The following is a 226763-nucleotide window of genomic DNA, read 5'->3' on the forward strand; positions in this document are numbered from 1 at the left end:
ATTCCGCCAGAAAGGATACCCGTAATCATGACGATGATCTGCAAAGAGCAACCACTCGTCACCCTTATCAATATCTTTACGGTCGCGCCCGAGCAGCAGAAAGCACTATTGGACAACCTGATCAAGGTCACGCAGGAGATTATGTATAAGCAACCCGGTTTCATTTCAGCGAACCTGCATAAGAGTCTGGATGGAACAAAAGTCACGAACTACGCGCAATGGCGCAGTCGAGCCGACTTCGAGGCCATGCTGCAAAACCCCGAGGTTCGCCAGCACATACGGCAGGCCTCACAAATCGCTATCAGTGCCGAACCAACACTCTATGAAGTCTCTTTCATTGCTCAGAGTGACTAGTAGATAGCTATTACCGGCGTGTTGATGGTCTGGGCACGGGATGGACCGAAAAATCGCTCGGCTCTACGCCCTGACCGGCAAGCGCCATTTCGATGAGATGACGATGCGAGCGCAGCAGTCCAGCCGGAAGGTCATCCGGTGCATAGAACCGCGCTTCAATAATCTCACGTGGGTCCAGGCGCATTTCTCCGCCCTCCAATCGCCCCACAAAACTGACTTCCAGGCGCAGTTTATAGCCACTCACAATGCGCAATACGCGCTCAATGGTTACTTCCAGACCCGTTTCCTCCTTGAGTTCGCGGCAGAGTGTGGCCTCCAACGCCTCTCTCTGCTCCGCGTAGCCTCCTGGAAGCCCCCAGGTTCCTTCGCGCCAGAAGCGATGACGCAGCAGTAAGACTTGCCCTTGCTCATTCCAAATCACGCCTGAGACGCCAACGATGAACTTATGATGCATGATCCAGAGCAGGTACCATTGCATGGTTCCAATTCTGAACATATTCCAGAGACGAGCTAGCAACACATTCATACAAAATCCCTTCGATATCTAAGGCTTCCTGCTCAGAGAGGCGTGTTTGCGACAATTTTGCAACATTTCTGTGACACTTCTAACATGCCTTCTGCAGAACCAATCGTTATACTAGTAAAGTAACAGCATAAGCGAGGGTATTTCATATCATAAGCGTTTCAGACGTTTATACTGAAAGATACTATTTCACCCTATGGCCCTGTGACATTTGATATGACCTTAAAAGCTCTCTTCATAAATAACGAAAAGAGGATGCGACATGGATGTAACGACGTTTTTTTCGCTCCAAACCCTCGAAGGCTTGATCAATACCTTTGGCTATCCCGCTATCATTCTCTTCATTATGATTGAAAGCGCTGGCATCCCTCTGCCAGGCGAAACAATGCTGCTCGCCGCTTCTTTCTACGCAGCAACCAGCCATCATCTACAATTGCCCATCGTCTTACTTTGCGCGGCATCGGGCGCAATTATCGGCGACAATATCGGCTTCTATATTGGACGTACCGGCGGAAGACGTTTCGTTGAACGCTTTGGCAAGTACTTCTTTGTGAAGATGAGCCATTTAGAATACGCAGAGCGCTTCTTTGTTAGGCATGGAGCCAAGACAGTCTTCTTTGGCCGCTTTATCACCCTGCTAAGGATCTGGGCCGCCTTCCTGGCCGGTGTAAACCAGATGCCCTGGCGCACATTTATGCTCTATAACGCGCTGGGTGGTATCACCTGGACAGTGCTAATCGGAGGTCTTGGTTATCTGGCAGGCACCTTCTTTAAGGATCACTTTGACCAGGTAGAGCACTTGGTCAAGTTTGTAGGTTGGGGAGGATTAGCGCTTGTAGCAGTCATTGTCCTGGTCGCCTTTATCGTCGTGCGTCGCCGCCGCGCCCGTCAGATTGAGGAGCAGATATCAAAGAATGATGACCCATCTGATAGAGCCGCCTAAAATCCTGAAAAGGCGAGGAGCACGCGACCATGCGTTGCTCCTCGCCAAATGAGGGGGACTCGATGGGAATAAGAGATGCTCATGCTCATCAGTTTTAAATGAGCCTACAGTGGCAAGTGGCAAACAGAAGACTTGAAACCTGCTTATGTCACCACGCTACTAATCAGTACCCCGCTCTAATGTACCCCTCATCCCTGCTGTCGCCAGGCGGCCTCAATGCATTGCTTCAGTAACAAGACATTGGTTAATGGTCCTACGCCACCCGGCGTGGGCGTCACTGCTCCCGCGACCTCGCTCACCGAAGCAAAATCCACGTCACCCACAATTCCGCCCTCTGGTAGCGCGTTAATGCCCACATCAATTACGGTCGCGCCTGGACGCACCATTTCTGCCTTTACCATAGTAGGACGTCCCACTGCCGCAATCAGGATATCAGCTTCACGAGCAATTTTCGCTAAATTCTGAGTACGTGAATGGCAGACGGTAACCGTGGCATTGCGCTGCAAAAGCATAAAAGCCAGAGGTTTGCCAACGACATTGCTGCGCCCAAGGATCACGACATTCTTGCCATCCAGAGGCGTCTTTGTGCGCTCAAGCACCTCCACTACAGCGGCGGCGGTGGAAGGCACAAAGCTGGGGAAGCCAAGCGCCAAATTACCTGCGCTCAAGGGACTGATCCCATCAATATCCTTTTCGGCTGCTAGCGTCTCAGCAACTACCTGTTGCGAGAGATGCGCGGGTAGGGGCATCTGTACAATGACACCATGCGTCGCGCGATCCGTGTTTAAATGCAAGAGCACATCACGCAATTCCTCGTTGGTAGTCTCGACAGGTAATAGCTCCAGGCGTGCCTCCACGCCTAGTTCTTTCGCGATGCGCAGAATGGCTTTACTATAGACACCGGACGCGGCATCACCTTCTACACGAACAATGGCAAGGCCAGGAACCTGACCATGCGCTTGATGAAAGCGCTGGACCTCTTCTTTGAGCTCACCCTTGATCTCAGCGCTCAACTTGCGTCCATCAATCGTCGTTGCCGTCATCGCTCTAGCCCCTCTCCTCAATCGCGCGGATGACCTGAATGGCCTCCGAAGTGATCTGCTCCAGAGCGCTATCCAGGCGATTGCGAAGTTCCTGAGCCTTATCGGCATCCTTGAGTGAATTTAGATTGACATTCACCATCCAGGCGGCTCCATTCCCTGCGGCGGAAGCCATTGAGGTCGCGGTCGCGATATCACTGAGCACATTCTTGTTGCCGATCTGGGCGACGCGCTTACAGCACTGAACCAATGCCAGGGCGCGCTCAACCATGTCCAATGGCACCAGCGCCGCCTCAACAAGTGCCCCCTGGACGGCCTGGGTTCGCGCGGTCTTCTCCTCAGCCGTGCTCCGTGGCATTTTGAAGCAGGCGGAAAGCTTGCCATAGGCTTCGATGTCCAGACGCATCAACTCCTGAAAGCGCGAGCGTAGCGCTTCGCCTTGCTCAATCAGCTCTCCAATCTCCTGCTGAACAGCGGCATAATCGGCTTTCCCCACAGTCAAGCGAGCAACCATGCAAGCCAGGCTCGCGCCCATGGCTCCACTTAATGCTGCTGCTGAGCCACCACCAGGGGTCGGCTGTGATGAGGCCAGATCATCTAGATATTGTTGCAAAGTCTTATCTAAATACATATGTCATCCTTCAAAGGTGATTTTATTGGCATGTCCTCTTGGCGAAAATCGCTTCGCGAACGCGAGGGGCTCTCCCATTACTCATTCTAGCATTGCGCTCAACAACGCGTCGAGGCTGCATGACCACCAGGGTCCTCTCCCAAAGCCTGAAGGCAGAGGAAAAATGGTACATTGGGAAGCCATTCTCTACCAGCATAGACCAAGAGAGCCTTCTCGCTCGTCATAGAAAAGAGAAGATAGACCAAGAGAGAAGGATAAGCTTGTATGACCATAACACCTGGCCCGCGCGAACATCTGGAACGGATTTATGATAGTCTGATTGCCTACTATGGCGAGCCCAAATGGGAGCCGGACCATGATCCCCTGGGTGGACTAATAGGGACCATCCTTTCCCAACATACCTCCGATATCAACTCAGGGCGAGCCTATCAGCGACTCATAGAAACCTTTCCCGCATGGGAGGAAGTTAGAGATGCGCAGACGAACAAGGTCGCGGAGGCGATCAAGAGTGGCGGACTAGCAAACATCAAAGCGCCACGTATACAGAATGTGCTCCATACACTCACTGAATGGCAACAGGAGCAAGGAGGAAAGGATTCGCTAGCTAATTTTCTCAATGCGGAGCTGAAAGAGCGGCCTTTAGAGGAGGCATGGCACTATCTCCAGCAGATGCCGGGCGTAGGGCCAAAAACGGCGGCCTGTGTGCTCTTGTTTAACCTGGGACGCCCATTAATGCCGATTGATACCCATCTACATCGTCTCACGCATCGACTAGGATTGATTGGGCCAAAGGTCAGCGCCAATCAGGCACACACGATCTTTCTCAAGGCGCTGCCTCCCGAGTGGGCCTATACTCTGCATGTCAACCTGATCCAGCATGGACGCACCATCTGTCACGCGCAACGCCCCAAGTGCGGCCACTGCCCCCTGTACGCTGAATGCGCCTATGTGGGCAGCATCGATCCGCAAGAAACGATGCTGCCCACAAAATGAACATGAGAGGGGAAGGTCCCCTCTCTCCTAAAAGCACCTTATGCTGTCATGGCCTGCCAGACCTGTTCGACGAGTAGGCGTATAGCGCGCGCAACCTCAGTCAGTTTGACCTCGGTTTGCCCGATACTGAGAAAGCTTCGATCGAGTGGAAGCTGTTGTAGGCCTCCAAAAGACTGTGTCCGCCAGTCTTCCACCGGACGCATCAGGATAGGAACGACATTGACACACGGCGGATCATAGCGTCGCATCGCGATCTGCACCAATTCATCAATGATATCCGAGGCAAAAAAGTCTGGGCTGAGCAGGAGAAGAATGATGTCAGCTTCCTCAACCTGCTTGCGCAGCTCAACATTGGTCTTCCGCCCGAGCGCGATATCTCGCTCATACCAGAGGACCATCTCACGCTTTCGCCGCAGTATCGACAGGTGGGTAAGCAAATCCTGGCGCAGGCGAAGATCCTTCTTGTTGTCAGAACACAGATCCACAATGCGCACAGGGCGCTGACCCGTAAAGGCTCCAGTAGCGCGCACAAGCTCATGGCGCTGGCGGGGGTCCAGGCAATTGAGCCAGCGGGAATCCTCCTGATGGGCGAGTTGCTGCAAGGCAACCAGTTCGGGCAGAGCCTCAAGGACGGCCCGAGTAGGAATGGCACGTCCTCCAACGTCGCTTTGAGAGCCACGCGTCTGCTGCATCACACCACAGACAGTCCCATTACGTGTGTGCAGCAAGGGCGCGCCACTAAGTCCATGCTGTGCCTGCCCTTCGCGAAGCTTCAGGAGATAGCGACGCTCATCCAGCCAACTTTTCCCCTCAGCGACAAAGGCAACCTCATCACCACCAGCGAAGCGTTTCTCGTTAAATCCACAGCTCGAAAGTTCATCTTTCTCCATAATGGCTCGCGTATCCAGGTAGACACAGGGATGAGTCGTCAAGGCAATACGCAACAATGCCAGGTCGGGATAGATTTCGCTAGCCTGGGGATCATGAGGGAGCAATTGGTTATGGACGACGCTATACTCATAACGTTCGATTCGCGCTTCTCCAAGGCTTGTGCCCATGGAGGAATATGCCAGAAGTGTTCGCCCACTCTCATACGCTTGACGTACTACGTGCGCGCAGGTCAGAATATACCCCGGAGCAACAAAGAAGCCAGTTCCCAGACTTGTTTCGCCCATAAACAGAGATACCACACACTGTCGCAAAAATGCCCTCAAGGTCTGCTGGTCTGTCATAAGACAACCCCTACTTCGCTATCTCATCTTGAGCAGACTCACGTCGCTCCCATTCAAGAGTGATTTTGAGATTCGCTTTCCCTGAGCCTTTTACCAGCAGAGCCGAGAGGTTGCCAGATTCATAGCCAACCTCCAGGCCGAACTCGGCGCAAGCTTTGCTAGGCTGCACCTCACGCCACACCTTCACCAGGGTTTGTGACAGACTTTTGACAGTGTTGGTCACACGCTCAAATGAGAGACATTCATTTTGACCAATATAGCGGTCGTCCAGTATGCCATCAGTGAGAGGAGTTGCCTCGATATAGATGATCGTTTCATCATCCAGGCGAACCGGTACGAGGTGACGTCCGCTATTAAACTCTTGTGGAGAAGAATAAGGGTCGTTCATAGTATGCACTCCTTGCGCTACAGACTGCTAAATGAAGAGAGGCGCTTTTAAATCCAGGTTCAATTATAGCAGTTTTCACCTGTTATAGCACTCTCTCTCATCTAGCTCGCGTCATATCCGTTAGTCGAAGGATGAAGGGAGTAACATACTTGCCTTTATGTGCGTCTGCCGCAAGGAGTGTGTGATATGGCGCATGGTACTAGTGGAGACGAGCAACCAGAGGGCTGTAAGCAGCAGCAAAAGCAGGAAGCCACAGATCATAAAGAGGCGCGTCGGGACATGCTCATGCAGGGCATAGGTACCAGTTGTCATCACCCCAACTGGGTAGATGAAGGACCACCAACTTAGGTTAAACGGCAGATGAACACGCGCAGCACGCACGGTCATCATGATAGCCAGGGCTAGCCAGTAGAGACCAAAGCCCCAGGTCATCAACCCATAGGCCATGCCCGCCCCCTGCAAAATGTCTGATAGTGAGGGCAGATGATTCTCTGCCTGCTTTCCTAGCGCCATGACAGCGGTTGTGGATTGTCCGAGCGGACCAATAACAATCCATAGGGTCGGCACAAGCGCGCCTTTCGGCACCTTATGATAGGCCAGGCGTGAATAAAAGAGCACAATTGTAATCGCGGCCAGGATGATCCCTGTTCCCCACAGCGCGTAACTGAGCAACAAAACTTCCAGGTGCAGAGAGGCAGGCCAGTAAGGCGCAAGCAAGGCACCAGGCACCGCCGCTCCGATCAGCGGTACCACCGGCAGCAACCAACTTCCATAGGTATGCTCGGCCTGTAGGTTGTGGCAGGTAAACATATAGTAGGGAACAACAATCGCAGAGAAGAAGCTCCCCAACACCCCACAGAGCCAGAGGATCTGCGCGCACAGCACGCAGAAGGAGGCATCAAACACCAGAGGTCCAATCAGCATAAAACCGCTCGCGACGGTAAAGCAAGCCATAGGGGGTGCGCCTAGATTCTGAGCCTGTGTCAACGTCTGTAGGCTCATACGAAAGCGCGCGGGATAGCGAAGATGGTGAATGCACCACAGCAAGAGCAGAGATGCTAGAAGCACAAGATCTATCAGCCAGAAACCTACAGCAATATGTTCAATAAGGGGAATCTTGATAGGTGACAGAATCAGGCAGATTGCCAGAATACCAGTTCCCATCACACAAGAGAACCAGCCCGGCGTAATGGAATGAATAGCAAGAGAGAACCAACGGGAGATGTGAGAAGTAATATTTTGACGACGTGTATTACAAGGCTGATTGCGTTGAACGCCCATCAGTCTGGTTGCCTCCTTCTTCAAAGACGAAAAAAACGGCAGGCACCTGCTCCACCTATCCCCAGTATACCAATATCCCAAAATCGAAGTTTACCAACACAATCTATGGGTTTTCACGAAAACATTGTATGTATTGAGAGTCCAAAAGTGGTGCTTGAGCTTGAGGGGGCAAAGGAACAGAAGCGAGACCGCTCTAAATGGAGTGCATCGCTTCTGCTGATGCAAAAGCGATGCACTCCATCAGAAGAGAGAGTCTATCAGGCTACAGTAATATCTCGCAGAGCTTGGCGAATACCATGAAGGGTTGCAGAGATATGATCGTCCTCAATGCCATAATGCGTGACGGCACGTACACGACCTGACCCGAGCTGTCCCATCAAAATGCCTTGCTCGCGAGCCGCCAGGAGAAAGCGCTCAGTCTCCTCCGAATTCAAAGGTTGTTGATTGGTATCTAGTACACGGAAAATCACCATATTGGTCATCACAGTATCCAGGTTCACCTCAATCTGAGGCATATCCATCAAACCCTGAGCCAGACGCTTACAACGTGCGTGATCTTCGGCAAGGCGCGCCACCATATTTTCCAGCGCCACAATGCCTGCCGCCGCTATAAATCCAGCCTGGCGCATCCCACCACCCAGCATCTTGCGAGTCCGCATCGCGCGCCCGATGAATTCCTTGCTCCCGACGAGCATCGATCCCACAGGTGCACTCAAGCCCTTCGAGAGACAGAACATTAATGAGTCAACGGGTCGCACCAGTTCACTTACAGGAATCCTCAGGGCTACCGCTGCATTAAAGATACGCGCCCCATCCATATGCAGGGGAATCGAATGTTCATGCGTGATGCTGGCGATAGACTCTAATTGTTCGACTGTGAGCACAGTGCCCCCACAGCGGTTATGCGTATTTTCAACGCAGATCAGACCAGTTGGAGCTACATGCACATCCTCCTGACCCGCGATCCCATCGCGCAGACGCTCCAGGTCAAGCATACCGGAAGAGAGCGTTGGCACCACGTACATCGGCGCTCCACCCAATGACGACGCCCCACCAGCCTCGTAGTGGTAAATATGCGACTCACTGCCTACGATAACTGACTGCCCACGCCCAGCGTGCGTCAAAATGGCGATGGCATTCCCCATGGTGCCTGTGGGCACAAAGAGGGCTGCCTCCTTCCCCGTTATCTCCGCCGCCATCTCTTGCAAACGGTTTATCGTAGGGTCTTCGCCATAGACGTCGTCACCCACCTCCGCGCGATACATTGCCTCGCGCATCTCGGGTGTTGGCAGTGTTACTGTGTCGCTACGCAAATCCACAAACATGCTTCGTTACTCCTTTGCAAATATAGACAGTTCCCAGACCAGGGTTATCATCTCTTCTAGAAATCACTGATAGTATATGCCCTTTTACTAGCCTATGCGCAAGGAACGCTCTTTGAAAAGATATACAAAAATAGCCTCCTATATTAGCGTACCCCCCTCTCATGCCAGAAAGTGTCAAAATAAGATTTGTTCTACACGCTTGACCTGGCGTTTGACAAGCAAGAGAGTGAGGAGATAAGATCAAATGCAGTAGCTCATTTGTTAGCTGTCTTTCAGTCTTCAACCAGAGAGGAGCGGAACAATGTCCCTCAAAGAGTTCTCAGGAGCGGTCGCAGTCGTCACTGGCGGCGCGAGCGGCATTGGCAAAGCAACGGCGCGCGCCCTCTATGCACGAGGAGCACATGTCGTCATCGCTGATTTGAATGAACAAGCTCTGGCACCGGTCGCTCAGGAAATCCGTGAGTCATTCCCTAATGCCCAGGGGCAGGTGGTCACCTTCACCCTTGACGTCACCAACGAGACCCAGGTTCGGGCATTGATGCAACAGGCAGCGACAATCAACGGACGAGTCGGTATAGTGGTTACATGCGCGGGTCTGGGAAAAGGAGGGCCCATCGATCTATTTACTGGTGAGGAGATGCAACGCTTGATGGATGTCAACTTTATGGGGACCTATCATAGCGTTCGAGCTGCGCTCCCGTATATGCGTCAACAGGGCAGCGGTCATTTTGTGCTTATCAGTTCCGTGGCAGGCAAGCTCCCCCACCCATATTAACAGGCTATGTCGCAAGCAAGTGGGCAGTACGAGGCTTCGGTGCAGCCTTACGCGCGGAACTTTATGGTAGTGGCATTGGCGTCAGTACTGTCTATCCAGCCTGGGTCGATACTCCCATGATTCATCAGGAGGAAGGCTTTAATTTACAAATCGAGGCCCTTCTCACCCCTGAAATGGTCGCGGACGCCATCATCCAGGGCATAGAAGCGGAGCAAGCGGATATAACACTCGCGCCGAATAAGGATATCGCGTATGCACTGCAGATCATGCAGAAAGATGAACAGAAAGCCGTGGAGATGATGGGCGTGTCATTCTCCAAACAGCGCTCACAACAAAAGGCATAATATAAGCACTGAAAGGCATCGTTGATGATGTCTTTCTCTGTCTGCGGTCATCCGGGTGGTCTCACTTCTGATAGAGGACGAAAGGTGCCACACCTCTCTCCCCTGGTCTGCTTATAACAGCGGATCAGTGGGAGACAGCAGAGGCACCAAAGAAGATCATAACAAGGACCCAACTGAGCACTAGTGCGATGAAGACACGTAGCGCCAAACCAGACACCTGAAAATGTCTCCGTCGCGAGGGTCTCATGGTCGCAGCCGTCTCGCGCGACGACTCAGTCTCCATTCTCATGACTGTAGTCTCCTTAGTAGATGCAAATAGAGCCTGCGTTCCCGCTCTAATACATCTCGTGAGTTGCCCTTGGAGACATGGTAGAGCTTTGACACACATCACTACTACATGAAACGGTGCCAAAGCGAAAGTTTAACGTAACTATTACCTTCTGGTATGTCTTTCCACCTGAGGAGCATTTCGCTTGCATTCATCACATTCACACATAGCCCGTAGCTTCTCAAAGGTATAAATACCCGTCTTATGCCCATCTTCCCAGATTGGGGTCAGGCCATAGCGACCAACGGGCTGTAAATTCACCAGCGTCGTCTCCTCGGTAGTCAGGTTCTCACGGCTCTGAAGCATGCCAGGTTGTCCACCTTCGCCCGCACACCAGGCACAGGGACATGCCCAACGCAATGTTTCCCAGTTATGCAAGCTCTCATGCTCATCGCTCCACGTTAAGATCAATTGTCGTTTCTCCTCTTCAAGCAAAAAGGAGACTGGGACAAGGTAATTGCTCATAATCGCGCTCCCAAGATAGGCCGTTTGTCTAAGCCAATAGTACCCAAAGAGGGACACAGTATTCCCTCTTCACATCAGCCTTATTATAATGTTTTTCAGCTTCTCTAGTCTATCTGACAAGTAGTACTCTTTGTAGTCTAGAAACAGCCAGGGTGAGAGTTATATTATACTGAAGAAACAGGTGTCAAAAACAGTTATCAAAAACAGCTATCAATATAGAAGCGCCTGATCGCATCCGTGGAAGGGTATTTAAAAGGTGTGTCCCCCGGTCAGCCAGTGCTGACACAGAGATATACAGATTACAGCAATAGCGCGACTGATGTAGAGAAGGTCCTCAGTAGTTTACTTGTGGAGCAAGACGTATTATGGAAATAGTATTAGTTGTCGTGAGCGTCATTATTTTGATTGCAGCACTGGTTCTAACATATAGAACGCAGAAAAAGCTGCAACAGGCCTCCGAACAAACACAGGCCCAACAAGAAGTGTGGGAGAAGGCGCAGGATACTCGTCAACAGCAGTGGCGCACGGAGCAGGAAAAGCATCTCACCGAAATCGAGCAGCACATCCAGGCTCAGATTCATCACCTGCAAACATCCTGGAAATCCCTTGAGGAGTTTGAGCGCCAACAACGTGAAGATTTGAGGCAAGCCTTCGAAAACTCAACCAGGCAAGCACACGCCGAGTTCGAACTGGCGCGCATTCCACGTGTTGAAGATGTGCCTCTCCCTGTGAAACAAGATCAATCCGGCAAATCAACCCCTCGCGGGCAGCGGGTCAATCTTAGTGGCACCGATCTCTCACAGCGTGACCTCTCCTCGCGCTATCTGGGACATGCCAATCTGAGTGAGACCATATTGCACGACGCCAAATGCTTTATGGCAGACTTCTCCTGGGCCAATCTCAGAGATGCCGATCTTGCCAATGCCGACCTTTCAGGCACGAACCTGACTCATACCGACTTACGCGGCGCGAACCTGAACGGCGTCAACTTCCTCGCCGCCGACCTGTACAAAACCAATCTTATCGGCGCGAATCTGCTCAATGCCCGCAATCTGACTGCGGAACAGCTTCGTACCACTGTTTACGACGACAGCACTCTGCTAGACATTGAGCCTAAAAAGGTTCAAACGAATCAGGATGGTGGTGCCACCCTTACCAATATGCGCGCTATCCGCACCACCAAACAGCAGCCAGCAGCACCACCTACATCCCAGGTGACGCCAGCCGTTGAGCCACCCGTCACTCCCATGCCTTCAACGAACAATATTCCCGATCTCGCCATTGAGCAGCCCCCTACAAGTGGCACAGAAAGCAAGGTGGATGACGAGAACGCGATGCAGTGGCTCTCCTATCTCAATACGACTCCTTCTAAACAACTAGAGCCGTTACCAGAGGTATCCCTGGCGGAATTTGATCCGTTAAGCCTTGCTCTGCTTACACCCATACCTCAAGAAGAGATGGAAGTAGAGAAAAACGAGTCTATCCCCCAGGGAGAAGCATTTGAGCCAGCAACTTATGAAGAAGAAGAACAAACGAAAGAAGAGCAACCTGAACCAGTGGAAACATTGGTCAGTGAAGCAGCACCTTATACCTCACCTGCGCGTGGGATCCTTTCAAATACACTTCTTCCCTACTCACTTCCCGAAACTGAAGGCAGTGGTTCCTATGTGCTAGAAGGGGAACCTTCCGCTCTCTCCCCACATCTCTCTGGAAGTAGTTTGCTCGATTTGGAAGACGCGGCACTTCCCGAAATCGAGCCGGAGCAGAAAGAGGTTGTAGCCTCAGCCTCAAAACTCAGCGGGCAACCAACCACTGAGCATAACCAGTCTTCTGAATCAGAAAACAAATAACCTCATAGGCAAGAAGCGGCATATGTCCGCCTCTTGCCTTCTCTTGTGCTTTTCTGTTATCCTCTTAGCGAATTCATTGTTGTGCTCCACGGGCGCATGTATAGACGCAATGTGGTACACTTCATAACGTTATGCTTGCATCTATGCAATTATAGCGGGCCAAACTGACCACAACACTTTTTGAAGAGGAATATAGCAGCATGGCAAACGAACAAACCCTCCCCTCGCCGGGAAAATCGCCCTCGTTACAGGTAGCGGACAAGGCATTGGGCGCGCTACCGCGCTACGACTGGCACGAGCCGGAGCAGATGTCATCGTTAATTATCGCAGCAACGCCGATGCCGCAGCCGATACCAAAAGCAGCATCGAGGAGTTAGGACGTCGCTGCGTCGCCATCAAGGCCGACGTCAGCCAGGAAGAAGATGTGACTCGTCTCTTTACCGAGGCAGCACAGGCCCTGGGCCCTGTGACAATCCTCGTCAACAATGCCGGTACCACCCGCGATAAACTTATTTTGCAGATGTCACTAGCCGACTTCCAGCATATCATTGATAGCAACCTACGCTCAACCTTCCTTTGCACCAAGGCCGCGCTCCGAGGGATGATGAAGGCGCGCTGGGGCCGCATCGTCAATGTCGCCTCAATTTCAGGACTTCTCGGGAACGCGGGACAGGCCAATTACAGTTCCTCCAAAGCCGCCATTATCGCGCTCACCCTCAGTACAGCACGCGAAATGGCTAGCCGCAATATCACAGCCAACGCGGTCGCACCTGGCTTTGTGCCAACCGAACTCACTTCAACGCTTACTGAGGCCCAGCGGAAATTCATGATCGATTCGACTCCGCTCGGACGCTTTGGCACTCCAGACGAGATCGCTGCTGCCATCTCATTCCTGTGCCAGCCCGAGGCAAGCTTCATTACCGGGCAGATCCTCAACGTTGATGGCGGTATGGCAATGCATATTTAACTCTTTCTCAGCAAAGCCTCTTCTCAGTACAAGGCTTTAACCCTCCCATACAATGGTGAAGCACCGGAGGCCACTGAAGATCAAAATAAGTTTGCAAGCGACCCTCGATGCTTTGCCAGCCACATTTTGATTAACCGCTCTTTCCTTATTTGACCCAGGATATATATCTACTGAAACTTTTTTGTTTCGGGTTGTATCTAATCTTCTTAACAAGTAGGAAATCCTACACTAGGTGTTAAGGAGGCTATATACATGGGCTTAATTGAGACTGACGAGACAAATAAATTTACCTTTGAACCTTTCGCGGCTCACCCCTTTTATACAGAGGTCAACCGCGCGCTTGTACGCCAGGCGCTAGGACACCTGTCACAGAAGAAGGACAACCAGACGATCACCGTGGTTGACATGGCCTGTGGCACTGGCGCTATCTCGCGCCTGGTCATCGAAGAGATGGAACGCCAGGGAATGCTCGCACAGCTTCGCCTCATTGGTGTCGATCCTTCAGCTGAAGCGTTGCGCAGAGCAAGGAAGGGCGTCGACGAAATGGGCTTATCCGTCCAGGTTGAGTTCATTCAGGGTGAATCAGAGGATCTGCCCAAACTGGTTCAGAATGTAGATCTCGCATTCTTCTGCAACGCCATCCATCTACTCACAGATAAGCAGACCGCCTTTCAGATGGTAGCATCCATTCTGGCGCCTGAAGGTATTTTCGCCTGCAATAGTGCCTTTTATAATGGCACCTATGCCACTGGAACGGATCGCTTTTATCGCCTCTGGACCCGGCGTGCTGTCGCCTGGCTCCGCAAAGAGCATCCCGAGGCTCGCCTCTCGCGTGAGGCAAAGGCAGCCGCCATGCAATGGGTTGATAGTGACGACTATGTTCGACTTTACCAGGAAAGTGGTTTCGAGCATGTCGACATCGTGCAGGAAACCGCGAATATTTCGCTCGATGCATGGCGCGATCTGGGACAATACTGGCTCTTTATCGAGGGTGCGTTGCCAGGAGTCCCACTTGCTCAGGGAGCACAGGCTCTTGAGGTCGCAGTTTATCAGGCGGGCGAAGAACTGGGGCTGCAAGAGGTGCCACGCAACTGGCTCCAAATGGTGGGCATCAAAAAGTAATTGGCGTGACTCCTTAGCGCGTAAGCACTAAGGAGTCTTTTTTTATCTCAAACGCTTTTATCTTTTCCAACGCCACCATCACTATTGACTTTTGTCTATCAAGCCACTACTATATATGCGATAATGCTCGACACATCCATATTTGCAGGAGGAGTCTGATGCAAGAAGAATTCGCAAGCCCGCTAGAAGATACTACTCCTTCAAACATTCCATCGGACTTTTATATTGAGCTGTTCGAGACACGCTCGACCGTTGCCGAGAATCTTTATTACTGGACACTCTGTAACCAGATTCTGCGCAATGCGCTGGCGCAACTCGATCCACAGCACAAGGGCATGAGCCTATGGATTGCGCGTTGTATGCCACCAACAAACCCTACTGGCAAGGTACGCAGCCTGTACGAGAGTGAGGGAATGGGCACTGCTCCCTGGAAGGAAAACCTGGAGCATGATGGCATGTTCCTCGGTGCTGAATCGCTAGCCGGGCACGTGGTGACAATTTTTCACTACAAGGTAGTCAATAACCTGGAAGAAGAGGTGACACTGGTACCCGTCGCTCCATCTCCACATGAAAAAAGCTGCGCAATTTTTCCAATCCTCTACTCAGGACGTATCGCTGGAGTTCTCTCGGCAGCTAGCACACAACTCAATTATTTCAGCGCGCCAAATCGTTTAGCTCTCCTGCAAAAGTATGCTGATTTGATAGCTTTAATCTTCTCGCCTGCAGAATTTTATGCACCTGAACAGATCGCGCTACATGTCATGCCCATTCAGGAGCAACAAAAACCGTTTTTTACGCGCTTTAACGACCTCACCCGCAAGAGTATTATGACAGCGGCGGAACACAATCAGCACACCAATAATGCCGAGGCGGAGAACCAGGTACGCGCTCAGCTTGAAGAGGATCTCTTGCAATATGCCATCCAGAATGCACTCAATGGAGATACCTCTCATCATAAATCAGCCTAGTATCCCTCTTCCGCAAGCCTGAGTAGAATACAGTCCATTACCTGACACTGCCTGATGGTGTCAGTGATCATGGCAATGATACATGTGAGCCTTGACGCAATTTGTATCAGAGACTACACTACCCAGAGAATGTAGTTTCGCAAGCAGAGAAGGAGCGTCAGATAGTGCTGGATGACTTTACACAGGAACTCCATCCACGCTGGTCACAGACTTGTCTGGGGCCTGGCACAATAGCGCTTCACGAGTCTATTCTACGCATGGCTCTTCCCGAGGTCCAACAAGGCACATACGCCGATGCCCAGATTGATGATTACGGCAAACTCGCCCGCAAGGACTTTCCCTGGCAGCCTCCTTTACGGATGGAGGTACGCGCCCGAACCTCACATCCTTCCGCGACGCCTGCCTCCACCGCTCATGATTCGCGGATGCTGCGCGGCACGGCGGGATTTGGCTTCTGGAACTATCCCTTCTCTGTCCGTGGTGATATTCTTATGCTGCCAGAGGCTATCTGGTTCTTCTATGCCTCACCGCCCTCAAATATGGCACTGGTGCCTGGTCTACCTGGCTGGGGCTGGAAAGCGCAAGTCGTGCATAGTATGCGCCCCGGCGCGCTCCTGGCAACTATTCCAACGGCGCTGGCGACCGGCCTGGCACTCACAACAGGCCGTACCCGCCCGGCTAGCCGCTGGCTCCAACGCCTGAGTGGCACCCAGGAAGCACTCTTAAACACGAATCTGTTGGAATGGCATACCTATGTCCTGGAATGGCATGCCAATGCCGTCCTCTTCTGGGTGGACGATGAACCTATTCTGCGTGCCCCCAATCCTCCTACACGTCCCCTGGGCTTTGTAGCCTGGCTCGATAATCAGTATGCTATCGCTACCCCTCGTGGTGTTCTGCGCTTCGGCACTGTCTCTAGCGGCCCTCAGTGGCTAGAGCTAGACTCCGTGCGTATCGATCCTCTTTAAATATAGGTATCACGCATAGGTCAATACAACAGGAAGAGGGGGTGAGCAAGCCTTTTCACAACACTTGCTCACCCCTATACAGCGACATTCAGAAGATTTGACTCCTCGCCTATGCCTCTTCAGAAGATTCCTCTTTTGGGAGGTCCTTCTTGGCGAAGGGCAGAATCTCATCAATGATGCCATACTTCTGCGCCTCAAGCGCGCTCATATAGAAATCGCGGTTCGTGTCCTGCTGAATACGATCCAGCGTCTGACCCGTATGTGCATGAATGATATCATTCACTTCGCTCCGCAGATGAATGATCTCGCGAGCATGAATATCAATGTCCGACGCCTGCCCGCTCAAGCCGCCCATCAAGGGCTGGTGCAGATGGATACGGGCATGTGGCATCGAGTAGCGCCGCCCCTTCTCACCAGCAAGGAGCAGGATTGTACCAAAACTGGCCGCATAGCCGACACAAGTGGTAGAGATGGGACAGGGCAGGACCCGCATCGTATCATAAATCCCCAGCCCGGCATTCACTGAACCACCAGGACAGTTAATGTACATATTGATTTCGCGTTTACTATCTTCAGCGGCGAGATAGAGCAATTGAGCTACCACCAGACCCGCCAGATTATCTTCAATTGGTCCATTCACGAGCACAATTCGGTCACGCAACAAGCGTGAGAAAAGGTCATAGGCTCGCTCACCACGACCAGTATTCTCAAGTACGGTTGGCACTAATAAGCTTGACATCGCTATTGCTCCTTTTTATGGCATAATCTTTCGTTGGTCAACGCCACACTCTCATGAATAAGGCCTATCATGACCAGAGGTAACACTTTCAACTCTTTCGCGCCTATTGACTCTGCCGCATCAAGTAATAATGGATCTTGCCACCTTTACTTGTTGACCGCTCATCAAGAATGGTGGTTAATACCCAACCTTCTTTTCCCAGCTCGCTCAAGTATTGCGCATCTGGGAGCGCCTCTTCGCGCGGATCAATGGTCAGTACTTTATATTCCCATTGCGCCGCCTGCGCCGCTTCATAGACCATCGGAATAAAGGCCGAACCATGTGTATCTTGCTTTTCCATCGTAAAGCCCCTGATGGGTCGTTGCATGAACATGCTGTTCTCCTTTCATGCACCTCTCTATGCGTAGCCTTTCCATAGAGAGAATGCCGCTTCTACGTGTATTCGCTGTGTATACTACAAAGTTTTTCATTTCGTTGACTTGAATATAGCACGCCAGTAGCGTATACTCATAGGGAAAAGCTATGCTGTTAGCATATCCACCACCAGAGCAATGCTGTTAGCATAGGAAGGGAGAAAGCAATGGGTGATTTACAGGAAATCCTGGGCCGTGTCGTCAGGCGCGAGCGCCAGGAACAGAACCTTACAATTAAAGAACTAGGCGAAAAAGCCGGCCTTTCAGAGATCTATGTGGGGGAGATTGAACGCGGACAAAAGTATCCCTCCGCAAAGGTATTGGAGAGCCTCGCGGAAGCCCTGGAACTCGATATCGCCGAACTACTAGAGTTTGTCGCGGAGGAGATTCGGAGTGAACGTGAGCCGCAGGTCACCAGCGTCATTGGCTTTCTACCTGGAGCACCTGGACAACACCGGCGCACGGTTGTAAAACGCATGGTCAACCTGCTTGATGAGGGGTCTATTGAAAGCGTCGCCAACTTCAGCGCATTCCTGCTCTCGAAGCATACCAACCTGAACTAGGCTCAATGGCATACACCAAAGGGGATTCTCCGAACAGTTTCGCGAAACTGTTCGGATGAGCCGCTACACAAAACACATATCGAAGATACTGAGCAAGACGTACAACTATGTGCTAACTGAGCGGAAAAGTCAGACAAGGAAGGTATAGCCCAGGGCCTCCAGGACCGCTCTTGCTCGCTCAAGATGAGCCTCCTTGAGCAGCAGGTAGTCGGTATCATATGTTGAAATAGCAAAGATGGGAATGCCCGCTCCGGAGAGAGGGGTTGCCAGCCCTGCCAGGATACCTGTCAACGAGAAATCCAGTGGACCCGCGACCTGAAGCGCACGCCAGCCATGCTCGACACGCACGCCATCTGGTATGGACTCTGTCGCACACACTATAGAGAGTTCATCAACTGTATAGGTAATAGAGATGAACTCACGTCGCTTCCATGCCCAGGCTGGAACCTCTTGCCGCGCCTCCAGACGGCATACACTTAAGGGTAAATCTAGAATTGTTAATTGCATTTTCCAATATCTCTCAGAGCGTATCAAAGCGAATGACAACTTTCAGCGCTTGCCCCGGATGTGCGACGAGATCGAACGCACGCGACACCTCTTCCAGGGGCAGCACATGAGTAATCATGGCCTCCGCGTTTATTGCGCCCATCCGTAGCAGATCTAACGCCTGGCGTGTCTCATAGGGACCCGCCGAATAGCTGGTCCTCAAGGTAATTTCCTGGAAGAAAAGCGTATGGGGAGTCACAGAGACGCGCGCCTCTGGTGGAGGTGGCGCGAAGAATAAGACAGTTCCTCCTCGCTCAACCAGTTCCAGGCCTTGCTGCATGACCGCGGGGCTGGAAGGGGTAACAATGACGACATCTGCTTTCCGGCCTTCATTCGCAGCCTTCACATACTCTTGTAACGCCCCTGCTTGTGGATCAAAGGCAGCATCGACACCTAACGTCAGCGCCAATTGACGCCGCATAGGAAGCGGGTCTGAGATAAATACACGCAAAGCACCGTGGCGGCGCGCCAGTTGCGCCAGCATCACCCCATTACTACCCGCGCCAAGCACAAGTACGCTATCTCCCTGGCGAATATTTGCCCGGTTGATACCACGAATGCAGCAGGCCAATGGCTCAATTAAAGCCGCGATCTCGAACGACAGCCCCTCTGGAAGAGCTAGCACATCACGCTCGACATTGGGTGCGGGTACCCGTACATACTCGGCCAGACCTCCAGGATAGAGCCTGGTCGCTCGGAAGGTCGCACATTGCGAGAATGCTCCATGCTGACAGTAGTGGCAGAGCATACAGGGGACATGATGGTGCAAGAAGACAGCCTGTCCAGGCTGAAATGTCGTGACCCCGGCGCCGACCGCCACCACAACACCCACCGGTTCATGCCCAGGATAGAGAGGAGCGCGAGGACGCATATACCATTCCATAACATCGCTGGCGCAGATACCACAGGCATTGACCTGCACAAGCAATTCCCCCGGCCCAATCTCTGGCACAGGCATCTCTACAATGCGTACGTCATCATTCGCGTGATACTCAACGACACGCATACAGGTATCCTCTCCTATCGCCAATTCTTTTAGCGCTTTGCTGGCACAACGCATAAGAATCCAAAGGTATCCTCGCCTGACGCGACAAACTGGTGAACTTCATTTCCAGAGATATAAATGACATCACCCGCAGACACCTCATGCTCCTCTTCGCCCAGGCGCAGGCGTGCCTGTCCATGCAACACATAGACACCATGATCGTGCGCGTGTTGATCAAGTGAGGTATACCCTCCTGGCTGGACCGCGAAGTAGCGCATATGGAAATGCGAGGAATCCTCATCATTCCCTATCAAAATCTGGCGGGTCGCGTTCAGAGCAGTGCTGTTCTCAGGGCCATACGCACGCACCATAACGTTCTCCCAACGCATCTCACCGCTGGCAATGGATGTGAATCGCTGAATCACGCTCATTCTTCACCTCATCATAGCCACATCAAGCCGCCAGCTAGGCAGCTTGATTCTTCTTTTCTTCGTAACACGAAATTAATCCCACCTACGCTCCAAACCTTTCCAAAACGCGACTCCCTCCGCACCAAGAATTGACGCGTATTGATCTACAACTTATGCTTCAGCCAATTCAAAGACGCGCTGGAAGAGGTGCGCGATATCCTCAGTTGCGATATCCATACTTGCCTCGCCGATGGTTAACTCAAACTTGGAATAGCCTGGCAGCAATGTTGGCACCAGCCCTCGGAAAAGCATCGTCCGTGTCTCTTCAGCGATCTGCCAGGAGGCATCGATCAATCGCTCACGCTCACCATGCAAGAAGACATGCATCATATTGGTCTGTGGTATCCGAGGCAAGACTTCAACCTGTGGCAAGACCGAAAGAGCCTCGGCAATCTCTTTAGCCTTAGCACAATACTCGGCGATCCTGCCCAGGTGCTTCTCTACCCCCTTTTGTGCTGAAAGCACATACGGATAGAGGCTGAAGAGATTCCCTCCCTGTCGCCTTTGCCAGATACGCGCCTCAGCGATGATATCAGCGGAGCCAGCTAGGATTGATCCAGAAATCCCACCGAGGATTTTGTAAAAAGACACATAGACTGTATCGAAAAGGGCGGCTATCTCGCGATACTCACGCTGGTAAAATGGCTTGCATTCCCAGAGGCGCGCGCCATCCATGTGCGTAGCAATATTGTGCTCCCGCGCCCAATCAGTTATCGCGGTCAATTCTTCCCAGGCAGGCAATTGTCCACCGATCTCACGCTGCGGCAACTCTATAAGGAGCGCACCCAGCGACTCGGGGATCTGACGCAGATCATCCAGCGTAAATAAACGATGCTCTGAGCCTAACAATACGCGCTCCAGCCCATGCAGGCGCTGATAACTATCAAATTCATGAAGTTCTAAATGGCAGGTGGGATGATACGCGATGCGTTTGCGCCCTCGGCGCTCACACGCGATACGCAAGACAATTGGCTGGCACATGGTACCGCTGGGCATGAAAACCGCCGCCTCTTTCCCCAGCAAATGCGCGATCTCAGCTTCAAAAGACTCGATCAGTTCACCTGTACCGTAACGGTCCGCCTGTGCCTCTTCATCCACATACTCGACCAGCCCACTCAACACCTGGCGCGGCGATTGAGGATAGTGCTGATGTATAAAGCGCTCACAGTGCTGAAAAATGCGTGCCTGCTCCTGTTGTGTGATTGTCATATCCCTGATTATTCTCCTTTCCGAGAGACAAAGAACCCTCGCTAGTATAACATGACTTATGGAGAGCTATCACACAAAAAAAACCTGGATACCTTGTAGCTTATGTATCCAGGGCTTAGAGAAAATACGCAAGATGCACTAACGGCAAATCTTATCTTCAACCGGATTTATTCATCTTCATCGAAGTTACGCGCAGCCAGAGCTGAGAGCGCCTCCACTGCCTCATTGGCATCAACGCCTTCAGCACGTACCCGAAGCTCAGAACCTTGTGGAACCCCAAGCTTTAACACAGCCAGAATACTTTTCGCGTTCGCGACTTTCCCACCAGCTAGAAGATGAATCTCGGCATCAAAACAGGCAGCCGTCTGCACTAGTAAACGCGCAGGGCGCGCATGCAACCCAACCTTGTTCCTGATATTGAGAATAGCTTCTACAGCCGCCATAGGTATTCTGCCTTCCATGTGGAATACTATAACATCACAAACCAAAGGAGCTGCGGCTATCAATTAGTTTTGGGTAAAGTGTGCGCTTCCGCTGCCGCTGCCGCAACCTCATCCAGGTCATGCCCAATTGAAGCTTCAACTGCGGCTATGACGGCTCCCTCAACCAGCGCTGCAGAACTCACCACAACGCGACGCGAATTCTTTTCTGCCTGATATGCCTCAACAGCCATTTCGACCGACATCGCGGCGCTCCCCAAATCTAATAGCACAAGTACACCATCGTGTCCTTCTACCCTATGGAGTGCGTCAAGAATCCGCTCAACAGATGTGCCAAGTGAGCCATCAAGAGCGCCGCCTGCCGCCACCATGGAGACCTTCCCTTGAGCCATCTGGTCCGCCAACTCCACAACCCCCTCCGCCAGGCGCGCGCTATGTGACACAATGACTAATCCAACACTCATCATCGAAACCTCGGCTAAAGCCTCTCTGCGAACCTGAGCACGCAAACGCTGCTCGTATAATCGTGGTACCTTTATCCATATGCCTCTGCCAGCGCGGCTAAAATATAACTCGCGGAAATTGCTCCAGGGTCAAGGTGCCCCACACTCCGCTCACCAAGATAGCTGGCTCGCCCCTTTGTCGCGAGGAGCGACAATGTCCGTTGTGCCCCTTCTTCCGCCGCCTGACAACAGACATTGAGCAATTGCGCCATCTCAACCTCATCGAGATCGGCCTGGCGCGCGACATCTAACGCTGGCAGAAACGCATCAAGCATGGTCTTCTCACCCGCCTGGGCCTTTCCACGGACCTGGATCCCCTCAACCATCGCAGCCAACATCTCTACAACATCATTTTCTCTCAACTCGCTTTTTCCGGTGGTGACAATCCCCGCACGCAAAAAAGCGGTTCCATAGAGCGGTCCACTAGCTCCCCCGACAGTAGACACTAGAGTCGTGCCCACCATCTTCAGGATAGCGCCAATATCAGCGTTTGCCAGCGAAGGAAGCTTCTCGATCACAGCTTTAAAGCCACGGTCCATATTGATACCATGATCAGCATCGCCTATCGCGGCATCCAGTTGTGTCAAATACTCACGCTTTTCGTGTAAGATTTGCGCTACCCTTTGCAGCCAACGGATGATAGCTTCGCTTGTAATCGACATACATTCCGCTCCCCAAAGTTGCATCGCCACGATGCAGTCAACAGCATTCACCAACGCTATATGCGCGTTTCTCCTAGATCCCCCAACGGAGTGCAGGAGTGTGTACAGGCGCGTCCCAATAGCGCACCATCTCATCATCTACACGTAACAACGTGATAGAACAGCCAGCCATATCAAGTGAGGTAATGTAGTTCCCCGCCAGGGAACGCGCAATAGTAATGTTCTTTCCACGTAAGATTTTTGCCAGCTCATGCGCGACAACATACAACTCTATCAGGGGCGTCCCTCCCATACCATTGACAAACGCAAGCACCTGCTCGCCCGCTTTCAATTGGAGGTCCTCAACGATAGGCTTCACTAGCATCTCGGTGATCTCGGCGGCTGAGGCAAGTTTGACACGACGGCGGCCCGGCTCGCCATGAATCCCGATGCCAATCTCCATTTCGTCTTCGCCCAATTCAAAGGTGGCTTTCCCTAGCGCCGGAACGGTACTGGAAGTGAGCGCCATCCCCATGCTTCGGCCTTCACCATTGACACGTTGCGCCATCTCAGTAACGATCCCCAATGGAGCTCCAGCCTCCGCCAGTCCACCTACAATCTTCTCTAATAAGACGGTTACGCCAATTCCACGTCTCCCAGCCGTATAGAGGCTATCCTGGACCGCAACATCGTCATTGGTAATGATAGACGCGACCTCAATTCCCTCTGCCGCTGCCAGTTCCGCAGCCATTTCGAAGTTGAGCACGTCTCCTGTATAGTTCTTGATAATATAGAGGACACCTGCCCCCCCATCAATAGCCCGAGTGGCGGCTTGCATTTGATTGGGAACTGGCGACGTAAAGATCTCACCCAGACAGGCCGCATCAAGCATTCCACGCCCTACAAAGCCTCCATGTAGTGGCTCATGGCCGCTTCCGCCACCCGAAATAATACCAACCTTGCCCCGAATTGGCGCATCCGCGCGAACAACCGTTTGCGTTTCCAGGTCAACGCGAATCAAGTTGCTATGTAAGGCTTGCATACCTGATAATGACTCTTTGACGACACTTTCAGGGCTATTGATAAGCTTTTTCACGCCATCCCCCCTCAGGGCGAGCTCGATAGGGCTCCCGACCACTTTTCAGCATTGTGCTCTTCTTGAGAGTATCAGCCAGAGACAGTAAGAGATTGTAGTGAGTTTGCGAAAATTTCTCTCGATCCGTCTGAGGATACTGCAATAAGTATAGCACAGGAATTGCACGAGATGTTACCCAAAAAGCTCTAGTATAAAATATCTCGTTTCGGCCATCTACCCATAAGGATTTCACTCTCAACTCATCCGCGCTACAGACGACACCTACCAGGCAAGAGAGATTAACTGAGTGCCAGGAAGTACACCTCAAGAGCCTACAATTCGCCTGTGGTCTATACAAGCGCGGACGACTGTAGTATATTCTATCCATATCCATCAATGTACAATCGATGAGACATAAAAGGATTGCCGAATGGTCTATGACGGAAACATACCTCAACAAACTGCCGGAAGGACGCTTGGGCGCTATCAGATTGTAAGGCGCATCGGTAGAGGAGGAATGGCAGATGTCTGGCTCTGCACAGACCCACGCTTGAATCGTCAGGTTGCCATTAAAACGCTTCCAGCCCATGACCCACAAGATACCGAATTTACCCGCAAATTCAAAATAGAGGCTCAGGCAGCAGCAGCACTGACTCACCCACATATCGTTTCCGTGCACGACTATGGCGAACATCGCCTTCCTGATGGGCAGGTTATCACCTTTATTGTTATGCCCTACATCTCAGGCGGTTCATTAGCCGATCGTATTGAGACGCTTCTTAATACTGGAACAGGTATGTCTGTTGAGGAGGCCGTTACCTATCTCTCACAAGCAGCAAGCGCGATTGACTACGCTCACCAGCAAGGACTGATCCATCGCGATATCAAGCCCGGCAATATGCTCTTGCGCGACACTAGCTGGCTACTGCTCTCTGACTTCGGTATCGCGCGCCTGCTGTCCAACAGCACTGAGGAAATGCAAACGGGAACGGGCTTCGGCACACCTGAATATATGGCACCCGAACAGGCGCGAGGTCGGGGCGTGGGCGCCAGCGACATTTATAGCCTGGCTGTCATCGCCTTCCAACTTTTCACTGGTCGCCTTCCCTTTGTCGCCGAAACCACATACACGCTTACGATGCAGCACATACTCGCGCCCCCCCCTCCCCGCGCTCGTTTAATCCACAGTTACCCATCCTCCTGGAACGGGCTATTCTGCATGGTCTGGAAAAAGAGCCAGTGAAACGCCCAAACTCGGCCCAGGCATTCTTCGCTGAGATCATGCAAGCATACCCTCATCTGGCTCCGCGTTTTGCGCACCAGACCTCCGCCCCTCTGCCTGCGCCAGGACCTAACCAGCACTCACAACCGTTAGGTGGATCAGACCAACACTCACAGCCATTGGCCCGGAACGAGGCTGCAACGCAATCACAACCATTTATCCCGCGCCATCGTACACTTATCTCGCGACGTATGGCTCTAGCAGGCGGAGGGATCGCGGCACTGCTCCTGGCTGGTGGAAGCGCGGGGGCATGGTATCTCACGCGCCCCAACACTCCACCAGCGCAAAAGACCACCCCCACCGCGACGCCCACCCCCACCGCGACACCTAATCCAAACGCGCCGGATCTGGTCATCCGAGATCAGCATATTAATGCTGTTTCCGCGCTGGCATGGTCGCCACAGGGCAATAAGCTGGTCAGTGTGGCCGATAATGATTTCGCATACATCTGGGATGTTGACCAGATGCGCGCCAATACCGATCCTCAGCCACTCGCGAAACAACAATTCAATACCGGGCATAACCTCTTCCCGGCCTGGTCTCCCGATGGTAAGATCCTGGCTATGGCAAATACAGGCGAACAGCCTCTTCTTGATCTTACAAAGGTGACATTGGCTCTATATACCAGTGATTTCACTTCTCGCGCGCCCGGCTTCACAAAACCTGTCACCGCCGATGGCCTTTTCGTCATGAAAGGCCTGGCCTGGACACAACAGAAATATCTTTGCACCGTCTCGACAATTGCGAATGGCAACTTATTTGATCATTTTTACCTCTGGGGATTCGATACTAGCAAAGCAACAACAACTGTCAAAGCTCTCACCATGAACCACTCACTCGGCGGCAATACCAGCACCGACAGTCCATTGCTTCAAGCGGCCCCCGATGGACAAAAAATGGCTATCGCGGCCTATGGTGGCATCCTTGTCGGAATCGTAGGTGTGAGCAACGGCACACCCACATGGAAAGATGCGCCTGGTTTTCTGTCACTTCCTAAAGGGCAAACAAGTGAAGAGATCATTGCTATCGCCTGGTCTCCTGACAGTAGCATGGTTGTGGGGTATTATAATAGCAGTCCTATTACCATAGGCATCTGGACTATTGCCAAAGGGGCGCAGCAATATCCTCTGACTACGACGACGCAGGCACAAATCACGACCATTGCCTGGGGAAACAATGGACCCAATTCCCTGATATCCACTGGGACCTCTGATGGAAAAATTCAACTCTGGGACCCCCAGCATTTTGATAAACCTGTCGCCACACTGAGCAGCGATGTAAAGCAATCTGTGCTGGCTCTAGAATGGTCTCCTGACCATAAATGGTTAGCAGCAAGCTACAAAGATAATTTCTCAACTATTCACATCTGGAAAATGCAGGGGAGATCATTCCCAACAACATAACTATCCATTGGCGGGACTAGCCGCCGTGTGCTTGTACAAGTGCACCAGGATACTCAACTTATAAGGATTTAACACATGGGATACGATGGAAATAACGTACATGCAGCGGGGGTCACCCAACCGCAAACTATTGGACGTTATCACATCCTACAACCACTTGGTGGCGGGAGCATGGCGCGAGTCTGGCTCTGCAAAGACCCACTACTACGTCGCCAAATTGTCATCAAAACGATTCAAGTATCCGCACGCAATGATCGCCTTCTCCTGGAGCGCTTCATGGTAGAAGCGCAGGCTTCGGCTGCACTGAACCATCCCCATATTGTCCCTATACACGATTACGGGCAGATTCCGCTCAACGCGCAGACAACCCTGCTCTTTCTTGTTATGCCCTATCTCACAGGCGGCTCCCTCGCAGATCATATCGATGAACACCAACGCAAAAATATGCTGATGCCACAGCCACAAGTGCTTCACTATCTTAAGCAGGCAGCACAGGCCATCGACTTCGCGCATAGCCAGAATATCCTCCATCGCGACGTTAAGCCTGGAAATCTACTCTTACGCTCAGATGACTGGCTTATGCTCTCTGACTTCGGCCTGGCACGCATTCTCTCTTCTCCCAAACAGCTCACGCGCGTCGGCACAAGCATGGGAACGCCAGACTATATCGCACCCGAGCAAGTACAAGGTCGCCCTATCGCCTCCAGCGATAATTACAGCCTGGGTGTCATTGCCTACCAACTTCTGACGGGGCGACTCCCTTTCAAAGGGGAAACACCTGCTATTACGACCATGCAACACCTTACCGATCCTGTACCAGAGCCACGTCGTTTCAATCCCTCACTCACCCATCAGGTTGAAGACGTGTTGCTTCGCGCATTATCCAAGCAACCAGAAGAACGCTTCGCCAGCGCTGAAGCATTTATCGCGAGCCTTGAAGAGGCGACGCGCCAAAGGGACCAGCCCCGCCTGGTCGCCAGGACATTACCAATTCCGCCGGAACCACCGCGGACCCCAATCCCGCCGCTGCCCGCACCTGCCGAACCAAATAAGGTACGGACTGAAATAGTACCACCACAGCCAGCACGTCCCTCTCGCCGTAAGTTCCTTATAGGAGGTGGCGTGGGCGCCGCCGTGCTCGCCGCCAGTGCGGGTGGCTGGTGGGCACTTACACATGCTTCAGCCCCCACCCATCTTCCCATCAAAAATCCTCCCACAGCGGTCCCAACGCCAGACGGACTGGGGCTCACCTTGAGCAAACAACATAATAGTCCCATTACCTCATTACGCTGGTCACCAGTGCGGAATACCTTTGTCACCGTAGGGAAAGATCAACAACTCTTGCTCTGGAATAACGCCTCGCTGGCGCAAACGCGCGCCCCTCAGCAACGCGTACAGTTACCTCTCAAAGATCCAGGCGCGGCACCACTCCTTGCCTGGTCACCCAATGGACAACTACTTGCCGTCAGCATACCTGACAAGCAAAGCAGTCAGTCTGCCCAGATCATATTCTATACTCAGGACTTACAACCACTTGCAGGGACCACAAATGCTGTTACGCTCAATACAGGTATGATCGATGGCTTGACCTGGTTGCAAAATAACCTGCTCCTGGTTGTAGCCAATGCCGCCGATCCTCAAAAGCAGCAATTTACCGCCTGGCTGGTTGATACCAATCAGCTCAGCGCGCCTCCCGCGATCTTTACCATTGATGCGCGCCTCGCGCTCCCGGCGGATTCCAGCACCCGACCAACCATTGTGGCCGCGACAACCCATAGCCAGCGCGTCCCTCAAGGCGCATCGCTTCTCACGGCTGCCGTTACCGGTGGGGTGCTTGTGACTTGCATTCAATACCAGAATGGCATACCTCAATGGCTGGGCAAACCAACCAGCACAGAGGATACAACTACATGGGCTCCTGGCATACAGATCTTCCCCCTTATAGGGACGAACAATAATCAGTCAACCAGTATCTTTATTTCGTATAATGGGAAGATCGCTGGATGCTACACAACCACCAACACCTCGACATTGGAGTTGTGTAGCTGGACAGAGCAGGACTCACAGAACCAGGATATTGCAACTAAATTCTTACTCACCGATCTAGCCTACAAGAACCAGCCTTCCAGTAGTGTGCTGGCAGCAGGCACCAAAGATGGGCAAATCCTCATCTGGGATTTCACCCAGAGCACCATTCCAATCGACAATTTCGCAAACACGACGCTTAAAAACGAAGTCATTGCACTTGATTGGTCCGCCGATGGACATTGGTTAGCAGCAAGCTATAACGACCCCAACAATAGTATTCTTCTCTGGAAGACACAAGGACGAGGTTATTGACGACATGGTTATGAATCAAGCTATCGACTGGCAGGGGAAAATGCTTGGTCGCTACCGCATGATAAAACGCCTTGGACGCGGGGGCATGGGACAGATCTGGCAAGCTGAAGATAGCGATCTGCGCCGCCTGGTAGCAATCAAAGTGCTCCCTTCCACCCTGACAAGCGACGCCAATTTCCTGAAGGCCTTCGCCTACGAGGCGCGCACCGCCGCTGCCCTGGATCACCCCCATATTCTCGCGATTCATGCCTATGGCGAACAACGTATAGCAGATGATGAGGTTGTGACCTACCTGGTCATGCCTCATCTCGAAGGCGGCACTCTACGCGATCTGATGAAGAGAGAGCACTATCTCACTCGCGATATGGCAATGAATTATCTACGGCAAGCAGCCGAGGCTATCGATTATGCCCATAGTCATCAGGTTCTTCATCGCGACATCAAGCCCGCTAATATGCTTGTTCAAGGCGACTGGCTCTATCTGTCGGACTTCGGTATCGCCAAACTTCTGACTAGTGCCACATATCGTAGTAAGACCTATGCAGGCAGTGGCACCCCCGAATATATGGCCCCGAACAAATTCAGGGACAGGCCGTCGCGGCAAGTGATCGCTATAGCCTGGCTGTCACAGCCTATCAGATTTTTACGGGCACAGTTCCCTTCAGAGGTGATTCACCCTACGATATTATGATTCAGCACCTCATGGAAGAGCCACTGCCACCACGCGAGATCAATCCCGCCCTTCCACCAGCGGTCGAGTCTATTATTCTACGTGGGATGTCAAAACAGGCAGAGGAGCGCGCTCCAAGCTGTATGGCGTTCATAGATGCTCTCGACACAGCCTGGAAAAACTCACGCGTCACACTTACCAACGCCCACGACCCCGAATCGACACAGGTTGCCCCTTGGAGCAATGCGCAGGCAGACTATCTGCCTACGCAACTTACATCACGCCCCACGCCTACCAACGGTAGTGGGCAAACTCAAGGGCAGACACCGGCAACCCCTCCTTCAGCCCCACTCAACACCCAGGTCCCCCACCGCAATCTACGCCCATGTCCTCAGGGGTTAATCACGCGGAGCAGCCTCGACCCATGTCCGCCTACGCGCCAACACCCCTTCCCCATCAGGAACGACGTTCGGGATTGAGTCGGCGCAACATCCTTATAGGCGGAGGTGCTGCCATATTTCTGGTAGCAGCAGGCAGCGCCACATGGGCCGCGTGGGATCTTTGGTCGCATTCAGCCACGCCCAACTCAGAACCCAATATCCAGCCCGGCCCCAAAGCCTTTATCTCTGGCGTTCCCACCCTGCGCCTCTCGGGACACAAGGACATTGTCAGGTATACACGCTGGTCGCCCGATGGCAAACAATTAGCCACTGCTGGCGACGATCATGCCCTGATGGCATGGGATATAGCGGCTTCTCTAAAAAACAGCTCGAAATCGCTCATTACCATCAAGCAATCGCAGCAGCGCTGGCGGCTCAACGATGCCATCAACTATTACCAGATAAGCTGGACCTCAAACGGGAAGAAGCTCATGGCCCTCACCAAAAGCGCTGAAACACGCAATGTTATCTACCAATTTGATCTTGCGTCCAAATCGCCCGATCCCACAATCTATCACAACAGCAGCATCCTGGATAGCGATTTTAGCGCGCCTATCTATTGGAAAATCTCTTGCGCACCCAAAGGCAATCGCTTTGTCACATCGGTACTCAGTAGCGAAAGCATGGTTCTGTGGGATTTAAGTGACACCCAGCGGCCTATCAAGACATTTAATACATCTGGACAATCCGCGAGCCTCACCGCAACCATCCTGGCAATGGACTGGACACCCGATGGGAAGCGCCTCGCGGCACTCAATAGCCATCAGCAGGTTCTCATTTTTGATGACACGGGTAAGCTTATTCAGACCCTTGATCTTAGTGATCGCCTGGGCCAGATTAAACCCGGAGCCCAGGACCTTTTACAAGAGCGTTTCGCGCTAGAGTGGTGTCCCAATAATTCAAATCTACTCGCAGTCTCTAACGTTGATGTTATTGATATCTGGGACATTCAACAAAAGCGGCAACTGCGCCGTCTGGAAACAGATGACCCTAGCGCCCATCAGAGCAACGAGACAGACAAGACATCCCCTTTCCCCTGGTATCCCCAGGTTTGTGGCCTTACCTGGTCACCCAACGGACGCTTTATCGCGGCTAGCTTTAGTCGTAGTACCTTAATTCACGTCTGGGATCTGCAAAACCCATCTCCAGCCAAATCAAAATATGGAAACGAACTACAGACAACGTTGTTCGGCAATCCTGGTCACGCAAATACCATTCTCGATATCGCCTGGCAGCCAGGAGAGGGGCGGTATATTGCGACAGCCTCTATGGACAACAGCGTTATCATTTGGCGAGTAGAGGCTTAAGAGCAACAGACATTGCAGACAAGCAATAAAATGAGAGATATCGGAGATAGCACCGAAATACTATGATTATACGGCCTCTTCTGGAAGCCGAGATTAACGATAAAGGAGACTCTACTATGCGGGTTGTCTCTCTTTTGGCTAGTGCCACCGAGATAATCGCTGAATTAGATTGCCTGGATCAACTTGTAGGACGCTCTCATGAGTGCGATTACCCAACCCAGGTTCGGCAGTTGCCCCTGGTTAGCCATGCCGTCATTGATACCCAAACGAGTAGCGAACAGATTGACGCTCAGGTAAAGCAGCATGCGCAGGCACGCAATAATAATGCACTGAACGCGCTCAGCATTTACACTATCGATACCTATCAACTCCAACTGCTCCAACCTGATATCATATTTACACAGACCCAATGTGAAGTCTGTGCCGTCAGCGAGCAAGATGTTGCCATTGCGCTTGAACAAACCATTGGGCTCTCCCCGCGTATCGTCTCTCTGGCTCCCTACCGATTGCAAGATGTCTGGGAAGACGTCTTCAGGGTAGGGCGGGCTCTTGAGAAGCTTCCTCAGGCCCAGGAGCTTGTACAACGCTACCAGCAACGCTTACAACAACTGCAAGAGCAAACCACAGTCCTTGCAATACAGCAGAACAAGCCCCGCGTACTTATTCTAGAATGGCTTGATCCGCTCATGGGTGCTGGGAACTGGACACCTGAACTCATCACCTACGCGGGTGGAGAAAATATCTATGGCGAGAATGGGGAACGCTCTCCCTGGCTCACCTGGGAGCAGTTAGCAGAGCTTAATCCTGATTTTCTGCTCCTCGCGCCCTGTGGCTTCTCACTTGAGCGAACTCTTCAGGATATTCCCATCTTAACGAAACATCCACACTGGTCTGCGTTGAAAGCAGTACGCAATGGGCACGTCTATGCTATTGATGGCAATTATTATCTCAATCGCTCAGGCCCCCGGCTGGTTGAATCCGCCGAGATCATAGCCCATATTCTCTGGGGTGAGCGCCTCTCCATTACCACTACGGGCTGGCAACCCATCGTCACTTCCTAAAGCTAGCCACAGGCGCATATCTCAAAATCAAATTAACTCTTGTGCCCCAAACTGGAAGCACCTGCGTTATTGCAAACAAAAAAGAGAAAGGCCATCGCCCATGCAGACGAGACATTTCTCTTTTTTGTATCGGTGTACTTCGCTTTACGCGCGGGTAGAAGTCGGGCGCGCAGCCCAGAACATTAAACCCACGAAAACGAAGAAGAGAACGATGAATAATGACATGATCGAGTTCACAATCGTGTCGATTGAGAACTGGAAAATCACCGCGAAGGTGAGAAAAACGATCATGAGCAGGCCCAAAATAGGGAGGAAGTACAGCCAGTTCAAGCGCTTACCAGCATCAGGAAGCGCCTTTTTACCACTATATTCCAGGTCTGTATCGAGTTGCTCCATGCACAACCTTCCTTTGGTTAGGATAGCTCGCCTCGTGACATACCATAGCTACCTACAATATGCCTCGCGATGATAGACACTCATCAGGCCAGGGAGGCGTGCCTGGCTTATCAAGCCATCCTACCTGATCACTTCTGGCAAGACAGCCTGGCGTTTTCGATCCTATTATAGTCCTAACCAATCACACGTGCAACTGCTCTTCCCTCCACCCGGCAGATACCTCAAACATTTCAAGAAGTATCCTACCCAAAAAATTTACGTCCTCCATAACTCAGCCTATCCATGCGCATATGTGCATGGCATAAGCCATCCTTGCCGCCCATATGGGCGTCACGACATGGTTATTGATTGCTATAAGCACAACAAAAAACGGCCCTATTGGCCGATTGTGCATATAGTTGGGGAAACGTAATTATTGGGATCGGGAATCGAGGCAAGCAGGCGGGCAAAAGAAGGTGGCAATTCACGTTTCGCGAGGTAGCGACGCAGTTCAAGCGCGTTAATCTGATACTCCGCACCTTCAATACAGGCAGCAGTTATACCGCCATCAGAAATCGCAACACAGACATCAGCGATAGTCGGGATCTGGTCAGACACGAGACACCTCCCTACAGTAACTTGAATGCTTGACCCTTTGGATAGTCATGCAATCGTCTCGCTTAGAATACGGATCAGACGACAGCGGAGTTTCAACTCCTCCTAATAATATCATACCACAACGATTACCCATATGCCCAGCCATAACCACGTCACCATAAAATAGCAGCATGGCTCACCCACCTTACTGGGAAGAGTGGCGGGACCACCTTTGCGGGGCCATTGTGGACGGGACAGCCAACAACCCCGCTTCATAGGCCCCTTTAGAAGATCGAATTATTACGCATCGTCACCTTCGTCGGATTTGTTTGGATCGTCTATCACCGCCTCATCATCAAGGAGTCCGGGCATGGGGTCAATATACATGACCTTGCGCACCAAATCGATCTGTTTGATAATCTCTTTGATTGCTGGTATCATCACCTGCGTACGCTCAGGTGTCCGCAAGATATACACATCATTCCCGCCAGTGGGCATGATATCGATAATCTCTCCAACTTCACGATTGCCCAGGGTAAATACCTGGAGGCCCAGAATATCATGCTGATAATATAAATCTGGCGGCAATTGCGCTAACTGGCTTTCAGAGATACACAGATCCTGATGGCGTAAGGCCTCAGCATCGTTCGCGCTATTGATCCCCTTGAATTTCAGGATGAACATGTCCCCCTTATAGGGTCGCACACTCTCAATGACATAGCATTCGTAGTGCTGATCAGCACTACCGATGTATATCGAATCCAGAGAGGCGAAACGGTCGGGGATATCTGTCAGCGACAGCACTTTGACTTCGCCACGTATACCAAAAAGGGCCACTATTTTGCCGATAGTAGCCCATTCAGTCTTATTTTGCCTTGGCATGAGCATTGCTCTCTGCGGACTGACTCTCAGTCACACCTCTATCCAACTGTCACAGTATCTTAAAATGACGATCGATATGCCTATCAGTCATCCGTTCAGACGGCCAGCTATCCAGGGAAACTGCCGCTCCCACATACCTCGCTCCGTATGCAAAGGGTTGGAACCACTTGAAGGGCAAGTCTCAGCCTCGCCGCAAAGCATCGCCATTCCGGAGATGCTCACGAACGGCATGAGCGATTGTGCTCTATGGAAACCTGAGCGCCGCTAGTAGCGCTACTGTGCTTCGTATACAAGCCGTATGGGCAACGGGCGGCGCCCCTCGCTCGCATTTGATCTTAGAGGATCTCTAGCGAGGTATGCCGTCCCTCACGCGTGCCACCGGCACGCAACAGCGTGCGCATAGCTTTTGCGACACGGCCCTGGCGTCCAATCACCTTACCAAAGTCGTCTTGCGCGACATGCAGTTCCAGAACCAGCGCATTACGGTCATTGCGCACTTCATTTACTTCCACTGCGGAAGGATCATCGACCAGCGACTGAGCAATGTACTCAATCAGTTTTTGCATACACTCACCTCTGCTCACCCGCTAGGCGGTATCGCAAGGAATACCGTACCCGAACTGATTACTCAGAATAACGTATCGTCTAGGCGTTTGAGGAGCCCTTGGCGGCAGCCTTCTCAGCCTCGAAGCGACCCAGAATACCGGCGCGCTTCAGGAGAGACTCAACAGACTCGGTAGGCTGAGCACCATTCTTCAACCAGCTCAGCGCCTTCTCTTCATTAATATTGATTGCGGACGGCTCAACGCGGGGGTTGTACCAGCCGATGTTCTCAATGATACGACCATCGCGGGGTGAGCGCGCGTCGGCAACAACAACACGATAGCTTGGGGCCTTCTTCATGCCCGTTCGTTTGAGACGGATTTTCACACTCATGCTTTTAAAACTCTTACCTCTCCCCCACTAAAGGGGCTGTATTTTCTACCAACCTGCGCCGCGTTCTCCAGTCGGCGCGTAACAACACGACAACATTAGCACCCTGTAGTGCCCCCTGAACTTCGGCCCAACTAGGATAGCATGCGACACTTGAATTGTCAACGCTCCTACACTCTATCCTCACCTACTGAATGCAGCTTCACAAAGTTAGTCCTTGCGCGGCTTGCGACGGGCAAACCTCCCATAAAGACAACATGCTCGCCACACGCGATCAGGCTCTCCTCTTGCAGGTGCGCATCCACATCAGCGATAACCTTCTCCGTTGTCCCTTCCATCGGGATATGATACGGCCAGATGCCCCACCATAGAGCCAGACGGCGATAGACCTGCTCCGAAGGGGTATAGGCTAGAATCGGTGTGCGGGGACGATCTTTCGAGATCAGATGCGCCGAGCTCCCGGTACGCGTGAAAACAACTATCGCTTTTACGCTTGCTTGCTCACTAAGCGCTCGCGCGGCATGGCTCACCGCACGCTCCTGGGTGAGCGCGTGTCGCGACGACTGCTGACCATTCACACGATAGCCTGCTTCGGTCTCAAGTGCGATCCTGACCATCATCTCGACCGCATCAATGGGATAATTGCCGGATGCCGTCTCAGCGCTCAACATAATAGCATCCGTTCCATCCAGGATAGCGTTAGCAACGTCGCTGGCCTCCGCACGTGTCGGACGCGGATTGTTGACCATAGATTCTAGCATCTGGGTTGCTGTAATGACTGGGAGGCAGAGTTCATTACATTTGGCGATAATGCGCTTCTGAATCAACGGCACTTTCTCAGGAGCCATCTCAACCCCTAGATCGCCGCGCGCGACCATGACTCCATCGGTCTCATTCAATATTTCATCAAGGCGCTCAATCGCCTCTGGCTTCTCTAGCTTCGCAATGATGGGAATGGGTTTGCAGTCCTTGTTGGCTCCCTGACACTCCTGCAACTGGCGAATATAAGCCTTGGCTTCGGTAATGTCTTCTGGCTTACGCACAAAGCTGAGCGCGACATAGTCCACCCCCTGCTCAATTCCGAAACGCAGATCTTCACGATCTTTCTCGGAGAGTGAGGGAACGCTCACCTCAACCTCGGGCAGGTTGATCCCCTTGTGCTCTTTCAACAGACCACCATGCACAATCAGGCATTCGACATCGGTCTCATTCTTGTCGAGTACCCGCAGTTCAAGCAAGCCATCATCAAGCAAAATACGATCACCCACCTTGACATCGCTGGGCAACTGCTTATACGTTGTTGATACACGTTCAACAGTTCCTTCAATTGGACGTGTCGTCAACGTAATGGTGGAACCATTAACGAGCATGACGGGGCGATGCTCATGGAGTCTGCCTGTGCGGATCTTGGGGCCTTGCAAATCCTGGAGTATCGCAATTGGGTAACGCAAACGCTTGGAAATAGCGCGAATGCTCTCTATAACCTGCGCATGCTCCTCATGCGTTCCATGCGAGAAGTTCAAGCGTGCCACATTCATTCCAGCACGCATCAAGCGCTCTAGCTGCTCTTCACTACGCGTCGCAGGTCCAATAGTACACACGATTTTTGTCCGTCTCATACTATCCTCTTACTCCTTATTCGAAAACCTAAGCGCGACAGCGCTAGCCGCGACAGCGGCGCCGTGCCCTCGTATGAGGGTTGGTTTTCGCATAAGATCTTACTCCTTATTCGAAAACCTGAGCGCTTCAGCGTTCGCCATGGCTCACATAGGGTCACGATAGTGACAGTGGTTTTCGTTTAAGACCTTCGCTCACTGGTTTTCTAACACGACTTTTCTGCGCGCACTCCACTCGCAGATACGCTCTTAACACACACATTGTGCGTCGTCGCACATAACCTTCATCGCTGAACGGACCAATCTCTATTCTGAAGCAATCAGGCGCTTTTCTCTCGTAACTGCCTCTCAGAAAACCTGAACTTGCTAGCGGCTCAGATTTTTCGCATAAGATCTTCTCCTTATTCGAAAATCTGGGCACATCAATGCTAGCTGCGGTAGCGACGTTGGGCTTCACATAAGAACCTTATTAATACAAAGAAACCCTGACCCGGCCTCCTCGCGATGGTTACGGATCAGGTTCAGATTGAGATATCGCTTATGCCTATCATTCGCCACGTCAGGCATCGCATACATTGTACTGCGCTCATCATAGGGCTACCTTTTGTTTTGTGCCACTCTCTACCATACCCATTCCCCTCCAGGGAGGCATATTTGCCCTCGCACTAGCAGAAGGCAACAATCACATTTGAATAAATCAAGAAAATATAAGACCACTGAGCCCTGATACTGATTGCTCAAGACGGCTATAGTGTAACACAACTCTGTAAACTAGCAAACAAACAAGCCTCATACCGGCAAGAAACTACTACTGTTATCAGCCCGATAATTTCGCGCATCATTGCAATAAAGGATAACAAAAACTGGTTCTCCTTCCCTTATCAGGCAAGAGAGAACCAGTTTTGTATGGATACAATCGTCAGGTTATTTGATCTTCTGGGCCGGATTGAGCTCCCATTTCTCGAAGAGTTTGTCGTAGGTACCGTCCTTCTTTACCTCATCGTACGCTGCCTTGAGCGCGGTATACATCTCTGTATCATCCTTGCGCACAGCAATACCTTCGGGGGCCTGGTCGGTAATCACACCGCCAACTTCGAACTGCCCGGGATTCAATTTGAGATAATAATCCGTCACTGGCGAGTCCTGATATGTCGCATCGACGCGCTTGTCTGCCAGAAGCTGAATGACGTCGGTCTGCTGATCGAGAACCGTCAATTGAATGGCTTGCTTGCCGCCAGAGGTGCAAGTCTTGGTGGCTGTGTTCAAGCTATCAAGCTCGACAGTTCCCGTCTGTACACCAACCTTTTTGCCACACAGATCTGTGACGCTTTTGATACCCAGAGGATTACCCTTTTGCACCAGCAGCGATTGACCAGCGTTAAAATACGGAATGAATTTGGCTTTCTGCTCACGCGTGTCATTGATGGTGAGGGCGGAAATAACAACATCGTACCGTTTCGCGGACAGATCGTCAATGATCGTATCAAAGCCAGCCTTTTGGACCTGAACCTTCAGCCCCATGCGCTTCGCCATCTCGGTAATCAGTTCAATATCAAAACCTGTGGGCTGTCCAGTGGTCGTATCCACATATTCCTGTGGAGGATATGTGGTATCGCTTCCAACGGTCAAAGTTCCAGACGTAATCAAGTTTGCCGGCGGTGTTACAGATACTTTCACATTGGAATCGGTAGGTGTATCACCACTGCCACCACAGGCAGCGAGAATCATGGTCATTCCAAGCACCACGGCTACGCCGAGTACTCGCCACGAAAGATGTTTCCCCCGTTTGGAGAAGGAAAAAAGCATGCACGGACCTCCTCAGAGATACTAAAGATGGACTAGAGCGTACAGCGAAGGGATTCCCCTACACATATTTATACATACGCTCGCTTACTCTCTTTTATCTCATAGGATGGGCCACAACGCAAGCCTTTTATAGACCAATCTTTATCTTGTCCCTCTATCCCTCCTACAACCATCCATTCGAGACAGCACTCAATCGGCATAAGTATAAAACTACTTAAGAGGAGGTAGCAGGAAAGAGGCAAGGTAATAGAGACCTTTTCCCGCGAAAGGATGCGAGTTTGACATCATAATCTTGATGCTATATTCTGAAGGTAGAGGTAAAAAACGCAACGGACAAGAGCGCGTGTTCCGTCGCGTAAACGTTGATCGCACAGGTGTAGGGGTTGGGCCATCGCACCAATACAAACGATCCCTCTGCGGTGCGCTGGCTATAGCTACCAGAAAGGAGCAGCGGCGGTGCGTCCTTCCCCGCATGGGGTTGGTCCTCACCACGCCACAGTTTTATGACACAGGTACACGAACCAATCGGCAAGGCGGCTCAAGAGCCCCAGACCGTTCGTATATTGATTACCGACAAGATCGCGCGTGAAGGGGTTGAGCTTCTTCAAACACAGATGCCAGATGCTCAGATCGATGAGCGGCGCGGTCTCACTCCAGAGCAGCTTCAAGAGGTTATTGGCGAATATCATGCCTTGATTGTGCGCAGCGAGACGCAGGTCACCGCCGAGGTACTCAACGCAGGCCAGAACCTGAAAATTGTTGGGCGCGCGGGTGTCGGTGTTGATAATATTGATACGGAGACCGCGACTCGTCAGGGTATTATTGTCGTGAATTCGCCAACGGGCAATATTATCGCCGCGGCTGAGCATACTATTGCTATGCTGATGTCCCTGGCACGCCATGTTCCTGCCGCTAACGCCAGCACAAAAGCCGGAAAGTGGGAGCGGAGCCGCTTCCTCGGGATTGAGGTTCGCAACAAAACGCTTGGCGTTGTAGGCCTGGGCAAGGTTGGCATGGCGGTTGCGCGCCGAGCACAAGGTCTAGAGATGCAGATTCTCGCATACGATCCTTTTGTATCGCCAGAGCAGGCCCGCAAAAACGGTGTGGAAATGGGGAGCCTGGAGGATGTCTTGCGTCGCTCAGATTTTGTAACGCTGCATACCTCCTTGACCAGCGGGCCTCAGGGCACACGCGGGCTGATAGGCGAGCACGAGTTGCGCATGATGAAACCAGGCGCTCGCCTGATTAACTGCGCGCGTGGTGGGCTCATCGAGGAAGAGGCACTCTTGAGCGCCTTAAATGATGGACATCTAGCAGGTGCCGCCCTCGATGTCTTCAGTCAGGAACCCATTCGCGATAATCCCACGCTTATTCAACTCCTGGCACATGAGCGCCTGATCGCCACACCACACCTGGGAGCCTCAACAGAGGAAGCACAGGTGAGCGTTGCGACTGACGTCGCTGAACAAATCGTCTCGGTCCTCAATGGAGGCTTTCCCAGAGCAGCGGTCAACGCGCCCCTCATCCTGCCCGAAACACTCAAGGTCCTTCAGCCATATATGACACTGCTGGAGAAAATGGGACGCCTTTATACCCAGCTGCAGCCGGGACCGCTGAGCAAAATCGAGGTCACCTACAACGGTGATATCGCTAGCTATGATCTGCGCCCACTTCAGGCCGCGCTGGTCAAGGGATTGCTCGAATCAGTCTCCGAGGTACATGTCAATATGATCAACGCCCAGGTGCTCGCGAAGCAGTGGGGACTGGAGATCGTTGAGCAGAAGTCTACAACACCAGCCGAGTTTGCAAATCAGGTGACACTACGTGTCCTAACACCTAACGGGACAACCTCCTCCTTTGTTGGCAAGCCTGGCATTGAAGACGAGCGCTTCGATGTCATTAGCGGCTCCGTTATTTACGATGATCCGCGCATTGTACGTGTAGGTCGCTACTGGAGCGAATTCAATCCCGAAGGCTATATCCTCTTCTGTCGTAACCTGGATCAACCGGGCATGATCGGGCGAGCTGGTACCATTCTGGGGAAAGCAGGCATCAATATCCGCCACATGGATGTCGGTCCTAGCGTGCGCAGACAGAGCGGACAGGTTACGCCTCACAAGGCCGATACAGCTCTGATGGTCATCTCTGTCGATGATACCATTCCTGATTGGGCTATCCGCGAGTTAAGCGAGACAGGTGATATCTTCGGCGTCACTGTCGTCAATCTCTAGACACAAACGCCGTATGCGAGGGAGAGAGGTGCTTCCACCTCCTCCCTTTTCTCGCGAAAAGTACTAGATTCTCAAGCGTCTCAACGGGCTCAAAGGGCATGTATGGTATACTCCATTTAAGGTCATCAATATACATATAACCCTATTGCAAGGAGCATGATTTCAGCGGTGAGAAAGCTCTGGTACATCATTTTATTCTGCCTGGTATGCTTGCTTGCTGCCTGTTCGCAGCAAACAGGGGAGATGGGCCTCTCACAACAAGCAAGCTTGCCAACCGTAGGCAAGTATACGCAAAGCGATGCCAATAGCGAACAGGTCACACACAGGATAGCCACACCCACCACAATCCCAGCCCATACCAGCACGCCTACAAATAACGAACCAACCGCACAACCAACGCAACCTCCACAAGTGACACCCACGTCAGCTGACAATAGCCAATCAGGGAGCACCAACTATGGCTATGGAACGCCACCCTCTCCGACCGGCCTAGAACAGCAACTTGAGCAGCGGGTTCTGACACTGCTCAATCGGCAACGCGTGCGCTATGGTCTGGCCCCACTCGTGCTCAATGCAGGCCTTTCACAGGTCGCGCGTATGCATACCTGGGCCATGACTGCATGTGGAGAATCTCATACCTGCCAGGGCGAACCCTCGCCTTGCGAACGTATCTTTAGTGTAAACCATCAGTGGAATACCTGCGGAGAGAGCCTGGGACAGAACGCTCTGGACCGCAATCAGCCCTGGCAATCGACGCAGTCACTCTTGCAAAGCAGGCTTGATGAATTGACACCTGCACATGCCCATGAAAGCGACTACCTCAATCCCCACTTACATTCAATCGGCATAAGTATTATTATCTCCCGAAATCATTCTCTATGGCTTACAGAAGACTTCGCAGGCTGAAGCTATATCCTGGCGCATCATGGTTCAAGCCAGTAACTCGAAGTCCTTGCTTCAATCCGAGAGCCCAGAAGAAATTTGGTGCCAAACTTCTTCTGGGCTCTTTCTCACTTCATAGGGGTCTTGCAGCTTAATTTCATCACTAAAAAAAACAACTCTGCGCGATTTGATATGCTCTTCCATTGCGCGTCTATGGGAATGAAGGGTGGATTCTCGGTTTTTCCACAACTTGATTCGCTCCTATGACGTATGTCTATGGACGGAGGCTTCGAGCAATGCTACGATTCCCTTAATGGCTACGATAAAGATGCCGACGTATATTGTGAAAGGTTCTTATTGACTATATGACAACTACCAAGGCTCCAACCCAGGCGTTTAAGGGTGTCAAGCCCATTACACGCAAACAGGCACGTTTTGCCTTCATTGTGCTCCTGGTTATCAATATCCTCAACTACGCGGACCGTTCAATTCTTGGTGCCGTGCAGACCAAAATACAGCCTGAATTTGGCCTCACCGATACCGAACTGGGCTTTATCATATCTTCCTTTCTGCTTATCTATGGTCTGGCAACCTTCCCGCTAGGAATCTGGGCCGATAGAGGTATACGCAAGAACATCGTCGCAGCCTGCGTTGGTATCTGGAGTATCGCGACGGCTCTGGCAGGCTTTACGCATAATTTCATTCAACTTCTCCTGACACGCTCAGCCCTCGGCATTGGCGAGGCGGGTTACGCCCCAGCGTCGCTCTCAATGATTGGCGACTACTTTCCCAAATCGGTTCGTGGGCGTATGCTCTCGCTCTGGTCTATCGGAAACGTTGTGGGAACAGCTATCGGTCAGATAACCGGTGGCATCATCGCGGTTACCTTGGGTTGGCGCTGGGCCTTCTTCTTCGTTGGAATTCCCGGTCTGATAATGGCCTTTCTGATCTGGCGCGCTGTGGAGCCGACACGTGGAGCCTTCGATCAAAGCGATACGGAAGAGGGAGCGGAAGAAGTAGCTGAGAGCGCGATGGCAGGACACGGAAGTTTGGGAACTGACATATGGCAGAAGTTTAAGGTAATCGGACGTATCCCAACCTTCTGGATTTTGCTTGGCTCCTTTATCGCAAGCTTCTTTATTGTAGGAGCAGCGACCGGCTGGATTACGACCTATATCATACGTGACTTCCATCTGACAGAAGGGCAGGCAGGTACCGTCTCTGGGCTTACGCTGGCAATAGGAAGCATTATTGGCACCATCCTGGGTGGCTGGCTGGGCGATGCCCTCCAGAAGCGTATGCCACAAGGACGTCTGCTCATTTCCACAATCGCTTTTCTGGCAGGCGCGCCACTCACCTTACTAGCGCTGAGCTTCCATGATCTCTATCCCTTTATCGGGGTCTTCATACTCGCCATCGTTGCCCTGAGCCTATGCCTGGGACCCATTAACGCGGTGATACAAGACATCATCGAACCTGATATGCGCGCTACGGCTACAGGCCTACTCCTGCTTATCGCACACCTGCTAGGAGACGCCGCCTCACCAATTATCATCGGCATCATTGCTGACCATACATCTCTAGGCACAGCCCTAATTACTACCGCGCCAACTTGTCTGTTTATCGCAGGCCTAATCTGTCTCATAGGGCTCAAGACGGTTGCCCGCGACATGCAAGCCATGCAGGAGCGCATGCGCCGGGCACAGTCCGCGCAATAAGCGTTCAGCATAATTGCTTCCCAACAAAATCACTATGAATAGCCTTGTTGGAAAGCAATTATGCATTTCTCAGAACTCCCTATCACCTTACGAAGAAACGGAGGCCGCCTGAAAGAGGGTCACAGGTGGATCGCCATTGATCCACCTGCTCTCTCAGGCGGCCTCCGCTATTTGGGCATAAAAAAGAGCGAGAGACGGGATTCGAACCCGCGACCATCACTTTGGGAAAGTGACACTCTACCACTGAGTTACTCTCGCTTGCTTATCGCTTACCTTGCGTAGTATACCCCAACATCAGGAAATTGTCAATCATTTTTGCCGCCAAGTCAGCACCTTCCCCAAATCTTCACAAAGAACGGGAAACCGATGCAGCGATCCCTCACACTTCTTCCTCAGGATGGGTATGAAAGGGCCACACACATGTTTTCAGCATGACCAGTCGAGATTGGAAAATGGCCTCACATTCGCGTATGATATGGTAGTGAGAGCATTCAAGGCACAACAGAAGACCTGGAGCATACGTACATGAAGTGACAGGTAATAAGTTTATGCCAATGAGATGGGCTCGCTTCAGGCCTATGTGTATCGTCTTAAGGAGAGGTTTATGGGCTTTTTCTCGCGTCTACTCAACTTCCTCCGCATCCGTTCCAACGCCGCGCTGTACAAGGCTGAGGAGCCTGGAGAAGTTATGGACTATTCATATACCAAACAACGCGAACAGGTACAGCAAATACGTCGAGCGGTCGCCGATATCGCGACCAGCGAGAAGCAGCTTGAGCTTCAGCAGACAGAGCTACTCAACAAGGTAGAGAAAATCACGGGGCAGGCCCGACAGGCCCTTGCAGCGGGACGTGAAGACCTGGCACGCATGGCTCTACAACGCAAAGAGGCACTAGTCACTCAGCTTAACGCCTCAGAGCAGCAAATTGCCCAGGTACGCGCGCAAAAGGAGCGCCTGATTCAGATGGAGAGGGACGTGGCAGCACGCGTAGAGACCTTTCATACCCAGAAAGAGATTGTCAAGGCACGCTATAACGCATCTCAGGCCCAGGTCAAACTTCATGAAACTTTAAGCGGGCTCTCAGGGGAGATGGAAGAGGTCAATCAGGCTATGCAACGCGCGCAAGAGAAGATCCTGTTGACGCAGGCTCGAGCTAATGCTCTGGATAATCTGCTGGAGCAAGGAGTAATTGGGGAACAAACCTACTTAGGTGGAGATACGCTTGACCGAGAGTTGCAGAAGATCGCTTCACAACAAAACGTTGAGCTTCAACTTGAGGCGATGAAAGAACAACTGCAACTCGGAGGGCCAAACACACAGCCAAAACAAATTGAAGGGCCAACCTCGTCTATCGAGTAGAGCGAGAGGTTAGCCCTTCTTCTTGGCTTTCTCTTTCTGCGCTTTGTAGAACGACTTTGGTCTCGGGTGACGTGTAGTGTCAACATAGGCCGCAGGAGCCGAGTCTTCGCGAGCTGCGATTTCAGTTTCATCACGCTCACTGACCAATTCCTGTAAATCATTGTAGATATTATAGTTGTCAATCACTTCTGGCATCCGTAACATGTGACGCAACACCTGTACTTGTGCTACAGAGGTTTTATCACCTTTAGCGGGCTCAGCTCGCTTTAACAACTTCTCCACCAGGTCCATGCTGTCGTCGTGCGCCCCAATTCCCTCTAGCCGCTCGCGAACAACGTGTAATTGCTCGTATAAGTTCATCTGAAAAATCCTCCCGCAAACACTAGAGTCAGCTAGAAGTATGGTAGCATAGACCTCAGGCCACGTCAAATACTGCTATCATGCGTACCAGTGCTCTGTCATTCTCTCAGATTTCTATTGCGGAGAGCCAACTCGATTGAGCTGTAAGTTCCGTACAGCCTAAAACTTGCGCCTACCTACAGAGGATGAAAGCCCCCCGAGCGCCGCTGTGATCTCTTATTCCTACACCCACCCGTTACTCGGAACACGCCTCTCTCTATAGTACATCTTCTATTTAAAACGGCTCACTTTGACAAGGATGACGTTATTGTCCTACAATTTGACTTGATAGTCATAGAATGACATAAAAATCCCAGACGAATAACATGCTGCTGATAGTGCTGAGAAAGGTTTGTATATGCAACAACCACAAACTCATCGTGGAGCACGCGGCTTCTCCCCTTTTCGTATACACACACTCACAGAGATTCTTCAGAGTTACGATTGGTTTAAACAGATGCGAGACTCCAGCCCTGTTTACCAAGACGAGCAGACACATCTTTGGCAGGTCTTCCGCTATGAGGACGTACAAAAGGTAATTACTGACTATCAGCGCTTCTCTTCAGAAGCGGTGCCGGGATTTTCCGAGGACTCTTTCTTGCGTGATACGGTAGTGGCGAAAGATCCGCCTGACCACCGCAAACTACGTAATCTGGTCAATGTGGCCTTTACGCCAAAATCAGTCGCGCGCTTAGATGGTCTGGTAACACAGATTACGCAAGAATTATTAGACGAAGTTTTGCCTCTCGGCAAAATGAATGTGGTTTCTGATATAGCCTTTCCGCTTCCAGCAAAAATCATTGCGGAGATGCTAGGTGTGCCACGAGAAGACTGGGATATCTTTCGCCGCTGGGCCATCTCTGAGCCAACCGAGCAAGCCACATCGCGCGAAGAGACGATGCGTGCGCGCCAGAGAGTGGGGCAGCAAATGTATGATTACTTCTCTGGGCTACTAGCCGAGCGCAGACGCAACCCGCGTGAGGACCTTATCACCTCCTTAAGTAAAGCCGAAATTGATGGCGAGCACTTGAGTGAAGACGAGCTGGTAAACTTCTGTATCCTCCTATTGGCAGCAGGTCAGGAGACAACCAAGAATCTAATTGCCAATGCGGTCCTCTGTTTCACTGAGCATCCCGAGAGTATGCAGCGCTTAATCGCCAATACCGCCTTGATGCCTGCGGCAATCGAAGAGGTTCTCCGTTATCTGGCCCCTGTCTGGTTTCTTTTCCGTCGTACAACAACCGAGGTAGAACTTGGCGGACAGCGCATTCCGGCCAATTCGATTGTCCTGCCCTGGCTGGCTTCGGCAAACCGTGATCCAGAACAATTCCCTGAGCCAGATCGCTTTGATATTCAACGCGAGCCTAATCGGCATCTTGGTTTTGGACATGGCATTCACTTCTGCATTGGCGCTCCCCTGGCTCGCCTGGAAGCCAGGATCGCTCTCCCAATGATGTTAGCCCAATTGAAGAACCTTCAGCGTGTTCCAGATTTCCCCATTACGGTGCGAGCAGGTGTTGTCTTTGTGATCCAATCGTTACCAGTTACCTTCCAGGCTCGTGCTTGAGTAGGAGAAAGCAGAGGGTGGCATATTTCTCTTGAAAGCTACGCCACCTTCCCGACACGCGCTATCCCATAGTTTGAACGTGCACACCAACCCGAAGCCTCCTCTAAGGAGGATGCATAAACAAATTTTATGCTAGAGAATGGAGAGCATTCATGGTAAAAGCAACCTGGAATGGTATTACATTGGCAGAAAGTGATAAATGTGTCGTGGTGGAGGGAAATCAATATTTCCCCCCGGAATCGGTCAGGCGCGAATACCTGAAGGAAAGTAGCACGCATACAACCTGCCCCTGGAAGGGCGAGGCTAGCTACTATTCGGTTGAGGTAAATGGCGAGACGAATAACGATGCCGCCTGGTATTATCCCGCACCGAAGGAGGCCGCCAATCAGATAAAGGATCACATCGCCTTCTGGCGTGGCGTCAACGTGGAAGTAGAGTAAAATAGGGTCATTTAGGGATGTTGCGAACAAGATAGATGTATGTTATAAACACCTTATTCCCAGGCTCATGTATCTATCCTTTAACATCCTATGGAGCGCGTGAACTATGCGGATTCTTGTCCTGACCCAGGTGGTAGTATACCCTGCTGATGCTGGCCCCAAGGTAAAGACCTTACAAGTTCTTCGTCACCTGGCGAAGCACCATGACGTGACCTACTGCACTTTTATACGCAGTGAACGGGAAGCACAGGAGGCGAGCGTGCTCCGCACCTTCTGCAAGCGCGTAGAAATGCTTCCCATCAAGCGCTCAAAGCTAAGTGACGCACGCTTCCTGATGGAGAGCCTGCTTGTGAACGATTCGTTTATCTTGCGCCGCGACGAGCGTTCGGATATGAAGGCCCTAGTTCGACGCCTGCTAAGCGAAGAGCAGATCGATGTATTGCACGTTGACCAGCTCAACATGATGCGCTTTGTGCCTGATGATTGGCAAGGAACGGTGGTACTCGATGAGCATAACGCTGTCTGGCAGGTCGTAGAACGCTTGCGCCGAGGGGCGAGGAATCCGCTAGCAAGACTCTTACTCAAGCGCGAGGTACGCCTGATGCGGCGCCTGGAAGGAGAGGAATGTCGGCGCGCCGATGTTGTGCTCGCCGTGAGCGAAGAGGACAAGATGGCACTACGCGAGGTTGGCGGAGAGACCTTGCCAGTAGAGGTAGTCCCTATTACGGTCGATGCTCAGCACTTCGCCTCGCTCTATGCCACTCGCGCGCCCCTGCCAATGCATATTCTGACCATTGGCACTCTCTTCTGGCCGCCAAATAGCGAAGGTATTCTCTGGTGGCTACGTGATGGCTTTCCTCGCCTGCGCACGCTCTGCCCCGAAGCGGCCTACGATATTGTAGGTGCGCGCCCGCCACGGGCATTACAAGCATTAGCGGAGCAGCTTGATGGAGTCCAAATGCATGGCTATGTCGCTGACGCGGAGCCTTTTTGGAGAGAAGCAAGCGTCTTAATGGTACCGCTCCTCTCAGGAGGGGGCGTGCGAGTAAAAATTCTAGAGGCTATGGCAATGGGAGTGCCCGTCGTTTCAACCACAGTAGGTTGCGAAGGGCTAGCAATACGCGATGGAGAACATCTACTCATAGCCGATACACCTCAAGATTTAGCCCAGGCCTGTGCCAGAGTACTACAGGATAGAGAACTGGAACGCACCCTGGCACATAATGCTCGCGAGCTTATCCTTGAACGGTACGATGTCACCTCTGCTCTACGCGTTCTTGACGACATCTATGGACGCATAGGCAAGCAGGAGCAAGAGGAGCAAACGCAAGGCATCTCCCATTGACGCTGGTCAATGATGATCGCGAAGAAGCATCGCGCAAGCGAAATTCCTCTTGAATGCCACTGTAATTATCTGTTTGCCGCCTGCTATGACAGCATGTAGACGCAAATCGCCTGCCAGTTTCGATTAACTGGCAGGCGATTTGCGTTCGACCTCCGGGAGGGCGATCAAGAAATTGCAGCCTTCGCCAACCAGGCCAGAGCTTTCAAGCCAGATAGAGCCATTCATGGCTTCAACCAGTTTGCGACTGAGATAGAGGCCCCAACCAGAACCACGCTGAGACTGAGTTGCCTTGCCAGCCAGGCGTGAGAACTTGGTAAAGAGCTTGGATTGCTCTCTCTTGCTAATACCTGCCCCCCAGTCACGCACCCAGATAAGGACATAACGCCCATCCGGCAAATCCACTTGAGCGCCAGATTGCGCGCTCGCTACGCGTTTGACGATCTCCTCGCGGGAGATATGAGCCATCCCAATAGCGACACGAGTCGCGGGAGGGGTATACTTCAAGGCGTTGCTAACAAGATTCATGAGCACCTGCCGCAAACGCAGGTCATCTGCCCAAACAGTGAGGTCATCCTCTAGCGCAAGGGTAATTTCGCGCCGTTCACGCGAAATAATTGGATCGAGGATTTCTAATATCTGGCGCACGGCACTGGTAATGGAGACAGCATCCCGCTTGAGCGATACCCACTCCTGATCGATGCGGCTGGTATCCATAACGTTGCCTAGCAGCAAGATCAACTCATCACAGGCCCGGCGCGCGTTCGCGATAAAGCGCTGCTTACGGCTCTCATCGAGGGTGGCACTATGTGTGCTCAGCAATTCCAGATACCCCTGGATGGCGGTAAGGGGAGTGCGCAACTCATGCGAGGCAGTCATTAAGAATTGATTCTTGAGGTTCTCAGAATCCTGAGCCTGGCGCATAGCGTCATTCAACTCACTATATCTGCGAGCATTCATAATGGCGATACCAGACTGCAAGGCAATCTCTTTGACCATTTCCAGGTGGCGCGACGTGTAGGAATGACGCTGATAAGACTGCACTGAAAGCATCCCAATGACACGCGTACCATAATATATGGGAGCGAAGAGCAACGATTCGCTTAGACGTTTACCTCCTATGAGTAAGACCTCACGCCTGGGTGTATGTTCGCGCACAAATTCTCCATACTCTTCAGAGGTAGAGAAGCTATGTGTAAGATGATTATTCAGCATCTCGCGTATCCAGGGCATAATAGAAGAAAATACTCTTCCAGTGGGGGGATAGAGCACGCCTTCATCTATAAAGAAATCCATTGTAAACTCATCCCGGAGAAGATCCATGCGCTGGACATAGAAAGCGTCGACAGGCATGACAAGGCAGAGTTGCTCATAAAGTACCTGATAGACTGTGCTCAGGTCACGTAACGCTTCAGGAGAGGAGAGCGCGCGCCCAATCTTGATCAAGGCTGCGCGTTCCTGGCTACTTTGGCGAGCCTCCTCATATAACTGAGCCCATTCAATAACGCTTGTTGCCTGATTAGCAAAAACCTCTAAAACCTCCATTGTTTCTGTCGTGGGACGCAGTTCATTCAGTGGAGCATCAGGTGTCAGGAAGCCGATAATTGTACCGTCGGCTTTGCGTAGCGGAACCAGTAATAGATCATCGCTATACCAGCGCCCCTCCTCACGTGGCTCCTCAAGCTGTTCCGTGGTATGCGAGATAGTACGGACAGGTTCTCCCTCCTGAACAACGACAAAGTGCGCCGCAACACCAACATCTCGCCAGACCTCAGAACGACCAGGAATCAAATATGAATTACAATGCTGAAAGCCAGGCTGCATGAGCAGATCCGCCACAGTGGCAGGCATGGGATGTTGGCGAAGATAGGTATCATATTCGGGAGGCAAACTTGAAGAGGTCGCGCGAACATAAAAGCTATTATGAAGCGCATCTAACAGGTAGAGAGCATTATAACGATAACCGAGAGCCTCGCAGGTTGCGTCAGCAATTTGTGCGAGCAAGACGTCTACATCTATATGTTGATGCAAAGATGTCCAAATCTCAGAAAGAGAACGCAGAACATCGCGATAGACGTGCGTAAGATCTCCTTGTACATGCATCTGCATGACGGCCGTACTACCTTTCAAAACGCGTAAACACGTATTGATTCCCGTAAATTGTTTCTTGATGAGCCTTAACGGCATCTATTTGAGAAACGCTCTACGACACATCGCACCGATGGCTCAGTGTATGGCCTTGGCTAGGCAAGAGACCTTTCAACAGTACCTCATGCGCACCATAATACTCTCTTTATGAGAAACAGTTCAAAGGTCTAAGCTTGCCAGTTATCCTATAAACGTGTAAATCCTAATCTCACTGTAAAAGATTATAGCATACAGAGACCATGTTATACCTCTTTTGCTGGTTCAACCAGGACCATGTTGGTATAGAATGTGCTTCCACCATTGAAATCAGCGAGACGATCCGATGTTGTCCAATTGATATTGCGCTGATCAGGGCTAAATTTAGGCCACCAGACGGTAGGAGTTGAGAGCACACCCTCGCGAACCCCCTCGGACACCTCGGCAACCAACTGACACCATCCACGCTCGTTGCCAACACGGACGAGTTGACCGCTCCGAATGCCGCGCTTCTCCGCATCGCGTGGATGGATAGTGAGACGCGGCACGCGCTCCTTCGCCTTGAGCGTCTCCACATTGGCGAAGGAGGAACTAATAAAATGGTGCGCGGCGGCACTCACCAATGGTAACCGCTCATCTACGACCTCAATAGCATCCTCACGGATATGTGATTCCTGCTCTGGAACCCAACCAGGCACAGGATCATAACCATTCGCGGCAGCCTGCTCCGAGTAGAACTCGACCTTGCCAGAAGGAGTGCTAAACTTATGTCGCGCGAACGGGATGCGCTCCTCTTCGGGAATCGCCAGAGGAATTGCCCCTTCGGTCTGCAAACGCTCCAGCGTAATACCTTCAAGGTAAGGATTCGTACGTGCGGTCGCTTCCAGCACTTCCTCGATGATCTCATCGATCTCGGACTGAAGCCAGGGCTCCTCATAGCCCATACCCCGTGCGAGAGCCCGCATCACATCCCAGTTACTTCGAGCCTCGCCCAACGGCTCAATGGCAGGCATATTATAGTGCAGATTCAGGTGACCATAAGGCTTATGTAGATCACGCTGCTCTAACTGGCTTGTTGCTGGAAGCAGGATATCGGCGTAGCGCGCGGTATCGGTCTCAAAAAGGTCGTGAACTACAGTAAAGAGATCTTCGCGCATCAGGCCTTCGGCGATCTTGCCCGCATTCGGCGATGATGCAGCGGGATTGGCATTGTAGACATAGAGCGAGTAAACAGGGGGATTGGCCTCACCAGTGAGGATCGCGCCCAGGCGGTTCATATTGAGCATACGTGGCACTGTCGGGCAGGTTGCCTCATGCCCACGCCCAAGGGTGAGCTTATCCCATCGCACCCAATCGCTGGTGCTATACATCAAACCACCACCGCGCGTACCGTAATGCCCGGCAACAGCGGGAAGGCAGAGAAGGGTACGCACCGTCTGTCCACCATTGGTGTGCCGATTGATCCCATCCGTCAAACGAAGCATCGCGGGTGTGCTCGTAGCATAGCGGCGAGCAAGATCAACGATAGTCTCCACAGCCAGACCAGTAACGCGGGCTGCGCGCTCCGGTGGATACGCCTCAATACGTTGCAGCAGGTGTTCCCATCCCAGGGTATGCTCATCAATCCACTGCTGATTATGCAGGTTCTCATGGACCATGACATGCATCATCGCCAGGGCTAGCGCGGCGTCGGTTCCAGGATAAGGCTGGATATGCTGATTGGCAGAGCGTGCCGTCAGAGTGCGTACGGGATCAATCACAACAATGTGCGCACCATTCTTCTGGGCCTGGCGCAGGAAGGGCATAAGATGGGGTGCGGTGCTGGCGGGATTACTCCCCATATAAGAATCAGCTTGCTTTCAACCAGCGTCTCAGGCGAGGGAGCGAGCCGACCGCCAACGATGAGTTGTACTGCCTCTTCGGCGGCATGCCCGCAGATGGCACGCTCAAGGCCCGAGACACCCATACGATTCCAGAGGCGAGTATCGGCTACGGCTCCCTGGACCATACCCAACGTTCCGGCATAACTATAGGGCAGGATACATTGCGCCCCATGCTCATCAATGATCCTCTGCCATTGGTGCGTAATCTCGGCAATGGCCTCATCCCAGGTGATACGCTCAAATTGCCCACTTCCTTTAGGTCCAACACGCCGCATGGGATAAAGCAGGCGTTCAGGATGGTAGACACGCTCCAGGTAACGGTTCACTTTGGCGCAGAGCCAGCCCTGGGTAATCGGATGGTCGGCTCGACCGCGCACACTAACAGCGCGCCCCTGCTCATCGACACGCGTCTCCAGGGCGCAACAGTCGGGACAATCGTGAGGGCAAGAACCATACACGACACGTAAGTTACGTGGCGAGGTAACAGTGGTATCCAGGGCCATGAGAGATCCTTTCGGAATAGGGTAAGCAGCAAAATAGGTCAAACACAATGTACTTTATGCTACAGTTTAATCCCATGCTCCCGTCACAGTCAACCAGTCAAGCACGGTCTCAGATACCCGTGAAGCACCTCCACGCCGCTGCGAACAACGAGGAAGACTATGGAGCACCATCTCACCATACTCTTTGGAAATGACGCGCTTATCAAAGAGGATGACAGCGTTACGCTTGCCATCGTGCCAGGCGATCTTGTTAAGCGCGCGGCGTACACGCAGGGCTGCCAAAGGCACAGTCAGATTATGCAACTGATCCGAGATTAGCTCGGCACGGGCCGCGATAGGCGGGTCACTCAGGACAGGCATAGGCAAGCGCGAGACAATCAGGCAGACAGGCGTCCTGGTTACGTCATCAAGGCCATCCCAGAATGAGCCCGTTCCCAGCAGCACAACACGTTCCTGGTCGCGGTAGATCTGCCACAGGTGGCGCGGAGAGCCATCAATGCCCTGCCCCAAAACCAGGATACCACGCGACTCTAGCAAAGGCTTAATGGTAGCATAGGTACTTCGTAATGCGGCATGCGAAGTAAAGAGCGCGACGGTTTGCCCCTCCAAAGCACCCGCAACCTGCACAATGGTCTCATCGAGATGGCGCTGATATTGCGGAACATTGGGTTCGGGCACATCATCCATGAGATAGAGGAGCGTCTGGTCCTGACGCGCGGCTTCGAGCGAGTACGTGGCACACAGCTCACTATCGAGCCCCAGACGCCCCTGTGCAAAGGCAAAGGAGTGATCGACGGAAAGCGCAGTCCCCGCGAAGACTGTTCCTCCTGTCTCCTTTTGCAAGAGGCGGCGCAACAGAGCGGAGGTCTGTATCAGTTGCGTATGGAGAACGGGTGCGGCATGCTCAACCGAAGCATTACTCTGGCTTTGCTGACGCTGGTTACTGGAAGCAGGCATAGGAGGTACACGCAGCCAGTACACATACTCACTCTCACCAGGAGCAAGCGCTTGCTCGCCCAGGCGCTTCAGCGCCCTAAGTTCAGAGGCGACAGCGGTAAGTTCTGATGCCAACGCGCTCTCTTCGCCGCTTCCCTTCTCAACACGCCCTCCTTTACGAGGTGCAAGCATGAGCTTCTCCGCCTGGCACGCGAGATCGATCACCACTTGCAGGCGATTGGCTGTCTGCTTCCAGGCACGCTCAACGTCACCCCACGCGGCAACCTGTCGTGTGTGCATACTCAGGCGCAAGGGCTGATCTCCACGGTCAGGGGTGCGCGCGCCCGTCCGACCAGCACTCTCGCCTTTGCCCTTTCCATTCCCTTGCTGCTTCGCCTCCTCAATTAAGGTATAAAAAGAGTTGAAGAGCTGTTCTACCGCAATCTGTGCCTGCTTCAGGGCCTGATACCAGCCAAGCATGCGCTGATCTAGCTCATTTTTAGCAATGGTTGACGTTGAGGAGAGGCCTCCTGGTCCATTTTCGCGCAGGGAGGGGGCAGCCAGAGCAAGCAATCCTTGATAGCGACCATTGGGAAGTTCAGCGCCAAGCGTGTTAAGTAGATTAAACAGGTGAGCCTGCTGCAACTCAGAGCCGCTCCAACGCGCGCATTCCTCATCAAGCAAGTCGGCATCAAGGATCAAGCGCTGCTTAATATCTGTAAGGAGAGATTGTGAGGAAGAGAGGTCATCAAAGAGGGCGGAGTGCGTTGTCACAACGATGCGAGCCTTCTTTACACGCTCCTCAGCCAGATTCACGAAACAGAGACCTTTGCGTCGATAGGTACAGCGTTGATAGATAGAGCCAGCACGTGGGTCTACCGCTGGAAGGCGCTCAACGCCAGAAGAAATGCGCTCCCAGGCCGCTGACTCCTGGGGGAGCAGTGTCAGCTCACGTCGCTCACCAGTCAGGGTCTGCTGTGCCCAGAGGCCAAGCTTCGCCAGACCGCGTGCCTGTTCGGCTGTTAACTCGCCACTAGTACGGCGTAGAGCCGCACCAAACCAACGATGCAAGCAGAGATAGCCACCACGTTCGGCAAGGTAGGCCACCGGTAGAGACTCGCCCTGGCGCTCTTGCAGGCGTGGCAAAATAGACTCCATCAGGCGGCGTGCACTCTGTTGATTGGAGCAGGAAATTACCAGGCGACGTGGCGATTTCTCATCCTCAGATGTGGCTTGAAGCCATTGTAGAGCAGGCCACAGGGCAGGTGTATACTCTTTATCCCCTGTGGTAACCTCTACCAGCAACGGCTTCTGTTGCGCAAAAGCATCATGGATAGCCTCCTGCATAGGAGAAGCTTCGGCTAATATGGGTTCATGTGTCTGCTCCGTACCCTCACTAGTTGACGATTTGAGAGTATGAATGTCTACAGGGAGAGTCTCAACCTGAGACGTCCCCTGCTGCTTCTGGCGAGAGATAGAGAAAGAGAGCACACGTGGGTCCATTTCCAATTGTGCCGCAAGCCGGTCGCCAAGAATTCCGCGTCTAAGATTATGCTCACCATCTTGTTCCTGGCGCACACGTAATTCATGACGGAAGAAATGAAGGAGCGGCCAGGAGCGAGGCGCATCCAGGTGCGCAAGGTCTTGTAGGAGGGTCAGGTCTACTTCCTGCAAGCGCTCGTAAAGAGCCAGGAAAACCTTCATCGCTAGTACAGTATCCACCATCGCGCGGTGTCGATCTTCAGGCACCAGAATGCCAAGGGAGTGTGCGACCTGTCCCAGGTTATAGCTAGCGAGTGATGGAAGCATCACGGTGGCTAGCTCAAACGTGTCGATCATCGGGTTAGCACGCGCCAATCCCCAGCGCCTCAAGAAGCTCACATCAAAGGGGATGCTATGGCCGACAATGGGGTAATCACCGAGGAAATGGTGAAGCTGGCGCGAGATGCGGTCAAAGGGAGGAGCACCAACGAGCAGATCAGGCTTGATACCGGTCAGGCGCTGCACACGATAGGGAATGGAGCGCCCTGGCGAGATAAACGTTTCAAACGTATCTAAGACTTCAGTGCCTTGAAACTTGATAGCGGCAACTTCTAGGATCGCATCCTGTTCAACATGAAGACCTGTTGTTTCCAGGTCGAGAGCGACACGAATGGCCGACTTTTTCGCCATAAATACAAATTCCTTATGATCTGCTGGTAAGAGGACCAGGCAGACACCGCCCGGCTCCGATATGATATGGTATTGCTAGACCTAACCATGACATAGGGAATCACATGTCATAAATAGACCAGCCAGGACTCGCGAGTCCAAGAACTCTTCCGCGCTGACCTCAGTGAGCCATGGCTATGCGAGGGTCAAGCCTGGGGCCAATGCGCGAGAAGTAGACGAGCCTGCTGTGCAGCGTGAGCGCGATGACTAATCTGATTCTTCTGTTCAGGCGCTAATTCAGCATTCGTTTTTCCCAGTTCAGGAACCAGGAAGATAGGGTCATAACCAAAACCATGCACACCACGCGGTGCCTCAGTAATCAAGCCCTCTATCGTGCCAGAGGCAATACGCAGTAGTCCATCTGGCTCAGCCAGAGCAATAACGCACTGGAAACGCGCCGAGCGCTGTTCAAGCGCGAGACCTTGCATGCGGGCAAAAATAAGGCGAAAGCGTTCGGGATAAGGAGTATCCACGCCCGCGAAGCGTGCTGAATAGACGCCAGGCTCTCCACCCAATGCATCGATTTCCAGGCCCGAATCATCGGCAAGCGTGAGCAAGCCAGACGCGCTGGCATAAGCCAGAGCTTTGAGTCTGGCATTCTCCTCAAAGGTAGTTCCAGTCTCTTCTACATCAAGATCTAGTTGGATATCATTGAGTGACAAAAGTTGGAAAGGCAGGTCAGCGAAGATCGCACGATACTCATCGAGTTTATGAAGGTTAGTTGTAGCGACCAGTAAGGTACGCATATGAAGCTCCCAACTAGCTGAAAAATTGAATATCGCCACTTATCTTATCATACCTGCCTATGCTTGTCGAGCGCAAACGAAAGCCTCCGTGGGTATCACATTCTCCCCTCGTCGCTCCCTTGACTCACCACAAACCAATAGACGAGTCCTCACTCCATGGCATCACAGAAGCAAAAATATGCTCGAAAGGATGACCTTAACGAAGCACGAAAGTGGGCAAGAAAATACTTGACAGGTGACAGGGGAGGCGCTATAATCGTAACCGTCAGCGAGATGGGGAATGCTTGTTAAGCCTCATCCAGACAGGCCGATGTAGCTCAGTTGGTAGAGCACTCGTTTCGTAAATGAGCGGTCACGAGTTCGAGTCTCGTCATCGGCTTTCTCCAGGGGTGGGAACATGATATATGTTCCCACCCCTTTTTGTCAGGCTCATATGATGCATTTAGAGGTCAAAGGGAGAACAGGCTTCACGGAACTGTTGGAGCCGCTTCTCAACCTGAATCAATGGCTGATGCATAGCGGGAGGGGTATTGACATTGAGCGTTAAAATACGCTTGTTTACAGCCCGCAGCGCCTCCTCGTACTCAGCAGTCACTTTCTCCAAATCCGTGTTAAAGATCTGTTTCTCACGCCGCAAAGGCGGGAAGTTGCGAGCACGCAAGGTTTGATAGCGGCGCTTTATCGGCTCAAGTTTCTCCTCAAGCTTCGCGGTAGCCTTCTCAATTTCGCGCACCAGGGCTACTTCGGCAGGGACCTCATTATTGTTTTTAAGCAGGCGATAGGCTAACCCTTTATCGCCTGCATAAGCGTCGTCATCCAGATTCAGGGCTTACCAACCCCAGCCAAATTGTCAAATTCACCCCGATTCTGGGCTTCGGCGATGATTTCCTCAATATAATCACGGTACAGGCGACCACCCAGGCGACCCGAATTGCCCCTTAACTGTTCAGCCTGTTTCTTGGCTCGATCCGGCACTTTGCGCCAATCAACAAAATCCATACAGTTGTTCCAATCTGTGTAGCACTATGCGAAACTCTTCGCGGCGTTATTATTCTTTGTTATATCCTATTATAAGCGTCCGCACTGCATGTTGTGCAACGTCATAGACCTGTGCCAGAGGAACCCCCTGTTCTCTAGCCAGACGCGCGCACTCCTCATATTCAGGGGCGGCACTCAGGATCTGATCACCCAGGAGTTTGACTTTAACAAGGAGAGGACCCAGAGGAGTTTGCAGACTACGTTGCTCACGCCGGGCCTTAAGGCGCTGCATACGCTGCATACGCACACCAAGAGTAGTGGTTTCGTGCAATAAAGCCATAGAGAGACGTTCGCCATCCTCAGGTTTCCCGATGACACGAACAAGGGTAGCGGGCCGATTCTTCTTCATCTGCATTGGCGTATAGCTGACATCAAGCGCACCCAGCGTCAACAAATGATCCATGAGTGCACCCAACAGTTCACCACTCATGTTATCAATATTAGTCTCAATCACGGTCACCTCGTCGGTATCGGCAAGCCCTTCTCGATTCTCAGTAGAGATCTTCTGTGCCTCCTGAAGATATCCAAGGCACAGACGCAGGCTGCCCGAATGTTGAGGGGTAAGACCATAGCCAGCCCCTGTAATCACAAAGCTGGGCACATGCTCAAAGGTTGCCAATTCCGCCAGGAGTGCGGCACCTTCCAAGGAGATAAGTTCAACAGCCCCCTCAGCCATACGCCAGGGCGCTTGAACAGAAGCCAGGAGTGCCACGGTCTCAGGGCTGACAAGTGGCACACGCTCACCATCCTCGCTAACATAGGAACCAGTCAGCATGGGAAGAGGCGTAGCGTAGACACGTTCAAGCTTGAGCATATCGACGCCGAGCGTCACCGCAATGAGGATGACTAGCCATTCATATCGAGGTAGCGTGACATCTTCGGGAAGGATGCCTCGCGTTCTCCCTACGATCTGAGCCATACGCTCCACTATCGCGAGAACCCGTCGCCGTACGCACTCAGGGAGCGCGCTCCGCTCAAGTAATGCCTCAGTTGTAGCGAGCCGCCAACTAGCCAATCCCGCTTGCTCTCCTACATCAATACGAACAAGGGTGCCGCTCACAGTTTTATACTCTTTGTGAGCAGTAATGGTAAAAGAGGCCAGGGGCGATGGTAAGGCAGAGAGGGCTTTATTGAGGTGCGCCACATCTAGACCAGCATCTACAAGCGCCCCTAAAAAGAGTGGTCCGCTTATACCAAGCGAGCAATCAAGAAGAGCCATGTTAGATGTCATAAACTATCTCACCTGAGTCTCAAAAATGGAACTTTTTATCTCGCTCTTCATTCGCCTGAGCGCAGCCGCCTGAGATGCTTAGACGTCGCACCACACAAGCTCAGCTTGAAGTGGAACTATATGGCGGCTAGCTTCGCCGCCTGAACGGCGGCGTTGGCAAATGCTTTTTATAGCACGATCATAGCACATATGCTAAGAGATTGTGCGCTTCTCTTGTGCCAGGATAGCAAGCCACTTCTCTCGATGCGCGGGTAAAAGATCAGAGCTAGCCAGTAGGATCTCGGAGAAGATTTGGCGAGAGACTGTGTCCTGAGAGCTTGATTCTTTGTGGCTATAAGAATTTCGGGATTCGGCAACTTTACGGCTCGTGGAGCGTGAGTCATCGAAGAATGACTCCATCTGCGCGACCGAATAGCCAAGAATGTCTGAGAGGCGCTCAGGGAGCGCGCGAGGCAGGCTGGCAGGGAGAAGAGCGCGCTTCTCAAGCAGCAGAACAATATCAGGGCTTAGTTCAAGAGCATCCGCAAGATCGCGCACAGACAATTCTTCTCGCTGGCGGCTAAGAAGCAAAGTATGTGGAGTATCATCCAATGCCCTATATTCAATCTGGGCGTAGGCACGCTCCAGAGACGTACGAGATAGATCAGAGAGCGGGAGCGCGGCGGAAGAAGGCGTTAGCGTCGACTCAAACGCATGATAATAGGTCACAAAATCGAGAAGCTCTCCCTGATATTGTGGATAACGTCTGAGATAATCCGTCAGGGATGGAGCCTTGCCCGCCTGCACTTCTTCGACATAGCGCGCAGTGATGCGCATCAATTCCGCTTTCCGCTCCGTCATAGAGAGCCTCCGCTTTCTGCTTGTAGGATACAGCGTAATTGTTCCAGGGCCTGGCGCTTACGCGTGCGCACAGTTCGGTCACTCACATTCAGCGTACGAGCCACTTCCATCTCAGTCTGGTCCTGCCAAAAGAGCAGAAGCAAAACGCTCCGCAAGGATATAGGGAGTCTGAGCACCAGATTAAGCAGGGCACTGGTCTCGACGGAGCGCAGCATACGTTCGGCCTGAGCATCTTCAATTTCGAGGCGCGCTTCATCGCCATTATCCAGGTCAAGAGCCCGTTCCAGGCTTTGTTGAAGCGCACGGGGGATACGAACACCCTGAGCGACATCGCGATCACGCCAGCGTCCCTCGCGCATCATAAAGCTACGATAGACATGCTGACGTTCATAGCGCAAGCAGTGATGAAAATGCTCCTCCCAAAAATGGCGCTTAGCGTCAAGCAGAGCGCGTACAAGACTCTCATAGAGGTCCGCACACAGGTCGCCGATAAGCATACATCGCTCATCACTATGTAATGGGAGGCGTGCCAGAAGCGATGTAGCCCAGCACTCGTTCTCCCGCTGCGTACGCCGAATGATGATCTCGATCAGACGCCGTTGCTGAGGAAGGGACGCAGGGAGATGGCAGGCACGGACACAGCGAACCAGAACTTCCAGAGGCACGCTCACAGTCTCGGCACGCTGCCAAAACGTGCTTGTAAGCACAATATCGTCACTGAAAGATAATGCCTCATAGGCGCTCTGAAGGCTTATACGTCGGCTCAGCAATCGTTGCTCTTGCCCCTCATCCACGAAGGCATCATCCATCAATTCCATACAGCAAATCCACCCAGGGACCGCATAGCGCGGCATACATCCCCGATCCATTTCCGCACATTAAAACTCTTCTAGTTAGGCATAGTATCATTTCATCGAATTTATGTCAATAAATGCAGACATTTTGACAGAACTGTTCCATTCATATCGATCTCTCAAACAAGCTCTAAAGAACGAAAGACCGGGCCTAAGCCCGATCTTATTGATTGCACCGCATCCCATAAACTCAGCAGGAAAGTGGATTACTCACCATTGCGATGATAGGCCAGCGCATTGCGATAAATGTCAACATAGCGGCGCGCGGAGGCTCCCCAGGAGTGATCGGCAGCCATCCCTCGCTGTTGCAAGGTTCGCCAGACATCTTTGAAGCGATAGACGGTTAGAGCACGCACGATAGCAGCGAAGAACTGCCAGGGGTCATAATCGTTGAAGAGGAAGCCATTTCCCACATTAGTGCTAAGATCATAGTTCTGAACCGTATCAGCCAGACCACCCACATTGCGCACAATCGGCACACAGCCATAGCGCATCGCGACCATCTGATTGAGGCCACAGGGTTCAAAGCGCGAAGGCATCAGAAATATATCGCTTCCCGCATAGATCCGTTGCGCCAGCTCGGTATTAAAAGTAAAGAAGACCGCGAACTGCTCTGGATAGCGAGCAGCGAAGCTTTGAAAGAGCTCATGGTATGACTGATCGCCAATACCCATCACCACCATCTGCACCCCTTGCACCAGTAACGGTTGAATAATCTGCTCCAACAGATCCAACCCCTTCTGATCAGCAAGGCGTGAAATCATCGCCAGAATAGGAATATCGGGATCGACAGGCAGGTGCGCCTGCTCTTGTAAAGCCCGCTTGTTCTCTATGCGCTTATCAAGTTCAGCCGCATCGAAGGGGGCACGGATATACTCATCATGAGCGGGATCATTTTCCTGATAGTCAATTCCATTGAGGATACCAAAGACACGCTCTTTACGAGAGCGAAGAAGGTGGTCCAAGCGTTCACCGAAGGTCGGCGTAAGAATTTCCTGTGCATAGCGCTCACTCACCGTCGTTATGGCATCAGCGAACAAAATACCTCGACCCATAATATCAACAACATTTGCGAGTTCAGTGATCTGGGGATAGAGGAAACCCTTCGAGGCCACGCCAGCGACCTCAAGCAAGCGATATCCAAATATACCTTGATAGGCTAGATTATGAATCGTATACACCGTCGCGGTCTCCGCAAAGAAGGGATCACCATAGTAGACGGTATGCATCCAGTTAGGAACGATGCCAGTATGCCAATCGTTGCAATGCACAATATCGGGAGACCAGTTCAAGACGCGCGCCGCTTCAAGGGCCGCACGACAGAAGAGAATAAAACGCTCTCCATCATCGGTATAGCCATACAGGTTATCGCGCTCGAAATAGCGTGGAGCATCGATCATGTATACAGGTATATCTTGACCGATAGTCCCGCGCAGCACATTCACCTCCACCTGATACGGTCCCATACTCACAGGCAGAGCAGTAATAATCGTTTCCAGATGGAAACGTTGGGGATCAACCTGCCGATAGCGTGGCATCACCAGGCGCACATCATGTCCTAACTCCTGGAGGGCCTTTGGCAGCGCGCCAACCACATCTGCGAGGCCACCAACTTTGACAAAAGGTACAATCTCTGCCGCAAGAATCAAAACCTTGAGGGGTGAATCGTTCTGCATCAGTTTTATTGGCGGGGAAATCCTTGTCACTGCAAGTCAGGAGGAAATGCCGCCTCTCCTTTCACTAACGGGTTTTGCTTTTCCCATATAGCCCACACAGTGCGCTGCCCGCTTCTCACGCAGAGGAGTATCTCTCATCTTCTCCTCATGCATCCCGGAGACCCTGGGGAAGGTAATATCTATAGCACTGTAAGCTTGCTCTCAAGAAATCTAGTCGTACGTTATTGTATCACAGGGATAGGGACCAGAAAACATAGGCAGAGAGGGCAGAACTAAAGCTCCGCCCTCTCTGCCTATGTTTTTTATCACATCCTATGAGAAAACCCGAGCGCGATAGTGCTTACCGCGACAACGGCGTTGATCTTCGCATAAGACTGGAAGGAATAAGTCCTGACGCGAGATCACACTTTATAGCGATTACGCGCGAGGAAGTAAAACTGGATTGCCGCCAGAATACCCATGACAATGAGCATCGTCAGGGCATCGGTCTGTGTGACAACCGTCTCCGCTCCACTCGCAGGCGCGCTAATGAGTGTCCCAGGCGTAAAGGGAATATTTGGCGCAGTCTCAGGTTCCCAGCTTCCGGGAGCCATTGAGAAGAAGGCAAATGATCCCAGGTATACGAAGAGACAGGTGCCCAGGATCAACCACTGACCAAGGCAGCCTAGATTATTCTCCCCTACCACAGCGAACTCGCGGCGGCCAACCGACGTCAAGATCACAGCGAGGATGAGCATGCCAGCGCAGAAGATCAGGCTCACAAGAAGTTGATCAGGCGCGGTATGGATGAGCAACGTCATCGCAGCAATAGTCGCAATGGTTACTGCGCTTCCTACCACAACCAGGTTACGATTGGTTTTCCAGGCGATGACCGCTCCCATCACAATGACAAAAGAGGTCGAGGTCACGATGGTATCAATCAGATAACCAGCCTGCTGCGTAAATGTGCAGCTACCAGGGATATCTGTCTTGCGCGCGCAAAGCGTGAAGTAGTCGCCCAGAATCGGCACCGTGTGAAGCCAACCAATGAGTGGATAGAGCGCAATCGCCAGCACCAGACAGATCGCGCCGATCTGAGCCAGACCAATGGTACCAACCGCATAAAGCGAGGGCATTGTACGCTGGCGCGAAGGGCGCATCAGATAATGCAGGCGCAGAGCCAGAGCGGCGGTCGTCAGATAGATGGCGGCCCCCAGGAAGATGCCGACACCAAGGTTCACCCAGCGCAAGCCAGCATCCAGATTCTTCGTGTTTCCGCCCACAAGTTTGAGAGCCAACCCATGATCATTCACCATGGAATAGGCGACCAGGAAGAGCACCACCATCAACGAGGCGGCGATGATCATTCCGCGAATAAGAGGCGTTGTTCCCAGATCGCGGCGATCCGCATTATTTCGCTCGCGGAAAGCCAGCACGCTATAGAAAAGCATCGCCAGGCCAACGGTAAGAATCGCCAGTCCAAGCATCAGCAGGTCAATAGCCTGCGGACGGAACCAGAGGAACTTACCACCGAGCAAAGGCCAGAGCGAAGTATCAGCGGTTGGAAAGTACTGCCCGTTGAAATACGACCAGCCAGTCAAGCCAAGACCGACAATACTTAGCACCACACCAAAGAACGAGAATATCGCAGGGGGTACTATCGGCTTCGGATCAAAAAGCGACACGATAGTTAATACAATAAAGAAGCCCGCCAAGCAGGTTACAGCCAGACCAAACAGCCCTTGCTGCAACCCCTCAATCGAGGCAGCGGTCATCTTCAAGTAGACATAACCCGGAAGCTGCCCGATAAGGATAGCCGAGATCAGGAAGAAGGCCGCGGCAAAAATCACCGACCGAGCCCATGAGATCCTCTCAGGCAACTCCTTTTTTTGCACTTGTTGCATGGATCGCAATCCCTTTCAACATATCCGTACACATCCGTCACAGCGAGGCGTCCAGGCAAGCTAGCAGAGGATCTGTTAGCTCACCGGAAACCGCTGGTGACCCGACGTGCCAGATGAGAAGAGAGGACTATGCCTGTTGCGCAGGCACGATCTCTAACTCAGCTTGCATCGTCGGATGCACGGAGCAATAGTAAATCACCCGGTGACTGTCTTTGTCGAGATTATAGGCAGCGTCAGTTACCGTCCACTCGAAGGATTTACCTGTTTCGAGGGACTTCGAATCGAAGACATCGGGCAGCGCCTTAGGGCTGGACAGATTGCTACTGTCGATAGCCGTCACCGTGTGGGCGAGCTTATCTTCATTGATCCAGGTAATTTTGGTGCCAACTTTCACCTTCAGGTGGGCATACTCGAAGCAGCCATCACTGCTGGTGCAGACTTTCACCTGACCGGCAGGAAGGATATGAATGGTTATAGCCGACTCAGCCGTCTTATCGATAGCTTCACCGAACTGACCATTCTTGCCCCGCGTCACTGCCTGATCATAGAGGTTCTTGTTGTTCGCTTGCAGGTACTCAATCAGACCATGAAAACCATTCATGGCCGCGTCACCCGTATAGCCTTGTTTTTTAGCATACGTGGGTTCAGCCGAGCGGAAGAGCGCGAACAGATAATCGATGTCGATAGCCTTCAGCTGACCGCCAAACGTATCCCGGCGTGGAATAGTATTCACATTGCCAGGCTGAGGTGCATTAGGATTATAGCTACCTGCGGTGATAAGTGCTTTGAGCTGGTTGTCGGTCATCTTATTTAAATCGGCCAGATCATACCCCAGGTATTTCACGTAGAGCAACTGATCTTTATTACCAATCGCATAGCAATCGTCTGTGCAGTTCGTAACGAAGACCTTGACGCCCTGCTCAATAGCGTAGGCTTGCAACTTCTGTGTCGAGCTCGCCTGATTCTGGTTCTCAATAATCCAGAACACCGGAATCATCATCGCGACAAGCGAAAGCATCGCGAGCGACCCGTAGCCAGTCTTTTGGACGGCATTTGTTCTAGAAAGAAGGATCACCAGCAAGCCAATCACGACAACCAGAAGGATGATGATGCCTACGACAATTTGACCTATGTTCATAACATTATCCTTGTGATTGACGCACCCACGCTTCCTTATGAATAAGGAAACGTAGAAGCGAGGTCAGTCCAACATGCAGATAGGCGGCAAGACGATGCTGCCCCCGCGAGCGACATCGTTCTCAACAAGAGAAAGTGCCCGGAGACAGCACATTTGCCACATCTCTGTTTCGCGATCCTCTTCATCTGAAGAGTCCGCAGAAGCAGAGATTAGCTCGCGCTACATTCCTTTGTTGGCTTGGCAAGCAACTGTGTTGTCGTATCGGGATGCTGCACATTAGCATTAAGAACGCCCGTGTTTACAACCACTTCGCCATCTTTGAAGCTCATATCAAAGCGGTCGAGACTACGAGGAGCGGGACCGTCCAGGAACTCGCCATTGACATTGTAGTGCGACCCGTGGCAGGGGCACTTGAAGCTGACGCAGTCGTCACGGAAAGGCACAGTACAACCCAGGTGTACACAGCGCTGATAGAGCGCGACCCAGGTCGAGCCATCACTATCGCGCACCACGTTTTCAAGGGCGAACTGATCCGCCAGGTTCTGACCCGACAGAAGATAACTCGCATCACTGGCGAGATGAATAACATATGCGCGGGCCGCTGGAACGTAGAATACACCTTTCTCGTTCAGGGCCACTTCCTCCGGCTTAGCCGCGGGGAAGTCAGTCTTCTTACCCACTGTCTGAGCGGAACCGAAGTCACCACCAGACGTTGGATACATATAATACAATGCTCCGGCTACGGCCGCAGTGGCGGACAGTCCCCATACCGCCAGCATAGATCTGCGCAGGAAGCGTCGACGTGAGAGACGCTGACGAGCGATCTCCGACGCCTCAGCTCCACCGCCATGCAGAATTTCATATTGTTGCGGCGTAATCGGCGACATATCGTCATGACTACCGTTACTACTCATTGATAACCCTCTTGGAATACTCTTTTACTTTTCCTGCATCCTTAACACGCATAATTGCATGGTGCGCATCAATGTGCTATAGCACTGTTTTTTGCTTACCTTCATACGAAAACCTAAGCGCGAGAGCGGCCTGAAGTTTTGTATGTAATATTACAGGTCAAAGTAAATGCCCTCGGTCGGCCAGGTCCAGATCCAACCTGGTCCACGGAAGAAGCTACCGGCTAATGTAATGACCGCCCAGAACATCAGGAACATCGTAAAGGTCACAATAGCAACCTTGCGGTCAGCATAAGCACGGCTAGGATTGCGATCAACATATGGTAAGACAGCCAGAGCTGTCAGTGTCAGGCCAGGGACGAGCACACCAGCCGTAGAAGGCGGGAAGTAGTGCAGTAGTTCCTGAAGGCCCAAGAAATACCAGGGGGCCTTAGCCGGGTTCGGCGTAGTATTGGGATCGGCAGGCTCCTGCAAGGGAGCGTCGATGACCAGAGACAACAACGTAATCATGACCGTAAGCATGGTAGCGGCGAAGAACTCGCGAACCAGGAGGTGAGGCCACACGAAGACAGAGTCTTCAAGTGGCTTCTCCACACGGGTAATGGCTTCTTGCTTCACCACAGCCAGGGTGCGGTACCGCCGTTGCGTCGCCGATGCTTGTGTCTGTACCTTATCTTTTGGTTCAATTGCCATCTAGGTATCCTCTTCAAAGCACCGTAACAGTCCGAAACGGACACGGGTGAGTTCTTATGCGAAACCCCCAAGCGCGCTCGGGTTCTCGGATAAGGGGAACTAGCGGGTGGCGCTCAGCGCTTCACGCTCCGCAGCCTGGGCCTCAACCTCGCGACGGGAGGGAGGTGGGGGGCCAGCAGCACCGCCATCCTTACGGATGCGCCAGAAGTGAACGGCCATCAGCAGAGCACCTGCCAGCGGTAACAGAATAACGTGACCAACATAGAAACGAATCAACGTGGACTGAGCTACAGCACCACCACCAACAAGCACCTTATAGACAGCATCGCCCAGCAAGGGGGTGTAAGGAGCCAGGTTGGTGCCTACTGTGATAGCCCAGATCGCGATCTGGTCCCAAGGCAGCAGGTAACCAGTGAAACTCAAAAACAGAGTAACAAAGAAGAGTAGTACGCCAACAACCCAGTTAAACTCTCTGGGTGGCTTGTACGCGCCATGATAGAAGACGCGAATCATATGCAGTGTCACCGAGACAACCATTAGGTGTGCGGACCAGCGATGCATGTTACGCACAAGATGGCCAAATGTCACAGCGCTACTGAGCTGATTAATATTCTGATAAGCTTGCGTGGTGTCTGGCACGTAGTAGAACATCAGAAAGACACCAGTAATCGTTAGCAGCAGGAAGAGGAAGAAAGAAATGCCACCCATGCACCAGGTGTATGTGATCTTCATCGCCTGACGGCTAATCTTTACAGGATGGAGATGCAGAAATACATTGCCCATCATGACCAGAGACTGGTTCAGTGGAGTGTCAGGGTAACCGTGGCGGAAAATTGAACGCCACACCTGACTCTGGACGATTGTCTGCGTCGCCATGTCAAGCAAGCTTTTCTTATTTGAAGTAGAGCTCACTATGCCTCCTCAAAGGATCAAGACTTTCCAATAAAGGTATGTTTGCAAATAATTCTGAACGACCGTGAGGCTGATTATATCACAACCTATCACAGAGGAGTACCCTTGACTCATCGCGCCTACCATCAAGTCCCACTCACCCTGGTCAAGTGTTATTTATCCTCATTCAACATCTGCGAATCAGATTATAATAAAAATTTCAGCCAAAAGTGGAGGGGTATACGAGTGGGAGTCTTAACAAAGCTGCTTATTTCACCATGAACATCAGGATCAACGAATCTTACATGAACTCCTTCCGAGATTAGCTTACCGCCACCTATCCAGTGAGGCATCAGGTATCTACCTGATTTTTATCAGGAATCTACCTGATTTGGTCACATGTGCTATGGCATTCAGGGTGCACCGATGCGTTTGACAGCATATAGAAAGACCCGATACAATTACCTATGAACACGATAAAGAATCTATCTCCCGGGGATCGTCCCCTTGAAAGTGGCCCACCATGTCCGACAGCCAAAGTCATTCAAGTTACGCACATGCGTTGGAGAGAAATACGCTGCTAAGGCAGCTTTTACGCATCCCTGCTCTTTATAAGGTTCTCGTCTCGAATAGCTTTATCATTTTTGTAGGTGCAACAGTTGGAACCTGGCTCGCAACTCATATTAATACCTATGGCCCAACCGGGCTAGTTATTTTTATCATTGCCGGGTGGTCAACGAGTGTTGTGCTGAACTTTGCCCTCCTCCAGATCGCTTTCCGCCCACTGACCGAACTTGGAAAAGTTATGGGAAGAGTACAGGAGGGTGATCGCACGCAACGAGCCTCGATCACAGGCTTTGATCCGCAAACAGACCAGCTCGCCGAGACGTTCAATATTATGTTGGAAACTATTGATGAGGCCAACCGGCAGCGAGCCTCCCAGATCACAAACGCGATGGAGGAGGAGCGCAAGCGCATCGCGCGTGAACTACACGATGAGACATCGCAAGTGCTTACCTCATTGCTCATCAGTCTGGCAGTACTGGAAGAATCGGTAAAGACGCAAGAGGCACGTGACCGCATCGCGGATACGCGTGTGCTGGCCCACCAGACCCTACGTGCAATCCGTAACCTGAGCATCGATCTGCGCCCAAGTGCTCTGGATGACCTGGGACTCATACCAGCCTTGCGCTGGTATGTCAAGGAATATCAACAAAAGTTCCCCATCTCGGTCAGCTTCCAGGCTGTAGGTTTCAAAGAACGTTTTAACAATGATATGGAGACTGTTCTCTATCGCATTGTACAAGAGGCGCTCACCAATATCGCCAAACATGCTCATGCCCAGAACGCAACTGTCATGCTTAAAGAAGATCAAGACGCGATCTACGCCACCATTACCGATGATGGGCGCGGATTTGATACAGACCTGCTCAAAGGAAGTCCAGGGCCGGGTCAGGAGCGTGGCTGGGGGCTAGTAGGGATGCGCGAACGAGCCGATCTCTTTGATGGAACACTTTCAATTGACTCGCAACCAGATAAAGGGACGACCGTTCAAGTATATATCCCTCTCTCTCCAAAGAGATCAGCCATGAAGACCAAGACCCATTGAAGAGTCTAGAGCCTCAGTCATCGTGCTTATCCCAGGGCTTTATCATCGCGATGGCTATAGCTATCAGAAAGGAGAGGCGGTACGTTCCTCTGGGGCACATTCGAGGCTTCATACCGCCTGCTTGATGAAGATACGTATCTTACTGGCAGACGACCACACAATTCTCCGTGCGGGCTTGAAAATGATGCTCAACGCGCAACCAGATATGGAGGTTGTGGGAGAGGCACAGGATGGACGGCAAGCCATTCAGGAAGCGCAGCGCTTACAGCCGGATATTATTTTAATGGATATCACAATGCCCGATATGAACGGCATTGAGGCCACGAAGCAGATCAAGAAGGTCTTGCCGGACGTCAAGGTGCTGGTGCTCACAATGCATGAACACGATGAGTACATCTTTCAAGCGTTGCGCGCCGGCGCCTCTGGCTATATGCTCAAAGAGGCCGCTGATACCGAACTCATCTCAGCGCTCCACGTCATTCTCAGTGGACAGTTTTACCTGTCGCCAGCCGCGCAATCGGTCATGGTGGGCGACTACTTACAACGATCTCGCACAGGAGATGAGAAGGATAGCTACAGCAGTTTAACAGAACGAGAACGGGAGATTTTAAAACTGGTCGCGGAGGGATTTACCAATAATCAGATCGCGGAACGCCTGATCATCAGCCCAAAGACGGTGGATACTCACCGAACGCATATTATGGACAAATTAAATCTGCATAGTCGAGCCGAGCTGGTCAAGTACGCGATGCGTAGGGGGCTGTTAGAGGATTAGTCACCACATTGGCAAACGACAACGCGCCACAAGGGCTCTGGCGATGAAGGCGTGAATACAAACCAGAACAAGAGAGCGTGACTCCTCTTCTCGATGAGTCACGCTCCACCATGTATGCCTATGTAGATCAACCCAGGTCATTGTCTTCAAATTCCGCTGAGTCGCTATTCTCTTCAGCAAAATACTCATCGCTATAGAAGCCAACATCGCGTCCAACATAGACGCTTACCAGAAAGTCATCGCGTGGCATATCAGCGGAAAGCACGAGATCTTCGTCAATTTGCTCTATAAGTTTGGTAAGCTCAGACTCCTCCAAATCTCTTTCAAGGATGAGAGTGCCATGGACGGCTGTCGTTGTAAAATGGATATCGACAGTGCCCAGGCGATTATTATTTTGCAGATTGCTTCCCTGCATAATGTAATAGCCCTCAGAATAGGGCGTACGAAAATGTCTCTCAAAATGAATGTCTTCTAACATTCCTCTCGTGCAGCCAGTTGCCTCGCTGCTCTCCTTTCGTCGTGCTTTCGGAGCTACGTTCCCACTTTGTGGCATGGGTGGTTTGATGGGCAAGAGGGAGAGGGAAGGAGGGACAGGAAAGCCCCTGTAACTCCACCATACTGGTATTCGCTTGCAATTATACCATCAAATTTAAGAGAATGTGATGGGCGACTCAATCATGCTTATGGTGTCGCCCTCAATTGCCCATCTTGTTTAATGATTATATGCTGATGCACATCATCTTTGATGCAGAGCTGATGTACCAATACAGTTGCCCTCTACAAAGCAAGAGGAGTAGTTAAGATTGTTAATCTCAACCACTCCTCTCAAACAGTCGCAATAGAGCTCTACAGAAACTTAAAGGTTGTGCGTACGTGGGAAAACGTCGCTTTATCAAAATTAGTGTATGAATTCTGGGGCGCTTTGAAGCTTATCATATAGAGATGCCCGTTATGATTGGTAGCCAGCAAAACAGCGGTATAACTCGCGCTTTGCACGTCTATCGAACCATGCAGTTGCGTCCACTGAGCGCCTCCAAATGCCACTGAGCCACTGGGTGTAATATTATCCATACTCAACTTTGTCGCCTGCTGGGTCAGGTACTTGGTCAAATCTGATGGGGCATCATTGGAGATAGCGATATCGATAAGTCCGGTTTTAGTACTATCACCCAGGGCAATGCTCTGGCTGGATGAGCCAGCTAGGGTTGTCCAGTCGGGGGGGAGCTCCATTGAGATTTTCGCGGTCCCATTACTATAGGTCTGCCAGGCCGGTTCCCCCTGATTGAAAGGGTGACCAACAATAAGCCAGAAACCCAGGCCGCCCAACACAAGAATAGTTACCAGCACACCAGCAATCAGCTTGCCGCGACCTGCCGAAGACTTCTGATCTGCGCTTTTGGGTGGAGTAGGCTGAACGGGAGAAGGAGTCGCGGGTGCAACCTCATTCGAGGCGAACGCGTTATAACCTTGCCACTCTGCAGCAGGTTGGGGCGTCTCTGGAGCATTTTCCGTTGGGAAGCCATGCTGATCGAGCCCCAGAAACGGCGTCGCTGTTGGATCAAGTTGAGTGGGACGATCCTGATTCTGGAATGGGTGTGGCGTTTCCAGTACCGTCTTGTCATCGAAGCCCGGCAAGGAAGGGCTCTCTGGGTGCTGGCGGGGGCTGTTGCCTCGCTCGACAACAGGAAAGGCATCCTCCCCATTCCATGTTGGCTTTGCAAAATCATCAGCGAGTGGTAGAGGAGTCTTCGGGCCTTTATTCTGAGGAGCGGGCTGGGCAACGAGTGGGGTCGTCTCCTGCATCTCGAAACCTTCGCGACGCTGACGCTCCTGATCCTCATGCAGCTGACTCTCCTTGCGGATATCCTCAACTTGAAGTGACTGCGTGGGCAGGTGCTCAATATCTTCGGCGTCGTGGGTGTTTTTTTGCTTCTGCTCTTTCTCAGGCTCGGTCATTTGCAGGGGTCGGGTAGGCTGAAGTTCAACCTCATCATCAGCTAAGGGGTGCTGATCGTGAACATTCTCATCCTGATCCCAGACCTTGACTCGAAACTCACCAACCTTGGCAGGAATAGGCACAGCAGCAAAATCATCGAAGGAAATTTGAGTGGAAGCGGCCTGCTCTCCGTCTAGCGAGGGGGAAGCTTCCTTTGTCACCATGTGCGTGACGGGTTCCGGCCAGGAGATATCACCGCTCTGGCGGGTACGCGCATTGGAGACCTCGCCCTGCCGCGATTTGCTCTCTCCTGATGACGCCAGGCTCACGGAAGAAGCCTCTACACGTGGTGATTTCGCGCCGCTACCACCCTGGTCAAGCTTCCAATCGTCCTTACGCGCCGCTGAGGATGGCCTGGAACTTTTGGGATGGCTATCAATGGAGTGTTTCTTCTCATCCTCCGAGGTAGGAGACGACTTTTCCTCGTGAGAGGCAGCTTGCGCCTTGGCCCTGGCGTGAGGACTAAAGGGGTGTGATGGAGTGAGCGTACCACAATTATTACAGTATTTGGCATCCTCACTTGATAATGGGTGTCCGCAATTAGCACATTTCAATTCCACAGAAATGTCTCCTACATCTAGCTTAGGGTGACACGTTTGCTGCTGTTTACGATAGCGTATTATTTCTTACACAGTCAAGCATTTAGGCATAAATTAGGACATAAGATATACATTTAGTAATTTATAATTATTTTCCCAAACAAGCACCTGCTAGACTCTTCAAAAGGGACTTGGTGGGTCGTGACTCTCCGACCCACCGGACAAGGCACTCTATTTCAATGTCAGGACAGCTTCGCGCTCCTCTGGCGTTGCAAGTACCTGCTGATTCTTGACAAGTTCTACGAGTTTTTTACGCCCCTTGGGACTACCAATCATCAGCACGCCAACCAGGCGATTATCGCGCAGGAAGAGTTTGCGATAGTTATCATTCCCCTTTTCACCGGGTTCGCGACGTGCCACCGCTTCCAGCTCAGGATTGTTGGATTCGGCGGTACCAACGACGGCGATATTCACATCGAAGAGAGGGCTGGTATAGGTTGGAACATCGAGATAGGCCTGATGCCCACCCACCATGTTCGTGCCCACGATACGACCATGAGCCATAGCGTTATCCCAGGTTCCCATCGTATGATGATAACCAATGGTAGGATCATAGAACTCGGCCACATCACCCGCCGCATAGACGCCGTCAATATTTGTTTCAAGAAACTCGTTGACAACGATACCACCACGAATCTCAATAGGCGTATTCGCAAGGAACTGGGTATTCAATGTGATACCCAGGCCAACCCCAATCATATCAGCCGGGATTTCACGACCCCTCTTGGTCTTCGCGTACGCAGGAACACCATTCTTAGAAATGATGCTCTCGATTTCGTCACCATGAATGACCTCGACACCAAACTTGCGCGCGATATTATCTACCACCTCGCCACCCTCGGGATCGAGCGCGCTACGCAACCAGTATGGACCACGCATCAGCCAGGTTGTGTCTAGCTTGCGTATCGCGAACCCATCACACAGCTCATAGGAAATAAAGCTACCGCCATATGCGAGGGCCGTCTTCGATTCCTGCATTCGCTCAATGATCGTCTTGGTATCATCAAGCGTCACGAAATTATAGATATGCTTTGTGCCAGCAGCACCGTCAACATTTAGCGTGTTGGCCCAGCCGCCAGTAGCAATCAACAAAGCATCATAAGGATAAATCTGACCGGTGTTGGTCACCACAACACGCTCTTCGGTGTTGACACTAATAGCCAGCGTTTCCGTAACCAGATTGATATTGCGTTGCTCATGCCAGGCAAAATCGCGGATCATGACCTTCTGTTCGACAATAACACCCTGCAGAAAGCGCGGAAGCGAGACGCGATTGTAGAGGGGGTAAGGCTCATTGGTCAGCAAATGAATACTTCCATTGGGATCATTCTTGCGTATGGTTTCAGCTGCCGTGGTACCTGCAACCCCATTTCCAATGATGACATATCGTTTATCGTGCGTTGCCAAATCAGTGTCTCTCCTTTTTGCGTTTTTGTCGTTCCTGAAGCATGGAGCTTCCCTTTGGAGTGCATCTTAACATAGTTTCTAAGTGGTTGGTAGTAGCAGAGTTCTGCGACAAAATACCTTCCCCAAAGAGCCTAGCACCTGGTAGGAACGGCAGTGTTCGTGGTTGAGCGACAATGACTCGCACAATGCACGCCTCTCCTGTCCTTCATTGATAGTATCGAGTAAGGATTGAGAAACGCAACAATTCACGTCAAAATCTATGACATTCTACCTACGAGGGGGTAATATCTTGTGGGAAGGGGGCAACAATAATATGCTCAGCCAGTTCGAGGCTCAGCATATGCTCAACCTGGGAATCAGGAGCGCCAACCAGAACACGGAGAGGGCCACCAAAAGGCGTACGCTCAATGACCTCTATCCGGGCCTCCGGGTAGAGTCCCAACTTACCGAGGTAACAGAGTTTCTCGGAATCCTGGTCGCTGACGCGCACAATAGAAGCCGAGACACCATCGGGAAACTGTGACAACGGTACGCCCTGGCGTAGAGCAATAACACCATCTTTACTGGGAATAGGATCACCATGGGGATCGACGGTGGGATAGCCCAACAATTCATCGAGCTTCGCCTCAAACTCCTCGGAAATGACATGTTCCAGACGATCCGCCTCCTCATGGACCTTATCCCAGGTATAACCAAGCTGGCGCTCAAGGTAGAGTTCGAGTAGACGATGATGGCGAATCACCTCAATCGCTTTACGCTCACCTAGCTCGGTCAGGCGTACACCGTGATAGGGAACATGCTCAACCCAACCAGCTGTAGCGAAATCTTTGAACATCATTGTGACCGTAGCATCACTGACACCCAGGCGCTCGCTGATAGCTGAGGTGGAAACCTTCTGCCCTCGCTCTTGCAGGGTGTAGATCAACTTTAGGCAATCACTGATACGCGGTGCAAGTTCCTGGATAGGTTTGGACACCATATTCCTCCGCTTTGTTGAACATATTCATCGCTTCCGCCGTTTCATCATATCAAAAAGAGGGAATGAATGCAAGGACAGAATAAGGTCTTTTTATCTCAAAAGCTGCACTTTTCCCTTTACACGCAAAGCTGGTATATGATACGCTTGAGCACATGGACAATGAAACTTTCTATGCCACGCTGCCACGCAAACGCATGGGAGCATCAGCCCTCTTCTTCAACGAAGCCGGGAATATATTGATTGTCAAACCGAGCTACCGGCCAGACTGGCTCTTTCCTGGCGGCGTAGTGGACGCCGACGAGTCACCATTGATGGCATGCAGACGCGAGATATTGGAAGAATTAGGGCTACAAATCCCCATAGACCGCTTACTCTATGTAGATTACAAAGGGCGAGATGGATATAAGACGGAGAGCTTACAGTTCATTTTCTACGGTGGAGTACTGAGCGAACGCGAGATCGCGGCTATACGCTTGCAAGAGGCTGAATTGCTGGCATACCGCTTCGTCAACTATGAGGAGGCGCGACAATTACTCAGCACACGGCTGGGAGCCGCCCTACCAATGGCGTTAGATGCCATTCAACAGCATGGCGCGACCTACTTTGAATACGATACCGAGATATAGCATCGTACTATTTGGCAAAGAGAAGCACTGCCCGCTTGTAGATGACTAACAAGCGGGCAGTGCTTCTCTCCGTTGGCGGAAGCCCCTATCGGTGCGCAGGACGCAGAGCCGCGACCACCATCGCGACAACGCTAATGAGACAGGAGACAAGGAAGGCCGTGTGTAGACCGCTCATCAAGGCATCCTGGGCAGAGGTGAAGTTTCCCATGCCTTTCCCGTAGATGAAGATCTGCATCACTGCCTCCTGCGGCACATTGCTTAGCGCTAGCGGGAAGACAATCACGATACTGAGCATCTGACCCACATTATTAAGCATGTTGAGAATGCCAGCGGCAGCACCGCGCATCTGAGGCGTAACCGCGCTCATAATCGCGTTGGTATTAGGCGACGAGAAGAAGCCAGAACCACCACCCATCAGGGCCATAAAGACAGAGAGCAGCCAGTATGGCGTATACGGCTCAATAAAGACCAGCCCCAGCAGGCCGAGAGCCGAAACGAAGAGCCCAATGGGAGCCAGTATCTTCGAACCAACCCGGTCAGAAAGACGACCACTCAAGGGGCCAATGATTAAGAAGAGCAGGCCAAAGGGAGTAAGCATCAGGCCCGCAATCAGGGGGTCCTGAGCATACGGCCCTTGCAGATAGAAGATCAGCAAGAAGAGCACAGCACCACGCGCGATACCATTGAGCAGGCCACTCAGGCTCGCCAGCGCGAAGAGGCGATCCTTGAAGAGGCGCAACTGAATCACAGGCTCTTTCACACGCGGCTCTACAATTCCAAAGATAATCAGGCTAATCACGCCTATCACAAACAGAGCAATGGTGACAGACTGGGGCAGCATTGGGAAAGCGATCATGGATAGTGAAAGCAGGACGCCAATGAAGCCAACCGTTAGGGTAATAACACCAACCCAGTCAATATGCTGGCGAACGGTATTCTTGAGCGGCTCACGCAGACGCCAGATACCCCAAATCAGGCCAAAGATGCCCAGTGGCACATTGAAGAGGAAGACCCAACGCCAGGAAATCTCGGTGAGCAGGCCGCCCACAATGGGACCAAGCAAGAAGCCCGCCGCGCCCGCAATCTGATTAATGCCCAGACCCAGGCCAACCTGACCTTTCTTAAAGGCGTCCGTCACAATAGCGGTTGAATTGGTGACCATCAATGCGCCACCAATACCCTGAATGACGCGTCCCACGATGAGATCAGCCCCCCTGAACTGGGGCTGAGCCAGGCCCGCGACGAGTGAACCAAGCGTGAACATTAAGAAGCCACTATTATAAAGAAGCTTACGTCCAAAGATATCCGCTAGGCGACCCACAATCGGTGTAAGCACCGTCATAATAAGCAGGTAACCCATAAGAATCCACATGATTACAAAGAAAGAAGCATGCAACTCTCCCATGATATTTGGAAGAGCAATCAGGAGAGCAGAACCCTGGATAGACGCGAGAAGAGCACCAACAGTCGTCACAGAGAGGGCGGTCCACTGATAGCCATGCGGCTGTTCAGGTTCGTTACCAGATGAAACAGCCATTTGAGGTAACGCTTCCGCCATGGCACCAGAGGATTCTGAAGACAGATGAGAAGATTGCATTTTGTTCCTTCCATAAATTATAGATAGTGCACCAGAAGAATATCTATCCCCCCTACCAACCAGGAGATGTAAAACCTTTAACACCTCTTACTGTCCAAAACAGGTACCGAACGCAGCCCAACACATACTCACATAGCAAACGAACACAATGACATAACCCTCTCTACATGAGGGACTAGCTGATCCAATAGATTCTGAGTTTGACACCGATATGCTACGAAATAGCGCTACATTTCCACTTCGGTCAAATGCTGGAGGGCGGGGAGAGCTGCCACAATGCGCTCACGCTCATCATCACTGAGTTGTTGCAGACGACGTTGTAAGGTTGCCAATCGCACATGGTCAAACATGGCTATCACCTGTTCGCCACGCGCAGTAGGTTGGACCCAGACGGTACGCCAGTCTTCCACGCCGCGAGAGCGCTCTACATAGCCCTGCGCGAGAAGGCGCTTGACCATCGCGGTCGCAGTCGAGGGAGCAACTACCGCATATTCAGCGAGTTCCTGCATACTGCAACGCTTGCACTTCACAAGGATGCGTAGGAGTGATAACTGGCCCGGCGTGGCCTGGATTTCGGAGAAATCTTGCCAGATTTCATCCTGTTGATTTTCATGCGTAGCCAGGACATCAGCGTGCACCCGTCGCTGCAAGCGCGGGATAAAATCAAGAAGTCCTAGCGCAAGCGCCGCAAGGTCCTGCATTGAATCGTTTGCCATAAACCATACCTGTCATTTCGACAATCTAAATATACTACATACAAAGTAATGGCTGCAAGCCACCCTCGCCACTACAGGTAGCGAGGGAACTCAGAGATGGTTGCACGGGCGCATTACATGACCATTCCTGAGCGAACACAAAGAAAGAGCACGCACCAAACCTCTAATCCGGCCCAACATCAGGGCAGAATAACACCTGCCTAAAATGGTTGGTAGATCACATAGCCCGCGAAATGATAAATGGTGAACTGTCTACTTGAATAACGCAACTGCAAGCGAAAGGTTTCCGCCAGAGATGACCCCTCCTCAAAGACATACGCCGCGTGCGGATCAGAGGTTACGATGGTAGCATAGAGAGGATAGCGATTTTGTCCAGGCATGAGCCGCTCACGCAAGGCGCTACAAATGATACGCTCCTGACTACGGAAAGTGAGTCGGTCGCAAGTCCAGTAATCGGAGTAGATATGGAGCGTATGGATTTTCTCCAGATTCTCAATCAGGCTGCTTTCCTGACGATTAAAGGCCTGGGTCTGCGGAAGCCCCTCATAGCGATACACCCCAATAATCGCGAACTTATCATAACGCGACTCAACAGAAGGGGCAGGCGGATAACCCTGCACGATACTCCTGGTGCCAAAACTAAGAATTGTCGGAACGAGAAGCAAGAGGCTAAGGCGCGCCAGAGCGCCTGTACTCATCAGAAGCTTTAAAGGAGAGGCAAGAGACTGGATAGCCTTGCCCGAAAAGCCGAGCACGTTACGAATACGTGAGCCGAACGCGAACCAGCCCACAGCGTTGAGTCCACACCCAAGAGGCCAGAGGAGAGCGGGAGTCGTCATCAAGAGTGCCGAAAGATACCGGATATCAGCAACCGGATAGAGAGCAGCACTGGGACTCATCAGAAACAACAAGAGCGTGATAGCGGCATTAAGCAGAAGCGTCAAGCGTCCAAGATGACAAATGAGCAGATCACGCCGCCAGATACCAGTAGCCCTTCGGGTACGCACAATACTCCATAGCGACCAGGCTACCATCCCCAGGGCAAACAGCCATAGGCAGAATAGCGCTGTCGTCCAGCCAGTATGCATCAACGTACAACGCAGGGCAGAGACATTCTGGATACGGAAGAGGTGAATATCGTTCAATGAACAGAGAGGGGACGAACCAGTCGCGCCGGGAAGCGCTATTAGTAACGCCCCCTTGATTTGCAACGGGAAGAGCACCTCTTTGGGAGGGAGATCAATCCCATTGGCATTCTGTACATAGAAGAGATAGGAGAGCGTATCCTGACCTGGCTCAGCGTGATAGTTGTAGAGGATATAGGGAATAAGACCACAGCCAAAACCAATCAACAACGCGACCGCTCCCCCCAGAGCAGTTCACGAAGGCAAAAGAGCAGAAGCAGAAGGCCAGCAATACCAACCAGAGGCAAGATCAGCATATGGCTCCAGATTCCCAGGCCCGCCAGAAGCCCCCACAGCGCATAGGCAAGCAAACGCCAACCACGCAGAAGACGCTCACGACTGTAGGTGCGCGTCAGCCAAAGCGTCAGCACCAGAAGACCAGTCGCAAACATCAGCATCTCAGGGATACCCCCCACTGCTACAAGCTGACGCGTCAGCACAGGAGCCGAGCCCAGGCTGAGTAAAAAGAGGGTGAAGAGGGCCCAATTACGTGTATAGAGCATGCTCACCAACAAATACATGCCAAGCAGAAAGAGCGCGAAAAGGAGAATTAAGCCCAGGCGCAGAGCGAAGAGCGTAGGACCAAAGAACGAGAAGAGGGCCGCGCCAAGATAGGCTTCCAGTGCTCCCATGTATCCCTGACCATAGAAAAAGACAGGGAAATCCTGTTTGTGCCAGATATGCAGGGCCATTAGGCCCATCGTCGCTTCATCGCTATCCATCTGAGGCCAGCCCATTTGCACCAACCATATCCGCAGGATAACTGCCCAGGCAATAAGGAGGCCAGCCATCAAGGCATGAGTGTTAGATTGAACTATCTTCAGGGTCACAGTAAATATATGTTTACGCAAGCGCTTCATGCTTGTATAACCTTATGTATCGCAGTATTCAAGGGTACTCCCATGGCTCTTAATAGAGGCAATCAGCAAGCTTGAGCCCTGAATATGTATGCACAGAGCTTGAGCCTGCGCAGGGAAACCGGCTCAATTGATAATATCCTCCGCTCTCAGGCGAATGGGAGGCATGCAGGCAGAACGAGGATTCAAGCCCTTGCCAACCCTATTGTATACAAGCGAATAGTCATGAGGTATAGCCACATTGTGACCAGATGGATAGGGGAAAAGACATAGGTAGCCCTGTAGGGAACGCTACAAGACTACCTGCTTTGAGAGAAGTGCGTTATCAGGCAACTGGAATGCGCTCGATATGTCCCTCAGTCACCTCTCCATGTGCATTAATACGGAAGACGCGCGCATAAGGAGGTTCGGGACGATATTGAAGGGAGAAGATCACATAGAGGTAGCCACTACGCTGCGCCCACTCACGATCCCGTACTGAAGGATACGCCTCACTTATTGGATGCGAGTGATAGTAGATCATCTCGCCATCGTAGGCATCAATATCGTTAAAGATATGTACGATATCACTCTCGCTGATGATAGAGAAATCATCAGGATGCTCAGCGGCATTGCGCGTTGGGTAGTGCTTGACAACGGTACCATTCAAAGCGCCAAGCGCGCCGCAGGCTTCGTTGGGATAGCCATCAATGACGTGCGCCAGCATCTCTTGATAATGATCTTCTGGGATACGCACGACAAAGCTCTGATTTGAGGGGTTTGTTTCTGCTACCATAATACTTTTGACTCGAACTCCTCCTCGATAGAATCCAGGTTGCGCGTCCACAGATCCTCACTCAGATACTTCCAACCACCATCAGCCAGGAGGGTAACCACATTCCCTTTCTCCAGGCGCTCGGCAACACGAATGGCAGCATGAAGTGAAGCCCCACACGAAGGGCCGGCAAAAATTCCCTCCTGATCCTTAAGCTGACGTGTACGCCGAATGGAATCGGCGCTGGAGACCAGGATTTTCCCATCGAGTACACTCTGATCAAGCACAGGAGGAACAAAGCCATCAGCCAGGCTACGCAACCCCTGCACGCCATCACCCTGCATTGGCTCAGCAGCCATAACTTTGATGGCAGGATTATACTCTTTCAAGCGACGCGCGGTACCAGTGAGCGTGCCTCCTGTACCGAGACCGGCCACAAAGGCCGTAATATCGGGAAGATCTTGAATGATCTCTACAGCGGTACCGTGATAGTGAGCGCGCGGATTTGCCCCGTTGCCATATTGGTAGAGCATAACATAACGCTCATCCTGAGCAACTATCTCCTGCGCGCGCTTCACCGCGCCATTACTACCCAAACGCCCCTCGGAGAAGATAATCTCCGCGCCATAGAGTTTGAGCAATTGCGCTCGCTCGCGAGTCACATTATCGGGCATGACAGCGACAAACTGATACCCTTTCAAGCGAGCGATCATCGCCAGGGCGATACCAGTATTGCCGCTGGTAGGCTCTAGCAGAACGGCACCGGGGACTAGGCGACCATCAGCCTCCGCCTCTTCAATCATGCGCAAGGCGACGCGATCTTTGACACTACCCGTCGGATTGCTCCCTTCAAGCTTAGCATAAATCGCGACGCCCGGATGGGGGCAAAAACTCTTCAGTTCGACCAGAGGCGTATTGCCAATCGTCTCAAGGATATTCCCATAGCGCATGGTACTCACCTGTGTTCCTTACAAATTAGCGGCCACCAGCCATCGCAGGTAAGAGGATAACAGTATCATTCTGGCCGACAGCAGTCTCCAGACCCTGAAGATAGCGAACATCCTGGTCATTAACATAGACATTAATGAAGCGGCTCAACTCCTGCTCTGGTTGAATCTGCTCTTTCAGCGCGGGGAACTGCTCATAGAGGTCGCTGAGGATCTCAGCAAGGTTATCGCCTTGAGCGCTTACTTGCTTTGCCCCGCCAGCGCTCGCACGCAGTACAGGTGCCAATCGAACGGTTGCCATAGGTTCTTCTCCTTAATGCATACCCTATGCGTTCAGTCACGCATAAGAATGTTTGAAATAGCGGAGAGCACCGCTCGCCATATATTTCTTGATCGTGTGATGCTCTCCAGACGCGCTTCAGAGCTTATAGAGCGCAGACATCAGCGTATGTTGGTAAATCTTCGGGATGACCATCCTCGCCACAAGCTGGGCACTTGGGGTCACGGAAGAGCTTCAACTCGTTAAATTCTCCCGCAAGGGCATCATAGGTCTGCAAGCGACCAATCAGAGGATCGCCAATACCTAACAGCAGCTTAATCGTCTCGGTGGCTTGCAAAAGGCCGATGATACCGGGGAGAACGCCAAGTACGCCAGCCTCAGCACAGCTGGGGGCCAGAGCTGGGGGCGGTGGCTCTGGATAGAGGCAGCGATAGCATGGACCATCATATGGCTTGAAGACGGTTAGCTGACCCTCAAAGCGGAAAACACTTCCGTGTACCACAGGCTTATTCGCCAGCAGTGCGGCATCATTGAGCAGATAACGAGTGGGGAAGTTATCGGTACCATCAACGATGACATCATAGTCGGCGATAATATTGTGAACATTGCTCTCGTCCAGGCGCTCAAGATAGGTTACTACCTTCACATCAGGATTGAGCTTTTGCAGCGTCTCTTTGGCGGACTCGGCTTTATACTGCCCAACACGATCTGTATTGTGAAGAATCTGACGCTGAAGGTTACTTTCGTCAACGACATCGGCATCAATAATACCTAGGGTGCCAACGCCAGCGGCGGCAAGATAATATGCCGAGGGAGATCCTAAGCCACCCGCGCCAATGAGCAACACCCTGGAATCAAGGAGTTTGAACTGGCCCTCTTCGCCAACTTCGGGAACGAGCAAGTGACGGCTATAGCGGCGAGATTGCGCGTCGCTCATCAGCCGGGGCATCTCAAACTCGTAACCGCTACCTTTCCACTTTCCAAAGCCGCCAGCCATGGAGATCACATTTCTATAGCCCATCTGCTGAAGGGTATTACCCGCCATCAGGGAGCGCACACCACCAGCGCAATAGAGCACTACAGTCTGATCTTTATCGGGGACAGCTTCTTCAATCTGAAGCTCCAGGAAGCCACGGGGCACGTGGATCGCCCCTGGGATGTGCCCTTCATTCCATTCATTCTTCTCGCGCACATCAACCAGGGTCACGTCCTGGGCTTGCGCTCCTTCCTCACGCTGCTGAGCAAGAGTTTCACGCACCTGAGTGGCGGACCATTCAGGCACTTGCTGCCTTGCCTTGCGCATGATTTCACGGGATGCCTCGCCCATGTTCACACTCCTTATACTTGAGAAAGTTAATCAATTTAGTTCCGAAATTGCTAACCACAGCTTACAATCGTGTGCAGGACTTGTCAAGGAATTTAGAAAGCCTGTTTCGCCTCCTACAGTGGCAGGGGAAAGGATGGCGTGGATTCCCCACGCCCAGGCAAAAGAGAGGTGCTTACCTCTTACCTCTCCTGCTTTTTTTGTTACGAAATAGCTCTCAATGCGTTGAAAACAAAGCATTGAGAGCCTTATAGGCTACAATGGCGACATTCTTGAGGTACAATAACGTCACTATTCATAACAGAGGCGGAACAATGGTTTATTCCCCAATATATGGAGCAGCATGAGAGTCAAACCGGAAGCAAATGATCCGCATAAAGTTGATTGAGAGCTTTCCCAGCGAGAGGAGGAAGCGCGATATCAAAAGCTACACCGTTCACAGCCTCAACGACCGGCTTGAGAGAGGGCATTAATCTGGAGTCGCGCAAGTATAGTTGGTGCAGGACATAACAGGAGGTCTCCGCCAGAGACAGAGTAGGGATCACGCCTTGTAACTGGCGCAATACCGGTTCCAGGCTAGCTTTGCCATACTTCACCAACCCCTTCGCCGCCATCCATGCCACCCCATAATCTTTATCACGTAGACCCTCAACCAGGTAAGGCAGCCCACGATAATCTTGCATCTCACCAAGGGCACGCATACAATGCCATCGTATCCAGGGAGAAGCACTATGCAATTCCTTAGCCACAACAGGAATCGTTGTGGGGCCAATCTGAACCAGAGCCGCGAACACTTGGTTGACCATCTGCTCATCGCCGCTCTTCAGCATCTCAAGCAGATCAGGCACAACGGATGGATCATGCATCTTACCTAGCGCTTTCACGGCCTGCAAGCGAACAGGGTGTGAAGGATCGTGGAGCGCAGCTTCGATGAGTGGCTCACCTGCGCGATCGCCAATCTCGCCCAGAATCGTGATGGCAGCGCTACGTATCTCATGGCGGCGATCACCTATGCCTGCAAAGAGAACACGCTCGATGCGTTGGCGTGGCATAACTATATCGGGCATAAAGAGCGTTCCCAGGCGTATGCGCGCATAAGGCGAGCGCAACTTCGCTGGTACGACGAATGGCTTGCCTGCCCATGTTCCCATAGCAATGAATTCGAGCAGGTGTTGCGCAAGGCGATCATCATTGAGGGAAGCAACCGCTTCCTCGGCCCGTTTGTCATTGCTAATAATCCAGAGCATTAAACGCCAGGCGGCTCCTCGTCGTCCTTCAGCGGCATCTCGTGCTAACTGAGCTGGCGAAACATCTCCGATAGGAGGAGTCTCATCTGTTGTGGTGGATTGAGCTATGTGCGTCTTCTTCATCGAAGGGTCATCAAATAGAGACATGATTGTGATTACTCCTTGCTATCTGCTCTACAAGCACCCATCAGCTTCCATTCATACACGTTTATCTGAACAGTGTTCGTATATTGAACAGTATTCGGGTAAACTACCAGGGGTGACTAGAGTTGGATGTGCCATCTCTGAACCCTCCTCTGGGACCTCTCTTTCAGCTTACTCTCTATCGAAAAACCTGAGTGCATTCGAGATGTGACAAAAACCAACGTCACGACCGCGATGAACACTCACATGCCCATGTTTTCGTACAGGGCTCGCCACAAAAAACAGACCCCTTCGATGGAAGGGGTCTGTTAGACAGGTTTAGAGAACTAATTGTGTCCCAATTATGCCTCATTCAAAGCAGTGAAGAGGCGCTCGGGAGTGACCGGAATGGTGAGCACATTTACACCAACAGCATCGGCAATAGCGTTAACGACCGCGCCCGCTACGGGAACCACTGGGGGCTCGCCAATACCCTTAGCGCCATAGGGGCCAAGGGGCGCGGGAATCTCAACCATAATAGTTGAGATGTGCGGCACATCAAAGCTATGTGGCAGTGCATAGTCCATCAACGTAGGCGTGAGGAGTTGACCGTTCTCATCGTACTCATACCCTTCGAACAAGGCCCAGCCTAGTCCCTGAGTGATGCCGCCATGCATCTGACCCTCGATCTCAGCCGGATTTAGAGCGCGACCCACATCCTGGACCGCGACATAATCCAGCACTTTGACCTCGCCAGTATCGGGATCAACGGCCAGCTTGACCAGATGCGCGGAGTACATAGGCGACGTCGAGGTGTTGCCCGCGCGACCACGGCCATAAACCGGCTCATAACGGCGCGTAGACATCTTCGCGACCTCCTTGAGGCTGACATTTTTGTTGGGCACACCACGCACGACAACTTTGCCATCCTCAATCTCAAGGTCGCCCTCAGCGGCTTCGAGCATGTTACTGGCAATGCTTAAGATTTGCTGGCGTGCGTCGCGCACAGCGGCAAGCACCGCCGGACCCATCGAATAAACGGTCTTACTTCCACCAGTACCCCCACTATAGGGCATAGTATCGGTACTATCATGCACCACATTGACATTGTCAACCGAGAGGCCCAGACCTTCAGCGGCAATCATTGCCATTGTCGTATCGGAACCTGTGAGATCGACAGTACCCAGAACAACTGAGAGGGTACCGTCGGATTCCAGGCGGCAGGCCGCAGCGGCGGGCTCTGTGCCACCGGGCCAGCCGCCAATGGCAACGCCGATGCCACCCTTCCAGCCCTCCAATTCGGCGGGAAGGTTTTGCTTTTCCTCGGCTCGATTGACCCAGAGAGGATGCTTCTGCAACTCCTCAATGCACTCGACGAGGCCGAGGCGCGGCCAATTGCGATGGTCAATCATGAGGTCGCCTTCGCGCAGAGCGTTTAGCTTACGGAACTCCAGCAAGTCCATCCCCAACTCAGCACACAGTTTATCGACCGCCGTCTCCATCGCATAAGCAGCCTGGGGTGCACCCGGCGCGCGATAGGCACCCACGCTCACCTTATTGGTCAATACCTCGTAGCAGCGCAGATCGTAATTGGGACAACGATAGGTGGTTGTCAGCAGATAACCCAGCAAACCCGCGCCAGCACCCGCATAGGCACCAGAATCGAGAATAGCTTTTCCCTGAAAGGCAACCAGCGTGCCATCACGCTTCGCGCCTAGCTTCAGCGAAATCACGGCCTGAGGCGCGGGGTTACCGGCCATCAGATCCTCCTGGCGCGTGAAGACCAGGCGCACAGGTTTACGCGTTCGATAGGCCAGCGCTGCCCCCAATGGCTCAATCAGACCAAATTTGCCACCAAAGGCTCCCCCAATGGGAACTGACTCAACACGTACCTGGCGCTCAGGCACATCCAGGGCCTTCGAAATATCCGAGCGCACACCGAGCATGCCCTGAGAGCTAGGCCAAACAACCATCTGATGGCCTGAAACACTGGGAGCAACAAGTATCGATTGGGGTTCCATATACGATTGGTGAACCGGGCGCGTGCGCACTGTATGCTCGATAACCACCTCGGCCTCTCGCCAGCCCGCCTCAATATCGCCCAGCTTCATATGGACTTTATTACAGACGTTCTCGGAAAGCGCTTCCTCTTCTTCCTCCTCGACCGAACCTGTATCAACAGCCGCGTGCGCATCGCCGCCAGCTATCTCACCTGCTTGATTGGAATTCTGAGTGCGCGCGAGGGGTGAGCTAGGTTTGATTGCTTCCTCAGGATCAATAGCCACGGGCAGAGGTTCGTAATCCACATCTACCAGCGCGACACCATCCTCGGCTGCGGCTTCTGTCTCAGCAACAACTGCCGCGACAGGATGTCCACTCCAGCAAACCTCGCCAATAGCCAGGGGTGACTGCGTACGTGAGGAGGACGTCGGATTCGTCAGTTCAAGCGTCTCACCCGTATAGACCGCGACCACGCCAGGAACCTCCAGCGCGGCACTGATATCAATAGAATTGATCTTGGCATGCGCGTAAGGGCTAAGTGCCAAGCGAGCATGAAGTAAATTCGAGTGCGATATATCGCCAGTGAAGCGGGTACGCCCGGTCAGTTTATCCGGGGCATCTTGCCTACGTGTCCGCTTTCCAACATGAAGATTTTGTGTTGAAGTCTGCTCTACAGCTTGTGTCATGCGGCACGAACTCCCTTTAATTGGATAAGGCTACTTTGCAATTGCTTGAGCACACTCAGCCTGAGGGCGAGCATCTAACGCACCAAACGATCAGCTTGCGAAGGCTCAAGCATGAAGACATTAGTAAATGTGTTTGACAATAGAACAGGAACTGAATAATGCGACCACTTACGCTCACTCATACACATCCCCAATACGCCAAGCGTTATTAGTGGGAAGAGAGAGGTCGCGCGAAGCACGACAAGGTTGAGGAATAAGTCGGTTGCTTTTCTCAGTGTATCACAATTCTTCGCCATCTGTAAGCGCACAAGTCTGATATTCCAGTTCAGGCATTTCTATGAGTGGTGAGAGTAAACGCCTCAAAACGTTCAAAAAATTGTGGTGCGCACCACAATTTTTTGAACGTTTTGACAAACATCCCATCGAAACAGGCGAGCACAACGGTAAGCACTCCTCAATTGGCGGCACGCAAGGCCTGATCCAGATCCCAAAGAATATCTTCAATATCCTCAATACCGATAGAAAGTCGAATCAGGTCAGGCGTGACGCCTCCTGCAAGCTGATTCTCCTCCGACAACTGCTGGTGTGTGGTGCTCGCAGGATGAATGATTAGGCTACGCGCGTCACCGACATTTGCTAGATGCGAAAAGAGCTTTACGCCATCAATGAGCTTCTTCCCCGCCTCATAGCCGCCTTTGACCCCAAAGGTAAAGATAGCGCCCGCGCCACGCGATAAATATTTTCGCGCCAGTTCGTAGGAGGGATCATCCTTCAAACCCGGATACCGTACCCAGCTTACAGTTGGATGCTCGCTCAGAAATTCAGCAGCGCGCTGGGCATTAGCGCAATGGCGCTGCATACGCAATGAGAGCGTCTCAAGCCCCTGCAAGATCTGGAATGAATTAAAGGGGCTGATGCAAGCTCCCGTATCACGAACTGTTTCGCAGCGCAGCTTCATCACAAAGGCAAAATCGCCGAAGGTTTCGTAGAAGCGCACGCCATGATAACCGGGCGAAGGATCAACAATATGTGCAAAGTTGCCGTTATCCCAGGGAAACTTACCAGACTCAACGACGACACCCGCGATAGAGGTGCCATGACCGCCAATGAACTTGGTTGCCGAATGCACCACAATATCCGCGCCATGCTCAAAGGGGCGACAGAGGTAAGGGGTCGCGAATGTGCTATCAACGACCAGCGGAACACCCGCTTCGTGAGCGATATCAGCGACAGCCTGAATATCCAGCACATCACCACGCGGATTACCAATAGTCTCACCATAGAAGGCCCGTGTGCGCGGTGTGATCGCACGGCGGAAGTTCTCTGGATCACTGCTATCCACAAAGATTGTCTTGACACCCCAGGTACGCAACGTAATATCAAATTGCGTATGCGTCCCACCATAGAGGGAACTAGAAGCAACCAGTTCATCGCCCGGACGAAGGAGAGTCATCATCGTCGCCATCTGTGCCGCCATGCCGGAAGCGGTCGCAACCGCGCCAGTTCCACCTTCCAGAGCGGCCAGACGCTCCTCAAAGACGGCGGTAGTTGGGTTCATAATGCGTGTATAGATGTTGCCGAAGCGTTGCAGGGCAAAGAGATGTGCCGCATGTTCGGTATCGTCAAAGACATAGGATGTCGTCTGATAGATTGGTACAGCACGCGCACCGGTAGCCGGATCGGGACGCTGGCCCGCGTGAACCGAGAGGGTATCAAATCCAAAAATATGCTCGCCATCAATCTCAGGCATTAAGGAACCTCCATGGTGAGAACAAAACCAATAAGCACCTACCCGCTAAGTATAAGACGCGAGGATCGGTTGCGTCCAGAGAAAGAGAGAACTTCAAAGCCATCGATTCAGCCTGAGCAAATACCGATATTCCGCAAAAGCAAGTTATGCAGAGCATGTTCCAACGCCGCCACATGGTTCCACTTCAGGCTGCATTTGTGTAGTGCGACGTCTGAGCATCTCAGTTGGCTGCGCTCAGGCAAATGTATGGCTTGCTGTTAAGCGCGACTGAGGCTACAATGAGGAGGAAGCGAGCAAGAGTCAAGTATCATTCAAACGAGGAGCGGTGCCATATGAACGAAGCGAAAACGGAAAAAGCGGCGGCAACGATGCCAGACATGTATGGGCGGCTACGTATTCTACAACAATATAAGCACATCGCAATTGTAGGCGTATCAGCAGATCCTTATCGACCGAGCCATTTCGTCGCCATCTATTTGCAGGCGGAGGGATACAACATTATCCCTATAAACCCACGCTACGCGGGACAAACGCTGCTGGGCAGGCCAGTATACGCCTCGCTCAAGGAAGCTAAAGACGCTGGTGAGACCATAGAGATCGTGGATGTCTTTCGCAAGGCAACGGATACGCCACCTATCGCGCGCGAGGCGGTTGAGATAGGCGCGAAGGTGCTATGGCTGCAACTGGGCGTGCGCAATGAAGAGGCAGGGCAGATAGCACAGAGCGGAGGGCTGACGTTCGTGCAGGACCGATGCGTCAAGATCGAGCATGCGCGCTTCTTTGGCGGACTGCACATGGTCGGCTTGAATACGGGTGTTATCCTCTCACGCAAACTGGAAGAGCCACAGAAGCCCCAGTAATACAGCAGATATATCGCTAAGATCGGAGAGCGAACATGAACGCTGAACGGTTCTCTACGGAAGAACTGGGCAGGGAGCAGCTTGCGCGCCAGGACTCATTTGAGATCATGCTACGCCGTCAGGGATGGCACCTTGTTCGCCATAAACCTGTTTATACCGATCCACGCGTCATCCGCCTGTATCAGAACCAGGAGATGACGCTGAGCGAGCGAGAGCGACACTTCTATGAGGCATTTGGAGATAATACCTTTCGCAAGCTCCTACGTCACATTTTCTTTCACAAAAGTAGCTCATATGCAGACCTCAATCGTATCTGTGTGGGCGAGCAGAAGCTTGAGCGCAACCTGGAACAAATGGAGCGTTTTTACCTGATTACCAGTGAGGACAAAACCTATCACAAGAGTTCTGCCTACAAACACATCGACAACCTTGGGCCTACATTGGAGTGGTACGTAGCAGCCTGGTTTCGAGAATGGCTACAGGTTCCGGCAAGACATGGAGTCGCAATCAAAGGCGTTGCAGATGGGGGCGATCTGGACGTAGTAGCATTTGTAGACGGCATACGCGTCATGGTCGAGTGCAAATCGGGTAGCCCAAACCAGATTACCGAGAACGAGCTACGGCTCTTCCTGCGGCGCGCGGCGGATTTCAATCCAGAGATCGCGGTGCTCTTGATTGATACCGAGAGCTATATTGAGCGCCAGGGGGAACGCCTTAGCGAGTTGCGTACAGGGGGAGATCCTATACGCTCACAGGATGACCATCATGGTCTCTTTTGGGGAGCAAGGCATATCTACGTCGTTAACGCCCGGCCGAGCATTGGCGACGCGCTCTCCGCCGTTCTACGCCTCTACTATTCGCGCATCAGACATATGTCATTTTTCCGCTAAGGAGTCGTATTAATACAACTCCTTAGCGGAACGCTGGGGCATACTGTCAGGAGGTCTCATCAGTGTCAGAATCTGATAAAGAGGATTGCTGATTCTGTAAACTCTGAAACGTCTGACGATACGCATTCAATACGTCCATCAAGCCAACAGTCTCATCTACATTCAAATCAAAAGCAATACCAGATACATGTCGAAGATTAATACCGCTCTCCAACACCTGCACACGATACCGTCCGATAATCGCTTCCATCAAAACCTCCCAAGAGCCCGGTCCTGGCGGGCAACCAACCCGCAAAAGGGCGCTTCTTATCATACAGCTAAACAGGAGCCAGTGAAGCTCTTCACTCTATAAGACGTTTGAAGACACGGAATTTATCGATACGCTTCAAGACATCTCAACGATCTTTGAACAACATATGAGTGCTGAATAGCTTCTGATCCAAGAGGTAGTGGTAGCTAGAGAATGGGCCAGTCATGACCAGCGGCCTCATAGATGGCCTCGATAGTCGCCATATTTTCCAGAGTTTCGCTCAGACCACGCAGGGGCTCGCGACCTGTACGGATGCAGTCGGCGAAGTGCTCAACCTCAAGCTGATACTGGTCAACAATAGCAAATTTGCGTTCGCTCATCTTCCCATTCTTCATGGCGAAGACAATACCTTCCATATTGCGCGGAGTAAAGGGAACGGGAATCGTAATTGAGCCAGCATCCCCGATGACCTCGGCAGACTGCCGCATAGGTTGTTCAAAGCTGGAATCGATCAGTCCGTAGCGCCCCTCGCCAAAATCGAGAATCGCATTCATTGTCATATCGACACCACCAACCTTCTCAACGTGCACGCGAGCCGCAACCGAAACAGGCGATTGTCCGTAGACGGCCCGGCAGAAGTTCACGGCATAGCAGCCCACATCCATCAGAGAGCCACCCGCAAGCTCAGGCTTGATACGAATATTTTCATCGCGGCCTCGGATATCGAAGGCAAAGGAGGCACGCACCTGTCTTACCTGACCAATCTCTCCCGTGTGAATGCGCTCCAAGGCCCACTCAATCTGTGGATGAAAGCGATACATAAAGGCTTCCATCAGGAGGCGATTGCTAGCATTCGCCGCGTCAACCATCTCGCGGGCCTCCTCAACGGTAACAGCCAATGGTTTCTCGCAGAGCACATGCTTTCCCGCTTCGAGTGCGTTAATGGCCCATTCCACATGCAGGCTATTAGGTAGAGGAATATAGACAGCCTCGATCTCAGGATCGTCAAGCACCTCCTGATAACTTCCATAAATACGTGTCTGGGGAGTGAAGGAGTAGACATCTCTGGCGTGAAGCAAGTCGCGACTGCCAACAGCGGTTAGCACACCATTGGATGAGGCTAAGATAGCCGGAGAAACGGCTTTGGCGCCGATATTAGAGGTGCTAAGGACGCCCCAGCGCACAGGACGCTGCTCAACAGACGAGGAAGTTGACTGCATAAAATCGCTCTAAATCCTTTCCACTTGCACAAAATAATGAGTCACATGTTTACACTTCAGCGCCAACAACAAAAATACGGTCCAGAGCATGGACGACTTCGACAGGGGAATTGTAGAGGCGGCTCAGATTTGCACTGGTAATGACTTCATCTGGCGTACCAATCAGGCTTTGCCCATTAGCGATGTAGATAATCCGATCCAATACAGGTAGCAAGGGATTGATATCGTGAGCCACCAGCAAGACAGTCACGCCGCGCGCGCGACATACATTACCGACGAGGGTCACAATGTCCTGCTGGCGAGCAATATCCAGGCTTGCCAGGGGCTCATCCAGCAAGAGAATGTGTGGATGAGTTAAGAGTGCCTGAGCGATCAGAAGGCGCTGTTGCTCACCTCCTGAGAGTTGCCCCACGGGTGCATCCGCATAATGTAAGGCATTCACCTCTTCCAGAGCCTGATAAATGATGGTATCCCGCTTACGGCTGGGCAGGCTAAAGCCCCAGCGATTCCCATCGAGACCAAATCCCACCAGATCGCGCGCGCGCAGCATCAAATCACCGCCAAGAGTACGATGCTGGGGAGCGTACCCGATATCTTTATTGCCACTACGCGGGGAACGCCCAAGGACGCTGATCCGACCGGAGGTGGCATTGATGAGCCCTAGCAGCATTTTCAATAATGTACTTTTACCCGCTCCATTTGGCCCCAATACAACGATAAACTCCCCCTGTTGGATCGTCATATGAGCATCTTGCAAGATGGTTCGCTTCCCAAATGAAAGGGAAACATGCTGCAAAGTGATGGCTGGCTCCTGTATCGTCACGTATCTATTCTCCCACACCTATCTATCGTTTAATTGAGACGTTGTATCCGTAACCATAGTAACACACCGCCTATGGAAGGTCAACAAACGACAGAGCTCATTTATTCTCAAAAAACTAGCTTCGTGTAGGAAACATCCTCATACCTGGTGCTCACTGGCACAGAGACGCGAAAGGCGAGAGAAGCCTATTTGCAACCGGATTGAAACTTGCAACTATACTCGTCACGTGTCTACAATGAACTGGAACCTATTGACACTATATCTTTAGAGGAGTTGAAGCTAATATATGGCACAGACCAAGTACGGATATCCGCTTAAAGTTGGCGTACAGTTGCATCCTCAGCATACCAGCTATCAAGATTATGCAGAGGCAGTACATCACTTTGATGAAATGGGTGTAGACTCGCTCTTCAACTGGGACCATTTCTTTCCCCTTTATGGCGATCCCCAGGGCAACCACTTTGAAGGCTGGACACTGCTCACAGCAATGGCAACATTGACCAAGCGTGCCCAGGTTGGCTGCCTTGTAACCTGTAATACATATCGCAACCCCTCTCTGCTGGCCGATATGGCAAAGACGGTCGACCATATCAGCAACGGACGCTTGATTCTGGGCATCGGTGCTGGCTGGTTCGAGCGTGATTACACGGAATATAACTACGACTTCGGAACGGCTGGAAGCCGTCTGAAAGCCCTCGAAGAGGCGCTTCCCATCATCAAGAAGCGTTGGGAACAGGACGTTCCTAAGCCGATCCAAAGCCCTATTCCGATTCTCGTTGGTGGCGGAGGTGAGAAGAAGACGCTCCGCATCACCGCTCAGCACGCCAATATCTGGCACGGCTTCGGTGACCTGGATACCCTGCGTCACAAGATGGAGGTGCTGGACAACTGGTGCAAAGAGGTTGGGCGCAACCCCAACGAGATCGAGCGCTCCAGTGGCGCAGCCGCTGACTTCAAAGAAGGGGATCTCGATGCCGCTGTAGAAGCAGGTGTTACCCATTTCATCATGGGTATGCAGTCTCCCTGGGACTACAAGGCGGTTGAGAAGCTCATTCGCTGGCGCGATAGCCGCTCAAAGTAAATTTCCTTTATCACATAGAAGAGAAGGGCGAGCGCATCTAATGTGCTCGCCCTTCTCTTCTATATAATCAGCCTACTTGACGGCAGGCTGAGGTGTCCCATCGTGACCAGAGAGGTGGGCAGCCATAGAACCAAAAAATGGGAGCTTATAGGTCTTCCCGTTGGCGGCCATAATCATACAAACCAACCAACCAACGAATGCAAGACTGTTTAAGAGAAAGAAAGCGAGCATCAATCCCAGAATAAAAAAGCCATCCAGATGGGGAATACGCCCATAGATGTGCGAGCCCAGATCGCCTGTCAGAAACATGATAACATCAGCAAGATTGATGAAACCAAAGAAGAGTAGCGATTGCAGAGCATGGAAGCGCACATACTTATTCTGAAAACCGAAGAAGAGCAATACAAGGCCAGAGAACCAACCAACAAAGTAGCTCAGAGCGGCGGCCATTCGAGAACTGTTCGACTCGCCAACACGCATAAAGAGTGGTTGCCAGCCATAAAGCACATAACCTGAACCACCTTGAGGGGCCTGCTGTGGCGGTGGCATAACTTGCTCGCTACCCGGAACGCCAGATGCAAAATTGGTAGTGTGCATCGTTGGTTCCGCATATTCTTGGTTCAACGCACCTTCTGCCGCACCCGAATAACCTGATTCATAGAAGTATTGAGCCTGTACACTCGCTTGTGGCGGAATCTTTTCCCAAGACATAAACACTCTCCTGATTGTGTATCAAATGACCGGCAAGAGGTCAGAATAGAAGCTGTATCATACAGGTCAGAGCCCGGAGGATAACCTGTTTTGCCGCATTCGCATTAGGTTCATTGTTGATACTGTACCGCAGGAATGTCTCGGGTCTATCGCGAGAATGTCGCAAAGTTGTCGCAAAATGGGGATATATTAGAGCAGCAAAAAGCCGATACAGTCGCTTAACTGTACCGGCTTTTTGAGAAGGGTGACCGATGGGGCTTGAACCCACAACCGCTGGAGCCACAATCCAGAGCTCTGCCTATTGAGCTACGGCCACCATGCTTGCATGTTTTGCAACACGTCGATAGTATAGCGGAGGGCTTGCGACTTGTCAAGAGGTTTTAGCCATGAGATTCTGGTTTCAGCAAAGTTGTGTACCCTTGACAAGAGGGTACTCCTGCCATACACTCCTCAAGAGAAGTGTCTATCAGTGTTGATAGCGGATCAGAGACCAGTGCCGGATATCGATAGCGCGTACCCATTCACTCTCAACTGAGCAACAAGAAAAGGATCAAACGCTATGTCGCAGGGACCTAGAAGTCTATCGAAGGAGAGCGAGGCCAGCCAGCATGCCTATGAGGCAGACCTGGCTCAACTACCCCAATTGCCACCCGGCGTCTCTATTCCCGCACCCACGCAAACTCCCAGAAGACGCACCCGTTGGCCTGATGCCATAGATGTGATATTTGAGAAGGACCCGGCTTGCCATAACGTTTTCGAGGCTCTCACCTATCCAGGGCTCTGGGCCATTATCTATCACCGCATCGCACACGTGCTCTATCGTAGAGGTATCCCTCTCTTGCCTCACCTTATCTCTCAATTCGCGCGCTTCATCACAGGAGGCATCGAGATCCATCCAGGCGCACAAATTGGCAGACGCTTCTTTATCGACCATGGTGCCGGAGTCGTCATTGGTGAGACAGCGGTCATTGGCGATAACGTCATGCTCTACCACCATGTCACGCTAGGTGCGACTGGCTGGTGGCGTCCCAGCCCTGGACGCAAGCAGAAACGCCATCCCACCATTGAGGATGACGTCACGATTGGCGTGGGGGCTGCGGTCCTGGGGCCGATTACGATTGGACGGGGCAGCAAGATTGGCGCAATGGCAATGGTGCAAGAATCAGTCTCGCCAAATTCTGTTGTGGCCTCCAAGCCTGCCGAACTACTCATGAAAGGTGGAGCCCCTCTTGAGAAACATGAGGAGCTCACACAGGGCTGGAATGGCGAAATGGATTACCAGATCTGAGAGCAAGCCCTTCATTCGCCTGAGCGTCGCCGCCTGGGATGCTCAGGCATTGCTTCCCACAAGCTCCGTTTGAAGTGGAACCACATGGCGGCGACGCTAGCCGCCGTTCAGGCAACGTTGGCGAATGCATTTAGAGCAAGCTATCCCCACCACATCACGCATACGTAAGCAAGGTATCAATTACCATATCCCAGAAACGCGCGACATACAATGAGGTTCCAACACGTGCGTTAGGAGCACGCCCAAGCTTATGATAGACATCGCAGATGGTGCGCCCGGCAGACCACTTACCTTCCGTTTCGATCTCAACGCGCATCATCTGCCCTTCAATAATATCGGGCGAGATGACAGCAGCTACGGCACAGGGATCATGCACGGGAGGCGCGGCAAAGCCAAAGACCTGCTTGTAAGACTCGGCAAAATAGAGCAGAAGGTCGGCGGAAAAATTCGCAATGTGCCTCCTGGAGGCACGTAAGCGCTGAATGATATCCGGGGTTGCAAGGGCCTGGTGCGTCACCTCCAGGGGAATCAACGTAATGGGAATTCCACTATCAAAGACCTGGCAGGCAGCCTTAGGATCAAACCAGATGTTAAACTCAGCAGCGGGGGTCGTATTCCCCAGGCCAATCGCGCCTCCCATCATTGAAATCGCCTTGATCTTCCCCTTGAGGTGGGGCGCGCGTATCAGGACTGTCGCGATATTGGTCAGGGGGCCAGTCGCAACGAGCGTAATGGGGTCTTCGGAATGACTCAAGAGATCAATTATCAGGTCAACCGCGTGTTGAGGCGCAAGCGTGAAATCAGGTTCGGGAATGTGCGGTCCATCCAGACCCGTTACGCCATGAATGTCCGCCGCATATTCAGATGGGCGTACCAGAGGCTTCTCCATACCACGCGCGACCGGGATATGATGTATTCCAGCCAGAGAACAGACCTTGAGCGCGTTACGTGCTGTCTTCTCCACAGCCTGATTACCAGCTACTGTCGTCACAGCCAGTAGCTCAATCGCGGGATGATGAGCAGCCAGTAAGAGAGCAATGGCGTCATCATGCCCAGGATCACAGTCTAGAATGATCTTATGAACCATAAAGATCTTCCCTTTCATCTCGCGCATTGGATACAAGCATCAATTATCCAGGTAAATCATACGCGCAACGCAATACACTCAGAATTATGAATAGATACTAGCATATTCTCACAGGCTCTCGTCAACTCAATATATGGCCTCATTTACCCGCTCACAGAGCTTTCCCTCGACGCTCTCACTAAATCCTTGCTATAATGACCGTGCATTAGTTGTTCAAACAGAGCAACGCAAACGACACCTATGTGCCCAGGCAGGCAGACTGACCAGGGTACATCTTTCGGGGGAAAAGCATTGGCATCCTTACGTTCCGGTAATCTGCTTATTGGTCAATCCGGTGGCGCGACCGCCGTGATTAACGCAAGCCTGGTGGGAGCGGTCGAGGCGGCTCTGAATGATACGCGCATCAAAGGCGTGTATGGCATGCATTATGGAATCGCCGGCCTGTTGAACGAAGATCTGCTCGACCTACGACAACAACCCGACACGCTCTGGCCTCAACTTCTTTATACACCTTCCGCCGCGCTCGGCTCCTGCCGCTACAAGCTGAAAGAGCAGGACATTGAGAAGGCGCTTACTATTTTTCGTCGCTACGATATTCGTTATCTGCTCTATATTGGGGGAAATGATTCTGCCGATACGGCCCATCGTCTTGCCCTGGCCGCACGCAAGAGCAATTATGAGCTCTACGCGATTAGCATTCCCAAGACGATTGATAATGATCTCCCCTTCACGGATCACAGCCCCGGCTATGGGAGCGCAGCCCGCTTTCTCGCCACAGCGACACAAGACTCAACTATGAATACCCTCTCGATGCCAAGCCACTACCCGGTCAAAATCATCGAGACCATGGGGCGCAACGCTGGCTGGCTAGCGGCATCCTCGGCTTTGGGAAAGCACGACGAGTCTGACGCTCCCCATATTATCCTGATCCCAGAACAGACTTTCAGAGCAGAGCGCTTTCTCGCTCAGGTCGAAGAAGCATATCGACGTTACGGATATGTCGTAGTCGTAGCCTCCGAGGCCTTACGTGATGAGCAAGGGCAGGCGCTAGGCGCGTCGGGGCAGGTGGGGGTAGATGCCTTCCAGCATCCTTTGTTGAGCGGAACAGCACAAGCGCTGGTGGAACTGGTCAAGCAAGAACTTCACCTGCGGGCACGCTTTGATAAACCGGGCGACTTCCAACGCATGTCGTCTCGCTACGCGTCGCCAGTTGATCGCCAGGAAGCCTATCTCGTCGGGCAAGAGGCAGTAAAGGCAGCTTTACGGGGCGAGAATGATAAAATGATAACACTGGTGCGTCATGATGAACCGACCTACCACTGCTCAACCGGACTGGTCGATCTCAAAAACGTCGCTAACGTGCAACATCTCATTCCTGAGACATACTTTGATGCACACAACGCGATGGTGACGCCAGCCTTTTATACATACGCACAACCGCTCATTGGCGAGCCACTAACGCGTTACCCGCGCGTGGACACAACGAAGGTCATAACACTATGAGCACACTTACACGAGCCATTGTCGTCGTTCTGGATGGGGTAGGCGCAGGAGCAAATCCTGATAGCGCCGCCTATGGTGACGAAGGCGCGAGTTCACTAGAACATTGCGCGCAGGCCATAGGCGGTCTTGCGCTCCCCAACCTGGGAAGTATTGGTCTGGGCAATGTAACACCTATGCAGGGCACTCCACCACAAGAAGCTCCTCTAGGCGCATTCGGACGCATGAATGAGACCGCAGCAGGCAAAGATAGTGTAGCGGGACACTGGGAACTTACTGGCGTAGCCCTTCCTAAACCATTGCCAACCTACCCGCAAGGCTTCCCACCCGAGGTAGTCTCCGCCTTTGAAGAGGCAAGTGGGCATAAAGTCATTGGCAATAAGGTCGCGTCTGGCACCGAGATTATCAAGGAGCTTGGCGAGGAACATGTACGCTCAGGAAGACCCATTCTCTATACCTCAGCGGATAGCGTCTTCCAGATCGCCGCGCACCAGGATGTTGTGCCCCTTGAAGAACTCTATCGCATCTGCCAGATCGCGCGCGATATGCTAACAGGAGAGCACGCCGTTGGGCGCGTTATCGCACGCCCCTTTATCGGCACACCTGGGAACTTTACCCGCACAGAGCATCGGCGCGACTTCGCACTGGAGCCTATGGGAACTACCCTGCTCGACTTGCTAAAGGCTGGCGGACGCGATGTAATTGGGATTGGGAAAATAGAAGATCTCTTTGCTGGGCGTGGCCTGACAGAACGCGACCATACAGAGACCAATGCCGAAGGCATGGCCTCAACCTTACGCTGGCTGAAGCGTGACTTTAACGGTTTGCTCTTCGTGAATCTGGTAGAATTTGATATGTTATGGGGCCATCGACGCGATAGCCAGGGATACGCACAAGCACTTCGCGAGGTAGACGACTGGTTTGGTCAAATAAAGCATGCCCTACGACCGGGAGACGCGATCTTCTTCTCAGCAGATCATGGTGTAGATCCAACCTATCGTGGAACAGATCATACACGCGAGTGCGTCCCACTGCTGGCCTACGGTCCTGCTGTACGTGCAGGGGTTGACCTGGGAACGCGCGCTTCAATGGCTGATCTGGGACAAACGCTAGCTGAGGTCTTCCAGGTTGGGACGCTCAATGCAGGTACCAGTTTCGCACAAGAGCTTGGCTTACGGTAAACTCTTCTAAAGGCGTAAATAGCGCGTAGAATATCCGACAGAAAGGATAGCGCTCCTCTAGCTACGGTTAAGAATGTGGAGCATCGGCAAAGTCATGACTGAACTACAACGCGATAATCGAGCAAGCAGTACGTCCACGCTACATGGACCGCGCATCACGTTGCGTCGTCCAACCATGCAGGATGCACACCATGTTTTTCACTGGGAACGCGATGATGAGGTGTGGCGCTACGATCCCTATCGCCCGTATTCACGCACTATGGCTGAGTTTATTCCCGTTTTTGAGCGCAATTATGTGAAAGGAAATGGACGCCAATTCTGGTTTATCATTGAGGATGAAGAGCATACCCCTATCGGAACCATTACATACTTTAACCTGGATTACCGAGGCGGGCAGGTAGAGGTGGGCCTGGGAATTGGCAACAAACAGCGGTGGGGACGGGGCTATGGCTCCGAAGCAATTCGTACAGTCGTTGACTATCTGTTTAGTATGCCATTCCTTGGACGCGTCTATGCCGAAACAGCTATGGCTAATACGCCTTCCAGACGCGCCTTCGCCAGAAGCCATTTCACCGAAGTGGGACAAATCTACGATCCTCGCAGTTCCGGCGAACCCTGGGTCCTTATAGAAATTACACGGGCCGACTGGCAGAAGTCGCGCCATACGTAGCAACCAGACAATCTCATTTTCATCGTGGTATATATAGAAAGGAGACGCGCGGGAACAAAGACAATATAGCGACCCGCGCGAGACTGTAATGAGTACACAAGCAAGCATCGACCCCTCTATCTTTGGGGCATATGACATTCGTGGCGTGTATGGTGAGAAACTGACTGAAGAAACCGCCTACATCATTGGGCGTGCCGCTGGTCAATATCTTGACGTACCAGAGATCGCAGTAGGCCGCGATATGCGTCTCTCCTCACCTCAACTGGCAGCCAACCTGATCCGGGGTCTAACCGATCAGGGTGTCAATGTCATTGATCTGGGATTGGTCACGACCGACGCCCTCTATTTTGCCGTTGGCAAGTTCAATTATGCCGCCGGAGTCATGATTACAGCATCCCATAATCCGGGCAAGTACAACGGCATGAAGTTCTGCCGTGCACAGGCATACCCTATCAGCCGTGATACCGGCCTGGGCGAGATCCGCGATCTGGCAGTCAAGGGCCAGTTCAGCGAGCCAACGCAAAAGGGCGAGGTCAGCAAGCAAGATATTACCGATGCCTACGTTCAGCACGCCCTCTCTTTCATCGACATCAAGAAGATCAAGCCACTCAAGATCGTCGCGGACGCAGGCAATGGTATGGCAGGCCTGATGCTGCCTCACGTCTTCAAACATCTCCCCTGCGAGTTGGTACCGCTCTACTTTGAACTGGACGGCTCCTTCCCCAATCATCCCGCCAGCCCAATCGAGCCAGAGAATATGGTCGACGTTCAGAAGAAGGTACGCGAGACCAATGCCGATATGGGTGTGGCCTTCGATGGCGATGCCGACCGCATGTTCCCTGTAGATGAGCATGGCGATCTGGTAGATGGCTCAATGGTGACGCTGGCAGTAACCAATAGTCTCCTGCAAAAGCAGCCAGGGTCGACCATCCTCTACAATCTGATCGTTAGCCGCGCCGTGCCTGAACTGGTCGAGAAACTTGGCGGAAAATCAGGCCGCACACGAGTTGGGCACTCATTCATCAAGGCTCAGATGCGCGATGAGAACGCGATCTTCGGCGGCGAGCACTCGGGGCACTTCTACTTCCGCGACAACTGGTATGCCGATTCAGGTCTGATCGCCTTCCTCATTATGCTCGAACTGGTTTCCACTGAGGACAAACCTCTCTCAGAGGCCATCAAACCCCTGGATATCTACTACCGTAGCGGCGAGATTAATAGCACTGTTCAGGATGCCCAGGCAAAGATCGCGCAGGTCAAAGAGCACTTTGGCAAGCAGGCCAGGTCCGTAGATACGCTGGACGGCGTTAGCGTGGACTATGGTGACTGGTGGTTCAATGTTCGCGCCTCCAACACAGAGCCGCTACTCCGCCTAAATCTTGAGGCGAAAAATCCGTCCCTTATGGAGCAGAAACGCGATGAGGTGTTGAGCTTTATTCGCGGCTAATTCTTCTCAACCTGGAACACCTCGTCGCCCAAGCCAGGCTGCATGTCGATTGCAACATGCAGCCTGGCGCAAATGGCGCACATGTAAAGACAACTCTGGGTATCAACACAAGCGAAACACGGACTATTTCGCCAGTTACCACAGTTTCTACCAGGCACCCCTGTTACTTCTCCTCTCTCTCATAGGCATAACCTTAATAACATTCGCGGAGCACCAGCAGCCTAAGCTTATCCTTGACACTCTTGCAGTGAAGTGCTAGCATGACTTCAGTTGCATCAACCGACTCCTTGCCCGATTCTTGCAATTGCTGTATCCCCTGGTGGATCGCGCCTTGTGCCATTACCGCCATGCACGTTCCGCGTTAGGGGCTGCTCAAGATGGTGTTATGAAGCGGGCATTCGATATGCGGTCAACATTCGTACAAGGGGAGTAGCATTTTGAAGATCCACGAATATCAGGCCAAAGAAGTCCTGGCTCGTTACGGCATCCCGGTCCAGCCCGGAAAGGTCGCAGCCACGCCAGAAGAGGCCGAAGCCATCGCCCAGGAGTTGGGCGGACCCGTCGTTATCAAAGCCCAGGTCTATGTTGGTGGGCGCGGTAAGGCCGGCGGCATCCAATTTGGTGACACACCAGAGGAGGCTCGCGCCTCAGCACAGCGTGTTCTGGGCATGAATATCAAAGGGCTAACCGTAGAGAAAGTCCTTGTCACCTCTAAGATTGAAATCAAAGAAGAGTACTACCTGGGCATCGTACATGATCGCAAGTCACAGACACCCGTGGTCATGGTATCGAAGGAAGGTGGTATCGATATTGAAGAGGTCGCTGCAACTCACCCCGAAAAGATCATCAAATATCCCATAGATATGCGTTGGGGGCTACGCCCCTTTGAAGCACTCAACATTATCTCCCAGGCTGGTCTGCCCACAAAAGCTCTACGCCCTGCAGCAGCCATCCTGACCAATCTGGCAAAAGCCTATATTGGCTCCGATGCACAGCTCGCTGAGATTAACCCTCTCGCTCTCACTGCTGACGGGAAAGTCATGGCAGCCGACGCAAAAATCCTGATCGACGACAACGCGCTTTACCGCCAGAAGGAATACGCCTCCTGGGCGGAGCCAGAGGACGCCAATTCTATCGAGTACGAGGCCCGGCAAGAAGGTCTGACCTATGTGAAGCTCGATGGAGACGTAGGGATCATCGGCAATGGCGCGGGTCTCGTCATGACGACCCTCGATATGGTCGCTCGCTCTGGTGGCAAGCCCGCGAACTTCCTCGATATCGGCGGCGGCGCAAAGGCAGAGGTCATGTATAAGGCACTCACCTTTGTCGCGCGCGACCCCCAGGTCAAAGGTATTCTTGTCAATATCTTCGGCGGCATTACACGCGGCGAAGAGGTAGCGCGGGGCGTCATCATGGCGCAGAATGAGCTACCCGCAGGCATGCCCATTGTGGTCCGCCTCTCAGGCACAGGCGCGGAAGAAGGTCGCGCTTTGCTCAAAGACGCCGGACTTGATTGGGGCCAGGACATGCGCGACGCCGCACAGAAGATTGTCGCCGCGACGAACGCGCGCGCGTAGAGAGAGGTCAGGATATGAGCATTCTATTAGATAAAAGCACGCGCGTCATTGTACAGGGTATCACTGGACGCGAGGGCCAATATCACACCCACAATATGATCGCGGCAGGTACCACTGTTGTCGGCGGCGTCACGCCCGGCAAAAGTGGTCAAGAGGTCGAAGGCGTTCCCGTCTTCGACACCGTCGCAGAGGCTAAGGCCGCCACAGATGCCAATGCAACCTGCATCTTTGTGCCACCCGCTGGAGCCGCGGACGCCATCGAAGAGGCAGCTACGGCTGGAATTGAACTCATCATCTGTATTACCGAGGGCATTCCCGTTGTCGATATGACACGCGCCATGCTGGTCGTACGCGAAAAGGGCGCGCGCCTGATCGGCCCTAACTGCCCAGGACTCTGCACTCCAGGGCATGGGAAGATCGGTATCATCCCTTATGGCATGTTCACGCCGGGACCAGTGGGCTTCATCTCGCGCTCTGGCACGCTGACCTATGAGGTCGTCTCTCTACTAACCGAAGCAGGTCTAGGACAGTCCACCTGCATTGGTATTGGTGGCGATCCCATTATCGGCTCGACCTTCGCCGATTACCTCAAGCTCTTCGACGAGGACCCTCAGACCGAAGTCGTAGTCATGTGCGGCGAAATCGGCGGGAGTGATGAAGAGGATGCTGCCGAGTATATCCGAACTCAGATGAAGAAACCAGTAGTGGCCTTCATCTCCGGGCGCACAGCCCCTCCCGGAAAACGGATGGGACACGCGGGCGCGATTGTTTCCGGCAATACCGGAACCGCACAGGGTAAGGTCGAAGCACTTCAGGCAGCGGGAGTACCCGTCGCGGATACCATCTTCGATGTCACAACCCTTGTCAAACAAGTCCTAAACAGCTAAAATTCTCTGTAACGTTTCCCACTACACCTTATGAGAATGCCAGAGCACCAGAGGCTTTCATAATAAGGCCTCAGAGGGAACACAGAGAAACTATCAGCTTGCCATACATCTTAGGACATTCAGGAAGCATTCCTTAACGACCGTTGAGGAATGCTTCCTGATGAAGGATATTAAAACATGACCACGGCCCTTATTTACGATCCAATCTTTCTGGAACATATCACGCCTGAGCAGCATCCAGAACGACCACAGCGTCTCGACGAGTCAATGAAGCTGCTAGAAGCTCTTGACTGGCTAAAGCGCGACGACCTGGTACAGCTCGCGCCACGCGCCGCCACAATAGACGAGCTCGCGGCAGTCCATGAGCGACAATATATCCAGGAAGTCGAGGCAGCAAGCAAAGACGCGGCCAGAATAGAGGCCACAGGTGGTCGCAAAACACAGTTCTTTGCCACTGATACCTATGTCTCCGCGAAGAGTTATGAAGCCGCTCTCAAGGCCGCTGGAGCACCTCTAACTGCTATCGATGCCCTACTCAAAGGCGAAATCAAAAACGCCTACTGCCTCGTACGCCCTCCGGGCCATCATGCCGTCGCCGAATCGGCAATGGGCTTCTGCCTCTTCAATAACGTCGCGGTCGCGGCACGCTATGCAATCGAACATCATGGTCTCGAACGCGTGATGATCATTGATTACGACGTGCATCACGGCAATGGAACCCAGGAGATGTTCTATGATGACCCACGCGTGCTCTACTTCTCAATACACCAGGCTCCTTTCTATCCTGGCACGGGCGCTTCGACAGAACTAGGCGAGGGCGATGCCGTAGGTACAACGGTCAATGTTCCCCTGCCAGCTCAGACTGGCTATCATGTCTATGAAGCAGTCTTCCGCCAGGTTATGGCTCCGATTATGGATCGCTTTGATCCGCAACTGATATTGGTATCGGCGGGCTTCGATGCACATTGGGACGATCCCATCGGCGATATGTTCCTCTCGACCGCCGCCTTCTTCCAGTTAAATAAGATCATCCTCGATAATGCACAGCAAATCTGCGATGGACGCGTGATTATGGTACAAGAGGGTGGCTACAGTATTAGCGCGCTGGAAGCTGGCGTCGCGACGTCCATCAATCAGTTGTTGGGAGGCAATGCCGCCGTAGACGACCTGGGGCAGGCTCCCGATATGAACTATCAATTGAACCTCGATGTGCTCATTGGTGAGTTGAGGCGGATACATGGACTCAAAGGCTATCGTATGCGCCATAAGCCCAAACCCGATATTGAGCGCCTGCGCCGCGAAGTGAAGGGGCCTGAAGCAGACAAGAAATAAGGCTTGATGCGAGAACATGGGTCGCGAATGCCCGGTTCTCATACAAAAAAACGCCTGAACAGGAAGAAGGCAACACAGCATGGCTGCAAGTTCCAGGCATGTGCGCTTACTGACACCAGGGGATGTTCCCCTGGTTGAGCGCATGATACGCACCTCTGAATACATTTACCAGCGCTTCACACCCGAGGAACTTCCCCTGATGATCGAGCGCTACCCAGCCATCGGCGAACTCCATAACACGTCGCTACATGGCTTCCTCTTATCTCAGATTACGACTCCCACTGTAGCCTGGATTAGTGGGTTTGGCGTGAGCTGGTCCGAGAGCAAGCATTACATTCGCATGCTTGACACCCTCGTTGGGCATCTCAACACGCATTTGAGCACACGCGGCACGCAAGATCTCTACTATTCAGGAAACGACATGGCGCGCGACTGGCTTCGCCCGGTCCTGCTCGCGCGTGGTTTTCAGACCTATTGTGACCTCTATGCCTATGACAAATATGACTATACGATTCCCTCGTCAGGCAATGAGCAGGTGACTATCCGCCCTGTCCATCTGGCTTCTACGCTGGAGGCAAACGACGACTCACAGGCCCTGCTCGCAATCGAGCAAGCTTGCTTTAGTGAGCTCTGGCGCTATGATCCTCTCTCATTCCGCGACATTGCCAGTTCACATCCCTATTTTGTGGTCGCCGAGGTTAACGGCGAGGTGGTGGGCTACCAGTTCAACACTGTCGAGGCGGACTATGGCTACTTGATTCGTATCGCGGTTCATCCCGCCTATGAGCATCGGGGCATTGGGATACGCCTGATGGCTGAGGCAATTCGTTTCTTCGCTCGCGAACGAGTCTCACGTATCATGCTCAATACGGAGAAAGACAACATCCACGCCCATCGCCTCTATGAATGGTTTGGATTTGTCAGGCTGGCGCAAAGTGGCTTCGTTCTCCGCCAGCCCCTCCCTTAGTCCCCCCTCGCACTTTCTGAACTAGACAAACTATAAAGGACCCAGGAGATAGCGCACAATAAGGGGATTGGCCTTGTTCTTCACTGGAAGCGGGAATGGTTGCCCGGTTCGCACATAGGGATAGACCTGCTGGAACGTCGTATCATTGATAAGAATATTGTTATCAGAGACGTTGTTCTGCAAACGCGAGGCCACATTCACAACATCGCCTATGGCGGTATAGTGTTGCATACGCTCTTGTGAGCCAATATTCCCCACTGTGGCAGGCCCTGTATTCACCCCAAAACCAAAGGAAATGAAGCGCTCTTCGGGCCATGACTGTTGATACTCCTGCACAGCCATCCGCATCTTCCAGGCCGACCGCACGGCGCGAAGTGCATGTTGCTCTTGAGGCAAGGGTGCGTTAAAAATCGCCATCACAGCGTCACCAAGGAAGGCTGTAATGGTGCCCTCCTCCTCCCAAATTGCCTCGCTCATAATCCGCATATAGCGATTGATCATATCCATCACGGCCTCAGGTGGCCTAGTTTCGCTTAAGCGCGTAAAGCCGCGAATATCCGCGAAGATTACCGAAATTTCTTTGGTCTCTCCACCCAAATTAAGCGCGTTCTTATCGCGGATGAGTTGCTTGACGACGTTAGGATGCACATAGCGCTCAAAGATACCGCGTATCTTTTTGATCTCGGCTTCCGAGCGCTTCAATTCCGTCCGATCATCAATCACCAGTGCGGCCCCAATTGGCTCTCCTTGCGTATCGCGGAGCGAGGAGACATAGATATTCAGGCTGAAGGGGCCATTTAGACGATTAGGAATAATGCAGTTTTCGACGGAACTGGGAACGAATGTGCCATTGGCATGCAAATCAGCGTGCTCCAGAGCATTGCGAAGCAGGTCGATCAAACCAAGTTGCGCCAGCGGGGCGAAGACCTCGGTATAATGCTTGCCTATTGCAGGTTTGTTGTTCAGGTGAAGAATAAGACCAGCGGCAGCGTTGAAGGTTGTCACAAGCCCACGCGAGTCAGTCGTCACCACGCCATTAGCAATGGAAGCAAAGATATTGTCCATATACTGCTTGTCTTCTTTGACCTGCTGCATAGCATGATTCAGGTCAGCGAAGAGGCGCGCGTTATCGATGGCAATAGCAGCCTGATTGCAAAAGGCCATCAACAATTCCAGGTGCGGCTGGCGGAAGAGATTAGCAGTAACACGACTATCAACATAGACCGCGCCGATGCAATGATTACGCACGACCAGGGGAACACACATGATCGAGCGAATGCCGAAAGCCAGAATACTCTCCTGACCGCTCAGCGAGGAATCCATCTTGGCATCATCAGCCAAAAGCGGCTCCTGTGTGCTGATAACTCGATTGACAGTCCCCCGGCTGATACCAGCGGTCGCGAACTCGCTTTCGGGAATCGTGCGCGCCTGCTTATCACGCGCGATAGTAAACTCCAATTCCCTGGTTCGTGGATTGACGAGCATCAAGAAACCACGCTCAGCATTAACAAACTCAATCACACGATCCATGACCAGCGTCAGAACCTCGTCAAACTCCAGTGTTGAATTCAGGGTACGTGCGATGTCGGCAAGCAGATCTTGTTCGGCTCGCTGCTTTTTCAGGATTGTGATGTTGGTCTGCAATTCGGCGCGCTCGCGCTCGAATACCGCCCGCGTGACGGCGCCCTTACCCCGCCCACTAGCAGGTGGCTGATTGGTATAACGTTTGAGGGCCTGACTATTGCGCCCTAGTTCCAGGTCAGCCGTACGCGAGATGAGTAGGGCATCCATCAAGAGCTTGACACGCGGATCGCTTACCTGGCTAGCGTAGGTGCCTTCGACGGCGACCTCAAGCTTCTCTGTATGCTCATGCAACAGGCGCGAAATGCGCATCAGCGCCTCACTAATTTCATGTAAATTGTTCATTTCAAGCGCTTGTGACACGAGGCATCCTCCAGCTTCACCAAACAGCTATACTATAGGAAATTGGTCTGCCTTTCATTCGTCTGAGCGAAGCTAGCCGCTGACTGGCGAGAGCCGGCCCCGAATGAGGGTTGACGAATGCTTACAATTGATACTTGCGGGGAGTCCGTTTTTGCGTAGGCAAAACGGATGGACATGACTACTTAAAGTGATAGCTCATGCCCATCATTATACCATACCCGTAGCATTCGAGAACTAGATGCTGTGCTGCTCAAAATAGGCCTTGAAAGATTGGGGAACAAAACCAAAATCGCGCTCAACACTATTGAGATCAGTTGTGTTATCGAAGGAAAAGAGCGTCATTGCCGCTCGCGTCAATGGCGGCTTCGGTAAGACAGTTTCCATGACAGCCGCTCCAACAGCGACCAGGGGGGTAGGAGCATATATCTTCGGACGCGTCTTGCCCATTGTCTTAAGCAGGACGTCAAAGATTTGCGTAAAGGAATAGTATTCGGGACCACCAATGGTATAGGTCTTGCCCTGAGTGCGTGCTGGATCATCAAGCACTTTTAGGATGACTGTCACAACATCCTCAACGTAGATAGGCTGAAACATGATCTTCCCTCCCCCAATCAGTGGCACAACTGGTGCACTCACGATGAGATCCGTCAGCCCTACGATAAAGGGCGCACCTTTGCCAAACAGCACTGAAGGTTGAATGATAGTCCAAACCAGCGAACTCGCCTTAAGCGCCTGTTCAGCTAGATAGCGCCCCTGCATATAGCTGCCTATCTTATCTGGCTTTGTGCCGAGGCCACTAATCTCAATCATACGTTTCACCCCAGCGCCCTCCGCTGCGTGAATCAGGTTGCGTGTACCATCAACGTTAGTCTCATTGTAGTGATTGTTTGGTGTCTCCTTGCGGTCGGCAGTCATAAAGGCCGCATGGACGATAGTCTCTATACCCTGTAAGGCCGCCGCGAGCGTTTCAGGGCGTGTCGTGGCTCCTTCTACGAGTTCGACCTTGTCAGCAGGCAAGACCTGCTTCGCTTTCTGTGTATCGCGAACAAGGCAACGCACTTGTTCACCTCGCTCGGCCAGGCGCTTGACAAGATGAGTACCAATATAGCCAGTTGCTCCAGTCACCAGAATCATACAATATTCCTCCTTACCCCTATTGGACGTACAATAATGCATCTTCAGGTCTATCTTCTCTCGCCACCCATGATGGCTCGTTGGTATCAAGAAAATGTGTCCAGCTAGCAAGGGACCTGAATAGTCACTCACAGTATAGTTAGAACGCCCATAGAGATGAAAGAAGATAGAAGGATGAGTCGTGCCGTGAGCATATTAATGACTCTTAGGGTGAGCATACTCATGAAATAAAGGCACTCAGACAAGCGTACCAGCAGGCAGGACAATCTGTACAGTAACACCATTATCAGGCTCACTCTTGACGGATAGACTTCCCCCGACGATAGCCAGGAGAGCGCTATGCGTTAGCAATCCGCCCCCGGTTCCGGTAGTGGAGCTACTCGCAGAGAGAATGCCAACGCCATTATCAGCAACAGTCACCGCCAGATCCGGCATGCAGGTAGCAGTCAAAGTCAGCTTGAGCTTACGGTGGATATCAGTTCCTCGAGCATGTCGAGCGGCATTACGGAGAGCTTCCTGCACAGCGGCAAAGATAAGCTCGGCAATCGCGGGCGGCACCAGATCGTCAATCTGGCGTGCGGTAGCATCAGAAACCTGCCACGATACTTCGTCAAACGACTGACGGAAGTCCTGCGCAATAAGTGTATGGATGGCCTGCATCATCCCATCACGCTCCAGGCGATGAGGAGCACTGGTCACAGTAGCTCGCATCATCGCTGCCAATTGGCGATGCGCCCCACTGATGATACTCACGGCTTCGTTGAGCGCCACATCTGCCTGTGGAGGCCCTGCGATACTCTGGCGACCATCTACGAAGGGGCGCAACGTCTCCAGCTTTAAAAGCGCCAGGTGCATCTGGGGAAGAATCTCGTCGTGCAGCACACGACGCTGCTGCGCGCCTAACAATTTCACATCTACCGTTCTTCGCCGAAGGAGGCCCGCAACAGCCAACATCGCCTCATGGTCGCGCAGAGTATCCAGAATGCGCTGTCCGCAGGCATGGGCCAGATCCATATCCTCATCGGTAAATCCTGCTCCATCCTCGCGTGGGCCGAGATAGAGTTTCGCCACCAGACCAAGTTCATCATAGATTGGCACCACCCAACAAATAGCCTCATGCCCATGTAGTAGGATACGAATGCGGTATGCCTGAACGCGTGGCTGTTTACGCCCACCCTGGCTGTTTAGCCTCAGTGGGGGCTTTGAAGCCATGCGTTGCCGACCCCATAACGCACTCTCCTGTTTCTCATCCTCCTCACCTACATTCCAGCGATAGCTAAAGCGCCTCTTGACAGAGCCAGCCAGAACATCCAGGCGCGCGCACTGCACCGCCAACACATCTTTGCAGAGATGGAAGAACAGATCCTCCATGTTCTGCTCCGTCTTGCGTAAATCGGTCTTGAGCCAGTGACTCAGGTTCGTACTACGCAGAAAAGGCCGAAGCATACTAATATAGCGGTCGTGAGCGGTGTAGGAACTCCAGGTAAAGAGCGCGTAAATCCCTGTAGTGACCAGCGTCACTAGCAAGAGTCCACTAACATTGGTGCGCGTAATCGCAACAAACACAGCCACAAATAGGGCGACCACACTGGCGACAATCACGATACCTCGCCATTGCTCAAAGAACCCCCGGCGTGCCAGAGGGCGCTCAATCAAGATGCCATGACGTACAATAGAGTATCCAATCAAGAGTAGGACGCAGGCGACCGCACCCACAGCCAGAATATCGATGAGCATTAAGTTAAAAGGCAGCATCTCGGCCTGTGGTCCGCTGACAGTGGGAGGCGAGATGCGCCCATGTCTGAGCCAGTTGAACATGGACCAGACCCCTAACCCACCCAGACTCGTTGTCAAAGCAACCATTAAGAGCGCCGCCAGGAGCAAGCCAGGTCGCGCCTGATGCCATGATAATACTGGTTCTTCTAGTTGCTCAGTCTCGGTCTTATCCTCCCAGAAGGCATCAATCAGTCCGCTTCGTAACGACCTCCCACGCAAACGATTGCGCCCCCCAAAGAGGAAGAGGATAGCCACTTTGATCAACCGGGCAACTCTGCCAGGCGTAAACCAGGGACCAATAGCACAAAACGTCACATAGACGAGGAAGACGATTGGCAAGAGAATCAGCGGAGAAAGGACACCTGTATTAGTATCCTGTGGGATGTCGTCATACGCGAAGAGACGAATGGAGCGAGCGAAGGTAAAGGTTGCCTGATTGAACAAAAGCAGAACCAGTACACACGTTCCCAATAGCCCACTTACAATGAGGAGCAAAGGGCGTCGCCTCTCCCATTGGGGATTTATAAGTGAGGCATAATGCAGACCAATCATAAACCAGATATAGGGCACACCTAGAGCCGGAAGCCAGATCAAACGCCACAGAAAATCTGCCGATACCAGAGAAGCTGTCTGTGAGTATGGTCCAGAAATGAGCAGAGCATGTATGAAGAAGAAGAGAGCCGAGAGGCTCAAGCCAACCACACCTACGCGCGCGATCAGACTACGTCTATCACCATTCAACCAGACAGTACAGGCCAGCCACAAGAATGAGACCAGGTTAAAGATAGAGAGAGCCAGTGCCAGGACATGGGTCAGTTGCATAATACCACAGTTATTCACAGCAATAATCTAACTTTAAGTAAAAAGTGGGACCCATTCGCCTCTCCGATCTTGCGCGAGCGGTGTGCCACCCTCGTCCCACATAATCAATCTGTTGTGCAGGTAAATCAGGGTAGCTCTCGCCCGAGCGACCTTGTCATCGACGGCGTTCTCACTCAGGCCCCAGGCGGCATAGATACGCCCGTTGGTGCGACTGACAGCCCGTTTATCATGCAGGTTAAGACGGGAAGCGATCTGCTCATTGGTCATTCCCTGCGCCATCAGTTCAGCTACTCGAAGTTCATTTGGCTCTAGCAGAGCACGAGGCGATTGCTCATCCAGGTCACGTACCTCCTGCACCCGATCCTCAATCTCAGGATCAACCAGGCTCCGCCCATTAACGGCATCCTTGAGCAGAGGTACCAGCATACTGGGTAGTAAATAATTACTCTTGCGCACGTAGGCATAGTGCGTCAGAATACCGGAAGCCCGAAATTCACGGTAATATTCATCGTCATCCTGAATGGAATAGAAAACAACCGGCATACGTGGACGCTCGCGGCGAATCGCTATTGCTGCCGCGACGCCGCTCATGGCCTTTCGTCCCACCTGCGGATCTTGCAGTTGCACATCCATGAGAATAACATCCATGTCTACTTCAAGCGCGCGCGCCAACGCCTCACGCCCCGTAGCCGCCTCCATCACAACCTGTACGCTACCAGTCGCCTCCAACCCTTCACGCAATGCGTTGCGCAACGGCCCATGATCATCGACAAGTAATACCTTAATCGGAGCCATAGCTTCCTTCTCTCATCTAGCGCCCCTGAGTTAGCCCGTGCATATTTCCTCACGCTCCATCTTCAGGTAGGCACCAACACAATACCAACTAGTGCTCGCCATCTATACCAACATCAGTATAGCAAGTTTTGTCGAGCTCGCACAGGGTTCGTGACCTCCGCTCAATGCACACAGGACACACAAAAGAAGCATATTTCAGTTCGGAGGCATGGTATAGTTGAGATGTGAGGAATTCTCATTTTCAGCACAGCGTCTTCCAGAACAGATACAGTAGGGGAAAACCATGCCAACAGGAAGCAGCAGTAAACACATCTATTTCGGGCTTTTGCTACATAATCATCAACCTGTCGGGAACTTCCCGTGGGTCTTTGAGCAGGTCTATACAGAAGCCTATCTCCCAATGCTCAAGGCCCTGGAGCGTCATCCCAATGTGCGTATCTCGCTCCATTATACTGGCTCCTTATTAGACTGGCTCGTAGAAGCACACCCAGAATTCATTCAACGACTAGCTGCCCTTGTAGCACGTTCTCAAGTTGAGATTGTCGGCGGAGGCTACTATGAGCCTATCCTACCCGCTATTCCTGATGCAGACAAAATTGGTCAGATTCGGCAGCTTAATGAGCGCTTACGCAATCTTTTTGGTGTGACACCCGATGGTATGTGGCTGGCTGAACGTGTCTGGGAGCCCTCCCTTCCCAATCACCTGCGCGAAGCGGGGATCGAATGGACCATCGTCGATGATGTCCATTTCAAGTATGCTGGACTGGAAGACGAAGACCTCTATGGCTACTATGCTACCGAAGACCAGCAACGCCTGCTCAAGGTCTATGCGACAAGCAAAAAGCTACGCTATACGATCCCCTGGCGTCCTGTCACCGAAACCATTGAAACGCTCCGTGCACTCGCGACCATTGACGGTAGACGCATCCTCGTCATGGGAGACGATGGAGAGAAGTTTGGGAGCTGGCCTGAAACCGGCCCCTATTGCTGGGGAACCTCCACTGATCTTGGTTGGGTAGAGACCTTCTTTAGCGCGCTGGAAGCACACAGTACCTGGCTCCATACCATACCATTAGGAGAGTACGCACGCCAACACCCCGCACTAGGACGCGTCTACCTCCCCACCTCCTCTTACGTCGAAATGAGTGAGTGGGCACTACCTGCTCGCAAGGCATATACCTTTGGCAAACTTCTCCACAAACTAGAAGAGGAGCACCAGGAGGAAACGCTTCAGTTTATGCGCGGAGGCTTCTGGCGCAACTTCCTGGTGCGCTATCCAGAGGTCAATAACCAGCATAAGAAAATGCTACGGGTACATCAACAGGTCCACGCTACCGAAGGAACTGGTATACATGGGCTACAACACCTCTGGAAAGCGCAGGCTAACGATACCTATTGGCATGGTCTCTTCGGTGGCGTCTACATGACCCATGTTCGCTCAGCTATCTATCACCATCTCATCAAAGCTGAGAACGCGGTGTCTAACGCACGAGATGGCTCAGAACCCTGGCAACGCTACGAGTTTACTGATTTCGATTATGATACGCACAACGAGCTTATCATTGAGAGCGATCAGCAGAATCTCTACATCAATCCGCGCCTCGGTGGAACCATTTTCGAGTGGGATATGCGCCGAAGTACTCATAACTTGCTCTGTGTCATGTCACGCTACCAGGAAAGCTACCACCAGACGCTTCGCGAACATGAACAAGAGCGACGCAAGCACGCGGCACTCGCGGCCCAAGCTGCAGAGGTAATGGCAAACGATGCCGCTCTTGAGCTAGCCTCACCCCATACAACGATACGCACAAAAGAGCATGACCTGGATCGTCAATTGACGGTAGATCGCTATCGGCGCGCAAGCCTCATCGATCATTTCCTCCCACACGGTTTGCCTCTCACCTCTTTCATGAATAACCGCTACGAAGAGCAAGGCGATTTCGTCGAGCAGCCCTATGAGTCAGTAGTAGAACAGCACAGCGACGGTCTGACAGTTACCTTAACACGTAATGGACATGTACGACGCCCTGGCGCGCTCAATCCCGTTCCTGTTCATCTCAGCAAGCAGATTACGCTGCCATGCGGAGAGGAGAGCTTGCGCGTACAGTACACACTCACTAATCAAGGAGAAGTCACACTTTACACACGCTTCGCCTGCGAGTGGAATCTAAATCTACTCGGCGGAGGCGCCAATGAACAGGCATACTATCTGATCGAACAACAGGAGCAGGTGAAAGTCCCCTTTGATAGTAAAGGAGAGGTATGTGAGGTCGAACGGCTGCATCTCGGCAATAGCTGGCTCGCCCAGGACCTGGAAATAACAATGAGTCATCCGGCTACTCTCTGGCGCTTCTCATTGGATACAGTAACGGGGTCAGAGGCAGGTTTTGAACGGACCCACCAGGGCAGTTGTCTGGTGCTGACCTGGCCCCTTCAACTCGCGCCTGGCACAACCTGGCAGGTCGAGATTGTATGTACCGGACGTCCATCCCTGGATGATGACCTGGCCCTGGCTCACATGAAAGTCAGCAACGAAGTTGCCCATTAAGACGTTCTTCTATATAGAGCTATCGTATACGTATAATAGTCAGAATCACATCATAGCGCCAAAGTGGATAGGAGGCCAGCGTCATCGGTCTCCTACCCATTGGTACTAATCGAATATAAGCCTTACCCAACGCGCGTATTACAAGTGGCAAGCGAGAACAAAGCCCATTTACAACCTGATCATCTGCCAAACCAAGCGCGATTGCTCTAAACATTATGGGTGGCAAAGGGGCCATCCCCAATATATCGAAGAATATATATGCATACCAAAGAGGAGCAAATAAAAAAATGTGCCCAATCCTGATTTTACAGCATGACAACGATGATCCTCCAGGCTTTCTAGGAAAGGTTTTAAAGGAGAAGCATATCAAGTTCCAGGTCTTTGATGTTACCAGTGGAGCCACACTTCCAGATGCCTCAAGCTATAGCGCTGTCATTGCTTTGGGAGGCGCGCAACAAGTGTATGACGAACACAGCTACCCCTACTTTCAGGCCGAAAAGATCTGGCTACGTAAGCTAGTCACACAAAACATTCCCTATCTAGGATTATGCCTGGGAGGGCAATTACTAGCTTCAGCATTGGGAGCAGAGGTGCGCCGTCACACACAGGCTGAAATTGGCTTCTTTGACATCCCCCTGACGCCAGAAGGAATAGCCGATCCGCTGTTCCGAGGGCTGCCTGAATTTCAGCATGTCTTCCACTGGCATATGGATGTTTTTGAGCTACCAGCAACAAGTATTCTTCTCGCGAGCAATAGTTGCGCCCCCAATCAGGCCTTTCGTTATGGGCAGCGAGCATATGGTCTACAGTATCACATTGAAGTCACACCAGAGATATTCGTACGCTGGCTCGCATCCCTTCCACCAGGCGAGGTGTTGGAAGCAGGAATGCAGATAGAGCAAGCCAGAGACAACCTGGACACCTACGTCAAAACATACTTCTCCGCCTACCACATCCATTCGCGTCAACTCATAGTGAACTTCTTGAGTATTAGCGGTCTACAATGAGATTCAACGATATACAGAGGAGACTCTTTCCTTTTGCTCCCTCTTTCTGCTATACTTGCACTCATGGCCTATTCTTAAAGCACACCTCTCACCTAGCGAAAAACCTGAGCGAGCCAGCCGTAACAGTGGCACCGCACCTCTTGAGAGGGAAAGGTTTCGCATAAGACTCTGGGAGGTTGCACATGTCGATCAGAGAAGACATGAATATATTACACTATCACGCGATGGTCGTTCCATATCAACACATTATCGCTTTTGGCCTGATGTGTCTAAGACAGTCCTCCATTTATGTTCTAGAAACAAATACCTGAATTGGACTGAAAAAATGCATCATACACTGCCTGAAAGGCTGCATTCGACGAAGATGCCGCAACATAGAAACACTTTAAGTCATATTGCAAAAGAATTTGTAAAACCTGCACTATCGCATTTTTCTTTTTCTTATCGCACAATCGCATGTGAACGTCATCCGACGCGTAATGAGGATAGTATTCTCGTCGATGAACGCACGGGCCTATTAGCAGTTTTTGATGGTGTTGGTGGAAGTGCAGCCGGAGAAATTGCCTCGCAGACTGCTCAATTTGCCGCGCTCCAGCAATGGCGTCGCATTATGCAGCAGCAGCAGAAGGGCCGTAAGGTGCTTTCTTATCCCGAAGTCTCTGAGCAATTGGATCTCTGTACTCTTCTCGAACAACTCATTTACGACGCAGACGACCAGGTACGAACCGAAGGAGCACGCCGGGCGGGCACGGATGATCTAGCGACGACTGTGGCTCTCGCGGCTATTTTTCGCGAGGCTGAGGCTGGACATTATACTCTTTACTATGCCCATGTGGGAGATAGTCGTATCTACCTCCTACGCAATGATCAACCACTCCAACGCCTCACTAAAGATGATGGCCTGCTTGCCAAACTTGTTGAGAACCGAATCATCGATGAGGAAAACGCCTTCAGCATTGACCAGGCCAAAACATCTGACCAGCTTTCAGAGACCGAACTAAGCTACTTCCGCCTCCGAGGCGGCATTACTCAGGCACTTGGTGGCCCCCTGCCCCCAACCATCCACATCAGCCAGATCTCAATCCAACCTGGAGATCGCGTCCTCCTCTGCACCGATGGGATTCACGACAATCTGACCGATGATGAGATCGAACACATTCTGCGTAGCACACCCCGTAATGTCAGCGCACGTGAACTCGTTCACCACTCCCTCAATCGCTCCCATGAGAGTCGCAGTGAAACAATTCGCGCCAAACCTGACGATATGAGTGCGATTGTTGTCACATGCCGCTTTTAGGATTACTCATGGCATTTCGCAACTCAAAGCGCCCATACTAACAAAAAGTACTACGCTACCGGCGCATATGTGCATTCACACCCATAAATACGTTACCCTATAAAAAGGTCGCCAAAGATCGAACGAATCGGAACATTTATCCGGATAGGGCGTAAGATACGCTCTATCTGGACACCTGAGTACGCTCAGGCCGATACGAAAACCAAAACCACGCGAACCTATTCGCACTCATTGTGTCAATAGCATCTGGTTTTCTCACAAGACCTTAGGAGGGGGATCAGTAATTGGGTAGGAAATTCTCATGGTTTGCGTTGCTCTGTTTCATATGTAGCCTGACACTTGGTAGTATGCTTCTTAATGCCTGTGGTGCACAAGACCCAGCCGTTCGTGATAATAAAGCACCGCGAACTATCGCTCGTGATACGGTTGAGGAGAAGCGCGCCACTCCGACGACTGAACTGGGACTACAAGCACAGGGAACAACACCCACCCCTACCGCGACGCCAATTCCCTCCAAAGCCGGAAACATACCCTCAACAGGAACAGGTGCCGCTCCTTATGGCGCACCTCCAGCCGTTACCTCACTGGAGCAGCAGCTTACAAATCAACTTTTCCAACAAATTAATAAGGACCGCGCGGCACGAGGTCTCTACGCCTATACCTGGAACGACACCCTGGCAGGAGGCGCACGTTTACATAGCTGGAATATGTTTCATTGTGGCTTTAGCCATACCTGCCCTGATGGGCTCGATCAATGCCAGCGGATCGCGAATGAGGGTTTCGCAGGCTATAGCGATTGCGGCGAGAACATTGGCGAGGCCGGACCATCAACACCTGCCTGGACCAATGTCTACAATATCCATATGAGTATGGTAAATGAGCCACCAGACGGCTGGCACCGCATTCACCTCTTTAGCACCACGCTACATAAGATAGGAATTGGCGTCTATGTAGACCCCGATGGGTGGGTCTGGTTCACAGAAGATATGGTAAGCTAACCTCGATTTCGTACTAGCCCACAGACGCAAGGGGAGTCAGACTTGATACAAATGAAGTCTGACTCCCCTTGCGTCTATATTTGCTTCTTGCCGACCAGCAACTCAAAGTGCTCACAATCCAGAGCCTCATGCTCAATCAAAGCATCAGCCAACAGGTGTAGCTGCTCATTATGCTCGCTGAGAGTGCGCGTAGCGAGCGCATGGCCCTCATCTATAAGTCGCGTGATCTCAGCATCGACCAGTCCCTTCAGATTTGATCCTAAAGGAGATTGAGGCGATACAAATGCTGGTTGAGGATTCGCCGCATGATACGCACGCGAGAAGTCGCTATGCCAGACAGGCTTTCCGGACCCATCTAATGCTAGCGTTTGACCTGGCAACGCGCTCTGTCGATCCATATTGAAGGCATAGGAGCCTTCCTCTGCTTGATGATCCGCAAAAACCAGGCCCACCTCTTGGCTCATTCCCCAGCGAGTCACCATCCGCTTTGCCAGGTTCGTTACAACCTGAAAATCGTTCTCGGCACCCGTCGTCACCTGACTCATGCCAAAGGTCAGTTCCTCCGCGACGCGCCCACCTAGCCCGACAGCGATCTTCGCCATAAGGTACTCACGGCTATAGTTATAGCGATCATCCTCATTAATAAACTGAGTAACTCCCAGGCTCTGACCGCGAGGCAGAATAGTTACCCGATTCACCGCGTCCGCCGCTGGCAAGTAATGAGCAACTAAGGCATGACCTGCCTCATGGACCGCGATAATTCGCCGCTCGTGCTCGTTCATCACCAGTGGGCGCAACGCACCAAGTTGCACCCGTGCCAGGGCATCTTCAAAGCATTGGTGGGATACTGTATCCAAATTACGTCGGGCGGCGACTAACGCAGATTCGTTCACAAGGTTTGCTAGATCTGCGCCGGTCATGCCAGTTGTCATACGTGCCAGTCGCTCCAAACTCACATCAGGATCTAGTGGGTTTTTCCTGGTATGTACACGCAGAATCGCCTCACGTCCAACGCGATCAGGTGGTGAAACCATAATGCGACGATCAAAGCGTCCCGGTCGCAACAAAGCGTTATCAAGGATATCCGCACGGTTGGTTGCCGCCATCACAACTACCGCGTGGCGTTCATCGAAACCATCCAATTCCACTAGCAACTGATTCAGCGTCTGATCACGCTCATCATTCCCGCCCATACGCATAGAGCGCTTCCGCCCAACGGCATCGATCTCATCAATGAAGACCACACTGGGAGATGCCTGGCGCGCCTGATTAAAGAGGTCACGCACCCGGCTTGCCCCCACACCTACAAACATCTCCACAAACTCAGAGGCGCTCATAGAAAAGAACGGGACCCGCGCTTCACCCGCGACCGCACGAGCCAGTAAGGTTTTGCCTGTTCCTGGCGGACCAACAAGCAGCGCTCCACATGGAATACGCGCACCAAGCTTGTTATAGCGCTCAGGGGCGCGTAGGAACTGCACAATCTCTTCAAGTTCCTCACGCACCTCATCGATACCTGCCACATCAGCGAAGGTCACCCGCTTTTCACTTGAGAGACGTGCTGTTCGTGCTCTGATCATGGACTCACTATTCATCAAAGTAGTAGAGCTACGCGCCTGGTCTTTGTACTCTTCATCTCGCCGTGAGCTACCTTCCTTTACACGTTCAAAGCGACGCGCGCGACTTTTCCCAAGCTGTGAAACACGCTGATCTATCGATTTTTCCAGATTGGTATGCTTACGCGTCCAGAAGTAGACGAACATGACGAGGGCAAAAACAAGAAATGGCAGAGATCGCCAGAGATACATCAGCCAAACAGCCACCTGTGTCACTGGTAACGTCCTCACTTGTATATGTTTACTCAGGAGCAGAGGCATCAAACGCCCATCTCCATTTACTGGCATCTGCGTATGGAGAGCGCGCTCACTATCCAACGCTTTCCCATCCGCCGAGTTGCCAGTGCTTACATAACGATCCCAGACAAGCACATCTTGATTCTGCTGAGAGATGGAAGTACCAGCCTGTTTCGAGTTCACTTGCGCTGGTTGGCTCAATAGCGCACGTATCTCATTACCACGGATATTTACTGCCAGCACATTCCCTTCTTCCACCATCTGAACAAATCCGCTGTAGGAGATCGCCATTTCACCATTAGAGGTCGGAATTGTCGGAATAGGAGGCCGTAACTGACTCGCAACCGCAAAGGAGAGCGCTAATAGAGCTACTAACAGAGCTACAGTCCAGAGAGCATGCTGTTCCCCCCTGAAGAACTGCCAAGCCTTGCGACCATAATCTTCAACTGGCCTTCGCCGCTGCCCATTCCATTTAGGCAACTTGTTATGGCGACCTGCATTGTCATCCATTCAACACCTCTTGAAAAGATCGCATCGCGAGACCTTGCCTGAGTGTCTCGCATATCTATGTAGCACGCACAAATTCGTCCTGTTTCCCCACTTCTCTCAGCAACCCTTACCACATCTCCCGCCATACAGCAGGAAATAGACCATGAAAGATGATGACAAAGGATCAAAAGGTGTGACTTTATGGACGATCACCAATAGTTTACTTGTTTTGTGAAGAAAAGCAGCACATTCGGTACTTTCTTCTTAAAAAGATTAAAGCTTGTTAATTCACATCCAACCGTATCATTATAAATCATTACGAGATGGTATTGGTAATAACTATACAACCACCCGATCTATCGCATCACAACAACCCTCCGAAAGCCACAATGATCTACCAAGAGACATACAAAGTCTAGTTCTAACACGTTACAGGCAACTTCTCTCGATACAGGAAAGGCTATCCATTATCATCTTGTTGAGTTTTTATTGCGTAATAAAGAAAATAGACCCTGGACTTGCCAAGAGATGGCAAAGTTCCAGAGCCCTCACAGAGCCAAGAAAGGCACACATTTTAACCGCCCAATCCAAGATCAAGAGGAATATGGAGAAGGTTCAGAAGCGCCACCAGGAGCGGCGCTATAAGCAATGCTGGCAGCATATTGGCGACCTTAATACGTGACAAGCCCATATTAGTAAGCTGAATACCCAGGATATTCAAAGCCAGACCAATTAAGACTGTCCCGCCTACAGCCGAAAGTTCAATGACACGCGGTTGCGCGCCCAAAGCCAGACTTGGATTAGAAATAAGCAGCGGCTTGATAAGACCAGCCAGCAAGGATATCCCTCCTTGCACAATTAGCACCGTTACGCCAGCAAAGAGTACCCCACGCCCAAAACTACTGGCGAAGATAATGGCGGAGAAGCCATCAAGAATCGCCTTGATAGCCAGGAGACGAAAATCGCCTGTTAAGCCATCCTGAATTGAGCCAAGAATGGTTAATGGGCCAACACAGAATTGTAGGCTCGCCACCACAAAAGCCGTGGTAAAATGTTGTTCACTTCCCGTCTTATCGACACGGCGCTTGAGCGATTCTCCCAACCAGTTAATACCACCATCGATATTTACAATTTCGCCAATTACGACACCAATCACTAACGCCAGCAGCGGGATCAGTGCATTTTCAGTCTTCAATGCACCACTCAGCCCAATTACAATCGTCATCAAACCTATTGCCACAATAACCGCCTGCTTGATCCGTTCAGGCAAACGGTCACCAATCAATAAGCCAAGAATACCTCCTATCATTACCGTACCAAAGTTGAGCAACGTTCCACGCAGCGGCAGAGCCGACACATCAGTCAACAATATGTTTACTAATAGCATCCTTTGACTATCCTTCATCACAAACTACAAATGGCAAGCATTCGCCTGAGCAAAACTAGCCGTCCTGAGACGACGTTGGCAAATTCTTTCTTACAGCAACATACATGTTCTTAGCATAGCACGCTCTTCAGGCTCGCTGAAAGGCCCTATACCTTCTGCCACCACCTTTTGCGCAGAACCTCTTCGAGGCCTCTCGCTACCTATAAAGTCTGTAAGGCAAAGACGCCGTTAACCAGAAGAGATGTATGGACAAACTGGTAGAAGTGAGCAAAAGGCCCCTTATAGGCTTTATCGAAGCATTTTGTTGTGCCTGTATACTGCTAACGAGCAAGCAAACTGCTTGCCCGCTCATGCGAGAATTACATCTCTTTACTGAAAGGTGAAACGATATGTTTATCTTCCTCGCTCGCATCCATCCCTAACATCGCGATGTCATACGAGGGAGAAAAAAGGAGTTTGCCTATCATGAAAGAACATACCACGAAAGTGCGAGGTTCAACGAAAAACATCCTCAGACAGGCAACGCTGCCACTGGTGATGCTTAGCCTGGCCCTCGCCTGCCTCATGGGAACACGGGCGGCTTCCGCTGAGCAGGAGAAAGCACATGTACGTGTCGTTCATGCTTCGTCAAAAACCGGGCCGGTCGATGTGTTTATGGATGGCAAAGAAGTCCTGAAGAATTTCTCGTTTGGCAATGTTAGCAACTATAGCAATCTCCCAGCGGGTAAACATGAATTGAAGATCACGCCGACTGGTAAAGGCGAAAAAGCTGCGGTGCTTACCGCGACTGCGAACGTCCAGCCCAAAGGTTTCTATACCATTGCCGCTACAAGCTCTAAAAATGGCGACCTCGGCTTGAAGGCATTTAAAGACGACAATACAGGCAATAAAAAAGAAGCGAAGGTCCGTGTCTATCACTTCTCGCCAGACCTGGGTGCGGTAAATGTCACCAGAGATAACAAAGCCATTATCAAAGACCTGAACTTTGAACAAGCCAGCGATTATGTGACCGTTCCCGCTGGTAACGATAAGTTTGAAGCCTCGTCTACCAACACAGATAAGAAGCTCCCCATCCAGGCAAATATTAAGGATGGAAAAGTCTATAGCGTCTTTGTGCTTGGCGAACTCAAAGGCAAGCCAGCGCTGACCTATAAGGTAAAGACAACGGACATGGAAAGCGTGGAGATGCGAGGCTCACCAACCGCAAACGCGACCCCACACACGAAGAGCACTGCCACCGCCACACATTAATAAGACAAAATCACCTAACAACTAGTTAGGCTTTGACGCTACAACGGGAGGTGGTCGCCAGTAAGCGACCACCTCCCGCTATGCAATTCATAGGCAATCAAGATTTCAAATGGATATCAAGGAATCTAACAATGGATGGATATGCCTTAAGCCGGTTTACACGCTTGATCAAGCCATGTCCCTCGTCAGAAAAGACAAGATGCTCAACGGGAACTCCTTGGTCCTTGAGCGCGCTCACAATCTGCTCTGTCTCACCCACAGGCACTCGCGGGTCATTGGCGCCATGCACGACAAAGAGAGGTGCGGTGATCTTATCAACCGAGTGGATGGGTGATATCCGCTCCAGGAACTCTCGATCAGCTTCCAGACTTCCATATTCAGCCTCACGCCACCTGCGTCTCCAAGGGCCGGTATTTTCGAGGAAGGTGACAAAATTGGCAATACCTACGATATCCACGGCAGCCGCCCAGAGTTCGGGATAGGTGGTTATCGCGGAGAGTACCATAAAACCACCGTAGCTACCACCATAAATCGCGATCCGCTTTGGATCAGCGATGCCGCTCTCACGCAGCCACATTGCTGCAGCTTGCAGGTCGGCGACCGAATCCATACGCTTGCGCACATCATCCAGGCTTTGGTAGGTCGCGCCATAGCCCGTGCTCCCTCGCACATTGGTCGCCAGCACAGCATAACCTCGGGCGAGGAGATATTGATAGATAGGGTTGAATATTGGGCGTTCCTGGCTCTCAGGCCCACCATGTACGCTAATGACAACAGGGAGGTCTTTGGGCGCATCTTTGGGGAGATAGAGGAAGGCTGGAATATCGCGCCCATCAAAGGTAGGATAACGGACCAGCGAGGGATTAACAAAGGTTTCACGTGGGATACCACCTGACGAACTTAATGTAGCGCGCTGGATATGTCCACCATCCAGGTCCCAGACCCAGATATCAGTTGGCTCATCGGCGCAACTGAGCGTGATCGCCAATTTCTCGCCGCTGTTAGACCAGGTCAGACCAGGCACAACACTCTTCGTCGGAAGAGTTGGAGCAAGTAATGGGCGACGCTGCTCCCATCCCTGTGTGACGTCAAACAGTTCGATGCGCGAGATGCCATCTTCATTGATGACTGTAGCCATCTTGGCTCCATCTTTGGTGACAGCGAGGGCCTCTATATCCCATGAGAGATCGCTAAGATAGCTTAATTCGGTCGTTTCCAGATCCAGGTAGGCCAGAGAGAGAAACTCACGCTCGCGATTGCTCACCAGATAGAGTCCCTTACAATCAGTGGACCAGAATGGATAACGGTGCGCGGCAAACCCACTATAGTTACCAGGAGTAAGATCCCGCGCCTCGCCTGTTGCAATATCTATCAGGATGAGTTTGTTGCGCGACTCCGATTCCAGGCGCGAGACAAGGATCTGAGTACCATCAGGGGAATAACGCAGCGGCATATTTGAGCCGTCCTGCTGCAAGAGTAAGCGACGCTCGCCATTCCGAATATTCATCTCATAGACATCGAAGAAGCGCGCATCCCGTTCGTTACTTCCATAGACAATCCGCTCGCCATCAGGCGACCAGCCACCAAAGGCATGCATCACCTCAGGCTTATTCGTCAATGCTTGAAGCCTGGGATCATCGAGGCGCAAAAGAAAGAGCTGAGCACGCTCATTGCCACCAATATCACCAGTCACAAGCAAGACATCTTCGTGTGGCGCAAAGGTAGCGCTCGCAACTCGCTCGCTCCTGAAGGTCAACTGCTCCGGCCAGGATGGCTCTTGCGAACCTCGCTGATCAATAGAGACACACCACGCTTCCGCCACACCAGTAATATCTGTGAGGAAACTTAACCGCTGCCCATCTGGTGAGATGCTAGCTCCCGTAGCAGCACGAACGTTTAAGTATTGTTCAAAGCCATACAGTTCTTTTGTCACGTCCTACTCTACCTCTCGCATAGCTATACAACGTCTCCTAATAGAGATACTCTCCCTATTATAGGACACACAGAAGGAGCATGGTGCCCGAATTGTTATTCGGGCACCATGCTCCTTTTTGGAAGACGCTTTCAGGCGCCAGACCTACATTGCAGGTTCTTTATGCCTTCTTGACGTTACGCATACTGAGTTGGATACGATTGCGCCTGGAATCCACGCTGAGCACGCGCACCTGGACCACCTGGCCCACAGCCACCACGCTCAGCGGATCTTTTACAAAGCGCTCGGTCATCTCAGAGATATGCACCAGGCCATCCTGTTTTACGCCGATATCGACAAAAGCGCCAAAGTCGACCACATTGCGCACCGTCCCCTGAAGGATCATCCCAGTCTGTAAATCCTCCATCTTTAGCACATCATGGCGCAAAATAGGGGCGGGGAGAGCGTCGCGTGGGTCAAGTCCGGGCTTCTCCAGATTCTCCAGGATATCATGCAACGTGGGCATACCAACACCAACCTGTTTGGCGATATCCTTCCATGCCCCCTCTTCACTATCAACGTTAGCGCGGTTACGTGTATTTCGACCCAGCGTGCTCTGAAGCTTGATCAATTGCTTAAACTGAGCAATCCGTTCAATGGGTTTCTGCTTCTGATCGCCTGGAAGCATATTGAGCAAGGCACGCGTGGCCTCATAGCTTTCAGGGTGAATAAAGGTATTATCGAGGAGCTCCGAACCGTTAGCGATCTTGAGGAAACCTGCCGCCTGGACAAAGGTCGCGGGTCCCAAGCCTGGCACCTTTTTCAAGCTATCACGCGACTCAAAGGGCCGTTCGCCTCACGATACTTCACAATCGCATTGGCGACGCGCGTATTGATACCCGAGACATGCTTGAGGAGCGCGGATGAGGCCGAATTGACCTCGACACCAGCGAAGTTTACGCAAGAAACAACCACGCGTTCGAGCATGCCTGCCAGTTCTTTCTGGTCCACATCATGCTGATAGAGGCCGACACCTACCGCCTTAGGGTCAATCTTGACGAGTTCCGCTAGCGGATCCTGCAAGCGCCGGGCGATAGAGATAGTTCCGCGCTGGGTCGCATCCAAGGTTGGAAATTCCTCGCGCGCGGCCTCGGAGGCCGAATACACCGAGGCCCCAGCCTCATTGACCATCACATACCCAATCTCGCCGCTACGCCCATTGTCCTGCTCTATCGCGCGGATCAGGTTGGCAACCAGTTGCTCCGTTTCACGTGAGGCAGTGCCATTGCCAATCGCGACCACAGTCACCTGATGCTTGGTAATCAGGTCGCGTAGGACCTTCTTCGCCTTCTCTTCCTGGTGGAGATAGACGGTATCAGAGAGCAGATACTTACCTGTGCCATCAACGAGCGCGACCTTACAACCAGTGCGATAGCCAGGATCGAGTCCCAAAATCTTCTTCCCTCGGAAGGGAGGTTGAAGCAACAGGTTGCGCAAATTCACGGCAAAGATATTAATTGCATGATCTTCAGCTCGCTTGGTCAATTCCAGCCGCATTTCACGCTCCATCGCGGGCGCGAGCAGGCGCTTATATCCATCCTCCATCGCCTCTTCAAGCACATGGTGAAATGGTGATGTCTCGCGCGTGGGGTATTGCGGCGTTATATCGCCCTTGGCTTGCTCGTAAGACAGATTGACCCCAATGCGCAAGACCCCCTCACGCTCAGCACGGTTCAGGGCCAGGATACGATGAGGTACCAGCTTCGTAACATCTTCATTAAAATCATAATAGAGTTGATACACACCCTGCGGATCTTTTGCCTTCAACTCTTCCTCATCCACCGCTTTTGTCTTCAACATCGAACTCTTGAAGAACGCAGAGCGTACGTTGCCGCGTACCGTGGCATCTTCAGCAATTATTTCAGCGACAATATCAGCAGCACCTGCGTAGGCTTCAAGGCTGGTATCTACACCCTTGTCAGCATCCAGGTATGGTCGGGCATGCTCTTCCAGGAGTGCTTCAATATCACCTGATACCTCTGGCTGTTGCAAGATAATCTCAGCCAATGGGGCTAGGCCCTTTTCGCGTGCCACACTCGCGCGAGTCTTCCTTTTGGGGCGATAAGGCAGATAGAGATCTTCGACCTCCTGCAACGTCGCCGCCGCATCAATGGCCATCGCCAATTCCGGTGTTAGCTTACCTTGCGTATCAATCAAGCGGCGGACATCTTGCTTACGCTCATGTAAGGCCCGAATGGCTGCCGTCCGGTCTGCGATAGCTTGAATCTGTACCTCATCCAGACTTCCCGTCACTTCTTTGCGATAGCGAGCGATAAAAGGAATGGTATTTCCTTCATCGAGCAGGCCAATGGTACGGGTAATCTGGCCACGTTGCAGATTCAATTCGCTACTGAGACGCTCCGCAACCTCCTGAGGCGATAGAGTAGCCTCCTCAGGAGATTGACTCTCCAATGTCACTGTCTCTTCTGTCTGTTCCGTTGCCAAAGGTATATTCCACCTTCCCAAAATACAATAGCTATACGTACGTATGCACAACAATACGCAGCCTGCCAGACCAACAATCAAGCAGGCGGAGAATGCTGCCATCATACATAAATAGGATAGTACCACAAACGCGAGCGTTTTTCGGAAAACTCACCATTTCAGGCGTATAGCAGCCCCTTCCTCGCGTACCAATGGGTAAGGAGATTAGAGAGCAAGCACTCTTGGCCGCTCAGTTTATGGTTGTTGCGCCTGCCTTCGTAGCAGACGCCCCTTAAACTGAGCATTGCCTAGAATACCGCCAAGAAGGCCAAGCACAAAGGCAATAACGACGCCTCCTATAATCCAGATAAGCAGGGGGCTACCTTGTTGTCCATTCGTTGCCGCCTGCGTCTGACGTCTGAGGAACTCAGGGAAAACCTCTTGCCAAACACGTCCGGCAGTTCCTGGTTCTGCGTTACCCTTTGGCATATGTTGGGCCCAACGCACCACAATACCAACTAACAGCACACACCAGAAAACCAGGGTGCTATTAATGCCCGTCCATAAACCCGCCCAGGCTCCTCGTAACGCGGCCCCACCGCGTGAGGTTGTAATGAAGCCCGCAAAGACATAGAACATAAAGCCCATCAGGATAGCCAGATAAAAGTACTCCTCGCGTGGATAGAAGAGAATGAGGAGAGCGGATAAGATGCCCTGCACAATTCCCCACAGGCATCCCTGATTAAAAGGGTGGGGAGCTGAATGAGGAGTAGGTATTCTTTGAGCCTGCCTCCCAGGTCCGGCCGCGACCCCGCTCTGGGCGTGGGGGCCTCCCTGTCCCGCAAATTGTTGCCCATGTGGCTGTTGCGCGCGCGGCCACTGGGCCTGAACTTGAGGCGGACGCTGCACGGGGGCAGGAGAGCGCTTCTGCGCTGGTGGAGTAGGTGGAGGAGCAGGCAATGTAAGCTTAGGTTGAGCACCACTATAGCCGGGAGAGGAAACTGGTCCCCCTGGCTGAGGTACAGTACTTCCAGCTTGCCACGATGTCACAGCAAAGGTCGCGTCAGAATGGGCCGTTGCAAAATTGGGGTCACGAAGCGCGCGGGCAAACTCCGCCATACTTGCGAAGCGATCTTCAGCGCGTATAGAGAGCGCTTTGAGCAGCATATTCTCCATATGCGTCGAGAGCGATGGATTAAGCTGACGTGGTGGAATCAGGTGATCTTGAAGGCTACGATTGATGGCTGGAGGAGGCAAGCGATTAGTCAAGAGTAGGTACATAGTCGCCGCCATCGAATAGATGTCGGACTGCGGACCTGTTCGTCCGGTATATTGCTCAAGTGGACTAAAACCAGCCGTGACGGCTTTCACCAGCGTTTGTGTCTCCTGGCCCGGCTGATACAGCTTGGTCAGGCCAAAATCAACGAGTACGGTCGTCTGCTCAGGAGTCAGAATAATATTGCCGGGCTTAATATCACGATGAATAATAGCTGGATTGCGACTATGCAGTTCTTGCAACACATCCATAATAGGTAATAACCAGGTGCAGACCTCCTGCTCGCTACATGGTCCATTGGCAACCTGGTGAGGTTCTTGCTCACCAACATAGCCTCCAGAGACACGGCTCTTCAGAAGGTCTAGTAAATTTCGCCCCTCAATCAACTGCATGACCAGATAAAAGCGCCCATTCGCTTCCAGGGCATCGTAGACTTCTGGTAGGTGTGCGTTTCGCACCGTAAATAGCACGCCAGCTTCCATCAACCCTTGCCGCCGCGCCATCGGGGTAACATCGTATGTTTCTTTAATAGCACATGGGCGATTGTTCTCGCTCGTATCGATTCCACGATATACCGCTCCAAATCCTCCACTATTAATCAATGGGCCCACAACATAGTGGCCCCCAATAATCGTTCCCTGTGCCAATGCCAATGGCAAGCTCATATGCCCGTCCAGAGCCTTTCTTCGTTTTTGTTCTCGTTGAACAGAGCGCCCCGTCCCGCCAGAGAAGGTGGCACCTTACCTATCCTTCGAGTGAGGATGGATATATCCAGAAGCCTTCCGCTCTGCAATGTTGTCTCTCCACAAGAGAACGCTCCACCACCCCCAATCCTCGCATAGCGACGGATACATTTTCACTAGAAGAGATGCCTGCATCATATTCTACGATAGAGACAAAGCTTCAGTTACAATGTTTCGTTATAGTCACAGACATAGAGCAAGATATCAACCTATCTCAACTGAAAACAGATTTCAGCTTTTCCTCCAGATGAGCCTCGGCCACCCCAGCAAGCCTTGAGAGCCAGGAGAGAAGCGATAAACATAAGTACCAGGCCATCTCACTCAAGATCCTTCCGAGAGAGAGCTTGCGCTATGACTATCAGAATTGGAATACCTTAAAGCAGAGCGTTATTGCTTGCAATAAGCCACACGTATGATACAATAAGCCACAAAGACTGATCTGATCTTACAAGCATGTTGCAGGAAGAAAAGAGCAAGCACTTGGAACGAAATGTGATGTTTGATGCTGATCATAACCGTGAAAAAACGGCAGACACTGAACGCGAAGTGATACAAGAGGCTGAGATTGGAACACTCGCGCAAAGCGACAGTTTACGTCTCTACCTCCGCGAAATCTCGCGTATCTCTCTGCTTTCAGCTTCCAGTGAAGCGCGCCTCGCTGAACGCGCGGAGAACGGCGATAAAGAAGCTAGAAACCACCTCATTGAAGCGAATCTGCGACTGGTAGTAAGCATAGCCAAGAAATACGTTGGTCAGGGGCTCTCTCTTGAAGACTTAATTGGCGAAGGAAATATCGGTCTTATTCGCGCGGTCACTAAATTCGACTATCGGAAAGGCTTCCGTTTCTCCACTTATGCGACTTGGTGGATCAAGCAAGCCATCACGCGCGCAATCCTCGAAGGAACACGTGTCGTTCGCCTTCCTGTTTATATCATGGAAGAAGTCATGCGTGTCAAAAGAACGACCCGCCAGCTTTATCAAGAGCTTGGTCGCGAGCCAACCCCTGAAATTATTGGCGAGCGCCTGGGTATGACGTCCGAACGTGTGAGTGAGCTTCTCATCTGGGCGGAGAAGGTCTTCTCTCTGGATGCTCCGCTATCGGAGGAAGAGGAGAATACACTAGGCGATATCATTGAAGATGTTCGTGAGCGCGGACCAATGGAGATTACGGATCAACAGCTCTTACGCGAAGAGATTCGTAAGGTTCTTGGGCAATTGACCGTACGTGAGCGTCAGGTCATTGAGCTACGCTTCGGACTCCTTGATGACCATGACCATACATTAGAAGAGGTTGGTAAGAAGCTCAAAGTCACACGCGAACGTGTGCGCCAGATCGAGGAACGAGCCATCCGTAAGTTGCGCCATCCACAGGCTAGCAGAATCTTGAAGGACTATCTCGACTAGCAGACAAATCGCGAACGATATGCACTCGCATATTGATGCATTTGCCAGATATTGATACCCATCGAGAAAGGGGCCCGGGTTCGGGCCCCTTTCTCGATGGGTATCAATTACCCTATTTTAAAGCAATTCTCTACTCTCCATAAATTTTTTTCCAATCAGCTTTCTTTAATAATTTTGCAGGTACTTTCTTCTTCATCCTCTAGATTTTCTGCTTTTGTACGTCTATTGAAATGGGAATATTCTCATTTGCGTCCACGGCCCTTAAAAGAGGAGCGAAATTTTCTATGAATGAATTAACCGGTCAGAGCCTTGGTGGCTTTTTGTTGGAAGAAGAGATTGGGCGAGGCTCAATGGGGGTTGTCTATCGGGGTAGGCAGATCGCTCTTGGGCGCGAAGTCGCTATTAAAGTACTACCAAAAGCATTAGCACGCGATGCTTCCTATGTAGCTCGCTTTATCCGCGAGGCCCAGATTATCGCAGGCCTCAATCACCCGAATATCATCCACATTTATGATGCAGGCCAATCTCATAAGCTCCTCTACTTCGCGATGGAATATGTGCAGGGACCAACGCTAGCTAGCTTGCTTCACTTGGATCAGATCATCCCACAGCACCTCGCAGCCGAGTATGCCGCGCAAATCGCGGATGCCCTGTATGTGGCATATAGTGAACGCAATGTGATCCATCGTGACATCAAGCCAGAGAACCTGATGCTAGATCGCTGGGGCAAGATTAAGGTAACGGATTTTGGCCTGGCACGCGCACCGGGACATCAGCAAATCACAGCTACAAAGACCCTGGTTGGCAGCATCTATTACTCCTCTCCAGAACAGATTTGGGGCAAGACCCTGGACAATCGCAGCGACATTTATGCACTAGGCGTTGTCCTCTACGAAATGGTGACAGGTCTTCGCCCTTTCACAGGGCGTACAATGCCTGAACTCACGCAAAACATTATCAATGGCTCACCTCAACCTCCAAGATTACACAATCCCTCCCTCTCTCCCGAACTGGAGGAGGTCATTTTGACCGCACTCGCGTTAGATCGCGATCAACGCTTCGCTGATGCTGGAGATATGGCAAGTGAGCTACGCATGCTACACCTTGCCGCTCCTATCCCTCCAACGCATACACCGCGCCTGCGCACGCCAGTGCAGCTACCAAAGCGCCCCTCCGCGCAACGCCTCGACTATACAACGATAGATCTTCAGCAAACTGCACCCACGCCGACACCAGCATCTATGAAGAACAGTGGCAGCGATCTACCAAGCTTCCCACAACACCCGGTAGATACACAACCTATCCAGAGGAGCATACAGGACCTCCCCTCTCAGGAGAGAGAGAATGATCCTTACCGCACCGTGCCTGAGTTAGAGGCTTCCCCCAAGGAGGCGCAACAGCACTGGTGGGGAAAGTTCTTTAAAGCACCTCAGAGACCATAAAGCCGCTCTACAAGCTCCCGGTAATCATACTACGTGCAAGTCTATAGTTTGCGCACATAGCTATAACTAAAACAGAGCACCACTCCCCTTTATAAGGACTATAGGCAGTAGAAAAGATGATTACCAGGAGCACACCAGACGATCCAACGCCTGGTTCGCAAACAATCAATACAAATCAGAATAGAGAATGCCAGCCACCAACCGTTCAAGAAGCGTTGGCGCTCCTGCTTGCATCCGATACGGATTATCATACCCGCGTGCAGGTCACACGACGCCTCGCGCGTTGTGGTCCTTCTATTTTGTCTCTTGTACTCTCTATGCTGAGTGATGCTCAGGAGATTCTCAAGCCAGCATGGCCCTGGTGGCCCCCTCAATATGAACATTGCAGCCGCTTGCTCGCGAATCTCAGTCAGAAGACCCGCCTTCGCCTGGATGAACTTCTGCATCATCCTTCACTCGTAGGTCCGGCGGGACCTGTGCTCTGGATCAGCGCTATCGAAGCCACAGCCCATCTGACAACCAACTACGAAGACCTGCTCAGAAACGGACTTGCTTCACCCTGGCATACTGTGCGTTACGCGGCGGCAATCGCCCTGGCGACGCTCGCCAGCAAGACCACACTAGCGCCACTTACCATAACGGCCCTTTATCCATGCATACAGGCAGAGGAGGAACTCTCAGTCCGCCTCACCGCCGCCTATGCGTTGATTCATTGTCGCGAGCATATCGGACTGGACGTATTGCTTGAACTACTTGACCCCGCGGCCCCTCGCGAGGTCCGCAAAGCTGTGATCTTTTTGCTGTCGGCAGAACTACCATTCCAGCTTTCAGTCGCGCAACGAGAACAGCTCACAACATGCCTGCTTTATCTGCTAGAAGATCCACATACCGAAAACGAAGTGGCACTCCAGGTTTCACATGCCTTAAGCAAGATAGCGCTTCCTTCATTGTTGCCAACGCTCATAGACCTGCTGCATGCGGAAAGAGCCCCCTTACAAGTCCTGGCACTCACAACATTGGAGGAGATGACACGCACAGTTATGATGCGGCGTATGATGCGTAAACACACTATCCATACGCACATCATGCCTCTGCTCCGCTCACCCGAAAGCACAGTACGACGCCAGGCATGCTATACTCTGGCATCATGTGGAGGTGAGTATGTCGCGGCAGTGCTTGGCACCATCGCCCATAACGTCGAGCACCCTGCCCATATTGAGGCTATCGAAGGATTGCGACTCCTACGTGGGGTACTCCAGGCTTCGATGCGAATCAACGTTGTACGCTGGCTGCTACACGTTCTCACCGAGGCCCATGAAGAACTTCAGGTCACAGCACTGGACACCCTGGCGTATATCCTTGTTCAAGCTCGAACACAAGGCAAACGCCAGGCACTGCAAGAGATCAGTGCGCTCATCATAAACGATCCTTTGATCGTGCTTTTGCTCAATGACCCTAGCGCATGGGTACGCCAACGTACCATTGAGCTTCTAGGTATGCTCTGGAGTCCGCATACAACCTTTATTCCACCTCAAAATCATATGTTGCGGCTACTCCTCTCTGACAGCGATAGCGGTGTGCGAGCCTGCTCAGCCTTCGTTTGTGGGCATATAGGCGCACGCTGGGCCATTCCTGGCTTGATCCAGACATTACTCGATGAGGATGTACATGTGGCTCATACAGCCTTTAATGCACTCTGCCAACTTCATTCGATAACCGACCCGCTCTTTTATGCCATCTTACAAGAGCTCACCCGGCTCAACTCGATAGATGCTGAAACGAAACATCCGCTTGCGACGCTGGCAGGTCAGATACTACACAAAGATCATAGCGATAAAAGCTAGTTAATCAGGCACCATTTGCACATATCAACCAGACTCACTATACTATTAGAGGAACATAACTATATTCACATCACCTAAGAGAGCACCTAAGGTCTTATACGAAAACCAACACCGCTGGTCGCGGCTAGCGCTTCGCGCTCAGGTTTTCGGATAAGGAGTAAGAGCAAGATATTATGAATCCGTCTAATTTAAGTCTGGGTATCGCGTTTATGGCAGGGTTGGTTTCATTTCTCTCGCCATGTGTCCTTCCCCTTGTGCCTATCTATCTGGGGCAACTTGTCGGACAGAGTATCTATACAGCGACCGAGGAACGGCAGGCCATGACGCAACGCCTAAAAACCTTGCTTCATGCCAGCGCCTTTATTATCGGCTTCACTCTGGCCTTTACCGCTTTGGGCGCGACTGCCAGTACCCTTGGCAGCTATCTCAGCGAGCAGCAAGTCCTTCTACGACGTGTTGGCGGCATTGTACTTTTCATTATTGGCCTGCACCTGACTGGCGTACTGAAGCTCCCTTTTCTTTATTGGCAGAAGCGCATTACCTACTACCCATCACGCCCCAACTATGGGGCGTCAATCCTGATGGGCATTATCTTCGCGATTGCCTGGTCACCATGTGTCGGACCTATCCTGGCTTCTATTCTCTATATGGCCTCGTTCACAACCACACTACAGCAAGGAGTATTGCTTCTGCTGGCCTACTCACTAGGGTTGGGTGTCCCCTTCCTGATCCTGGGCTTAGGACTAAATCAACTAAGCGCTCTATTGAAACGGCTCAAACCCCATTTGGGAAAGATTGAAATTGCCACAGGTATCTTTATGATGCTGGCAGGTACCGTTGTCTTCTTTAATATGCTTACCTACTTCAATTCATTCTTTCGCCTGAGCTAGGCCAATGGAGATCTGAGTGGGAAAGGTTGTAGGAAAAGCCATTAGGGTACGGACGATATGGCCCTGGCGCATGCTACTCTGGGTGAGTATTCTGATTGGGGCCTGTGTGGGGTTAGCATTGTGGCCTGAGAAGCTCTTAATAGTAGGACTACGCTGGCTCGATAGTGGCATTTGCGCGCATATTCCCTCGCATGTCTTCACGCTAGGCGGCGAAATGTTACCACTTTGCGCACGCGATACAGGCATTTATATGGGGTTTTGTGTATCGCTGATCGCCCTCTTTCTTACTGGACGCGGACAAGCCCAGGAGCTTCCTCCGCTCCAGGTGCAGTTGTTACTGGGAAGTGGCGTAATAGCTCTGGGCATCGATGGCCTCAATTCTCTGGCACTCGATCTACATCTTCCACACATCTACCAACCATCAAACCTACTTCGTCTCGCGACGGGACTGCTAGCAGGCCTGGCTCTTGCGGCCTTCGCCTTACCAACATTCAACAAGCTCGTATGGAGACACTATTACGCCTCGTCCAGTCTCGCCTCATGGCGCATGATACTATGGGTCTTTCTTCCCTTACTTCTGACCTGCTTTCTGGCAACTGCTTCACAAGCGCCAATCTTGCTCTACCCACTAGCCCTCCTGAGCACATCTGGGCTCCTGATGGCCGTTAGCAGTATCAACCTTATGGGTATCATTCTCGCGCGCAAACGAAGTGAGACCTTCACCAGCTCTTGCCAGTTAGTCCCATATCTGGGGCTTGCGCTACTCCTTGCCATTGGCGAGCTCATACTCCTCGCCCAGCTTCACACTTTACTCGAAAACTTAAGCGCGCCAGCACTAGCCACGACAATGGCATTTGTTTTCGTATAAACCCTAAATACTGGTTACCGCCAGTCATTTGATTAGCCCATAGGCAGGAGGTCAGTTGGCTAGCATCCCTCCAGATCCGCATGTATCTTCATCGCCAATTCGGGATCGATCTCTACCTGCTCGCCCTTCGCTATACGCATGATCTTCTCCCGCAGATGTCGGGGGGCTCGTTCGATAACACAGCAATCATGCACTAAACGTTTAATCTTCTCATCCAGGTAAAAACGACATTCGCATCCCGGACAAGTCGTTAAATGCTGTTGAACAATTTCGATCTCTGAGGAATCGAGCTCCCGATCAATATAGAGATGAAGACGAGCCGTAATCTCAACACAGCTTAAACAATCCGTATTCTCTCCCATAGAACTATTCTCCTGCTCTAGCTCGCCATTGCATTGTACCTGTTCATTCTAACATATTCACAGGGGCTTTTCATTCCCAACACTAGTGAGATATACTGAGAGTACTTGCTAGAAGGTATCCGGTTCAGATACCTTGCATTCTAGAGGAGAGCTGAATGACAGAATTTGATCCGCAAGCACCTGATGAGGCGCAGACGGAAGCAATCGCAGAAAATCTGGATGAAGAGAGCAATACAGAACTACAGGCATCCGACGCAGCAGCTGTAACGGAGGATTTTGAGGCGGGAGTGCTCGCACAACTCGATAGCCTGTATCGCACCGCGCTCCGCATGACAAACAATCAGCAAGAGGCCGAAGATCTTGTCCAGGAGACAATGCTCAAAGCCTTTCGCTTCGCTCATACATATAGGCCGGGTACCAACCTCAGGGCATGGCTGTTCCGTATTCTGAATACGTCGGCCATTAACCGTTATCGTCGCCTGGCAACACATCCAACACCCGCCTCGTTACCCGAAGGAGAAGAGTTTTATCTCTACAATCAAATCCGCGATATCAATGGGCAGGAGCTCGCACAGGGGGTAGAGGAAGAAGTACTCTCTCAATATCTCGATGAGGATGTGTATAAAGCGCTACAAGATCTACCCCCAATTTTCGGATGCCAGTCCTTCTGGCAGATATCGAGGGACTATCTTATAAAGAGATTGCTGAGGCACTACAAATTCCTATTGGCACCGTAATGAGCCGCATTTCACGTGCTCGCAGACAATTACAGAAATCACTCTGGCAATATGCGCAGGATCAAGGCTACATCAAAGTGTCATAAGTAGCCTTGATGGCTCTCCACCATACTGCATGGATGCCCGCGACTCTATCCACTCACCCTTCTTCGACAAAAGCGGTTCTCAGACTATGGTAGTGTGTTTTACAACGAGACGTATTCTTCGCCCACATATATAACGCCTTTCAGAATAAAACACCGCACACACAATCCGCAGCGTTTGCGGCCTTCCACAATGATGTGGCTATAAAGGTGGGCCTCTTGTAACCCTCTACCTACAATAGGTGTGAGGAAAGAAGCTCTATTCCAGCCTGAGTAACGTTGACATTCACATACCTTCTATCCATAGGATCAGCCGAACGCGAAACCAATCCTTTATGTTCCAGGCGCGTAACGGCTTTCGTCGCTGCCGCGCAACTGATATGTAGCTCTCTAGCAATCTCACTTACCGACCAATGCTTGCGCTGTCTCAAAATAGTTAATATTTCATGTTGCCGAGCCGTCACACTCATAATAGAGGGACTCACTGTGCGTCGTATCGTAGGCATAGCACTCCTCCCCATCAGGCACAATCTTAGGGCGGTCCTCCCTAAACGCGATCCATGCCTCCAGCCTGGCAATGATGCCAGGGTTGTCGAATATATATATCCTCTGTGACGCCTCTCCCCATATCTTCGGGTATTTTCGCCTGGACAAGCATCAGCATGTGCCCTCCAGACACACAAAAGAAAGGGAACCTAACTAACAGCCATATGAGCCATAAAGATTGACGGATAACCAGAATCCCGGTAGAATCAAAAAACATCTTATGAAAGGCTACTTATGGCAGATATCGAGACCGAGCAGAATAGAGATGAGAATTCACCTTATCCTCTTCCCTCTCATGACAGGCTCAAGGTGCTTAGCAGCACGCGCCCTGTAGTCACACAGAGCACACACGTTCGCATCAACCATGAGCGACTAAAAGAACTCGCTCAAAGATGGCTGCAGGAGATAGCCGCCACAAGCGATCACACTGCGGAGCAAGATCAATGGTACTTCCAATATCACTTTTTTGATGGGGGCGAACGTACTGTCAACTGGATGTTATTGCTCGATGCACTCAATTTCTGCTTCTGGAGCGAACGAGGCCAGCCACGCTGGACAATCGAATATAAGGGAGAGACACTCAACGGATACTGGGCAGAAGCGGCGGCGCTCACACGCGCAGTCGAAGAGGGCCTCCCGCTCTGGGATGCAGACTATCTGAGCAAGCTTAATAGCGAGACCCTGGCACATATCTTTCGTGGAGAGCAGACAATCCCACTTTTTGAAGAACGTTTGCGCAACGCGCGCGAAGTAGGATACGTTCTGCAAACTCATTTCAACGGACAGTTCTCACAGGTGATAGCCCAGGCTAAGGGCAGCGCGCCTGCTCTAGCCGAACTACTCACTACTTATTTCCCTTCTTTTAACGACATCACAACCTATCGTGGTCAGGAAGTCCGCTTTCTGAAACGTGCTCAGATCTGTGTCTCAGACCTCGCAAGCGCCTTCAAGGGTACAGCGTGGGGAGCATTCTCCGATCTTAACCAACTCACAGCCTTCGCAGATTATAAACTTCCCCAGGTACTTCGCCACTTCCATGTCTTTGAGTACAGCGACAAACTTGCGCAACGCATCGATACGCAAATGTTGTTGCCCGCAGGCAGTGAAGAAGAGGTTGAGATCAGAGCAGCTACGGTCTGGGCCTGCGAACTCCTTCAGCGAGCTATGCGACAGGAGGGACAGGAGAATGTCACAGCAGCAGAGATTGATCAACGTCTCTGGCTACTAGGACAAGATGCAACTACGATGCGGCCCTACCATCGTACACGCACAATATTCTATTAATCTGCTCAGTACAATGGACTTATGCAAAAAACCAGCGCCACAAACGTGACAGAGTGAATTTCTTCTCCAAATCCTGAGCGAGTCAGCGCTGGCCACAATAATGGAGTATTAGAGTTTGCAAAAGCTTTAGCGCCCATATGCGCTACCGAGTAGAATGCAAGCGTCTCAACACAATAGATTTGGCAAAGGTTTATGCGATTAGAACACTTACTGGCTGCTTTGAAGCAGCCGCCTTTACATATATATGGTTCGGATCCACTGCCCGAACATACCGATATCCTGGGACTGGCCTATGACTCTCGTAAGGCTGCTCCTGGTTATCTTTTTATCGCGGTGCCAGGCGTTCATACCGATGGTCGACGCTTCGTCTCTGACGCGGCGCAACGTGGGGCCGTCGTCGCGTTGGGCGCGCCACTCGAAGACCCAACCGATCTCCCGATTCCCTATATTGAAGTGGCAGATGTGCGGGCAGCCCTGGCAGATTTAGCCTGTGCATTCTATGACTATCCCGCACAGCAACTCTGCACAATAGGTGTCACTGGCACCGATGGTAAGACAACCACATCGAATATTATCAGTACACTCTTCGATGCCGCCGGACACAACACGGGCTTGATGACGACTGCTAATTTTAAACTCAATGGGCAGGAATGGGCCAACTCAACCCGCCAGAGTACACTAGAAGCCCTGGAGATACAGGAATTTCTACGCAAAATGCTGGATATGCAGGCCACGCACGCGGTCATCGAATCCACATCGCATGGTCTGGAGCTTCATCGTGTGCGAGGTTGCGCCTTTGATGTTGGAGTCGTTACAAATATTACCCATGAGCATCTCGACTTCCATAAAACGCTAGATGCCTACCGACGCGCGAAGGCCCGCCTCTTCGAGATGCTTGATCCCTCTCAAGATAAGGGCAAAGGCTATCGCAAAGTCGCCATCCTCAATCGCGACGATTCGAGCTATGAGGTGCTCAAGCCTTACTGCCAGGTACCCATTCTCGACTATGGGATCGATACACCTGCGGCGGTTCGCGCCGTCGATCTCAATCTCCAGGCATCACGGACAGCCTTTCGCGTCATCCTCCCCGACGCCGAATGCCAGATCGATACACCACTCATAGGCCGCTTTAATGTCAGCAACTGTCTGGCTGCTATCGCGACCGCGTACAGTCAGGGCATCTCGCTAGAGATCATTGCGCACACCCTGGCGACCATCAAGGGCGTTCCTGGTCGCATGGAGCACATTGACGAGGGGCAACCGTTCAGCGTCATCGTGGACTATGCGCATACAGCTGACAGCCTGCACAAAGTCCTGTCTATCCTCCGACCAGTCACTCAGGGAAAACTGATGGTTGTTTTCGGCTCCGCTGGGGAGCGCGATGTGCAGAAGCGCCCAATTATGGGAAGTGTTGCCGCACAAATGAGTGACTTCTTCGTTATTACTGATGAAGACCCTCGCGATGAAGATCGTGAAAGCATTTTACGAGACATCGCTGCTGGAAGCATCCAGGCCGGAAAGCAAGAGGGCAAGGATTTTCTCTGTATTGCGGATCGGCGGGAGGCCATCTCAGCGGCTTTTGAGCGCGCACAGCATAGCGATACAGTACTACTAGCGGGCAAAGGACACGAGCAAAGTATTATCATAGGGAGGGAAAAGCTCCCCTGGGATGATCGGCAGGTCGCAAGGGAAGAATTGCGCCCTTATGTTCAATAATACTCTACTTGACCACCCATTATTACCTGTACAATCAGGCAAAGAGAGAACGTGTCCCACAACACGTTGCGACCGTGGAGCGTCTCAGCCATCGTTTGCTTTGGAGTGTGTATGAATCTTATTCTGTGGCTCTTAATTATATTTGTGGCGTGCGCGGCTGCCAGCCTTCTGCTCTGTGGTATAGCACGAGTGCTTTTCCCCAAGTTCAGAAGCGGCGAGCATAAGCCGGGTACGCATCGCCCTGATATGCCGGCAGGCGGTCGCGAGATTAAGACAATTGAGTTGCCGCTTGTAGGTGGTCCCGCGTTTACGCTGGCAATGGTTGGCGTTGGCGTCTGGGCAGGCTATATATTCAATCTCAATCAGGAACAGTGGATCCTACTACTGATAGGATTGGGGGCAGCCCTGGGATTCGCGCTGGTTGGCTTTATCGATGACTGGAAAAAAGTATATAGTAAAGAGGGACTTTCCGAACGCGTCAAGTTCTCTGGCGTCTTCCTGGTCTCCGCGACAGCCGCGGTTCTCTACTTCTTCTTAATTTCAACGGGACAGGAATCGTATAGCTTCTATAAAGATCTCCCTATACTTAATACACTATTATGTAGCGCGAAAGGGTATGCGAATCAGACGACCTGCCCAGTCGTCCCAGGACAGATCGCCTTTTATGGCTGGCTGGTCTTCCTGGTTCTAATGACTGGGCTTGTGGGTAGCTTCACCTCAGTGGCGGTCGACTTTAGCGATGGTCTGGATGGTTTGGCTGGCGGCCTGGTCTTTAGCGCCTCACTGGCTCTTGGTATTGTCGTGACCGGGCTTATTGATCCCAGTCACCCCACAGGCATTGTACTGGAAATCCTGGCTCTGCTCTGTGCTGGCAGCGTATTAGGATATCTTCCCTGGAACTGGCCTTCATCGTGGGCGGCACGTCACCGAACCGCGAAACGGAGCGCCAAGATTTATATGGGCGATAGCGGCGCGCTAGCTCTCGGTGGAACACTGGCGATTATCGCGATCTTCTCTCGTAACGAGCTGCTGCTTTTGCTGTTGGGTGGTGCGTTTGTACTGGAGGGGCTTTCCGCTTTAATCCAGTCTCGCGTTCTGACACGGCTCTACCGCCGCTATTTGAAAACCATGCGCTTCTCCAGCTTGAATGAGTTTGTCCCACATACCGAGTTCCCTCTACCATTCCTGGCAACGCCACTTCATCACCACTTTGATCTACTAGGTTGGGATCGCCGTCGCCTGGTCTATGCGGCCTGGGCCCTGGGAGCCTGCTTCGCGGCACTTGGCGTTATGTCAGGCCTGGCAACATTTACCTGGCAACGCTATCTGGCTCGTATCCTGGTGCTGATCCTGGCCGTGATTATCTGGACTAGCGGATCCTGGACCAAGTGTTACTTTGTCGGAAAACATCCAGCGGAACGCACGCGTCGACGCCGTCTCGCGCTCTACTATGGCTATCCATTCGTGTTCATGGGCATTCCTTTACATCACTTGGTCGAGGTCATTGAGGCCAGTGAGGATGTTATTGAGACCCCCATTGAAGAATCCGCCCTCTGGATGCGGATGACCATCTATGATGCACGCTCAATTCTAGGTCTCTACTGCTATAGAGCAGGTTACTATCCCGCCGCGCTGGCCCAGTGGATGCGCATCCCTGAGCGTAACCGCGTCCTACGTCCCGAAATTACGCGCTTACTAGCCGAGGTCGATGAGCGCCTGGCGCTGGAAAAGCAGGAGACGCAACCTATACGTCGTGATCAGCTTATTCCCAAAGAACCCATTCTCTCTGGCAACCTCCCTCCGGCGGACCTACCCAATCCACATGAGCCAATCCGTAGCGATGAGACAGAGGGTATGCTCGCCGGTCCATGGGAATCCCTTAAGCCCTCGCACTCCTACCCGATTAATAACGAGGAGCTTGAGGATCTAGAGGAAGTAGATGAAGAGGAACGCATCGCGACAGCCCCACTTGGCTCTTCTATCAACGGTTCCAATAGTGGCGGCAATGGACATAATGGACATCACGCGACAGTGAGTGAAAGCAAAGCGTCACCTGACACCGATAACATTCAGTCAACATCTGCCCCCTCCGGGTGGCTCTCACGCATCTTCCGCTCTTCTTCCAAAGAATAGCGGGTCGCTCGACGCAATAGGCGCTTCATAGAACAACGGAGCCTGGTATGGTGTGCTCACACTCTACCAGGCTCCGTTGTTGCTAGTATGATCCCTACAAGAGATTATGCTTCTCCTTAAGCTGCTGGAGATGGTGAGTGGTAGGCTGATGGAGAGGGCGTCCCAAACGCTGATCGAACGCGAGTGCCTGCTCCCAGGCTTGCTCAGCCTCCTGATATTTCCTCTGTTCCTCCCAAAGCTGCCCTTGACGACGAAGTATAGCGCATTGCTCAGCAGGCACATCCAGTTCAGCGGCGAGGCTCGCTGATTTACAATATAATTCCTCAGCTTCAGAGAAGCGATGCCGGACCCTTGCTACATCGCCAAGGCCCCACAGAGCACGCGCTTCAACATGACGGGCTCTATGCTCACTGCCACGCGACTGAGCTAACTCATAGTATGTCTGGGCTTCCTGATATTCGCCACACGCGAAAGTCAGCGCGCCAAGGGCATTAAAGGCCCATGCTTCATCGATGCGGTTACTGAGCGCGCTAAAGAGACGCAAAGCTTCGTCATAATTCATGCGCGCGGAATCGAGTTCGGAGCGTTGGAGAGCACAATCCCCCTGAAGGAGCAAACTCCAGCCCTCACCACGACGTATCCGCTGCGCCCTGAAAACTCTTAAAGCTTCGTGAGCGTCTCGTCGAGCTTCCTCAAGCTTCCCCTGGCTCAGATAGACGGTACAACGATCTACCAGCGTCCAACCTTTCCCCACAGGTATATTCATGGATGTAAATATGCGCAGAGCCTCCACACTATCACCAAGGGCACGGACATATTGACCAAGGGCCTGATGTAGTGAGCAGCGATCACGTAGAGCCCAGGCATAGCCCTCCTGATCGGGAAGTAAGCGAAATCCTTTGATGGCTTGCTCACAGATCTCAAGCGCCTCATGATACGCGCCATAGCTACGTTTGATCTCGCTTATAGCAAGTTGTAACCAGAGGATCCCCTTGCGATCCTGCATCTCATCAAAGAGCATTTGGGCCTCCTGGGCATATGCCTCAGCCTGCTCAAGGTTTCCCTCCTCGCGATAAAGGACAGACAATTCATACAATGTCCATCCTATTTCATGCCGTTCATTCTGCTGCTGAAGAAATGAGAGGCTACTACGCAGGCAAGCTTCCGCTTCAGTATAGCGTCCAAGCAGGCGTAGAATCGCCCCATACAGCATTGCACCTTGCCCTCGCCAGTTAGATCATGCAAGCGCGTGGCATGAACACCTGCGCGCTGCAACATTGAGAGCAGTTCGGCAGTATAGCCGCGTCCACACAAGGCCCAGGAAGCACGTACCGCAATGCCTACCGCGTATTGCATATCCTGTGCTTCACCCGCACTTTCCAGGTGCTCAAAGGCCGCAAACCATTCCTCTGGGCTTGGCTGAGGAAGATGGGTATAGTATGACGCAACCACACGATGTACACGCCTGCGCTCTTCCGCTGGTAGATGCGATATAGCGAAGTGCCTTACCTGGGGGTGAATAGTATAGACCCGCCCATCAAACTGCACAAAAGATGCCTGCACCAGTTCATCACGGGCCGCACGCCAGTTACGCGCAAGTTCCGTAAATGCCGTGGGCTCAATAATCGAGGGTACCATCGTCCTCTGAGGCACCGAGGATAGCTCAGCACGTTGCTCATCCGTTTCCTGAAAGAGGAGTGCGATCTGCTCGCGGCTAAATGGCAGCTTAAAGGCAGAAAGATATGCCAGAAGAAGTCGCGTATTAGGTGTCAGGCGGTTCGAAGAAACCTCTAACACAGCCAGAATACCTGCTAGAGGGGAATTGCGCAATTCGTCGCGCACCTCTTCCAGCGAGCGGGTCGCGGCTTCTGGTGTATATACACGACCCTCAATGGTGCGCGCGGTCCCAAAGATAAGTTCCGCCCCAAGCGGATACCCGTCGAGCAACGCACAGATCTCGCGTAGAATCTCCTGCTGGGGCGCATCCTCAAGGTGAATATGCTGATCCAGGCCACTCGACTGGGCTAGCTCAGCGAATAATTGAAGCAGGTCGGCATCCTGCATCTTGCCGACACGGTACTCATACCAACGGCAGTGCGCGTTCTCCGACACGACCATATTTTCAGGGTTAAATTGGGAGGTCACCAGAACGGTCACTTCAGCAGGTAAAGAGCAGAGGAATTGGAGCCAGATTTCTAGTTCATTGCGATCGCGTACTTCTTCAAAGGCATCGAGCAGCAGCAAGCAAGGAAGTTCACGACTCGCCAACGAGCGTAAGGTTCCCAATACTAAGCGCACACGCCGAGCACTATCCATTGACGCTTGCTGCCCGGCAGTGATGTTCAGAGAGTGAATAATTTCGATTAAAGCTTGATCAAAGGTCTTACCATCATCCAAAGAGACTCCCATAATCCCGCCGGGGAACTTCTCCTGATTGCGATGAACAACCTCCAACGCCAAGGCGCTTTTACCAATTCCCGCAGAACCTGTGATAGCGACACGGTGCGGGCTAGAGCGTGAGCGCAAGGTTGGTTTGGCCTGCGGAGACGCTGTGCTAGACGCCAGGAGCGCATCCAATTCGCGCAACTCACGCTCGCGCCCAACAAACGTTGAGGGCATCCCCAGATGAGCCAGGGGCAAATCATTCTCTTCGGGTGATTCGCGGGTCACGATCAGGGGCACTGGACTCTCTTCGCCCTCAGTGACACGCCGGTAGAGCACTGGAATAAACCAGCTTTGTTGTAAGGGAAGCAGAGCTTGACGAGCACGCGCTAGCGCCTCTTCTAACGTTCGACCATCGGCCAGCGCCTCATAGAAGTGAGACATAAAGGTGGGGCTAAGATCATCCTGAAGGGAGAAGGGCATAGCAACCACAGCCGGAACCTGAGCCATTACCAAAGCTGTTGCCAGAGAGGCATCAACGGGGTTGGGATCAGGTCGCTTCTGCTCACCCTGATTTTCAGATGCGATTGCAGCGGTCTCACAGGCCGAGAAAACGGCCAGACGTACATCACTACTCACAAAGAGGTCGCGTAGCGATTGGGCATCAATGAATTGATTGTAGCCCTCCTCGTCACAGAAACACAAATAAGTTTGTGGCTTCACCCTCTGCAAGGCCTGACCACAGGTTACACAGCGGCGCGCCTCTGCGTCGTTGACGGTCTTACAATCCTCCCTGGGGCAAAGACGGCCATAGGCTCCATGCCCATCAAAATGCACAATGTAGCAAGGAATGACCGTATCGCTATCGTCGAATACTCCCGCGCCACCGTAAGAGCTAAGATAACGCACTAGCTGATCGAACGTAGGAGGCTCCAGGCGATCAAGAAATACCTGTCCATTGTCGATAAGTGGCGAGAGGCCACGCTCCAGTGCTTCGAAGCTTAACTCGGTTTCGAGTGGGGCACAATCTAAAGGCGAGGCACCTATATACAAAACACGCATGGGAGGATGCACGGGCAGCTCACAGCCCCCAGGCATATCGGATTCAATGAGGGCACGTGTCAGAGTAAAAATCCCTGAACCCAGCAGGAAGAGATCACCATTATGGAGCAATTCCCAAGGATAGCGTACGAACTCATCACAACCAGGGCCAAAACAAAACGTCAGTGCAACGGTACCACGACGGCGTAAGGTACGTTGAATAACGCTACGTAAAAGCGCCTGGACCGACGGCTCAGTCTCCTGGTGTTTGGCTATATTAATTGGAAGCGGCGTTGAAGCATCCACACCGCAGAGCGCGAGAAAGAGGCGATAGCCAATATCACGCAAACTCTGATTATCATTTTGAAGCTTATTCAGTTTTTTCAGTTGAGCATTTAACTGCTTGGTGGTATAGGGAGGAATAAAGTTACCACCAATGGTTTGTCCAGACCAACTTTCTTTTACCTGGAGCTCAAATGTGCCGTCCTCGCGACTCTGAAAGAGAAAATTTAGCGTTTCACCCATGATACAATAAGCCCGGCGTTCCTGGTCTCTTTTCTAGCTTAAAGTAATGTCATTGTATAACATTTATGCCGTTAGTGTAGTAAAATACAATTTTTCCCGGTCTTCACTCTTCAATCGTGGAGTAAAGGGGTGATATGCCCTCTACCCCACATTCGACCTATTCGCCCCAGAATAGTTCAACTTTACCAAAACGGACGATATCGCCCGCATGTACGCCCGCATCCTCCAGAGCTTTGATAACACCCATCTTAGAGAGCGTGACCTGTAAGCGATCCATACCCTCTTCACTCTCCTGATCCGTCATATTGACCGCGCGCTCAACAAGCTTACCACGGACAACATAGATCTCACCGTCTTTCGTAACGGTAAAGGCATCGTCTGGTTGCGGACGCAAGACCGTCCCCTGCTCCAAGGAGATAACCTGGGCCGCAGCCTGCTCCTCCTCTTCTTGTCGAATCTCACGCAGACGGTCGCCCACAAACTGCATAAGTTCGGTCGTCCCCTGGTGCGCGGCAGCAGAGATGGCAAAGGTTGGGTAACCTGCGGCTTCTGCCTTCTCCTTCAAAGCAGGCCAACGCTCCTGAGCCTCCGGCAAATCCATTTTATTGAGCACAACGATCTGAGGTCGCTTACCCAGTTGCTCATCGTACTCACTCAACTCCTGATTGATCTTCTCAAAATCTTCCCAGGGATCACGCTCCAGAGACGCGCCATCCAACATATGAATGAGCAGACGCGTCCTCTGGACATGGCGCAGGAACTCATGCCCCAGTCCAACTCCTTGCGCGGCACCTTCGATCAAACCTGGAATATCAGCCAGCACGAAATCATAGCCATCACCCTGCCGCGCATGTCCAATTTCTACCACGCCCAGGTTAGGGATCAGCGTCGTAAAAGGATAGTTGGCGATCTTCGGTTGCGCGGCGGTCACGACAGAGAGCAAGGTAGATTTCCCAGCATTAGGATAGCCAACCAGACCCACATCAGCGATAAGGCGCAGCTCCAATGTAACCCATAGCTCCTGGCCTGGCTCGCCTTTCTGTGCTTCATGAGGTGCCTGGTGTGTTGACGTAACAAAGTGAACGTTACCCAGACCACCACGCCCGCCGCGCGCGACCATCACGCGCTGCCCCGACTCAACCAAATCAGCAATTAGTTCGGATGTTTCGGCATCGCGAATTACCGTCCCACAGGGCACCTTTAATACGATATCTTTGCCCTTCGCGCCATGCATCTTTTGACGCGCCCCACCCTCGCCGGCTTCAGCATTAAATTGTTGTTTATAACGGTAGTCGATCAGCGTATTAAGGCGACTGGTCGCCACGAAGTAGACGCTACCGCCTCGACCACCATCACCGCCATCAGGTCCTCCCGATGGCGCGAACTTCTCACGGCGAAAATGCCTTGAACCGTCGCCACCCTTACCCGCCTTTACATAAATCTTTGTATGGTCAAAAAACATGGCATATCCCCACTCAAACTCAATCCTTACAACGTGCATGAAAAGACAATCATCTTTCATATCACAGCGCCTCTCAATATACCATAGAAAGACAGATAACGCCATGCACTTGAGCGTCAACCTTGACAAAACTCAATGCCGCAAGTATACTTACATCGTTATTCGATGTACATAGTTATGCTATGTATTATATAAAACGAGGTATAGCATGACCAAGATCAATCGCGAGCTTATGAAGGGCAGTATCGAATTGATCCTACTCGCAGTACTAGAGCACGAACCCATGTATGGCTATCAGATTGCCAAGGAAGTCAAGGCCTCTAGCCGGCAGATTCTCCAATTGAAGGAGGGTTCACTCTATCCCGCGCTTCATCGACTGGAACAGGCTGGACTGGTCGTCAGCACATGGCAGACACGCGACGATGGCGCGCCTCGCCGTTACTATCGGCTTACACCTCTTGGGCGCGAAGAGGTTAAAGCCCGCAGGGCAGAGTGGCAGACATTTACCAGCGCGGTAGAAGGAGTTTTACGCCATGCCTGAGCGGATCGCACCCTTTACACACTATTTGCAATCCATCGACTATATGCTCATTGGCATTCCTCGTCGTAAACGCGCCGAGATCTATCAAGAACTTCGCACACACCTGGAAGACGCGGCTACTGAACGGAGTCTCTCTACCGATGACGAACAACTGCAACGTGAAGTCATCGACGCGCTCGGTTCCAGCGTTGACCTCGGAGTAGAGTTTCATCAGGCCTACTATGCACGCTACCAGATCGCCCGACGTGCCTCTGATTTAATAATGGCGACCCTTCTGACACTACTTATGCTCCCATTCTTCATTGTAGCGGCACTCATCATTAAGCTGGAAACCCCTGGACCACTCTTCTACAAAGCAGAGTGGCTGGGACAATATGGACGCTGCTTCATGCTCTATCGCCTGCGCACAATGACCAATGCCATTGACATGGAACAGAGACGCTTTACGCGCTTCGGAGCATGGATACGTAAGCTATCTCTGGATGAGTCAGCCGCCCTTATCAACGTCTTCAAAGGCGAGCTAAGTTTCGTTGGTCCCCGCTTGCTACGCCCAGGTGAAACCAATCTCGGCGATCTACGCTGCCGCCGCATCCTCCAGGTACAGCCAGGCATGAGTAGTCCAAGCCTGGCGCGTTATGGCTTTGAACGTGTCTCGCTGCCGCAACAGCTTGATCTCGATGAAGCATACCTGGAGCAGCGCTCGCTGCGCTACGATCTCCGCCTCTTCTGGGAAACATTACGCACCATATACCACCGCGCGCATAGAGAAGAAACCGAGAGTCACTAGGAGGAGATTCACAGTTCCCCCAGACCTCTTAAATAAAGCGCACTTACTAGGAAGTGCTTCGCTTTCGATCCTACTCAGCTTTGTCCTTTCGTACAGGTCTTTGTTGGGGCGGCCTGTACAAAAGGACAGTCTTTTCTGACCTTTCAGCCATAGCCAACAGGGTGCTTCACGCGATACAATGAGGTCAGTCGATACGATATCGATGATATCGCGAATCTATAAGATACAGAATAAAGGAGTAGATTGTTATGGCATTCGCACTTCCACCACTTCCTTACGACTACGCGGCTCTGGAGCCTTATATCGATACGCAGACGATGCAGATTCATCATGATAAGCATCACGCCACCTACGTCAACAACCTCAACGCCGCCCTGGAGGGCCATGAGTTCGCCAGCCTCGCGGTCGAAGACGTTCTCGCCCGCCTCAACGAAGTCCCCGAGGCCAAGCGCACTGCCGTTCGCAACAATGGCGGTGGTCATGCTAACCACACACTCTTCTGGGAGACCATGACTCCTGGTGGCAGCAAGGAGCCAACCGGCGAGTTGGCAAACGCCATCAATGAAACCTTCGGCTCATTCTCCGCTTTCCAGGCCGCTTTTAACGACGCTGGTGCCAAGCGCTTTGGTTCCGGCTGGGCCTGGCTGGTCCTGAATAAGAGTGGTAAGCTGGAAGTTACCAGCACCCCCAATCAGGATAGCCCACTGCTGGATGGCAACCTGCCCATCCTTGGCAATGACGTCTGGGAACATGCCTACTATCTTAAGTACCAGAACCGCCGCCCTGAGTACCTCAGCGCCTGGTGGAACGTCGTAAACTGGGATATTGTTGGTCAGCGCTACACACAGGCAACCAGCGCTCGCTAAGAGTACCCAGCACCTCTAAGAAGTCAGGAGGGTGGAGTGTCCGTGCGGTCTAGCACGGACACTCCACCCTCCTGACTCGTTTCTTGGATCCATCACACTTTCTTTCTCTACTCCGTTTTCGGAAAACGGCTTGCGATAGCGATGGCACAAAGGATTTGTTGTAGTATAGAAGTAGGTACTCACCAGAGGAAGTGTGATCGATTCAGATTCTCGCAGTATGAGATTCCAGGACAATGATAGTCAAGAACAGAGGTGTTTTATGGGTGTTTTAGATCTATTTCGCCTGAATGGAAAGACAGCGATCATTACTGGTGGTGGGCGTGGGCTGGGACAATATTTCGCGGAGGCACTCTCCGAAGTGGGGGCCAATGTCGTACTCTGCTCACGCAAACTTGAAGCGTGCGAAGAGGTCGCGCAGGCAATTCGGGCCGGGGGTGGTCAGGCGCTAGCGCTGGCATGTGATGTTACTAAACCAGAAGAGGTTGCTCAGGTCGTTGCAGCCACAAAGGAGCGCTTCAGCAGCATCGACATCCTGATCAATAATAGTGGCGCGACCTGGGGTGCGCCAGCCGAAGAGATGCCGCTCGACAAGTTTCAACACGTCATTGACGTCAACATTAAAGGCACTTTTATCATCAGTCAGCTTGTTGGCAGGGAGATGATCGCGAGAGGGCAGGGTGGAACTATCGTGAATATCGCCTCCGTGGCAGGGCTAATCGGCGGTCACCCAAAGTATATGAGCACGGCTGGCTACAATGCCAGCAAGGCCGCCATCATCAATATGACCCGCGATCTAGCAACCAGTTGGGCCCAATACAAGATCACTGTCAACGCTATCGCTCCTGGCTGGTTCCCTACGCGTATGTCGCGCGGACTACTCGCGAAGTTTGGTGAGCAGATGCGAGCAGATATCCCGCTCGCACGCTTTGGAGAGCCAGAGGACATTAAGGGAGCCATCGTTTTCCTGACCTCTCCCGCCTCCGCATATATGACTGGGCAAACCATCGTCATTGATGGTGGCTCAACTGCGTGGTAGAGCCATATAAAAAAAGCGGCGGCACGGTTGTATCCGTGCCGCCACTCTCCTACTTAATGGTTTCGCTATAGGCTCCAGACACGCAGCGAGCCAAACGTCACATCACTATTCTTATTCGTCGAGTTGGAGTATAGGCCTCCTATCATGCCCACGCCGCCAGAAGTAAAAGTGCTATTGCTCACACTATTGATACGCTGGGAGTTAATATACCAGCTAATAGTGCTTCCTTGCGTCACAATACCAACGGTGTTGACCTGACCATATCCTTGCTTGAGAGCCGAGACTTTACCCTCCCATAAAGTCTTAGGTTGTGTGCTTCCAGTGGCATAGAGCGTTAAACGCGAGAAACCATGTGTGTCTATAGTCAAGACATACCCATAGTTGCCATCAGTGCGAAAGATCACGCCCCCCACATCCCCGGTTGTGATGCTCATTTTGACTTCAAACGCGAAATCGTTGAAACTCGTCATATTATCAGGAGTGCCAGTCAGGGTACAAAAGTAAATATACCCGATTCTGGTACTTCGCTCATGATACGCACCATCAGTAAACGAGCACTCCGAATTGCTTGTCCAGGTATTTCCACTCTTCCCATCCAGCCTATCATAGACTGCCAGAATCCCATTACCACCATAGGGTTGGGGTTCGCCTGCTTGACTGTATTGGTAGCCTGGATAGAGGCGGTCGTAGCCTCAACCTGCGCGGTCTGTGTTCCATTCACCTGGCTTGTCGAAGTCGCATTGACTACACCGGTAGCGGTTTGCGCGGTCGCGGTCTTGTTCGCGTTAATATTTGCGGTCTGTTGCGCATTATAATTCACGAATATCAATGCGCTTGCGCCAACAATGATGACAACTGCCAGCACAATCAGCACGATAGCCCTGGTACCTATTCCTCCCTTACGGACTGGCGCGGGTGGATAATATGGCTGCCCCACCTGCGGAGTTGTAGCATAAGCATTTGGGCCTGACTGCGGATCTGGCGACGGCGCGACAGGGTATTGTTGCTGCCAATTAGGCCCTGACACCTGTGGCGGCGGCGGTGGTATATTTGCTCCCGACGCTTGAGCTTGCTGCCAGTTTTGCCCCGACGTCTGAGATTGCTGCCAGTTTGTCTCTGAGCTCTGCGGTGGCGGAGGGGGTACGTTCGTCCCTGACATCTGAGCTTGCTGCCAACTTGCGCCCGATGGTGGCGGTGGTACCTCTAAGGCATAGCCAGCCGCATGCGGACCAGATGGGACTGTGCGTGTCTCAAACGGAATGGGTGTAGACGAAGCGTTAGCAGCAAAGGCTCCATCGCCTGAAGGTGGATTTCCCAGTCCATCTGACACATGGATAGTCAGGGTCAGTAGTTCTGTCTGACCTGGTAAAGGGAACTGTAGCACTTGCCCCTCAAAAGCTCCGGCAGGAACGGAGATGGGTATCTGTTGCCCATTGGGCAGTGAGATCGTACGGACAGTCCCATTCACCGCCTCCTGCCTGCTAATAATGAGGGTGCTACGAATATCATTCGACATCATGTCATGCTCCCAGAAGATGTACAAACTAAAGCACAATTATGACAAAGCGCCAAAGAGAGTATGAAAATGCGATATTCATGTGTATGCGTAGAAGTAACTGGTCAACTCTATTGTAGGTGATATTGTGTGTATATGCTATGACATTGTTCACAGCATATGCATTTTATCGCTCTTCTCATTTGCCAATCAGAGCAAGAATCAAACGCGTCACATGCTTCTAGAAATACGGCCTGCTCCAATATGGCAAGTCGCAGACTAGTATATAGCTCTTGTTTTGTTACAAAGAATCTCTTCCCATTATAGAATCCATCTTCTTCAACTTCTCATTGGCTCAAGTATACCAGGAAGCGAATAGCAAAGATAGGTACATGCTTGCAGGCTATGATACAGTAGAGCTCAAGCTGCAATAGAAAGAAGTTTGGTGAGCAATGCAGAATCGACAATTTATCTATCCTAACAAAGTGCAAGTTGGAGAGAAGATCGCGATTCTCTCTCCATCGGCGGGCCTACCAGAGATCTTCCCGGCGGTCTATGAGTTAGGCTTGAAACATTTACGTGAGGAGTTCAAGCTTGTTCCAGTAGAGTATCCCACTACACGCAAGATGGGCTCCACCCCCAAGGACCGCGCACGTGACATTATGGCAGCCTTCGCGGATCCCGAGATCAAGGCCGTGATCTGCTCAATTGGTGGTGACGACCAGATCAAAGTGCTCAAATATCTTGACCCCGAAGTGCTACGCGCTCATCCCAAGCCATTTCTTGGCTATAGCGACGCGACAAACTTGCATTTCTATCTCTGGAACCTGGGTATCGTCTCGTACTATGGAGGCGCAATCATGACCCAATTCGGGCGTTACTATGCAATGGATGAATACACAGTGCACTCGCTACGGCATGCGCTCTTCCAGGGTGGTGAATATGAGATCACACCCACACCTGAGTGGTCTGATGAGTCCTATAACTGGAATGATCCGGATACATTAAGTCTGCGCGTCCCCATGTTCGCCAACACAGGCTGGCAGTGGCACAACGCAGAACGAATCGTCGAGGGAACGGCCTGGGGAGGTTGCCTGGAAATCATTGACTATCATCTACGAGCACATCGCTATCTCCAGCCGCTTGAACACTATAAAGGATGCATACTCTTCCTTGAGGCATCGGAAGAAATGCCTGACGCCGAGTATGTATACCGGGTATTAATGGGCATGGGTGAGCGTGGGATGTTGCAGCAGTTCTCAGCTCTTCTCATGGGACGCCCTAAAGCCTGGAATTTTGATAATCAACTCTCCTCAGAAGAGAAAGAAACGTATAAGCTTGAGCAAAAAGAAGCAGTTATAAAGGCCATCGAGGAGTATGCACCCTCACTGCTCGCTGTCTTCAATTTGGACTTCGGGCATACTGATCCTCAGTTTATGCTTCCCAGTGGTGGACACTTACGTATTGATGGCATAGCACGCAAGATCACTATGACTTACTAGCATCACTTAGCATGCACCAAAGCGAGGGTAACGCGGTCCCCCGCTTTGGCGCGCAACTCTGGCTTCCTCATCGCATAGAGCAGAAACTATTCTTCTCGCAAGCAAGTACTAAGTAGTAGAGGGAAATGGATATGTTCTCTCATCAAAGCGCAGAGGAGGCCACCACATGAGTATAAGCGCTAACAAAGCTATCGCCGCCAAATATGTTGAAATGTGGGACAGCGGTAATACAGATATAGCGGATGAAATCCTGGCTGACGATTTTGTTGACCACTCGTATCCCGAGCAACCACCTGGCCCCACATCAATAAAAAAGCGCGTCACAGCCTACCACCAAGGCTTCCATAACACCCACCACAGCGCTAATTTTATGCTTGGCGAAGACAACATGGTCGCGCTCTACTTCACACGACGCGGAAAACACAAGGGAATGTATGCTGGCTTCCCTCCCACTGGCAAAGAAGTAGTCCTGACAGGTGCGGACTTCATGCGCATCGAGCATGGCAAGATAGCTGAGCTCTGGAGCGCGCAGGATGGCCTAACCTGGGCCCAACAGATTGGTCTAAAAGCGCCAAATTAGGCGAATGGAGCGAGGCAAGCGCCCAGCAACAAAAGTTGTGGGCATTTGCCTCGCTCCATTCGCCAGATATCATGGCATAAAGATGTAGAATTAGAGTTGGGGTGGACCCTGATGAATACGCTGCCGCACCTGCTCAAGCGTGTGACGTGGATAAAAGCTCTCAAGCCACCAAGTACCACCCACTTCGGCAAATGAAGCAACCTGAGCCGCATCCGAGGCTTTGTCAGTGCCACTGGTCAGCCCCCCAACAATAACTTCAAAAGGAGTTGTGAGCGTACGCTGCGCGGAGGTATAGTCAAGGATCTCACGGAAGTCATCCGGCGTGAGCGCACGCTCGACCATCAGGGGAAAGACACCATCCCACTGCGCAGCACGACGGAAAGGCTTTTTATGAGGCCAGTTGCCTGCGACCCAGATAGGGATACGCGGTTGCTGAAGTGGTTTTGGCAGAAATTGTACCTGTGAAAGCTGATAATGCTGGCCCTTATAGCTAACTTCCTCGCCGCTCCAGAGTTGTGTCAGAATTGCGAGACCTTCATCGAGCATCTCTCCACGAACCTTCGCATCTGTTGGCCCCCCAAAATCACTATATTCTCTACTTCGATCACTGCCAAGACCAATGCCGAAAATCAGACGTCCTTCAGAGAGAAGGTCGAGCGTCACTGTCTCACGCGCGAGTTTCCAGGGCTGACGACGTGGTAAGGGCGTGACCATAGGGCCAATCTTGATGCGTTTGGTTCGTAGCGCAATCGCGGCAAGTTGAATCCAAGGATCAGCCACCACTAGAGGTTCAGAAGATCCTGCGATTCTATAATTGATGTGATCCCAGAGGAAGAAACCATCCCAGCCCTCTTCCTCAGCTTCATGTGCCAGTTCGGCTACAAGGTGGGGATCGCTGAAAGGGCCAAAGTGGGGAATATCGATAGCAAATTGCATATGTGATCTTTCTTTTTGACGATCATAATAACATTTACAAACTTCTATTTACAACTAACGCATGAGCGCCGTACTGGACTCTTCCCGCACCACCGGCACTTGTTGAGGCAGGTTAGGACGTCGCTTGCGTAAGCGTAAGCCTGTCACAAAACCTGTGCCGGAGAGAATAATGCCGAAGCCGAGAAATGTACTTAATGTGAGCGGCTCATGCAGCAACACAACACCCCAAAGGATACCGAAGATTGGCACAAGAAATGTCACAGTCAAGGTCCTGGTAGGGCCTACGTGCTCAATCAACCAGAAGAAAAGCAAGTACGCAAACGCCGTACACACCAGGGCAAGAGCAGCAACCGATAACACAACAGGCATTGCTGGAACACGTGTTGGTGGTGCAATAACTGAGAAGGGTAGAAGAAAGGCACCAGCGCCTAACTGGCTACATGTCGCCAGGGCGAGTGAGCCAGCACCCCGCGCATAGACCTTTGTATAGACGCCCCAAAACCATAGCAAGCGGCGGCTGCAAGCGAGGCTGCAATGGAGAGCCCCAATTCAATTGTGAGAGGGAAGGGACTCCATCCTACCAGGACCCCAACCCCAAGTAATCCTAACATAAGGCCAATCACCTTAGGTATCGTCAGCGCTTCTTTGATCCAGATTGCAGCTATTACGGCTCCAAATAACGGCGTAGTCGCGTTCAAGATTGCAGCCAATCCCGCGGTAAGGTGCAACTCTGCTGCGGCGATCAGTGTAAACGGAATAGCCGAATTAATAATACCAATCACCAGATAGTGCCGCCAGCGCTGGCGCAGTTCCAGGTGGTTTCGCGTCGCCAACACAACCAGTAGTAGCGCGGCACCTGCAATCAGGACACGCATTGTCATTAGCACGACCGGCCCTAGAACCGGCGCAGCAATACGTATAAAGAGAAACGACCCTCCCCACAAGACCGAGAGCAGGAATAATGAGCCCCCATCCTTTATCTTCATAAGCTGCTCCTCATAACTCTCATTTATTTCATTCGATGTTTTTAGTATAATAGGGTTTTATGGTAAAGTGTATATAAAAAGAAAAGTAGAATAGTGCATTGGCTTACGATACAAAGAAGGATTCGACATATGACCTTAGAAATCGAGAAACTTCTTGATGAGACTGGCTGGCAACTTTTGCAGGAGCTACAACAGAACGCTCGCCTCTCGTATAGTGAGCTAGGACAACGAGTTGGGCTCTCCGCACCAGCTGTAGCGGACCGTCTACGTCGGATGGAGGAAGCTAGTATTATCAACGGCTATCGTGCTGAGATCAATCTAGCTGCCGTGGGCTTGCCAATTATGGCAATCATTCGTTTGAGGGATATGGTGGGGCAGAGTTGCCTACGAGTGATGAACTGGGCAAGCGAGATTCCCGAGGTGATCGAATGCTACCGCGTCACGGGGAACGACATGATAGTCCTGAAAGTAGTTACAACCTCCATTGAACACCTGGATAACGTGATCGCTCAACTTAACATGTATGGTAGCCCTTCGACCTCGGTAGTCTTGTCGCGTCCAACACAACCACGCGTGATTACACATGATCTTATACAGAGCAATACAGAGACGCATTAAAGGCAAGAAGGAAGCAGCAGGCAAGCCTCGCAAACCGCTTCCTTCTTGGCTTATCTATACGCGACCCTAATTTACAGGGCCATTATAGTTGCTCGCCACCTGCACATCATCGAAGTACATACTGGTTGGCGCATTGTTGAAGATTAGCACACGCGCGTATTTATTGGTCATGGAGAGATCTCCATCGATGGTTCCACGCGAGATCCCATTCAGCCAGACCTCGGCGTGACCACTCTGATCCTGGAAATCCTGAATCTCCAGACTATACCAGGTATTGGCACTGACAGAGTTGTTAGGCGTCGAGATGCTGTAAATCTGATTCGAGCCGTTCCAGAAGTAGATGTCAAAAGCATGGGAATTACTATTGTAATCGACCTCCCAGACAGGGCCATCGTTCTGGTTGCGCCCGATAGCTACGACACTCCCATTACTGACATTCGCGATGCGAATATAGAAACGCGTATAAGTATGAGCCTGTGCCGAAGCTAGTGGGGCACCGAGATAGGCATACTGGTTATTGCCATTGGTAATGGAGACGGCCCTAGTCCCGCTATGCGTCGTGGTCGACTCTATGCTAACTGTACCCGAGCCATCACTATTGGGCAATGACCATTTGCTCGTATTACCGCTCTCAAAGCCATCATTCAGGTAGACTGTTGAGTTAACCCCTGTACCACTCAAGCTAACTGTATGTGGGCTTCCATTCGCGTTATCGTTAATCGTCAGCGTCGCGCTGCGACTCCCAAGTGAGGTTGGAGTAAACGTCACATTGATTGTGCAAGAGGCATTGGGAGCAAGCGAACTCGAACCAGTTGGGCAATTATTGCCCTGGCTGAAATCGCCAGCATTGGTGCCACTGATTCCGATACTGCTGATTGTAAGGAAGGCCGTTCCATTGTTAGAGAGCGTCAGAGCCTTGCTGCCACTGGCAAGATTTAAGTTCTGCGTACCAAAATCCAGGCTTAGCGGATTGATAGTAATACCAGGAGTTGGGACTACCCCATTGCCCGCCAGAGATGCGGTATGTGGACTCCCACTGGCATTGTCACTAATCGTTAACGTAGCGCTCTTGCCGCCTTGAGAGGCTGGAGTAAAGGAGACGCTAATAATACATGAAGCATGCGCAGCGACGCTGCTCCCACAATTATTGCTCTGGCTAAATTCGCTGGCATTGGCCCCTGTGAGACTGATACTATTGAGCGTCAGGCTACTATTCCCATTGTTAATCAAGGACACATTCTGAGAGCTACTGGCTGTGTTGACATTCTGATTGCCAAAGCTCAAACTAGCAGGGCTCAGGCTCACTCCTGGCGGCGTTGAACTGATAAAGTTATTGAGCAGATTAGCCGTCATACGCTGGATACCAACATTGGCATAGGTATTACCCTGCGAGTTGTCCAGACCCAGACTCCACTGAATTGTTCCCGCGTTAAAGACACGCGCGCCACTAGGAGCTGTATAGATTGTTGTATCAGCATGTGAGTTACCAGTGCCACAACAGGCATTAACAGGCGAGGAGCCAAGGATAGTCAGCCCCGCAGGCGTCGCGCCATTGTTGAAGACCTTATCATACTCATAACCAATAATGCCCGGCACCTGAGAACCATTCGTGAGACCAGTTCCAGCATAGACCCAATGCGAGGTGTTCTGCGCCACAAAGGGATAATCCTGATAAACCTGTTGTTCAAACATACCTCCCAACATGGCATTCTCAGGCCTGTTGACCACCGGATCACGCCAGAGGGTAGTTACAACCGAATTATCCAGACCATACATTGGATCTGGACCGGGTGGGACATTAAAGTTAGCGAAGTCTTTATACCCTACTTGGATGCGGTCAGCCGTCCCGGCGGAATCAGGAGCCAGACGAATCTGCCAGTAGGAAGTATTGGCCCCAAAGAAGCCAACATTGACACCGGCAGCAATAGCCCCCTCGACATTATCGCGCATGGACTTGGTCCAGTACTCGTCATGTCCAACTGAGAGAAAAGCTTTATGATTGGTAAGCGGGTTGGTGACGTTTTCACTTGTATCGATATCAGTTGTGTAAGAGATATCGTACCCCTGTGATTCCGCCCAACGCACAAACTTATACTCCCACCAGAAGTAGTGACCCGCGCCATTGCTATCGCCCGGATTAAAGGGGCGATTGAAGGACACCTTTGAGGCATGGGGGCCGCTGAAAATCGCGCCATTGGTATTGTTATTATAGAGGCTGGTCCCACCCCAGGTATTGTATGCCTGATAGGTCGTGACACTGGTCTGGAAGAGAAGGTCTTCGTGTCCCCCATCATTGCGCACAACAAAAAAGATAAAGCTCGAATGGTTCGCGGAAGAAGTGAGCTTTGCCAAGTAAACGCCAGTAACCCAATCGGTCGGAACTGTCAGCGTTGTGGTCTTTGTCCAGTGACAATCTACAATGCCGGTCGTAGCATCGGGCGTGGGAATGGCCTGATGCACACCTGGAAAACTCCCTAGAGAAGCGACTTTGCGTGCCCCCAGTCCACCATACCAACCCGTCCGAAATATATCAATGGAAACACTTGCGGCGGTCGTTGTCACGAAGAAATCAACGGATTGACCATGATTGACACTTATTCGAGAACCATAGCCAGAAATAAGATCGGGTTGCAGTTCGGAAGCGAAATCGTTCCAGCCATCGGTACCCGGCTTACTATTCTCTATCTGGATCGCGTTTTGCGTGTTCTGGCTATCACGCGATGCCAGCGAGATCGTATGCGTTATGGTAACATACGCCACGGGGAGCAGGGCACCTATCAGCGCACAAACCAGAATCAAACGCAGCGAACGCCTTTCAGGCGCTTGAGCATTGCTTGCCGTCGTTAAGCGGCCTTGGCGAATACTTTTCACAGCTCGCCATCGCTGTACCAGCTTTATCATCCCTTTGCTCTCTCTTCTCTCGGTGCTTCACCGAGATCGACTTCTCTCCACATATGCAGGCATCATAAGATACAACTCCACTACAACTCTAGCGAATCACGGTATCCACAGTGTGTAGAAATTGAGAGCAAAGCGGTGTTCAAGATGGGGTAAAAATGGATGTTGTGTACACGCCCTTGTCGCACCTCTGAAATTGTTTAGATGTGTATACTGGCAATGAGAAAGATGCAAGCCTCCTCTAGAAGGGAGGCAGCTCAAGGATGGGCATCAATATATTGTGGCTATTTAGTCTTGTCCGTACCGACGCCCTATTCGAAAAACCTGAGCACGCAGTGCCTCGGCATGGGGATCACAGCAACACTAGATGCTAATCACGCAGCATTGGTTCTCGAATAGGACAGCTAGCCAGTGTTGTCTAGCAGCGGATGAGGACTTAAAGGAAAGGTGCGCATCATGACTTCACGAAACGATTTTACCCAAGAAGAGTGGAAACTCATCTGTCACGCGCCACTAAGTATCGGTAGCGCAGTCGCGTCAGCCTCCCCCAGTGGACTGGGCGATACCATAAAAGAGAGCATGTCTATCGTCAACAGTATGCGTCAGGCTGCTGAGCGTCACCCCGAAAGCCAGCTTATTCAGGAGATCATGCCTAAAGGTCTTGGTCGTGAACAGCTAGAGACGTGGACCACGACAGCGCGTAGCATCCTTCAACCCAATGAGGCTGCTCGCTCAAGGACACAAAGCATTGAGGAGTGCCGCCAGGTAGCCAATGTCCTACAGAGCAAAGGCACCCCCCAGGAGGCCCAATCCTTTAAACTCTGGCTCCTTGAGGTTGGGCGCGACGTCGCCAACGCAGCCACAGAGCGTGGCAATACCAGTGCCATTAGTAACGAAGAGGCCCAGGTACTTCAAGACGTCGCCAATGCGCTTGGCGTTCCTGACCGCTAAAGCGCGTCGATAAAACGAGAGAATACGACCTCTTTCCCTCAGAAGAAGGGACACCTATAAAATGGTTGCCCCTTCTTCTTCCTCCAATCCATTGCGTTCTCAGGCTCGATCATCTACTCTATATTCAATGATCAACTACGCATATTGGAGGAGAAAATGTCACACGTCAACATTCAAGATTATGAAAAAGCCGCGCAGGCATTGCTAGAGCCGGCCTACTGGGACTACTATGCTGGGGGCAGCGACGATGAGATTACACTGCGAGCCAATCGCGCCATATTTGACCACATCCGCCTGCGACCACGGATATTAAAAGATGTAACAACATGCGATACTACAACGACTGCTCTCGGCACGCCACTCCCCATGCCTATCATCGTCGCCCCTACCGCCTGCCACAATCTGGCACACCCAGAAGGTGAATGCGAAACCGTACGCGGGGTAAGTCAGGCTGGGACGATTATGACAGCCTCGTCCGTCTCTAGCCGGAGTCTCGAAGAGATTGCCGAAGCCGCCAGCACGCCACTATGGTTCCAGCTCTACATCTACCAGGATCGAAGCATCACCATCAATCTACTGGAGCGAGCCAGACAAACAGGCTATCGTGCCATCGTCCTCACCGTTGATGTACCGCGCCTCGGCAATCGGGAACGAGACCTGCGCAACAACTTTAAGCGCCTGGACTCCGCCAACTTCGTAGTCAACGATGTGACACAACTCCGGCGCTCGCTCACCTGGAAAGATATTACCTGGTTACGATCACTTACGCCCTTGCCACTCCTCATTAAAGGTATCCTTACCGCTGAAGATGCCATCATCGCGCTTGAACATGGAGTTGATGGCATCATTGTCTCCAATCATGGCGGACGGCAGCTCGATGGTGCCATCTCTGGACTAGAAGCGCTTCCTGAGATTGTCGAAGCAGTCGCCGGGCGCTGTGAAATCTATGTCGATGGTGGTATTCGACGGGGCACAGATGTCCTCAAAGCGCTTGCACTTGGAGCGCGAGCTGTCCTGGTGGGACGTCCGATCCTCTGGGGGCTTACTGTTAAAGGACAAGATGGAGTAAACCATATCCTGGAGCTATTGAAGTCCGAGCTTGAGCTCGCGATGGCACTCTGCGGCTGCCCTACCCTCAACGATATTACGCCCTCGCTCGTCAAACTATAAGAAAGATGAAGGGGAAATGCTCAAATCACCCCTTCATCATTAGATACAATATGTAGACTGGTCATGCGTTCATTATATATAACATTAAACCAACTGACTGGCAAAGTTCTTGAGAGCTGATGCAGCATTGCCACGGTAGGGCTTCCCATGTCCTAAGCAGAGAATATCCACATTTAGCTCAGCGACTTTGCGAATGGAGCGCTTGGCTTCATCCAGGTCAGGCGTGGCTGCTACCATTGGCAGAAGAAAACGTCCAGACGGCGCACGCATCATCACATCGCCACCGAGAAGCAGCCTCTGTTCCGGCAGCCAGAAGCCGCATTGTCCAGGGCTGTGACCGGGTTCATCGACGACCACTAAACCTGGAAATACTTCATCAAGCGTATCACCTTCTTTCAGCTCATAGTCAACAGGCACCGAGACGTTATTGCGCAGATGTGGTCGCACCCAGGCAGTATAGACCAATCTATCGAAGCCGCCCAATTGCGCAGGATTGGGATGCAACGGCTTCTTCTCGCCCCGAATGACTGCACTCTCATAGCGATGATGTGCATAGACCTTCGCTCCTGTAGCTTGTATCAAAGCAGCCAGGCTCCCATAATGATCCCAGTGCGCATGGGTCAGGAGAATACGTTTGATATCACCAAGCTGATATCCACTCCTCAAGATATCTTTCTCTATTTTGGGAAAGGCTGTTGGTGTACTGGTATCAACCAGCGTAAGACCATCGGAAGCCTCTAGCACGTACACATTCCCAAGCCGCAAACCTTCAATGCATGAAATACCATCCATAATGAGCTTCATACTATTCTCACCTTCATAGCGGAGTATCGCAACTAAGATTCCACGGAATATAACCTCAATTGCAACGAAATTAGTACCAAACAGTACTAAAACAATGGTAAAAAAAGAGCGAGCGCGGACTCGCCCATAGGATAGAACTAAAGGAGCTATGAAAGGCGCATCAGAGCAAGTAACGCATCTCGTTCTTCGAGGATCACCTGACCCTCTTGCCTAACACTTGCTACCATCAAGCTCCCTTCTAACCAGGAGATGAAAAGAGAAGCTAGCGTTCGTGAGGAGAGGTCTTTCCGAACCTCTCCACTGCGTTTCCCTTCGTCAAACAACTCTTCAAGGCGTTGAGATTGCTTTTGAAACGCTTGAGCGAGACGCTGCCGTAGCTGTTCATTTGTTTTTCCAGCTTCTACAACCAGCGAAAGCAAAGGGCAGCCACCAGAACAATCACGCGCAATCAGCTCATCGATGACACAGTTGGTATACCGTGTAAGCTTCTGCTCAAGCGAACCCGAACCCTGTAATACTTGGGCCTGAAAGTGGCCTTGCAAAGAAGAGATATAACCATCCAGCACAGCAAGCGATAGCTCATCCTTGCTTTTAAAATGGTAATAGATATTGGATTTAGAAACACCACTATGCTTTACCACATCGTCCATACTTGTATTGGCGAAACCACGGACGCGATACAATTCTGAGACGACTTTGACCACATAGTCACGATTTGATATGCTTCTCATAACTAGAACTATACAGTACTAAAAATACATTTGTCAAGGAAAGCCGAACTATTGCCCGGCTACATCAGAAGTGATTAAACCACCGAAGCGTATGTGAGCAGTAAGAAGACCCTATCACAATAAATGCAAATGGCTTCTGTTGAACAGAAAAGAAAATGCTGATTTAGAAATATCCAACATTTTGCGAAGCGCCCCCTTGACTTTCGTTGTTATGCTGTGCTAATATCCGACTGTTGGACTCAGGTATTAGGTCACCCTAACATTTGGTATCCAGATTCGAATATTTGAGCTGAGACCCTGTATAACAATGGAAGCAAAGCAAATTGACGCCTCATTGGTCGCTTGCTTTACATCAAAGCATCATTTAAACTAAGCCATAAGGAGTGCATACCAGCTAAGGCGGATAGCACTCTCATGCATTTGCTTATGCAGCAGTGCCCATACAGGGAGGTAGGCAGCTCATCTTATATTGACCATTCTTGGTCAATATATTCTCAAAAAGGAAGACATAATGATGTCATCAAAGCGGGGTATGCACCTCCTTGTGTTGCTCATGTGCAGCAGCCTATCGCTATTTCTCTTTGCCGCTTGTGGATCAAGCACTGGCAGCACTAACAGCACAAAAACCTCTGTGACCATTAACGCTTACGATAACTATTTTGATCCGAAAGTGATTACGGTGCCAGCCAATCAAGACGTAACTGTCACCTTTATCAACAAAGGAACGAACGTACATATCGTCGAGATCAAAGGTCTGGTCGCGGAAACGACCTTGCAGCCCGGACAGCAAAAGACCTTCACCATTAAGCCACAGAACCGCACATACCAACTCTATGATGAGCTCTATGTCGGCAAGGGCATGGAAGGGCAATTCACCGGTACCGATAAGGCAGTGAGCAACATTACTCCCACCACCAGTAGCACCGACGAAAACACCAAGCTTCAGAGCGCGATTGAAGCTTATAAGAAATATGTCACCCAACAGGCGGATGGTCTGGTCACCAGCACACAACAATTCGTTGATGCTATCAACGCGGGTGACATCAATAAAGCCAAAGCGCTCTATGGCAACACCAGAGAATACTACGAGCGTATTGAGCCAATCGCATCATCCTTTGGCGACCTCGATCCTAACCTGGACGCGCGCGAGGGCGATGTACCCGATGCCCAGTGGATGGGCTTCCATCGCCTGGAGAAGGCTCTCTGGATAGATAAGAAGACAAAAGGTCTTGAGAACTATACCACGCGCCTGATCAGCGATGTGAAAGCACTCCGTAAAAACATTGATACATTAACACTCAAACCGACCGATATCATTGACGGCGCAGTCTCGCTCCTCAGTGAAGCATCACACTCCAAGATTAGTGGTGAAGAGGATCGCTATTCACATACCGATCTCTATGATCTTGCAGCAAACATTGACGGCTCTCAAGCCGCCTTCAATTGCTTCAAAGATTACCTGAGTGTCAAGAATCCTGGTCTCCAACAGGATGTTACCACCAAGTTCCAGAAGGTAGACGACGTCCTCAAGCCCTTCCGTACCAATGACGGTTTCGTGGATTATTCTACGCTCAAAGATGGTGACAAACGCTCGATAGCCCAGGGCATCGACACAGCGGGTGAGGCTCTTTCTAAGGTTGCCGTCACCTTCCCTAAGAGCTAAGAAATCCGAGTGTAGACGATGCGTGCATGATGGTATACACTTCACTGGTAGTTGTAGGCAAGTTTCTCCCTACAACTACTAGCGGAGACAAAAGGCAGTGCAACAAGTATAAAACAGGGTAAAGTGGCTATGAGTCAGAAAATCAACCGGCGTAACATTCTCATCTCTACAGGCCTCGCAGGTGCGGGAGTAGTCCTGGGAGGCGGAGGAGGATACGCGATTGCACAAACGCAAGGACAGCGCACCATGCAACACAATGAAGCCAATATCATCCCATTCTATGGGAGCCAGCAATCAGGCATCGTTACACCTCAGCAAAATCATCTACATTTCGCCGCCTTTGACCTGATCACCGAGAACCGCGATGATATCGCGACCCTACTCAAGATCTGGACAGCTACAGCGGCGACAATGGCATCAGGCAAACCCATTGGCGAGGGTACCTTCCCCGAACACGCAGCACCTCCAGATACAGGTGAAGCCCTGGGACTTCAGGCATCCAACCTGACCATCACTTTTGGTCTCGGGCCCACACTCTTTACCAAAGACGGTAAGGACCGCTATGGCCTGGCCTCACGCCGACCAGAGGCTCTGGTTGATCTTCCTCCCATGGCTGGAGACGCGCTCAAAGAGGAAAGGTCAGGCGGTGACCTCTGCGTACAGGCATGCTCAGATAATCCACTGGTTGCCTTCCACGCCATACGCAACCTGGCTCGCCAGGCACGCGGGTTAGCGGTTATGCGCTGGTCTCAACTCGGCTTCAATCGGACAGCGAGTACCAGTAAGAAACAGGAAACGCCCCGCAACTTGATGGGCTTCAAGGACGGAACAAATAACCTCAAAATCGAAGATCCAGAGCTGATGAAGCAGCATGTCTGGGTAGGAGATGAAGGACTCTCCTGGATGCACGGCGGCTCTTATCTTGTAGCTCGACGGATTCGCATGCATCTAGAATCATGGGATCGCGATTTCCTGGCAGACCAGGAGAAGGTCTTTGGGCGTCGCAAAGTCAGTGGAGCCCCTTTCAATGGAAAAGAGGAGTTCGACGCTGTAGATCTGAACGCCAAGCACCCCGATGGGACGCCCATGATCGCCACACAAGCCCACATCAGGCTAGCAGCGGAAGATACCAGCATTAAGATTCTGCGCCGGGGCTACTCATTTACCGATGGCATGGATATTACTACAGGAGAACAGGACGCGGGGCTCTTTTTTATCGCCTTTAACCGTGATCCCCGCAAGCAATTCATTCCATTGCAGACAAAACTGGGTCAGCAGGATCTACTCAACGAATATATCACACACAACGGAAGCGCGATCTTTGCCTGCCCTCCAGGAACGCATGAGGGCGGCTTCATTGGCGAGGCACTCTTCGCGTAACAGGCTATGCTCAAAGAAGGAGTCAAATCACGTAATGTTCGCAAACTTTATTCCAACTTTTGTCCTCTTCTTACGTGAGGGTCTAGAAGCCAGCATGATCGTAAGCATCTTGCTTACCTCACTGCGTCAACTTAAGCTGACACGTCACAATAAAGCAGTATGGATTGGGGTCGTACTGGCAATTATTTGCGCCTTTGGTATCGCCATCCTGCTCAAGACGGTCAGTGATCTCTTCAGCCCTGACTTCCTCAATATCTTCAAAACTATTACCTATTTTGTCGCCGTTGTTATCATTACGTGGATGACCTTCTGGGTGCAGCATCATAGTCGGACCCTCAAACAGGAACTCACCACTCAGGCGAGTATGGCATCATCCGGCTTCGCGCTGGGACTCCTGGCTTTTAGCACCGTCGGACGCGAAGGCATCGAAACGGCTATCTTTACGCTTGCTTTCGCTTTCCAGGCGGATACCCTGGCACTGTTAGGCGGGGCGCTGCTAGGCGTTCTGGTCGCTATCGCGCTAGGCGTGCTCATCTATCGCTTTGGGTATCGTCTCAACTACCGTATCTTCTTCCGTGTCATGGGCATCCTGTTATTGATTATGGCATCTGGCCTCTTCAGCAACTTCCTCCTCGGTTTACAAGACGCAGGCTGGATCAACTTTGGTACCGATCTGGTATGGGACGCGAGCAATATTGAATGGTTGAGCGAGAGTAAGAGCGTGCTTGGTAGCCTGCTCCACATCTTCGTGGGCTATACCGATATGACCACAGTCCTGCAACTGGTTGGTTTTATTATCTATCTATGCGTTACCGCTGGCTGCTTCTGGTGGGCCACACGAGCATACAAGCCCGCGAGCAAAATTGAGCCATCTGGCGAGGCTCAGCCTACGGTGAATTCTGGTAGCTAACACCTTTAGACTTCACCTCTCGTCACCAGCGTGACCAAAGGCGCACAGATGACGAGAGGTGAGGTCATTTCTTTTATGAATAAAGATTCAAGCAATACAGTACAGCTTCTGCTATACTCATCCCATCTTGAGGGAGGTTGCACAAACCGAACTACATCTAGCAATTCATGCCGTTTTACCCCCGGCCTCCCTCATCTTTTTCTTCTCCATATCTGCTCCCCACCATCTCACCACGCTCTCTGTAACGCATCTTATATTTCCCGTATACGAAAAAGCCTTGAAAGTACCAATCTCTCATACGCTTGGATAGCATAGGCTGCTCTCAAGTGATAGAGGATGATCTCGTCACGATCTACAAACCAACCCCATATTACATTCCCTCGTGAGGCGGTGAGTAGTCCAGATAAATTCATGAACACTTTGCTATAAAAGCATTTGCGTAAGTGGATAAATTGTAATTAACATAAGTGCTTCTTCCTGCCTAGTATTACGATACCGTCTGTATTGAAGAAGGGGCGAGAAAGGTATGTTAGAACTGCAATGCAAGTATCTTCCCATTGAGGATTACGCTGTTATCGGTGATCTCCATACAGTCGCTCTGGTCGGTAAAAATGGCTCTATCGACTGGTGCTGCCTTCCACGCTTTGATGCTCCAACCGTCTTTGGCGCGCTCCTCGACGCCGAAAAAGGTGGTTTCTTTCGTATATCTCCGCCAGCCACGCACGATATGCGTATCTTTCAGATGTACATGCCTGACACTAATGTGTTACTTACGCGCTTCCTTTGTCGAGATGGCATAGCTGAGATTACAGATTTCATGCCTATAAAGGCTGACGAAGACTCCCATGCTCTTCCCCACCATATTGTTCGTTCGGTCGCTGTATACCGGGGGGATATGGAGTTCGAGCTCACCTGTCGTCCAGCTTTCAATTATGCACGCGACGCGCACGACATGCGCCTGACCGAGCAGGGAGCGCTCTTCCATAGCCGGGATCTCCATTTGGGTCTCTCCACCACCCTGAAACTTCATCCTGATAACCATGGTGGCGTACACACACGCTTCGTTTTACACAAAGGTGAATCCATTCATGTGATGCTTGAGAGCACAACAGAGGGCGCGGATACTCCTGAACCTCTTAGTGAAGAAGACTATCAGGAGATGTATCACACAACCATGCAGTTCTGGACCTCCTGGCTCAAAAAATGTCAATATCAAGGGCGCTGGCGTGAGCAAGTAGAGCGCTCGGCCCTGGTCCTTAAACTGCTCACCTACTCACCAACTGGAGCAATTGTGGCGGCACCAACCACAAGCTTGCCCGAAACGCTGGGGGGAACACGTAACTGGGACTACCGTTATACCTGGCTCCGCGATGCCGCCTTTAGCCTCTATAGCCTGCTGACCCTGGGCTTCACGCAAGAGGCAGAACAATTTATGGGCTGGTTGGATGATCGTACACATGAATTACATAGTGGTGGTTGCCTCCTCCAACCGATGTATGGCCTCGATGGTCAACACGACCTGGTCGAAGAGACCCTCTCACATCTAGAGGGCTATAAGGGCAGCGCGCCTGTACGTATTGGAAATGGGGCCTATACACAAACACAGCTTGATGTGTTTGGTGAACTGCTCGACGCAATTTATATCTTTAATCGATACAAGGCCATTTCATACGATCTCTGGCAACACATCCAAAGCGCCCTCCACTGGCTGAACGACCACTGGCAGGAGCCAGATGAGGGTATATGGGAAGTACGTGGTGGCAAGAAACCATTTGTGCACTCCAAACTCATGTCCTGGGTCGCCTTTGACCGCGCCCAACGTATCGCTCGCCACCGAGGATTGCCCTCTCCATATATGGCCTGGCAACAGACCAGCACCGACATTTATCAACAAATCATGGAGGAAGGCTGGAGCGAGAAGCAGCAGAGCTTTGTACAGTATTATGGCTCAGAGGCAGTGGATGCGAGCCTACTCCTCATGGGGTTACTCAAGTTTACAGGTGCCCAGGAACCGCGTATGCTCTCCACTATCAGGCGCATTCAACGCGAATTGGCAAAGAGTGTTCTGGTGAGTCGCTACGATCCACTCGATGCCGCCAACGATGGCATTGGCACTTACGAAGGTGATTTTGGCGCATGCAGTTTCTGGCTCGCGGAGAGCCTGGCACGCTCGGGATGCCCCCAGGAAGGCAGGTTGCTACTTGAGAAGATGCTTTCCTTTAGCAACCATGTGGGACTCTTCGCGGAAGAGGTGGGGCCAGTTGGGGAAGCCCTGGGCAACTATCCTCAAGCATTCACTCATCTGGCTTTAATTACAGCCTGCGTCAATATTGATCGTGCCCTCGATGATAAATCAGATCAGGGCATCCCGTAACGATAACCCAACTGTTCTTTACAGGACAAGGCTGGTCGCGTCCGCCGTAATAAGTGGCAGACGCGACCAGCCTTGTCTATCCCTCCTACCAATCCACCAGGAATAATACACTACGAGATACCCTGAAATTGACAAGTGGTTCACACGCTCCTATACTACATCTAATGCTTCTAGTTCGACACAGGAAAAACAAGCGTTCCTGGCGCAAGGTCACACAGCGAAGGAGTTCATTTGTTGGAGCGCAAACGGCTACTATTATCCAGTGGAATTATTATTATTTTGTGCCTACTCGGTATTATCCTGGTGGCTTTTATCAATCCGGCATCGCCCATAGCCAGGCAGGCCGCATCCGTGATCAATCCAGCCCCAAACGTCATTCCCAGTTTACGCGAATGGCGAGGTGCAACTGGTGAATTTGAACTCCCTTCCAACAATGCCCACATCGTCATCAATTCGCCTGATGCGACCCGACTTCAGGAGACAGCAAAAGCCTTTCAAGAAGACCTACGCGCAGTCAATAAACACACTCTTCCAATCATAACAGCGACCAGCGCCAACGCAGGTGACTTTTTTCTAACGCTACATAGCAACGACATCGCCATTGGCAACCAGGGCTATCAGCTCAGCATCGGCGATTCCGTTACTATTAGTGCGATTACAAGTCAGGGAGCATTTTACGGCACACGGAGCATCCTACAAATACTCGTTCAGGATGATGCCCACTCGCATCTCCCGCGTGGTTGGGTACGCGACTACCCATCCTACGCGCTTCGTGGCTTTATGCTCGATGTTGGTCGAAAGTTTGTTCCTCTCAACCAGCTCAAAGACTATGTAAAATTGCTCGCCTGGTATAAGCTAAATGACTTCCACCTACACTTGAACGATAATCAATTCGAGGTAGGCACAGGCAAGGATTGGAAAGAGAAGTATTCTGCATTCCGTTTAAAAAGCGAACATTTCGAAGGGTTGGAAGCACAGGACGGTGCGTATAGTAAACAAGATATGCGCCAGTTACAAGATCTTGCCCGAGCATATTCCGTTACGATTACACCTGAAATTGACGCGCCAGCCCATGCTCTGGCCTTTACCAAGTATCGCCCAGATCTGGCAAGCACAAAGTACGACAAAGACTTCCTTGATCTCAACAATCCCAAAACCTACACGTTTATGGATTCAATCTGGGATGAGTTTCTCCCCTGGTTCGACGCACCTGAATTGCATATTGGAGTCGATGAGTATGCTGTGAGCGATGCAGACAACTACCGCCGCTACATCAATCACTATATCAGCTATCTCAAGCAACATGGCAAGAAAGCTCGTATTTGGGGCAGCCTTTCAGAGATGAAGAGTTCGGTGGCGGTCAACACCGATGCAACCCTTGAAGTCTGGAATAATTCCTGGTCCAATCCCATCGAGATGAAGAAGATGGGCTTCCGCATCATCAACGCCAATGATAAGATGCTCTATATCGTACCTCAATCGACATATTACCAGGATCATCTCAACACCCAGATGCTCTATGAGAAATGGGAGCCTTACATTTTTGACCTGAATAATCCACAACTGAACTTCAAGCCAGATGATCCGCAACTCGAAGGCGCGATCTTCGCCGAGTGGAATGATCAGTTAAGCGCAGGTGTCACCGAGGCTGGTTTACATGAACGCATCAAACCAGCAGCACAGGTGCTAAGCGAGAAAATGTGGGGCAGTACAGCTAATCGCCTGGCCTATGAACAATTCAAACCGTTAACAGATATTATCGACGACGCTCCGGGAACGAACCTACCGAACTCCTGGCGGCTGGTCAATCCTCCCTCATTGCAAGTGCCTCCACATACGATAGAAGCGACACAACTCGCATCCATCGATATCGCAACGCGCGATAAGGAGGCCAATTTGCCCGCGCTCTCGCGAAACCAGGCAAGCACATATAACGTGTTATAAAGCGAACGTGTGTCTCCACGATTGCTCAATCTACATTCCTGGCGTTCATAGAACAGCCAGAAGCGATAAGCTGGATCGCTTCTGGCTGTCTTTTTGTGCTCATATACGCTACACTATCCTCGACGAAAATATTTCGATGCTTCTAATATTACATACCACTATTCATCTTTAGGCTCGTAGAGACTTTAAGAAAAGTCATTCTACGAGAGGGAGCCATATTTTGATAAACTTGTTCTTGCTTACAACACGCGGCATCGTCTTTCTTTTGGGAGGTATAAGTGTGGTGGCGGCGGCCCTCTCAGCAGTACGAACCTTTGTCTTGCCTCGTAGCGCCGCCGATATCTTCAGCCGAAGTGTCTTTGGCCTTGTGCGCCTCTGCTTCGACTTACACAAGCGACGTGCACGCACCTATGAGGAGCTTGACCGCTCAATGGAACTCTACGCGCCGTTGAGCCTCGTCGCACTCCTGAGTACCTGGCTACTCTGCATTTTACTGGGGTATATGGCAATGTTTTGGGCTGTTGTAAACTGCTCAATCTACCAGGCCTTCAAGATTAGCGGTTCTTCACTCTTTACCTTGGGTATCGCTTCCTATGACTTCTTTCCCGCAACACTGCTCACCTTCACAGAAGCGATGCTCGGCTTGCTCCTGGTCGCGTTGCTCATTTCCTATCTCCCCACTATCTATACCTCTTTCGCACGCCGTGAAACAGCGGTCACACTGCTGGAGACACACGCTGGTGCACCTCCATCCTCGATTGAGACGATTAAGCGCTACCATCGCATTGGAGGGCTTGAGCAGCTGCATGAGGTATGGAAAACCTGGGAGATATGGTTTGTAGAAATTGAGGAAAGCCATACCTCACTTGGCTCACTCTCCTTCTTCCGCTCGCCCCAACCACAACGCTCATGGATCACAGCGGCTGGTACGGTCCTGGATACTGCCGCATTGGTCAACGCAGCGGTCGATATTCCTCATGATCCCCAGGCAGATCTATGTATCCGCGCGGGCTATCTTTCTCTACGTTATATCGCGCACTTCTTTAACATCTCGTTTGACCCCAACCTCGCGCCAACAGACCCTATCAGCATTACACGCAAGGAGTTTGATCTTGCATATAATGAACTCTCCGCTGCGGGTGTGCCAATGAAGACGGATCGTGAGCAAGCGTGGCGCGACTTTGCGGGCTGGCGCGTCAACTATGACAAAGCCCTCCTGGCGCTGGCAGAATTGACCGTCGCGCCACGCGCACCCTGGGTTTCAGACCGCTTCTTACTTCACCCTCCACGTACGCTAGCACGCTATCGTAGGTAGGTTTCGCAACCAACAACTCCATATCACACTCTTAGAGACAGCGAAGGGAAGAGCATATAAATTTCGATTATATGCTCTTCCCTTCGCTGTGAAGAAATCTTTTTATGCTATTGGCTGGTAAAGCGTGTGATCGTAACACGGATAGCTTGTGAATATTCCTGTGCCATCGAGGCGGGCGTAAACCCAATATCTTTGATATGCGGGCCATACTTCTCAACATATGTCGCCAATGTGGTATCGGGTTGCTCCCCTTCACCTGGAAGCAATTGGGCTTTGCCCTCTAGAATAATTACATCATCTCCACCCTGGGTATTATCCAGAGCCAGAACAACATTGGAATTTTGACGTAAATTACGAATCTTCTGATTATTCGGCTTGCTAAAAATGAGAATCGACTCGCCTTCCCAGAGAAACCATACCGGGATGCTATGCGGACGCCCATCGGCCCGGACCGTAGTGAACCAGGCAATAAGCTCGCTCTTCAGGCGCTCTTTGGTATGCTCACTCTGAGGGATTGCAGAAGATACCATTGTGTATTCCTCCAAACATATATGTTTTTCAGACTCTTATAGAAATCAGTTATAAGTACAACACACTTCTGACAATTATTCCCTTCGCACTTGCGGCATCAATATCAAGCTTTTTATCCATGGTTAACCACGAGAGACCACGGATAGAGGCCAGATCGCAAGAGCCTTTCTGACAAAAATGAAAACTCGGGACTTTCGTCCCTATACAGATGGGCATACTCTGAGGTACAACATAACGATTAGTAGAAGCTGAAAGACTTCTCTCCTTACAGTGATAGATTAGAACGTATACATCCTCAAACCAGATAGCGCGCAGCAACGCTCGAAAGCCCTTTCTCTACACCTGCAATCCCGTGGATACAAAATCACCGGGTTATGCTGGTAAAGAGATAGAGTGCACGAAGGAGTGCCGCATATGCCGACGAACTTCTCTCAATTTGATAACACGCAGGACAACAATGCGAACGATCCTACTTCGCTTGAGCAGAGTAGCAAACAGATGGCATCCGCGCTACAAGCGACGCAACCAATATATGCGACACGCCAACTCCCACGCACCCTAAACAAATTTGATTTATTCACCTTCTCTGCTCTAACCACGCTTTACATGTCACCTATTATTCTAGCAAGTGCAGCAGGATATAGTGCTCTTATCTACTGGATACTGGCCTCACTCTGCATTCTCCCCTACATCATGGTTGCGCGCTGGCTATCGTCGCGCACTGCAACTCGGGATGAGCAATATTCCTGGGTTGCGCTTCTAGGGAGCGCTCAATGGGGAACTATCGCCAGGCTCTTTTTATGGCTATGGTGCCTCTTTACCATCATGTCCTCGCTTGTTGGCTGTCTGATCATACTACAGCTCTACGCTGCTTATATATTCCAGGCCCCTATTGATGAATTTGGGGCACTAATTTGCTTTATGGGCATCATCGTCATCCTCTCATTCCTTCCTCTTCATAAACTCAAAGGGATACTGTTAGGCATGCTTATCCTGAGTATCGCACTGCTTCTCATAGCTGGACTCACAGGCTATTGGTGGGTGCTCAATGGGCATCCACCAATGACGAGTCTGTCAACACTACAACTGGCACCGAACAATATTGGCTTTTTCGGTGTAGCTCTTGGGGGCTAACAGGCGGCACCATCCCATTCATCATGATGCATGAAGCCAAAGAGCGAAATGTTCAGAAAACACAGCGTTTAGGAAACTTCATCTGGTGGAGCTATGGACTGGTCTTCGGTCTTTATCTCTTTGCGACACTAGGCACAACACTGATTATTTCCCAGCCAGATAAGCTGGTACCTGCACAAACTAGTTTACTCACCATTCGGAGCAGCTTTGGTATAGTAACCTATTACGCGGTTCTCCTCCTCGTGCTGGTCTTTTTCATAGCCAAGGGCATTCTCTTTGTGATCCTGAGCTCACGCTTGCTCTTCATATCTGGCAAAGAAGGCATCCTTCCCGCGAAGCTCACCTATATCAATCGCCATGGGACACCGATAGTAAGCATACTCGTACAAACAGTTGTTTGCGCAACTTTCATTTTCATCCTCTACATGTTGCTTACAGGAATCACTAATTTTAATCCCATCACAACACAACAAGGTGTACCCTTCTATCTACTTCTGCGTGCAATAAGCTCCATCCTCTGGATATTGGCAATTATCCTTTTCCTTGCTATGAATATACGTTATGTACTACGAGTCCGCCATAAGTCACGCATCTCACAAAGGGGTGTGCAAATACCAGGGCGAGAAAGCACATGGATACTTGGACTCTCCACGCTTGGTATAGTTACCCTGCTCATTGGTATGCAACAAACCATCGCTCATTCCTGGATACCGGGAGCATTCTCTAACGAGCACTGGAGCCTCACAATTATTACCTGTACGCTCGTCGCGATAGTGGTTGGCTGGCTCTGCGCAGAGATTCCACGTAAGCAGGCGCTCCTGACGACACTTCGCAAGGTCAATACACGCGAGCAGTTATTACGCAACCAGCTTGAGGAGGCATACAATGAACAACAAATTCTGGTGGAGCAACAGCAAGAGTTGCTCATCGCAGTTGAGCAACTGTATCGAGAGAACGCGCTTGCGGCGGTAACTGATCCTATTACGGCACTCCCTAATCATCGAGCCATCATCAGTGCTCTCGATGAAGCGCTCCAGGAGACCAGTGAAAAGCAGGAGTCGATGGGCCTGCTCTTCGTCGACCTCGATCGCTTTAAACAGGTGAATGATAGCTGGGGGCACCCGGCTGGTGACGCGGTATTACATGAGGTTGGAGCACGACTCAAGAAGGCGATAGGTCCTAGCAACTTTGTTGGGCGCTATGGAGGGGAGGAATTTGCCATCATTCTGCGCAAATGTGATGTGACTCTTGCTATCGAGATAGCCGAGAAGATGCGCTTGAGCATTATGGAAAAACCATACCTGTGGTACGCAGAAGACACATCGACGCCAGTTGAGCTAACAATTACCGCCAGCATTGGCATCTCTCTCACCCCTTATCATGGTGAAACACGAGAAGCACTACTTGAGCAAGCGGACAGGGCAATGTATCGCGCCAAGCAGAGTGGTCGCAATCGCGTATGCATTGTCATGGCGGAAGAGCATACCCGCCAGATCCTTACAGTACGCGGCTTGGGAAGCTTCTCATCCGAAGAGATTTGCACGGCGCGAGCGCTTCTCGCCGCTATGCAAGCATACGACCAGGAGACTTATGAGCACGCGCAACGCATGGTTAGTCTATCGGAAGCAACCGCACGTCGCTTGAAATGTGGATCAGAAGAGATTCATAATGTACGACTCGCCGCTATGTTTCATGACATTGGCAAGATAGGTGTCCCCAATAGCATCCTCCACAAACCAGGGCCACTCACCCCTTGCGAATGGGAGGTAATTCGCCGTCACCCCGACACCGGACGCAGAATACTCGCCCGCGCAGGAGGCCCTTTCGCCATTGTCGCTTATATCATAGGAGCACATCACGAACGTTGGGATGGAGATGGCTACCCCGGAGGTCTGGCCGGAGAGCAGATACCACTTTCCGCACGCATCCTCTCAGTTGTCGATGCCTATGATACCATGGTCTCAGGGCGTGTATATCGTGAAGCAATTAGCGATGAGGAGGCACGGCAAGAGCTTCGGCGATGTGCTGGCTCACAATTCGATGTCAATGTGGTTGAGGCATTCCTCCAAAGCCTGGATCATCTAGAAGAGACATCACACGAACCCTTCATCTCTCAGCAAGCAAGTTAGGGCTCATTCGCATAATGCGGCACGTTAAACTTCATGCAACGTGCCGCATTATACTACTATGCTTTAATATGCACAGGACGCAGTCCAAAGGAGAGCACCTTCATGGGAATATCCCGCAAGAAGGGAATACTGAAGAAAACACGCATCATAACGGGGAGGTTTGGCGGCGTTCCTTCCTTCTCCAATGGCTCAACCAGACGCTTCTGAAGCTTCTGCTGATGACCCTGAATAAGCTTTACAGGCAGTGTGCGTTCGCGTTGGATACGGGCCATGTCCACAAGCTGCACATCATTGGCTTTTAGCTTCTCGCCCAGAATATTTGAGGCGGTCACCGCATCCTGGACAGCCAGATTAATGCCTGCGCCAGCAATGGGAGACATAGCGTGCGCTGAATCTCCAATGAGCAAAACGCCTGGCGCATACCAGCGCTTCAGGCAATATGCCTGGATCGAGAAGACTGAAATATGTTTCCAGTCCTTAATCTCATCCACACGATCCTCAAAGAGAGGTGCGATACCCGCAATAGAGCGGCGTAAGGCTTCCAATCCTCGCTCACGTACTCTGGCGTATCCTCCTTTGGGAATAGGATATCCAAGCTGCCAGACATCCGGACGAGGCGAAACCGAAAGAATGCCCTTGTCAGACTGAATGACCGTCGCCAGATCTGGATCTGACGGCTTACGAGATAGGCGCGTCCACAGAATATCCATAGTTGGTTCAGCAAGCTTTGGCTCAAGACCAGCCAGTTTCCTAACGCGCGAGAAGCGCCCATCCGCTCCGACTGTAAGTTGCGCTCGCACCTCACCACGCCCATTCTGTCCGCGATAGCGCACGCCACACACTTGTCCACTCTCCTCAATGAGTCCATCAACCTGGGCACCCATTAATACCTGAAAATGAGGATACTGCTTTGCCTCCTCAACCAGAAGGGAGATAAAATTTGGTTGTGGCAGGATTGTTACGTGTGGAAAACGGATACGTAGCCGCGAGTAATCAGCCAGGGCAATTGTACCCTTTGGCGTCTGCATACGCAGCTTCGAGATCTTGGTGTGCGGAATATTCATGAGCTTGTCTATCAAACCTAGCTCATACATTACATCAAGCACTGAAGGGAAGACCGTATCGCCGCGAAAATCCCGATCAAAGTCCACATGCGATTCAAGTAGAACAACAGGAATATCTTGGCGCGCCAGGAGGAGGCCCAGCATAGCCCCGGCTGGCCCTCCCCCTACAATACAACAGGTTGTCCGCAAAACAGGTTCAGGTGTGGTAGCCTGAGGAATAGGCTGCAAAGTAGGTACAGACAGCTTCGCCATATGCGTTCTTTCACCTCTCCTGTGCCTGGTATCACAACAAGGAATAGAGATAGGCGTGACACGGCACTAATGAATAATTACATTGCTTAGACTCATAATACGCCGTTACTTGAAATGCTTTTCATCTATGGAGAAGTAAGAGTATAATACGTGCAAGTCTATCGCTCTTCGACCCAGCGTATACTAATGACAGAGATAGAAGAATTGTCGCTTCACAAGACACGACCCGATGCCATCAGGCATCCATCTATATCTCGTTGCTTGCTTATCACAAAGGAGCAGAAGTAGCGCCTTAAGCAGGCGCGTCGCTTACGCTTGCAAAGCGCTGCTGCTGTTCCACCGCTTGTAACTTGACAGTAATAATAGAAGATATCTCCTGAGGAGCCGCTTGAGGCACACGAATCGTAAAACAGGTACCCATACCCACAGTACTCTCCACCTCAACGGACCCGCCCATCGCTTCCGTCATCTCCTTCACAATCGCCAACCCTAATCCGGTGCCCACAGAGGATTCGCTACGCGCTTTCCTGGTGCGGTAGAAGCGGTCCCAGATATGAGACAGTTCATCGGCAGGAATTCCCTCACCAGTATCTTTCACCTGAAGCACCAGTTGCTTATGAGCCACATCCGCCTGAGCACTGATCGCGATAATTCCTCCTGGTGGGGTATGGCGTACACCATTGTTAAGCAGGTTTTGTAGAATCTGTTCGAGCCGTCCCTCATCCACCATCGCTTGTGGCAGATCTTCGGCGATATCTGGGACGATCTCGACGCGACTGCTGCGCCACGTTAAAGGGGCCATTGTATCCACAATACGCCCAACGAGCAGATCCACAGGTGTCGGCACGCAGCGCAATTTGAGCCTCCCCACCTCGGCGCGCGCCAGCATAAACAGGTCATTAATAAGGCCTTGCAGGCGTACGGTCTGCTGACTGATGACTTCTAAGTCCTGTTGGAGTGTTGGTGGTGGAGCTTTTTGCCAATTCGCCAGGGTTGATTCCAGGTAGCCACGCATTGTCGCGACAGGTGTGCGCAACTCATGTGAGACACTGGCGATCAATTCGCGACGCTCAGTAAGCAATTGCGCAACATTATCGCGTTCATTCTGAAGCTCACGCATAGTATGTTCGAGGTGAGCCGCCATAATATTGAAGTCATTTTGCAGGCGTGCGACTTCATCTTCTCCCTGAACCGGCACGCGAATGCTGTATTTTCCCATACGCATCGCGCTCGTCGCACTTGCAAGCATCTCAATGCGCTGTGTGATTCTGCGACCAAAGAAATGTGAGAAGAGCATGATCGGCGGAAGCAACGTAACCAGAGCCAAAATCAGCAAAAAGCCGGAGAAGAAGATATTAAAGACCAGAAAAATTGGCAAACTGGTTGAGCGTGAGTAAGATACAAGAAAGATCAGGGCAAAAATGGCACCCACAACTCCAACCCCAATCACTGGCAGCATCAGGATCGCATGTGTTAAAGACCAGCTCAGATGTTGTCTCCGGAGACGATTCCAGGAGCGAATAATCCGAATTCCCCCGCGCAGGAACAGAAAGAGTCCAGCACTACCAGCGGCTATGACTGAATCCATAAAGAAGATAATCAAGGGGAGACGCGGCTCACTAAGCCATTCAGAACTACGATCATAGACATTGATATTGAGAAAATGGAAGACCGAGATGGAGGCAAGTGGCGAGAGAATAAACAGGTTCGCACTTATAAAATAGATAAGCCCCACCAGTAGCGTCATCGAAAGCTCGATTTTCATCTGCTTTCCCCAGCTTCGCCCACTCTGGGTACGCCAGCGCAGTCCACCCCAGAGCACACTCACGGGACTATAGAGCAAGAGGAACGTAAACAGGTTATTAAAATCTGAATTGAACAGGCTCTGCGCTTCCAGGCCTTGGGAATGACCAGAGAAAAGGGACCAGATACCTATCACACCAATCTGGATTGCAACCAGCTCTCCCAGCGCACGCCAGCCTCGAGCGGAGAAAAATGGTCCGCGTTTCTTCATGCTCAATCGATTGTTCATATCGCACCTCTTCCAGGGAGACGAGAAAGCCAGCCATGCACGTGATACAGCCCACAGCCCCTCAAGACCAGACTTCAATTTCGCAAACGATAGCCAATGCCCCATACGGTCTCGATAGAGTCCCCAAGCTTGCCCAACTTCTTCCTCAAACGCAGGACGACATTATCGACTGAACGATCTCCGCCAATATAGGTCCCACTCCATAATGTTTCGATCAAATAAGCGCGACTAAAGGCGCGACCAGGGCTACGCAGCAATAGTTGTAACAGAGCGAACTCGGTTGGGCTTAGATCAAGCAAGGCATTATCGAGTCGCGCCTCATGCCTTTGCGGATCAAGGCGCAGGTTGCCAAGGGTTAACTCTTCGCTCGCGGCACGCCGGTCATTGTGAATTGTCAGCCGAATCAGTTCCGCACGTCGTAGCAGAGCACGCACACGTGCCACCAGTTCACGCATACTAAAGGGCTTTGTTAAATAGTCGTCAGCCCCAACCTCCAGACCGATGATACGATCCGCCTCCTCGCTGCGAGCAGTGAGCATCAGAACAGGCGTCGCCGAGTTCTGACGTAGACGCCTGAGAACCTCAAGGCCATTGAGGTGAGGAAGCATCCAATCCAGGAGTACTACATCTGGATCATGGGCCGCGTGCATCTCTAAAGCCCGCAGCCCATCGACAGCATGTATGACCTCGTAACCAGCCCCAGTAAGCTCACGAATGACAATCTGTGCCAGGTCACTTTCATCTTCTACTAGCAATATCTTTTCCATCGATAATGTTCTTCTCCCTGTACCATACCGTTCATTATACCCGTCTTAGAACCGTATTGAAATATCTCTAGTATGCTCCAACGTATATACTCTAGAGTTGCGACAAAGTTGCGACAAAAGAAAGCCTCTCCACACCCGAAACAAACATTCAGACAATAGGTCACATGACACTCCTGATTAGCTGGCGAGGCTTGTATACTGGCAAGAGAGCTGAGAAACATACAATTCATAGTACGGAGAGATGAGCATGCATACAGAGGCCCAGGAGCACCGATCCGACGCGTGGTCTGATGACAATTCGTCATCAACATCATCAACCCAACATAAACGTCGCAAGCATGCCGCGTTCGGCATGGTGCTGGCGCGCGCGCTTCTACTTGGCATCTTTGTTATAAGCCTCCTTACCTCACTCACACCCTGGGGGCAGGCAGCGGCGCGAGCATCCTTTATTCTCCCATCTCTCCTTCTAGCCTCAGAGCCACTTCCACTTCAGGTTGCAGGGGAACCAATCACCCATACACAGCAAGCAGTGCCAGCAAAGCATGGGACACTCTACCTGGATATCTACGCTCCCACAACAACGCCCCTCTTCGCCAAAGAACGCCAGGGAATCCTACTCTTGCCCGGTGTAGGTGATCAGAGGCAGGTGCCTCAACTTATCAATCTCTCACAAACTCTTGCTCGCTCGGGTCTTGTGGTCATGAATATGACCACCTCAACACTGCTACAAGACACCGTCACAGCCCAGGATATCGACGACGTTGTGCAAGCATTCCAACTCCTGGTGGCACGTCCAGAGCTACAAGGGCAGCACTGTGGAATGATCGCCTTTAGCGCTGGTGTGCCTCTCGTCACTGCCGCCGCCGCCAACCAGTACATTCGCGCACGCGTGGCTTATGTGACCGCTTTTGGGGGGTATTATAATGCCGAGACTCTACTGGAAACCTTCGGACGGCGAGCAGTCAGCTTTGATGGGCAGACCTCTCCCTGGCAACCAACCGCCTACGCACTTGAGGTGCTCACAAATGTTACAACGGAGACTTTACCAGAGAACGAGCGTACCATGGTAAGGCAGGCACTCGGCCCTTATGGAACACCACTCACAAGCGCAGAACTAGAACAGCTTTCATCGCCAGCACGCGCCATCTACGCATTGCTTGGAGGCAAGGAGCCGGGACGCGTCGTGCAAAATATGGCAGCGCTTACGCCTGAGATGCGCTCCCAACTGCGAGGGCTCTCCCCAGTTCCTATATTAAAGATGTGCGCGCGCCCTTTTACCTGCTTCATGACCGCAACGATGCCTTCCTGCCATTTACCGAGACACGCGCCTTTGATAGAGATTTATCACACATCAATCATACCCATGAATACGTTGAGTTTCATATCTTCGACCACGTTGAGGTACGCTCGAATCTACAGATCTTGCAGGTCGCTGGCGATGGAGTTGAACTCTTTAACCTACTTATTCAAATCTTCCAGGCCTAGAAGGAGCGACTTTATATGACGGCTCTACTATTGACCCTCTGCTGGCTTATAACTGGGCTACTACTCGGACTCCTCTGCTATCTGGCACGCCTCAGACCCCGTACCCACGCCTCTGATTGGTACAGATTGGCGCTTGTGGGAGCACTCTTCGCCTCTTTAGGAGGCTGGATCGCGGTTCCGCTCCTTGGATACTTCTTCGCCACGGGAGTCGCCATCTGGTGCGCTATTACTGCCTGCTTGTTCCTACGATTCTGGATACGCCTACGAAGCAACCAGCGTGCCCAGACGCAGGTGAGTTAGCATCGGGAAACCAGGATTGGAACATAATGTAACAACCCAAGAAAGACACAAGAAGGCGTGGAAGGGTATAGACCTTCCACGCCTGGGAGTTTCTATTCTAAAGGGAAGTTAGCCGCGCTGCGCGAAGGATGCACCACGAATCTGAAGATGCTCGTCGGCATCCTCTTCGGGCGAACCCAACTGGGCCAGGAGAACACGATGATCAAACGTTGTGCGCACTTCATTGATCTTGCCGTCAACAATCCGGAAATTGTCGATACGTGGCAGCGCGAAACGCACACCGCTGGCTGGAATATCATGGAAATCCTTCTCATGCTCGCCACTCATGGTCGCCAGGGCAGAAGCCTTCTCATCATCAACGATCACGACCTCGACCTTGAACTGAACTTTGAGTGCGCTGCGGATCTCACTGGAAAAGTGCAGGAAACCCTCGGCCCCACGAATGCCGTCAGGAGGACCATAGAATGTAAAATCAGAGGCTAGAATCTCACTCGCAGCGGCGCGGTCGCCTTTGCTAAAGACTTCTTCAAAGAAACGATGCACCAGTTGAACGCTATGCTCTTTTGACATATTAGATCATACCCTTTCCAAGGTCTTAGACGAAAACCAACCCTCATACGAGGGCACGGCGCCACTGGTCGCGGCTAGCGCTGGCACGCTCAGGTTTCCGCATAAGGAGTAAGTACAAGACACTAGAATGTGTTCATAAAGTAGAAGCGGCTACAGAACTAGCCTTGCGGAAATTGGCGGTATACGACCACCAGGGATTGCCCGTGAGTCCAACATCCTCCAGTCCAGTCGCCAGCGCGAGTTCGCGCGACGTTTTCGGCAAGCGAAAATCGGGATCACATAGTTGCTCAGTTACTGACAGGATGCCTCCGGGCTTAAGCACGCGAGCACATTCGCTAAAGAATGTAGGAAGATCAGGGACCTCGCCGATAACAGTTACCAGGAAGACCATATCAAAACATTCGTCAGGTAAAGGCAAATGTTGCCCATCACCTTGCACAACCTCCACATTGCCGATCTGCTCGGCATCGAGTCGCTGGAGCAACATCTCAATCATCTTTGATTGAAGCTCAACACAGGTCACAGAGCCACCATTGCTCTGTGCAGCAACTCGACGCGCCAGAAGCACTGTAAAGAGGCCAGGCCCCGGCCCAATCTCCAGCACACGCATCCCAGGAGACACTCCAGCACGCTCGACAATTCGCTCTAACGAGCCAAAAAGCTTGCGTCGGAGCGGCGCTTCAAGGTAGGGCGCGATCTCGGGAGGCATGGGTTCCGGATGAAGCCTGCGCTTGACCCGTAGGATCACCTGGCCTAACAGAAAGATGCCCATGAGCATCGCGAGCATGATCCCCAGCCCTTGCAGCCACCTGGCGGCAAATATACGCATGACTTCACATCTCCCGTTAACCACCTTGAGAAAACCTAAGTACGCAGCTACATGAGCCACGCCCCCAATGGGGAGATTTTCGCATAAGATGTTATAAAACTCACTATCACTAGAAGCAGATTTCACCATTGAAAGCAGGCTATTAGCCTTTCCTACAATCAGGAGAAGTGAGTGCCTCCAAAGCATCCTTACTCTCATTGTAATACTTTATATTCAATCCAAAATGTATATATGCTATATTACAGCATTCGCACTTGAGATCCCCAGGCGTCTATCTTCTTGTTCTTTCTTTCTATACTGAAATACAAGAGAACCACATACAAAGACGCGCAATGATAGGCACGCCGTCGAACAGAAAGGAAACTGACGCGATGGACAGCGTATTACAGTACCAGGAACATTCTCATGAACAAGAGGCAGAGAGCAAGGTGCGTCAAACGACCTGCTGCATCGTGGGAGCGGGACCAGCAGGAGCATTCCTGGCTCTACTTTTAGCACGCCAGGGTATAGCGGTCACACTACTGGAGGCTCACAAGGACTTTGAACGAGAGTTTCGTGGCGACACTATACATCCCGCGATTCTCGAAGAAATGGATAAGCTAGGTCTTGCCGAAAATCTGTTGAGGCTCCCACACACCAGGGCATATAGTGTGCAATTCCATACAGAAGGAACACAGCTCACCTTCGACGACTTTCGACGCCTGAAATCGCCCTATCCCTATATCATGAAGCTCTCCCAGGTCCAGTTCTTGAACTTCCTGGTTGCCGAAGCCAGGCAGTATCCACACTTCCAACTCATTATGGGAGCGCGTGTCGAACACCTGATTGAGGAAGAAGGAGTCATTCGTGGTGTACGCTACCGTTCTGAGCATGGCGAAGTAGAGGTGCATGCCGAACTCACTATCGGCGCGGACGGTCGCTTCTCCTGGACACGTCGCCTGGCTGAAATGGCACCGGAAAAGCTTTCACCGCCTCTAGACTTCCTCTGGTTTCATCTTCCACGCAAGGAACAGGACCCACGCGAGGAGGCAGTAGAGCTACATTTTGCTCCCGGCATGTTCATCATCCTGCTAGATCGAGGCGAGAAATGGCAGGTAGGTTGCGCAATTAGCAAAGGCACTTATCAGCAGGTCCGACAGGCAGGTATTGAAGAGCTACAAAGCTCAATCGCGGCCTGCGTGCCGTGGCTTGCCGACCGGGTAACACATCTGCAAAGCTGGAAACAGGCTTCGCTGCTCTCCATTGAGTCTAGCCGCCTGAAACGCTGGCACAAGCCTGGACTGCTCCTTATTGGAGACGCTGCGCACGTCATGTCGCCTATTGGTTCTGTAGGCATCAACCTGGCAATTCAGGATGCCATAGCGGCAGCCAACCTGCTCACCATGCCCTTGAAAGGACAATGCCTGACCGAAAATGACCTCGCGCGTGTCCAGAGGCGGCGCGAACTACGCACACTCATCTCTCAAACATGGGTTGGTCTCATCCAACGCCAGATTGTCAGCGCGCTTGACGCCCGGAGACAATTCCGCCTGCCTCCTGTGGCTCGTTTCCTATTACGCGTGCCACTGATCAGTTCGATTCCAACCAGGATCACCGCCCTTGGCGGCTGGCAGGAGCGAATACGTCTTTAGCGTCTTATGTAGGCAACAACAATGTCTTCGCGTTTGGCGATCTCAAGTTTCCTAATAAGCAGTAGATTAGATATAAGACAATTAAATATTTATTTACTACTGCACTATATACTGAAATCAACAGGGCATATGAAGCAACTGACCCACGCCCGACATGCAGAGCCGGGCAATACATTTCGGCTCTATTTCAACCAGGACCACAAAATATAAACCATTGAAATAGTATCCGCTCTTATCGTCTAAACGCTTTCAATATGGCGAAATTCGATAAATACTTTATACGCTCTGGCAGTATAACAGCAAAGTTGTCATTAGAAGGGTCTTATGCAAAAACCAACCCTCATACGAGGGCACGGCGCCACTGGCGTGGCTAGCGCTATCGCGCTCAGGTTTTCGGAAGGCTCAGGTCTTAGACGAAAACCAACGTCATAGTCGTATGTACGTTCAGGTTTTTGTCTAAGGTGAAAGGAAATTTAATTATGAAACACGTTCGTTCACAGGATGTTCCCAGCGATGTTGTCCGCGAGCCCGGTGCCAAACAGGCCACAATCAAGCGCCTCATCGACACGACTGATGGAGCCGATCGTTTTGTTCTCAGCCTCTTTGAAGTCACACCGAATGGTTCAACCCCCCCTCACTACCACGACTGGGAGCATGAAATCTTCATTGTTGACGGAAGCATGACCCTACAGCTTCCCGATGAGAAGCGCGATGTCAAGGTCAGCGCTGGCGATGTCGTCTTTATCCCACGTAATGAGCCACATGGCTTCATCACTGGCGCGGACGAGACCTGCCGCTTCCTGGTTGTCGCCCCGACCGAGCGCCCACCAATCCGTAACTACTTCATGAGCGAAGATCCATACCAGTACGAAGAAACCGCAGGTCATCGCTAGTCAACAGACACACATCGAGAACCGGACCTCCTCCTTACCCTCATATCGAGGAGGAGGTCCTCTCCTCACAGGTGTCATGGCAAAGAGATGAAGCATCGCGTTACCGTTCCCGAGGCATCCAGGCGTTATTCATCACAAGCGCTGCCTTAACACTGTCTGAGAGTTGAATTATGCCGCAGATCATCGACTTAAGCATGCCCATTGAGCCGCATCCCCGCGATCCTAACTTTGGTGGCGTCCGGTTGACCGATCATGAGAGTGGAGGCGACCAGATATGGCGCGCACTCTTCTTTCCTCGCAAGGCCACGTTGCGCAAACGCTTAAATGGCTTCTTACGCTACTTGCGCCTGCGAAAACAAGCCAATCGCCACAGCTTTCCTGATGGAAAGTTTCTCAGCAACGAAGTGTATACAGTCTCGGTACACTGTGGGGCGCATTTCGACGCACCCTACCATTTTGGCCCAACCTGCGAGGGAGAACCAGCGCGACGCGTGCATGAAGTTCCACTTGAATGGTGCTATGGGCATGGGGTCGTACTTGACCTCTCGCACAAAGGACCCAAAGCAGCCATTACGGTTGAGGATTTGCAAGATGCCCTGGCACGTGCCAACTACGAACTACAACCCAAGGATATTGTCCTCATACGCACGGATTCGGACAAGCTGTGGCCCCACCCCGAGTACTTCTCGGCTCACCCCGGAATGACCCTGGAGGCAACACGCTGGCTTGTAGAGCGTGGGATCAAAGTCATTGGTATTGATACCAACGGTTTCGACCTCCCTTTTATGGAAATGGTGCAAGCCTATCTCTCAACGAAGGATTCAAAGACCCTCTGGCCCACACATATGTATGGTCGTGTCCGCGAATACTTCCACATGGAGCGTCTGGCGAATCTCCATCTCCTACCTAAATCTCATGGCTTCCAGGTTGCCTGCTTCCCCGTCGCCATTCGTGATGCTGGAGCCTCCTGGGTTCGTGCTGTAGCAATCGTGTAGAAGAGGAAATATGGCAATTCAAACACCCAACCAGGAGTTGCTCGCGGCGTATCTGCAAATTCCCATCGCCGCGCCACTCCTGGATATCAACTTCGGCTTCGCCAGAGCCCGAGTGCTTGATACCGCGATTGAGTTACGCCTGTTCACACATATCGCGGCGGGAGCACAGACCTGCTCCGCGCTGGCAAATGCTGCCGATTGCAACGTACAAGCGCTGCAAATACTGCTTGAGGCTCTGCTCGGGCTCGAACTCCTACAACGCAAGAGAGACACCTACAGCCTGACTGCGCTGGCGGCGACCTATCTTGTGGAGGGGCAACCCGGCTATATTGGCACGCATCTGCGCGCCGTTATCGAACAATGGGATACCTGGGGAAATCTAACCCAGATCATACGGACAGGTGACCGGCAAATCAAGCGCGATTGGAGTTCGCCAGAGGGACGTGCAAGCGATCCTGGGATGTTTACCCATCTCTTCCCCCTGGTCTTTCCTGCGGCATGGCAGGCGGCCTCGCAGGTAGAGCCTGCGCTACAAGGGCGTGTGCTCGATATTAGCGCTGGCAGTGGGGCCTGGAGCATCGCGACAGCTCTACGTCATCCTCAAGTCGAGGTTATCGCGAGGGATGAGCCAGCACTACTGGAGGATGTCTATAAGCAGGTCACACGCTTCGGACTGGAGGAACGTGTTTTACTCCAATCAACACAGGTTGAGCTACGCGCGCTTCCTTCCGAGAGCTTTAGCCTGGTCATCGTCGGCCATGTCTGCCGCTTTAAAGGCGCACGCAAGAGCCAGGCACTCTTACGTGAATGCTACCGCCTGTTACAACCTGGCGGCAAACTCATTCTCGCCGACGTCATGCCCAATGATGAGCGTACCGGCCCATCAGCGGCCTTGATGATTGGCTTGAGCCTCTTCCTAAATTCCCAGGAGGGTGGCGTTTTCACCGGAACACAGTATCACACGTGGCTGCGCGCCACGGGCTTTGAACAGATAAAAGAACTGAGACTGGGGCCACTGCCTCTCCTCTTGGCTTCGAGGTAAAAGATATGCGCAAAGTTGTTTTGACCGGACTGGGTGTTGTCAGTCCGCTTGGTATCGGTAAAGAACAGTATTGGCAGGGCCTTTCCTCCGGGAAGAGCGCGACAAAACATCTCTCAGAGGTGACCAGTTGCCAATTGTTTGAGAATTTTCAATTCTCCTCGCAGGTTATCTCCGAGGCAGATCGCTTTGATCCCACTCAGTCAGGGCTTCCACGTGAAGTACAAAAGCTAGATCGCTTCATTCAATTCGCGGTCGCTGGCGCACTCCAGGCCGTTGAAGATGCCCAGCTTGATGTTAAAGCCATCGATCATGACCGCGCAGGCATCGCACTCTCAACCGCCATCTGTGGCACACGCCAGATGGAATCAGAGTTTATTAAGGTAACGAACCTGGGACGCGAAGAGATTGATCCAGCCAAGGTCAATCCAGACCTATACTTGGCATCGATGTCGAACACGCCAGGCATTCTCATCTCAGCGCTCATGGAGCTACAAGGCCCCTGTGTGACGCTTTCAACGGGTTGCATTGGCGGGCTCGATGCCATTGGTTATGCCTTTGAAGCTATTCAGAATGGCGATGCGGACATTATGCTCACAGGCGCAAGTGAAGCCCCTATCACACCTGTCACAATCGCCTCCTTCGAGGTCATTCACTGCCTCTCGCAACGGCATAACAACCAGCCACAACACGCCTCACGTCCCTTCGACGCTCAGCGCGACGGCTTCGTGCTCGCGGAAGGCTGCGGCATTCTCGTTCTGGAGGAAATGGAGCACGCGAAAAAACGTGGCGCACACATCTACGCCGAGATAGCAGGCTTCTCGAACACCTCCAACGCGCTACACATGACCGATCTGCTCTCGGATGGAGATGACCTCTCACGCGCCATTAATAACGCCATTGAGCAGAGCGGTATCAAGCCCACAGACATAGACTACATCAACGCCCATGCCAGTTCAACCAGGCAGAACGATACCTGCGAGACGAGTGCCATTAAGCTCTCGCTAGGTGATCATGCCTACAATGTTCCGATCAATGGCACCAAATCAATGCAGGGGCATGCCCTCTCAGCGGCGAGTGCCCTTGAGGTTATTACCTGTGCTTTGAGTATCGAACGCAAGTACATTCACCCGACGATCAACTATGAAGAGCGCGACCCAGAATGCGACCTCGATTACGTTCCTAATCAGGGCCGCCCCTGGGATGGTGATACTATCCTTACCAATGCCAGTGGTTTCGCTGGCCTACACGCTTCCATGGTCATCAGATCAGCTTCAGGAGAAAAGTAATGAAACAGGTCGTTATCACAGGGATAGGGTGTATCACACCGGCGGGGATAGGTCTGGACAAGCTTTGGGACCTGTCAATCTCGGGTGAAGCACGCACACAAACTATCAACCGCTTCGATGCCTCGCGCTACCAGTGTCAGGTAGCGGGACAGGCCAATGACTTCGATGCGCAACAGGCCCTTCCCCCACGCACCGTAAAGCGTACAGATCGCTTTACCCATCTCGCGCTAGCAACGGTCAATCAGGCGCTTGAAGACGCTCGTCTGACGATCAATGACGAAGAAGGTGTGCGCCCGGATCGCGTCGCCGTTACCGTAGGCAATGTCCTGGGTGGCTGGGAGTTCGCCGAGCGCGAGCTCCGCGAACTCTGGCGCGATGGAGTTCGAGAAGTCAGTCCTTACCAGGCCACAGCCTGGTTCCCTGCCGCTCCACAGGGCAACATATGCATCAATCTTGGCATCAAGGGTCCGGCGCGCACCTTTGTCTCGGACCGCGCTAGCGGTGCCTATGCGCTTATGCATGGCGCGGATGTCATTCGTCGTGGGCAGGCTGATGTCGTGATCGCGGGTGGAACCGAGGCTCCCCTCTCCCCCTACGCGTGGCTCTGCTGCCAGACTGGTGGCTATCTCACTCGTCATGGAAACAAACAGCCAGAGAGCGCATATCGCCCCTTTGATCGCAGGCATACTGGGAGCGTCGTGGGCGAGGGTAGTGCCTTCCTCATCCTGGAAGAGCTTGAGCACGCACGTAAGCGTGGAGCAACTATCTATGGTGAGCTCAAAGGTTGGGCGGTTGGCACGGACGGGTATATCCCCTTCTATACCGTGGAGCCGCATGGCTATGTCCTGACCAAGACCATGCAGAAAACCTTGCGCCATGCAGCACTGGAAGCGAATAACATCGATGCCATCTTCGCTCACGGTTCAGGTATCCCGGTCGAAGATATGACCGAAGTGTACGCCATTCGCGACACCTTTGGCAACCGCAGCCGTCAAATCCCGGTGACGGCTCCCAAGTCAGCGATTGGGCACATGCTGGGCGCGGCAGCCCCAACAGACGTAGCTCTAGCGCTGCGCGCAATGGCTCGCCAGGAACTCCCACCAACCGCTAACCTGGATCAGCCCGCACCTGGCTTCGACCTGAACTTCGTGCGCGGCAGTTCACAGAAAGTAGAGTCCTACCGAAACAGTCTTGTTGTCTCGCGAGGACTGGGAGGGGTAAACGCATGTCTAGTAGTGAGCGCATGGCCCACAGCAGCGTAGCACACATGCCAGCCATTCAGCCGCTAACCATCATGCCAGCGGCCCAGGCTATCGGAATCGACCTTGTGCAAATCAAGCGCATGCAGGAGATTCACCAACGCTGGGGTGAACGCATCCTGGTTCGACTTTTCACGGCCCAGGAGCGCCACGCCTGTCAGAATGGGGCAGACTATCGCTGGCGCTCGCTCGCAGGCCGCTTTGGCGCAAAAGAAGCTGTCAAGAAGATCCTTGCGAGCCAGGGTGAGATAGCTGGTTGGACCGAGATTGAGATTCTGAATGGCACGTATGGCGAACCATACATTAAACTCTCCGGGCGAACACAGGTCGCGCTTGAGAGGTTGGGATATACCCGCCTGATGCTTAGCATCTCACACGATGCAGGCATAGCTATCGCCAGTGTTATCGCCTCATAACACACAAAAACAGGGTAACATAGGTGCTCTATCCCATCGATAGGGCACCTAGGGCAACTTCTTAGGTTTTAAAGGATTAGTAGAAAGGGGATGCGAACATGAACGTCCGCGCTGAACTCTTACACGCTATGCAGGACTTACACATCGATATCGCAAAGATCAACACCTCGACGCGCTTGAAAGAAGACCTTGATATGGACTCGACCGAAATTGTCGAAATGGCGGTCGCACTCGAAAAGCGCCTCCCCCTCACCATTGATGACGCCGCGCTCGGCAAGCTACACACCTTTGGCGAGGTAGAGCAGTTCGTCCTGACGCTTATGGACAATCAGGTCGCAGTTTCATAACCCAAATCTGTACAAGTATCGAAGGTCTTATGCGAAAACCAACCCTCATATGGGGGCACGGCGCCGCTGGTCGCGGCGAGCACAATGCGCTCAGGTTTTCACATAAGAAGTGTAATTTAAATTGGAGGAAAAACAATGCCACGCATTCAAAACAGCATCATCATCAACAAAGACCCACGTACCGTCTACGAGATCACCAATGACATCGAGCGCTGGCCCGTGCTCTTCAACGAATATCATGGGGCAAAGGTACTTGAGAGCGAAACTGAGGGCCGCTATACTCGACTGACCTTCCAGCTTACCAATGCCGAAGGTAACACCTGGCGCTCATGGCGCTTGCTCGACCAGAAAGAACTCGTCGCCATCGCCGAGCGCGAGGAGCCGCTCTATCCCTTCAAGTATATGCACTTGAAATGGGCCTATGAAGCTGCTCCTGAGGGTACAAAGATGACCTGGACCCAGGACTTCGAGATGGACCCTCAATATGATACCCCTCTGCCGACCGTGCTGGAGCGCATGAACGCCCATACGCGCGAGAATCAGCAGAATATCAAAGAAAAGATCGAGTCTGGTCAGGCTGAAAAACTGACGGCAGATGCAACGCGCTAAACGGACTCATCGCAGGGCAAAGCACTAACGAAGTTCGGTGCGCAATAGGAGAGAAAACGGCGCTGTTTTCTCTCCAGCGCATCCGGCTTCAGCTTTGAATCTTTGCGCTAATAGGATAGCTATGACAGATAGAATGCAAGATGGCAAGGAGGACCAGCCCGGTATATATAGAGGATTTGAGGATGTGGGGAAGAGCTGGCGAGAACGGAAGGAGTTCTATAGTGTTTGATGCGACTCTCAAGCTAAATCGTATCCCCAACACCATATACAGGCGAAATGTTGCCGAAATAGAGGTACAAAGTCTAGCAAAGCGCTATGGCAAGTTCGAAGCAGTGAAGAGCGTAACATTCGGCATTCACAAAGGGGAAATCTTTGGCCTCCTGGGACCTAATGGTGCGGGTAAGAGTACTGTCATCAATATGATGTGCGGTTATTTACAACCAAGCTCTGGTGATACTTATATACGCAATTACTCGGTCAAGAAGAAGGCCGGTGCCGTAAAGTATCTGATAGGCGTCGTTCCGCAAGAGTTAGCTCTTTATAGTGACTTGAGCGCGCTTGAGAACCTTATCTTCTTCGGCAAGATGTATGGCATTCCAACAGACCCACTGAAGAAGCGTGCCGCCGAGGTGCTCAACTTTGTAGGCTTATATGACAGACGCAAAGACTCACCAAAGCATTTCTCAGGGGTATGCAGCGTCGCCTTAATATCGCCATTGCCTTGATGCATCACCCTGCTTTCCTACTTATGGATGAACCAACCGTGGGCGTTGATCCTCAGTCGCGAGAGCACATCTTTACGACTATTGAACGGCTTCGCGAGCAGGGTACCACCATTCTCTACACAACGCATTATATGGAAGAAGCGGAACGTCTCTGTCAGCGTATTGCGATCATGAACGAAGGGCGCATCATCGCCATAGGCACATTGCCCCAACTGCTTTCTCTGCTGGAGCCTGAGCGCGCCATTCAGCGCCCGAGGGGCTTACAAGAACTCTTCCTCCAGCTCACAGGCAAAACACTACGAGACTGAAGTGAAAGAATATTCTCATGAGAACTCTCTGGCATATAGCGAAGAAAGATCTATTACAAGTCATAAAGGATAAGCACTCGTTAATCCTGCTGCTGCTTGTTCCATTACTCCTGATCACTATCATGGGAAGCGCCTTCGGAAATGCCTTCGGTAACAACAGCAATCCAATCGCTTTCACCGTCGCTTTAAGCAATCAAGATAGTGGACATCTTGGAGAGACCATCGTTAAAGCGCTCCAGAGTGCAAACGCCAGCTTCACTATTGACATTAAAGCGTATAGCTCTACTAAAAATGTCTTGCAGAGTATTAAAGATGAAAAGGCCGTTGCGGGCATTATTATACCGTCTGGTACCACTCAGAAGCTGCAAGACGCCGCTAGTAAGAGCAAAAGTGTCAGCAATATCGTGCAGTTCTACACGCGTCCCAATAGTAATGATCAACGCATCTCGCTTACCCAGCAGATCGTTACTAATGTGCTTAATAACCAGATCAACGCTATGTACGCAGGTAGCGCCGCAGTACAAGAGATACAGGCACTCTGTAAACAGCCAGGCAACGCCTGTGACTATGCGACGATCAAGCCTGAAGCTATCAGTAAATCGATAGGAGAAGCCAGCCAGACTAGCAAGAATACTACGCTCATACAGACACTGACGACAGGGAACGCTCCCAAAAGCAGCAACTTTGACCAGTTGTTGCCGGGCTTTTCGGTGCTCTTCGCACTCTTTGGCCTGAACTCGGCAGCGTCAACTATTCTTCAAGAAAAGGAAGAAGGCACGTTTCGCCGTCTGCTGATTGCACCTGTGCCTCGTTATGCTCTGCTCGGCGGAAAGCTTGTAGCGCAATTTCTGCTCACACTACTACAACTAACTGTTCTCTTCACAATAGGCTATTGGGTCTTCAAGCTCAATATTGGCTCCTGGCAAGCAATTGGGTTGTTACTAATCAGTACCAGCTTTGCGACCACTGGACTGGGGATGTTGCTCGTCTCCATTGTTAAGTCGCGCCGCCAGCTCACTCCGGTAGTTACACTTACGACGCTTGTCACCTCCGCGATTGGCGGATCATGGTGGCCGCTATGGTCAGAACCTCAATGGATGCAGCAAATTGCCAAGATTGGAGTCACGGCCTGGGCAATTGAGGGACTAAACGGGGTTATGATCTTTGGGAAGAGCCTGGCTGAGATACAGTTTAATGTTCTTGGTTTGCTCGGTTATGGTTTGATTTGCTTTCTGCTCGCGCTACGCCTTTTCCGATTTCAGGAACAAAGCGCGTAAATGTTTCACGCAAACCCCTCCCGACAACTTTGCGCGTGTTCTTTAGACAACCCCCCATGCGATGTATGTTGCATGGGGGTTGTCGCGCCTACAATGATTCACCTGGAATCACAATAACTTAAGGCTTCCAAAACACAAAAAAGAGTTCACGATGTCGCGCTGCGACCTCGGAACCCTCTTGTCTCCTCGAACCAACTCAATCATGTTTCCCTCAATTTTGCTGAGCCACGCTCCTGCCTGCCTCCCACACGTGCGCTTCTCCCTTCACAGCAGCCCATGAGAACCACTCCCAACAGGATCATACACGTACACACGTTGGTGGCAACAAGCCGTACGATCATTAGTACTGCTCCGCTTCGCCTGTTACCAGTCGTCCACGCGCAGCCTATCTACCAGGTCTTCTTCCTGGGATCTTGACTCCTTCCGAAGAAAGAGTGGGACAAGTCGTCTTGGGGTCGGCTTCGCGCTTAGATGCTTTCAGCGCTTCTCCTTTCTTGACGTAGCTACCCAGCTCTGGGGGAGGCCCCCCAACTGGCACACCAGCGGTCAAGCCATCTCGGTCCTCTCGTACTGAAGATGACTCCCCTCACTTCTCCTACGCCCACGACGGATAGAGACCGAACTGTCTCGCGACGTTCTGAACCCAGCTCGCGTGCCGCTTTCATGGGCGAACAGCCCAACCCTTGGGACCTACTCCAGCCCCAGGATGCGACGAGCCGACATCGAGGTGCCAAACCTTGCCGTCGATGTGAACTCTTGGGCAAGATAAGCCTGTTATCCCCGGGGTAGCTTTTATCCGTTGAGCCACACTCCTTCCACTCGGGAATGTGGGATCACTAAGCCCGACTTTCGTCCCTGCTCGGCGCGTCTGCCTCGCAGTCAAGCTCCCTTGTGCCTTTACACTCTTGAGAGGGTGATGTCCATCCACCCTGAGGGAACCTTTGGGCGCCTCCGTTACTCTTTGGGAGGCGACCGCCCCAGTCAAACTACCCATCTGGCCCTGTTCACGCTCCGGCTCACGGATGCGTGTGAGACACAAACCATGGTGAGAGTGGTATTTCACTGCTGCCTCCTCCGCCCCCACAAGGGCGAAATCCTCGGCTCCCACCTATCCTACGCACACCATACTTCGTTTCCAGGCCAAACTGTAGTAAAGCTCCACGGGGTCTTTTTGTCCTGTCGTGGGTAACCCGTATCTTCACGGGTACTTCAATTTCGCCGAGTCCTCTGTCGAGACAGTGCCCAAGTCGTTTCTCCTTTCGTGCGGGTCGGAACTTACCCGACAAGGAATTTCGCTACCTTAGGACCGTTATAGTTACGGCCGCCGTTCACCGGGGCTTAGATTCGTGGCTACGCTCACCACTCCTCGTAACCTTCCGGCACTGGGCAGGAGTCAGCCCCTATACTTCCGCTCTCGCGTTCGCAGAGACCTGTGTTTTTGGTAAACAGTCGCTTGGGCCTCGTTTTTGCAGCCTTCTCACCACCTCTTGTCTTACCAAGAGACAGCTACTCAGGCCCCCCTTCTTCCGAAGGTACGGGGTCAATTTGCCGAGTTCCTTAACAGAGGGTCGCTCGATCACCTGGGGAGAGTTCCCCCTGCCTACCTGTGTCGGTTTGCGGTACGGGCGCACAGTCTTCTGGCGAGAGGCTTTTCTTGGCGGCCTGGGCTCCGATGACTTCCGCACCCTCGCGGGCGCTCGGCCCAGCAGTCACGCTTTCGCAACCGGGATTTGCCTCGGTCACGCGCTTCTGGCTGGGCACCGGTCCTGTCCATTCGACCGGCTCACCTTCCCTACCGCGTCCCCCCATTGCTCCATCACGAAGCTGTGCGGTGCAGGAATCTCTGACCTGCTTTCCATCGCCTACGGCTTAACGCCCTCGGCTTAGGTCCCGACTCACCCTGGGACGATTGACGTTGCCCAGGAACCCTCAGGCATTCGGTGTATCTGGTTCTCGCAGATATTGCGCTACTCATTCCGGCATTCTCACTTCCTGCCGCTCCACCAGTCCTTGCGATCTGGCTTCTCTGCCACAGGAACGCTCCCCTACCAACCTCCTCGTAAAGAGAAGGTTCCATGGCTTCGGGACGATGCTTGAGCCTCGGTACGTTGTCGGTGCCATTGCACTCGACCAGTGAGCTATTACGCACTCTTTAAATGATGGCTGCTTCTAAGCCAACATCCTGGCTGTTTGGGCGCATTGACCCCCTTTGACACTGAGCATCGATTTTGAGCCCTTAGCCGATGGTCTGGGCTGTTTCCCTTTTGACGACGAAGCTTAGCCCCCGCCGTCTCACTCACCCGCATCCTGTCCTGGCATTCGGAGTTTGGTTAGGGTTGGTAACCCGCACAGGGCCCCTAGCCTACTCAGTGCTCTACCTCCAGGATAGTTCTCTCGGGTGGCTGTACCTCAATACATTTCGGGGAGAACCAGCTATCTCCGTGTTCGATTAGCATTTCACCCCTATCCACAAGTCATCCCCCAGTTTTGCAACACTGGTGGGTTCGAGCCTCGACGGACTGTTACATCCGCTTCACTCTGCTCATGGATAGCTCACACGGTTTCGGGTCGCATCGCCGCTACACGCACGCCTTATTCAGACTCGGTTGCCCTCTGGCTCCCCAGCTTTAGCGCTGGTTAACCCGCAACGTGCGATGCACTCGCCGGATCATTCTACAAAAGGCACGCCATCAGCCCTTACTTCCTCATGGAAGAGTGGCCTCTGACTGCTGGTGAGTACGTGGTTTCAGGGTCTCTTTCATCCCCCTCTCGGGGTCCTTTTCACCTTTCCCTCACGGTACTTGTTCGCTATCGGTCGCTGAAGCTCTTTAGCCTTGGAGGGTGGTCCCCCCAGCTTCCCACAAGATTGCACGTGTCTCGTGGTACTCAGGATTCTTCCCACCGTACTGCCCCCGACCTCTACGGGACTCTCACCCCCTCTGGTGGCACGTTCCAATGCCTTCAAGTAAGGTCAGTATGGTGTTGATGGAAGTCCTACAACCCCGCCACGTCCGAGGACGTGATGGTTTGGGCTACCTCCCGGTTCGCTCGCCACTACTACGGGAATCTCGGTTGATTTCTCTTGCGCAGGCTACTGAGATGTTTCAGTTCGCCCACGATCCTCCACACCGTCTATGTGTTCAACGGTGGGTCTCCAGACATAACTCTGGAGGGGTTGCCCCATTGGGAATCTCAGGGATCATGGCTTGGATGCAGCTCCCCCTGAACGTTTCGCCGGTCTCCGCGTCCTTCATCGGACTTCAGCGCCAAGGCATCCACCTCGTACTCTCTGTCGCTTGTTCTGCCTTGCCGTTTTCTTCGCCGAATGTGAAGAATTGTCGTTAGTGTGTATCTACCCTTTGTTGTTGGGATTCGGTCTTCATGTTCACTGTCAGCGATCAGCGCTCGCGCAGGTCGCTCGCTTCTCGCTCCCGAAAGAGCTCGAAGAAAGCAGCAGGCACAGCGTGCTCGCTCAGCAAAATTGAAGGAAACATGTTCAGTTGTTCAAGGTGCTCGGGTGAGACCCATCTGTCCCTCACGAAGAGGGACGACGAAGCGCTCAACCGCTCAAGAGTGGAAGCAGCTTTCAACATCAGCACCACAGGTTCCTGTTCGACCTGGGATGGTTCCTCGCGCTGTGGCGAGAAACAACTCTCCCTAGAAAGGAGGTGATCCAGCCGCACCTTCCGGTACAGCTACCTTGTTACGACTTCACCCCAATCACCGACCCCACCCTCGACGCCTGCCTCCCAAAGGGTTAGCCTGGCGGCTTCAGGTGTTGCCGACTTTCGTGGTGTGACGGGCGGTGTGTACAAGACCCGGGAACGTATTCACCGTAGTGTGCTGACCTACGGTTACTAGCAACTCCTCCTTCATGCAGGCGAGTTTCAGCCTGCAATCTGAACTGAGACCGGCTTTCTGAGCTTGGCTCCCCCTCGCGGGTTCGCTTCCCTTTGTCTCCGGCCATTGTAGCGTGTGTGTCGCCCAGGTCGTAAGGGCCGTGCTGACTTGACGTCATCCCCGCCTTCCTCCCTTTCGGGCAGTCCCACCTGAAACCTATAACAGGCAGTAGGGGTTGCGCTCGTTGCGGGACTTAACCCAACATCTCACGACACGAGCTGACGACAGCCATGCAGCACCTGTGTGAACGCTCCGAAGAGCACAGTGCATTACCACTGCTTCGTCCACATGTCAAGACCTGGTAAGGTTCTTCGCGTTGCATCGAATTAAACCACACGCTCCGCTGCTTGTGCGGGTCCCCGTCAATTCCTTTGAGTTTTAATCTTGCGACCGTACTCCCCAGGCGGACCACTTATTGTGTTTACTTCGACACGGAGGGGGTCGATACCCCCCACATCTAGTGGTCATCGTTTACGGCCAGGACTACCGGGGTATCTAATCCCGTTCGCTCCCCTGGCTTTCGCACCTGAGCGTCAGGTACTTCCCAGGACACTGCCTTCGCCTTTGGTGTTCCTCCGGATCTCTACGCATTTCACCACTCCACCCGGAATTCCGTGTCCCTCTGAAGTCCTCAAGTCCCACAGTTTCCGTTCGCCTCTCCCGGTTGAGCCAGGAGCTGTCAGAACAGACTTACAGGACCGCCTGCGTGCCCTTTACGCCCAGTAACTCCGGACAACGCTCGCCCCCTACGTATTACCGCGGCTGCTGGCACGTAGTTAGCCGGGGCTTCTTCCTGAGGTACCGTCCGTTCTCGTCCCTCAGAAAAGCAGTTTACACTCCGAAAAGCGTCTTCCTGCACGCGGCGTTGCTCGTTCAGGGTTGCCCCCATTGACGAAAATTCCTCACTGCTGCCCCCCGTAGGAGTCTGGGCCGTTCTCAATCCCAGTGTGGCTGACCATCCTCTCAGACCAGCTACTGATCGTCGCCTTGGTGAGCTTTTACCTCACCAACCAGCTAATCAGGCGCAGGCCCATCCTCAGGCGTCCCGAAGGACTTTCCTTCTTGCGAAGGATATGCGGTATTGTCGGCGATTTCTCGCCGGTATTCCTCACCTGGGGGTAGGTACCCACGTGTTCCTCACCCGTCCGCCACTCCCTTGTTACCAAGGGCGTTCGACTTGCATGTGTTAGGCACGCCGCCAGCGTTTATCCTGAGCCAGGATCAAACTCGCCATTCAAGTTGTGAATGTATCTGTACCCATCCCCAACCGGAGATGAGACATGTGTAAATGAGTTTGCGTCCAGGCTGAAAGAAGTGCTTGGCTTCTTTGTTTGCTTGTTCGCAGAATTGACAGGATTGTGTACCTTCCTCTCATGGCTCCCTTGCGAGAGCGCTGGAAGAAGGGCCAATGTCCATCTGCATTCCACTCTTGAGTTGTTCAGGTACGTCTTTGAGTCCTCGACGCCGCATGGGCGTCGTCCCCGCCGACCTCAATGGATCAGCGTTTTTTTCTCTGTATCGGGCAGAACCAACAAGAGCAGCGTTTCCGTTGTTTTCGTTCGTTCGCCGTCGACTCCGGTAGTATCGCATATCGCTTGGGGTTTGTCAACCCCTTTTTCGTGACTTTTTCGAAGCTCATTCAGATTCGTTGTTGTGCCCCTTCTTTGCGGGCTGCCGGAAAATGACAGCACGAAGCCGATGACCTCAACAGTCATACAGCGCGGGAAGGGGAGATGATCTGAACGATCCCGTGTCGAGCCACCTTAGCGTGGCGCAATCCTTGGTGACAGGCTCAACTATTCTGTAAGGTGTTTACCTGTCGTCGGAGCGAAGGTAAGTATGCCATAGTTTTACTATGAAGTCAAGCCTTTTAGAAGCAATTTTTGAAAGATTCTAAAAATTGCTTCTAAAAGGCTTGCTGCTTGCCCTCATTCATCTTAGCAAGGCTTTCTGGCCTATTTCGCGATCAAGCACCATCCTCTGGCAGAACTACTCTTCATACAAAGCCTGCCAGTGTAAACGCTCCTGCTGAGCTTCAGTAAAACGCTCAGCAATCGTCCCATCTTGGGCCAGTATTTGCTGGCGTAATGACTGCAGGGTCGAGATATATGCATCAAGACCACTTGCAACAGCCGCACTATTAGTCAGGCAGATATCGCGGTACATTTCGGGGCTCCCCGCCGCCAGCCTGGTCGCATCTCGAAAACCACTAGATGCCAGCAAAGACGCATCCCCCCAGGTAGGACTATGCGCCGCGCTCTCAATCAGGGCCACAGCAGAGAGGAAAGGCACATGGCTAATCATTGCAACCTGTCTATCATGCTCCTCAGGCTCCAGAACTTTTACCCGAGCCCCCAATACTTCCGCTAATGCAGCGACCTTCTTCATAGCCATAGGCCGTGTGCTGGTGGTTGGTGTTAGGCAATATATGCGATGGCGAAACAAGGCAGCATCTGCCGCTTCGACACCAGTGAGTTCTTTTCCAGCCATAGGATGCCCACCGACAAAGGACACATTTTCAGGTAAATAGCTCTCCGCCCATTCAATAACCTGTGCCTTCGTACTGGCAACATCGGTAACGACCGCTCCAGGGGTCAGCACTGATGCCAACTGTTGAAGAAGAGTGCGAATAGCACCAACAGGTGTCGCCAGGATAACCAGATCGGCTCCCCGCACAGCATCTGCCAGCTCCATATATGGCTGATCGATAGCACCTACTCTATATGCTTGCTGAGACACACCTCTTCCCAGATCATAGCCCGTTACCTGTTGCGCGGCACCTGACTCACGTAATGCCAGGCCGATGGAGCCTCCTATCAGTCCCAGCCCCACGATAGCAACACGACTAAACATAGACAAATCCTCTTTTGCAGCCAGCCTTTATATATGAAAACGCAAGACGGTATGCCTTCAGGCATACCGACATGCACATCTATTCGTAAAAATAAGCATTTTAAATGCTTTAGAAATAGATCAGATTCTCAAGCCACGCTTCCCCACTATCCCCTAAAATTGAAGCAAGCATGGTGGTCACTTCATCGCTTAATACTCTCTCCTGCTCAACACGATATAGGTCGAGAAAGCGTGGCAGAATATCAATTGAATATGTTTCCAACAGATCCGCAGCAAAGCGCTCTAGCAACAATTGATAGCAGAGATAATCTTCGGGTGTGGTATCTTCATACCAATCAAAACCACGAATCGTATCGGGGGTTTTGCCATCTGGCTCAACCTCAAAGATATCATCATATTCAGCATACAGGTCTGTATTCACAATACCAGTCTGTCCATCCAATATATGTGCAAGCCAGAGGGACGCGAATTTCACCTGCCACTCGTCTGCCCACAAGGGATTATCTTCGGGCCAGGGGCGCGGATCACTCTCTAAAAATGCCAGCACCAGAGCATGGTACAACATAAAAGAGAACTTTTCCGTCGTCATTTCGCCAAAAATCATATCGACTTCAGACGGAACCACAAGCGTTGGAGGGCTGGTTACCTCTGTCCAATAAGGAGAGGGCCTATCAACCTCCTCAACCTCATCATGAGGGGCCAGTGAGAGATCATCAGGCGTGGGCAACAGGATCTCGAACTCAGGGCGTGCTTTGCCGAAGAGTTGCTCCAACTGTATGCACGCCTTATCAATGATCTGAGCTATCTGACGTGCCCGAGCCTCATCGCCAGCAGGATAATATCCTGGCACAGGCCCAGACAACATACTGTACTTATCATAGGGAAAGAGCATCGTTTCGCTCATGCCGTCCCTTCTTCTCGAAGTGTTTCTTTCGGCTCATCTAAAACCACTAGAGGGTCTTTTGCAACAAGCTCGCGCTCCGCTTTCGCTTCCTCAAGTAGCGCTCCTGATTTCTTTTCCTTACGAAAGCGCAGGTATGCACTCTTGAAGAGCTGTTGCAAGCGACTGGGCTTTATTTGTTTGCCGTTTTCATAATATTCTAACGCCACCTCGCCAATGGACCATGTAGCCGCTCCCGCGATGGCGCCTGCAACAAAGTCTCCGCCAAATGGAACAAACTTCGCCACCTGTTCCGCTAGATAGCGGAAGGCCAGCCCACTTATCATTGTAGCAATCAATTCGCGAGCCTGCTTTAGCGACTCGGCATTATCCATGGGCTCACCATAGAGCGCGGCCAGGCGTAACACCAGGCGAGCCTGAGTCCCAAGTAGGATTGGAATGTCTATAAAGGGAATCGGCTCAATCCCAGCAGCTAGGCAGACAAGGGTTGCGTTGCGAATAATGCGTTGCGCGGCTTGTCGACGATACGCAGGCAGTTCACGCCCTATAGCGAGCGCGGCTTCAGGGCTAGCATCAATAATGGCGGGAATAAGCTCCTCAGCCACATTTCTGCCATTTCTGGCGGAGATTGGGATAATACCAGGAGAATTCAGCAGCACCGCCATTTCGGTCGCGATCTGATCGCCTTTCTCCCCACCACGTAAGGTATCTACCTTGTTGGCCGCGATAATTGTTGGCTTGTCCAGTTTCTTGATCAAGCTATAGAGTTCGCGATCCTCAGCCTGAAGCCCTCTGGCAGCATCAAGCAAGAATACTATCACACTTGCCTGCCCCATGCCACTCTCCATGACATCAGGGAGGTGTCCCGGTGTATCTACCAATGTAAACGGACCGAAATCTGTTCGCACCAAGGAGCGTGTTGTTCCAACTTCAGAAGAGACCGGCGAGAGCATTTGCCCTTTCATCTGATTGAAAAGGGTGCTTTTTCCTGTGTTGGGCATTCCTACAATGACAACGGTATTGTTTAACCCTTCCAGGATATCCATCTGCGCTTGCTTCCAGTTCACGGCTTTCATCAAGCCCTGCACCATGGTGACGTTGGATGGCATATTCTTGAGCGCACTCACGCCCAATTCACGTATGGTCGACGGACGATTGCTTTTACTTAAGATTGTGTCGGTAAACTTCTTTTTAATGACGTCGCGCTGGTTGTTCTCGTCAGGTGAATATGTATGCTTCGCCACGCTCGTTCATCCTTCCCTGATACAGTCTTGTAGTCTTATACAAAAACCAATGCCACTCTCGCGGCTCGCGCAAGTGCGCTCGGATTTTCGTTTAAGAAGTATGAAAAGTGTCCCAGTTATAAGTACAGGTTCAGGGCATATGTAAAACACATGCTTTTGATTATAACTTTCTCTGCTCATAAGAGCAAACAACATCTATTACACGGATAGCACGCCTGGATAGGAGACGGAAATCTCCCTTCCCGGTCTTCTCACATGGAGCCTTTCGACCAGACAAACCAAAGCATCAGATGATAATACTCACAGTTGTGCAGAAGAAGCTAGGCAAGTACACCCCTTCTTCAGTATAGCCAAACAATAAGGTTTTCTATGAAAACCACTATCGCTATTTCCGAACGCGTTCAGGTTCATGATTGTAGATACGCCTCAATCACCCATATATACGTATACCTGTGATAGTGGGTTCGATAGGTCATTATTCATAAGTATCGGCACACGCACTCTTACTTAACAATATCCTTTGTATATATGTCTGCTCTAGTCCATGAGAGTACACTTCTTCCTCACAACCCATCTGCTCTTTTGCGAAGTAGAGGTTCGGCAAATACAAAAAGCATTTGAGTATATGATGCTCTCTAATTTGCAACCTGTGCTTGACGTATTGCTACCTTTTCTGACATAATCGAGACGTAAACTCTTACATTCATCTTCCATACTTTTTGTAAACGAGAGGCACCACAATGCGAGATACCCCAATGTGCAATGAAAAAACTGAGCAGGATTACCATGCTGGCTTTTCACGCGTTATGTGGTTCGCAGAACAGGCAAAACTTCAGGGATGGAAGCTAAGTGACCGCCAGATCGTGCATGAGATCATGCAGCGAGAAAGGGCCGCTCAGATCCGCGACAAAAGCTCTCTTCCGATAGTTGGAAAAGAAGTACGCTCTTCAGCCTGGAATCGAGGCCAGGCCGATGCATTGCGGGCCTTATTACGCTCACAACGCGAGCATTATGGGAAGGGGCTCTAAACCCTCCAGAGACCAGGCGTGTGAGCGCTAGCCACACTGGTGGTTTTGTTTTTGCATGAAGCATTTTCAAGCACTCCCACACTTGACATAGATTCTTCTTTTTTGTCATAATCGGCTTCAGCGTAGAAGCCGTTTTTTTATGCGTTGGATCGATAGGGAAAGGGGCTCAATTATGGAGAATGCCGCCATTACAAGCTATACGGGACCAGAGCTACGCTCCCCCGAACAAGTTCATACAATCATTACCGAGCTACGCCGCCTCTACCCTGATGCTATGTGTTCACTTAATTTCTCCAATTCTCTTGAACTGCTGGTAGCAACCCAACTCTCAGCCCAATGCACTGATGAACGTGTGAATCTCGTCACCGCGCAACTTTTTAAGAAGTATCGTACGGTAGAAGACTACGCGACCGCTAAGCAGGAGGTATTGGAGCAGGATATTCGCTCGACAGGTTTTTATCGAAACAAAGCACGCAATATCCGTAACGCCTGCCAGCGCATTATTACTGAGTTCGACGGCGAAGTTCCATGCACGATGCCAGATCTGTTAAGTCTGGCAGGAGTCGCACGCAAGACGGCTAATGTGGTACTGGGAAATGCCTTTGGGATTGTGGAGGGCTTTGTGGTGGATACCCATGTCGGACGGCTCTCCCGTCGCCTGGGATGGACACAACAGAAGGATCCAGTCAAGGTTGAGCAAGAATTAATGCGCATCATCCCCCAGCAGGATTGGCTCGATCTTTCGCATCTTCTGATTTTCCACGGGCGCGCGATTTGCGATGCCCGCAAGCCACTCTGTAGCCAATGCACACTGGCAATGCTCTGCCCCTCGGCCACTTCACTCGCGAAGGGCTAAACAGCAATCCACGCCAATCACAAATGCCTATACTCGAACAAGCAAAGCTCCAGGCAATATCTGCGCTTCAAAGGTGGTAGCATTGAGCGTTTCGCCATCATACTGCATGTTTGCTGGTCTGGCGCAAGTCATGCTTAACGCTTTCGCGCGATAGAAGTGGACCAGCGGCTCCTGGGCATGTTCGCCACGTTGAAGAACAGGAAGTAGCTTCAGGGCGCGCCGCAAAGGCATATAGGAGACAGCACATATATCGAAGTAGCCATCAGTATGATCAGCCTGGGGATTGACGCGAAAGCCCGCGCCATAGGCGGGGCCATTGGAGACCGCGATCAAGACGTACTGCTGTTGCTCATGCGTCAGGACTTTGCCATCCAGACTCAACGATACCCAGGGGCAATGGCGGTACCCGAAAAGCAGTTGTTTCAGCGCAGCGGTATAATAAAGGCGTGCTCCACTCATGAGCGGATATTTCTTGAGCTTACCAACTGCGACGGCGATATCCGCATCAAGCCCCACGCTAAAGGCATTGGCGAAGTAGTGCCCATTGACAACTCCTGCATCCGTCTCGATGACACGCCCATGCAGCGCCGTCTCCAAAGCAGTCTCAGGATCAGAGGACAATTTCAGAGTATTGCAGGCATAGTCATTCCCAGAGCCCGCAGGGACAATCCCCAGAGGCACACGGCAACCAGAGGTTAGGATACCATTCATCACTTCGTTCAGCGTTCCATCACCACCCACCACGACAAGTCCTCGCCCTTCGTGAGCGGCCTGCTTCGCCAACTCTTGCGCCTCACCTGCTAGCCGTGTCTCGACATACTCAACATTTATGCGCTGACGATAGCTCTCGATAAGCGAACGATAACGCGTCATCTTGCCACGGTTCGCGGCTGGATTGAGGATAATAAGAGGGAAGAGTGCGGGATCATATGTCTTGGTGCCGTGTTCCATAATGCTCCTCTTGAGAGTAATGGTTTCTGGCTCGATTCTAACATATCCTCTACAGTTTCACAAATGCTAGCGAGCAGGTTTTACTAAGACACCTGACCATTCTGATAGAAACTTAATTTAAGAGGAACATTGTCTAGAAGAAGGCCAGCCACGCCAGAGAAAAGATGTTGCACTTTCTTCAAACGTGGCTGGTACTCATACATTAGTCGGGAAGTGGCCCCATATAGCGAGACCAGAGATCGTAGGCTATCTCCTGCGCGCTGGCTTCGATACCATACGCGGAGAAGTACTGACATACGCGCTCGATATCGCGTTGTAGCAACTGCAACACTGCCGGGCTATGGCGTGGGTCGACTGCCTGAGCAAAATCAATCAGCATGACCGCACCTTCCCAGTAGAGGATGTTGTACTCGGAGAGGTCGCCATGCACGCGATTGTGAGCAAACATCAGCTCGATGTCAGCAAGGATCTGCTCAAACAATGGACGCGCCTCCTCCGCCTCCAGTATAACCTCGCGTAAGAGTGGTGCCTGCTTCTCCCGGTCGCCCAGGTACTCCATCAGGATGGCATTCCCTATATGCGACAGGGGTTTCGGGACGTGCACACCCGCCTCATAGAGTTGGATTTGCGTTTCATACTCAAAGCCAATCCATGAGGAGACCTGCAACGCACGGGATTTGGCATTTTTACGCGACATAACTCGTTTGGCTCGCGAGTTCCCCATTGCCTTCTTGTGTTCGTCAACAACTACACGGCTCTGCCGATAGATGGCATCGTTGCGTAGATTGCGAAACATACGAGGGCGATAGACCTTTGCTGCCAGGACATCATATGCTGTATCGGGATGCGCGACACAGCAAAAGACGGAAGCCTCTTTACCGCTCTTGGCGATATAGAGTACATCCGAGATCAGATCCTCCTCGTAAAACTGCGACAGCGAAGAGTGAATCCAGGGTCCATCGCGCTGTGAAGACAGCATTGTGGGATGAAACTCGCGCGAGGCGCTGGATTCGGATGCCTGCTCTTTGAGCCAACGCTGTACATCTTCATTGCTTTCGTAGCTTGTTTTGCGTGTGGGCTTGGGATGATGACCGTGGCGATATTTATCCTTTATTTTGATAAATGAAGCGGCCTCATCTTCGTAGATCTCAAAATCGTCATTATTCTGGTACACAAATGCTCCTTGATGTAAGGCGAACAAGAATCAACTGCTGATCCAAGCCAGGGGAAAAGGGGAGACGGAATCCAGCAGCCTCAGGTACAAAACGCCTGTGGCAAGGGCATAGTTTGCCCATAAGCAGCTTGTATACGGGAACAAAAGGTATCAGCAATAGAGGAAATGGTTACCCTCAAACCACAGCTGTACCTGCTCTACAACAAGAGAGAGGTGCATAAAACAGCAGATCGTCTACACTGTGGTCAAGAGCGAATAGGAAGCGACCAGGAAGATGGTCGTATAAAGAAAGGTGACATGATATACGCTGCAATGAGCGATCATCATGAGAGAGGTGTTCCTATGCTTTTGTGCGCATCAGGTGAGATCGTCTAGCTGGTTACCACCATGCTGCTGGAAACCGCGAAAAAAGTGACTTGCGCCATATGTACACCTCCAAAGAAAAGAAGTTATAAAGTTATTGTAGCATAGGCCTCAAGCAAACACAAGCGTTCGAAAGCGACATCCAGGAGTGCCACCATAGCAAGCTTCTGTACGGTTTCGAGACGCAACAAAATCACACACAAGAGGCGCACCATCTTTGTCAGCAACGTCATACTTGGGTTTGCCTGTACAGCCTGGGAGAGCATATGATGAAGATAGATACTCAGTTAGAGCAAGACAAGCTTGCATTGTACGAAGGAGGAAACATCTCAATGGCGCTAAAAATAGGAGTCATTGTACCTCAGGGCTGGCGCATGGATCTTGTGGGGATCACCGATCCCGTTGAAGCCTATGAGACTATGACTCGCGTCGCGCAAGAGGCCGAGGAGTTGGGATTTGATTCGATCTGGCTCTTTGACCATTTCCATACCGTACCACAACCAACGCAAGAAGTAACCTTCGAATGCTGGACCAGTACGGCAGCCCTGGCACGCGATACCAAACGCGTTCGCATCGGGCAGATGGTCTCTTGCAATAGTTATCGCAATCCAGCCCTACTCGCGAAGATGGCAAGCACTGTTGATGTACTTAGCCACGGACGCCTGGATTTTGGTATTGGCGCTGGCTGGTACGAGCACGAATACAATGCCTATGGCTATGAGTTCCCCGATGGCCCGACCCGCCTACGTCAACTACGCGACGCTGTCCGCATCATTAAGAGCATGTGGACAGAGGAAGAGGCTATATTTGAAGGGAAATACCATCAGGTGCGAGGTGCGATCAATCAACCCAAGGGCGTACAGAAACCACATATCCCCTTGCTCGTTGGTGGCGCTGGCGAAAAAGTGACGCTCAAAATCGTGGCTCAATATGCGGACGCCTGCAATATAGGTCACCAGGATAACGAAGGTTTGGCGCGCAAGCTTGACATCATCAAGCAGCACTGTAATGACGTTGGGCGTGATTACAATGAGATCCGCCGCACAGTACTCTATAACTGTGCTATTGCGGAGACCGATGCCGAGGCCCTCGCAAAATCAGAGCTTTACAAGCGCAATGTTCCTGAAGGCCGCCTGCGCGAACACGCCTTAATTGGGACCCCGGATGCTATTCGCAAGCGTCTGATCGAGATTGAGCAAGCAGGTGCTCAGGAACTGATTATCTTCCTGCAAGATGCCGCGAAACTGGATTCCTTGCGCCTCTTCGCGCAGGAATGCTTGCCCAGATAATCACAGGCTCCCTATAAAGGGGAACTTGAAACCATAGCAACCGGATTTCTACCGTCCGATGCGGGGGCGATACTGAATCGCCTCCGCGATATATGGGGCGGCAATCGTATCGCAACCAGCGAGATCCGCAATGCTACGCGCGAGCTTGAGCACACGATGGTAGGCGCGTGCGGAGAGGTGCATCTGCTGCATCGCGGCCTTGATCAGGCGCTCCGCCGCGTCATCAACCTCACAGAAGGCACGCACCTCAGCAGGACCCATCTCGGAGTTACAAGTCAATCTGGAACCAGTAAAACGTCGTAGTTGGCGCTCTCTTGCTTCCTGCACTCGAGCGCGAATCGTGGTGGAGTTCTCCACCTGGCGCTTATCGGCAAGCTTCGCGTAGTCGACGCGTGGCACCTCGACATGAATATCAATACGGTCCAATAAAGGACCGCTGATGCGCTTCTGATAGCGCGCGATAGCTGTGGCTGAACAAACGCATTCTTTAATTGGATCACCCAGGTACCCACATGGGCATGGATTCATGGCAGCTACTAGCATGAAGTTCGCGGGATAGGTAATGGTCCCTTGAGCGCGCGAGATGGTGACAACCTTATCTTCGAGCGGTTGCCGCAAGACCTCTAAAACATTCTGCCCAAACTCAGGTAACTCGTCGAGAAAGAGCACGCCTCGATGAGAGAGGCTGATTTCCCCCGGACGCGGCAAGCGACCACCTCCAACTAATCCCGCATGACTGATAGTATGGTGCGGCGCACGAAACGGGCGCTGGAGTACCAAGGGCAAATCAGTGGGAAGCATGCCACTGACACTATAAATGCGTGTCACATCCAGAGCCTCTTCTATCGTCGTGCGAGGCAAGATGGACGGAGTCGAGCGCGCGAGAAGCGTCTTCCCCGATCCTGGGGGACCACTCAGTAAGATATTATGCCCTCCACTGGCTGCGACCTCAAGCGCACGCTTAACATGCTCCTGCCCGCGTACCGCAGCCATATCTTGAGCATATGCTCCTTCACTGGCACGCGCCAAGAGAGAAGCATCATATGCGTAGGGCTCAATACGCTCCTCACCATTCAGATGCGCTACCAGTTGTGAAAGCTTTTCCACTGGATAGACCATAATACCATCTACCAGGGCCGCCTCCCTGGCATCTATGGCTGGTACAAAGACCGCTTGGATATTCTTCTCACGTGCGAGAGCCACCATGGGCAAGATACCATTGGTATGTCGCACACTTCCATCGAGTGAGAGCTCACCTAGAAAAAGGTACTCAGAAAGGTCACCAGTTTCATTGGCTGGCACGATATTTTGATTCGCGTACAGGATCGCGACCGCCATAGGTAAATCAAATGAGGGACCCTCTTTGCGCAGGTCGGCAGGAGCAAGATTCACCACCAGGCGTTTCATGGGGAAGAGACAACCACTGTTCTTAATCGCGGACCGTACGCGTTCTCTGGCTTCATTAACCGCTGCATCGGGTAAACCTACCACCAGGAATTGCGGTAGACCTGGGGAGACATCCACTTCAATCTCAATCAAGGCACCTTCAAGACCAATTACCGCACAACTACGAGCCATTGACAACATAAAACACATCCTTCCTCAGCAACACATCTCTATATCATTATCTATGAAATAAATAAAAAACTCAAGCATAGTAGCAAAATATGCTATAAAGCCCAAAAAAGAGGTGTATATAAGGCTAATTCTTTCGAAGTGTGTAAAAACAGGAAGGAATATAGTATTATGCTATATGCTCTTCAACCCTGACATGCGTAAGCGATGGCACCAGAAGAGCGATTAATAAGGTAGCGGCGATACACGCTATCCCCCCACTAATCACGGAAAACTGTGGAGAGGTAGTACCCGCTACAACACCCGATTCAAACTGCCCTAGCATCGGACCACCAAGGACAAACATGGCATTCACTGAGCTGATACGACCACGGAACTCGTCAGGTGTAGTAAGCTGAACAATTAATCCGCGTAAAATCATACTCACCATGTCGGCGGCTCCCGCGCCTGCGAGGAGGAGCGTTGAGAGCCAGAGAGGTCCAGGAGCCAGGCCAAACCCAACAACACAGACCCCCCAGCCCAGGACAGCCAAAACAACCCCCAACCCCTGACGAGGTATGCGATTGATGAGACCCGTCAGTGGCGTCAATAGAACCGCGCCAATGGAGGTCGCAGCCACAAGCACACCTAGCCCCTGCGCTCCAACACGCAGAATATCATTGGCATATACTGGTAGCAGTGCCTTGGGAGAACCAAAGAAGGTTGCAAAGAAGTCGATGGAAAGCACAGCAAGAATAATAGGATGAGCTCGCAAAAAACGTATACCATCGACAAGCGCTTGTATGCCTGGTTGTGCATCCTTGCCAGATGCTCTACGCGGAACATGCATTAAACACAGCGTACCAAGGACAACAAAGTAAGTTACGACATCCAGCCAGTACGTTGTCACAATGCCCCACCAGCCGATAAGATATCCACCAAAAGAGGAGCCAATAACAAATGTCAATTGCATCATCACCGAGCTTAAAGAGACAGCACTAGCCATCTGGTCACGCGGCACCAGGGTAGGAATAATAGCCTGCTGGACAGGGAATTCAAAAGCGGAGACACAGGCGGAGGCAAAGATGACCGTATAAACGACATAGACATTGATGCGACCAGACATCGTACAGAGGGCAAGAATGGCCGACAAGATCGCCATTATGAGCTCGATTAAAAGTAGCATCTTACGCCGATCAAAACTATCAGCCAGGACACCACCTACCAGAGATAATAAGAGGCGAGGTATAGCTTGCAGTAAACCAATGATTCCAAGGGAGATGGCCGAATGCGTCAACTGATAGACCTGCCATGAGACAGCAACGATTTGCATCTGCGTGCCAGCAGCAGAGATCAACTGTCCCCAAAATAAAAGCGCATAGTTGCGGTTACGGAGAACACTCCAATGACCAGGGGACTTTACGGGAGGGGGAGCCAAATCGCGGGCCGTCGTAGTCACATCAACGACCAGCGGCACTGACTGCTCCGGGGTTCCTTCCTTTTTCATGTACCAATCCAAGCACGTAAGCGGTCAATCACTGATTCAGCATATAGTATATCACGTTCATTGGGGATTGAAGGCACGAAGAACAAAGCTTGGGGCAATAAAGAGTGTTGGAGAGTATTTTGTTTACGACCTTTATACGCCAAAAGTAGGTAGGACAATAACCTCTTGTCCTGGCTTGAGCACGGTTTGTAAGCCTCCCGCGCCTTGAATAACCTCGTTGTTCACAAAAATGGTTACATGCTGGCGAACATGACCCTCTTCTGTGCAGAGGCATTCCCAAATAGCTGGGTGCTGCACCCTTAGTTGTGCGAGTAGCTGCTCAACAGTGGAAGCAGACATGACTATCTGGCTCTTTCCCCCACTATAGGTACTCAATGTTGAAGGCAGGCGCAATGTGACTGTTTTCTGTTCTTCACCCATGTATGTCCTTAACCTCAATTATCGCTTGGTTGGCAGCAATCTTAAGCCCCGGCCTATGAATCGAGAATAGTGCAAGAGAGCTATTCTCACACAAAAACGACAGCTTCAGGCATACTTGATGAAGTATGCCTGATCCAACTCACGAAAAGACTTCCACAAGTATATGGGGTGAAGGCCATGAATGCAAGGGGTTGCACCATGCAAAGTAGCCAGATAGGTATTGTTCATTACGCAGGAGGACGAACAACCACATTATTAGGCGCGTGTTGCCGTAGCCACTCCAACACCTCTTGCACAGAGGCAAAAGAGATCGCACCCGCTCCGACAAGCTCAGTAAGAATTTGAGTGCCCTCGCCACCAGTATAATCGCGCGCCACCACTTCACTGCTGTTTTTTTTCCCATCCAGGCACACACTCACGCTTCCTTTTGGCGCATCTAACAGGAGAATGGTCAACCCCTTCCGCCGAGCAGCCAGGGCCTCTCGCAACAGAGGGACATTTCCTGGACCAATTGGCATAGGACAGAGTATCAGTATACCTGTGTGCCGAAATCGCTCGCGAACATGTTCAAGAGCGCCTGGAGAAATCGGCGCATACGGCTGCTCAGTAATGACATCATCAGCCAGGCGAAGCGCGAGCGTGTGATCACTATCGCCAATGTTGAGTGCACCTGCGCTAAAGGCATAGCGCTCGTCAGCCAGGGCTCGCATCAACACTTCACCTGATCCTCCCCCTGCCAGCACATGAATATGTGGATGCTGCTCCACTTCATGAGGTTCGGCTCTGGTATTTTCGGCTGGAGGAAGAATGCTAAGATGAACCGATCCGCGCATGATACCTACCTGCACATCAACGCCATAGACCTTTTTGAGCAAAGCAGAGTCTAATACCTCAGCCGGTCCGGCATCCGCGACAATCCCACGCTGGAAAAGAATCAGACGCGGGAAGTAACGCGCCGCCAGATTAAGGTCATGAATAGCGGCGATAACAGTCGTTGCGCGACGCTGGTTCAGATGGCGTACCAGTTCCAGAGTCTCAATCTGATATTTAATATCCAGGTGGGAAGTGGGCTCGTCAAGAAGGAGGATTGCTGGCTGTTGCGCAAGCGCCATCGCTATCATCACCCGTTGCCGCTCACCACCACTCAACTCATTAAAGACGCGTCCCGCCAGGGACGCCACCCCAGCCTCCTCCATCGCTTCCGCAACCATCACATCATCTTCCTTAGAGGGTGCACCCAGGAAGGAAGATTGAAAAGGCGCACGCCCCATACCCACCATATGTTCAACCGTAAATTGAAAGGGGGTGTGCAGGTCCTGGGGTACAACCGCGATACGCCTCGCGATCCCTCTTCGGCCCCAGGAACGCAGATCGCGCCCCTCCAGGAGAATTGTTCCCTGGCGCGGACGCAGCACACCGCTCAAGAGACGCAAGAGGGTCGTCTTACCAGAACCATTCGGCCCTAGAAGCGCCACCATTTCACCTGCTTGAACACGTAGAGAGACATCGAAGAGCAGAGTTTGCTCATTATACCCAAAAGTAATATGCTGACCTACCAACTGTTCTATAGGGACTGATGCTGCTACCATTGATACTCTCGCTTTCTACGCCGCAATAAGAAGAGAAAGAATGGAGCCCCCACCAGAGCGGTAAACACGCCAACGGGGAGGACCGTTGGCGCGATCAGAGTTCGCGCTAATAGGTCTGCCAGAACCAGAAAAATAGCTCCGCTTAATGCGGAGGCGGGAAGCAGAACGCGATGGCGTGGACCCAGGAGCAGGCGCATAATGTGTGGTGTCACCAGGCCCACAAAGCCAATTAGGCCGCTGATAGAAACCGCAGAGGCAGTGATGAGCGAGGCTAACATGACCAGAAGAAGTTTATAGCGCTCAACATGCAGCCCCAGGTAGGCCGCGCTCTCCTCACCAAGCGCGAAGATATCCAGAACCCGCGACAGGCGGAACGCAAGCAAGATTCCAGGCAGAATAAGCAGAGCAACCATGAATACTGGCAACCAGCCAGAAACAGCGATCCCCCAGAGAGCCAGTTAAATAGCGATTGGAGAGAAAAATCATTACGAGGGAAAAGCGTTAATAAGAGTGTTTGCAGCGCAACCATAACCGAATTGACAACCACTCCCGCCAAGAGCAGGGTCACAACTGGTGTGCGCCCTCCGGTATTCGCGATACCATAGACAAAAAAGACGGTAACAAGCGCACCAATAAAAGCCAGGAGAGCTGTCAGGGGAAACGCCATCCCATAAAGCGCCGCCACAGGCAAGACAAAGGAGATTGTCGCACCCAGGGCAGCGCCCGAAGAGGTGCCTATCAGAAAGGGGTCCGCCAGGGGATTACGTAGCAGACCTTGAAAGAGTGTGCCAGCGACCGCGAGCGCCGCCCCTACCAGGGCGGCTCCGATAACGCCCGGCATGCGAATTTGCCAGATGATGATCTCAATGGTCGCATCCCAATCGGGCATGAAATGAAAGACGCCAGTTCCATTGAGGAGCACACGCATAATGGTTATAATGGGAATTGAGGTTGAGCCAAGGCTTACAGCCAGTACAATCACAATGAGAAGCAGCACAACCAGCAATGTGTACATTCCACCAGGAGCAAGTCGACGGCGCGGACTCTGGGATGTCGGAGCTTGCTTCCTGCCAAGGGTAAGTATAGGTAATTTCATCGTATTCCTTTAGACGCGAAGGAACATCTCTCCTTTTCCAGATAAACAGGTATCCTGGCTTCTGGTTCTAACGCGACTCTACTAGCCTTCCCATCTTTATGACAGTGGCGAACCCCTGTTTCCCAGAGGAGAGAGCAACTCACCAGTTACAGTAGCGCGACTGCGCCGGATTCACACCGACTTCCCTGTAGCACACCAGACTCCTACGAGACAAGCTGTAGAGGCCATGCGCGATCCGGGGGGAGGATTGCAAAAGGTACAACGTTCATCCGAATACATAAGTATAGGCAAGTATTTTTGTGCATGTCAATGTGAGTTACATAGAAGTTATAAAACGCGATTCTCAAGACAGGCCAGTAGGTAATTAAGAGAAATGCCTACCAGAAGTACACCCGCTAACTGACCTTACGTACAGTTGACAAGAGACCTCAAGCAAACGATACTACATTACGAGAAGAGTAGCCGTCCTGACAGCGTAGAGCAGCGCACTAGCTCACACGGCAAGGAAGGAGGGTCGCCTCCATAGTGTTCAAAGAAGAGCCAGCAGGCGTTCCCAATGCAAAAGCACAAGACTTGTTCAGGAATGAGCGTACAGGGTCCTCCCGTTCGTTCTCTTTTCCTCCCACCTCTGGTGCAAAAGCACTGAACAATTATGACTAGAGGAATAAGGTTAATGGCACTAGAAAAAAGCTTTTTTAGACAGGTAATGGGCCGCTTCACTACTGGCGTTACGGTGGTTACGACGCGCCACAACGAGTTACTCGGCGGCCTGACAGTGAACGCGTTTTGCTCGGTTTCGCTCGATCCCCCCCTTGTTCTCGTCTGTGTCGATCTTCACAGCCAGACCTTGCCCTTGATCAGGGGTGGCAAGAACTTTGCAGTCAATATGCTAACAGAGCAGCAACAAGACCTCTCCAACTGCTTCTCAACAACGACGCCTGAACGCCTGAACTATTTTTCTCACGCCCCCTACCACACAGCCGCGACAGGCGCGCCCATTCTGGATCAAACGCTAGCCTTCATCGACGCGCGGGTAGTCGCAGAATATCCTGGTGGCGATCACGCGATCTTCCTGGGTCAGGTTGAAGCGATGGGAAATGGCACACGCACGATGTATGCCAATCCAGAAGGCAGCAATCACCACGTAACCTTTACCGAGGTTAGCCAAAACGGCACTAACGCCCACAATGAGCCAGAGCCTTTGCTCTATTATCTGGGACAATACCGCGAACTGGGAAGTATTCAGCCTAAACCTAGCCTGACTGGCATCGCACACGAAGATGGCGCTAAATAACAACCTTCCTTCCAGGCAGAGAGAACTCCAGGTTCTTCAGAGGCGTATACAAGCCTGCCGCCAATGTCAGGAGCAGGGCTATATTCCATGCGCGCAACCCATTGTTAACGGGCGGGCATACGACCATATTTTTATCATTGGGCAGGCTCCAGGGCACCGCTCTGTTGCGAATAACATGCCTTGGAGCGGACCGGCTGGACACCTGTTACAGCGCTGGTTAGAGAGTGCGGGATTCCCCTCTGGCTTTCTTTACGAGCATGCCTACTTGAGCTCATTAACCCATTGTGATCCCGGCAAAAGTCCACGCGGAAATGGGGATCGTAAGCCCTCTCCCCAGGAGGTCGCGCTGTGCCGCCCCTTCCTGAACGAGGAATTACTACTGGTTCAGCCTCGTGTCGTACTCCTGGTCGGGACTATGGCGATTGAAGCCTTCTTCGCCAGGCGTAAGTTAGAAGATTTGATTGGCACCTATGAAGAGCGAGATGGCAGGCTCTGGTTACCGCTCCCCCATCCTTCGGGTGTGAGCCGCTGGCTCAATGACACTCAGCATCAACAGCTACTCCACATAGCTCTTCAACATCTTGCTGAGTGGCGCATTCAGTATGGCCTTTAGGAACTGTATGCCTTCTCTTTTCCACTTTGCTGCTTGCTATGAAAATAAATCTATAGGCTGATCCTCGCGTGCAAGCGAAAAGAGCAGGGGACACATGCGAAAGCGCTTTCGCATGTGTCCCCTGCTCTTTTAAACATCACCCGATCTTACGCCTCACGGGCGGCATCGCGCAGTTCACGCATATGATAGTCGTGAACACCCTTCTTAAGGGTGCCAAGGGCCAGGGTCGCGCAAGTTGGACGCGTCATCACCAACTCCCGCCCAAGCTGATCCATCAGGTCTTCAAAGCTAAGAGCCTCGATCTCCTCAGCGGTCAGCCCCTCCACAATTTCGGTTACGTAGGAGGCAGCCGCGCGACTGATAGTGCATCCTTCGCCCTCCCAACCAATCGCCTCTAGCTTGCCATCCTTGCCGAAACGCGCATGCATTGTAATAACATCAGCGCAACCGGGGTTTCCACCGCTCAGGCTGACATCGGGATTTTCAAGCGCATGGTTATGGCGCGGGTTTTCATAATGGTCTATAAGAAATTCGATAGCCTCTTGACGATCCATAACAGCTTCATTCCTCCTCGGCAAAGCTTGCGGGTCTATGGTCCGCGCCTTCACTCAATAGTCATTAAAAAGCAGAGAGAAGCGAGCTTGCGCCTCGCTGCCATCAGGCATGCTATAAGCCGCTTGCTATCGCTTCTCCCTGCGCATTCTTCATCAGCGTGACTAGCCTATGCCACAATACAATTTATTTCTCGATAGGAGAGCGTACCAGATTGCCCCACTCCGTCCAGGAGCCATCATAGTTGCGTACACGTGGATAGCCAAGCAATTTCGTCAAAACGAACCAGGTATGTGCCGAACGCTCGCCAATGCGGCAATAGGTCACCACCTCTTTATCAGGAGTTATATCCTTGTCACCATAGAGCTGACGCAATTCTTCCGCCGACTTGAACGTGCCATCGGTATTAGCCGCTGTCCCCCAGGGAATACTTTTCGCCCCAGGGATGTGTCCACCGCGCTGCGCGCCCTCTTGCGGATAGTTCACCATGTGAAGCAACTCACCAGTAAACTCCTGGGGGGAACGCACATCAATCAGGCGGCGACCAGGGTTCTTCAGACCAGCCAGCACATCTTCACGATATGCACGCAGCGACTCATCGGCTGGCTGTGCATGGTACGTCGTCGGTGTGATCTGTGGAACAACCTTGGTCAGAGGGCGCTTCTCAGCCTCCCACTTGGTACGACCACCGTTCATGATGCGCATCTTTGCATGACCATACATCGAAAAGAGCCAGAATGAATAGCAGGCATACCAGTTATTCTTATCGCCATAAAACACAATTGTTGTATCATTGCTGATACCCCATCGGCTGAGCAAAGCTTCAAATTCCTGCTGATTCACGAAGTCGCGCGCCAGTTTGTCCTGTACATCTACATGCCAATCGAGTTTAACAGAGCCGGGAATATGCCCAATTTCATACAGCAGCACATCCTCATCGGCCTCAATCAGGCGAATCGAAGGATCATCGAGATGTTCGGCAACCCAATCTGTCTCCACAAGCAGCTCTGGATGAGCATAACCAGAAGCCGCGTTCACACTCGAAGGAGTCTGTTCTAATCCAGCCATATAACACCCTTCCTCAAAATACGTATTCAATCAAGCTAATAGCAATATCTGCCATAGCTAAGCATTCGGCATTCAGTATCTATGTGAGACCACATATTAGATACAACAAAGTTCGGACTGTTTATATTCTACTAGATCACTCGGAATTAGACAACCTCTATCGCCGCCCTTGCAGGATTTGCTCAAGGCGTTGGGCTAGAGCCGTATTGCGGAGAGCTACGCGATCATTGCGAACCGCCATTTCCAGCGCCTGCGGCTGCCCAACCAGCACACAGAATCGCTTGGCACGCGTGATCGCAGTATAGAGAAGATTGCGCTGTAAAAGAGCTCGATGCTCGCGATACAGAGGCACAATAACGACGGGATACTCACTCCCCTGGCTCTTATGAACAGTGACAGCATAAGCCAGGACTAGCTCATCGAGTTCGTGAAACTCGTAGCTCACAAAGAGCGGGCCCGCCTCCTCCACAAATTCAACCTTGAGCGTTGAATTCTCTTTGTTGATTGAGCGTATCCACCCCACATCACCGTTGAAGACACCTTTATCATAATCATTATGCGTCTGCATCACCTTATCGCCAACACGAAAGATACGGTCCCCCCATTCCACCTGTGCGAAAGATGAGGGGTTCAAGCTCTCCTGAAGTCTCATATTCAGCATCGTGACGCCAATCTCGCCCTTATACATTGGCGCGAGTACCTGAATATCTGTCAGGGCATCGAAATGATAGCGCGCAGGAAGACGCCGTTTGACCAGATCTAAGATGAGTTGCTGTCCGCGTAGGGGGTCTTCTTCATGCATGAAGAAGAAATCACTCTGACGCTCCACCTTTAGGGAAGGCATAACACCGTTGTTGATCTGATGGGCGTTTACGATAATATGACTCTGCTGCGCCTGACGAAAGAGTTCCGTAAGGCGCACAATAGGTAGCTCGGAGTTCTTGAGCAGGTCTCGCAAGACATTGCCCGGCCCTACTGAGGGTAATTGGTCCGCGTCACCAACGAGGAGTAAGTGTGCATCGCGAGGAAGCGCTTTAAGCAGGTTATAAAACAGCAGTATGTCAACCATTGAGAACTCATCAACGATCACAAACTGATAGGGCAGTGGATTATCCTCATTGCGTTGATAGCTATTGTCGTGGGGAGTATATTCGAGCAGGCGATGAAGCGTGCGTGCCTCCAGGGCTGTCCCCTGCGTACCTGCCGCCTCGCTCAGGCGCTTTGCAGCACGCCCGGTGGGAGCCGCGAGGGCTACACGTACCTTGCGGTTACGTAGAAGCATCAAGAGGGCACGAATTGAGGTTGACTTTCCGGTTCCAGGCCCACCCGTGAGGATCGAGACCTTCTGTGTATAAGCTTGCTGAACAGCGGTTCGCTGCATCTCAGTCAGCAACATATTGCGCCTCTGCTGTAGCAACTGAAAAACATTCTCCCAGAGTTGATGCGAGACTAGCGGCAGGCAAGAAGGGGCACGTAATTGGAGTCGCAACAGGCGCGTCGAACCACTCTCCGCGTACCAGAAGGGTGCATAGTAGATATGCCTCTCCTCAGAATGTGAGCCTTCCTGGGGATGCTCTGACTCTGTATTGGAGTTCCCCTGTAAAGGTTGTTCTATAAAGAGATCCTTATCATTGGCAACCGCTTCCAGGGCACCGCTTAGCGTTTCAGAAGGGACATGAAGTGCCTCAACGGCACGCGTAAGCAAATCTCGCTCGGGAAGATAGCAATGCCCATCATCATTGGCGGCCTGCGCCAGGACGTACTTAATGCCACTAGCGAGCCTTGGAATACTATCAAAGGGTAAGCCCAGTTTGAGCGCGATCTCATCGGCGGTCCGAAAGCCAACACCGGAAACATCTGCTGCGATCTGGTAGGGATTCTCACGAATGACGTTGATGGAGTCACGCCCATACTGCTTGTAGACGCGGGTTGCCATATTGAGCGAAACCTCATGCGATTGCAGGAAGAGGTGAAGCTCTTTGATTTCACTCTGCTCCAACCAGGTGTGAACAATCTGGTTGCGATCACGCACACTTAGTCCCTTGACCTCGCTTAAGCGCTCCGGCTGTTGCTCTAAAATCGCGAGTGTCTGTTCGCCAAATTGGTCTACAATCAGACTGGCTTTCTTTGGTCCGATGCCTTTGATGAGTCCGGAGCTCAAATAGCGCATAATGCCCTCGGGTGAGGATGGGAGACGCTGGGTAAAGTTGGTAATATGCAACTGGCGCCCATAGCGGGGATCGTGTTCCCATTCGCCCTCAACGGAGAGGAGTTCACCCGTATGTACGCCAGGCAGAACCCCCACGATGGTCGTGAGATCATCGCGAAAGAGCTTTCCACTACCGCTGAGGCGAAAGCGAGCGACAGTATAATGATTATCTTCGTTGCGAAAAACGATATTCTCTACAGAGCCTTCAAGTGTTATCATCACACACCTATTCCGCGTTGACCACCAGATTCCGGCACACGACGCTTGGAAGAGGCAGTCCCAAGTACATCACACTCTATCTATAACCCGTATAGTAGCACAGCGAGACACAATTCTAAACAGGTGCCATTTGTGAACAGTCCTGGAATCAGGATTAACCATACTTGAAAGCAAACGCGGAAAGGTATTCCGACTTGGTTTCTATCCAATCGATCAGGTTCTTGTTACAAGCAACCCATTGGGCTATAATGAATATCATGTCTTTTCTACGCTCATTTTCTGGACATCAGCAAGCGGGCAGGTATATGAACGGGAAACCCAGTGGGAAAATAACCTATCGTCAGCAATATACACGTTGTGGGAAAGAACGCTGCCGTAAATGTCGTGATGGTGTTGGTCATGGCCCCTACTGGTATGCCTATTGGAGCGAAAAGGGACGTACCGTCAGCCGTTATATCGGCGTCACACTTCCACCAGATATCGCATCGGAACTCACTCAGCAAGAGTCATCGGTATTAGAGCCGCATACCCCCATTCCATCCACAGAAACCCAACATTCCAAGACTCAATTACGCGTCTACTTGCTAGGGCAATATCGCCTGGAACGCAAACACGGCGACACCTGGGAAATGATTGAGAATCGCACCTGGCATCGCAGGCGGGCTCGCTCTTTGCTCGGTTGCCTATTGAGCAGTCCTGGACGCCGCCTGGGGCGCGAGCAGCTTCGAGATCTCCTCTGGCCCGATCTGGACGTCGATATCGCAGCGAACCGACTCAATGGCGCAGTCCATGAGCTGCGCCAGATTCTTGAACCAGATCTACCCCGACCAGCCGCCTCGCGTTTGCTACGTCTCGAACGCGACGTACTTGAGATTGCTGATAGCTCACAGATATGGGTTGACGCCGAAGCCTTTGAGCAACTGGTAAAAATGGCGAATACGACCACAGATCCCACAGAAGCACTACAACTTCTGGAAAGGGCCTCACACTTATACGAGGGAAATTATCTGCTTGAAGAGCTGTATTCAGAATGGGCAGCTCCCAGACGAGATGCTTTACAACGTACCTGGACAGGCATGCTGCTCCAACTCGCACAGCTCTATGTCGAGCGTGGAGAACACATCAATGCTATCGAGACGTTGGATCGTATCCGCACCGCGGAACCAACCAATGAAACAGCGCTCCAACGCTTGATGCTGCTCCTCACACATCTTGATCGTCGAGGAGAGGCGCTCCAGGTCTATAACGCTCATGTCACACTTCTAGAGAGAGAATACGAAGGGGAGCCGCTTCCCGAGACAACCGAACTCTACGACGCCCTACGCCAGGGGCATATTCCCGCGCTCCCTGCCATCAAGACAGGCCAGCCAGCTCTCGCCAATGCCTTCTCAGCGCCACAGCTCTCGCCACGCTTACCTCTTATTGAGCAGCGTGAGGAGGTGGGCTCGCCACAACCAACACTTCACGAAGCAGTCGCAACATCTATTCTGCACTTCACACGACCATCATTCCATCTGAGTCGACATAGCCGAAGCCCTCTCATCGGACGAAGTAATGAGCTTAACTTGATGCGTAGAGTGATGAATGCAGTATCAGCAAGTGAAGGTGCCCACCCATCTTTTGAGGGCAAGATACAGGAATCTCTCACCTATCTCCCCCTTGGGGGCGTACCACCCATGCCTTGATATTGCAAGGAGAGGCAGGCATTGGCAAGACACGTCTGGCGGAAGAACTGAGCCTGGAGGCATACACAAGAGGATGGGCAGTAGCATGGAACCGCTCATTCGAACAGGAGATCACTATTCCTTATCGCCCCTGGTCCGAATTGATCCGCACTCTCCTACAAAGCGTTCATGAATTGACGCCAATCTATACAGAGAAGCCTTCGTATGGCACTAATGATTCAGAGCCCGAGAGGCCCATCAAGCTCTCATTCCGCCTGGACCAACTAGGAGTCTTACTACCAGAATTAGTGCAACTCGCGTCAGGAAATTCACAGGCCCCCTCCGCGATCTCTCTGGAACAGGAGCGCCTCCATTTGTGGGAGGCAACCCTCAACCTCCTCGATGCACTCAGCCAGGTTACGCCTCTGCTACTCGTTTTTGACGATCTCCATTGGGCAGATGAGAGCAGTCTGGACCTGCTCACGTACTTGATCCATCATTTTCGCCAGCAACGTATTCTGGTGGTCGCGACCTGTCGCGACGGTGAGCTACCTCCGCACCACAAGATACGCACGATGAGCGCTGATCTGCGACGCGAGCAAGCTCTGCTCACAATTCCCATCGCGCCCCTCTCGTTGGACCAGATTGGCTCACTCGTCGCCCATCTTCCCCAGGATATGGTACAGAATATCCAGGAGCAAGCAGCTGGAAACCCTTTTTTCGCCGAAGAACTGGCACGCTTTATGGCGGTTCCCGAAGCCAGAGGCACGCATCTCAGGCGCTATGATACGCATGCGGAGAATCCATATGCTCGCCAGCGCTCACCCAGAACAGAGACGGTACATCCCGCACTTCCCGAGGCCATCTCAGCTGTTCTTGAGCGGCGCTTACACCGCATGAGCACATCCTGCCGCGCCCTTCTAAACAAAGCCGCCGTTTTAGGAGGCTCCTTCGAACTGAGTCAATTGCTCCCCATGGTGAACGAGCAGAACGAAGATACCATTCTTGACTTGCTCGATGAGGCCCTGGAAGCCGGACTCCTGACAGAAGAGGGGACAGGAGCACATATCACCTATCACTTCTGGCATCCGCTCATTG

At 51.8% G+C, this 226763-nt stretch carries 194 protein-coding genes, 3 tRNA genes, 2 rRNA genes, 5 pseudogenes and 1 riboswitch; of the genes and pseudogenes, 94 read left to right on the plus strand and 110 right to left on the minus strand.

The window, feature by feature from the left end; genetic code table 11:
* The first annotated feature begins 27 nt into the window (after positions 1–27).
* Positions 28–354, plus strand: a complete 327-nt coding sequence (locus K3T82_RS40315; protein WP_220199144.1) for an antibiotic biosynthesis monooxygenase family protein — start codon at positions 28–30, stop codon at positions 352–354.
* Between the two features lie 10 nt (positions 355–364).
* On the opposite strand, the gene K3T82_RS40320 is transcribed toward K3T82_RS40315, so the two are convergent.
* Complete coding sequence (locus K3T82_RS40320; protein WP_220199145.1) at positions 365–880, minus strand: NUDIX domain-containing protein; 516 nt, start codon at positions 878–880, stop codon at positions 365–367.
* 259 nt (positions 881–1139) lie between these two features.
* Here K3T82_RS40320 and K3T82_RS40325 point away from each other — a divergent pair, with 259 nt between their 5' ends.
* A complete protein-coding gene (locus tag K3T82_RS40325; protein WP_220199146.1) occupies positions 1140–1820 on the plus strand; it encodes a DedA family protein in 681 nt (226 codons plus the stop codon).
* A 188-nt stretch (positions 1821–2008) separates the two neighbouring features.
* Here K3T82_RS40325 and K3T82_RS40330 read toward each other — a convergent pair whose 3' ends face one another.
* Together K3T82_RS40330 and K3T82_RS40335 are read right to left on the minus strand one after the other, a co-directional pair.
* Complete coding sequence (locus K3T82_RS40330; protein WP_220199147.1) at positions 2009–2863, minus strand: bifunctional 5,10-methylenetetrahydrofolate dehydrogenase/5,10-methenyltetrahydrofolate cyclohydrolase; 855 nt, start codon at positions 2861–2863, stop codon at positions 2009–2011.
* A gap of 4 nt (positions 2864–2867) precedes the next feature.
* The gene (locus K3T82_RS40335) at positions 2868–3491 is read right to left on the minus strand and encodes a cyclodeaminase/cyclohydrolase family protein (RefSeq protein WP_220199148.1); all 624 of its coding nucleotides are present in this window, start codon (positions 3489–3491) and stop codon (positions 2868–2870) included.
* 264 nt (positions 3492–3755) lie between these two features.
* Between K3T82_RS40335 and K3T82_RS40340 the strand changes: the two genes are divergently transcribed.
* Positions 3756–4484, plus strand: coding sequence for an endonuclease III domain-containing protein (locus K3T82_RS40340; RefSeq protein ID WP_220199329.1), 729 nt, complete (start codon positions 3756–3758; stop codon positions 4482–4484).
* A 38-nt stretch (positions 4485–4522) separates the two neighbouring features.
* Here the strand turns inward: K3T82_RS40340 and K3T82_RS40345 are convergent, their stop codons facing one another.
* The 4 genes from K3T82_RS40345 to ltaE form a co-directional block, all read right to left on the minus strand.
* Positions 4523–5716 (minus strand): trypsin-like peptidase domain-containing protein, encoded by a 1194-nt coding sequence (locus K3T82_RS40345; protein ID WP_220199149.1) that lies wholly within the window; start codon positions 5714–5716, stop codon positions 4523–4525.
* 10 nt (positions 5717–5726) lie between these two features.
* Entirely contained in the window at positions 5727–6104 is a 378-nt protein-coding gene (locus K3T82_RS40350) for a CU044_2847 family protein (RefSeq protein ID WP_220199150.1), read from the minus strand.
* Between the two features lie 120 nt (positions 6105–6224).
* On the minus strand, positions 6225–7385 hold the full coding sequence (locus K3T82_RS40355) for a TDT family transporter (protein WP_220199151.1): 1161 nt from the start codon (positions 7383–7385) through the stop codon (positions 6225–6227).
* A 257-nt stretch (positions 7386–7642) separates the two neighbouring features.
* Positions 7643–8710, minus strand: a complete 1068-nt coding sequence (gene ltaE, locus K3T82_RS40360; RefSeq protein ID WP_220199152.1) for a low-specificity L-threonine aldolase — start codon at positions 8708–8710, stop codon at positions 7643–7645.
* A 301-nt stretch (positions 8711–9011) separates the two neighbouring features.
* Between ltaE and K3T82_RS40365 the strand changes: the two are divergent.
* Positions 9012–9553: pseudogene (locus K3T82_RS40365) on the plus strand (SDR family oxidoreductase); the annotation flags it as partial.
* Positions 9554–9601: 48 nt separating this feature from the next.
* Entirely contained in the window at positions 9602–9829 is a 228-nt protein-coding gene (locus K3T82_RS48545; RefSeq protein WP_236031852.1) for a hypothetical protein, read from the plus strand.
* 124 nt (positions 9830–9953) lie between these two features.
* Here K3T82_RS48545 and K3T82_RS40375 read toward each other — a convergent pair whose 3' ends face one another.
* A complete protein-coding gene (locus tag K3T82_RS40375; RefSeq protein ID WP_220199154.1) occupies positions 9954–10118 on the minus strand; it encodes a hypothetical protein in 165 nt (54 codons plus the stop codon).
* Positions 10119–10262: 144 nt separating this feature from the next.
* On the minus strand, positions 10263–10622 hold the full coding sequence (locus K3T82_RS40380; RefSeq protein WP_220199155.1) for a gamma-butyrobetaine hydroxylase-like domain-containing protein: 360 nt from the start codon (positions 10620–10622) through the stop codon (positions 10263–10265).
* Between the two features lie 365 nt (positions 10623–10987).
* On the opposite strand from K3T82_RS40380, the gene K3T82_RS40385 reads away from it, so the two are divergent.
* The 5 genes from K3T82_RS40385 to K3T82_RS40405 all read left to right on the plus strand — a co-directional run bounded on the left by K3T82_RS40385 (position 10988) and on the right by K3T82_RS40405 (position 16497).
* Positions 10988–12472 (plus strand): pentapeptide repeat-containing protein, encoded by a 1485-nt coding sequence (locus tag K3T82_RS40385; RefSeq protein WP_220199156.1) that lies wholly within the window; start codon positions 10988–10990, stop codon positions 12470–12472.
* 265 nt (positions 12473–12737) lie between these two features.
* Positions 12738–13439: a 3-oxoacyl-ACP reductase family protein gene (locus K3T82_RS40390; RefSeq protein ID WP_236031869.1), complete on the plus strand. Its 702-nt coding sequence runs from the start codon at positions 12738–12740 to the stop codon at positions 13437–13439.
* 252 nt (positions 13440–13691) lie between these two features.
* Positions 13692–14561: a class I SAM-dependent methyltransferase gene (locus K3T82_RS40395; protein WP_220199157.1), complete on the plus strand. Its 870-nt coding sequence runs from the start codon at positions 13692–13694 to the stop codon at positions 14559–14561.
* A 158-nt stretch (positions 14562–14719) separates the two neighbouring features.
* Positions 14720–15529, plus strand: coding sequence for a GAF domain-containing protein (locus K3T82_RS40400; RefSeq protein ID WP_220199158.1), 810 nt, complete (start codon positions 14720–14722; stop codon positions 15527–15529).
* Between the two features lie 164 nt (positions 15530–15693).
* A complete protein-coding gene (locus K3T82_RS40405) occupies positions 15694–16497 on the plus strand; it encodes a hypothetical protein (protein ID WP_220199159.1) in 804 nt (267 codons plus the stop codon).
* Positions 16498–16606: 109 nt separating this feature from the next.
* Here K3T82_RS40405 and K3T82_RS40410 read toward each other — a convergent pair whose 3' ends face one another.
* Positions 16607–17236, minus strand: coding sequence for an ATP-dependent Clp protease proteolytic subunit (locus tag K3T82_RS40410; protein ID WP_220199160.1), 630 nt, complete (start codon positions 17234–17236; stop codon positions 16607–16609).
* 103 nt (positions 17237–17339) lie between these two features.
* Positions 17340–17603, minus strand: coding sequence for a DUF4177 domain-containing protein (locus K3T82_RS40415; protein WP_220199161.1), 264 nt, complete (start codon positions 17601–17603; stop codon positions 17340–17342).
* Between the two features lie 213 nt (positions 17604–17816).
* Here K3T82_RS40415 and K3T82_RS40420 point away from each other — a divergent pair, with 213 nt between their 5' ends.
* Complete coding sequence (locus K3T82_RS40420) at positions 17817–18212, plus strand: helix-turn-helix domain-containing protein (protein WP_220199162.1); 396 nt, start codon at positions 17817–17819, stop codon at positions 18210–18212.
* Between the two features lie 129 nt (positions 18213–18341).
* On the opposite strand, the gene K3T82_RS40425 is transcribed toward K3T82_RS40420, so the two are convergent.
* The 8 genes from K3T82_RS40425 to dhaK all read right to left on the minus strand — a co-directional run bounded on the left by K3T82_RS40425 (position 18342) and on the right by dhaK (position 24102).
* Positions 18342–18719 (minus strand): ACT domain-containing protein, encoded by a 378-nt coding sequence (locus tag K3T82_RS40425; RefSeq protein WP_220199163.1) that lies wholly within the window; start codon positions 18717–18719, stop codon positions 18342–18344.
* A 13-nt stretch (positions 18720–18732) separates the two neighbouring features.
* Positions 18733–19764 (minus strand): alcohol dehydrogenase catalytic domain-containing protein, encoded by a 1032-nt coding sequence (locus K3T82_RS40430; protein ID WP_220199164.1) that lies wholly within the window; start codon positions 19762–19764, stop codon positions 18733–18735.
* A gap of 29 nt (positions 19765–19793) precedes the next feature.
* A complete protein-coding gene (locus K3T82_RS40435) occupies positions 19794–20168 on the minus strand; it encodes a cupin domain-containing protein (protein WP_220199165.1) in 375 nt (124 codons plus the stop codon).
* Between the two features lie 156 nt (positions 20169–20324).
* Positions 20325–21422, minus strand: a complete 1098-nt coding sequence (locus tag K3T82_RS40440; protein WP_220199166.1) for a threonine aldolase family protein — start codon at positions 21420–21422, stop codon at positions 20325–20327.
* 167 nt (positions 21423–21589) lie between these two features.
* Positions 21590–21865 (minus strand): HPr family phosphocarrier protein, encoded by a 276-nt coding sequence (locus tag K3T82_RS40445; protein ID WP_220199167.1) that lies wholly within the window; start codon positions 21863–21865, stop codon positions 21590–21592.
* A 59-nt stretch (positions 21866–21924) separates the two neighbouring features.
* On the minus strand, positions 21925–22371 hold the full coding sequence (gene dhaM / locus K3T82_RS40450) for a dihydroxyacetone kinase phosphoryl donor subunit DhaM (protein ID WP_236031853.1): 447 nt from the start codon (positions 22369–22371) through the stop codon (positions 21925–21927).
* A gap of 26 nt (positions 22372–22397) precedes the next feature.
* Positions 22398–23027, minus strand: a complete 630-nt coding sequence (dhaL, locus tag K3T82_RS40455; protein ID WP_220199168.1) for a dihydroxyacetone kinase subunit DhaL — start codon at positions 23025–23027, stop codon at positions 22398–22400.
* Positions 23028–23100: 73 nt separating this feature from the next.
* Positions 23101–24102, minus strand: a complete 1002-nt coding sequence (dhaK, locus tag K3T82_RS40460) for a dihydroxyacetone kinase subunit DhaK (protein WP_220199169.1) — start codon at positions 24100–24102, stop codon at positions 23101–23103.
* Positions 24103–24511: 409 nt separating this feature from the next.
* Between dhaK and K3T82_RS40465 the strand changes: the two genes are divergently transcribed.
* The 7 genes from K3T82_RS40465 to K3T82_RS40495 all read left to right on the plus strand — a co-directional run bounded on the left by K3T82_RS40465 (position 24512) and on the right by K3T82_RS40495 (position 32584).
* Positions 24512–25324 carry a serine/threonine-protein kinase gene (locus tag K3T82_RS40465; RefSeq protein ID WP_220199170.1) on the plus strand — a complete coding sequence of 271 codons (813 nt, stop codon included), beginning with the start codon at positions 24512–24514 and terminating at the stop codon, positions 25322–25324.
* Positions 25321–26766, plus strand: coding sequence for a WD40 repeat domain-containing protein (locus tag K3T82_RS40470; RefSeq protein WP_220199171.1), 1446 nt, complete (start codon positions 25321–25323; stop codon positions 26764–26766). Before K3T82_RS40465 ends, K3T82_RS40470 begins: the two co-directional genes overlap by 4 nt.
* Before the next feature lie 75 nt (positions 26767–26841).
* Positions 26842–29106 (plus strand): serine/threonine-protein kinase, encoded by a 2265-nt coding sequence (locus K3T82_RS40475; RefSeq protein ID WP_220199172.1) that lies wholly within the window; start codon positions 26842–26844, stop codon positions 29104–29106.
* A gap of 4 nt (positions 29107–29110) precedes the next feature.
* Entirely contained in the window at positions 29111–29797 is a 687-nt protein-coding gene (locus K3T82_RS40480; RefSeq protein WP_220199173.1) for a serine/threonine-protein kinase, read from the plus strand.
* A gap of 11 nt (positions 29798–29808) precedes the next feature.
* A complete protein-coding gene (locus K3T82_RS40485) occupies positions 29809–30255 on the plus strand; it encodes a hypothetical protein (RefSeq protein WP_220199174.1) in 447 nt (148 codons plus the stop codon).
* On the plus strand, positions 30201–31523 hold the full coding sequence (locus K3T82_RS40490; RefSeq protein ID WP_220199175.1) for a WD40 repeat domain-containing protein: 1323 nt from the start codon (positions 30201–30203) through the stop codon (positions 31521–31523). Before K3T82_RS40485 ends, K3T82_RS40490 begins: the two co-directional genes overlap by 55 nt.
* Positions 31524–31639: 116 nt before the next feature.
* Entirely contained in the window at positions 31640–32584 is a 945-nt protein-coding gene (locus K3T82_RS40495) for a cobalamin-binding protein (protein ID WP_220199176.1), read from the plus strand.
* A 144-nt stretch (positions 32585–32728) separates the two neighbouring features.
* On the opposite strand, the gene K3T82_RS40500 is transcribed toward K3T82_RS40495, so the two are convergent.
* The 7 genes from K3T82_RS40500 to K3T82_RS40530 all read right to left on the minus strand — a co-directional run bounded on the left by K3T82_RS40500 (position 32729) and on the right by K3T82_RS40530 (position 38793).
* Positions 32729–32980: a hypothetical protein gene (locus tag K3T82_RS40500; protein WP_220199177.1), complete on the minus strand. Its 252-nt coding sequence runs from the start codon at positions 32978–32980 to the stop codon at positions 32729–32731.
* 375 nt (positions 32981–33355) lie between these two features.
* On the minus strand, positions 33356–33577 hold the full coding sequence (locus K3T82_RS40505; RefSeq protein WP_220199178.1) for a hypothetical protein: 222 nt from the start codon (positions 33575–33577) through the stop codon (positions 33356–33358).
* Between the two features lie 279 nt (positions 33578–33856).
* On the minus strand, positions 33857–34438 hold the full coding sequence (gene rimM, locus K3T82_RS40510; protein ID WP_220199179.1) for a ribosome maturation factor RimM: 582 nt from the start codon (positions 34436–34438) through the stop codon (positions 33857–33859).
* 335 nt (positions 34439–34773) lie between these two features.
* Positions 34774–35004: a KH domain-containing protein gene (locus tag K3T82_RS40515; RefSeq protein ID WP_220199180.1), complete on the minus strand. Its 231-nt coding sequence runs from the start codon at positions 35002–35004 to the stop codon at positions 34774–34776.
* A 79-nt stretch (positions 35005–35083) separates the two neighbouring features.
* Positions 35084–35374, minus strand: a complete 291-nt coding sequence (gene rpsP / locus K3T82_RS40520; protein WP_220199181.1) for a 30S ribosomal protein S16 — start codon at positions 35372–35374, stop codon at positions 35084–35086.
* A gap of 167 nt (positions 35375–35541) precedes the next feature.
* Complete coding sequence (gene pyk, locus K3T82_RS40525) at positions 35542–36990, minus strand: pyruvate kinase (protein ID WP_220199182.1); 1449 nt, start codon at positions 36988–36990, stop codon at positions 35542–35544.
* A gap of 921 nt (positions 36991–37911) precedes the next feature.
* Positions 37912–38793, minus strand: a complete 882-nt coding sequence (locus K3T82_RS40530) for an ABC transporter substrate-binding protein (RefSeq protein ID WP_220199183.1) — start codon at positions 38791–38793, stop codon at positions 37912–37914.
* 503 nt (positions 38794–39296) lie between these two features.
* Between K3T82_RS40530 and serA the strand changes: the two genes are divergently transcribed.
* The 3 genes from serA to K3T82_RS40550 all read left to right on the plus strand — a co-directional run bounded on the left by serA (position 39297) and on the right by K3T82_RS40550 (position 43624).
* On the plus strand, positions 39297–41024 hold the full coding sequence (gene serA / locus K3T82_RS40535) for a phosphoglycerate dehydrogenase (protein ID WP_220199184.1): 1728 nt from the start codon (positions 39297–39299) through the stop codon (positions 41022–41024).
* Positions 41025–41192: 168 nt separating this feature from the next.
* A complete protein-coding gene (locus K3T82_RS40545) occupies positions 41193–41930 on the plus strand; it encodes a CAP domain-containing protein (RefSeq protein WP_236031854.1) in 738 nt (245 codons plus the stop codon).
* A 341-nt stretch (positions 41931–42271) separates the two neighbouring features.
* Positions 42272–43624, plus strand: a complete 1353-nt coding sequence (locus K3T82_RS40550) for a spinster family MFS transporter (RefSeq protein WP_220199187.1) — start codon at positions 42272–42274, stop codon at positions 43622–43624.
* 186 nt (positions 43625–43810) lie between these two features.
* Here K3T82_RS40550 and K3T82_RS40555 read toward each other — a convergent pair.
* Positions 43811–43882, minus strand: a tRNA-Gly gene (locus K3T82_RS40555).
* Positions 43883–44228: 346 nt separating this feature from the next.
* On the opposite strand from K3T82_RS40555, the gene K3T82_RS40560 reads away from it, so the two are divergent.
* Positions 44229–44984 (plus strand): PspA/IM30 family protein, encoded by a 756-nt coding sequence (locus tag K3T82_RS40560; protein ID WP_220199188.1) that lies wholly within the window; start codon positions 44229–44231, stop codon positions 44982–44984.
* A gap of 9 nt (positions 44985–44993) precedes the next feature.
* Here the strand turns inward: K3T82_RS40560 and K3T82_RS40565 are convergent, their stop codons facing one another.
* Entirely contained in the window at positions 44994–45344 is a 351-nt protein-coding gene (locus K3T82_RS40565) for a hypothetical protein (RefSeq protein ID WP_220199189.1), read from the minus strand.
* Between the two features lie 397 nt (positions 45345–45741).
* Here K3T82_RS40565 and K3T82_RS40570 point away from each other — a divergent pair, with 397 nt between their 5' ends.
* From K3T82_RS40570 to K3T82_RS40580, 3 genes are all read left to right on the plus strand, one after another.
* The gene (locus tag K3T82_RS40570; protein ID WP_220199190.1) at positions 45742–46950 is read left to right on the plus strand and encodes a cytochrome P450; all 1209 of its coding nucleotides are present in this window, start codon (positions 45742–45744) and stop codon (positions 46948–46950) included.
* Between the two features lie 152 nt (positions 46951–47102).
* On the plus strand, positions 47103–47390 hold the full coding sequence (locus tag K3T82_RS40575) for a DUF427 domain-containing protein (RefSeq protein WP_220199191.1): 288 nt from the start codon (positions 47103–47105) through the stop codon (positions 47388–47390).
* A gap of 106 nt (positions 47391–47496) precedes the next feature.
* Positions 47497–48735, plus strand: coding sequence for a glycosyltransferase family 4 protein (locus K3T82_RS40580; protein ID WP_220199192.1), 1239 nt, complete (start codon positions 47497–47499; stop codon positions 48733–48735).
* 123 nt (positions 48736–48858) lie between these two features.
* On the opposite strand, the gene K3T82_RS40585 is transcribed toward K3T82_RS40580, so the two are convergent.
* The 5 genes and pseudogenes from K3T82_RS40585 to rdgB form a co-directional block, all read right to left on the minus strand.
* Positions 48859–50841, minus strand: a complete 1983-nt coding sequence (locus K3T82_RS40585) for a sensor histidine kinase (RefSeq protein WP_220199193.1) — start codon at positions 50839–50841, stop codon at positions 48859–48861.
* Between the two features lie 281 nt (positions 50842–51122).
* Positions 51123–51869 (minus strand): molybdopterin dinucleotide binding domain-containing protein, encoded by a 747-nt coding sequence (locus K3T82_RS50535; protein ID WP_420799400.1) that lies wholly within the window; start codon positions 51867–51869, stop codon positions 51123–51125.
* Positions 51867–53242 (minus strand): annotated as a pseudogene (locus tag K3T82_RS50540) (molybdopterin-dependent oxidoreductase); the annotation flags it as partial. The gene K3T82_RS50535 and the pseudogene K3T82_RS50540, both read right to left, overlap by 3 nt.
* Before the next feature lie 66 nt (positions 53243–53308).
* On the minus strand, positions 53309–56350 hold the full coding sequence (locus tag K3T82_RS40595; RefSeq protein ID WP_220199194.1) for an exonuclease domain-containing protein: 3042 nt from the start codon (positions 56348–56350) through the stop codon (positions 53309–53311).
* Positions 56351–56535: 185 nt separating this feature from the next.
* The gene (gene rdgB, locus K3T82_RS40600; protein WP_220199195.1) at positions 56536–57135 is read right to left on the minus strand and encodes an RdgB/HAM1 family non-canonical purine NTP pyrophosphatase; all 600 of its coding nucleotides are present in this window, start codon (positions 57133–57135) and stop codon (positions 56536–56538) included.
* A gap of 306 nt (positions 57136–57441) precedes the next feature.
* Here rdgB and K3T82_RS40605 point away from each other — a divergent pair.
* Positions 57442–57514: transfer RNA gene (locus K3T82_RS40605), tRNA-Thr, on the plus strand.
* Between the two features lie 63 nt (positions 57515–57577).
* Here K3T82_RS40605 and K3T82_RS40610 read toward each other — a convergent pair.
* From K3T82_RS40610 to extP, 11 genes are all read right to left on the minus strand, one after another.
* Positions 57578–57868 (minus strand): hypothetical protein, encoded by a 291-nt coding sequence (locus K3T82_RS40610; RefSeq protein ID WP_220199196.1) that lies wholly within the window; start codon positions 57866–57868, stop codon positions 57578–57580.
* An 89-nt stretch (positions 57869–57957) separates the two neighbouring features.
* Positions 57958–58134, minus strand: a complete 177-nt coding sequence (locus tag K3T82_RS40615) for a DnaJ family domain-containing protein (RefSeq protein ID WP_220199197.1) — start codon at positions 58132–58134, stop codon at positions 57958–57960.
* Between the two features lie 49 nt (positions 58135–58183).
* Positions 58184–59404, minus strand: coding sequence for a nickel pincer cofactor biosynthesis protein LarC2 (larC2, locus tag K3T82_RS40620; protein ID WP_220199198.1), 1221 nt, complete (start codon positions 59402–59404; stop codon positions 58184–58186).
* A 192-nt stretch (positions 59405–59596) separates the two neighbouring features.
* Positions 59597–60244 (minus strand): hypothetical protein, encoded by a 648-nt coding sequence (locus K3T82_RS40625; protein WP_220199199.1) that lies wholly within the window; start codon positions 60242–60244, stop codon positions 59597–59599.
* Complete coding sequence (locus K3T82_RS40630; RefSeq protein ID WP_220199200.1) at positions 60241–61062, minus strand: RNA polymerase sigma factor; 822 nt, start codon at positions 61060–61062, stop codon at positions 60241–60243. Before K3T82_RS40630 ends, K3T82_RS40625 begins: the two co-directional genes overlap by 4 nt.
* A gap of 242 nt (positions 61063–61304) precedes the next feature.
* Positions 61305–62774 carry a glycogen synthase GlgA gene (gene glgA, locus K3T82_RS40635; protein WP_220199201.1) on the minus strand — a complete coding sequence of 490 codons (1470 nt, stop codon included), beginning with the start codon at positions 62772–62774 and terminating at the stop codon, positions 61305–61307.
* A 401-nt stretch (positions 62775–63175) separates the two neighbouring features.
* Positions 63176–64657 carry a hypothetical protein gene (locus K3T82_RS40640; protein WP_220199202.1) on the minus strand — a complete coding sequence of 494 codons (1482 nt, stop codon included), beginning with the start codon at positions 64655–64657 and terminating at the stop codon, positions 63176–63178.
* 127 nt (positions 64658–64784) lie between these two features.
* Positions 64785–65795: a cupredoxin domain-containing protein gene (locus K3T82_RS40645; RefSeq protein ID WP_220199203.1), complete on the minus strand. Its 1011-nt coding sequence runs from the start codon at positions 65793–65795 to the stop codon at positions 64785–64787.
* A 209-nt stretch (positions 65796–66004) separates the two neighbouring features.
* Positions 66005–66709 carry a Rieske (2Fe-2S) protein gene (locus tag K3T82_RS40650; protein WP_220199204.1) on the minus strand — a complete coding sequence of 235 codons (705 nt, stop codon included), beginning with the start codon at positions 66707–66709 and terminating at the stop codon, positions 66005–66007.
* 150 nt (positions 66710–66859) lie between these two features.
* Positions 66860–67399, minus strand: coding sequence for a cytochrome b family protein (locus K3T82_RS40655; protein WP_220199205.1), 540 nt, complete (start codon positions 67397–67399; stop codon positions 66860–66862).
* Positions 67400–67498: 99 nt separating this feature from the next.
* Positions 67499–68275 (minus strand): selenite/tellurite reduction operon b-type cytochrome ExtP, encoded by a 777-nt coding sequence (gene extP, locus K3T82_RS40660; RefSeq protein ID WP_236031857.1) that lies wholly within the window; start codon positions 68273–68275, stop codon positions 67499–67501.
* A 538-nt stretch (positions 68276–68813) separates the two neighbouring features.
* Here extP and K3T82_RS40665 point away from each other — a divergent pair.
* The gene (locus tag K3T82_RS40665) at positions 68814–69899 is read left to right on the plus strand and encodes a sensor histidine kinase (RefSeq protein ID WP_220199207.1); all 1086 of its coding nucleotides are present in this window, start codon (positions 68814–68816) and stop codon (positions 69897–69899) included.
* 22 nt (positions 69900–69921) lie between these two features.
* Positions 69922–70674, plus strand: a complete 753-nt coding sequence (locus tag K3T82_RS40670) for a response regulator (RefSeq protein WP_236031858.1) — start codon at positions 69922–69924, stop codon at positions 70672–70674.
* A gap of 127 nt (positions 70675–70801) precedes the next feature.
* On the opposite strand, the gene K3T82_RS40675 is transcribed toward K3T82_RS40670, so the two are convergent.
* From K3T82_RS40675 to K3T82_RS40690, 4 genes are all read right to left on the minus strand, one after another.
* A complete protein-coding gene (locus tag K3T82_RS40675) occupies positions 70802–71089 on the minus strand; it encodes a hypothetical protein (protein ID WP_220199208.1) in 288 nt (95 codons plus the stop codon).
* Positions 71090–71520: 431 nt separating this feature from the next.
* Entirely contained in the window at positions 71521–73230 is a 1710-nt protein-coding gene (locus tag K3T82_RS40680; RefSeq protein WP_220199209.1) for a zinc ribbon domain-containing protein, read from the minus strand.
* Between the two features lie 210 nt (positions 73231–73440).
* Positions 73441–74676, minus strand: coding sequence for an NAD(P)/FAD-dependent oxidoreductase (locus K3T82_RS40685; RefSeq protein ID WP_220199210.1), 1236 nt, complete (start codon positions 74674–74676; stop codon positions 73441–73443).
* Positions 74677–74947: 271 nt separating this feature from the next.
* The gene (locus K3T82_RS40690; protein ID WP_236031859.1) at positions 74948–75655 is read right to left on the minus strand and encodes a metal-dependent transcriptional regulator; all 708 of its coding nucleotides are present in this window, start codon (positions 75653–75655) and stop codon (positions 74948–74950) included.
* 152 nt (positions 75656–75807) lie between these two features.
* Here K3T82_RS40690 and K3T82_RS40695 point away from each other — a divergent pair, with 152 nt between their 5' ends.
* Positions 75808–76281 (plus strand): NUDIX domain-containing protein, encoded by a 474-nt coding sequence (locus tag K3T82_RS40695; protein WP_220199211.1) that lies wholly within the window; start codon positions 75808–75810, stop codon positions 76279–76281.
* A gap of 85 nt (positions 76282–76366) precedes the next feature.
* Here the strand turns inward: K3T82_RS40695 and K3T82_RS40700 are convergent, their stop codons facing one another.
* The 11 genes from K3T82_RS40700 to K3T82_RS40750 form a co-directional block, all read right to left on the minus strand.
* On the minus strand, positions 76367–77878 hold the full coding sequence (locus K3T82_RS40700; RefSeq protein WP_236031860.1) for an MFS transporter: 1512 nt from the start codon (positions 77876–77878) through the stop codon (positions 76367–76369).
* 227 nt (positions 77879–78105) lie between these two features.
* Positions 78106–78594: a MarR family transcriptional regulator gene (locus tag K3T82_RS40705; protein ID WP_220199212.1), complete on the minus strand. Its 489-nt coding sequence runs from the start codon at positions 78592–78594 to the stop codon at positions 78106–78108.
* Between the two features lie 200 nt (positions 78595–78794).
* On the minus strand, positions 78795–79949 hold the full coding sequence (locus K3T82_RS40710) for a hypothetical protein (protein ID WP_220199213.1): 1155 nt from the start codon (positions 79947–79949) through the stop codon (positions 78795–78797).
* Entirely contained in the window at positions 79943–80638 is a 696-nt protein-coding gene (locus tag K3T82_RS40715; protein ID WP_220199214.1) for a hypothetical protein, read from the minus strand. The genes K3T82_RS40710 and K3T82_RS40715 overlap by 7 nt, the downstream gene beginning before the upstream one ends.
* A 322-nt stretch (positions 80639–80960) precedes the next feature.
* Positions 80961–81410: a M67 family metallopeptidase gene (locus K3T82_RS40720; RefSeq protein ID WP_220199215.1), complete on the minus strand. Its 450-nt coding sequence runs from the start codon at positions 81408–81410 to the stop codon at positions 80961–80963.
* The gene (locus tag K3T82_RS40725; RefSeq protein ID WP_220199336.1) at positions 81404–82339 is read right to left on the minus strand and encodes a PLP-dependent cysteine synthase family protein; all 936 of its coding nucleotides are present in this window, start codon (positions 82337–82339) and stop codon (positions 81404–81406) included. Before K3T82_RS40725 ends, K3T82_RS40720 begins: the two co-directional genes overlap by 7 nt.
* A gap of 25 nt (positions 82340–82364) precedes the next feature.
* On the minus strand, positions 82365–82637 hold the full coding sequence (locus K3T82_RS40730) for a MoaD/ThiS family protein (protein WP_220199216.1): 273 nt from the start codon (positions 82635–82637) through the stop codon (positions 82365–82367).
* A gap of 124 nt (positions 82638–82761) precedes the next feature.
* The gene (gene moeB, locus K3T82_RS40735) at positions 82762–83943 is read right to left on the minus strand and encodes a molybdopterin-synthase adenylyltransferase MoeB (RefSeq protein ID WP_220199217.1); all 1182 of its coding nucleotides are present in this window, start codon (positions 83941–83943) and stop codon (positions 82762–82764) included.
* Positions 83944–84290: 347 nt separating this feature from the next.
* The gene (locus K3T82_RS40740) at positions 84291–85334 is read right to left on the minus strand and encodes a HEAT repeat domain-containing protein (protein WP_220199218.1); all 1044 of its coding nucleotides are present in this window, start codon (positions 85332–85334) and stop codon (positions 84291–84293) included.
* 338 nt (positions 85335–85672) lie between these two features.
* The gene (locus K3T82_RS40745; protein WP_220199219.1) at positions 85673–87997 is read right to left on the minus strand and encodes a xanthine dehydrogenase family protein molybdopterin-binding subunit; all 2325 of its coding nucleotides are present in this window, start codon (positions 87995–87997) and stop codon (positions 85673–85675) included.
* Positions 87998–88451: 454 nt separating this feature from the next.
* Positions 88452–89747 carry an O-acetylhomoserine aminocarboxypropyltransferase/cysteine synthase family protein gene (locus K3T82_RS40750; protein WP_220199220.1) on the minus strand — a complete coding sequence of 432 codons (1296 nt, stop codon included), beginning with the start codon at positions 89745–89747 and terminating at the stop codon, positions 88452–88454.
* 332 nt (positions 89748–90079) lie between these two features.
* On the opposite strand from K3T82_RS40750, the gene K3T82_RS40755 reads away from it, so the two are divergent.
* Entirely contained in the window at positions 90080–90607 is a 528-nt protein-coding gene (locus K3T82_RS40755; protein WP_220199221.1) for a CoA-binding protein, read from the plus strand.
* A gap of 35 nt (positions 90608–90642) precedes the next feature.
* Positions 90643–91497: a hypothetical protein gene (locus tag K3T82_RS40760; protein ID WP_220199222.1), complete on the plus strand. Its 855-nt coding sequence runs from the start codon at positions 90643–90645 to the stop codon at positions 91495–91497.
* Between the two features lie 46 nt (positions 91498–91543).
* Here the strand turns inward: K3T82_RS40760 and K3T82_RS40765 are convergent, their stop codons facing one another.
* From K3T82_RS40765 to K3T82_RS40775, 3 genes are all read right to left on the minus strand, one after another.
* Positions 91544–91747, minus strand: a complete 204-nt coding sequence (locus K3T82_RS40765) for a hypothetical protein (protein ID WP_220199223.1) — start codon at positions 91745–91747, stop codon at positions 91544–91546.
* Between the two features lie 206 nt (positions 91748–91953).
* Positions 91954–92967, minus strand: a complete 1014-nt coding sequence (locus K3T82_RS40770; RefSeq protein ID WP_220199224.1) for a Gfo/Idh/MocA family protein — start codon at positions 92965–92967, stop codon at positions 91954–91956.
* 49 nt (positions 92968–93016) lie between these two features.
* A complete protein-coding gene (locus K3T82_RS40775) occupies positions 93017–93790 on the minus strand; it encodes a metal ABC transporter ATP-binding protein (RefSeq protein ID WP_220199225.1) in 774 nt (257 codons plus the stop codon).
* Between the two features lie 286 nt (positions 93791–94076).
* Between K3T82_RS40775 and K3T82_RS40780 the strand changes: the two genes are divergently transcribed.
* Positions 94077–94871 carry an LLM class F420-dependent oxidoreductase gene (locus K3T82_RS40780; RefSeq protein ID WP_220199226.1) on the plus strand — a complete coding sequence of 265 codons (795 nt, stop codon included), beginning with the start codon at positions 94077–94079 and terminating at the stop codon, positions 94869–94871.
* Positions 94872–94943: 72 nt separating this feature from the next.
* Here K3T82_RS40780 and K3T82_RS40785 read toward each other — a convergent pair whose 3' ends face one another.
* Positions 94944–95582, minus strand: a complete 639-nt coding sequence (locus K3T82_RS40785) for a DUF4870 domain-containing protein (protein ID WP_220199227.1) — start codon at positions 95580–95582, stop codon at positions 94944–94946.
* Positions 95583–95825: 243 nt separating this feature from the next.
* Positions 95826–95898 (minus strand) — tRNA-His (locus tag K3T82_RS40790).
* A 243-nt stretch (positions 95899–96141) separates the two neighbouring features.
* Between K3T82_RS40790 and epsC the strand changes: the two genes are divergently transcribed.
* Positions 96142–96870 carry a serine O-acetyltransferase EpsC gene (gene epsC, locus K3T82_RS40795; RefSeq protein ID WP_220199228.1) on the plus strand — a complete coding sequence of 243 codons (729 nt, stop codon included), beginning with the start codon at positions 96142–96144 and terminating at the stop codon, positions 96868–96870.
* Positions 96871–97024: 154 nt separating this feature from the next.
* On the opposite strand, the gene K3T82_RS40800 is transcribed toward epsC, so the two are convergent.
* Positions 97025–97957, minus strand: coding sequence for a nucleoside hydrolase (locus K3T82_RS40800; protein WP_220199229.1), 933 nt, complete (start codon positions 97955–97957; stop codon positions 97025–97027).
* Positions 97958–98248: 291 nt separating this feature from the next.
* On the opposite strand from K3T82_RS40800, the gene K3T82_RS40805 reads away from it, so the two are divergent.
* From K3T82_RS40805 to K3T82_RS40820, 4 genes are all read left to right on the plus strand, one after another.
* Positions 98249–99460, plus strand: coding sequence for a 6-phosphofructokinase (locus K3T82_RS40805; protein WP_236031861.1), 1212 nt, complete (start codon positions 98249–98251; stop codon positions 99458–99460).
* Complete coding sequence (locus K3T82_RS40810; protein ID WP_220199231.1) at positions 99457–100638, plus strand: phosphopentomutase; 1182 nt, start codon at positions 99457–99459, stop codon at positions 100636–100638. Before K3T82_RS40805 ends, K3T82_RS40810 begins: the two co-directional genes overlap by 4 nt.
* A 94-nt stretch (positions 100639–100732) precedes the next feature.
* A complete protein-coding gene (locus tag K3T82_RS40815; protein WP_220199232.1) occupies positions 100733–101308 on the plus strand; it encodes a GNAT family N-acetyltransferase in 576 nt (191 codons plus the stop codon).
* Between the two features lie 88 nt (positions 101309–101396).
* Positions 101397–102755, plus strand: a complete 1359-nt coding sequence (locus tag K3T82_RS40820) for a phosphohexomutase domain-containing protein (protein WP_220199233.1) — start codon at positions 101397–101399, stop codon at positions 102753–102755.
* 193 nt (positions 102756–102948) lie between these two features.
* Here K3T82_RS40820 and K3T82_RS40825 read toward each other — a convergent pair whose 3' ends face one another.
* Complete coding sequence (locus K3T82_RS40825) at positions 102949–103104, minus strand: hypothetical protein (RefSeq protein ID WP_220199234.1); 156 nt, start codon at positions 103102–103104, stop codon at positions 102949–102951.
* An 88-nt stretch (positions 103105–103192) separates the two neighbouring features.
* On the opposite strand from K3T82_RS40825, the gene sucC reads away from it, so the two are divergent.
* From sucC to K3T82_RS40845, 4 genes are all read left to right on the plus strand, one after another.
* Positions 103193–104332 carry an ADP-forming succinate--CoA ligase subunit beta gene (gene sucC / locus K3T82_RS40830; protein WP_220199235.1) on the plus strand — a complete coding sequence of 380 codons (1140 nt, stop codon included), beginning with the start codon at positions 103193–103195 and terminating at the stop codon, positions 104330–104332.
* Positions 104333–104346: 14 nt separating this feature from the next.
* Complete coding sequence (gene sucD / locus K3T82_RS40835; protein ID WP_220199236.1) at positions 104347–105219, plus strand: succinate--CoA ligase subunit alpha; 873 nt, start codon at positions 104347–104349, stop codon at positions 105217–105219.
* Positions 105220–105396: 177 nt separating this feature from the next.
* Positions 105397–106551 (plus strand): histone deacetylase family protein, encoded by a 1155-nt coding sequence (locus tag K3T82_RS40840; RefSeq protein WP_220199237.1) that lies wholly within the window; start codon positions 105397–105399, stop codon positions 106549–106551.
* 79 nt (positions 106552–106630) lie between these two features.
* On the plus strand, positions 106631–107518 hold the full coding sequence (locus K3T82_RS40845) for a GNAT family N-acetyltransferase (protein WP_220199238.1): 888 nt from the start codon (positions 106631–106633) through the stop codon (positions 107516–107518).
* Between the two features lie 30 nt (positions 107519–107548).
* Here K3T82_RS40845 and K3T82_RS40850 read toward each other — a convergent pair whose 3' ends face one another.
* From K3T82_RS40850 to K3T82_RS40865, 4 genes are all read right to left on the minus strand, one after another.
* Positions 107549–109462 (minus strand): adenylate/guanylate cyclase domain-containing protein, encoded by a 1914-nt coding sequence (locus K3T82_RS40850; RefSeq protein ID WP_220199239.1) that lies wholly within the window; start codon positions 109460–109462, stop codon positions 107549–107551.
* Between the two features lie 234 nt (positions 109463–109696).
* On the minus strand, positions 109697–110596 hold the full coding sequence (locus K3T82_RS40855) for an SDR family oxidoreductase (RefSeq protein WP_220199240.1): 900 nt from the start codon (positions 110594–110596) through the stop codon (positions 109697–109699).
* A 237-nt stretch (positions 110597–110833) separates the two neighbouring features.
* A complete protein-coding gene (locus tag K3T82_RS40860; RefSeq protein WP_220199241.1) occupies positions 110834–113194 on the minus strand; it encodes a sensor histidine kinase in 2361 nt (786 codons plus the stop codon).
* A gap of 33 nt (positions 113195–113227) precedes the next feature.
* Entirely contained in the window at positions 113228–113989 is a 762-nt protein-coding gene (locus tag K3T82_RS40865; protein WP_220199242.1) for a response regulator transcription factor, read from the minus strand.
* 283 nt (positions 113990–114272) lie between these two features.
* Between K3T82_RS40865 and K3T82_RS40870 the strand changes: the two genes are divergently transcribed.
* The 4 genes from K3T82_RS40870 to K3T82_RS40885 all read left to right on the plus strand — a co-directional run bounded on the left by K3T82_RS40870 (position 114273) and on the right by K3T82_RS40885 (position 119839).
* Positions 114273–116537, plus strand: coding sequence for an alpha-amylase/4-alpha-glucanotransferase domain-containing protein (locus tag K3T82_RS40870; protein ID WP_220199243.1), 2265 nt, complete (start codon positions 114273–114275; stop codon positions 116535–116537).
* 287 nt (positions 116538–116824) lie between these two features.
* Positions 116825–117544: a type 1 glutamine amidotransferase gene (locus tag K3T82_RS40875; protein ID WP_220199244.1), complete on the plus strand. Its 720-nt coding sequence runs from the start codon at positions 116825–116827 to the stop codon at positions 117542–117544.
* A 364-nt stretch (positions 117545–117908) separates the two neighbouring features.
* On the plus strand, positions 117909–118841 hold the full coding sequence (locus K3T82_RS40880) for a PP2C family protein-serine/threonine phosphatase (protein WP_220199245.1): 933 nt from the start codon (positions 117909–117911) through the stop codon (positions 118839–118841).
* A 284-nt stretch (positions 118842–119125) separates the two neighbouring features.
* Entirely contained in the window at positions 119126–119839 is a 714-nt protein-coding gene (locus K3T82_RS40885; RefSeq protein ID WP_220199246.1) for a CAP domain-containing protein, read from the plus strand.
* 74 nt (positions 119840–119913) lie between these two features.
* Here the strand turns inward: K3T82_RS40885 and ftsH are convergent, their stop codons facing one another.
* Together ftsH and K3T82_RS40895 are read right to left on the minus strand one after the other, a co-directional pair.
* Complete coding sequence (gene ftsH / locus K3T82_RS48560; RefSeq protein WP_220199247.1) at positions 119914–122202, minus strand: ATP-dependent zinc metalloprotease FtsH; 2289 nt, start codon at positions 122200–122202, stop codon at positions 119914–119916.
* A gap of 553 nt (positions 122203–122755) precedes the next feature.
* Positions 122756–123568, minus strand: coding sequence for a DUF554 domain-containing protein (locus tag K3T82_RS40895; protein ID WP_220199248.1), 813 nt, complete (start codon positions 123566–123568; stop codon positions 122756–122758).
* Positions 123569–124033: 465 nt separating this feature from the next.
* Here K3T82_RS40895 and K3T82_RS40900 point away from each other — a divergent pair, with 465 nt between their 5' ends.
* Positions 124034–124819, plus strand: coding sequence for a DUF4397 domain-containing protein (locus K3T82_RS40900; protein WP_220199249.1), 786 nt, complete (start codon positions 124034–124036; stop codon positions 124817–124819).
* Between the two features lie 97 nt (positions 124820–124916).
* Here K3T82_RS40900 and K3T82_RS40905 read toward each other — a convergent pair whose 3' ends face one another.
* The 3 genes and pseudogenes from K3T82_RS40905 to K3T82_RS40915 form a co-directional block, all read right to left on the minus strand.
* Positions 124917–126752: a S9 family peptidase gene (locus K3T82_RS40905; RefSeq protein WP_220199250.1), complete on the minus strand. Its 1836-nt coding sequence runs from the start codon at positions 126750–126752 to the stop codon at positions 124917–124919.
* 160 nt (positions 126753–126912) lie between these two features.
* Positions 126913–129209, minus strand: a pseudogene (locus K3T82_RS40910) (Tex family protein).
* 261 nt (positions 129210–129470) lie between these two features.
* Positions 129471–131156, minus strand: a complete 1686-nt coding sequence (locus tag K3T82_RS40915; protein WP_220199251.1) for a serine/threonine protein kinase — start codon at positions 131154–131156, stop codon at positions 129471–129473.
* A gap of 558 nt (positions 131157–131714) precedes the next feature.
* On the opposite strand from K3T82_RS40915, the gene K3T82_RS40920 reads away from it, so the two are divergent.
* From K3T82_RS40920 to K3T82_RS40940, 5 genes are all read left to right on the plus strand, one after another.
* Complete coding sequence (locus K3T82_RS40920; protein ID WP_236031863.1) at positions 131715–132638, plus strand: sigma-70 family RNA polymerase sigma factor; 924 nt, start codon at positions 131715–131717, stop codon at positions 132636–132638.
* A gap of 284 nt (positions 132639–132922) precedes the next feature.
* The gene (locus K3T82_RS40925; RefSeq protein WP_220199253.1) at positions 132923–134080 is read left to right on the plus strand and encodes a serine/threonine-protein kinase; all 1158 of its coding nucleotides are present in this window, start codon (positions 132923–132925) and stop codon (positions 134078–134080) included.
* Positions 134081–134196: 116 nt separating this feature from the next.
* Positions 134197–135924: a HEAT repeat domain-containing protein gene (locus K3T82_RS40930; protein WP_220199254.1), complete on the plus strand. Its 1728-nt coding sequence runs from the start codon at positions 134197–134199 to the stop codon at positions 135922–135924.
* Positions 135925–136097: 173 nt separating this feature from the next.
* Positions 136098–136814: a cytochrome c biogenesis CcdA family protein gene (locus K3T82_RS40935; protein WP_220199255.1), complete on the plus strand. Its 717-nt coding sequence runs from the start codon at positions 136098–136100 to the stop codon at positions 136812–136814.
* 16 nt (positions 136815–136830) lie between these two features.
* Complete coding sequence (locus tag K3T82_RS40940) at positions 136831–137682, plus strand: DUF2085 domain-containing protein (RefSeq protein ID WP_220199256.1); 852 nt, start codon at positions 136831–136833, stop codon at positions 137680–137682.
* A gap of 59 nt (positions 137683–137741) precedes the next feature.
* On the opposite strand, the gene rsrA is transcribed toward K3T82_RS40940, so the two are convergent.
* The gene (rsrA, locus tag K3T82_RS40945; RefSeq protein ID WP_220199257.1) at positions 137742–138044 is read right to left on the minus strand and encodes a mycothiol system anti-sigma-R factor; all 303 of its coding nucleotides are present in this window, start codon (positions 138042–138044) and stop codon (positions 137742–137744) included.
* A gap of 155 nt (positions 138045–138199) precedes the next feature.
* On the opposite strand from rsrA, the gene K3T82_RS40950 reads away from it, so the two are divergent.
* Together K3T82_RS40950 and K3T82_RS50545 are read left to right on the plus strand one after the other, a co-directional pair.
* Positions 138200–138781 carry a sigma-70 family RNA polymerase sigma factor gene (locus K3T82_RS40950; protein WP_236031864.1) on the plus strand — a complete coding sequence of 194 codons (582 nt, stop codon included), beginning with the start codon at positions 138200–138202 and terminating at the stop codon, positions 138779–138781.
* A complete protein-coding gene (locus K3T82_RS50545) occupies positions 138745–138867 on the plus strand; it encodes a hypothetical protein (RefSeq protein ID WP_420799401.1) in 123 nt (40 codons plus the stop codon). The genes K3T82_RS40950 and K3T82_RS50545 overlap by 37 nt, the downstream gene beginning before the upstream one ends.
* 230 nt (positions 138868–139097) lie before the next feature.
* On the opposite strand, the gene K3T82_RS40955 is transcribed toward K3T82_RS50545, so the two are convergent.
* Positions 139098–139370 carry a MarR family transcriptional regulator gene (locus K3T82_RS40955; protein ID WP_220199258.1) on the minus strand — a complete coding sequence of 91 codons (273 nt, stop codon included), beginning with the start codon at positions 139368–139370 and terminating at the stop codon, positions 139098–139100.
* A gap of 274 nt (positions 139371–139644) precedes the next feature.
* Here K3T82_RS40955 and K3T82_RS40960 point away from each other — a divergent pair, with 274 nt between their 5' ends.
* From K3T82_RS40960 to K3T82_RS40970, 3 genes are all read left to right on the plus strand, one after another.
* Positions 139645–140694, plus strand: a complete 1050-nt coding sequence (locus tag K3T82_RS40960; protein ID WP_220199259.1) for a queuosine 5'-phosphate N-glycosylase/hydrolase — start codon at positions 139645–139647, stop codon at positions 140692–140694.
* 192 nt (positions 140695–140886) lie between these two features.
* Positions 140887–142410 carry a UDP-N-acetylmuramoyl-L-alanyl-D-glutamate--2,6-diaminopimelate ligase gene (locus K3T82_RS40965; protein WP_220199260.1) on the plus strand — a complete coding sequence of 508 codons (1524 nt, stop codon included), beginning with the start codon at positions 140887–140889 and terminating at the stop codon, positions 142408–142410.
* A 111-nt stretch (positions 142411–142521) separates the two neighbouring features.
* Positions 142522–144543: an MraY family glycosyltransferase gene (locus K3T82_RS40970; protein ID WP_220199261.1), complete on the plus strand. Its 2022-nt coding sequence runs from the start codon at positions 142522–142524 to the stop codon at positions 144541–144543.
* Positions 144544–144637: 94 nt separating this feature from the next.
* Here K3T82_RS40970 and K3T82_RS40975 read toward each other — a convergent pair whose 3' ends face one another.
* The 3 genes from K3T82_RS40975 to obgE all read right to left on the minus strand — a co-directional run bounded on the left by K3T82_RS40975 (position 144638) and on the right by obgE (position 149992).
* A complete protein-coding gene (locus tag K3T82_RS40975) occupies positions 144638–145756 on the minus strand; it encodes a tetratricopeptide repeat protein (RefSeq protein WP_220199262.1) in 1119 nt (372 codons plus the stop codon).
* Positions 145648–148491 (minus strand): CHAT domain-containing protein, encoded by a 2844-nt coding sequence (locus K3T82_RS40980; RefSeq protein WP_220199263.1) that lies wholly within the window; start codon positions 148489–148491, stop codon positions 145648–145650. Before K3T82_RS40980 ends, K3T82_RS40975 begins: the two co-directional genes overlap by 109 nt.
* 157 nt (positions 148492–148648) lie before the next feature.
* Positions 148649–149992, minus strand: coding sequence for a GTPase ObgE (gene obgE, locus K3T82_RS40985; RefSeq protein WP_236031865.1), 1344 nt, complete (start codon positions 149990–149992; stop codon positions 148649–148651).
* A gap of 169 nt (positions 149993–150161) precedes the next feature.
* Here obgE and K3T82_RS40990 point away from each other — a divergent pair, with 169 nt between their 5' ends.
* The 4 genes from K3T82_RS40990 to K3T82_RS41005 all read left to right on the plus strand — a co-directional run bounded on the left by K3T82_RS40990 (position 150162) and on the right by K3T82_RS41005 (position 153183).
* Complete coding sequence (locus tag K3T82_RS40990; RefSeq protein WP_220199264.1) at positions 150162–150494, plus strand: PadR family transcriptional regulator; 333 nt, start codon at positions 150162–150164, stop codon at positions 150492–150494.
* On the plus strand, positions 150487–151281 hold the full coding sequence (locus K3T82_RS40995) for a sugar transferase (protein ID WP_220199265.1): 795 nt from the start codon (positions 150487–150489) through the stop codon (positions 151279–151281). The genes K3T82_RS40990 and K3T82_RS40995 overlap by 8 nt, the downstream gene beginning before the upstream one ends.
* Positions 151282–151529: 248 nt before the next feature.
* Positions 151530–152147 carry a superoxide dismutase gene (locus tag K3T82_RS41000; RefSeq protein WP_220199266.1) on the plus strand — a complete coding sequence of 206 codons (618 nt, stop codon included), beginning with the start codon at positions 151530–151532 and terminating at the stop codon, positions 152145–152147.
* Positions 152148–152406: 259 nt separating this feature from the next.
* Positions 152407–153183 (plus strand): SDR family oxidoreductase, encoded by a 777-nt coding sequence (locus tag K3T82_RS41005; RefSeq protein WP_220199267.1) that lies wholly within the window; start codon positions 152407–152409, stop codon positions 153181–153183.
* A 65-nt stretch (positions 153184–153248) separates the two neighbouring features.
* Here K3T82_RS41005 and K3T82_RS41010 read toward each other — a convergent pair whose 3' ends face one another.
* Both K3T82_RS41010 and K3T82_RS41015 read right to left on the minus strand, forming a co-directional pair.
* Positions 153249–153653 carry a hypothetical protein gene (locus K3T82_RS41010; RefSeq protein ID WP_220199268.1) on the minus strand — a complete coding sequence of 135 codons (405 nt, stop codon included), beginning with the start codon at positions 153651–153653 and terminating at the stop codon, positions 153249–153251.
* Between the two features lie 17 nt (positions 153654–153670).
* A complete protein-coding gene (locus K3T82_RS41015; protein WP_220199269.1) occupies positions 153671–154702 on the minus strand; it encodes a hypothetical protein in 1032 nt (343 codons plus the stop codon).
* A 428-nt stretch (positions 154703–155130) separates the two neighbouring features.
* Between K3T82_RS41015 and K3T82_RS41020 the strand changes: the two genes are divergently transcribed.
* Complete coding sequence (locus K3T82_RS41020; protein ID WP_220199270.1) at positions 155131–156180, plus strand: S66 family peptidase; 1050 nt, start codon at positions 155131–155133, stop codon at positions 156178–156180.
* A gap of 166 nt (positions 156181–156346) precedes the next feature.
* Positions 156347–156760, plus strand: coding sequence for an ester cyclase (locus tag K3T82_RS41025; RefSeq protein WP_220199271.1), 414 nt, complete (start codon positions 156347–156349; stop codon positions 156758–156760).
* 90 nt (positions 156761–156850) lie between these two features.
* Here K3T82_RS41025 and K3T82_RS41030 read toward each other — a convergent pair whose 3' ends face one another.
* From K3T82_RS41030 to K3T82_RS41040, 3 genes are read right to left on the minus strand one after another with little or no spacing between them, the layout of a single operon-like run.
* Complete coding sequence (locus tag K3T82_RS41030; protein ID WP_220199272.1) at positions 156851–157696, minus strand: LLM class flavin-dependent oxidoreductase; 846 nt, start codon at positions 157694–157696, stop codon at positions 156851–156853.
* A gap of 54 nt (positions 157697–157750) precedes the next feature.
* Positions 157751–158206, minus strand: coding sequence for a DMT family transporter (locus tag K3T82_RS41035; protein ID WP_220199273.1), 456 nt, complete (start codon positions 158204–158206; stop codon positions 157751–157753).
* Positions 158125–158682 (minus strand): DMT family transporter, encoded by a 558-nt coding sequence (locus K3T82_RS41040; protein WP_220199274.1) that lies wholly within the window; start codon positions 158680–158682, stop codon positions 158125–158127. Before K3T82_RS41040 ends, K3T82_RS41035 begins: the two co-directional genes overlap by 82 nt.
* A gap of 129 nt (positions 158683–158811) precedes the next feature.
* On the opposite strand from K3T82_RS41040, the gene K3T82_RS41045 reads away from it, so the two are divergent.
* Positions 158812–159300, plus strand: coding sequence for an Lrp/AsnC family transcriptional regulator (locus K3T82_RS41045; RefSeq protein WP_220199275.1), 489 nt, complete (start codon positions 158812–158814; stop codon positions 159298–159300).
* Between the two features lie 66 nt (positions 159301–159366).
* Here the strand turns inward: K3T82_RS41045 and K3T82_RS41050 are convergent, their stop codons facing one another.
* Positions 159367–162201 (minus strand): N,N-dimethylformamidase beta subunit family domain-containing protein, encoded by a 2835-nt coding sequence (locus tag K3T82_RS41050; protein WP_220199276.1) that lies wholly within the window; start codon positions 162199–162201, stop codon positions 159367–159369.
* A 453-nt stretch (positions 162202–162654) separates the two neighbouring features.
* Between K3T82_RS41050 and K3T82_RS41055 the strand changes: the two genes are divergently transcribed.
* Both K3T82_RS41055 and K3T82_RS41060 read left to right on the plus strand, forming a co-directional pair.
* Positions 162655–163149: a hypothetical protein gene (locus K3T82_RS41055; RefSeq protein ID WP_220199277.1), complete on the plus strand. Its 495-nt coding sequence runs from the start codon at positions 162655–162657 to the stop codon at positions 163147–163149.
* Between the two features lie 156 nt (positions 163150–163305).
* Positions 163306–164319 (plus strand): alpha-hydroxy acid oxidase, encoded by a 1014-nt coding sequence (locus K3T82_RS41060; RefSeq protein ID WP_220199278.1) that lies wholly within the window; start codon positions 163306–163308, stop codon positions 164317–164319.
* A gap of 84 nt (positions 164320–164403) precedes the next feature.
* On the opposite strand, the gene K3T82_RS41065 is transcribed toward K3T82_RS41060, so the two are convergent.
* Both K3T82_RS41065 and K3T82_RS41070 read right to left on the minus strand, forming a co-directional pair.
* Positions 164404–165123 carry an MBL fold metallo-hydrolase gene (locus K3T82_RS41065; protein WP_220199279.1) on the minus strand — a complete coding sequence of 240 codons (720 nt, stop codon included), beginning with the start codon at positions 165121–165123 and terminating at the stop codon, positions 164404–164406.
* 146 nt (positions 165124–165269) lie between these two features.
* Positions 165270–165854: a TetR/AcrR family transcriptional regulator gene (locus K3T82_RS41070; RefSeq protein ID WP_220199280.1), complete on the minus strand. Its 585-nt coding sequence runs from the start codon at positions 165852–165854 to the stop codon at positions 165270–165272.
* A 511-nt stretch (positions 165855–166365) separates the two neighbouring features.
* Between K3T82_RS41070 and efeO the strand changes: the two genes are divergently transcribed.
* The 6 genes from efeO to K3T82_RS41100 all read left to right on the plus strand — a co-directional run bounded on the left by efeO (position 166366) and on the right by K3T82_RS41100 (position 175440).
* Positions 166366–167517 carry an iron uptake system protein EfeO gene (gene efeO / locus K3T82_RS41075; protein ID WP_220199281.1) on the plus strand — a complete coding sequence of 384 codons (1152 nt, stop codon included), beginning with the start codon at positions 166366–166368 and terminating at the stop codon, positions 167515–167517.
* A 129-nt stretch (positions 167518–167646) separates the two neighbouring features.
* Positions 167647–168897 (plus strand): iron uptake transporter deferrochelatase/peroxidase subunit, encoded by a 1251-nt coding sequence (gene efeB / locus K3T82_RS41080; protein WP_220199282.1) that lies wholly within the window; start codon positions 167647–167649, stop codon positions 168895–168897.
* Positions 168898–168931: 34 nt separating this feature from the next.
* Positions 168932–169807 (plus strand): FTR1 family iron permease, encoded by an 876-nt coding sequence (locus tag K3T82_RS41085; RefSeq protein WP_220199283.1) that lies wholly within the window; start codon positions 168932–168934, stop codon positions 169805–169807.
* Between the two features lie 526 nt (positions 169808–170333).
* Complete coding sequence (locus tag K3T82_RS41090) at positions 170334–172181, plus strand: glycoside hydrolase family 15 protein (protein ID WP_220199284.1); 1848 nt, start codon at positions 170334–170336, stop codon at positions 172179–172181.
* Between the two features lie 234 nt (positions 172182–172415).
* Entirely contained in the window at positions 172416–174125 is a 1710-nt protein-coding gene (locus K3T82_RS41095) for a family 20 glycosylhydrolase (protein ID WP_220199285.1), read from the plus strand.
* A 220-nt stretch (positions 174126–174345) separates the two neighbouring features.
* Positions 174346–175440 (plus strand): hypothetical protein, encoded by a 1095-nt coding sequence (locus K3T82_RS41100; protein ID WP_220199286.1) that lies wholly within the window; start codon positions 174346–174348, stop codon positions 175438–175440.
* 107 nt (positions 175441–175547) lie between these two features.
* On the opposite strand, the gene K3T82_RS41105 is transcribed toward K3T82_RS41100, so the two are convergent.
* Complete coding sequence (locus K3T82_RS41105) at positions 175548–175970, minus strand: pyridoxamine 5'-phosphate oxidase family protein (protein WP_220199287.1); 423 nt, start codon at positions 175968–175970, stop codon at positions 175548–175550.
* A gap of 415 nt (positions 175971–176385) precedes the next feature.
* On the opposite strand from K3T82_RS41105, the gene K3T82_RS41110 reads away from it, so the two are divergent.
* On the plus strand, positions 176386–177105 hold the full coding sequence (locus K3T82_RS41110) for an APC family permease (RefSeq protein ID WP_220199288.1): 720 nt from the start codon (positions 176386–176388) through the stop codon (positions 177103–177105).
* On the plus strand, positions 177009–179234 hold the full coding sequence (locus K3T82_RS41115) for a diguanylate cyclase (RefSeq protein ID WP_220199289.1): 2226 nt from the start codon (positions 177009–177011) through the stop codon (positions 179232–179234). The genes K3T82_RS41110 and K3T82_RS41115 overlap by 97 nt, the downstream gene beginning before the upstream one ends.
* Positions 179235–179290: 56 nt before the next feature.
* On the opposite strand, the gene K3T82_RS41120 is transcribed toward K3T82_RS41115, so the two are convergent.
* From K3T82_RS41120 to K3T82_RS41130, 3 genes are all read right to left on the minus strand, one after another.
* On the minus strand, positions 179291–180550 hold the full coding sequence (locus tag K3T82_RS41120; protein WP_220199290.1) for an FAD-dependent oxidoreductase: 1260 nt from the start codon (positions 180548–180550) through the stop codon (positions 179291–179293).
* A gap of 292 nt (positions 180551–180842) precedes the next feature.
* Positions 180843–182582, minus strand: coding sequence for a sensor histidine kinase (locus tag K3T82_RS41125; RefSeq protein WP_220199291.1), 1740 nt, complete (start codon positions 182580–182582; stop codon positions 180843–180845).
* 74 nt (positions 182583–182656) lie between these two features.
* Positions 182657–183349 carry a response regulator transcription factor gene (locus K3T82_RS41130; protein ID WP_220199292.1) on the minus strand — a complete coding sequence of 231 codons (693 nt, stop codon included), beginning with the start codon at positions 183347–183349 and terminating at the stop codon, positions 182657–182659.
* A gap of 247 nt (positions 183350–183596) precedes the next feature.
* On the opposite strand from K3T82_RS41130, the gene K3T82_RS41135 reads away from it, so the two are divergent.
* Together K3T82_RS41135 and K3T82_RS41140 are read left to right on the plus strand one after the other, a co-directional pair.
* Complete coding sequence (locus K3T82_RS41135; RefSeq protein WP_220199293.1) at positions 183597–184853, plus strand: alpha/beta hydrolase family protein; 1257 nt, start codon at positions 183597–183599, stop codon at positions 184851–184853.
* Positions 184850–185134 carry a hypothetical protein gene (locus K3T82_RS41140; RefSeq protein WP_220199294.1) on the plus strand — a complete coding sequence of 95 codons (285 nt, stop codon included), beginning with the start codon at positions 184850–184852 and terminating at the stop codon, positions 185132–185134. The genes K3T82_RS41135 and K3T82_RS41140 overlap by 4 nt, the downstream gene beginning before the upstream one ends.
* Positions 185135–185242: 108 nt before the next feature.
* On the opposite strand, the gene K3T82_RS41145 is transcribed toward K3T82_RS41140, so the two are convergent.
* Positions 185243–185704, minus strand: a complete 462-nt coding sequence (locus K3T82_RS41145; protein WP_220199295.1) for an ester cyclase — start codon at positions 185702–185704, stop codon at positions 185243–185245.
* A 133-nt stretch (positions 185705–185837) separates the two neighbouring features.
* Positions 185838–186533, minus strand: a complete 696-nt coding sequence (locus K3T82_RS41150) for a class I SAM-dependent methyltransferase (RefSeq protein WP_220199296.1) — start codon at positions 186531–186533, stop codon at positions 185838–185840.
* A gap of 371 nt (positions 186534–186904) precedes the next feature.
* Here K3T82_RS41150 and K3T82_RS41155 point away from each other — a divergent pair, with 371 nt between their 5' ends.
* The 12 genes and pseudogenes from K3T82_RS41155 to K3T82_RS41205 all read left to right on the plus strand — a co-directional run bounded on the left by K3T82_RS41155 (position 186905) and on the right by K3T82_RS41205 (position 197321).
* Positions 186905–188164, plus strand: coding sequence for an FAD-dependent oxidoreductase (locus K3T82_RS41155; RefSeq protein ID WP_220199297.1), 1260 nt, complete (start codon positions 186905–186907; stop codon positions 188162–188164).
* A gap of 479 nt (positions 188165–188643) precedes the next feature.
* Entirely contained in the window at positions 188644–189057 is a 414-nt protein-coding gene (locus tag K3T82_RS41160; RefSeq protein WP_220199298.1) for a cupin domain-containing protein, read from the plus strand.
* A gap of 170 nt (positions 189058–189227) precedes the next feature.
* On the plus strand, positions 189228–190052 hold the full coding sequence (locus K3T82_RS41165) for a cyclase family protein (RefSeq protein WP_220199299.1): 825 nt from the start codon (positions 189228–189230) through the stop codon (positions 190050–190052).
* A 10-nt stretch (positions 190053–190062) separates the two neighbouring features.
* A complete protein-coding gene (locus K3T82_RS41170) occupies positions 190063–191094 on the plus strand; it encodes a class I SAM-dependent methyltransferase (RefSeq protein WP_220199300.1) in 1032 nt (343 codons plus the stop codon).
* A 5-nt stretch (positions 191095–191099) separates the two neighbouring features.
* Positions 191100–192380, plus strand: a complete 1281-nt coding sequence (locus K3T82_RS41175) for a beta-ketoacyl-[acyl-carrier-protein] synthase family protein (RefSeq protein ID WP_220199301.1) — start codon at positions 191100–191102, stop codon at positions 192378–192380.
* Positions 192380–193642 (plus strand): beta-ketoacyl-[acyl-carrier-protein] synthase family protein, encoded by a 1263-nt coding sequence (locus K3T82_RS41180; protein WP_220199302.1) that lies wholly within the window; start codon positions 192380–192382, stop codon positions 193640–193642. The genes K3T82_RS41175 and K3T82_RS41180 overlap by 1 nt, the downstream gene beginning before the upstream one ends.
* On the plus strand, positions 193606–194055 hold the full coding sequence (gene acpS / locus K3T82_RS41185) for a holo-ACP synthase (RefSeq protein ID WP_220199303.1): 450 nt from the start codon (positions 193606–193608) through the stop codon (positions 194053–194055). Before K3T82_RS41180 ends, acpS begins: the two co-directional genes overlap by 37 nt.
* A 98-nt stretch (positions 194056–194153) precedes the next feature.
* On the plus strand, positions 194154–194402 hold the full coding sequence (locus K3T82_RS41190) for an acyl carrier protein (protein ID WP_220199304.1): 249 nt from the start codon (positions 194154–194156) through the stop codon (positions 194400–194402).
* A gap of 135 nt (positions 194403–194537) precedes the next feature.
* Positions 194538–195011: an SRPBCC family protein gene (locus tag K3T82_RS41195; RefSeq protein ID WP_220199305.1), complete on the plus strand. Its 474-nt coding sequence runs from the start codon at positions 194538–194540 to the stop codon at positions 195009–195011.
* Positions 195012–195193: 182 nt separating this feature from the next.
* Positions 195194–195714, plus strand: a pseudogene (locus tag K3T82_RS48570) (ABC transporter ATP-binding protein); the annotation flags it as partial.
* Between the two features lie 45 nt (positions 195715–195759).
* Positions 195760–196044 (plus strand): ATP-binding cassette domain-containing protein, encoded by a 285-nt coding sequence (locus tag K3T82_RS48575; protein WP_338001105.1) that lies wholly within the window; start codon positions 195760–195762, stop codon positions 196042–196044.
* Positions 196045–196061: 17 nt separating this feature from the next.
* Complete coding sequence (locus K3T82_RS41205; protein ID WP_220199306.1) at positions 196062–197321, plus strand: ABC transporter permease; 1260 nt, start codon at positions 196062–196064, stop codon at positions 197319–197321.
* A 320-nt stretch (positions 197322–197641) separates the two neighbouring features.
* On the opposite strand, the gene K3T82_RS41210 is transcribed toward K3T82_RS41205, so the two are convergent.
* The 6 genes from K3T82_RS41210 to K3T82_RS41235 form a co-directional block, all read right to left on the minus strand.
* Positions 197642–200623 (minus strand): 23S ribosomal RNA (locus K3T82_RS41210).
* A 96-nt stretch (positions 200624–200719) separates the two neighbouring features.
* Positions 200720–200914, minus strand: coding sequence for a hypothetical protein (locus K3T82_RS41215; protein WP_220199307.1), 195 nt, complete (start codon positions 200912–200914; stop codon positions 200720–200722).
* 68 nt (positions 200915–200982) lie between these two features.
* Positions 200983–202458: ribosomal RNA gene (locus K3T82_RS41220) — 16S ribosomal RNA — on the minus strand.
* Together the 16S and 23S rRNA genes form the textbook arrangement of a ribosomal RNA operon.
* A gap of 752 nt (positions 202459–203210) precedes the next feature.
* A complete protein-coding gene (locus K3T82_RS41225) occupies positions 203211–204074 on the minus strand; it encodes a prephenate dehydrogenase (protein WP_220199308.1) in 864 nt (287 codons plus the stop codon).
* A 109-nt stretch (positions 204075–204183) separates the two neighbouring features.
* Positions 204184–204978 (minus strand): hypothetical protein, encoded by a 795-nt coding sequence (locus tag K3T82_RS41230; protein WP_220199309.1) that lies wholly within the window; start codon positions 204976–204978, stop codon positions 204184–204186.
* Positions 204975–206219 carry a GTPase gene (locus K3T82_RS41235; RefSeq protein ID WP_220199310.1) on the minus strand — a complete coding sequence of 415 codons (1245 nt, stop codon included), beginning with the start codon at positions 206217–206219 and terminating at the stop codon, positions 204975–204977. Before K3T82_RS41235 ends, K3T82_RS41230 begins: the two co-directional genes overlap by 4 nt.
* Positions 206220–206959: 740 nt before the next feature.
* Between K3T82_RS41235 and K3T82_RS41240 the strand changes: the two genes are divergently transcribed.
* Both K3T82_RS41240 and nth read left to right on the plus strand, forming a co-directional pair.
* Positions 206960–207247 (plus strand): hypothetical protein, encoded by a 288-nt coding sequence (locus K3T82_RS41240; RefSeq protein WP_220199311.1) that lies wholly within the window; start codon positions 206960–206962, stop codon positions 207245–207247.
* Between the two features lie 172 nt (positions 207248–207419).
* Complete coding sequence (nth, locus tag K3T82_RS41245; RefSeq protein ID WP_220199312.1) at positions 207420–208103, plus strand: endonuclease III; 684 nt, start codon at positions 207420–207422, stop codon at positions 208101–208103.
* A 27-nt stretch (positions 208104–208130) separates the two neighbouring features.
* Here nth and K3T82_RS41250 read toward each other — a convergent pair whose 3' ends face one another.
* Both K3T82_RS41250 and K3T82_RS41255 read right to left on the minus strand, forming a co-directional pair.
* Positions 208131–209054, minus strand: coding sequence for a diacylglycerol/lipid kinase family protein (locus tag K3T82_RS41250; protein WP_220199313.1), 924 nt, complete (start codon positions 209052–209054; stop codon positions 208131–208133).
* 202 nt (positions 209055–209256) lie between these two features.
* Entirely contained in the window at positions 209257–210228 is a 972-nt protein-coding gene (locus tag K3T82_RS41255; RefSeq protein WP_220199314.1) for an RIO1 family regulatory kinase/ATPase domain-containing protein, read from the minus strand.
* A gap of 695 nt (positions 210229–210923) precedes the next feature.
* On the opposite strand from K3T82_RS41255, the gene K3T82_RS41260 reads away from it, so the two are divergent.
* The gene (locus K3T82_RS41260) at positions 210924–211880 is read left to right on the plus strand and encodes an LLM class F420-dependent oxidoreductase (RefSeq protein ID WP_220199315.1); all 957 of its coding nucleotides are present in this window, start codon (positions 210924–210926) and stop codon (positions 211878–211880) included.
* Positions 211881–211928: 48 nt separating this feature from the next.
* Here the strand turns inward: K3T82_RS41260 and K3T82_RS41265 are convergent, their stop codons facing one another.
* The 5 genes and pseudogenes from K3T82_RS41265 to K3T82_RS41290 all read right to left on the minus strand — a co-directional run bounded on the left by K3T82_RS41265 (position 211929) and on the right by K3T82_RS41290 (position 218046).
* The gene (locus tag K3T82_RS41265) at positions 211929–213467 is read right to left on the minus strand and encodes a YifB family Mg chelatase-like AAA ATPase (RefSeq protein WP_220199316.1); all 1539 of its coding nucleotides are present in this window, start codon (positions 213465–213467) and stop codon (positions 211929–211931) included.
* 157 nt (positions 213468–213624) lie between these two features.
* Positions 213625–214941 carry an MFS transporter gene (locus K3T82_RS41270; RefSeq protein ID WP_220199317.1) on the minus strand — a complete coding sequence of 439 codons (1317 nt, stop codon included), beginning with the start codon at positions 214939–214941 and terminating at the stop codon, positions 213625–213627.
* Positions 214942–215073: 132 nt separating this feature from the next.
* On the minus strand, positions 215074–215361 hold the full coding sequence (locus tag K3T82_RS41275; RefSeq protein WP_220199318.1) for a MoaD/ThiS family protein: 288 nt from the start codon (positions 215359–215361) through the stop codon (positions 215074–215076).
* 227 nt (positions 215362–215588) lie between these two features.
* The gene (locus K3T82_RS41280; RefSeq protein WP_220199319.1) at positions 215589–216950 is read right to left on the minus strand and encodes an ABC transporter ATP-binding protein; all 1362 of its coding nucleotides are present in this window, start codon (positions 216948–216950) and stop codon (positions 215589–215591) included.
* Positions 216944–218046: pseudogene (locus tag K3T82_RS41290) on the minus strand (FecCD family ABC transporter permease). Before K3T82_RS41290 ends, K3T82_RS41280 begins: the two are co-directional and overlap by 7 nt.
* A gap of 47 nt (positions 218047–218093) precedes the next feature.
* Positions 218094–218233, minus strand: a riboswitch (cobalamin riboswitch).
* Positions 218234–218719: 486 nt separating this feature from the next.
* On the opposite strand from K3T82_RS41290, the gene K3T82_RS41295 reads away from it, so the two are divergent.
* Positions 218720–219340 carry a flavin reductase family protein gene (locus K3T82_RS41295; protein WP_220199321.1) on the plus strand — a complete coding sequence of 207 codons (621 nt, stop codon included), beginning with the start codon at positions 218720–218722 and terminating at the stop codon, positions 219338–219340.
* Entirely contained in the window at positions 219327–219953 is a 627-nt protein-coding gene (locus K3T82_RS41300; RefSeq protein ID WP_220199322.1) for a uracil-DNA glycosylase family protein, read from the plus strand. The genes K3T82_RS41295 and K3T82_RS41300 overlap by 14 nt, the downstream gene beginning before the upstream one ends.
* Positions 219954–220099: 146 nt before the next feature.
* Here K3T82_RS41300 and K3T82_RS41305 read toward each other — a convergent pair whose 3' ends face one another.
* The 3 genes from K3T82_RS41305 to recD2 form a co-directional block, all read right to left on the minus strand.
* A complete protein-coding gene (locus K3T82_RS41305; protein WP_220199323.1) occupies positions 220100–220507 on the minus strand; it encodes an iron-sulfur cluster assembly scaffold protein in 408 nt (135 codons plus the stop codon).
* 184 nt (positions 220508–220691) lie between these two features.
* Complete coding sequence (locus K3T82_RS41310; RefSeq protein ID WP_220199324.1) at positions 220692–221573, minus strand: sulfurtransferase; 882 nt, start codon at positions 221571–221573, stop codon at positions 220692–220694.
* Between the two features lie 157 nt (positions 221574–221730).
* Entirely contained in the window at positions 221731–224001 is a 2271-nt protein-coding gene (gene recD2 / locus K3T82_RS41315; RefSeq protein ID WP_220199325.1) for an SF1B family DNA helicase RecD2, read from the minus strand.
* A gap of 305 nt (positions 224002–224306) precedes the next feature.
* Here recD2 and K3T82_RS41320 point away from each other — a divergent pair, with 305 nt between their 5' ends.
* Positions 224307–225686, plus strand: a complete 1380-nt coding sequence (locus tag K3T82_RS41320) for an AfsR/SARP family transcriptional regulator (RefSeq protein WP_220199326.1) — start codon at positions 224307–224309, stop codon at positions 225684–225686.
* On the plus strand, positions 225683–226763 hold a 1081-nt coding region (locus tag K3T82_RS41325; RefSeq protein ID WP_220199327.1), incomplete at its 3' end, for an ATP-binding protein. The genes K3T82_RS41320 and K3T82_RS41325, both read left to right, overlap by 4 nt.

This window comes from Ktedonospora formicarum (assembly GCF_016587355.1).
GTDB lineage: Bacteria > Chloroflexota > Ktedonobacteria > Ktedonobacterales > Ktedonobacteraceae > Ktedonobacter > Ktedonobacter formicarum.

Bases quoted from the DNA above. Each gene is read 5' to 3' on its own strand.
- K3T82_RS40315 (WP_220199144.1), top strand. From the start codon at position 28: ATGACGATGATCTGCAAAGAGCAACCACTCGTCACCCTTATCAATATC.
- K3T82_RS40320 (WP_220199145.1), bottom strand. From the start codon at position 880: ATGAATGTGTTGCTAGCTCGTCTCTGGAATATGTTCAGAATTGGAACC.
- K3T82_RS40325 (WP_220199146.1), top strand. From the start codon at position 1,140: ATGGATGTAACGACGTTTTTTTCGCTCCAAACCCTCGAAGGCTTGATC.
- K3T82_RS40330 (WP_220199147.1), bottom strand. From the start codon at position 2,863: ATGACGGCAACGACGATTGATGGACGCAAGTTGAGCGCTGAGATCAAG.
- K3T82_RS40335 (WP_220199148.1), bottom strand. From the start codon at position 3,491: ATGTATTTAGATAAGACTTTGCAACAATATCTAGATGATCTGGCCTCA.
- K3T82_RS40340 (WP_220199329.1), top strand. From the start codon at position 3,756: ATGACCATAACACCTGGCCCGCGCGAACATCTGGAACGGATTTATGAT.
- K3T82_RS40345 (WP_220199149.1), bottom strand. From the start codon at position 5,716: ATGACAGACCAGCAGACCTTGAGGGCATTTTTGCGACAGTGTGTGGTA.
- K3T82_RS40350 (WP_220199150.1), bottom strand. From the start codon at position 6,104: ATGAACGACCCTTATTCTTCTCCACAAGAGTTTAATAGCGGACGTCAC.
- K3T82_RS40355 (WP_220199151.1), bottom strand. From the start codon at position 7,385: ATGGGCGTTCAACGCAATCAGCCTTGTAATACACGTCGTCAAAATATT.
- ltaE (WP_220199152.1), bottom strand. From the start codon at position 8,710: ATGTTTGTGGATTTGCGTAGCGACACAGTAACACTGCCAACACCCGAG.
- K3T82_RS48545 (WP_236031852.1), top strand. From the start codon at position 9,602: ATGATTCATCAGGAGGAAGGCTTTAATTTACAAATCGAGGCCCTTCTC.
- K3T82_RS40375 (WP_220199154.1), bottom strand. From the start codon at position 10,118: ATGAGAATGGAGACTGAGTCGTCGCGCGAGACGGCTGCGACCATGAGA.
- K3T82_RS40380 (WP_220199155.1), bottom strand. From the start codon at position 10,622: ATGAGCAATTACCTTGTCCCAGTCTCCTTTTTGCTTGAAGAGGAGAAA.
- K3T82_RS40385 (WP_220199156.1), top strand. From the start codon at position 10,988: ATGGAAATAGTATTAGTTGTCGTGAGCGTCATTATTTTGATTGCAGCA.
- K3T82_RS40395 (WP_220199157.1), top strand. From the start codon at position 13,692: ATGGGCTTAATTGAGACTGACGAGACAAATAAATTTACCTTTGAACCT.
- K3T82_RS40400 (WP_220199158.1), top strand. From the start codon at position 14,720: ATGCAAGAAGAATTCGCAAGCCCGCTAGAAGATACTACTCCTTCAAAC.
- K3T82_RS40410 (WP_220199160.1), bottom strand. From the start codon at position 17,236: ATGTCAAGCTTATTAGTGCCAACCGTACTTGAGAATACTGGTCGTGGT.
- K3T82_RS40415 (WP_220199161.1), bottom strand. From the start codon at position 17,603: ATGCAACGACCCATCAGGGGCTTTACGATGGAAAAGCAAGATACACAT.
- K3T82_RS40420 (WP_220199162.1), top strand. From the start codon at position 17,817: ATGGGTGATTTACAGGAAATCCTGGGCCGTGTCGTCAGGCGCGAGCGC.
- K3T82_RS40425 (WP_220199163.1), bottom strand. From the start codon at position 18,719: ATGCAATTAACAATTCTAGATTTACCCTTAAGTGTATGCCGTCTGGAG.
- K3T82_RS40430 (WP_220199164.1), bottom strand. From the start codon at position 19,764: ATGCGTGTCGTTGAGTATCACGCGAATGATGACGTACGCATTGTAGAG.
- K3T82_RS40440 (WP_220199166.1), bottom strand. From the start codon at position 21,422: ATGACAATCACACAACAGGAGCAGGCACGCATTTTTCAGCACTGTGAG.
- K3T82_RS40445 (WP_220199167.1), bottom strand. From the start codon at position 21,865: ATGGCGGCTGTAGAAGCTATTCTCAATATCAGGAACAAGGTTGGGTTG.
- dhaL (WP_220199168.1), bottom strand. From the start codon at position 23,027: ATGTCGATTACAAGCGAAGCTATCATCCGTTGGCTGCAAAGGGTAGCG.
- K3T82_RS40465 (WP_220199170.1), top strand. From the start codon at position 24,512: ATGGTCTATGACGGAAACATACCTCAACAAACTGCCGGAAGGACGCTT.
- K3T82_RS40475 (WP_220199172.1), top strand. From the start codon at position 26,842: ATGGGATACGATGGAAATAACGTACATGCAGCGGGGGTCACCCAACCG.
- K3T82_RS40480 (WP_220199173.1), top strand. From the start codon at position 29,111: ATGGTTATGAATCAAGCTATCGACTGGCAGGGGAAAATGCTTGGTCGC.
- K3T82_RS40485 (WP_220199174.1), top strand. From the start codon at position 29,809: ATGGAAGAGCCACTGCCACCACGCGAGATCAATCCCGCCCTTCCACCA.
- K3T82_RS40490 (WP_220199175.1), top strand. From the start codon at position 30,201: ATGTCCGCCTACGCGCCAACACCCCTTCCCCATCAGGAACGACGTTCG.
- K3T82_RS40495 (WP_220199176.1), top strand. From the start codon at position 31,640: ATGCGGGTTGTCTCTCTTTTGGCTAGTGCCACCGAGATAATCGCTGAA.
- K3T82_RS40500 (WP_220199177.1), bottom strand. From the start codon at position 32,980: ATGGAGCAACTCGATACAGACCTGGAATATAGTGGTAAAAAGGCGCTT.
- rimM (WP_220199179.1), bottom strand. From the start codon at position 34,438: ATGCCAAGGCAAAATAAGACTGAATGGGCTACTATCGGCAAAATAGTG.
- K3T82_RS40515 (WP_220199180.1), bottom strand. From the start codon at position 35,004: ATGCAAAAACTGATTGAGTACATTGCTCAGTCGCTGGTCGATGATCCT.
- rpsP (WP_220199181.1), bottom strand. From the start codon at position 35,374: ATGAGTGTGAAAATCCGTCTCAAACGAACGGGCATGAAGAAGGCCCCA.
- pyk (WP_220199182.1), bottom strand. From the start codon at position 36,990: ATGAGACGGACAAAAATCGTGTGTACTATTGGACCTGCGACGCGTAGT.
- K3T82_RS40530 (WP_220199183.1), bottom strand. From the start codon at position 38,793: ATGCTTTTTTCCTTCTCCAAACGGGGGAAACATCTTTCGTGGCGAGTA.
- serA (WP_220199184.1), top strand. From the start codon at position 39,297: ATGACACAGGTACACGAACCAATCGGCAAGGCGGCTCAAGAGCCCCAG.
- K3T82_RS40550 (WP_220199187.1), top strand. From the start codon at position 42,272: ATGACAACTACCAAGGCTCCAACCCAGGCGTTTAAGGGTGTCAAGCCC.
- K3T82_RS40560 (WP_220199188.1), top strand. From the start codon at position 44,229: ATGGGCTTTTTCTCGCGTCTACTCAACTTCCTCCGCATCCGTTCCAAC.
- K3T82_RS40565 (WP_220199189.1), bottom strand. From the start codon at position 45,344: ATGAACTTATACGAGCAATTACACGTTGTTCGCGAGCGGCTAGAGGGA.
- K3T82_RS40570 (WP_220199190.1), top strand. From the start codon at position 45,742: ATGCAACAACCACAAACTCATCGTGGAGCACGCGGCTTCTCCCCTTTT.
- K3T82_RS40575 (WP_220199191.1), top strand. From the start codon at position 47,103: ATGGTAAAAGCAACCTGGAATGGTATTACATTGGCAGAAAGTGATAAA.
- K3T82_RS40580 (WP_220199192.1), top strand. From the start codon at position 47,497: ATGCGGATTCTTGTCCTGACCCAGGTGGTAGTATACCCTGCTGATGCT.
- K3T82_RS40585 (WP_220199193.1), bottom strand. From the start codon at position 50,841: ATGCAGATGCATGTACAAGGAGATCTTACGCACGTCTATCGCGATGTT.
- K3T82_RS50535 (WP_420799400.1), bottom strand. From the start codon at position 51,869: ATGCCTGCCATTGAGCCGTTGGGCGAGGCTCGAAGTAACTGGGATGTG.
- K3T82_RS40595 (WP_220199194.1), bottom strand. From the start codon at position 56,350: ATGGCGAAAAAGTCGGCCATTCGTGTCGCTCTCGACCTGGAAACAACA.
- rdgB (WP_220199195.1), bottom strand. From the start codon at position 57,135: ATGCGTACCTTACTGGTCGCTACAACTAACCTTCATAAACTCGATGAG.
- K3T82_RS40615 (WP_220199197.1), bottom strand. From the start codon at position 58,134: ATGGATTTTGTTGATTGGCGCAAAGTGCCGGATCGAGCCAAGAAACAG.
- larC2 (WP_220199198.1), bottom strand. From the start codon at position 59,404: ATGACATCTAACATGGCTCTTCTTGATTGCTCGCTTGGTATAAGCGGA.
- K3T82_RS40625 (WP_220199199.1), bottom strand. From the start codon at position 60,244: ATGACGGAGCGGAAAGCGGAATTGATGCGCATCACTGCGCGCTATGTC.
- K3T82_RS40630 (WP_220199200.1), bottom strand. From the start codon at position 61,062: ATGGAATTGATGGATGATGCCTTCGTGGATGAGGGGCAAGAGCAACGA.
- glgA (WP_220199201.1), bottom strand. From the start codon at position 62,774: ATGCAGAACGATTCACCCCTCAAGGTTTTGATTCTTGCGGCAGAGATT.
- K3T82_RS40640 (WP_220199202.1), bottom strand. From the start codon at position 64,657: ATGCAACAAGTGCAAAAAAAGGAGTTGCCTGAGAGGATCTCATGGGCT.
- K3T82_RS40645 (WP_220199203.1), bottom strand. From the start codon at position 65,795: ATGAACATAGGTCAAATTGTCGTAGGCATCATCATCCTTCTGGTTGTC.
- K3T82_RS40650 (WP_220199204.1), bottom strand. From the start codon at position 66,709: ATGAGTAGTAACGGTAGTCATGACGATATGTCGCCGATTACGCCGCAA.
- K3T82_RS40655 (WP_220199205.1), bottom strand. From the start codon at position 67,399: ATGGCAATTGAACCAAAAGATAAGGTACAGACACAAGCATCGGCGACG.
- extP (WP_236031857.1), bottom strand. From the start codon at position 68,275: ATGGCGACGCAGACAATCGTCCAGAGTCAGGTGTGGCGTTCAATTTTC.
- K3T82_RS40665 (WP_220199207.1), top strand. From the start codon at position 68,814: ATGTCCGACAGCCAAAGTCATTCAAGTTACGCACATGCGTTGGAGAGA.
- K3T82_RS40675 (WP_220199208.1), bottom strand. From the start codon at position 71,089: ATGCAGGGAAGCAATCTGCAAAATAATAATCGCCTGGGCACTGTCGAT.
- K3T82_RS40690 (WP_236031859.1), bottom strand. From the start codon at position 75,655: ATGGTGTCCAAACCTATCCAGGAACTTGCACCGCGTATCAGTGATTGC.
- K3T82_RS40695 (WP_220199211.1), top strand. From the start codon at position 75,808: ATGGACAATGAAACTTTCTATGCCACGCTGCCACGCAAACGCATGGGA.
- K3T82_RS40700 (WP_236031860.1), bottom strand. From the start codon at position 77,878: ATGCAATCTTCTCATCTGTCTTCAGAATCCTCTGGTGCCATGGCGGAA.
- K3T82_RS40705 (WP_220199212.1), bottom strand. From the start codon at position 78,594: ATGGCAAACGATTCAATGCAGGACCTTGCGGCGCTTGCGCTAGGACTT.
- K3T82_RS40715 (WP_220199214.1), bottom strand. From the start codon at position 80,638: ATGAAGCGCTTGCGTAAACATATATTTACTGTGACCCTGAAGATAGTT.
- K3T82_RS40720 (WP_220199215.1), bottom strand. From the start codon at position 81,410: ATGGTAGCAGAAACAAACCCCTCAAATCAGAGCTTTGTCGTGCGTATC.
- K3T82_RS40725 (WP_220199336.1), bottom strand. From the start codon at position 82,339: ATGCGCTATGGGAATATCCTTGAGACGATTGGCAATACGCCTCTGGTC.
- K3T82_RS40730 (WP_220199216.1), bottom strand. From the start codon at position 82,637: ATGGCAACCGTTCGATTGGCACCTGTACTGCGTGCGAGCGCTGGCGGG.
- moeB (WP_220199217.1), bottom strand. From the start codon at position 83,943: ATGGGCGAGGCATCCCGTGAAATCATGCGCAAGGCAAGGCAGCAAGTG.
- K3T82_RS40740 (WP_220199218.1), bottom strand. From the start codon at position 85,334: ATGTCTCTATTTGATGACCCTTCGATGAAGAAGACGCACATAGCTCAA.
- K3T82_RS40745 (WP_220199219.1), bottom strand. From the start codon at position 87,997: ATGACACAAGCTGTAGAGCAGACTTCAACACAAAATCTTCATGTTGGA.
- K3T82_RS40750 (WP_220199220.1), bottom strand. From the start codon at position 89,747: ATGCCTGAGATTGATGGCGAGCATATTTTTGGATTTGATACCCTCTCG.
- K3T82_RS40755 (WP_220199221.1), top strand. From the start codon at position 90,080: ATGAACGAAGCGAAAACGGAAAAAGCGGCGGCAACGATGCCAGACATG.
- K3T82_RS40760 (WP_220199222.1), top strand. From the start codon at position 90,643: ATGAACGCTGAACGGTTCTCTACGGAAGAACTGGGCAGGGAGCAGCTT.
- K3T82_RS40765 (WP_220199223.1), bottom strand. From the start codon at position 91,747: ATGGAAGCGATTATCGGACGGTATCGTGTGCAGGTGTTGGAGAGCGGT.
- K3T82_RS40770 (WP_220199224.1), bottom strand. From the start codon at position 92,967: ATGCAGTCAACTTCCTCGTCTGTTGAGCAGCGTCCTGTGCGCTGGGGC.
- K3T82_RS40780 (WP_220199226.1), top strand. From the start codon at position 94,077: ATGGCACAGACCAAGTACGGATATCCGCTTAAAGTTGGCGTACAGTTG.
- K3T82_RS40785 (WP_220199227.1), bottom strand. From the start codon at position 95,582: ATGTCTTGGGAAAAGATTCCGCCACAAGCGAGTGTACAGGCTCAATAC.
- epsC (WP_220199228.1), top strand. From the start codon at position 96,142: ATGTCGCAGGGACCTAGAAGTCTATCGAAGGAGAGCGAGGCCAGCCAG.
- K3T82_RS40800 (WP_220199229.1), bottom strand. From the start codon at position 97,957: ATGGTTCATAAGATCATTCTAGACTGTGATCCTGGGCATGATGACGCC.
- K3T82_RS40810 (WP_220199231.1), top strand. From the start codon at position 99,457: ATGAGCACACTTACACGAGCCATTGTCGTCGTTCTGGATGGGGTAGGC.
- K3T82_RS40815 (WP_220199232.1), top strand. From the start codon at position 100,733: ATGACTGAACTACAACGCGATAATCGAGCAAGCAGTACGTCCACGCTA.
- K3T82_RS40820 (WP_220199233.1), top strand. From the start codon at position 101,397: ATGAGTACACAAGCAAGCATCGACCCCTCTATCTTTGGGGCATATGAC.
- K3T82_RS40825 (WP_220199234.1), bottom strand. From the start codon at position 103,104: ATGGCGGTAATGGCACAAGGCGCGATCCACCAGGGGATACAGCAATTG.
- sucD (WP_220199236.1), top strand. From the start codon at position 104,347: ATGAGCATTCTATTAGATAAAAGCACGCGCGTCATTGTACAGGGTATC.
- K3T82_RS40840 (WP_220199237.1), top strand. From the start codon at position 105,397: ATGACCACGGCCCTTATTTACGATCCAATCTTTCTGGAACATATCACG.
- K3T82_RS40845 (WP_220199238.1), top strand. From the start codon at position 106,631: ATGGCTGCAAGTTCCAGGCATGTGCGCTTACTGACACCAGGGGATGTT.
- K3T82_RS40855 (WP_220199240.1), bottom strand. From the start codon at position 110,596: ATGATTCTGGTGACTGGAGCAACTGGCTATATTGGTACTCATCTTGTC.
- K3T82_RS40860 (WP_220199241.1), bottom strand. From the start codon at position 113,194: ATGCAACTGACCCATGTCCTGGCACTGGCTCTCTCTATCTTTAACCTG.
- K3T82_RS40865 (WP_220199242.1), bottom strand. From the start codon at position 113,989: ATGGCTCCGATTAAGGTATTACTTGTCGATGATCATGGGCCGTTGCGC.
- K3T82_RS40870 (WP_220199243.1), top strand. From the start codon at position 114,273: ATGCCAACAGGAAGCAGCAGTAAACACATCTATTTCGGGCTTTTGCTA.
- K3T82_RS40875 (WP_220199244.1), top strand. From the start codon at position 116,825: ATGTGCCCAATCCTGATTTTACAGCATGACAACGATGATCCTCCAGGC.
- K3T82_RS40880 (WP_220199245.1), top strand. From the start codon at position 117,909: ATGCCGCAACATAGAAACACTTTAAGTCATATTGCAAAAGAATTTGTA.
- ftsH (WP_220199247.1), bottom strand. From the start codon at position 122,202: ATGGATGACAATGCAGGTCGCCATAACAAGTTGCCTAAATGGAATGGG.
- K3T82_RS40895 (WP_220199248.1), bottom strand. From the start codon at position 123,568: ATGCTATTAGTAAACATATTGTTGACTGATGTGTCGGCTCTGCCGCTG.
- K3T82_RS40900 (WP_220199249.1), top strand. From the start codon at position 124,034: ATGAAAGAACATACCACGAAAGTGCGAGGTTCAACGAAAAACATCCTC.
- K3T82_RS40915 (WP_220199251.1), bottom strand. From the start codon at position 131,156: ATGAGCTTGCCATTGGCATTGGCACAGGGAACGATTATTGGGGGCCAC.
- K3T82_RS40925 (WP_220199253.1), top strand. From the start codon at position 132,923: ATGAATGAATTAACCGGTCAGAGCCTTGGTGGCTTTTTGTTGGAAGAA.
- K3T82_RS40930 (WP_220199254.1), top strand. From the start codon at position 134,197: ATGATTACCAGGAGCACACCAGACGATCCAACGCCTGGTTCGCAAACA.
- K3T82_RS40935 (WP_220199255.1), top strand. From the start codon at position 136,098: ATGAATCCGTCTAATTTAAGTCTGGGTATCGCGTTTATGGCAGGGTTG.
- rsrA (WP_220199257.1), bottom strand. From the start codon at position 138,044: ATGGGAGAGAATACGGATTGTTTAAGCTGTGTTGAGATTACGGCTCGT.
- K3T82_RS40950 (WP_236031864.1), top strand. From the start codon at position 138,200: ATGACAGAATTTGATCCGCAAGCACCTGATGAGGCGCAGACGGAAGCA.
- K3T82_RS40955 (WP_220199258.1), bottom strand. From the start codon at position 139,370: ATGCCTACGATACGACGCACAGTGAGTCCCTCTATTATGAGTGTGACG.
- K3T82_RS40960 (WP_220199259.1), top strand. From the start codon at position 139,645: ATGGCAGATATCGAGACCGAGCAGAATAGAGATGAGAATTCACCTTAT.
- K3T82_RS40965 (WP_220199260.1), top strand. From the start codon at position 140,887: ATGCGATTAGAACACTTACTGGCTGCTTTGAAGCAGCCGCCTTTACAT.
- K3T82_RS40970 (WP_220199261.1), top strand. From the start codon at position 142,522: ATGAATCTTATTCTGTGGCTCTTAATTATATTTGTGGCGTGCGCGGCT.
- K3T82_RS40975 (WP_220199262.1), bottom strand. From the start codon at position 145,756: ATGCTGTATGGGGCGATTCTACGCCTGCTTGGACGCTATACTGAAGCG.
- K3T82_RS40980 (WP_220199263.1), bottom strand. From the start codon at position 148,491: ATGGGTGAAACGCTAAATTTTCTCTTTCAGAGTCGCGAGGACGGCACA.
- obgE (WP_236031865.1), bottom strand. From the start codon at position 149,992: ATGCACGTTGTAAGGATTGAGTTTGAGTGGGGATATGCCATGTTTTTT.
- K3T82_RS40990 (WP_220199264.1), top strand. From the start codon at position 150,162: ATGACCAAGATCAATCGCGAGCTTATGAAGGGCAGTATCGAATTGATC.
- K3T82_RS40995 (WP_220199265.1), top strand. From the start codon at position 150,487: ATGCCTGAGCGGATCGCACCCTTTACACACTATTTGCAATCCATCGAC.
- K3T82_RS41000 (WP_220199266.1), top strand. From the start codon at position 151,530: ATGGCATTCGCACTTCCACCACTTCCTTACGACTACGCGGCTCTGGAG.
- K3T82_RS41005 (WP_220199267.1), top strand. From the start codon at position 152,407: ATGGGTGTTTTAGATCTATTTCGCCTGAATGGAAAGACAGCGATCATT.
- K3T82_RS41010 (WP_220199268.1), bottom strand. From the start codon at position 153,653: ATGACGAGTTTCAACGATTTCGCGTTTGAAGTCAAAATGAGCATCACA.
- K3T82_RS41015 (WP_220199269.1), bottom strand. From the start codon at position 154,702: ATGATGTCGAATGATATTCGTAGCACCCTCATTATTAGCAGGCAGGAG.
- K3T82_RS41020 (WP_220199270.1), top strand. From the start codon at position 155,131: ATGCAGAATCGACAATTTATCTATCCTAACAAAGTGCAAGTTGGAGAG.
- K3T82_RS41025 (WP_220199271.1), top strand. From the start codon at position 156,347: ATGAGTATAAGCGCTAACAAAGCTATCGCCGCCAAATATGTTGAAATG.
- K3T82_RS41030 (WP_220199272.1), bottom strand. From the start codon at position 157,696: ATGCAATTTGCTATCGATATTCCCCACTTTGGCCCTTTCAGCGATCCC.
- K3T82_RS41040 (WP_220199274.1), bottom strand. From the start codon at position 158,682: ATGAAGATAAAGGATGGGGGCTCATTATTCCTGCTCTCGGTCTTGTGG.
- K3T82_RS41045 (WP_220199275.1), top strand. From the start codon at position 158,812: ATGACCTTAGAAATCGAGAAACTTCTTGATGAGACTGGCTGGCAACTT.
- K3T82_RS41050 (WP_220199276.1), bottom strand. From the start codon at position 162,201: ATGATAAAGCTGGTACAGCGATGGCGAGCTGTGAAAAGTATTCGCCAA.
- K3T82_RS41055 (WP_220199277.1), top strand. From the start codon at position 162,655: ATGACTTCACGAAACGATTTTACCCAAGAAGAGTGGAAACTCATCTGT.
- K3T82_RS41060 (WP_220199278.1), top strand. From the start codon at position 163,306: ATGTCACACGTCAACATTCAAGATTATGAAAAAGCCGCGCAGGCATTG.
- K3T82_RS41065 (WP_220199279.1), bottom strand. From the start codon at position 165,123: ATGAAGCTCATTATGGATGGTATTTCATGCATTGAAGGTTTGCGGCTT.
- K3T82_RS41070 (WP_220199280.1), bottom strand. From the start codon at position 165,854: ATGAGAAGCATATCAAATCGTGACTATGTGGTCAAAGTCGTCTCAGAA.
- efeO (WP_220199281.1), top strand. From the start codon at position 166,366: ATGATGTCATCAAAGCGGGGTATGCACCTCCTTGTGTTGCTCATGTGC.
- efeB (WP_220199282.1), top strand. From the start codon at position 167,647: ATGAGTCAGAAAATCAACCGGCGTAACATTCTCATCTCTACAGGCCTC.
- K3T82_RS41085 (WP_220199283.1), top strand. From the start codon at position 168,932: ATGTTCGCAAACTTTATTCCAACTTTTGTCCTCTTCTTACGTGAGGGT.
- K3T82_RS41090 (WP_220199284.1), top strand. From the start codon at position 170,334: ATGTTAGAACTGCAATGCAAGTATCTTCCCATTGAGGATTACGCTGTT.
- K3T82_RS41105 (WP_220199287.1), bottom strand. From the start codon at position 175,970: ATGGTATCTTCTGCAATCCCTCAGAGTGAGCATACCAAAGAGCGCCTG.
- K3T82_RS41110 (WP_220199288.1), top strand. From the start codon at position 176,386: ATGCCGACGAACTTCTCTCAATTTGATAACACGCAGGACAACAATGCG.
- K3T82_RS41120 (WP_220199290.1), bottom strand. From the start codon at position 180,550: ATGGCGAAGCTGTCTGTACCTACTTTGCAGCCTATTCCTCAGGCTACC.
- K3T82_RS41125 (WP_220199291.1), bottom strand. From the start codon at position 182,582: ATGAACAATCGATTGAGCATGAAGAAACGCGGACCATTTTTCTCCGCT.
- K3T82_RS41130 (WP_220199292.1), bottom strand. From the start codon at position 183,349: ATGGAAAAGATATTGCTAGTAGAAGATGAAAGTGACCTGGCACAGATT.
- K3T82_RS41135 (WP_220199293.1), top strand. From the start codon at position 183,597: ATGCATACAGAGGCCCAGGAGCACCGATCCGACGCGTGGTCTGATGAC.
- K3T82_RS41140 (WP_220199294.1), top strand. From the start codon at position 184,850: ATGACGGCTCTACTATTGACCCTCTGCTGGCTTATAACTGGGCTACTA.
- K3T82_RS41145 (WP_220199295.1), bottom strand. From the start codon at position 185,704: ATGTCAAAAGAGCATAGCGTTCAACTGGTGCATCGTTTCTTTGAAGAA.
- K3T82_RS41150 (WP_220199296.1), bottom strand. From the start codon at position 186,533: ATGCGTATATTTGCCGCCAGGTGGCTGCAAGGGCTGGGGATCATGCTC.
- K3T82_RS41155 (WP_220199297.1), top strand. From the start codon at position 186,905: ATGGACAGCGTATTACAGTACCAGGAACATTCTCATGAACAAGAGGCA.
- K3T82_RS41160 (WP_220199298.1), top strand. From the start codon at position 188,644: ATGAAACACGTTCGTTCACAGGATGTTCCCAGCGATGTTGTCCGCGAG.
- K3T82_RS41165 (WP_220199299.1), top strand. From the start codon at position 189,228: ATGCCGCAGATCATCGACTTAAGCATGCCCATTGAGCCGCATCCCCGC.
- K3T82_RS41170 (WP_220199300.1), top strand. From the start codon at position 190,063: ATGGCAATTCAAACACCCAACCAGGAGTTGCTCGCGGCGTATCTGCAA.
- K3T82_RS41175 (WP_220199301.1), top strand. From the start codon at position 191,100: ATGCGCAAAGTTGTTTTGACCGGACTGGGTGTTGTCAGTCCGCTTGGT.
- K3T82_RS41180 (WP_220199302.1), top strand. From the start codon at position 192,380: ATGAAACAGGTCGTTATCACAGGGATAGGGTGTATCACACCGGCGGGG.
- acpS (WP_220199303.1), top strand. From the start codon at position 193,606: ATGTCTAGTAGTGAGCGCATGGCCCACAGCAGCGTAGCACACATGCCA.
- K3T82_RS41190 (WP_220199304.1), top strand. From the start codon at position 194,154: ATGAACGTCCGCGCTGAACTCTTACACGCTATGCAGGACTTACACATC.
- K3T82_RS41195 (WP_220199305.1), top strand. From the start codon at position 194,538: ATGCCACGCATTCAAAACAGCATCATCATCAACAAAGACCCACGTACC.
- K3T82_RS48575 (WP_338001105.1), top strand. From the start codon at position 195,760: ATGGATGAACCAACCGTGGGCGTTGATCCTCAGTCGCGAGAGCACATC.
- K3T82_RS41205 (WP_220199306.1), top strand. From the start codon at position 196,062: ATGAGAACTCTCTGGCATATAGCGAAGAAAGATCTATTACAAGTCATA.
- K3T82_RS41215 (WP_220199307.1), bottom strand. From the start codon at position 200,914: ATGTTGAAAGCTGCTTCCACTCTTGAGCGGTTGAGCGCTTCGTCGTCC.
- K3T82_RS41225 (WP_220199308.1), bottom strand. From the start codon at position 204,074: ATGTTTAGTCGTGTTGCTATCGTGGGGCTGGGACTGATAGGAGGCTCC.
- K3T82_RS41230 (WP_220199309.1), bottom strand. From the start codon at position 204,978: ATGAGCGAAACGATGCTCTTTCCCTATGATAAGTACAGTATGTTGTCT.
- K3T82_RS41240 (WP_220199311.1), top strand. From the start codon at position 206,960: ATGCGAGATACCCCAATGTGCAATGAAAAAACTGAGCAGGATTACCAT.
- nth (WP_220199312.1), top strand. From the start codon at position 207,420: ATGGAGAATGCCGCCATTACAAGCTATACGGGACCAGAGCTACGCTCC.
- K3T82_RS41250 (WP_220199313.1), bottom strand. From the start codon at position 209,054: ATGGAACACGGCACCAAGACATATGATCCCGCACTCTTCCCTCTTATT.
- K3T82_RS41260 (WP_220199315.1), top strand. From the start codon at position 210,924: ATGGCGCTAAAAATAGGAGTCATTGTACCTCAGGGCTGGCGCATGGAT.
- K3T82_RS41265 (WP_220199316.1), bottom strand. From the start codon at position 213,467: ATGTTGTCAATGGCTCGTAGTTGTGCGGTAATTGGTCTTGAAGGTGCC.
- K3T82_RS41270 (WP_220199317.1), bottom strand. From the start codon at position 214,941: ATGAAAAAGGAAGGAACCCCGGAGCAGTCAGTGCCGCTGGTCGTTGAT.
- K3T82_RS41275 (WP_220199318.1), bottom strand. From the start codon at position 215,361: ATGGGTGAAGAACAGAAAACAGTCACATTGCGCCTGCCTTCAACATTG.
- K3T82_RS41280 (WP_220199319.1), bottom strand. From the start codon at position 216,950: ATGGTAGCAGCATCAGTCCCTATAGAACAGTTGGTAGGTCAGCATATT.
- K3T82_RS41295 (WP_220199321.1), top strand. From the start codon at position 218,720: ATGGCACTAGAAAAAAGCTTTTTTAGACAGGTAATGGGCCGCTTCACT.
- K3T82_RS41300 (WP_220199322.1), top strand. From the start codon at position 219,327: ATGGCGCTAAATAACAACCTTCCTTCCAGGCAGAGAGAACTCCAGGTT.
- K3T82_RS41305 (WP_220199323.1), bottom strand. From the start codon at position 220,507: ATGGATCGTCAAGAGGCTATCGAATTTCTTATAGACCATTATGAAAAC.
- K3T82_RS41310 (WP_220199324.1), bottom strand. From the start codon at position 221,573: ATGGCTGGATTAGAACAGACTCCTTCGAGTGTGAACGCGGCTTCTGGT.
- recD2 (WP_220199325.1), bottom strand. From the start codon at position 224,001: ATGATAACACTTGAAGGCTCTGTAGAGAATATCGTTTTTCGCAACGAA.
- K3T82_RS41320 (WP_220199326.1), top strand. From the start codon at position 224,307: ATGAACGGGAAACCCAGTGGGAAAATAACCTATCGTCAGCAATATACA.